The following is a 230,686-nucleotide window of genomic DNA, read 5'->3' as shown; positions in this document are numbered from 1 at the left end:
TAATACGAAGCCTTTAGCCACTTCCATGGCAGCACCCAATTGTTCTGGGATCAGCACTCCTATAAGAACAAATACCACTGCTATTCCCACCGAAATTTTAAAAACTGACCTATCCATACGCATCAACATCCTTCTACAATTTAATAAATTTACTTATACCCGAGTCTATCTAACTATTAAACCATATATGGGGAAAATAGAACAAAGCCCCCTGCAAGGAAATACACGGAAATTTAATCATATTATCCATTCAGCCACAATTAGCCTGTTATGTGTCAATGTTACTGTCGTATGGTTCCATATACTCTGGAAAGCTTTTAAGAAGATAAAAAAACTCAGAAGTCACACCACTCCTGAGTTTGCTTATCTTTATTCAATCCCGTATCTCCAGATCCTTCGCCGTTTTACTAGTCTTCACCTCTTTCTCATCCTTCAGAGTCCCAAACAGCACATCGACAAAGGGAGTGGAAACGCCATACCAGAAGTTTTCATTCTTATAGTGATGAAGAATGTGCATCTTTTTGACCCATTTACCGAACCTTGATTTCGGCTTGATCGGTCGGTGTGCAACAAAGTGCTTCCATTCATACAGGAAGAGCATCGTCTTCAGTCCGGCAGCAAACGCCAGGGTCAGCCCGATATCACCTGCAATCAGATAAAAGATGACGGCCAATCCCGACAAGTTCGGCAGACTGTACCAAAGTGGTAAAAATAAGAGATGCAGGTCATTTGGATCTGAATGATGGTCATAATGCAGGCGCTTCAGCATTTTCAAAAGGATTGGGCTTTTCGGCGGCTTCAAATGGAAGACAAATCGGTGGGTCATGTATTCACTGAACATGAAAACCAGGAGCCCAAGCGCAAGGCAGGAAACCGCGGCCCATGTGAGTCCATGCCAAACCTGGAAGGCAACACTCAGGGCAAGCAATCCTATTAATATCGTAATATCAGGAAACAAGAAGAACTCTCTGTAATACCCTTTCACCGTACCCCACTCCCCATTCTCTTATTTAACCTTGGTTTGCTTTTTCCACATATGAATACTCTTTTCCATCATCTCTATGACCAAGTACTCCGCCTGTGTGGCGTCCCCTGACAGGGTTGCGGCCATCAGCTCACGATAATAGGCTCTCGAGGCATCGCGGTAAGTCTCTTCATAGAAGTAATGCGTTGCCATCTTCACATACAGATGACCGAAACTGTTCAAGATAAGTAGATAGATAGGATTTGGCGATGCGGCAGCAAGCCCCCTTTGCAGTCTCCAGTCATATTCGGCAAAGGCGACTGCCTCATCAGGCACAGTTTCGCTTTCTTTTAGGAGCGCGGCGACGGATAAGGGCTTATGTGTCACGGCGTCTTTCACATACGCCGGCGACAGACTTTTTCTGAGCTCCAAAAGATGCACAATAAATTCGTTTGGAATGCACTCATCATCTGCAAGCAGGTGCACAATGGTCATCAGGTTGCCTTCCTTCCAATAATCATTTACCACTGCCCTCTGCCCACTGCGGATCGTCAGCCACCCATCCCGCTCGAGACGCTGCAGGACCTCTCGGATTACCGGTCTTCCAACTTCATACTCTGCTGCCAGTTCTCTTTCGGATGGAATCTGGGTTCCTGGTGAATACTCCTGCTGGAGCACTTTACGAATGAAAAATTTTTCTATTTTATCGGTTGCTCTCATCCCTACACTCCAAACTGGTAATACCAATATTTTATCTGGTATTACCAGTCTACGCCGAACAAACTTTTAAATGCAACAATTTTCAGAAAATAATCCAAGGCGCAACTTTAAAAGACAAACGTTTCCCCATGACCTCGGAAGGGAAACTTAATAAACAAACATAGGGAAACCTGAAAGGATGATTACCATGAAAGAAACTGAAAGATATTTCAAAAACAGTTATGAGGAAGCCCGCAAAGCCTTCCGAGGGCACCTGGGTAAGATAAAGGAAAAATGGCCAGAAGCGGAGTTGAGCAGCATATCGATTGGCAACGAAAAAGATAACACGATTGACATGATCTATTCCGAAGCACTAACCGACAACAGGCAAGTCCTATTTTTCACATCCGGGGAACATGGCATTGAAGGGTATGCAGGAGCAGGTGTCATCCATCTTTTTGTCGACGAGTATCTTGACTCCATCGATCCCAATACGACGGGAATATGTCTGATTCACGCATTGAATCCTTGGGGAATGAGGCATTTCAGGAGGGTGACGGAGAATAACGTCGACCTGAACCGAAATTATTTTTATGACCCAAATACTGTTCCAAGAGACGTCAATCAAACCTATGCGCAGGAAAAGGAGTTATTTCTCCCTAATGGAAGAATAATGGACGTAAAGGAAGAGAAGGCAACCTTATATAACCTGCTGGCTGAGGGGGCGGCGCAGGCAAGCTATAGTGCGATGAAGGAAGCAAAAGGCATGGGACAGTTCGAGTTTGAAAGAGGGGTCTATTACGGTGGAATCAAAGAGGAAGAATCGACAGACTTTCTTAAAACGATACAAAAGAAATTATTATCCACCTATCCACGGATCATACATATGGATTGGCACACGGCGCTCGGCCCAACCAACGAAGTAACGATGTTGGTATCAGAGCTTGATCCCCGTGGCGAAGAGGAATTAAAGGCCCTTTACCCCTTAAAGAATATTCAAACGTTCACACCGAAAAAAGTTAAGGGAGACTCTACCAACCATTTTCATAAACTCAAATGTGAAGAGTACCCCGGGGCCCACCTCTTCTCTGCGCTTTTCGAATTCGGTACCTTCGGAGAGGGAATCAAAGCAGAATTGCGCGAATTCACCACCATCATTTTGGAAAACCAGCTATATTGGGTGGGTGCTGAAAAAGAAGAAGATATTCAGTGGGTCAACAGTGAGTTCCTTAAAATGTTCTATCCCGAAGATGAACAATGGCGCCAATCCGTATTGAATGAAGCGCGTATTGCGATGAAAGCAGTTTTAAAAGTGGAAAAGATGATGAAGTAACGAGAAAGCACCTGCCTCCCCTTAAGGGAAAAAGCAGGTGCATATCTATGAAAATATTAGGCGAACCACTTATGCCAAAGCCTGTTGTTGCCGCCTCGGACAAATGTGTCGATGCGGTTCCGGTCCCAGGAGACTGCTGCCGGTGAGGATTGGACGCCACCGCGCGGAGATCCAAGGTTTGCCCACTCACTCCAGCGTCTGCCGTTCCAGAAGATCTGCCACATGCGGTCGTCTCTGCCTTTTAAGAAGACGTCGATACGGTTTGGCGCCCAGCTTGCTGCAGCCGGTGAGCCATCCAAGCCTCCACGCGGGGTGCCGAGATTCTCCCATTGGCGCCAGCTTCTTCCGTCCCACCATTTATGCCACAGACGGTTGTTGTTGCAAATGGCAAAGACATCAAGGCGATTTGGTCCCCATGATACAGCACCTGGAGATCCGCCTAGGCCGCTGCGCGGTGAACCAAGGTTTTCCCACTGACTCCATGTTCTGCCGTCCCACCATTTATGCCAGAGGTTATTGTCCATCCCCTGGACAAAGCAATCCAGGCGATTTTCCTGCCAGGAAGCAGCGGCCGGTGATCCCTTGAAGCCGCCTCGAGGGGAACCCAAGTCCTCCCATTGACTCCAGCTTCTTCCGTCCCACCACTTATGCCACATGCCATCATTCTGGCCCCGTACAAAGGTATCGATCCGGTTCGGCCCCCATGAAACTGCACCAGGTGAACTCCTTAAGCCGCCTCGAGGGGAACCTAGGTCCTCCCATCTACTCCACCGCCTGCCGTCCCACCGTTTATGGAACATCCGATTACTCTCGCCGCGCACAAATGTGTCAAGGCGATTTGGTGCCCAGGATGCTACGGCCGGTGCCCCTCGGAATCCTCTAAGCGGTGCCCCAAGATCCTCCCACTCCCGCCAGCTTGCACGCATATCAGACTGTGATACTTCCCCCACCAAGCCCTCCTGGTTGCGGTAATACGGTCTCGGATAAGGATATGGGTAATAATAAGGAGCCGGATAGTAAGGGTAAGGATAATAAGGGTAGTAAAAAGGACGTCTCGGACGCGGATAATAAAAGATGAGCCGTTCATTCGAAAGGTTGTTGCGGTAATCTACAGAACCCTGTTGAAAATTTAGATTTTGATTTTGTGGAAAGTACAAAGAGATAACCTCCCCATAGTTGTTTGCCTAATAGCGTATGCGAGGGTTGTGGTTAGAGGTGCGTGTCTATTATTATATATTCTCATCAAGTAAGGTGTTGGATGCTAAGATGGAAAAGGCAGCGGATCCTGTTGTATTTGAAGTGAGATTTTAATTTAAATGGATTCAATCATGCTTTCGTACCGTCTCTTCTACTGTTTTGCCCGGATGACGGCACGATTTCTTAACGAAAGAAAAGGTGCCTGACCCTCAACGCTTTAAAGCGCTGAGGGTCAGGCACCTACCATTTAATTCATCACCCATTTATCCTTCAAAAACATGATTCTTGCCACCACAAATGCAACCAGGACGCATAGGAGGTTGCTGCCGATCATGACCGCGAGATGCTCGTAATTAATGATGCCGAAGCTCAGTTCCTTCAGGATGGTGAATACATTCATGATCGGAATGGCGAAGTGGTGGAATGCCAGCTCGTTGATGCCGATTCCGGAGATGATCATCAATGGGAACATGGCGACCATCATGATTGGCGTGCTGTAGCTTTGTGATTCTTTTACCGTTTTGCCGATGATGCTTGTGACCATGAGAAGCGTTGCAACAAACATGGCATAAATAATGGATACTAGTATTGCAAATCCCACTACATGGTACACATTATCCCCTAGAGAAACAGCGCTTTTCAGGTTCTCAGTCAGGAAGTTGATTTCGAGCGCGACCACTATCAGGGTGATGATTCCTGTAAGTGACCCGATGGAGACAATCGTCAACCACTTTGCAACAAGCAGGGTCATACGGTTTACCGGTGTCATCAGTAGGGCTTCCATTGTTTTCTTTTCCTTTTCCCCTGCGAACAGGTCGGATGCTGATGGCCCTGCGCCAATCCCGATCGCTAATGCCAGGATTAATGGAATTAACATCGCGACAAGATTGATTCCCGGGTTATCTTCCGAGATTTCTTTTTGCTCTAACGTAAACGGTTGAACAATCTCCTGTGAAGTTCCTTGTGCCTCGAGACGTTCTGTGATAACAGTTTTTTCATAGACTGCCAATGCGCTTGTTACCATGTTTAAAAGATTGGACGAGTTCTGGCTGAAGGAATCGCCAATCACTGTAACGGATGCAGCCTCCCCAACTGCCACACTTTCCATAAATCCATCATTCAAGATAAGGGCCGCCTGCGCATCTCCCTCTTGAACCACTGCTTCCGGGTCATCAGACTGCACAAATTCAATATTTTCATAGGCAGCAAAAATGCTCTCTTCTTCTGTGGAGAAACTATTATCGACAGCAAGCCTATAGGTTTCGCCTTCCCCATCCGATACCATGCTTTCATAAAAAAGTACCAGTCCTGTCATCATCACAATCGGCAATAACACGGTCAAGAGCAGGGTCCGTCTGTCGCGGAAGGAGTCTTTCATTTCTTTCAGATAGATTTTACGAAGCATAATAATCGTTCCCCCTTACCAGTTTGCTCATAAAGATATAGTTAAGATCGCGACTGCCCTCTGATTTATAGAGTTGCTCGAGATTTCCGTGATGGACGAGCTCGCCCTTGTGCATCATCGCAACTGTGTCACACAGCATAGACACTTCCTCCATGATATGGCTGGAGAAAATGATTGTCTTTCCTTCGCGCTTCAACTGATGGACAAGCTGGCGGAATACGTTTGAAGATGTAATATCAAGACCTGTTGTCGGCTCATCGAACAGAATGATCTCCGGGTTATGGATGAGCGTTCTTGCGATGGCGACTTTTTGGCGCATCCCTTTGGAGAAGCCGCCCACTTTGCGGTTCAGGTAATCCTTCATGCCGAACATTTTTGCCAGATCATCGATGCGCACCTTCGTTTCGTGTTTGCTCAGTCCGTATAACGTTGCAAAATATTCGAGGTTTTCACGAGCGGTCAAGCGGTCATATAGCCCTGTTTCCCCGCCGAAAAGTACACCAATTTTCCTTTTGATCGCATCCGGATTTTTCACGGTGTCATATCCACCGACGCTTACGCTTCCTTCAGTCGGAGTCAACAATGTGGCAATCGTTCTTAGTAGAGTCGTTTTTCCAGCTCCGTTTTCACCAAGCAGCCCGACAATCTGCCCTTTTTCCACCGAAAAGGAAACATGCTTCAATGCCGTTACAAACACTTTTTTATCCTGAAATTTTTTCGTCACTTCATTTATTTCAATCATGCTCTCAGCCCCTCATTTATTTCTTGTCTTCATCTTAAAATAAATGAATCTCGGAATCTCCAGTTATGTCGTGAATATTCCGTTTAATGTCGTGAAAATGTCCATTACTCCCTTTTACATGGTAATATAAAGATAAAAATGGAAAACAACAGGAGAGGGAAATTGCAATGAGGGTCGGGCTTGTCGATGACAGATACATAGATTTGGATAAACTGAATGGCATTGTGGCGGGGATCCCACATATTGAGATCGTCTTTTCCACACAGTCCGCAGAAGAGGCCTATGAGCACATTAAAAAGGAATCCGTCGACCTGTTGATCGCGGACATTGAGATGCCGAACCTTTCGGGGTATGAGCTGGCGGACATCATCCACTCCCATGCCCTGAACATTTCCGTCATTTTCGTGACTGGAAGCAGTGGCTATGCTGTCCATGCCTTTGAACTAAACGTGCATGACTACATCATGAAGCCCTATCCGAAGGACCGCCTGATCAAGTCCATCGAACGGCTTCTCGAAAAGTCCAAATCCGCGGAAATTGCCGGAAGACTCTATATTAAGCAAAAGAACGACATACATATTATCCAAAAGAAGGACATCGTGTTTATCGAGCGTTCAGGACGCTCCACGACCATCTACACGAAAACAGGTCCGGTCAAAACCTACCAGACCTTGAACGAACTCGAAGGAGAACTGAGAGAGCGCGATTTCCTCCGCTCCCACCGTTCCTTCATCATCAACATCCACCATGTCAAAAACTTTTCCCTCTATGCGAAGAATTCCTATATCGTGAGTTTTGAAGGGATGGAAGAGCAGGCGATGATCACGAAGGATAAAGTAGAGTTTCTGCAGCAGCATTATTTTTGATTGGGAGGGATCACCGTGAAAGCTTCACTTCTATATTGGGTCCTCCTGGCAGCGTTTGGAAGCATTCACCTGGAATTTCTTTTGCACAATCCTACTTGGAATATGCCTATCTATCTTGTGAGTTTACCTGTCATCGGGGTGGTGTATTATATATATAAAAGAAGACTCCTGGAAATCTCGAGTATCGGAACTCGTTGGAACTTGATACTGCTTGCCATGCAGCTCTTGCTGGTGAGCCTTTATTTTACGGTCGAGCTATCCTGGGCCACTTTTGCCCCCTTCCTCATTTTTGTTGGTCTGGAGGCAATCCGCATGAATGGGGCCCGGAAGATTTCTGACTTGACCCGCAGCTTGCTTGAATATGAAGAGCAGCGCAAGCATCTCAACGAAACCTTCCGCGTTGTCCGCGGGGAGCGTCACGAATTTTTAAAGCACGTATCGGCGGTTCATTTTATGCTCGAAAACGGCAAGGATAAAGAGGCCAAGCACTATTTGGACAATCTCGTGGATGGCTATGAAGAGACAAACCTTTCGATAAAAGGGGAACGTGGCGTGGTGGCAGGTGTCCTGCATCAGATGTATCGTCGGGCACAACATAGCGGCATTTCCATCGTCTACGACCTGGATCTTCCGCTCTCGACTCTGCCCGTTTCCGATTCCAACATGGTAACCCTTATCGGCAATCTGCTCTCCAACAGCATCGATGCCTGTGAGGAGTGGCAGAAGCATCACAAGAAGCAAGCCGTATTGACCCTGCAATTTTACAAAAGAAGCGGGCTCTATCTGCTTGTTTGTAAAAACAACAGCCTTCCAATACCTACACCCGTCCTGGACGAGCTCTACCACTCCTACGGCCATACGACAAAAGGCGAAGGACACGAAGGGCTTGGCACCAAAATGGTCAAGGATATAGTCGAAGTACAACAAGGCTTTCTTGACTTCGTTTACCGGGACGAGGAGTTCACTGTAAAAATAAAGATACCTGCTATACGTTAAATCTTTTAAGGAGGGACTGAACATGAACCTACAACAGAAAATAAAGTTCCTTCCCTCCTCCCCAGGCGTCTATCTGATGAAGGATCCGTACGGTACCATTCTCTATGTCGGAAAATCGAAAGAGCTGAAAAAGCGGGTACAATCCTATTTCCGCGCTTCGACCGTCCATACTCCCAAAATCAAGCGGCTCGTGACCCACGTTAGCGACCTCGACCATATCGAGACGGACACGGAGTTCGAGGCTTTTTTGCTCGAGTGGAAGCTGATTCAGGAATACAAGCCGCACTATAATCGGAAAATGAAAAGCCCACAAAGCTTCATCTACCTTGCGATCCCGAAAAACAGGGAGTTCCGTAGCCTGAAAATAACGACCCAACCTATGAGCAACGAACGTTTCCACTGTTTCGGCCCATATACTAGCAGAAAGACCGTGGTCCGTGCCATTGAAGGATTCAATGACACCTTCCAATTCCAGTGCAGCCACCCCAACAATAAAAAGTCCCGCTGCTTGAACTATTCGCTTGGATTTTGCAACGGGCTCTGTCTCGGTGGGGCTGCTTTAGAAGATTACGATCGGATGTTGGATTTGCTTATTTCCCACCTGGAACATCAGGACACCAGGTTAATGGAGCTTGTGAAAAACAGGATGGAATCAGCCGCTGAAAAGCTGGAGTTCGAAGAGGCTTCAAGATACCGCAATTACCTGAACATCCTGAACACCCTCTCCTATAAGGAGGAAGTGATCCATTTTACCGAAGCGAACCATAAAGTTGCGATTGTGGAAAAGATCGATGAGGAAACGGGAAAAATATTAATCATACAGAGGACAGAAGTGATTTATTCGAAAAAATTCGCTTTCGAGGATGGTCTGGAAAGTTTAAAGGAAAAAATAAAAGTTCATCTCTCGTCCACTTCCAAAGATGAACCATTTCAAGAAGTTACTAAGTTCGAGATCGACAAGGCGCAGATTATATACAGCTATCTTAATAGCGGGAATTGCCGGTTTGTCATACTCGAGGGTGATTGGCTGAGCGCTGAAAATGAAAGGATACTGATACAAAAACTACAAGAACTATTACCTCAAAAGAATGCCTGAATGGGCATTCTTTTTTACAATATAAACCACTCTATTTCCCTTTAATTAAAGAAGGCTATCTGTTAGAATGAGGTTGTATTATCCTTCTCCCTCCCCTATAGAACATCTCTTCAGTTTTACCACACCAAATATCCCCTAGGAGGAAAACCATGACTGATCATGAACTCTTACACGCCATTTTTCGAGAGGTGAAAGAACAAAGGCAGGAAATGAAAGAAATTCGTACTATTGTCGACGAACACACCAACATTCTATATGAGCACTCCAAAACCTTAAACAAACACTCGCAAATATTAGATAGCCATTCTCTAATATTAAGTGAGCACTCCAACAAATTAGATGATCATACTCATTCCCTTACACGCCTCGAAAAAAAGTTGGATGCCCAAACTGATATAGTAAACTCATTCAAGATTCATATTGATTATCTAGTGCAAAAACAAGCAAAACAGGACATGGAACTGAACAGAATTAACAAACTAATCAAGCTATAGTCAGAAAAATAAAAAGGTTGAGAAACTGAATCCAATCAGTTTCTCAACCTTTTTTAAAATGCCAACCCATAAATCAAAAACCGTTCATTCACATTCTGTTCATACCCCTTCAACCGGATTTCCTGCTTCCATTCGAACAATGGATGATTCTCCAGATAATACACGTAATCCTCCGATGGGTAATAGAAAATAAGTTCAATGTTTCGGTAGTGCCGCTCGACCGATGACAGGATATGATCCACAACCTTCCTGAAGATCTGCACGGTAAAAGGGTTGAAGAAATAAAAGCGGTTATCTGTAGGATGCACCTCGTATTCCTCGGCCAGACAGCAAAGGAACCTGATTTCGCTATCCCCGATTCTGTGCTTCCTCAAGTATCGCTTGCGATTCTCAATAGCTTCTCGATAAAAGTCTTCGTTCATTTCAACCCCTGTGACACTTGCGCCAAAACGGTAATGTAGGTAGAAATTCAACCGCCCTTTGCCACACCCATAGTCTACAACACGGTCCCCGTTATCCAGTTGACATTGTTCAAACAGCTCGTCAAGGGCCTCATATGGAGTAGGCTCATAGCGGTGGTAATGGTAGGATTTAAGAAAGCCCTTTTGTTCTTCAGAAGTATGTATGTGAAGTAGTTTATCGTAGTCTTTTTTGATCATGATGTCCTCCTGGAGGGAGTTTTCGTTCCATTATAACCCATAGGAAAATTCAATGAAAAAGAGAACCATCATTCCTACTTCAGCCTTTTAGCTATCCCATGCCATACATATTGCACCTCTTCTGCCAGTTTTACTGCATCCTGTAAGATCCAGCCCGCCAGGTCCCTGAATCTTCTTTCCTCTTTATCAATGGGGACAATTCCTCTCCCGACCTCCAGCATAATCAATACAATTCCATCATTCCTTACGCGTTCTTCTTCCAGGAAACTCTGAAAAAATTTGCTGAACTCTGCTCGTATGACAGCGTCCCCCGCTTCTTTTTTCATCTGATCTTCTATCCATCTCTCCCAGCCCTCCAAAACCAGCGTGGTTCCACCTCGCCATTTTTTATCCCAGTCTGATAAGAGGTCATTGTAGTAGGAAGAAACCCAACTGAATTCTTTATCCTTTTCCCTCACTATATTCCTTTTCCCGGCAAAGGCACCTCCGATAACGAGTTGCATGTCCAATCCCCCTCCTTTCTTGTCAAAGAGATTCGAACACTCTGTCCATGCTGGATGGACCCCTCCCAAAAGTTGTCAGTCGCTTTAAATCTAGCAAGAAGATAACGAATTACTCCACCATGTGTGAGCAAGAGGATCCGTACTGATGGTTTTTCTGAAATATGTAGAAATTGTTCATCGATAAAGTCGTCCACTCTCGCTGCAAAACCACTTCCAGATTCACCATTCGGAGGACATTCACTTTCCCAATCTGTTAGCCATTTTCTGTAATGATCGTTATCCTTTAGCTCATCATAAGTTTTTCCTTCCCACTCACCGAAATTCAGCTCTCTCAATCTCCTATCTGTGCATGCCATCGCACCATAACCCAAATAGGATACAGTTTCCCGGCAACGCAGCAGGTCACTTGTAAATACATAGTCGAATGAGTGGTCCATCAGTTCCTTCCTCAACGTGTACAACCTATAGAGCTCATCTGTCAAAACTCCCCTATCCGTATGCCCTAGGTACCTTTTCTCCCTGTTCCAATCCGTTATCCCATGGCGAACGAGAAATAGATCCATGTGATCGCAAGTCCCCATAATTCTCCTCCTTCAATGGCGGTTCCAAGTAAATCACCATTGATCCCTTTAAATGCTTTTTTTACCCACCACCCAAACACCACTATAAATAAAAGATAACTCGGCAGTAAAAAGAGAAACTCATGCAGAAAAAGAAAAGCTGCCGCAACAGGAATCGCTGACCAAACCACATCCCACCCATTTATATTCCGTCTCCATTCCCATGCAAGGCCGCTTTTCTTGGCAGGAGGCAGCGTGTACATGAGAACTACTGCACCAAACCTGGATAAGGCCAATATCAACAGAAATGAAAAGATTAATTGACGGGGATCCTCCAGAATCATGTAAATAAACATGATCTTCCACACCATTAAAAAGAGGAGCGCTATGATTCCGAAGCTGCCTACATGAGGATCCTTCATGATTTCCCATTTCTTTTCGATGGGGGCGTTCGATCCAACCGCATCTGCCACGTCCATCCACCCGTCCAAGTGCAGTCCTCCTGTTAGCCAAACCCAAAGTGTGAGGACCAGTAGGGATAAAAAGAATAGGGGCATATGACCTTCCACCATTTTGAAAACAAGGACGATTACGGTCCCTAAAACCATTCCGACTAGCGGGTATGCCCTGATTGCCCATCTGCTCGTTTGTTTGGTCCATGGACAAGAAACAGGAACAGGTAGTCGCGTTAAAAATTGAAGTGCCAATAATAAACCATATAGGCTATTCTTCATCCTTCTCCCCCTTCCAGTAGGACGGAATTCCAGCAATTATCTGGATCGCATATTGTGCTTCTTGAACAACCATTTGATGGAGACGTTCCAAGCTATACATATATTCGTTTACTAATTCATAAGGAGAAGGGCAGCCCTCATTCAAATCATTGGACACTATGATAAGCTGAAGCTGTTTTTCTTTAGCGAAGCTGCACCATTTTGAAACCTCTTCCGCTAGATCGGAATAGGAATATGTTCTATCAAACATCATGTTGCTTAACCAAATTGTCAGGCAATCGATTAAAATTACATCACCAGACTGGAAGTTTTCAAGAGTTCGCGATAGTTCATAAGGTTCTTCCTCTACCTGCCAGTCATTCGCTCTTTCCTGCCGATGAATCTTAATACGCTGCTCCATTTCTTTATCACTTCGTTTAGCTGTGGCAATATAGACTAACCGTGCATTTTTTGTATTGGAATAAATAGAGCTGGCCATCCTTTCTGCATACGTGCTTTTTCCTGAACGTGCCCCTCCGGAAATAAATATAATCATCTATCCATCCTCCACTTTTGAAGAGCAGAAATTAACTTGGCGTTTTCCTCTTCAGACCGTATTGCAAGCCGGAGATAACCCCCGTCCAGCCCTTTAAAGTTATGGGTATGTCTTGCCAGTACACCATGGTGAAATAAAAATCGGAATAAATCGTCTGTCTGTTGGGGATGCTGGCTATCTTGCAGGAGGTAAAAGTTTGCTTGAGATGGGGAAACATAGAATCCCAATGAAGCTAATGAGGATCGTACAGTCCGGGATTGCTCCATTAGCCATATTTTCGTCCAGTCTACAAATCCTTTATCCTCCAGCAGCTTTGGCACAATAGCGTCCGCCCATGCATTGATACTCCATGGTATCTGTTCCGCTTTCAATCTTTTTATCAATCTACTGTTTCCCAACATGTATCCCAGGCGTACCCCGGGGATGGTATACATTTTTGTTAAAGAGCGCAATAGTAGTAAATTCGGATACAAAGCTACCAAGGAAGACAGCGAAAGGTCCGGAACAAAGTCCACGAAAGCCTCATCCACCACTATATATGTATTCGTTTTTAATCCTTTGTCCAATAACGCTCGTATCTCCTTTTCCGGAACCACCGTTCCTGTCGGGTTATTGGGGCGGCAAAGGAACAGGACGTCTTTTTCGGTGAGCTTTTCCAAAACAAAATCTAAAGGCACAGCAAAACCATCCTGAGGCATTAACCCAATATCCTCTGTTTCGATATGATAATGTTTACACGCACGCTCATATTCCACAAACGTGGGCTGCAAAATCAAAGCCTTCTTTCCTTCAAAATATTTCGCCGCCAAAAATATGGCTTCTGCTCCACCATTGGTCAGTAATACCTCACCCTCATCCACCCCTTCATGCTCTGCGAGGCTGGCAGTGCTATGAGAATAGCTTGGATCTGGGTAATGAGTAAGACTCTCATACTGGTTATACAGCTCCTCTTTAAGCCACGCTGGAGGCCCTAAGGGATTTAAGTTCGCGCTGAAATCAAGGATGGTTTTCTCCTTATCTAGTTGAAAAAGCTGTTTCATTGTTGCTGGTTGTCCGCCGTGCTCTGGCCATTTCATCGATGTTCCCCCTCCATTACATGAACTGTCCAATATAAAGTGCTATTAGTAGAAGCCCTAAAAACCCAAGCCAGCCTCCATGCATATAGCGGATGGCTTTATCAATATCTGAGACCAATAATTTTCTGGTGGAATTACCCATTGTCGCCCGTTTTGAAATCCTGCCATTATAGTAATTGACTCCGCCCAATTGAACGCCCATCAATCCAGCTACCATTGCCTCAGACCAACCGCTGTTCGGACTTGGGTGCTTTTTGGCATCTCTCCATGTAGTTTTCAGTGCTTCCATATGCCTTGAGCCCCGCAAAAAAAATGAAGAAAACCACATAGTCAAAGCAGTCAATCTGGCCGGAAGCCAATTGAAGATATCATCCAATCTCGCAGATGCCCAGCCAAACTGGATGTACTGTTCATTTTTATAGCCAACCATGGAATCGAGCGTATTTATCGCCCGGTACGCCATCGCTAATGGAGCACCGCCAATCAATGCCCAGAACAATGGCGCTGTTATCCCATCGACAGTATTCTCGGAAACAGTTTCCACCGCTCCCCTCACAATCTCGCTTTCTTCCAGATGCTCGGTATCCCTCCCGACAATCATGCTGAGGCTTTTCCTCGCCCTCACTAAATCTCCTTCAGCCAAGGGCTCTTTTACACTTTTCCCGGCAGAAGATAGTCCTTTTATCGCGATCGTTGTCGATATCAAGCAGATCTCCATCACTACACCCGCCGCATAATAAATGTGATAAGAGATACTAACGAAAAAAAAGGTCACAACATAAACGGTAACAACGACAGTCCATGTAAGAAGCACTCCTTTTAGCCTTCTGTTTGTACCAAGGTTCCATTTTCTCTCCAATAGTGTAATTAGCTTTCCCATCTGAATGACAGGGTGCGGCAGCCACCTTGGGTCACCAATCCATAAGTCCAGTAAAATCGCTCCTATCAGTATCAAACACGCTATGTAGAACGGTTCTTCCATCATCCCTGGACCCTTTTCAAATATTTCCGTATCGCTTGCGTTGTAGCCTGATAGACAACATGGCCAATTCCCTTTCCGAAAACCGTTCCCGAGCCTGCATAAGGAGTCTGTACCCCTTGCTGCGTGACAGCTAGAACCATCGCATCGGTAGAAGTCCCGGTTGCAAGCGTTTTTGTTTCCGGGTCCATAATTTCCAGATCCTGCAGCGCCTTCACTTTCGCTTCCGTGGCAGACATAAGTCCATTAACGAGTGCTCCGTCCGTAAAATGGGCATCGATAAATATCATCATATTGATGGTCCCGATCTGAAGCGGTAAATTGGCTGGATGCCCTTTCGAGATATCTACCGCATTTCCTACCCCGGCAGTAACGACTGCCATAAATTCGATACCGGCTATTTTCTCCATCACAATCGTGACATCCTCCAGCTGTACAGCCGTCATCAATCCTACCGCCTGTTCAGGGGGGATATGATATTTTTCCATCCAGTCTTGTAAATCTTTTTTCGGGTTGGAGCAATTATAGTTTTTTGAAACATGAAAGTTGCAGAAATGCTTCAGCCATTGAATACCATCCCCCACCACACCATTGGAGATACAACGCAAAGGATGATTGAATTGAACATGAATATAATCGGACGTCTGTTCCATTTGGTAGGCTTCGCGAAGGCTATAGGAATGATCTGGCTGCTCAAATCTTGGTGTCATAAGGAGCTGTGGCTTCGGTACGATTGGGTGTGATTGCGTTTGAATCTCTACTTCATACACTTTTTTCAGTTGATCTTCCTTGCGCAATGTGTCGGTGTCCCCCACTTCAAGAAACGAACCCTCATAAAGCAAGGCAAGGCGATCGGCATAAAGGGAAGCAATATTCAGATCATGCAGAATAGAAAACACGGTCAGTCCTTTTTCTTGCTGCCATTCCTTAATAAGATCCAGCATTTGAAAGGTGTGCTTGATGTCCAGATGGTTCGTAGGTTCATCCAACAAGAGAATTTCCGGCTCCTGAACCAATGCTTTTGCCAATAGTACCCGCTGCTTTTCCCCTCCGCTAAGCTTGCGGAATTGTGTGTTGCGAAACTTGGTTATCCTGGTTTTTCTCATCACATATTCCATGGCATTCTTATCTTCTTTGGATAGGCTTTTAAAAATCCCTGTTTGATGTGGATAGCGGCCAAGACTAACGATTTCCTCCACCGTATAATCAAAAGACACCTGAACCTCCTGAGTCAGTACGGCCACTTTTTTCGCTTTTTCCAGTTTGGAAAAGGCAGTAATGGGTTTTTCGTCGATAAGAATTTCCCCTTGCTGAATGGGAAGCTGGCCTGTAATGAGTTTAAACAGGGTCGTCTTCCCACTTCCGTTCGGCCCTAACAGCGCGAAAAACTCTCCCTTTTGAATGTTGAGATCAAGCCCTTTAATGATGGGGATAGCTGAATAGCCACCTGTTAGATTTCTGACCTTAATCAATTGACTTCCCCCTTCCTACTCTTTCGCGGACTAGTAATGCAGCAAAAACCGGCGCGCCAATCAATGCCGTAATGACCCCTATCGGCAATTCCTTCGGTGCTATAATGGTTCTTGCTCCCAGATCCGCCAAAACGAGGAAGCCTCCACCAACAAGCATGGATAAAGGAAGGACATGCCGGTGATTGGGACCTGTTATAAGTCTAATAAGATGAGGGATGACCAAACCAACAAATCCGATGGATCCCGAAACGGCGACTGCCGCCCCTGTTAAAAGGGAAGCACCCACTAAAATGAAAATTTTCCCCCGTCTCACATCGACACCGATATGATCGGCTGCCTCCTCCCCCAAAGCCATGGCATTCAATTCACGATAATGAATGAAGAGGATTAAGGTACCAAGGACCATAAAAGGTACGATTAACTGTACATGACTCCAGCCTCTCATTCCGACACTTCCATAAAGCCAATAGATGATCTGTGTCATGGAATCCCGATCCCCCAAGGAGATGATCAAGGAGATGATGGAGCCGATAAAGGCACTGATGATGATTCCTGCTAAAATGATCGTTTCTATTGCCAATCCTCTATTACTTAAGCGAACCAATCCAAAGACAAGCAAGAGGGAAAGCAGTCCACTGATTATAGCGACAATCGGTAGGGTAAAGCTCCCTAAACCAATAATCGTAACCTGAAAGAATAGAACAGCAACCGCTCCCAATGCTGCGCCAGAAGAAACACCAATCGTATAGGGGTCTGCCAATGGATTGCGTAACAGCCCTTGAAACGCTGCTCCTGCCAACGCCAATGAAGCTCCCACAAAAAGGGCAAGAAGGACCCTGGGAAAGCGGATATTCCAAATGATCATTTCTTCATTTTTCGGTACTTCCTCTAGCCACCCCAGCCCAAAAGCATTTTCCAGGACAATATGGAGGACGGTTGTGATAGGAATGGTTACACTGCTGCTTAATAGACCAAGGAGGGCTGTACCAAGTACAAACCCTCCACATCCTATATAGAGCCAAACGAGCTTATTAGTTAAATATTTCCGGATAAACGATTTTTGCAAGTGTTTCCACCCCTTCAATTAAACGAGGACCAGGTCTCGTTACCGTATCGCTATCCACATCATGTACTTCTCCCGATTTTATTGCAGGCACCTCGGCCCAGCCATCACGTGCCATCACCGCTTCCCTTGGACTCTCCACATAGTATCCGTACGTGGTGACAATCACATCAGGATTTAATTGAACGATTTCTTCTTCGGTCATCTTGACCCAGCCTTCTTGATCTCCAGCTGCATTTTCAGCTTGGATGGATTCCAGCATTTCGTGCATAAAGGTTCCTTGTCCCGTGGTAAAAATATCCGGAGCCGGTGATACCTCGACCCACACTTTCTTTTTATCCGTTACAGCTTTCGCCTTTTCCTTCACTGCTTCAAGACGTTCTTTCATATCGGAAACCAGCTCTTCCGCCTCCGCCTTCTTACCTGTTGCACTACCGATTAGATCGATTGTTTCGTACACATCGTCAAAAGAGGTTTCACTGCCAATTACAATGACCGTTATTCCCGCTTCTTCAAACTGGGACAAAATATCAGCATGTGTTTCCAGATGATAGTCCGTCACAAGGGCAATATCCGGTAGAAGGGTAAGGATAAGCTCAACATTCATATCCTGCGCCCCCACCTTTTCTACCTCAAGCGCTTCCGGAGGATAGTTGCAATAGTCGGAAACCCCCACCATTTTATCGCCTAATCCTAATGCATAAGAGATTTCAGTACTGCTGGCCTGTAGGGAAATAATAGATTCCGGTTCTTCTTCGATGACAATTTCCTCTCCGGTTTCATCTTTGATAGTGACAGGAAATTGCTTCCCTTCTGTTCCCTGCTCTTCATTCACAGCAGTTTCATTTACTTCGCCACTTGACTGCTTGTTTGTTTCAGACCCATTCATACCACATCCCGCTAAAATCGCCATCGTTACTAGCAGCGTGATCATGCTCCACTTTTTCCATAATTGCTTCATGTTTTCTCTTCCCCTTTTTCCGCTATTTTGCAAATAAAAAAACGCTATCCGAAAGGAAAGCGTTGAACGTAAAAATGCACCTATTATTACTTAGTCTATCAGACTGGCAAAATAGGAATGGTCTCTGGATAACCACGCACTTTAAACATCCCTTTCCTCGAAGGTGTTTAATAACAACATAGGCAGGTCTCCTGACTTGCACTTCATCAGTCGGCTACTCCTTCCCATGCATCATCATGCAAAGTGGAGATACGTTAGCCTTCCTCAGCGCTTACAGTGGCGGGACCGTGTTGGACTTGCACCAACTTCCCTTTTCACCTTAAACTTCATTGTCATGAACATTTAAGGAACCTATTTGTCTTAATATTCGTTTTTTTATTCTAAAAGTCATTATAAGTTAACTTCATACTCTTGTAAATTTAAATTTTCCCTATTTTGAGTTGGTCGATTCCGATACTCCCGCAGAGGCAAAAGTCGCCATATCCTTCAGGATCCTGGCAGAAGCCTTCACAATAGGATATGCAAGGGCAGCACCCGATCCCTCCCCGAGCCTCAATTCCAAATCAAGCAGCGGCTTCTTTTCCAGGAGCTCCAAGGCAAGCCTATGCCCAATTTCCTTTGATTGATGACCGATTATCAAATATCCCTTGATAGGCTGGCACATTTCCACCGCTAATATTGCAGCTACTGTACTAATGAATCCATCTATTAAAATCGGAATTCTCTTTTCAGCCGCACCAAAAATAGCGCCTATCATGCCCGCTATTTCGAGTCCACCAAGCTTCGCTAATATATCCAATGGATCCCCAGGGTCTGGTTGTCGATTTTCAACGGCCTGTTTGATCACCTGCTGCTTATGTTTGATCTTAATTTCTGATATGCCTGTACCTGTACCTACTATTCTCTCTAAATTATTTTCCATTAGAAGCACAGATAGGATTGCACTGCTGCTCGTTGTATTGCCTATTCCCATTTCCCCGAGTAATAGACATTTCGCTCCCCGTTGAATCATATCATTCGCTGCGTCCATTCCCACTCGGATGGCTTCCAGCGCTTCATCCCGACTCATGGCATCTTCCTTTAAAAAGTTCCCTGTACCATAACGGACTTTTCTTGAGATGAGCCCATCCCTTTCTATCTCACTTGCTACACCAATATCGACAATATCCAGCTTGGCATCGATCTGTTTTGCCAACACATTAATCGCAGCTCCACCGTTCAGGAAATTATGTACCATCTGGACGGTAACTTCTTGGGGGTACGCAGAAACTCCCTCACCTGCCACCCCGTGATCGGCAGCAAACACAATCAACCCAGGGGGAGATACAGACGGAAAATGGTTGGATGTGATTTCCCCAAGCTGAATCGCTAATTCCTCCACTCTTCCTAAGCTTCCAATCGGCTTTGTTAAGGTGTCCAAATAAGCACGCACCTCATTCCCGATACTTTTATCAACTGGTTGTATTTTCTCACATATCTTTAACATGGCAGACACCTCTCTGAAATTCCTTCATTTTTTGATAGATTACATCCAATTGAATATGTTCCCTCACTACATCCGCCAATCGGTCAAAGGATTCTTCTCTTTTTTTGGCAAAGGAGACCCTGACATGGATAGGATCCAATCCTTTGTTATCTCTCAGTTCATTAAGCAGGAACTCCCTGAACTCGTCGTTATGGAAAATCCCGTGAAAATAAGTCCCCATGATCAGCCGATCCTCACTCCATACTCCCTCTGCCCTGTCGCTCAGTTCAATCAAATGATCGCACCCTGATTCAAAATGGGAATCCCCCATATGTATTTCATAGCCGGAAACAGGAATCGTTCTCCCTTGAATCGTAATGACCCCTTCGGAGCGGATGGTTGTTTTGTTCGGTGTGATGGAGGTATTCATGGGAATCAGCTCTAATCCCGGAGCCTGCTTAATAGGAGATTCAACTCCCAGCACATCCTCGATTTCTTTCCCCAGCATTTGAAAACCGCCACAAATCCCGACTATCATCGTCTTTTTTTCCGATAATGCCAGAATCCGATTAGCCAAACCGCTGTCATGTAAAAATAATGCGTCCTCCACAGTATTTTTACTTCCGGGTAAAATGATTAAATCCGGTGTCCCTAATTCTTCTGCCCGGCTAACAAATCGCACGTGGCAATCAGGCTCCTCAAAGAAAGGATCGACATCTGTAAAATTTGAAATCAGAGGGTAGCGAATAACGGCAATATCCAAATCCTTGGACGTATCTATTTTGGTTGAATAATTGTCTAAAACTACCGAATCCTCTGCCTCTATTGTCAAATGATTAATAAAAGGGATGACCCCAAGGACGGGTACATCTGTATACTCCTCAAACCATTTCAAACCTGGTTCCAACAGGGATACATCTCCGCGGAATTTATTGATGACCACCCCGATTACTCTCTTTCTGTCTTCCGGTTCCAAGAGCTGCAGCGTTCCTACCAAACTGGCAAATACCCCACCCTTTTCAATATCACCAACCAAAATGACTGGTGCATTTGCCAGACGCGCCACACGCATGTTGACAAGTTCCCTGTCATTCAAATTGATTTCAGCCGGACTTCCCGCTCCTTCTATCACTACACATTCATAGCCTTGCGCCAATTTTTCATAGGAATCCTGAATCAGCTTTAATCCCTGCTGGAAAAAGTCCTGTCGATACTCTCCTGCCTTCATATTTTGATAAGGGACACCATGCACCACGATTTGGGACTCATAGTTTCCTGTAGGCTTGATTAGTATCGGGTTCATATCGGTGGTTGCGATAATGCCTGCCGCTTCCGCCTGAACACCTTGCGCTCGTCCAATCTCCTTACCATCGATGGTGATATACGAATTAAGGGCCATATTCTGTGATTTGAACGGGGCTGTTTTAAAGCCATCCTGTGCAAATATCCGGCATAAGGCTGTGACAATCGCACTTTTCCCTGCATCAGAATGAGTGCCTTGAATCATGATGGGCCTCGCTTTATCCATTTGCTTTCCACTCCAGACATCGGTTGATCCAATTCTCTACAAGCTTTGGGTTGGAGGCAAAATGGATGTGGGTATAACCTGCTACTAAATTACCACTCACGTATCCATCCTTCTGCTTTCCTCTTGTCCCTTTTGTTTCATAGGCAAATTGGTGGTCTTCTCCTGGCAGAAAGGTGGAATAATGAAACTCATGCCCCTTAGCCTTATCCCCTTTGGTCATCAGGCTGTTTTCATGCTCTGCACAAACCTCCCGATAGCCGATCGCTGCCAACTTCTTCTGCATGGTCACCTCTCCGGCAATGATTCCTGCCATCGGTTGCTTCCTTCCATCCACCGTTATTAATGCATCACAGAGGTACATGAAACCTCCACATTCCGCAAAGGTTGGGATGCCTTCAAGAACGGCATTCCGAATCGATTCCTTTACCCTGATCTGGCTCGCTAATATATCGACATACTCCTCTGGAAAACCGCCACCCAAGTAGAGGCCCTGTACTCCTACAGGCAGAGCTTCTCCTTTTAAAGGGGAAAAATAGACTAGCTCTGCTCCATAAGCCTGCAGGAGCTCCAAGTTTTCCTGATAGTAAAAATTGAAAGCCCGGTCGTATGCAACTGCGATTTTCACGCCCTTTGGTGGTCTTTGGGTAAAAATCCCTGATTCCTCTACCTTCAAGGTTGTGGTCTTTGCCAACTGGTAAAGCAGATCGATATCTATTGTTTCTTCAACGAGCTCACCCAGCCTTTCAAACAACGCGTCCAAATCGCCGCGTTCTATGGTCGGGATCAATCCTAAATGACGCTCTGGCATGGATATGTCCATTTCTCTATTCAAATAGCCGATCACGGGAATATGGCATTCCTGTTCCACCGCCTCTTTTATCAGCTGAAAATGCCCTTTCCCGCCAACTTTGTTCGCGACCACGCCGACAATATTCACCTCTGGAGATAAAGATTGAAAACCCTTTACGATTGCTGCGGCACTTCTGGCCATGCTCGAGCAGTCCACAACCAACAGTACTCGGCTATCTGTGATGATACTGATTTCTGCTGTACTGCCTTCATTGGTCTTTGGATTTTTGCCATCATAAAAGCCCATGACTCCTTCCATTACCGAGATGTCAGCACCTTCACTCCCTATTTGGACAATCTCCTTAACGATTGCTTCATCAAGCATCCAGCTATCGAGATTCCGAGAGCGCCGTCCCGTCACTGCTGTATGATAGGAGGTGTCAATATAATCCGGTCCACATTTAAATCCCTGAACCGTCATACCCCTTTTTTGGAGAGCCGCCATCAGTCCTATCGTGACCGTCGTTTTTCCTACACCACTACTTGTTCCTGCAATGACAATCCTTCTATCCATCAATCCTACCCCCACCCTGACAGAATTAAAACTCGATTCCTTTTACAGCTGCCACGCCATCGTTGTAATAATGCTTTTCCGGTTCAATGATGGATACTAGATCTGCCATTTCTTTTATTTCATCCTTTGCGTCTCTGCCAGTGATGACCAGGTGCACGTGTCCTGGTTTATTTTTTATCACATCCATGACATCTGCTAATGGAAGAACATCCTCTATCGGAAATCGGTCGATTGCCAATGCATTGTTCAGTTCATCTAAAACCACTACATCGAATTCCCCACTCAGCACAGCTTCCTTTGCCAATGGCCAACCCTTTCTTAATGCCTCGCGATGGTCCTCCGGTGTTTTCGTCCAAGTAAAACCTGCCCCAAGCTGAACCATCTCAACTCCAAGTTTTTCTAACGCTATTTGTTCTCCATATGAACGCTCCGGTGACTTGATAAACTGAAAAATTTTAACTTTCATCCCTCTCCCCACTGCACGAAGAGTCAGTCCCAACGCAGAGGTTGTTTTTCCTTTCCCATCACCTGTAAAAATAAGTGTCAACCCTCTTTGCTTTTCTTTGCCCATAATGAACCTCCTGTAAAAAAGTGATGTAACAGATTAAGAGAATAAAAAAACGCCTCTCCTATATAAGGAAAGACGCTAAAGCGCATTATGAATCGCATGTCCACTTTTCACAATACGTATCTATGAAAGCAGAGAGATATTAATGTCACTTTAAGCATTCTTTCCTCGTAGAATTCTTAAAAACAAATAGGCAGGTTTCCTGACTTACGTCTCATCACAGCGTTAATCCTTCCCATGCATGAAAAGCACAGTGGATAAAAGCTAACACGGTTCAACGTTTACAGTGGCGGGGTCCGTGCTGGTTTTGCACCAGCTTCCCTTTTAACCTCCGAAAAGGCACCTAAATGTTAATATGTAATTGGGTGAATTATATACTTTATTGTTTATATTGTAGCGTATTGCATGTTTAATGTCTTGCGGATTTTAATATTGCACGGTGTTTCGCTATAGCCAGACGATGCTTCCACGCATGGTGCTCAATTTTAGCCAGTTCCTCCAATAAATCATTGATTGCTATCAATTCATAAAAAATAACGGTGTCCGTTGATAATATATGATAATCGGTTTCGGTCGAAGAAGGTATTCTTTCAGCGAGCTGGTCAAATAGCCTGTCCATCCATTGATGGTGCTCTTCCGTCATTTCATATCGATCATTCTGTAGTACACCACTTATGGTCCTTGTGGTTGAGAGTATGAGAACCGATTTGTCCTGATCAGCTATCCGTTTGTGACTTGGAATGAAAATCAAATTCCCGACGTGATAAGTCAGCTGTGTCAAGATTTTCAGTTTTCTATTTTCATAATAGAAATGCCGCATGTCTTTTCTTTTGTAACGATGGTATTTCCATTCCTCTTTCTGATAGCGGCAAAGATCCTCGACACGCTCCACCTCTCTCACTACCTTATGAAAGGCCAATCTGGTCTGCCTGGGATTGGCGAGCATTTTCCCCTTTATCAGCGCCCCACCGCTTCTTTCTATCAGTTGCCCTGTTTCCTTTAACAGCCCCCTGACTTTTTCGGAGATGGCTGGAGTATAATTCGGCTTTAACACCAGCAGATTTACAAGCGTGGATACGGATAGACCAGTGATAGTCGTACCCAACCTGACAAGGAAGGAAGAAAGATAATGATCATGAACGGTCGTGATCATCGCTACACCAGTCAAGGTGGCAACAAGGATTCCATCGTCCAGGTGCAGCTTATGACAGGTGATGATGGTCGCAAGTGCCACCAGCGTGTACGTCACAGGATTATCACCAAAACCCATGTAAAACAAAATGGCATATCCAGCGCCGATGCCCGAGGCCGGAAACCGGACAAACGCTTTTTTTATCGAATTGGCAGCGGTCGGCTCAATGGTAACAATCGCCGCAATGACAGCAAACATGGCAGGCCATGCCAAAGCCTCGCAGATCAACGCGGTAATGAACACCGCAATACCTGTTTTGAGTATCCTTCCACCAATAAAGTGTTTTAGTTTATGAATGTAGGTCATGTTTGTTCAGTCCCTTAAGTAAGCGTATTCTTTCATTATAACGTAAAGGATGGAGGAGAAAGAGGGGAAATTGTCAAGCAACATCTCAGGACGATAATTCTCTATGTATGACAGGTTCACCTTTCAAAAATTAACAATCCAACAACCATTTTTGCTATAATTTTGGTATACATTGGAATTAACGGGGAGATGGTAGATTTGTTGTTTAAGAAGAAAGCATCCAAGGGTGAGATTAATGGTGTATCCTATCTAAATGGAGAAATTTCCTTGAAAGGTGTTTCGTTAAATGTTTACAGCTATTTGATTGATGGCATGTTAATCGATACCGGAGCACAATCGCTACATAAATTTTTTGAACCCTTCCTTGATGAAGCGGATTTTGATCAGGTCATGCTCAGTCATTATCATGAAGACCATACTGGCTGTGCCGCATATGTCCAAAAAACGAAGAATGTGCCGATTTATCTTAATGAAACATCCATCGCTTCCTGCACTCGGCGGGCAGATTATCCGCTCTATCGAAAGCTGTTCTGGGGAAGACGCCGGCCGTTTCAAGCCAAACCGCTCTCAAACACCTTCCAATCCAGAAATGCCACTTGGGATGCCATCGAAACCCCCGGTCATGCCTTTGATCACAAAGCCTTTCTTAACAGGGAAACAGGACAGTTGTTCACCGGCGATTTGTTTGTAAGTGCGCGCACCAAGCTGGCATTGGCAGATGAAAGCACCCCTGAAATCATCCGCTCCTTGGAAGGTGTATTATCCTATGATTTTCTTGAAGTTTTTTGTAGTCATGCAGGGTATTTGGAAGATGGCCGCAAAGCGCTTGAAAGAAAACGCGACTATTTGCTTTCGGTTCAATCGGAAGTATTGTCCATGCACAAAGAAGGATATTCAACGGAAGAAATTCGGCGCAAGCTATTTCCGAAGACATTTCCAATCGTCAAATTTTCTCGCGGGGAATGGGATTCGATTCATATTGTCACGTCTATTCTGAGAGAACATAGTTTACAACCGCATAAATAAGAGAAATGAATTCGCAATGGAATTCTTTTTTTTCAAACTACAGGGGCCTGACCCTCACTTTGTTAAAGTGTTAAAGCGTAAAACCCCTGATAAACGGACCAATGTCACGGAAGATATCGGAGCTGCTCCAATAAATACTGTTCAATTAATTGTGTATCCTCCGGATGGAAGATATGAGCCGATTTTTCTACCCAGACTAACTTTTTCCCGTGGGTTGCGTCTACTCTGTTATAAAACTCTTCTACTAGACTGCCATGCACGTGAAAATCCTTGGAACCGTGGATAAAGGTAATGGGAATCTGGAGTTCCTGGACAGATTCCATAAAATTAAAATCAGCAAGCTCTTCTATGAAAGTTTGGGAGTAGACCAGCTTAAATCCATGATAAAAGCTATGAACTATATCTTTTATGCTGTAGTCTTCCGAAAATACCATGTCTTTTGAGACACCGATCAGTCCTGGGTGCTTGGTGGAAGGGTCCGTGTATACGAGCGTATTGAAAATTCGCTGCCATTTTCTTAGGACGCCCCATTGTTTAAAGCTTTCTACAAATGGAGGCTCTCCGACGGATTCGAGTTCCTTCAGAGCTTTATGCTTTTTACGCCTTTTTGCTTCCTCTTTCATCCACTTTAAGGACAGGCGATCATTTTCCGTCCAGCTTATGATTTGAGAGAGTCCTATATAGGAATAGAATTTTCCCGGATATCTTGCCACGAGATTCATTCCAATAACAGAACCCCAGGAATGGGCTGCCAGGAAAATTTTTTCCTGCTGAAAGCGCTCGGTTAGATAATCTGTCAGCTCCTTTGCGTCTGAGACAAATTGCTCCACCGTCATGGTCTCCTGTGGAATGGTGGGATGATAGGATTTACCAGTTCCTCTCTGATCCCAGAAAACAAGGACAAAGTGTTTGACCAATTCTTTGGTGTTGGTCACGATTGTATAGTCTTTTCCTCGAGAGGAAACTCCCGGCAGCGGCATGGAAGGTCCTCCGTGGATAATTAATAGAATAGGATTATTCGAGTTTTCAGCTTGGATAAGGATCGATTGATTCACTCCGCCGATATGTACCTGTTCAACAGAACTGATTCCGTTTTCTCCAATAATGAAATCCATTTTACTTTTAAGTATTTTCACAATCCTGCTCCCTTTCCTCACAGCTTTTCTTCCAAAACTAGTATCGTTTTCGGGAAAATATCACCTATTCAGCGGGGTGAGGCCCCTACAAACAAGTTCATAAACTCCCTCCACCGCTTCCTCTACATTATTTGCTTCCAGCACTATTCTTTTGCAGTCTTTGGCACTATGCAGGTATCTTGGATCGTAGTAATGCTCCAATAGCAGGTGGATGGCCGGTTCATATTGTCGCTGCTTCAGATGGGTTTCAATAGCGGCTGCGATTGGGGTGTGGATGTATTTTTTTATTCTGCGAAATGCCAGTACACATTCATCGTGATAGTCCCATGGTTTATATTCAGTCATAATATTTTGCACGCGGACCTCCATGGGCATTCTGATAAAGATGTGAGTGGATTCCTGTTTTTTCTTAGTAATGAATTCGGGCAGCAGGATTTTTCCCATTCGTTTGCTTTCGGCTTCTACCACCAGATAGGGTGCTTGCTGATTCTTAAGGACAACTTGAAGGAGATTGGCCTCGAACATTTTCTGGCTGATTGACGCCAAGCCAATCTGTCCGAAAACGGAGCCGCGGTGCATTGCCAACCCCTCCAGATCCAGAATCGGAACACCTTTTTCCTGTAGCTTGTGGAGAATGGCGGTTTTTCCTGTACCAGTTCCTCCATTTAGAATATAACCTTCAGGAAGAATGTCGATATTCTCCAGTTGCTCCATCACCCAGCGGCGGTACGCTTTTACCCCGCCCTGTAACCGTTTTGCTTTCACGCCCATCAAATCAAGGACCGTGGCAGTGGTCTTGCTCCGCATCCCTCCACGCCAGCAGAAGACAACGAGATCCCCTTCAAGCTTTTGGAACGCTCGAATAAAGTCAGGAAGTTTTGCAGAAACGATCTCCAGTCCTCTGTCCTTGGCCGCGTCCGCACTGACCTGCTTATAGATCGTACCCACTTCGGCCCTCTCTTCATCATTGAAAAGCGGGATATTGATGCTCCCAGGAATGGTCATCTCTGCAAACTCCGCAGGAGAACGCACATCGATTACCGTACAGCCTGATTCAGCCGTGCGTTCAACCAGTTCCTTCACAAATATCTCTCGAACCATCATTATCAACCTCTCCATCATTTACCGTATAAAGAAAATTCAGATACTATCATTTTAGCCGAACGAGGGAAAGGTTAACAGATTGAACAGAAAATTTAGTCCAGATTAAATATAAAAGACTAATTTTCCCGTACAAATTGAGCATATTAAGAAAGGTAAACTATTGGAAAGAGAGTTGATGAGGTATGTCCAATCAAGGTAAGCAGAATAAGGAACAGACAAGAGAACAAATTGAAAAGCACGATCATAAAAACAATGTGGAATTCGGCAATGACTTTCAGATTGGAAACACTGCTTCACAAAGCCAGAAGAAAAGCGGTACCCAAGTCAATAAAAAATAACCTTATAAAAAAAACAGCCTCCACACTCGGGGCTGTTTTCTTATTAGTTTTCCGCTAATTTAGCTTTTACATCGGGATTTACTGCTTCTGCTTCCGCTTCATTCCCTATTGGATCCTCCGCTTGCTTCGCCCTCTTAATGAAGAAGGAAAGCACAAGCGCTATAGCTGCTATAAAGACGGACACGAGGAATGCGAAGTTGATCCCCTCCAATGTGGATTGCAGCATGATCTGCTGTTGCATGGCACCGAGCGCTTCTGCAGTAGGATCGGCACCAAGCTTAGGCAGTTCTGTCGCAGCCAGGTCACGCCCATAGCTTTCGGCACGGGTAGACATGAGCGTTACGAGGAATGCCGTACCGATTGCACCAGATACCTGCTGCAGCGTGCTGTTCATCGCTGTTCCATGTGGATAGAATCTTTTTGGAAGCTGGTTCAGCCCGTTTGTGGAAACCGGCATGAATACCATGGACATCCCGAACATCCTTACCGTATAAAGGATGACCAGCTGTGTATAGGATGTTTCCAGCGTCAACTGACTGAAGAAATAGCTCGTTACGACCGTAATTGTCAATCCTGTTATCGCGAGTACTTTGCCGCCGTATTTATCAAACAGTTTCCCTGTGACCGGCGACATGAGCGCCATCGCAATCGCTCCCGGAAGCATCATAAGACCTGCATCCAACGGGGAGATGCCACGTAAAGTCTGCACATAAATCGGCAAAAGGATCATCCCGGAAAACATCGCCATCGTGATGACCATCGAGATGGCGGAGGATAAGGCGAACATCGGATACTGATAGATCCGGAAGTTCAGCATCGGTTTTTCCTGGCGAAGCATACGGAGGATAAACCATGTCAGGGCTACCACTCCAATAAGGATTGTTCCATAGACAAGCGGACTGTCCCAGCCTTTGGAACCGGCAGAACTGAAGCCATAAAGAAGGCCGCCAAATCCTAAGCTTGATAACAGAACCGAGAACATATCGAGACGGATATTCGGTTTCACCTTTTTATCCTTTAATAGGAAAATCCCTAATAAAAGAATGACCGCAGCAATCGGCGTAACAAAATGGAACAGCATTCTCCAATCATAGTGTTCAATGAGCCATCCGGATAATGTAGGACCGATTGCCGGCGCTCCCATCATGATAAGCCCGAATACCCCCATAGCTGCTCCCCTTTTTTCAACTGGAAAGCTGACGAGCATCACATTCATCAATAGCGGCATCAAAATGGCCGAACCGGATGCCTGCAGCATGCGTCCCGTTAGAAGTACCGGAAAGACATGGGCAAATCCGGCCAGGACGGTTCCGATTGTGAACAGACCCATTGCCGCGATGAACAAATGGCGAACAGAATATTTTTGGATGAGAAATGCCGTGGTCGGAATCAAGATCCCGTTCACCAGCATGAATCCTGTTGTGAGCCATTGAACGGTCGAAGGACCCACCTTAAGCTCCGTCATGATAGAGGGCAGAGCAATATTCAGTAATGTATTATTTAAAAAAGCAATAAAAGCGCCAATCATCAGGATAGCCAGTATCCCATATGGCGGTCGCTGTGTGGATTCTGTTTGTTGTTGCATGTTGTTTCGCTTCCTCTCCCTTTATACTACAAGTTCATAATTTTGTACTAACGTTTCATAATGTACATCTTATACCATCAGTACAATTATTTCAATAAAAAGTAGCTGTTATTTATTGGGGGTTTGTGTATGCTGCGAAAATAAGGTAGTATGAAAATTATACTAGCAGTCTAAAAGGTGATATGATGAATGAACGAAAATTACAGGTAATCAAGAAGGCCCATCAGCTGTTTATTGAAAAAGGGTTCCAAGCTACATCCATTCAGGATATCCTCGATTTCAGCGGCATTTCAAAGGGCACCTTCTACAATTATTTTTCCTCCAAAAACGAACTGCTTATCGAGCTGTTCAAGACCATCTATACGAAGCTTGAAAAAGATCGGGCAGATCTGCTGATCGGCAAGGATCCAGCTGATATCAACATTTTCATCCAGCAGATTGAAATGCAGATGCATACAAACCGTGCCAATAAGCTCATCTCGCTTTTTGAAGAAGTTTTTTTCTCCAAGGACGAAGAACTGAAGGAATTCATCAAGCGGGGGCAACTGCGAATGATTCGCTGGATCTACGAGCGTTTCATCGATCTTTTCGGCGAAGAGAAAAAGCCTTATCTCCTCGATTGCTCCATCATGTTCATGGGGATCTTAAACCACAATATCAAATTCAACCTGATGGGACAGGAAAGTGGCAGCGCAAGCATTCATCGCGTGGTAAAATATAGTGTGGAGCGTATTGTGCAGGTGGTTAATGAGGTTGTACAAACAAAGGATCAACTGATTGCACCGGAAAGGCTTGAACAGTGGTTTCCGGAAAACAGGGATGGAATCCTTGCACGCAAGCAGGCCCTTATCACGTTGCTGGAGTCCATGAAAAGCAAGCTCAGCGGAACACCTTATGTAGAGCTCTTGGATTTCATCCAGGAAGAGCTGCTCGAGGCCAAAAGCCCACGAAGATTTTTATTGGAAAGTATGATCGGCTCTTTAAGTGAGAGTCCTTCCGTAACGGAGTCCGATATTTCCGAACTGGAAAATATGATACATTCGTTTTATAGCAAACCAGTACCACCTGCCGTTTCTTAAGGCGAGGTGGTACTGGTTTATTTATGGTTTTGTTTGTTGACTTGGTAGCTATTTGTATTGCCTTTGTGTTGGTTGTTGCTATTTTGGTTCATGTTTCTTTGTTGCTTGCTGCTCCCCGGTTGGGATGGAGCTTTATGCAACGGAGTGAATTCTTCTGCAATTTCGGCGACAGCAGCCATGTCCGTCGGATTTGCAAGACCTTTCGACTGGAGTGTCTTCATGATATCGGTGGCGGAACGATGCTTCTGCATAGGTCTTGATTGTTCCTTACCAGTCATTGCGTTACCACCATTTCGACCATACATGATAGCCGCTGCACTTAAGCCGATTCCCAGCAAAGATGCGAACGCGCCTAAGTTTCTCTTTTTCCTCGGTTTATAGCCAAACCTCTTCAAGAGATTTTGAGTTGCGGCCAGCTTCAATATGGAACTTATCCATTTATCCATGGTTACACACCCCTTTTTGATGTCTTTCCTTTGTATTTTGCTCACCACATGCGGTAAAAATGCTGGTAAACAGTGGGGACAGGTCCCGAGTCCCATTTGAAGTTTGTACGTCTTTTGGGACACAGTACCTTTCCCCATGTGTCAAATTCCGCCAGAAAGGGAATAAACACTTATATTCTTTTTCATTGGGGGGATAATATTGTGGATTAGACATCCTTTTTTTAAGTATTTGACAGGAATTGTTTTGGTTCTGTTGGTGATTTTTCTATTGAGCGAGGTTCAGTTTCTGGTCAATCCGATCCTCAGTTTGGTTGCCACGCTCTTCTTTCCGTTGATTTTTGCAGGATTTCTGTTTTATATTCTGAAACCGGTTGTGGAGTTTCTTTCAAGATCCAAGTACATTCCCCGGACTTTAGCCATTTTTATCGTTTTTTTCGTGATCATTGGGGGCGCAGTCTTGGGTGGGTTTACTGTAGGCGGCAAAATCGAAGAACAGGTGATGCAGTTTGCGAAGGATGTTCCGTCCATTCTTGAAAAAAATGAAGAACAGACAAAGCAGGTTATTAATGAAAATAATTTCGGACTGATGTCCTATGAAGAAGCAAAGCAAAAGCTCTTGACCTTCATAAAGGACCATGGGGAACGGATTGGGAAAAATGTTGCGGTTATCATTTCTTCCATCACAAGCTTTGTTACAGTACTCGTAATTGTCCCGTTTATCGTATTTTACTTTTTGAAGGACGGGCACAAGCTTCTGCCGTTTATCCTGAAGTATTTACCTCAAAAGCATCATATTGAAGGACGGAGAATCCTGACTGATATTGATAAGGCTCTCTCCACCTATATCGGCGGACAGATGATAGTGGCTTTGGTGAACGGATTCCTGATGTATATCGGATACCTGATAATCGGAGTCGAATACGCGTTAGTGCTGGCATTATTCATTGTCATCACCGCGGTAGTCCCCATCATCGGACCTGCGCTCGGGGTGCTCCCTGCGCTGATCATCGGCCTAATGACCGATCCATTCATGGCAGTAAAAATCCTGATTCTCTTGACCATCGTCCAGCAAATAGAAGGAAATCTCGTATCCCCATTGATCATCGGGAACAAACTATCGATCCATCCGCTGACCGTCATCCTCCTGCTCCTCGTCGCAGGAAAACTCTACGGATTCATCGGCATCTTGCTCGCAGTGCCACTCTACTCCGTGCTAAAAGTCCTGACAAAGAACTTTTACCGTCTGTATCAACTGCGGCATGCGTGAGGAGTGAAATGGTTGGGGCCTGACCCGCTCCCTATTAAAGTGGTAAAGGATTATTATATAGGTATGTAAATATAAGTACTTCTTCACTTGGAATAACCGAATACGGTTATTCCTTTTGTTATGTTTAAATAATTTTTCTGTTACCCTTTTATTCTTTGGGGCCTGACCCTCCCTTTATCTTCATTTCAGCTTCAATTTTCAAAACCCCAATTATTTTTATCTCTTTTTGGTAGTTTTGGATTATTTCTTCGGCTTTTTACTCCTTTATAATCGGTTTTCGACACTCTATTCTGGTTCCTAAGCCCCTATAAAAACACCATTTGTCAGAATATTTAGTCTGACTTACAATTCTAGTTACGTAAGAATAACCTCAACAAGAGCCTATTTCACCTATGAGCAATACCACTTATTCAGGAGGTGATGGCAAGTCTGATTCTGGTAGTCTTTTTATTATCAAGAATAGGAGACTACATATCTTCTTAATTTTCACCTAAACACCTCAGCATGAGTTTCCTCCGTAAAGCAGGACCAATTTATCATGAAACAGAATAGGAGAATGTAAATGAAGAAGTTGACCATGAAGACGGTACTAATGAGTTCCATTGCTGCCTCAATTGTTTCGGGATCTTTTTTCCAGACAAATGCACTTGGAGCTTCCATAAACGTGACGAAAATTGATAATAGTTCCATTGTTTCGATGAGTAATAATGTAACTGGGGAACATGTCATTACCCTCATTACCGGTGATGTCGTCAAGGTGTCCACCTTGGGGAACGGAAAGCATATCATCAATGTCGAACCAGCACAAAAGAATGGCGATGGGGTCAGGGTCATAACAGCCGGTGAAGACACCTTCGTATACCCGAACTCTGTCATGCCCTATCTTGCAGCTGGAAAACTCGATCAGGACTTATTTAATATCACTAAATTAATCGAATACGGCTATGATGACAAAAACCTGGCAGCTCTGCCGGTCATTGTTGAATATGATGAAACGAAAGCTCGCTCCCTTTCATCAAAAGGCATACCAGCTCCTAAAGGCTCCAAAAAAGTAAGGGAATTGGAAAGCATTCATGCAGCGGCTCTATCAGCCGACAAAAAATCTGCCGAAGCATTCTGGGAGGACGTCACTGTCGCTCAGGAAGAATCCAATACAAAGGACCCGGAATCCGCCCTCTTCGAGTATGGTGTGGAAAAAATCTGGCTGGACGGCCGTGTTGAAGCAGCCCTTCATCAAAGCGTCCCTCAAATCGGATCACACACAGCTTGGGAAGCAGGCTTTACTGGGGAAGGCGTCAAGGTTGCCGTGCTTGACACTGGAATTGACGCGCAGCACCCGGACATTGCACCTCAACTGGATGAAGCCGTGAGCTTTGTACCCGGAGAGGAAGCAACGGACAAGAATGGTCACGGAACACACGTAGCCTCCACTGTGCTTGGTACTGGTGAGGCAGATGGGAAATCCAAAGGCGTTGCTCCTGATGCACGCTTATTGGTTGGAAAAGTACTGAGTGATGAAGGGTTTGGACTGGACTCCTGGATCATTGATGGTATGGAATGGGCATCCGAGAATGCCAAAATCGTCAACATGAGCCTTGGAAGCTCAGAGCCAAGTGACGGCACTGACCCGATGGCCCAGGCCGTAGATAGACTTAGTGATGAAAATGGCACTTTATTCGTCATCGCAGCTGGCAATAATGGCGGGGAAGGCACGATCGGTTCTCCAGGTGCTGCTGAATCCGCATTGACAGTCGGAGCTGTAGACAAAGCGGACGAGCTTGCCTGGTTCTCTTCCAAAGGACCTCGCCATGGAGACATGGGTCTGAAGCCTGACCTGTCCGCTCCTGGTGTAGGTATCGTGGCGGCCCGCTCCCAATATTCTCCCGGCAGTGGACAGTATAAAAGCTTGGATGGTACCTCCATGGCTACCCCGCATGTTGCTGGTGCCGCAGCCATCTTAGCGGAGAAGTATCCGGATTGGAACGGCCAGAAAATTAAAGAGGCGTTAATGAACACAACTAAGGAACTTGAAGGTTACCAGCCTTACCACGTAGGTACAGGACGTGTGGATATCCCTGCTGCCTTAGAAACCAAGGTGCGAGCAACTGGCTCGTTGTCATTCGGCTTCTTCCAATGGCCGCATGAGGAGGCTGCTCCTGTTGAAAAAACAGTGACATATTCAAATGACAGCGACGAAGCTATTACACTGGAATTGGAAACGACATTTACAAATGCTGAAGGTGAATCTGCTCCTGCAGGGATCCTGAATCTATCTGCAAATACTATCACAGTACCAGCTGGTGGGACTGCAGATGTAAACATAACTCTCGATCCCAAGCTTGGAGAAACTGGCTCCCGCTACCAAGGCTTTTTAACAGCAAAAGCAAACGGAGAAACAGTTGTCCACACTACCATGTCCATGATAAAGGAAGAAGAAAGATATCCTTTAACATTGCGTGCAACAGACCGTGACGGCTCGCCTGGACTTGCCTATGTAGTAGTATTCAGCGAGAAAATGGACCCATGGGTTTATACTGTCAATGGCACATTAGACTTACGCCTGCCACCGGGCACCTATTCCGCTATGTCCCTGATGGATGTGGATGTAAATACAGACCACGCCGGTGCAGCCCTTGTGGGTGATCCGGAAGTGAAGCTGAATGGTCCAAAAACAGTGGAACTTGATGCAAGTAAAGCAAAAGAAATTTCTGTAGAGGTACCAAAGAAGGCAGAGGCCAATTATCAGAGGTTGGAGTATCATCGCACACTTGGAGATATGCCAATGACAAGTCTCTATCTATTGCCGGTTTGGATTGATAAGATGTACGCTGTGCCTACAAAAGAGGTCAAAGAAGGATATTTTGAACAGCTTACCCGCTGGCGTCTTGCTAAACCACTCTTGACTATCAAATTTAAAGGAACTGAACTCGATGACATTCCATTTGCAGGAAGCACATTGCTGGATGGAAAATACAATCTTTCCACCGTGTATGCAGGGAAAGGCAGTTCAGCTGACTTTGACCGCCTAAAAGCAAAAGGGAAAGCCGTGGTGGTAGATAGAAACGATGAGGTAACAGCTTCCGAGCAGGCTACTGCTGCTGCAGCTGCCGGGGCAAAGCTATTGATCATCGCAAACAATGAAGACAAAGAATTCAGTGTATACGCCGGCACTTCCGAGTATACAGACAATCCAATTGCTGTTGCGGGGATCAGCAAAAAAGAAGGCGACAAGCTAATTAAAGCGGTTCGTTCCGGGAATGTGAAGCTTCAAGTGGAAGGAGCAACCGATTCTCCATTCGTCTATGACCTTATGGATGTGCATGTCGGTTCTATACCAAAGGATTTAACCTACGCACCTAAGGGTAAGGATTTAGCGGTCATCGATACTCGCTACAATTCCCATATTGGAACAGATGGCGGGGAATTCCGATACGACTTGCGTCCACATACCTTTGGAGCTGTTGGCTTCCTTCAAAGGCTCTCCTTACCAAGTGCCCGAACGGAGTATGTTTCTGCAATAGAGGACACAAGATGGTATCACCAGGCAAATGTGCTGGATGCAACATGGGAAATCCGTCAAGATGTGGCTACTTACACAAAAGGTCAAAAATTAACAGAGAACTGGTTCTCTCCTGTTGTACGTCCAAGCTTGGGTAATGGTTACTGGGCTCCGTACCGCCAAGGCAACTCCCTGAGCATCAACTTACCTGCCTGGGCTGATGCCGGAACAGGAAACACCGGTGGAACGGGTTGGGATGTATCGTATGAAAATCAGACTGTGAAATTGTACCGAGGAGATACATTATTAAAAGAATCCAAAGGTCAAGCGCTTAATGCTTGGGACGTGGCACCGGAGGAACGTACGCAATTCCGCGTAGTTACCGAGGCAAAACGTGATCCAGAACGATGGAATACTTCGGTCCGTACAAATACAGAGTGGACCTTCTGGACGCAAGCATCCGAAACTTGGGGCGAAGAACTTCCATTCCTTTCATTAGATTACAAGGTGGACACCGATGTGAATGGAGATGCATTGGCAAACCGCCCTACTGATCTTGAGTTATCCGTTACAAAAGTAGAAACGGGAGTAGGATACGGAAATGTGGAAGGTGCTACATTAGAAGTATCATTTAACGAAGGTAAAACATGGAAGAAAGTGAAACTTACCAAAAATGGTGACTCTTTTGCAGCAACTATCAAAAATGCAAAGAATGCGAAATCCGTATCACTAAGAGCAAGCGCTTGGGATGAGGAAGGAAACAAAATCACTCAAGAGATCATTAAGGCTTACGGGTTACGATAATCTAAATTGAACAAACTTGCTTACTAACTAGAGGAGAGGTACTTGTGACAACAGGGGAAATTATCAGGTTCTATCGAGAAAGGGCCGGGCTTACACAGTCGCAATTGGGAGATGGAATCTGTACAACGACACATGTTAGCAAGATCGAAAGAGGAAAAACTGCTTGTTCCGAAGACATGATTGCCATGTTTTCGGAGCGGCTGAATATTAACTTCCAAAAGGAAATGGCCTATCTGCGCGAGCTCAAGCATCGTCTCAGGAACTGGCATAATGCCATGATCATGCAGTGTGCACTTCAAGTGGAAGCATTTAAAAAGCAGCTTGAACAATCCACGATTGTTCAAGGTTCAAAATTTGGAGTGCGTTATCAATTACTGACTGCAAGATACCACCTTTTTCGCAAAGAAGTCGATAAGGCGAATCAACTTTTAATGAACCTGGATCTAGATGATGTGGATTTAATATCGTTTGACCGTAATTTGCATCTTCACGTTCTAGGGATGTATTACATAGAAACATCGAAAAATGGTTCCTTTCACAAAGCTATTCAAGTCCTAAATCAGATTAACATGATGGAATACGGGAACAAGGAGTATTACTATCATTTTTCACTCGCCTATTATTATAGTGGTTCAAAAGTGAAAGCATTCTATTATATCGATAAAGCCCTCCGCTATTTCAAAGAAACCAACAATCATGTACAGGCGATCAATGCGGAATCCATGGTACTGCAACAGCTGAGCAAGGATAGTCATATGGACTTTGATTATATCGTTCAGCAGTATCAGTGCTTGATAAATAAATGCGAACAGTATGGGAATATGGAGAGCAAGGGGTTCCTGTTAAATAGCCTTGGTTATGAGTACTTTGATAGGAAAAGATTCCGGGAAGCGTATCCCTATTTTGAAAAAGCTATCGAGCTTGCCGGTAAAGAAACCAACGAGTACTTGATCAGACTTTATAACTTTATTGACTGTAGCATTGAAGGGAATTTTTCCAAGAAAAGATTCTTGCAAAGAAAAGTGAAAGAAGGATATCTGCTAGCTAAGGAACATCACAACTCCTTGCATCAAACATTGTTCAAACTCCTGGAATATCGTCTAGGAAGAGATCTCGAGGCCTATTATCAGTTTCTCGAGGAAGTGGCCCTCCCTCATTTCTTTTCAGGGAAGCACCTTACTTTGGTAAGGCGTTATGGGAAGCTTTTGTTTATTTATTATGTTGAACGCAAACAGCACGAGAAGGCTGCGGCTGTGTCCGTGTATATTTGATTTAGCGAAATATATGGAAAATCTACACCTGTTCCACTCCAGTTCGTAGGGTCCAGAAAATAAGAGATGTCCAGCTTTTGCACGATAAAAGCTGGGCATCTTTTTATCATTTCCAAGAGAGCACTGCATGTAAAAGCCCTCTTCCACCACCTTCAATAACTTTCCATTCGTTGCACTCCTCCTCCTATTCTCCCTGCTGAAAGTCCTATCCAAGAACTTTTACCGGTTGTATCAATTGCGACACATATAAAAAAGGGGCCTGACCCTCACTTTATTAAAGCGATAAAGCCTTGTTATATCACAATGTTCATAAAATACGCTTTAGCAGTAATAATTGGATTAAGTTATTCCTTTTGTTATATCTATATAGTGTTGTTGATACCACATTTAAGGAGGGGGTCAGGCCCCCATCGTCTCCTCGGTTTCGGCTTTCGCTCAAAACCCCAACTCCCCGCATTCTTTTTTGGGATTATCGGCGTATTCCTTCATGTCTTTTAGGCGCTTTCAGAAGTTTTAGTATAACTGGACTAGTCCTAAAGACCTTAACAAAACACCAATTGTCATAATACTTTTCCAGCTTTACAATTCAACTAAATCCGCGGTACACCCACCCAAAGAGTTTTTATCACAGTTAGGAGAATCGACCATTCCAGGAGGTGAAGGCGAGTCTCACTCTAGCAATCTTTAATATCAAACATAAAATAATTATTTTTTCTTCAGCATGAGTCTGCCAAACATATTCTGATTATTTATCAAAAGACAGATAGGAGAATGATAATTTGAAGAAGTTGACCATGAAATCAGTATTGGCTGGTTCGATTGCAGCCTCATTACTCTCTGGAACCCTATTCCAGGTACAAGCATCCGGAGCTTCGACCGATAAAGCCGATAAATCCGCAAAAGCAAATCAATCCATCGTATCCTTTGACAGCAGTATAACAGGCGATCATACTATCACCCTTATCACCGGAGACGTCGTAAAGGTTTCCACTCTTTCGGACGGCAAGTATGTCATCAATGTCGAGCCTGCCCAAAAGAATGGGGACGGGGTCCGGATCATCACAACTGAAGAGGATACCTTCGTATTACCGAACATTGCCATGCCATATCTTGCAGCAGGTAAGCTGGATCATGACTTTTTTAATATTACTAAATTGATAGAGTATGGCTATGACGACAAAAACCTCGCGTCTCTGCCGATGATTGTCGAATACGAAGAGAGCAAGGCAAGAGCTTTTTCCGCAAAGGGTGCACCTGCTCCGAAAGGATCCAAAAAAACAAAAGAACTTGAAAGCATTAACGCAGCGGCACTGTCTGCAGAAAAAGAATCAGCAGAAGTATTCTGGGAGGATGTCACTGTCCCTGCAGAAGCCAATAAAGAAAATCCTGAGGACGTCCTCTTCCAGCTTGGTGTGGAAAAAATCTGGCTGGATGGGCGAGTAGAAACGTCCCTTCATCAATCTGTCCCGCAGATCGGGACAAACACAGCATGGGAAGCTGGCTTTACAGGTGAAGGCGTGAAAGTTGCCGTGCTTGACACTGGAATTGACGCGCAGCACCCGGATATCGCACCTCAACTGGATGAAGCGGTGAGCTTTGTTCCCGGCGAGGAAGTAACAGACAAGAATGGCCACGGGACACACGTAGCCTCCACTGTGCTTGGAACTGGTGCAGCTGATGGGAAAACGAAAGGTGTTGCACCTGATGCCCGCTTACTGGTCGGAAAAGTATTGAGTGATTCCGGCTCCGGTCTGGAATCATGGATCATTGATGGAATGGAATGGGCATCCGAGAATGCGAAAATCGTCAACATGAGTCTTGGAAGCTCTGAGGCAAGTGATGGAACAGATCCCATGGCACAGGCGGTTGATAGACTCTCTGAAGAAAACGGCACCTTGTTCGTCATCGCTGCAGGCAATAGAGGCGGAGAAGTCACAATCGGTTCCCCTGGAGCTGCTGAATCAGCATTGACAGTAGGCGCTGTGGATAAAGCGGATCAGCTTGCATATTTCTCTTCCAAGGGACCTCGTTACAAGGACATGGGATTGAAGCCTGACTTAACAGCTCCTGGTGTAGGGATCAACGCAGCGCGTTCCCAATTTTCCCCTGGCAGCGGAAGTTACAAAAGCTTGAATGGAACATCGATGGCTACCCCGCATGTTGCAGGTGCCGCTGCTATCCTGGCACAGAAGTATCCGGAGTGGACAGGACAGGAAATTAAAGAAACGCTCATGAACACCACGCAGAAGTTATATGGTTATCAGCCTTACCACGTCGGAACAGGTCGCGTGGATATCGCAGCTGCCCTGGAAACCCAGGTAAGAGCAACGGGCTCCGTCTCATTCGGCTTCTTCCAATGGCCGCATGACGAGGATGCTCCTGTCGAAAAAACCGTGACGTATACGAACGACAGTGAAGAAGCCATTACGCTCGAATTGGATACAACTTTTACAAATGCAGAAGGGAAAGCAGCTCCATCAGGCATGCTGACTCTTTCTGAAAACAGCATAACCATCCCGGCAGGCGGAACTGCAGAGGTAAACGTGACACTCGATCCCACGCTTGCCGAAACTGGTTCCCGCTACCAAGGCTATTTAACGGCAAAAGCAAATGGTGAAGCAGTTGTACACACCACGATGGGAATGGTGAAGGAAGAGGAAAGATACAACCTCACTCTAAACGCCAAAGACCGTAAAGGCGAACCGACCACTGCCTATGTCGTTCTATTCAGTGAAACCCTTCAACCTTGGGTTTATGCTGTCAATGGCACATTAGAGCTTCGCATGCCACCGGGAACCTATTCCGCTATGTCCTTGATGGATGTGGATATGGATACGGACCAGGCCGGTGTTGCACTCGTAGGAAATCCTGAAGTGAAACTCAATGGTCCGAAAACCGTTGAACTGGATGCAAGTAAGGCAAAAGAAATTACTGTGGAAGTACCGAAAAAAGCAGATCCGATGTACCAGCGTATGGAGTATCACCAAAAAATCGGGAACATGCCTGTGACAAGCCTTTATCTGATGCCTGTCTGGATTGATAAGCTGTATGCTGTTCCAACGAAAGAAACCAAAGCCGGATATTTTGAGATGCTTACTCGCTGGCGCTTGACCAAGCCTACTTTGACCATCAAATTCAAAGGCAAGGAACTGGATGATATCCCATTGGCCGGAAGCACCCTATTGGATGGAAAATACAATCTTTCTACTGTCTATGCAGGGAAAGGTGCTCCAGCAGACTTTGAGCGACTGAAAGCAAAAGGCAAAGCGGTTGTTGTAGACCGTAACAGCGAGGTAAGCGTATCCGCTCAGGCTACTGCTGCTGCAGCCGCCGGAGTAAAGCTTCTTATCATCGTCAACAATGAAAATAAAGAATTCAGTGTCTATGCCGGTACTCCGGAGTATACGGACAATCCGATTGCCGTTGCCGGTATCAGCAAACAGGAAGGCGACAAGCTTGTAAAAGCTGTACGCTCAGGTAATGTCAAGCTTCAAGTGGAAGGTGTAGTGGATACTCCTTATGTATACGACCTTGTCGATGCGCATGTAGGCTCCATACCAAAAGACTTGAGGTATGCACCAAAGAACAAGGATTTGGTGACAATCGATAGCCGCTACAATTCCCATGTGGAGGCTGCAGGTGGCGAGTTCCGATATGATCTCCGTCCTCATACAAGGGGCGCTGTCGGATTCCTATACAAAATAAATTACCCAACCGCCCGTACGGAATACCTATCCGCAACCGAGGATACTAGTTGGTATCACATGGCAAAGTTCCTGGATACCCCTTGGGAAATCCGCCAGCCGCTTGCCACATACACTGGTGGACAAAAAATCGTGGAGAACTGGTTCTCCCCTGTTGTCCGTCCAAGTCTTGGTACAGGCTATTGGGGGCCACACCGCCAAGGAAACTATCTTCAGTTCAATTTCCCGGCTTTTGCTGATAGCGGTGTTGGGAATACAGGAGGAGCAGACTATAATTACTCCGTCCAAAATCAGACAGTAAAACTCTACAATGGAGATACGTTAGTGAAGGAAGGCAAGGGGCAAGCGTTACAATCCAACATTGTCGTACCGGAAGAGCGCACCCAGCTCCGCGTCGTGACAGAAGCGAAGCGTGATGCTGAACGCTTTAGAACTTCCACCCTAACAAATACGGAATGGACCTTCTGGACCGAGAATAAAGAGGGAGAGAATCTGTGGAAACACGATCTTCCATTCCTATCGCTCAACTACAAGGTGGATACAGATGTTAATGGAGATGCATTGGCAAACCGTCCGACAGACCTTGAGATTTCCGTGACAAAATTGGAAACTGCACTGGACTTAGGAAATGTGGAAAATGCAACTTTGGAAGTTTCCTTCAACGAAGGAAAAAAATGGAAGACGATAAAACTCGCTCGCGAGGGAGATTCATTTACAACTTCCATCAAAAATCCAAAGGATGCAGAATTTGTTTCACTCAGAGCAAGCGCATGGGATGATGAAGGAAACAAAATCACTCAAGAAATCATCAAGGCTTACGGGTTAAGATAATAACAATAGAAGCTTGCTTTCATAGTGCGAAAGCAAGCTTCTCTATTTACCTATTGTATGAAAATCTCATTTATACAAACTGATTATCTCTCCTGAACTTATCCACCAAAGACCCTGCAAAGCGGTTCGCATTCACCATATCATTCTTAGCCATATAATAATCAAACAGCTTAACCGCATAAAATTCCTTCGTCATGACATAGCCCATTTTTTCAAAGTGAGGATAGGCCTCATTTTCCAAATAATGATAGTATTTGTCCTCTTCACCTGAAATGGAGTGATAATGCATCATAAAAAGATGCTGAAAGGTCGTGTCCGAAAAAGTCCGGCATAATGCAAGTCCTTCTTCTACCAGCTTCAAAAGCTTATCTTTCGGCGTCCTGCCCTCTTTTGTCAGAGAATTGATATAGCCTTCCAAGGACCCGACATACTTTTGGTCGGATGAATGACGCGAATCCATCGACATTTTATAGTAGCGGCTTGCCTCTGTGAAATAGCCATGCCGCAGATTAAGATAGCCGAGATTGTGATGCAGCATTGCTTTTTGATGATCAAGCCCATAATCCCCTGTCATATCTATCAGTCTATGATATTCGCTGCTTAAGAATTGGTAATCCTCCGATTGCTCAAGCTGGATGAGCATCAACATTTCCGTTTCGATGATACGGGAAAAGCTTCGGATCTTTGTGAAAAAGGTCAGTGCCTTGTTCGCATTAAAGAAGGCCAGCACCCTGGAGTTGAGCGAACTGTAAGCCAGCGCCAAATCAAAGTAATATTCCTGGTTGGGGTAATACTCCAGGTTGATCCGATCGAGGAAAGAAATCGCTGTGACATAGTCGTACTTTACCGTTAAGTAGCAAATCCCCTTAATGTGCAGCAGCATATTTTCCTCATAACTGGATAAGCCTGTCCACACCTCCATCTCCTCTATCAGGGACTTCGCCGATTCGAACTCCCCGACAGACAAATAATATCTCGATAGAACCAGTGTATATGAACGGTAGAAATCCTGGATATGCAAAAGGTTGATGCCATCCAACTGCTTTTTGATGGAGTCCGCCTTGGACTTCAGCTTTTTCACAATAGCATCATGCCAATCCTTTAACAGCGTTTCAACCCTCCGATAGTTGGTAAGCTCCTCCTCCATCCTGATCCCCAGTCGCTTCGATAATAATAGAATCGTTTCCTCCGAGACTTCCGTGAGACCACGTTCAATCTTGCTGATATGCGTACTGGAACAAATTCCTTCCCCTAGGTCCTTTTGCTTCATTTCCTGTTGTTCTCGATAGAATTTGATAATCTTCCCTTCCAGCATGATTCCCATCCCCTATTTTCAATCATCTAATTTTTTTCTATCCTATCATAATTTTGATAGGAAAATCTGCAGAAAAAATAATATTTAGGGAGTAGAATTATCGGGAAAAGTGTGATAGAAAAATTAAAAAATCCACCCTGTGGTTAGGCTGGATTTTTGTTCAAGGATTATTTCGGATGCACGGTCAGCACACCTTTAATATTCTCATTCACATAATCATGATGCGGCTTGCATTGGTACGTATAGGTTCCCGGTTCCGGGTCGATGACTAGCAATCCGGTCCTGCCTCGTTCCATATGCACACTTGCATCAAGTTCCGGAAAGCTGAGAATATGGCAGGCGTTGTCGGATTCGTTGATGATCCGAAGAACGAGTGGTTCTCCTTCCGTGATTTCCATTGTTTTCGGCTCCATGGAATCCGGCTTCATGATGAGGGTTGGAAGCTGTTCAACAGTAGAGGCATTTATCCCTGTTACCCAATGGAGCTGGAGATATATGCTGGCTAGGAGACCCATTGCTGTTGCGCCGTATAAAACACCTGTCACTTTTGGAAACCAAGCTGGAGTTTGCTGACTGTTGCGAAGATTTGCCCGTAGTCCAGCTATGGATGCAACGAGAATCGTCAACACGGAAAGGGCAGTCAGAAAACTGATTCCGATAAACGGGTTGCTAGCCTCCCTCATCGCATTGTACTCGGGATCAATGCTGCGAAACATCGTGATGATGAAGCTTGGCACAGTAAGAATAGAAAATAAAAGTCCATAGAGAATGCCAAAAATCGGGGTCCACTTCCATTTTGCTTTTAGTAAAACAGAAGCAATGATGATAGCAATGACTCCATTCATCACATGGATGGGCGGAAAATGTTTCAGCACGAACGCACCGGAGATTGCGATGGTCAGAACCTGGAGCCATAGTACTGTGGCGGCAAACCTTGTATAGCCATTGATCATTTGTTGATTCCTCCTCTTATTCGGAATGGGGAAAATAGTCCCGCTTTTAAGCTATATTAAACATATGGGAGGAAATTACCTTTTTTATTTGTTTGGTTCCAGTAAAGATGAAATTGTGGAAAAGTTTCCATGTCGGCATTTTCCGATTCCGCCGCTTTGTGGATAACCAGGTCATTTTTCTTCCTATCACGTTTTTTGTAAAAAAACATATAACCTTTATGCACAAATCCCCGGAAATTGTGCATAAATCTGAATCTTTGTGCATAACAGGGTTGTCCTGCTACATGATGAAAAGTTATTTGTCCACAATAAAAATCCCTATCAGATTGACAGGGATTTTATCTCTATTACTCGCGCACAGGACTCGAGGCCTGCTCCAGACGCTCCAGAATTTTTCTTTTCTGATACAGCATCGTTCCCGATTCGGCAAGATCCTTGACCATCGAGCGATTGGCATACGCACCGAAGAGGATTCCAGCAACTGGTACCATCTGAAAGAGCTTCTTCCATCCGAATGACTCCGTGAAAGTCAAGGTCACCTCGCGCCAGCCTTGGAGCTGGGAAATGACTTCACTGGATTTTTGCTCGTCATTTCCGAAGCCTGCCAGCTCATTAAGAATGGCACTCTTTCCGACATAATCGGCTGTGGAAAACTGGAGGCATTTTAAAATGAATACCCGTTCCTTTTTGTCCTTCGGGTCGTATCCGTGGATAACTGCGATCTCCTGAAGGGTCTTCAATGATATCGCAAGGATTGCCGGAATATCGATGGCAAGCGTGAACAGGCCACCGATTCCAGTGCTTGCACCCTGCAGCGTGGCAGCCGTCTTTCTTCTTCCGGAAAGGTCAAGCGCAAGCTGCTTCATTTCCTGCAACGGCACAGCTTGAATGTCCGCCAGCTCGTTGATTTTGCGCCCCATCTTCTTTTCGTAAAATTGAAATACGGACTTTTCACTCGTCAAATATTGCCCACCATTCTGGATATAGCTTCCCAGCTCATCCAACAGACTGCCGATTTTTTCCTGGATGAATTTCGGCGTTATTTTATCCAGCAGTTTGAAAGGCAAGCGGGTAAGGCGCTCCCAGAACCAGACACCCTTCTGGTCCTTCTCCCACTTTTCAATCGTTTTCAATTCGCTTATTAGATAGTCTTTTGATTCCATAGATTCATCACCTGTCGCAATTGATAGTTTATGTACGTTGTAATCATTATACACCAGGGATAGGTCCCAGTGTCCCACTATACGGGACACTGGACCTTTCCCCACGTCTTAAGCGACGCTTTCCCTGGTTTTGACATCCACTTCAGGGTGGGCTTTACGAATCACGGATGGTCTGGCCATGATGAGTACGACAGTTACGAGCAAGCTTGCCGACAGGAGCAGTACCCATTGTCCTGGGAAGATGTCGTAGAGTATGCCATAGATGACCATTCCTAGCGGGATGAGTGCCATTGCCATAGTTTCGATAATGGAAAATACCCGTCCTTTGAATTCGTCTTCGATTGTTTTTTGCAGCATGACCTGAAGCGGTGTGTTGACGACTATAATCATGGAGCCAAAGCAGAACATGATGACGACAAAGTAGGAAAATTGAACCCAATATGACATGGAAAGCAGGAGCGGCAAGGCGATTCCCCCCATGATGATTCCAAGTGCCAGAATTCCCCGTTTGGACACGAGAAGCGGGAATTGCACTTCTTTTCTAGTGGAAAAATAGATCGACATCAAAAGCATTCCTAAGGAGAACGCCCCCTGGGTCAAGCCAAAATGCTGGGACTCCACATTCAATTTTTCAATCAGGATATAGGAATACCCGACTTCAAAGGCTCCGAACAGGAAGTTGATGAGCAAGCTGATCCAAAGCATGATCATGATAATGGGTTGCAGGCGCAGATATCCTATTCCTGCTTTGATGCTTTGCCACATGGTTTCCTTTTCTGTTCCTTCCACTTCCGGCTTCTGCGCGGCTGCGAACAGTCGGAAATTCATCGTCGATTCTAGGATGACGGCAATAATGGAAGCCACGATGTACATAACAAGAAATACCGGAATGGATACTGTTCCATACAATAGTCCACCCACTGCAGGGCTTCCGATCGCGGCAAAAGAAATGGACATCTGATTCAGGGCCATCGCCTTTTGGATTCGATCTTTATCAATTAGACCTGTAATAGAAGAAGAGAATGCTATTCCGGAAAACATGGATGTAAGCGACAAAATACAAGTAGTGATATATATTGCTGTGATGGAGAGTCCGGATGTCAGGGTAAAAACAAGAAGTCCCGCTACCGCCAGTGTGGTAGCAATCTGTGAGGTAATAACGATCATTTTTCTTGAATAGCGGTCTGTGATGGCTCCAGCAAACGGAGCGGCAAGCGTCCGAGGAAGAATATTACATATCAGGTTCGTTGCAAAGCTCGTCGCGGACCCGGTTGCCTGTAGAATGTAAAAACTGATTGCGAAGGTGTAAACCTGAGCACCAAATGATGCTACCATTTTACTGATCATGAAGGTATACAGGTGATATGTCGCCTTTTTTAATTTAGAGCTTTCGTTCATAAACAACACCCCAACTTTAAAAAGTTTAATTTAATTAAACAAATCATACCACATACAACTCTTCCCTTTCAAGTAAAAGTTTAATATAATTAAACAAAATAGGCGGATGAAGGAGTGTTCTATACACATGCTTGGAGAACGTATACGGAAATTGAGAAAACAGAAGAAGCTGACGCTCGAAGCACTTGCCGGGACCGAGCTCACAAAGGGCATGCTCAGCCTGATCGAAAATAACAAGGCGAATCCTTCCATGGAGAGCCTGACCTATATTGCCCAACAGCTGGGAGTGGACATGGCAGATCTCTTGGAGGAAGTCAGTTCCGAGGAGCTGAGAAGTGTTTTGGAGCAGGCGGAAAAAATCCATAATACCATGCTTACGGATCTGCCAGATAAATCTAGGCAATTGATCGAACTGATAGCACCTTTCATTGACAAGTTGACACAAAGCTTTGAGAGTGCACGCCTGATGGAGATTTACAGCTATGCCCTACACCGCGAAGAGAAACCAGGCTGGCACCAGGGTTTAAAAACAGCATCTGACATTTTTGATCTGATGAATATCTCCTCCAACCGGACCACCATCGGAATATTTTTATCGAACATTCCGTTCTTTGAGCATGATTACAGAAAGGCGTTGGAAATTTTCACGACCGAACGAAAGGAAATTGAAACAAATCATCCTTATATCGAGCCGTTGGCTAGGCTTGACCTGGACTATCACGAGGCCATCCTGCTCTTCGCTGTCGGCGAATACGAAGCAGCGGTTGAAGCAATGGAAAAGGCGCTCGCCTTCTCCAAGGAAAAGCGGATTTTCTATCGGATTGATGACCTGTACCGCCTTGCTGCGGCACATGCCTTTATGGAAGGATATAAAAGAAAGAAGGATTACTATTTAAAGAAACTGAAGCAGTACGGGGAATTTGCCGATCATGAATCCTCCATCTACTTTTACAAGTTGTTTCAAATTATCGATCTGATATCGGAAAAAAAGGAATACAAGAAAGCGCTCGTTCAAATAGAGAGCTTCCTCACCGATCCGGAACGAATGAAAGACTATGATACGTGGTTCAACCTGGAAAAAGGAAAGGCTCTCTATTATCTGGGGCGTTATGACGAAGCGTTGCAAGCAATCGAAAAGGTGGGCTCCATCGACAACCATCACCCCATCGACCTGACCAACCACTATATCAAGGACACGTTCAAAGCACTGATCCTGAAGGAACTCGGCAGACACGAAGAAGCCATCACATCCGCCGAAACAGCCGTCCGAAACCTCGCCCCAATGCCAGACTCCCTGCTGAAGCAGTTCAGCCTGGAAGCTTTGGGGAAAGTCCGTGGGGATAGATCCATGTGACGACCTAAAAGGGGCCTGACCCCCGCTGCATTAAAGCATTAACGCAACGGGGGTCAGGCCCCTCCTTTATTTATTCAATCACATCTCCATCCCCCACCGCTCCTGCTCGGTTTCCTTGAGCTGCTTTTCGGTTTCTTCCGGGTGGACGGTGCGGAATTTGTGGTGATCGGCCGGGATGATTTCCACCATTACATCGATCATGTCTTGTGGATCGAATTCTTTTAGCTTTGCTTCCTGTTCTTTCATGTCTTCTTTTCTAGTAAAATGCTTCTCTTCATCGAACCATTTCCATTTTTCTTCTGCTGCCCGTTTATTAAAGCCGGTTGCGTATGGACCTGGGTTGATGGTTGCCACCTTTACCCCGAACTCCGCAAGCTCCGATTTCATCGTTTGGGCTATCCCTTCAAGCGCATGCTTGGTTGCCGTATAGGGACCAACATATGGGGTCGCTGAAATGCCTGCCATGGAGCTCATGAAGACGATCTTCCCGCTCCCTTTTTTCACCAGCTTACGCGCCGCATACTGAACCGACTCAAGCGTGGCAAATACATTCACCTCAAATAACGCGCGGAATCGCTCCATCGGCACTTCCCCGAGCGGTCCGCCTTCATTAATTGCAGCATTGGCCACAAATACATCAAAATCGTACTTATTGATCTGCTCCAGGTCGAGCTGGTTCGTGATATCGAGCTTGAATACCACCATATCCAAACCCTGTTCTTCCGCTTCCCTCAAAAGATCAGTCTTCTGTGATGTAAGTTCGGTCGTCGCAATCACACGATGACCATTCCTAGCCAGACCAAGTGCAGCTCCCCTGCCAAGTCCGGTACCCGCTCCTGTGATGAATATCGTTTTGCTCATTTTGAATTCCTCCTCACAAAATTCGCTATCGTACTTTGTTCCCATTAGGAGGCTGTATCAAACGTGAATATGGGGACAGGTCCCTCGTCCCACTTAGTGGGACACGGAACCAGTCCCCATCAGTTTCAAGAATTCTTCCTCTTTCAAAATCTTGATTTTGCTTTCTTTTTTCATCAGTTCGTGGGCTTTTCTTTCTTTCGTGCTGAGGCCGTCGGGGCCAACGATGGTCGGGTCCTGCTTGCCTACAATGAGGTAGTCCGTTTTGCCGCTGACTCCGCTTTTGATGACGGCGCCTTTATCCACCACCAATTGCATCGCCTCCGCACGGTCTATAGTGGTCAGCTCACCCGTGAAGACGAGGTTCTTTTCAAAAAGCGGATGCTTGTCATCGAACGCAGTGCCAGAAGGTGTGATATCACTGACCGAGACCGAGTTGAATGTCTTACGCATATTCGTCTTTCTCGTTCTTGTTTTCGTGTAAAAGCTGGTCTGCGGCTTCAACTCTACGAAACTCTTAACCGGAATCGATGAGTAAGTGCTGCAGTAGGTCCGGAGCGAGTTCCGCTTTTTCAGGTCGATGCATCGGAGGACTACTTCCGCACAGGCTCGTGAATCGGACAGGGCATTATGATGATGGTCAAGCGTCACACCAAAGTGCTCGGCTCTTGCCTTCAGCGAGCCCCCCACCTTGAAACCGTTCAAGCCGCGTGTACTGATTGGAATGCTGCAAGCATAGTCGAATTCAGGGATCTCCAAGGAGTAGTGGAGCAGGGAGCTTTTCAACACGCTCATGTCAAAATAAGCGTTATGTGCAACCACCAAAATGTCCGTATTAAAGAAGTCGCTGATTTCCGCCCAGACTTCATCAAACGCCGGCGCATCCTTCAAATCCTCTTCCGTCAATCCGTGGACCTTGGTGAAGGACTTGTCCACTTTCAGCCCAGGTGGCTGAATCAAAAAGTACTTCTCATCCACAACCCTGTTCTGATCGACAAACACTATGCCCAATGAACAGGCGCTGCTCAGATCATTGTTCGCTATCTCAAAATCCAATGCAATAAAGTCCATTGCCGTCGCCTCCTTTTTCCCACTATCATAACACGGGGACAGGTCCCTCGTCCCGCCTTAAGCGGGACATGGGACCTGTCCCCATGTCTCATCGATATACGTCTTCGCGCGAGTGAAACCCGTCGCGAATCACGGTTTCGTCCATGTTCTCTTTGTCCACCGCTATTGGTGCGAGTAGTACGGATGGGACTTCGGTTTTGCCGTTGTTGACTTTTCGGTCGGTGTCGATGTATTCTCCTTTGGCCATTCGCACAGCCAGCTCGGCCACCTCTTGTGCCAAGGTTTTAATTGGCTTGTAAACGGTCATCGTCTGTGTTCCTTGGACAATTCGTTGCGCCGCCATCAACTCTGCATCCTGTCCGGCGACCGGAATTTTGCCTGCGAGGCCCTGTTTTTCGAGTGCTTCAATTACCTTCCCGGCTGTTGCGTCATTCGCGGCAATGACCGCATCAATTTCATTATTATTGGCGGCAAGCGCCGCTTCCATGTTGGCAAAGGCATTGTCCGGCAGCCAGTTTTTCGTCCACTGGTCGTACACCACCGTGATGTCCCCCTTGTTGATCAAGGGCTGAAGCACATTAAATACGCCCTTTTTGAACAAATGGGCATTGTTGTCCGTGTCGGCCCCTCCGATATAGACGTATTTGCCATTCGGGACGAGCTTCGTGATTGCCTCTGCCTGTAGCTCGCCGACCTTTTCATTGTCAAAAGAAACATACAGGTCGATATCCGAGTTTTTCACCAAGCGATCATAGGAGATGACCCTGATACCGGCAAGGTGTGCCTTATTGACGATGGCTGCTGTCGCCTCCGCATTGTGCGGTACAACAACAAGCAGGTCGACGCCTTCACTGATCAGCTTTTCCGCCTGGAGGATCTGCTCCGAGTCGTCCCCGTTAGCCGCCTTAATCTCCACTTCGGCACCCAAGGCCTCAACCGCCGCCTTGAACATATCCCTATCCCGCAGCCAGCGCTCCTCCTCGAGTGTATCCATGGAGAATCCGATTTTGATTTTGTCATCATCGGGCGTTTCCTTTTCGGGAAGCTTAGTGGGCAGCACCGGCTCCATTGTTTCTGTAACATTTATACAACCAGAGGCAGCACAGACCAGCGCCAGTGCCATGATGAAAAATAATACACGCCTCCATCCCATCCGTCTCCCCCCTTTTACCTTAATCAAACTTTATGTCCAAGCAACGTTTTCCTATATTCCTTCGGGGACACATGGCACATCTTCTTGAACACCTTTGAAAAATAGTTCGGATCATGATAGCCGACCTCAAAGGTGATTTCCTTGATGCTTCTCTCGGGATCGCCCATCAACCTTTTCGCTTTTTCGATACGGCATTCCGTCAGAAAATCAATATAGTTGACTCCCTGTTTTCCCTTGAACATTTTACTGATATAGATCGGACTCAATCCCACTTTTTTCGCCAGGGCATCAAGGGTAATGTCCTCATGGGAGTGTTCCATAATAAACTGCTTAAGCTGGTGGATCGTGTCCGCTTCCATCCGGTCGTAATGCCCGATATAGGCCTGCTTCATACGATCAAGCAATTGCCCAGTTTCTGCCTTTAGCTGACGGTAATCCAATAGGTTAAAGGAATACATCGGCGTGGCGATCTCCACACCTATTTCACTCAGCACGCGTGAGGCCACCCATAGCACCTCCTGCACCCGCTGCTGCGTATGCAAAAGCTCGGCCCGCTCCTTCTCGAAGCATTGAATCGTGTTCATCACATACTGACGGATTTCGTCCCACTTGCCTTGCCTGACCTCATCGGCAAAATCTTTTTTCTGGTGCTTGTTCAGCTCTCCTTCACAGACTTCCCCCATGACCGGAACATCCGAAAAAAAGCGATACTTCACAGGCAGTCCTGTATTGACTGTTGCCATGAGCGCATCATGATAGGACTCACGAATCCGATTCAGGGAATCACACACGCTTCCGATCCCGACAAACAAGCCTTGAACGGGTTGGGTGCTTCCAAAAGCAAGGATCTCGCGTGCAAGAGCAGTTGCCTGGGAACGATAGGATTTCTCTGAATCACGGAATACGATAATCGGAAGCTGCGAACCATATAAGGCACCAATCCAGCCGCTCCTGGTTGCCCTCACCTTTTCCTTCACAGAGGGATACAGATGCTCCGAACCTGCTGGCAGTATCAACAGCATCACAAACATTTCGCCAGTTGAAGGCGTGTCGAGCATCTCCACCAGCATATCCAGATGCACTTCATGCACATGGTCGAACAGAAGCTGTGTCACAACATCCGTTTCCACAAGCGACAAGGTTTTCTGCAACGCTTCCTGTTGCACCCTGCTTTCGGCAAGCTTCTTCTGCTCCTCTTCGATCTGGCCGATCACTTTTCCGACCGTCACCACGATCTCGCTGGCTTTGCTCGGTTTGAGCACATAATCCTTTACACCGAGCTTGATTGCCTGCTTCATATAGTCAAAAGTATCGAACGCGGTAACCATGATGAATTTCACTGCTGGATAGTCGGCACTGATCTGCTCCACCGCTTCAAGTCCGTTCATTCCTGGCATTTTTATATCCATCAGTATCAAATCCGGCCCGAAATCGGCCGTCATCTCGACTGCCATCCTGCCGTTTTTTGCCTGCTTGATCACTATTCCGGGAAACCCTTTTTCCAGAATGGCCTGCATGCCTTCGCGTTCTATTTGTTCATCATCCACGATCAGGAGCTTAATCATCTGCCTCGACTCCTTATTGTTTTTTTATTTTCAAAATAACCTTCGTACCCCGGCCTTCTACGCTTTCGATATCGATGACATCCTCGTAGCCGTAGAAAAGGCGGAGGCGCTTGACGACGTTGCTGAAGCCGATTCCTGTTGAGTGGCCTTCTGATAGGACCGGGGTTTCGTTGATAATCTGGAGTCTCTTATCCTCCGACATTCCCATTCCGTCGTCCTCGATTTCAATGCGAACGTGATCCATTTCATCCATCACCCTAAACCAGATGACGCCACCATCCTCTTTCGGCTCGACTGCATGAATGACGGCATTTTCGATGATTGGCTGAAGCGTCAGAGCAGGAATTTTCATCCCAAGACACGATGGGTCCACTTCCATATGCAGATGGAGCCTGTCCGTGAATCTGGCTTTTTGGATATCCATGTACTGCTTTAAGACGACCACTTCCTCATGAAGCGTCACCGAGCGGTCCAGCCTCTTCAGGTTGTAGCGCAGGATGCCCGCCACACTCACCAAGAGATCGCTCGTTTCCTCCGAGCCCTCGAGGTACGCTTTTTTTGATAATGTATTTAGTGTGTTAAAAAGGAAGTGCGGGTTGATCTGGCTTTGAAGACTGCGAAATTGGCTTTCCTGGAGGAGCAGCTTGCTCTCCTGCAGTTCGCGCTCGAGCTGCGCCTTATGCTTGATCTCCGAAATCAGATTGTTGATGTTGATCCGCATCCGGTCGAAGGTTTTTGCCAAAAAGGCGATTTCATCATTCGTATCGACCTGGACCGGCTGGCCGAAATTCCCCTTGGACAGCTCATTGGCCGCTTTCGTCAGCTTGTATACCGGCCTCGTAATGCTCAACGAAAACCAGTACGTCACAAGCAGAAGTACACAGGCAATCAGAAGCAGCACCCAAATTCCAAGCTTCATGACTTCACCCGACTGGTCAATGATCCCCCGGTAAAAGCGGTTATATGTCTTCAGCTCCGTATCAAGGAGTGCGAGCGACATTTCCGACATATACGTGGAGATCCGCGTCGCTTCGGTGAATTCATTGGCTGAGGCTTCACTGTCATTTTCCGAGTGGAAAAGAAGCAGGCGGTCGGTCGTTTCTATAAAGCTATCAATCAGGTTGATATAATTGGTTAGAGTAAAATTGTTCTCGGTGTTCCGCAGCTTGGAAACTTCTTTTTTCGCCTGCTGGATCTTCTCCTTACTCTGATCGAGCCGTTCGCGGTTCCCTTTGGAGGGCTGTATCATATAGTTGTTGAGATCGGTGATGACCTGCTGGCTCGCGGTCGTCACCTCATTCATGCTTAAATACCGCTGCAAAATCTCATTGTACTGCTGCTGGGTTTTATGGTTGTAGTATGTAAGCGCTAACCAAATTACCGACATGATGACCAGTACAACCGAGGTGAGCGTCAATATTTTCTTTTGGATACTGGTCATTGCACATCCGCCGCTTTCAGGATTGTAATCTCCGTTAAATACCCGTTTTTATCTAGTGGCATGGTCACGTCATTCAGCCATTCCATCATCAGCTGCACACTGACCTGTCCCATCCTTTCCGGCGACTGCTCGATCAATCCGTCAAGCTTCCCCTGCCTCAGCAAGGTCAATGACTCCGGCCCATCATCAAAGGAGTAGATGTGGTACGGCTCAACCTGAGAGCGCTTACCAATTTCCTTGATCATGGCCCCCGCCACATTTGCATTGACCGCAATGAAGGCTTTTGCATCCGGTTCCTTGTTCAGCACGTCCCTGGTGGAAGCGGTGATGTGCTCCCTCGTATCTTCGGTTGCTGCATGAACCATCTCGATGCTCGGGTAAAACTGTAGCACTTCCTCGATTCCTTTCAAACGCTCCTGCTGGTAAAATTCGGGCTTGCTGTCGTACATGAGCACAACACTGCCTTCCTCTCCCATATCGGCTAAAAGCTCGCGGGCTATCATTTTCCCGGCCAGATATTGATCCGAACCGACATACGTTCTGCGAAGGCTCTCATTCATCGGCACATCATTCGCCACTGTAATGATGGGAATTCCATAAAAGGAGGCCTTGATTTTCGTGAGGTCCTTGAACTCCTCATTGTCGAGTCCTTGTATGATAATGCCATCCACTTTTGACTGAATGGCTATTTCGATGCTTTTCAAAAATTCTTCCTTGTTCTTGCCGTAGCTTCCCCAGACCTCCAGGCTCGCCCCTTCCATTTGGGCCTGCCTCATCGCACCGCTCGCAACCTCATCCCAGAATGGTGTCTCCCTATCCTGTGTGATCAGAACGAGACGAGACTGCTCCTCGCTCTCGGTTACCTTCGGAGGCATTTTCCAATCCGAGCGAAAAACTTTATTGGCGGAGACGAGGGTAAAATTACATAGGATTGCAATCAAAATGCATAGCACAATAATACTAGTTTTCCGCAAGAGATCTGTCTCCTTCCCTCCATGATGCTAATTTCATCATATCATCTATTCAAAATTGCACAATACTTGCTGATAGAACCAATGATTGGCAGATTAAAAGTTTTTGTAGGATATTTTGCAAGAGGAGAACGAAGGAGATAAAAAAGCAGAGGGACCAGTTACAAGCCCCTCAAACTATTAACGTTTTTTACGAGTCATCACATCAAAGATTACCGCTCCAGCAAGCACTCCACCACGGATCATATACTGATAGGAAATGCCGACTCCAAGCAGGTTCATCCCGCTCGATAAGGACGCCATTACGATCGCACCGATGATGGCGCCTGTCACTTTTCCGACTCCCCCTGCAGAGGATACGCCCCCAACATAGGCCGCCGCGATGGCATCAAGCTCGAATAGCGTTCCTGCAGTAGTTGTTGCCGATTGCAGACGAGCTGTGAAAAGAATACCTGATAGGGCAGCAAGCATCCCCATCGAACCAAACACGATATACGTGATCTTTTTCACGTTGATCCCGCTAAGGTGAGCCGCTTCCGGGTTGCTTCCAACCGCATAGATGTGGCGGCCAAGCACCGTTTTCGTAGTAAGGAAATGATAGATGATAACCACTAGTAGCATAATGATTACTGTCCACGAGAATCCGTTATAGCCTGCCAAGATCCACGTAATATAACCAATGATTCCGGAAACGAATACCAATTTTAATGCAAAAATCGGTTTGGACACGACTTCGAAGTTGTACTTGATTTTGTTTTTTCGATTGGAAAATTCACTATAGATGTATAGTAGAATTCCGACAACCCCAACGAGCAAGGATAGCAAATGCAGACCGCTCACCTGCACGAGGGAAGGAATGAAGCCGTTCCCGATCGCATTGAATTTGTCGTCCTGGATGATGATGGTTCCTGTCTTTTCCGTCACCTGCAGAAGCGCGCCACGGAAAATGAGCATCCCCGCAAGCGTGGCAACGAAGGAAGGAATTCCAATCTTCGCAACCAGCACCCCGTTGAACAGCCCGATTGCCACCCCTAACACTAGAATGATAGGAATCGTCACATATACAGGTACACCGGTCTGTGTCAAAAGGATAGCGGCAATCGCACCGAGGAACCCAGCTGCATAGCCGACAGACAAATCAATATGGCGGATGACGATGACGAGGGTCATCCCGACCGCCAGCACTGCAATATAGCCCGCAGAATCCAGCAGGTTACTGATATTCCGGGAACTCATGAAGAGTCCGTCCGTCATGATGGAAAAAGTAAGAATAATAACGAATAGCGCGATGTACATTCCATAGTCGCGAATATTTTCATGAATCAACGTTCTTGCTTCCTGTATCACATTCATTCTATTAACCTCCTAAAGCGTTGCGAGCTGCATGATTCTTTCTTGATCAGCATCCGCAATCGCAAGCTCCCCTTTTATTTCCCCCTGCGCCATGACATACACTCTGTCACTCATACCAAGCACTTCCCCAAGCTCTGACGAAATCATGATGATGCTAAGGCCTGCATCGATCAGCTTGTTCATTACGGTATAGATTTCGAACTTCGCCCCAACGTCGATACCCCGAGTCGGCTCATCGAGGATCAGCAGCTTCGGACCGACAAACAGCCATTTGCCGATGGATACCTTCTGCTGGTTCCCCCCGCTCAGATTTCCAACAAGCTGCTCAAGCGAGGACGCTTTTATATGAAGAGAATCCTTATAGCCATCGGCCACCTTGATCTCCTCGTTGTCATTGATGACACCACTTGAAGCGATGCCCTTGAGATTGGCAGCAGTAATGTTGCTCTTAATATCCTGTAAAAGAAACAGCCCATCGCCCTTCCGATCCTCTGTTACATAGGCGATTCCCGCTTTGATGGCGTCACTCGTATGCTTCAGCAATGTGGAGTTGCCATCCCAGACCAGATCTCCCTGCAATTTATAGCCTTTGGCATTGCCGAAAATACTCAAGGCAAGCTCTGTTCTTCCCGATCCCATCAAGCCTGCGATGCCGACAATCTCGCCTTTTTTCACATGCATATTCACGTCTTTCACCACTTGTCTCCCAAGCTGCGGATCATAGGCGGACCAGTTGTGCAGTTCGAGAATTTTCTCACCAATCACCTGGTCGGGTCGTTTCGGATAGATATCCGCAATCTCGCGTCCCACCATGTTTTTGATGATAACACTTTCTGTGATCTTCCCTTGTGCCCCGTCAAGCGTACAAATGGTCTTCCCATCACGGATGACCGTCGCCTTGTCCGCAATCGAGATGACCTCCTTCAGCTTGTGGGAGATCATGATGCAGGTGATTCCCTGCCTTTTCAAATCTCTTAAAAGGTCAAGCAGGTTTTCGCTGTCGTCCTCATTTAGCGCAGCTGTCGGCTCATCAAGTATCAATAGTTTGACGTCCTTGCTGAGTGCCTTTGCAATCTCGACCAGCTGACGCTTCCCGACACTCAAGTCTTTCACGAGCGTATCCGGCGTGATGTTCAGCTTCACTTTTCCGAGGAGCTTTTTCGCTTCGACAATCGTCTTGTTCCAGTCGATAAAGCCGCCATGCTTCACTTCATTTCCGGCAAAAATATTTTCATACACCGTCAGGTCCGGAAACAGTGCCAGCTCCTGATAGATGATGGCGATGCCTGTCTTCACACTGTCACTGATTTTGTTAAATTGCTGTACATCGCCTTCAAACACGATATCGCCCTCATAGGTTCCATACGGATATACGCCGCTCAGCACCTTCATCAGCGTGGACTTGCCCGCACCGTTCTCCCCTATCAAGCAATGAATTTCACCTTTTTTCACCTTGAAATTCACATCGCTAAGCGCCTTCACTCCCGTAAATTCCTTCGAGATCTGATTCATCTCCAAAATAAATTCACTCATGCTTATCCCCCCTTAACAAAAGCCCATTTTCTTGTGAAAAGAGCCTAACAAAAGCACTGACAATGACGGGATAGCGGTTCAGAACCACTATCCCGCAACCTATCTTATAGTCCAGTAAACTCACTAGCTTCGTAGTACTCGGAATCGATCAGTTCCATCTTCACATTCTCCTGATCCACCACGATAACATCCGTCTGCTTCGCTTTTACTTCTTTATTTCCGTTATCATAAGCACCAGTTGTTTCCGGAGTTTTTCCATCCAGGATCTCAACTGCGATACCCATTGCATCCTTCACCAACGTACGAACATCCTTGAATACTGTCATGGATTGCTTGCCATCGATTACGTATTGAATGGAAGCTTTTTCCGCATCCTGACCTGTTACAAGGAAGCTTGAGATGTCACCATCAGTTCCGAATACGTCCGCAATGGAACGAGCTGTTCCGTCGTTCGGAGCCAATACTGCCACATCACCTTTAAGATCTGCACCAGCAGCAGTCAAGTGAGTCTGCGCTTTGTTTTTCGCTTCGTTTGGATCCCAGTTCGTTGTAACCTGACCTAAGATTTTACCCATTTCATCGCGAGTAAGCTCCGCTTTATCCTTCAGCTTTTCCGCTTCACTGGAGTTGGCAATCTTAAATGTGCCATCTGCAATTTTCGGTTGAAGCACGCTCCACGCACCCTCAAAGAATAGGAATGCGTTGTTATCAGAAGATGCACCAGCATACAAGTACAATGGAACATTCTTGCCTTCTGAGTTATCAATCAAGTATTGCCCTTGTGCCGCACCAACTGCCACACTATCAAACGTTACATAATAATCCACTGCATCTGTGTTCGTGATCAGGCGATCGTAAGAGATGACCGTTACGCCTTCCTTTTTCGCCGCTTCCACAGCAGAAGCTGCCGCAGCACCATCATGAGGCGTGATGATCAAAACCTCAATACCTTTGTTCAGCAATGTTTCCACATTTTCTTTTTCCTTAGCGGAAGAACCTTGGCTGAAAAGAATTTCCGTTGTATATTTGGAATCGGACAAAGCATCCTTGAAACGCTGCTCATCCTGAACCCATCTAGGCTCGTCCTTCGTCGGCAAGACGATACCAACACTCACCTTACTGCTACCCCCACTGCTGTCGCTGCATGCTGCCATCAAAGCCGTGACCAGCATCACAACCAATAAAACCGAAATAGACTTCCACGTTCTCTTCATCGTTAAATCCCCCTTTAACTTGTCATCCATATGATTACAACTTAATTATATGGCTTGATTGACGGGGTTGTAAGCGCTATCACTAGCACTCTTTTGGTATGTTCTGTACTTTTTTAATGTGGGGGGGACAGGTCCCGTGTCCCCCCTTAGTGGGACGCGGAACCTGCCCCCTTAATGAAAAAAACAATGATTGGGTAGCATATTCATGGAAGAATACAAATTAAATGGGGGGTCAATATGAAGAGAAATTACTGCTTTATACTACTCTCATTCTTGGTGGTAAGCTTGTGTATCTTGGTGAAAGGTACTGCTGTATATTCCGCCAAACCTGAAGATAGACAAGTCGATTTAAACGGCGTCACCTTTATAGAGTCCGAAACAGAACGGGATATAGAATTAGAAAAAGCATTTAGTAAAGTTCTCGACATTAAACCTGGAGAAAATAAAGTCCGGTATTATTACAATCGAATTGACCTTAATAACGATAAGGTACCCGAAACATTTGTCTATTTGACAGGGCCATACGTATGTGGGACTGGAGGATGTAGTGCACTAATCTTTCAACACATCGATGGAAAATATAATCTTGTATCACAATTCACTTTAGTAAGAACACCAATCATTATTCGAGATAAGATGACAAGAGGATGGAATAATATCATTATGTATGTTTCAGGTGGAGGTATGGAGGGGCGTTACAAGGAGTTAATATTTAATGGAGAAACGTATCCATCAAATCCGTCTATTCAACCAGATGTGGAAGATGGAAAGATCAAAGGTATTGGGATCATTAGTAATGATTTGTCTAAAAATAGTGGGATTACGTTTTGAGGGGACAGGTCCGTCGTCCCACATGGCGGGACGCAGAACCTGTTCCCATGGCACCCACTCCATCACAAAGCATATAATATCTCATCCACTTACATCTAGGAGGATGAGCAACTATGTTTTCAAATCATTACCCCTACCAGCATCAGTACACTCACCAATACCGCCAGACTATAGATACTTACGGTGCCAAGGGGGCATTAAATGCTACCTCTTTAACGCTGCGTGAAATGCTTACCTATGCCCTTCAGGACGAATACCTGGCACAAACCCGATACAATAAGATACTTGGCACATTTGGCTATATCCGGACTTTCGCCAGAATCCAGGAAGCGGAACTCAGACACATTTCCGCTTTGCTTCAACTATTTAATCGATATCAAGTACCGGTACCACAAGACATATCACCACAATTTGTCACTCCCCCCACAACGATAAGGAATGCGTATGCAGCAGGTGTGGAAGGAGAAATAGAAAATATCGCGATGTATGAAAAATTCCTTGATTTTGATATACCTACTGACATCCGAAATGTATTTACCAGATTAAAAGATGCCTCCTTGAATCATCTTGCTGCTTTTGAGAGAGGGCTGGCGAGATAGGCGAGATAACATGGGGACAGGTGTCGCGTCCCACATTTTGGGACGCGACACCTGTCCCTATGTCTCTATCTGAATATTGTTGATGTAGAATGGGTGTAATTCCATTCGATATTAATCTTTCATGTAAAGATACCAAGATCGTGTTTGGGAGTTGAGTAATCAAAGTATCATTATTATTCTTTTAGGAGAATATAAAATAGTATTGAACTAAAAAGGGGGATACATTAAATGAGATTTAAATATACTTCTAATCAAATCAATGATGATTTAAAGCTTCTAGACGAAGCATCCCATTCCCTCCCTATTTTATTTTTAGAATTCTTTTTAGTATCTATATTTATTTCTGGACTATTTATTAGTAAATTTCAAAATACGTTTTCCACCATTCCATTATTCACTTGTATTTATTTATCCTTGATCGTTCTTCACCAACTAATATATTTGGTTTTTAGAACCAAGTAGACAGTTTAGGAAATACACAAAAGGACAGAAGCTACATAAGCATCTGTCCTTTTTGTATACTTATAAGCTTTATTTAGAACCTTGAACCCAGTTCATTCCCCATCCGTATGCTCGATCCATTTGTTGATGTCCATTGAAATATTCTACTAACTTCTTAACATTGAAAGTTTGATTATTGACGTTTTCAATCATAGCGATAGCACACATAGTAAATCCGTTTCGGTGCTCATCCATTTTAACAACAATATCTTCTCCATTACGGTATTTTAAAGTGATGACACCGTCAACTTCAGACCAATTTGCTGCTCCTTCATAAATGAATGTATAGACTAGTATTCTCTTAATATCAGTAATTTTATTTCCATTAATCCGTAAGTTTTCTCCGCCTATAGATGCTCCAGTTCGATCATCATGATCGAGTTGCATATATGGGAAATGATTTAATGACCCAAAAGCATTTCCTAAAGCTTGTACACAACCTCTGTCTCCGTTTTTAAATTCAAAAAGGCATCCTAAATCAAGATCCATATTCTGATTTCCCTTAAATAATGAAGAAAAAAAGCCACCGGATGCGGGTTTAGAATTTTGGTTCCAGTTTAGATTGACTAAAATTTCACCGATTGTTTGATTATTGGATTTAGTAAGATTTATAGATTCGCCCTTTTTCTTTAATTCAATCATTTTTACACCCTACCCCGTCAAATTTATTGGTATTTAATTTCACTAATTAAATTTCGATACCTATTACTATCATTTCTTTCACATTTTTACAAAGACCTTTTCTAGAAAACTTGTCTAATACTATCGTTGTTGCGCTAGTTTTTTCATATTATCTTGAAGCTGCAGGATGCGTTTCGTTCCATCTTCTCGTAGTCGCTTATTCTCATCTTCAATCGCTTTTGTTTCCTGCATTCCCTTAACAATGGTACTCCAGGATTCTTCTATTGTTTCAATTTTAATACTAGGTCTACCTGCTAATTTAGCAATCTCAGTACTCTGGCTAGCAATATTTTGAGCATTACGCAATAACATTTCATTTGTACGTCGGTCTAATTCACTCATGGAATCAGCTACTAACTTCTGACGTTTAGCCGTTACTGCTTGTATAATACCGTTCTTGAAAATAGGGATAGTGATTACAAAAGCAGAGTTGATTTTCCCAATCAGTTTGGTATTTCCACGCTGAAGTAAACGGATCTGCGGTGCAGTTTGTAATGAAACCATTCGTGCCATTTCCAAATCGTAAATGCGTTCTTCCAAAGTTTGAATTGCATTCTTTAATGTATCCACTTCAAGCTGAGCCATCTGGTCACCGTTAAGCGCCTTTTGCTCATATGATGGTAAGAGGTTTCTTAACTCATCTAACTTAATTTGACCTGCGACCACGTATTTTTCAAGAGCCATGTAGTAGTTAATATTGTTCTCATACATTTCTTCTAAAGTAACAGTGGACCTGGACATTTCATCTTTATACTTGGAGATTTCAATATGAACCTTCTCAATTTCACCGCCTAATGTTTGATATTTCCCAAAGATTTTTTCTATCATGTCATTACTTCGTTTGAAGAATTTACTGAATAAACCGCCTTTATTCTCTTCAAAGTCCTTTTTATCAAACCGATCCATAATCTTACCTAACTGTCTTAACATCTGACCGGAGTCTGTTACTCCAGAAGTTCGCATCATGGATAAGATACGATCAGAGAATTGGGAAATCTGAATTGCAGGTTCTTTTCCGAACTCAAGCAACTCCATTTGATTTTTGGCATCTACTTGCTGTGCTAATTGGATTACTTCAGGATCTTGTCTTAACTTAAGACGTATATCATTTGCTTTATCCTCTGTAATCACTGTATCTTTCTCCAGAGTTTGAACATTATTTGTCATAAGAATTTCACTCCTATTTCTAAAATTTTATTGTATTGAATAATTTTTTTATAAGTGATGTTTCTTTTTCTTTCAGCTCTTGATGATATGACATTTCCTCTAGCCAATGTGTATCAAAGGTATTTGTAACTATAAAATTCTCCATGCAGTTATGTCCTGGTGGGTTATATATTAAGATATCTAAACCGAATTCATTGAAAAATAATAATCTTGCTGCATCAGATCGGGAAATAGAACCGTTAAGCTCGTTATTGTATAACACAAGCTTTGGGACTTCCTGAGAATAATCGAACTTTTGAATAATTTTCACATGATTTTCTGGCAGTTCGGTAGCTTGTGTGAATAAATACAGTTGAACATCCTCCAACTTCTCATTATTCATAGGAAGAAGCCTAGGGCTCGCGCACATGTTTGAAACTACGTGTGCAATGGCCAATTGGATGCCTTCAGGAAGGTGATTATACTGCCACCAATTACTAGTAATCATTTTGGCAGGATCAAGTTTTCCGTCTCTACCTAGTGCATGCTGATAATGGAATTTATAATTTGCTTTTATTTCCTTTGTAAAAGGGAATTGATGAATTAAGTTCGTTTGCTTTATTTCCGTTAGGCCATGAAATCTCTCCCAATACTCTTTTTTGTTGGTAGAAATGCCTATGATCTTTGCAAATACACACGGAATTTGAACATCGTTCCTTGTCGCTTCGAAATCTGGACGTAGAAATGCTTTCTCTTTAGAAATTAAGAACAATTCATCATAAGTGGTTTTTAATGTAATAGAAGAAGGTAAGTGTTCCCTGAATTGCCAAGGCTTATACAGGTGCGAACCTTCATGGAATAATACTTCATTCAATTCTTGTGTTGCTCTATATGCAACAGTTGATTTCCGATCCGGTTTTTCAGTTGGAAACGGCTCCAATTTACCTGTTGCTGGCTGTTTTACAATTTTGGTGAACTCTTGATCTGGATCTAACTGAGCAAAATCGTCCTTTCCTTCCGGATGAAAGATAAGGACATCACAACCTACTAACAGTAAATAATGTAAAAAGTACAATTGGCTCTTTGAAGCTTCTCCATACCATATTACACGGGGCATTTCCAGTTCCGGGTTACATTCTTTTAACCAAACATGAAGATGATTCCAAGACCATTTGACAATATCCACTAGAACTCTTCGAAAATCAGGATGATTAAATCCTTCTTTGTGGAGCCTGCGAAACTTTTCCAATACTGAAATGAGAGATTGTCTGAGCTGTCTATGTAAAAGTGGGTTTTCGTGCCTAGGGATCAATCTTTCCCCTTCTAAAAAAGCAACAAACCTGTTTACTGATAATCCCTTTTCCTTTTGATTAATCATGTGAACCCTTTGAACACTTTGAAAGCGTTCTGGGGAAATGGACTTGTCTAATATCTCACTGAGCACATGTACTTTTTCAGAGATGAAAAGCTCATATAAAAATAAATAATACTCCGTTTCATCATAATAAGTACCTAATATCCTCCCAGCAACCTGAGAATATTGATACACAGTATTTTTTTCATATGGAGTTCTTTCTGGCAGAGTCTTAAATAAAGTAAGTTTCCATTTATCAGAATCTAAGTTTGTTTGCGTAATTTTTATACTTGAGATATTACTCATGATGTCACCCCCTCTAAAATAGATATTAATTTGGAAGAATGAGGTTTTACACCATCCTGTCTCATCCAATTATTAAGATTTTAAGAGAATGTTATTGTAAACAGCTTCGACAATTTCCTCTGATGCTTTGATTCCATAACTTTTTGTTTTTGTAAGGGAAGGGTAATACTTTAGAATCTCTCCATGTAAAGGAGCAGTTCCATAACTACTTTTTGTAATAAGCTCGTAATCCAGCAGTGAATCTCCAGCTGTATATATATGTTTCACATCAAGATGATTACATAAATACTCCGTTGCTTTCCATTTCTCTATTGGAGTAGGAACGATGTAAAGCTTTCTACCTTGTAGGGAGATATTCCACCCCAGACTCTTTAGCCATTGCTTTAATTCCGCTATCTTACTTTCTGAGAGTAATCTATTATTTACGATTAGGTAGATAAAAAGATTGTCTGCATGTTTGATTTGCTGAATCCATGAATTATTACCCATGCCTTCTATCATCATGATCATTTGTTTAAATGATAAGCAGGACTGTAATTCCTCCTTGATAAATTGCTTCCATTCCTTTATTTCATAACCATTCTTTAGAATAGTTGCTCCATTATTTGTTATTGCATATTCCGGTACTACTTCATCTTGGAACAAGCGGATTCTCTGATACTGTTCCTTCGTTCTAGTTGTTACAGGGATAAAGAGCATTTCATTATTTATTTCCGTTAGAATGGTTTTTGTTTTCAAAGAAATAAATGAGCTCGGCTCGCCTCTAATTATTTCACATGGTTCGTATTTACATTCTGTTTCAAAAGATTCCAACATTCTTCTTGAAAAGATTAAAGTGCGATCCAAATCACTAGCGAACGCTTTCATCTTTATTCTCCATTTGCTTTATTAAGCCACAACAGCTATAAGACATATTATTGTATTCCACTACGGGAACGCCTCGCTCTTTTGCAAGCATCAATATATGGCCTAGATTTGACTTTTCACTAGTATTGATCAGTATTTTCCAAGGTACTCTTCTAAGCAGGACGCGCGTTGTTTCTCCAACTCCCGGCTTAATATAATGGGTGTTGCTTATCTTGTAATCATCCTGAATACTTTGGATAGAGATTAATCCTCTCCAGTCAGGTGCAATGTGTTCATTCTTTATATTTTCTAATTCCTGCTGTACTAAGGAACTAATGGCAGAAAATTGAGATGATATCGTATCGACATAGAAATTGGATAAATCCTCAGAAAGTAATTCTTTATAAAACTTTGCCCCATGAAAATCGGAAGAACCAATCAAAGATCTGTTTAACACAGTTCTACTTACTAACCCTGAAACGGTCGAGTTTAAGCACGCACTGGGAATCAAGAAATCATCTCTAGTTCCATATAAAGAGGAACAATAGCCTGGATCTGCCAAAACAGCAAGCTCTGAGGATATTTCTTGATTATATTTCTCGTTAAAAACTTTTATAGAGAAATCCAGTTGCTTTTTGATTGCTCCCTTGCCTGTCCAGCCGTCTACAAAAACTATCTTTTTATCTTTATGATTAGCCAGAATAAAATGAAGAGCATTTTCATCAATACCTCTATCTCTTACTATAGAAATGCTGTAATGTGGAACAACCCGATGATATCTAAATTGGATATATCTTTTTATTAATACACCTATAGGCGTTCCTGCTCGGGCCAAGCTGGAAAGAACAATATTGAATCCTTTTTCGCTTATTATTTGTTCTGCTACTATTGCAACATATAATGCGATTTTCTCCTTCGTTTCCTCTAGGGATGTTGAGAAAAGGTTAATATATTGTTGAGAAGGTTTATATTCAATTGGGAGCATTTCAGAATAATGCACCCCTTTTTGAATCGCACTTTCTCGTTCAATGGTACTTCGTTCTATTTTAACGTTTGATAAATCCTTTAATAGAAAAGTAACATCCTCCTCAGGATAACTTCCCATTTTAAACAAAGTTGCATCCATATTATTCCCTCCCTCCACGAGTTGAAAATGTTACAATGTTTAATTTTCTGATGCCTCTATCTTTTACAATCTCAATTATTTCTGTTAATGATTTCTCTGAGATATCTTTTTCACAAAAGAGAAAAAGGTCATCATAGTAATTCTTGGGGATATTATAAACATAGTGAACAATTTCCGTATTTTCAGGATTTAAAAACGTATAACCATTTTGAATCGCATAACCCTTATTTTTCTGAGGAAAGATGGGACTCCTTGTTGTTGAATGATATTGAACTCCCTCACCCATATAAGAAGAAATTCTCATTGGGAGATACATAAATTCTCCTGTTCCGAGGGAAAGTGTGTTGGGTCCCACTCTAGATTTCTTCAAATGCTCTCCAGCAGCAGAACACTTATCCGTTCCAGCTTGCTTAGATTCAGATTTCATTCCAAACCTACCTGTTTCTTCTATAAAGGGGATGGATTCTCTCTTCCTTACAAAACGAGTTTGTGTAAATAAATGGGACAAATCGATAGATTGTACTTCTACATCTAGATCCCGGTGTGAAGGTTCATAATTATATTCAGCCTCCTCTATCGTCTCACCAAGAAAATGCATATTTCCTGCCAGCAAAGATACGACCGTAATCGTTATTCCCAATTCATTTTCTAATTGGAAAAACTGTTTCTTATTCCCATCAGAGCGCCAATCCAATATAGAAATAACCGAATATTGTTTCCGCGGATACATCCTATGTATATCTCTAATAATGTTAATAGCGGTTTTTCCGGTTGTAATTTCATCATCTATGAGAATAATAGGTTCACTGTTGTTTATAAATTTTTTTTCAATATAACACAGCTGATCAACTGCATGTGAGTGCTCTTCTTCAAAATTTAAACTAGCCTGTCTATCCTCCACTATCTCTCTAGTGGTATGAATATAGTAGGCATTGCTTATACAATCGAAAAATGCATGCCCTAATGCAGTGGCAGTTTCAGCAAACCCAATGATTACTGGGTTTCCCTTCAACTTAAGTTGTTGTGCATTCAAAAGGGAATATGATTTAGTAATTTCTGTCGGATTATCGGACAAAAGTCCCTTGATGATTATATCTTTATTGGTTACATCTTTGCCGGTACTCCGTTCATAGAATTCTAACGCTAGCACTCCTGAGGCCAATAAGGGTTTCAAAGGGTGTGTAGGTATATGTTTACCAAGGATTTTACTCACAAATAGAAATCCTCTTTTTTTATTCACTCTGGCAGCCATTGAAAATAAACTATCCAGAGTTAAGTTAAGTGGATTATCTTTTATTAGCAGTTCCACAGACATGTTAGGTGAAATTTGGAGTAGGCACTGATTCTGATAATAAGTCGATGTAGTTGTGGTTTTCATGATACACTCCGTAGATCTTTGATTTTTTCATTATGTTTAAAGCCCATAGATAGTGCGGTTTAATTTCATTCATTTTATTGGAATATTCACTCTTTATAACACCTATATTCCCATTAAAACTATCAATAATTGTTAAGGCATCCAGATATTCTTCTTTCGAGACTACATACAGACTTTGAACAATTTTAAGGTGATTAGGATGTATAACAGTTTTTCCATTTAATCCATTTGCGATATCCAAAAGGGTTTCTTTTATTAATCCATCACCATATTCATTTAATAATTGAGTCCGGACTTTTAACCCTACAGCACCATATGAATCTTTAAATGGTGATTGTCGTAGTTGTGGTTTTAGGATTCTTGTAGTTTTGCTGTCAAAATACTCCCAGACTGGTCCAGAGATTACAAAATCTCTACCGAAATAATTTATTAGATCCGTTAAAAAATCTCTGATGATAGAGATATCATAAATCGTAGTATGACAATTTCTTCTGATTCCATATAATCCGCATAAGTCCGTTGCACCAATGCGAATGTTTAATATATGTTCTTTGTAGGAATCTAGGATTTTCTTTAATTCATTGAAGGTTGTCCCTCTTGTATGCTTGTCAATAAGTTCCGGTGTTTCAAAGATAGGCATACCATATAATGTAATTCGATGTTCAGTTCCTACTTTAATCATCTGCTCAAAATATAAATTAGCATTTGAAGTTGTAAATTTCGGGAAAACAAAACCGGTCACACAATCAAGTGCATTTCCCAATGAATTACTGATTTTAGGTATTTGTTCTGGATTTCTTACTCGGAGAAAGATCAGCGGTAGTTTTTCAGGAGACACAGAACCATTTTTAATAGCTTGATAGATTGAATTTATATGGTTAACTACCATGCATTCTGCCAATTCAACTTCATTATCTCCTATTGCATCTTCTAGGCACAGAACCATTGAACATAGCTCGGTGAACTTTTGGGTTATCACTAGATCTGCAATGTCATTTCTAGTAGAGGGCATATACAAAGTCGCTCCCAAGCTATATTGCAGAATATCTCTTGGCGAAGATTTTGTTATGCAGGTTGGTTTCTTCAAAAAGATGCCTTCGATTTGTAAATCGGATAAATAATTAAAATGTAACAAAATAACACCTCTTAATTTATAAAAAAGAAGGAGATGCGTTTCCAACTCCTTCTTTTATCGGTTTATTCTTTTGAAGCTGCAGCTTCTTCTTTAGCAGTAATTCTAGATTTCTTAATATAATGCACTACAAATGTTGCTAGGAAAGATAAGATTAAAATTGCAAAGAATAATAGATGGTCTAAATGGAAACCAAATATACTTGCAAACATTTTTGCTGAAATTATTGCAATCAACACAAAAGCTGTTGTTTCAAACTCTGGAAATTTATCGATTAATTTCAGGAATACTCCTGCGATCGTTCGCATCATTAGGATTCCCAACATTCCACCTACAAGCAGAACCCACACTTGATCAGAAATTGCAAATGCAGCTAGAATTGAGTCCACACTAAAAGCAATATCTACCATCTCTACAGTGAATACTGTAGCCCAAAACACACCGATAGTTCGTGCAAGGAATCCACCCTTATTGAAAACCTGTGCTTCATCTTCTTCACCATTTTCGCTATGTTTGTCACGGAAGTATTTAATAACAATCCAAGCCAAATAAGCTGCACCAAGCACTTTAATGAATGTAAACTTAACTAAATAGACACCTATACCAATAAATAAGAACCGGAAGAAATATGCCCCGAAAAGTCCATACATAAGTGCTTTTTTTCTTTGCTTTTCTGGTAAATGTTTAACTAGAATCGCAAGAACTAAAGCGTTATCTGCTGATAACAAACCTTCAATTATTACCAGGGAACCAATTAATCCCCATGACACAGGATCAGATAAAACTTGCGCCCACATCTCAAAGTCGAAAAACATCGCATATGTTGATAATATTTCTTTCAAAATTTCCAATTTGTTGCTCCCCCTAATACTGCTTTTCTACAAAAAACATTTCTATACTTGTAAACCGTAATTTCTGCATAAATCTCCTAATCCACCAGAAAACCCACTACCAATTGCATTAAATTTCCAATCATTACCCATTCTGTATAATTCACATACCACAACTGCTGTTTCTATGGAGAAGTCTTCTCCTAAGTCAAATCGCAGTAATTCTTGGTTATTTGCTTCGTCCATTAATCGGACAAAGGCATTGGAAACTTGCCCGAAGTTCTGATGACGAACGTTCGCGTCATGTATAGTCACTGTAATTCCAATTTTATGGACATTAGCTGGAATCTTCGAGAAATCAACAATTAATTGTTCATCATCCCCGTCACCTTCCCCAGTTCTGTTATCTCCTGTATGAACAACTGAACCAGAAGGATGTTGTAGATTATTGTAGAATACGAAGTCTTGATCATTTAGACATCTGTCGTTCGCATCAACCAAAAAAGCAGATGCATCCAAGTCGAAATCTTGTCCACCTTGATATTTATTTGTATCCCACCCAAGTCCAATAATTGCTTTAACCAAACCTGGATTTGTTTTTGTTAAATCAATGCGTTGCCCTTTTGATAACTGTACTGCCATCTGTATTCCCTCCCATTTTCAGTAGAGAGGACAAGAAAGGCTTTCACTTCTTGTCCTCTTTTTCATAAATTTAATTAAAGTGTTAAACCGTAATCAGTTGCAATACGTGCTAATCCACCTTGGTATCCAGAACCAACGGCAGAAAATTTCCATTCTCCATTATGGCGGTACAACTCGCCTACAATAATCGCCGTTTCAATGGAAAAATCCTCGCCAAGATCGTAACGAATTAGTTCCTCATTACTGTCTTCATTAACAATGCGCGCGAATGCATTGGATACTTGACCAAAGTTTTGGTTTCTTTGCTCTCCATCATGAATCGTAATTACAAATGAAATTTTTTCAATAGTTGAAGGAACGGCGCTTAAATCGATTTTAACTTGCTCATCGTCCCCATCCCCTTCACCAGTACGATTGTCACCCGTATGTTCAACTGAACCATTTCCGCCAATTAGTTGATTATAAAAAATAAAGTCTTTTTCAGAAGTGCATTTTCCGTTTGCATCTAACAGGAAAACACTTGCATCTAAATCGAAATCTGTACCACCATCGTACTTATTTGTATCCCATCCAAGTCCTACTACAACCTTTGTTAACCCTGGATTCGTTTTTGTTAAATCTACTTTTTGCCCTTTTGATAGAGTGATTGCCATATTTTTCATCCCCTTATTATTAAATTATTGTAAACGAATTTTATATATAAAATTATAAGTATCTATTAACAATACCTTCTAATCCTGTATCATTTGTACCATTTCCTAATGCAGCGAATTTCCATTCACTACCATGACGGTAAATTTCAGCTACGATTAAGCTCGTTTTCCCAGAATAGTTTTCTGTTAAATTAAACTTTAATAACTCACGATTATTATCCACATTAACAACCCTTATAAAAGCATTTTCAATCATACCGAAATCTTGTTTTCTTCGTGCACAATCATATATATTTACTACAAAAACCAACTTATTGATTTGTTGTGGGACTTTACGGAGATTTACTATTAGTTGCTCGTCATCTCCATCTCCTTCACCTGTAAGATTATCTCCAGTATGCTGAATACTTCCACAGGAGCTTTTTAAATTCCCGAAGTAAATAAGATTTTTCTTATCACTAAATCTGTCATTCTCTAACATCAAAACAGAAGCATCACAATCTATATCTGGAGCTCCTCCTCCAAAACCAAAGAAACCGCCTCTTTTTGATTGAATTGGATCCCAGCCAAGACCAATCATTAATTGTGATAATCCAGCATTACCTTTTGTTAAATCAATTCTTTGCCCTTTAAGTAAAGAAATAGACATCCACTACACCCCTTTGTGAAAATAATAGATTAGTGAAGACATGTTATTAAAAATATGTCCAACTACAAAAAACGACTTCATTCGCTTCCAATTATGTTGAAAATTAGTTTTTTTACTAGAAAAATGTAAAAATGAGTATAATTTTATTCTACTAAACATTGTTCGTTTAATCTATCTTTTTTTGGAAATATAGCATAAAAATAGAAGAGTTAGGATATGTATCGAACTCTTCTATTTTTATGTTTTTTGCTTTAGTTTGATTATGATATAATCATCGGACTTTCTAAATGACTTGCTTTAATATCATAGAATGGCTCTGAAACAGATATTTCTTCATTTAGTAATAACTTGATTGCTAAATATGGAAAATTCACACCGGATAGACAGCTGAAATGAAGTCCACCGCTCATCCTCGGGTTAACCTCCAATAACTTAGGCACACCATTAGCATACTTCACTTGAATATTGAAAATAAAAGGTATTCGAAATTTCTTATGAATATCTTTCGCGATCTTAATCAACTCACGATTATTTTCAAGTTCTCGTATCCGTCCTCCAGCTTTTTTTCTAGGAATAATTGCATAAAGGTTGTCCTGGTCCGCCAAACAGTCAATGCTGTATTCTGTTCCATCCAAATATTCCAATACCATCAAAGGAGGTATTTTCTTCTCTTGACTAAATATTTCACAGGCATACGGGTAAGGAATTCTGTAACCAATTCCATTATCGAGTAGATCGTTGATACTATCTATATTATCCTTTACTACTCGAAATCCCTTTGCCCCCTCGCCGATAACAGGCTTAAAGCAGACCGTGTGCCCTTTTTCTTTTAAGGTTTTATAGGCTTCTTTGAATTCTTCTATATTATTTGCTATATAGTAATCTGGAATAGACACTAAAAAGCTATTATTCTCATTTATTTCCTGAATCGATCTATAGGTTAACTCCTTGTTATCAAGTATTGACATTAGTTCTGAGTCTGGACACACTAATACTTTCGTCCCGATTTCTTCGAATCTTTCGATGTGCTGAGATATCATGACGTTCTCTTTCCTCGGAATAAATATATCTATCTTATGTTTCAGACAAAAATTAAGGCAATAATGAAGATATTCCATTCCATCGATATCCGGCTCTACTTCTGCAAAATCACAAGCTTGCAGATAAACTGAATTTTTATTTGGGTGAGTACCATAAATAATGAATTCTTTACCATCTTCATTATTTTTTATCATATTGATATAGTGAGTAACTGTTGAGAACCATCTGTTAAACCATATCTTCATTCAAAATCACTACCTTTCATGAATTTTCCTTATGATTGCTTTGGCCAAATTGATGTATAAATCTAGACCTGCTTACTTCGAATTTTTTATCGATATGCTACTCCTCCGCCCCAGAGTTCCCTGCCTCCAGTATGACCGGTGTTATGATGTACTTCTTCTTTAATCAGCTGTAGCAAACCAGCTTCTTCGCTATGGTGCCAAGTGTATCCTTCAAGGGTATTGCCTTGTTCGAGCAATTGAAGATCATAATCTGTTAAATCAAGTTCTTGAATAATTTCTGGATTGGATTGTAGCGCCTCATACAGCTCCACATTAGCATAAGAAAAATGGACGTAATCACTTTGAAGATAAAAGTCCTCAGGCAATGTTACCTCATATGCAAAATCAAAAACCGGAAATGCTCCAGTGACTTCCCCGCTTGGTAACTCCACTATTTTTTCTACAAAAACTACGCCAGTCTCTGGATGTTCTGTTCCGGAAAGATGGTCATTCCTTGTTTCAAGCTCACTTGCTTCTGCAACATCTACTCCGTCCACTACATCCACTACACCAACAGCTAAAGTTGCAACCACAGCTACTTTCCCAATATTCTTTACTCCTTGCAATGTCTTCTCCTTGTTACCTGATCTTAATCCATCAAAAGTTGTGCCTGCATTTTTAGCTGTATAGATAACCGTTGTTCCTATCCCTTTGATTGTCCTACCAGTAGAATCTTTAAGATCACTAAATCCATCTTTCATTATTGAATCATCTTTAGTAGCTGCTCCATATGTACTTTTTATAGCACCGTCTATAAATTGCCCCGCACTATCAAGAGCAAACTTAGAGGATTGAGAAATCCCTTCTCCAACTTCCTCTACCCAATCAGACTTAATTCCCTTTCCGGCTAATTTCACTCCTCCCCCAATAACTCCACCTGCAATGGTACCTATACCATTCCCGACCTGACGAAAAAATGCCATTACGTGTATCCCCCTATAATCAGTATTGCTTCTATTTCTTTTCAATCTACCTGTAGTAATCAATAGTAGTAAAGGTTAATTATACCTTACTTGTTGGATAATATTAGATATTTCTTCTATAAAATACCTTTTACTTAATGAGAAAAGGTACCTCACCATCGCATGAGCTACCAATACTTATGTTATATCTTTTGTTTGTAAATGCAATTTTTTTAAGTGGATAAAGGAAAAAATCAAGATTTATTCATGCCCTATCCCCGCCGTATTCTGCAACACCACGCGCCATCCATCCGGATCCTCAAAAGTAATCCCACTTTTCGCCCAATAAGGATTCTCAGGCTCAACCGGCAAGTAACCCATCACCTCCAAGTTCCCTGCAATCCGGTCTCTTGCTTCTTTATCAGGAATATAAAACACCAGCAGATTATCCTCTGTCGGTGCTGGGCAGGGGCTTCCGTCCTTATGCTGTGTAAACTCCAGATGATAAGCAAAACCAGGCAACCCAAGCATCACTCCGTCATAGCCATCATGCTCATTAAAGGAGCCGATAACCTTCAACCCCACCCCTTTCGTATAATATTCAACAACTTTATCCAGCTGATCTGTCGGTCTTGCAATGCGGAACTGCACGACAGGCATTTCTTCAGACCACTTCTGTTTCATTCTAATCTCCTCCTTACATGTCTATTGACCAATTCGGCAAAGGTCGCAAAAAACCTTCCGGAGACAGGTCCCGTGTCCCACCCAAAAGGTGGGGTACACAAGGACCTGTCCCCGAAGCATCCTGTTCTTTTCACCGTCCCATGAACATACCAATATAGCGTTGATTTCTTTTATGGCACACCCAGGGAGCGTGCATCATGGAGAAACGGCAACAATCGGGTAATAAACATGCAAATTATGAGATGGATTGGTACTGGGTTGGATTTCTCGTATTAGTTGGTCTTTGGATTATCAGCTTTGGATTTGCCAGTTTGATTGAACCATTAGAACTTCTACAGCTTCGTTTGGCGCTTAATGGATTCGCCGTCGCCTATTTTCTGGTCGTCCACATCACCTACCAATATTTAACCTGGAAAAGGTCATCGACATACGTTATTATTCGGTTCAACGGAAAAGAGGTCGGGAGAATGTAATCTCCCAACCTCTTTTTTCTTTAAAAGTCCCAGTACCCATGTAATCTGGGCTGAGTTCCTGTCATGATGAAATAAATGAAATGATCTAAACCTGCGGTGTTAAGTGGAGTTAAAATGGGGTTTTAAGAAATGAGTATTCTATTAACCTGTGGATTAGACATCGGTGTTTTGCAGCTCAAATTGCTTTTTGAAAACCGCAAACTCCCTTTCATTTTTAACGGTTTTTTCCCATGTGTGTTCGTGGTCCGCCTCTAATGTGTGAAAGCGATTCATAACCTCTGAATGCCGTTTTTCATTTTCTACACGCATCAACTTCATGTCTTCTTTCATAATAAGAATTTCGGTCTTCATCTCCACTTGTTCCGCTTTCATTTCAGAGATGTCTTTCTTCATTTCTGACATATCTCTCTTCATTTCCACTTGCTCTGCCTTCATTTCAGAGATGTCTTTCTTCATTTCTGACATATCTCTCTTCATTTCCACTTGCTCTGCCTTCATTTCAGAAATGTCTTTCTTCATCTCCATTTGCTCAGCCTTCATCAGCTTTTGTTCACTGTTGATATTTCCAACTATGGTGATTAGACTAGTAAGCATTTCCTCCATACGGTCCAATTGTTGTTGCACCTTTTCCCCACCTCCTTCATCATAATCTTACATCTTTCTGCCCAAAAAGCCAATGTGTTTTATGTTTACAATAAGGGGCCAAGTTCAGCTTTCTTCCTGGAAAAAATTCTTATCGTGTAAGAAGAATCCTGGCACCTCAGCCCCTTAAGCCGGGACAACGGACCTGTCCCTACGTCCCACAATAAGTCCGATAATCCCCCGCCGAATCTCTTGGCACCGCACAATAATACTCCTGCTCTTCCGTGTGCGCAAATGGATCTTTCAGAACTTTTAGCAGGTTCTCCATCACTCCGTAGTTCCCGAACTCCACCGCTGCTTCAAGTGCCGCCTCGACCCGATGGTTGCGCGGAATCACTGCAGGGTTACTACGCTTCATCAGTTCCTGCACAGCAGTCTGTTTCTCCTCCTGCCTGCCCAGCCGCGCCTGCCATTTCCCACGCCACGCTTCAAACTCAGGCTTCCCGTTCAACGTATCCTCCGCCTTATTTAACGTCAACGCCCGGAACGTATTCGTAAAGTCCGCAGAATGCTCTTTCATCTGACCAAGAAGATCCTCGATCAACGCTTCGTCTTCTTTCTCTTCATTAAAGATTCCCAACTTTGCTCTCATACCCGAAAGCCAATGACTCTTATACAACCCGGAATATTCATAAAGTGCTTCTTGAGCAATCTCCACCGCTTTTTCTTGTTCCTCGTGAAGCAATGGCAAAAGTGCTTCCGCGAAGCGTGCAAGATTCCACCCGCCAATACGGGACTGGTTTTCATATGAATAACGCCCTTGAGCATCAATGGAACTGAACACCGTCTTTGGATCATAAGCATCCATAAAAGCGCAAGGTCCATAATCGATTGTCTCTCCGCTGATTGTCATGTTGTCCGTGTTCATGACTCCGTGGATAAATCCGACGAGCTGCCATTTTGCGATCAGTGCAGCCTGCCGTTTCATCACCGCTTTAAAAAAGTCCAGGTACCGTTCCTCACCTTTTTCAATCTCCGGATAATGCCGCTCTATTGCATAATCCGCCAATGCTCGAAGCTCCTCTTCTGAGCCCCAGTTCGCCGCATACTGGAATGTCCCGACTCGCAAATGACTGGATGCCACCCTTGTCATAATCGCACCAGGCAGCAAGCGTTCCCGCATGATTCTTTCTCCGGTGGTCACGACAGCCAAACTGCGTGTCGTCGGAATTCCAAGTCCATTCATCGCTTCACTGATGATGTACTCGCGCAGCATCGGTCCAAGTGCCGCTCGACCGTCTCCGCCACGGGAATATGGCGTCCGCCCCGAACCTTTCAATTGAATGTCAAACCGTTCGCCACCTGGGGTGATTTGCTCCCCTATCAACAAGGCGCGTCCGTCCCCCAGCATTGTAAATCCACCAAATTGATGACCGGCGTAGGCTTGTGCCAATGACGCACCTTCTGGAGGCACTTCATTCCCAGCTAACACCGACAGCCCCTCTTCACCCAAAAGCACTTCACCATTTAACCCGAGAGATTCTGCCAAGGAGTGATTGAAAATAATCATCCTAGGTGAAGATACAGGGTTTGGATCTATCGTAGAAAAGAACTTTTCCGGCAACCGGCTATACGTATTATCGAAATTCCAGCCTGATTTTGCAGTATCGATTGTCATTTTATCCCCTTCTTCCTCCGTAGTACTTTTATTATAACCCTATGTACACGGCATAATCTAATTACCGGCACCTCCTCTCATGGAAAAAAAAGAGAGCTAAGTTCAGCTCTCCTACCCTTACGAAAATAATTTCGGCACCTGATTTATTAACGTCACACCCGCAAGATATGCAGTTGCCAAAAAGACGATAGCTCCAAAAATGGTCAGCCACAGCGGATGCTTATAATCCCCCACAATGGATTTTTTATAGGCCGCAATCAGCAAGGTTCCTAGCGCAATTGGCAGAATCAATCCGTTAAAGGCACCTGCTAAAATCAGAAGTAACACCGGTTCTCCGATTAGTGCAAAAATAATCGTCGAAACAACGATGAAGCCGATAATCACCTTCGTATTATTCCGATCGACCTTACCTGATAAGGTCCGCAAAAAGGATACCGAGGTGTAAGCCGCCCCGACAACCGATGTGATACCTGCTGCCCAAAGGACCAGCCCGAACATTTTATACCCGACAATCCCTGCTGCCTGCTCGAAAACGGACGCTGCAGGATTTTTCGGATTCAGCTCAAATCCTGTTACCACTACCCCTAATACTGCAAGGAAAAGAAATATCCGCATGATGGATGCGATAATAATTCCGGAAACCGAGCTCTTGGTCACTTGATGAAGGTTTTCTTTTCCGCTGATCCCAGCATCAAGAAGGCGGTGTCCTCCGGCAAACGTGATATAACCACCCACCGTTCCTCCGACTAGTGTAATAATGGCGAACACATCGATGGTGTCTGGTACAAAAGTACGCATTACCGCATCTCCTACTGGGGGATTACTCTGGAATGCTACAAAGAGTGTCAGCAGGACCATCATCAGCCCCAATACCCTGGCAATCAGATCCATCGCCACCCCTGCTTCTTTTGATAGGAAGATCCCGATGGCAATGGCCGCTGTGATGATCGCGCCAATGCGCACATCCAGCCCAAACAGCACATTCATCCCAAGGCCCGCTCCACCTATGTTACCTATATTAAAAGCTAGGCCACCTAATGAGACGGCAAAAGCCAGAAAATAACCCAATCCCGGTAGCACCATATTCGCAATGTCCTGTCCCCGCTTTTTCGAGACGGCAATTATCCTCCAAACATTTACCTGAACCCCGATATCCAAAATGATGGACATCAAGATGACAAAACCGAAGCTTGCCAATAGTTGTTCCGTGAAAACGGCAGTCTGCGTCAGAAATCCTGGACCGATTGCCGAAGCTCCCATTAAGAAAGCGGCCCCAAGCAGGACACTCCAATTGCTTTTTGGCTTATCCAGCGTATCGTATGTATTCTTTTGTTTTGACATTTCCGTCACCACCCTTTGTATTATGATTCAATAATCAAAAAGCAATTATTCCACAATAGTATCAGAAAAGAGGATAAGGTGTTACCTACTTCAGACCTGTTCTCATTTTTGCTGTTGATGAATATGAATATAGTTGAAGAATTATGTAATCTTGGAGGAATGCATATGATAAGCTTTGCTTTTTTCCGTGGAATCGTCACTATGATCAGCGATTTTCCTATCAGTCCGAATGGCGAAGGAGAAGGCTGCTATAAATTATTTTCCGTTGAAGATGGTGCAGGCTCAATGGCCAATTTTGTCGTGGCTCCCACCACTTATTTCATTGACCACTCACGAGTATCAGTAGGAGATACCATTACAGGCTATCATGATGCAAATGCCCCGGTCCCTTTTATTTACCCGCCCCAATACAACGCACTTATAATCGTAAAAGATAACAACAGCCAGAATGTAAAAGTCGACTACTTCAACGACCAGTTGGTGAGCAGTGACGGACAGTTGAAGCTGAACCTCTCCCCGTACACGCAACTTCTGTTAGCCAACGGTCAGCCTTTTACAGGAAAACCTGCCAATCGAAACCTGATAGTGATCTATGGCCCTGCCACGAAAAGCATTCCGGCACAGACCATGCCTTATAAGGTGATTGTTTGGTGTTAAGCGAGAACTCGAAAAAGAGAAAGCAGGCTACCGGGTTAGCCTGCTTCTCGTTTTTTTCAGATAACCCTAACTTTCAATGGTATGGCAAAGGGGCTCTTTTTTCCTAGGAAAACCGATCAACAACGCAATCCCAAGCAGGAGCAGCAAAATCCCAATCCAAGAAGTGACATCCAGCTGTTCTTTCAGTATGAACACGCCGAATATCGCTGCAGTCAATGGCTCCCCCAATGAGAGTGTCACAGCAGTGGAGGAAGGGACGGTTGCGAGTCCTTTTGCAAAAAGCAGATAGGCGATGCCGGTCGTCACAATTCCCAGATGGAGTGTTACAGCAACACCACTAGTTTCCTTGATCCAAGACATGTCATAGATGAACAGAAATGGAGATAGGAAAATGGCACTGACCGTGAACACGACGGCAACGACGGATAGGGAAGAGTGGTTCTCGATCAGTTTCCTGCTGACCAATGCATAACATGCAAACGCCAGCCCTGCCCCGAGCGCCATCAGGATTCCATATGGGTCAGCATGAACATTCCCTTTGTTTAAGGAAAGCAAGAAACAGCCAATGATGGATAGGCCAGTCGAGTACCTCCAAACTTTAGAAGGACTTTTTTTCAAAAAAATCCATTCCAGGACGCCGGAAAGAATGGGGGCGCTTCCGATTGTAATCACCGTCCCGATCGCCACCCCGGTGATAGTAACGGCTGAAAAAAATAATGGCTGAAAGATCGCCATACTAATGGAAGCAACTAAGGTCTCCTTGACTGGCCAGTTTTTCATGTTCCATTTTCCAAGCAGCAGGACTATGATTAATAAAGAGAAACCTCCGACTGCCAAGCGGGCAGCACCGATCGCAATGGGATGGGCTGTTTCCGGTGCAAAGGTTTGTGCAGTCCCGGTCGTTCCCCAGAGGAATGCCGCGAGTAAAATCAATAATGGACCCCACGTTTGTTTCATAGGATTTCCCCCTATCAAAATAAAGAACCTGTAACATGAGTATAGAAAAATCCAGTCGACTTTTCTTTACCAGGTTTAAGGTTCTTTTTATCCATTATTCATGATTCTGTATTTTTGCGGAGGCATCCCCGCTGATTTCACAAACCACCTTGTAAAGGAGGAGGCGTTTTCAAACCCTATCTCTTCACTGATTCGTGAGATCGGCCAAGTGGTGGTGAGCAGCAATTGCTTCGCATGTCCCATACGCAATTCAGCGATATACATTTGCGGACTTTTTCCTGTTTTCATTTTGAACCAGGAGGAGTAATAGGTCGGATGGTAATGCTCCATTTCCGCCAATGCCTGCAAACTGATGGACTCCTTGAAATGGCGATGAATATAGTCGATGGATGCTGATACAGTTACTTTAAGCTTACGGGTCACATACCTGGTCAAATCCATTAAAGCAGAAGGGTCACTCTCTTTAAGACTCGCCTCTTCCAAAAGTAAAAAGCGTATCGCAGTCCAATGTTTATCCAACTTCGTATATAAACTCTCGGTTTCCTCCGGTAAAAAATGAGTCGGGATATCCAGAATCAGAAATTCATTTCGATCTGTTGAGCGGAATACATGATTATGTTTCGGAGGAAGGTAAAAGCAATGATCCGGTTCAAGCGTGATCTCTTGGCTATTTGTCTGCATATGCAAGGAGCCCTTCAACGGAAATAGAAACTGACCGAACTCATGCTCATGAGACAGGAACTCATTGGAATACGACCGTTTTTCACACACTATTTGACTTTTCACTTTAACCCCTCCTCCTCTCTAACTTCCATTATATAAGGAAATCAGATGTGGATAAAGAGCCAGAAGAAGGACTATCCGATAACGATCCTTCTTCCTTCCTCATGGGACTGCCTGATCGCATCAAGGATCACCTGGACGTGATGACCGTCCTCTAAAACAGGAAGGTCCGCATGCATGGCACCCTTCGCCAGTGCATGATATACCTGATCCAACGATCGGTAGAAAGCATTATAATAGCCGGCAGCAACCTGATTCATCCCCTCCGGAATGTCGAGCGCTCTCTCAATCTCCACTTCTTCCAGTGGGTCGTTCCCGACTCCAAGTAGTACTTTGTTGTCCTGAGACATCTTCAGCGTGCCTTCTGTCCCGTAAATCTCCAGCCCCCAGCCTTCTGCATGACGCACTGCGATATTCGAGCCAATCGAGAAAGTTCCCCCACCGACAAAATTCCCTATCGCCTGGAATGCATCATCTGCCGTGCGGATTTCCTTTTCCCCATTCTCATCGGTGAACTCAGGTACGTGCGTGGTCAACTGACCGGAAATGGACTCCACCCGGGCGTCTGTCCACCAAAGAAGCGAATCAATGAGATGCGAGCCGACCGCTCCAAGCATTCCACCTGCCTGATCCTTTTGGCTGAGCCACCCTCGCTTAGTGGTTGCATACCGCTCGTAGCCCGCGATATTTAAGGTGAAGTTTACATGCATGACCTTTCCGATTCTCCCGCTCGCTACGATTTCTTTCACCTTTTGTCTAGCAGGCAGGAAACGGTATTCAAAATTGATCCAACCCAATTTTCCCGCTGCATCTCTTGCCTTGATCATATTCTCTGCCTCTTGTGCATCAAAGGACATCGGCTTTTCACACAATACATGACAGCCTTTTTCAAATGCCTTCACTACCATGTCATGATGCAGCAATGGAGCAGAGGCGACCGCAACAAGGTCCAGCTCCTCCTGATCCAGCATGTCCTGCCAGTTGGCATACACATTTTCCACACCGGTCTCTTCCTTGATTTCATCTAGTCTGCCTCTTGCTACACTTGAAATCGAAACAACCTCGAAGCCAGTATGACTCTGCATAACCGGTGCATGCACTTTCGCTCCAAAACCCGTTCCGATGATACCTACTTTGATTTTACTCATGATAGATCCCCCTTTTTTGCGTTTCCAGTTATGTACTCTCCATCATTTCGACAGAAAACAGCACAATTCCTTCTTGGGGAACTGTAATGAAAGGGGTCAGGCACCGCGGCTTATTGCCTCGGTGCCTGACCCCTCTTCTATTCATTGACGTTATTTCTACGCCAATCCTTATTCACCCTTTTCCATCACTGCAAAATAGTTTTCTTCCCCATCGGCAAAGTTGAAAACCTTCATCGGCCCCATATTCACCATTTCGCCTACCATTACCCCTTTTTCAGTTAGGTCGCGATAAAACTGCTCCAGATTGGGGGTGGTGAACATAAGCGAAGGGGTGCCAAGGTTCATTTCCGGAGACATCTTCGCAATGACTTCTTTGTCATGCAAGATAATGCTCGTTTCCCTGTCCTTGGACGGTGCCACTTCAATCCACCTCATCAGCCCGTTGTTTTCCTCTGCAATGACCTCAAACCCAACCTTTTCCGTCCAGAATTTCACGGCCTCATCCTGATTGTTGACATAGAGCATGACTTGCGAAAGCTTATGGATCATAGTATTCCCTCCTGAATTGATGATGATGTTCCTCCATAACTTCTACACGCAGAGGAGATTTCCCTTTACTCTGGGATCATGCTTCATTCGATATATTAATCACTTCGTACATTTCCACCCGAAGTTTAGACTTTCTCCTACTGGATCGCTTTTTGCTGTGTTTTTTTCAACAAATAGCCTAATCATTCAACCCTTTTCCATCGAGAATTTGCACCATCCATTTCTCAACCCTTGAGGTTCTAGTTTTAGATTGTTTGGGTTTAGAGAAATGAAGGATGTAAGCTCTTTGACGTCCCGGAGTCAATGCTTCAAAAGCAGTTTTCAAGGCCGGCAGCTCATCGAATTTCATTTGAAGCTCTTCCGGGATGATGTATTCTTCCGTTTTCTTTAACTCCACTTCCAAGCCGGCTTTTTCCACTTCAATGGCTTCTTGGATATAGTCTTTCAAGATGTTTTCCATTGCAAGGATATCTTCCACATTAGTGAACCGAATCTGGCGCGCCGCCTGCACATTCTTTGTTTGCTGGATTAATATCCCATGGGTATCCTTTAACAAGGCACCCTTGTGGAACAACAGCGCACAATATTCTTTGAATCCATGAAACAGAACTACGTTTTTCCCCTCAAGTGTGTAACAAGGATGCATCCACTTAAACTCTTCAGTCAGCTCACTGTGAAGAACAATACTTCTCAACCACTCAAATTCTTCCTTCCAAGTTTTAGCCTTCCTTATAAACTCATCAACTTTGGGGTTCATTCTACTATTTGTCATCAAGAATCACCTTTTATGTTTTTCATTAATTATTTTTTTATTAAATATCCTTACTTCTCCAACCATCAGTAGCCTCATATCCTCTACAATATATTTAGCTAGCTCTTGGTCAGTAATATCATCTCCATCAATGTCGAGGCGGAATTCCTGCCCTTGAAGTCCACCGCCATTAGTAAACTCTATTTCAAAGTCAAACTGAACTCTTTTATCCATTAGAATCCCCCTCTAATTTTGTTATTACCACCCTATATTATGAGAATTCAATGCAAAGAGCGTTAATCCTTTTTAGATTAACGCTTGCATGAAAAGAATATCCGTAGCCATAGATATCTACTCGACTAATAATGTGAGTAATATGCCCTATAGTGCTAGATTTATGATGATTGTATTTGCATTAAGCTTCAAATGATCCTGGTTATGTAAATATATTCTTCGTAGCCAGGCATTACACATAGCTTTCTGTTTGCAAACGGTGGCCAAAATATGCTTTACGCTGAAAAACCCTTGGTTTATGCATAAAAATTTCCTTTTACGATGAAAAATTATAGACTTATGCACAAAAATTTCCCTTTACGGTGAAAATTTATAGGTTTATGCACAAACTCGTAGGATTATCCATATTTTTACACAAACAATCCCTGCTCAAATGCAAAAAAAAGCAAGACGGAAACAATTGTCGTTTTCCGTCCTGCTTTCGTTCAATAAATGGGGACAAGGGACCTGTCCCCATGTTTATATCACTCCAACCACATTCAAAAACACGACCACAATTACAACCGGCACCACATATCTCATCAACAGGTACCACACAGAAAATAAAACATTCAATTCTTTTGACCCTTGGATAACCTCACTTCTAAGTATGTCCTTCTTCATTTTAAAGGAAACGAAAATGGAAATGAGTAAGGCCCCTACAGGCATTAGGACATTGCTGACCAGGAAATCGGCGCTGTCGAATATCGTTTTGCCAAAGATGGTAACATCCCCTAATACACTATAGGAAAGAGCGGATGGAATTCCGACAAGGAAGATTCCAAGTCCCGTCAACCACGCTGCTTTGCTTCGGGAACCGCCACCCTTGTTCTTTGTCAGTGCTGCCACGACAATCTCAAGCATTGAAAAAGCCGAGGTTAGTGTCGCAAAAAGAAACAAGGCAAGAAATAAGAACAGGAATACTTTCCCGAACATGATCTGATCAAACACTGACGGCAACACGATGAACAACAAGCCAGGTCCTTCCGCAGGCTCAAAGCCAAGGGAGAAAACTGCCGGAAAAATGGCAAGACCTGCAAGGATGGAAATAAATAGATTCACGCCGACAACTGAAACAGCCGGCTGCACAAGGCTTTCCTTTTTCGATAAGTAGGAGCTATAGGTCACCATCACCGAAACCCCGACACTTAAAGAGAAAAATGACTGACCCATCGCAAACAGTACGCTTTCTGCAGTAATATTTGAAAAGTCAGGGTATAAAAAGAACGAGACACCCTCCATCGCATTATCGAGAGTCAACGAGCGGACAATCAACACGATGAATAAAATAAACAACGCAGGCATCATGATTTTGTTCATCTTCTCGATGCCGTTCTGTACACCTTTTGCCACAACAAGGATTGTCAAAAGCAAGAATGTACCCTGTGCTGCAACCGCCGCGATCGGATCGGACACCGCTTCCGTAAACAAACCTTCATAACCACCAGCAAAACTATCCATCATTCCGGTTACCCCGTAGAATAAGTATTGGACAATCCAGCCACCGATCACACTGTAGAACGACAACAGGATAAAGCAGGTAAACACGCCAAGATACCCGATCCAATGCCATTTAGAGCCTGGTGCAATCTCCTTGTAGGCAGACACTGCCTCTTTCCCTGTACTCCTTCCGATGATAAACTCACCAAGCAAAAGGGGAAACCCAATCAACACGGAAAATAGTAAAAATAACAGAATGAATGCTCCCCCGCCGCTCACACCTGTGACATACGGCAGCTTCCATATCGCCCCAAGGCCAATCGCTGACCCTGCAGACGCCAATACAAATCCCAACTTCGATGACCATTGTTCCTCTTGCTGCATCACTAATTCCCCCCAAAAATAAAAGACTATAACACAAAAAAGCCGCACGTTTTCCGAAGGGACGTGACTGATTCACGCGGTACCACCCTTCTTGAAAGCATGCGACTTTCCACTCTAAATGTAACGGCTAAACACCGCTTTGCCAATTTGCGTACGCAGGCAAAGTAAAGCTCCAAGATTGAAATTCCTCTTATCTTTGTGCCGATCTTTCACCAAACGCCGGCTCTCTACAACAGGGAGATAAGATTTAATAGATTCTCTTCATAGCTTCTTTCCTATATGCTTTTAAAAGTATTAAGTGTGATTATAGTATGGAAGGGTTTAAATAGTCAATGAGAATTTTTTTAACAGTGAAAAAGCTTCCAGCATCAACCAGAATGTTAAAACCTTTTTGTCCTTCATCCCAAATAATTGTTAAATTACTTTTAAATAATATATTGGATTATTATCAAATTTTATATAAACACACAAACAGAAGTGCTTCTACTTAAACCCGTCATCCAAGATACTAAAAAAGCTCATATGCTTGCATAATAAAGCAAACATATGAGTTCGTGGAACTATTCATCAAAATCAGAGAGGAATCAATACCAGTTTAATATTTAGCTTCCTCTGATTCTTCCTCTTCCTCTTCCTCTGATTCTTCCTCTTCCTCTTCCTCTGATTCTTGAGAAGCAGGAACAAATCCAATCAGCTGTGCGATGGAATAAATACCAAAACGATCAGGCCCACTTAGCAGCTCCAGGACAAACGTTCCATCCTCCACTTTTTTGACTCTTCCTCTAATATTGGGCGGCCTGCCTGCCGGAGGAGTTGCCGCTGTAATTATTTCAATGACAGTACGATAACGCTTGGCTCTTTCCAACGCTTTTCTTAGCTCTTTATAGCTTTTTTCTTGAATAGACATGTTTCATACACCTCCTTTATTCATTATTTATATGAAAAAAATTTGAAATGGTAAGGCAATGTGTATAAGGGTCATAAATTATAATTTTAACTGGGTACCCTTGTTTAGTTGGTCGCCCTGCAACTCATGATCATTTCATAGAAAATGCAAATATTATTGGATATTCCGTGAAGGCGCTGGTCGATATAATGGAACTACATATTTACAAAATATCTTGTCTATGGAGGTGATTACTATGGCGGAACATCTGTTTCTCGGCGGCGTATTTGCTGCGGGGCTGCTCTCCTTTTTCCATCCATGTATTTTTCCACTTCTGCCTGTGTACATCGCGTACTTGTCCGGAGCTAATGCTGCGGACCATGCAAATCCGACTGCAATCCGTTTGGGACCAATTCGGCTACAGCCGGTACTTTTGCTAAGGACACTATTGTTTGTGCTTGGCTTGTCGACCGTGTTCATGATGCTCGGATTCGGTTCAGGTGTATTTGGGAATCTGGCTACAAGTCCACAGTTCATTGCCGTCTGTGGCGCAATTGTGATTGTATTTGGCATCTATCAGACAGGTCTTGTCAGATTGCCATTGCTTGAAAGAGAAAAGAAGCTTTCACTGAAGCGCATCGACAAAGGGGGATACTTGGGAGCTTTCTTGCTTGGCCTGACGTTCAGCTTTGGCTGGACACCTTGTATCGGCCCTATTCTCGCTTCCATTTTGAGCATTGCGGCCGGTGAAGGGTCCCCTGCATATGGCAGCTTTCTAATGTTCATTTACACAATAGGGTTTGCAATTCCATTTCTTGTGCTGGCAGTTTTTTCGGATCAGCTGCTTCAGAAGCTGAAAAGACTAAACAAATATATGGGAATCATCAAGGTTTTGTCCGGCAGCATTCTCGTCATCATGGGTATTCTTCTGTTCACCGACCAGTTGAATGCGATTGTTACATGGTTTGAATAATCTAAATCTTTGGAGGGATAATCGATGAGAAAACATGTAATACTTTCTGCACTATTCCTTGCCACCCTTATTGTATTAGGTGCTTGTGCACCGAAGGAAGATATAACAGGCGGGGCAATGCAAGGGGAGGAAATGAAAAATGAAGAAATGGTCAAGGATGGCATGGAAAACGATCATAAGGCAATGAACCAGGGAGAACCCGCACCCATGTTTTCCTTGAAGGATTTGAATGGAAATGATGTGATGCTGTCCGATTTTAAAGGGGAAAAAGTTTATGTCAAATATTGGGCTTCCTGGTGCAGCATTTGTCTTAGCGGTCTTGAGGATTTAGATATGCTTGCAGGAAAGGAAAATGGTTTTCGTGTCATCAGTATTGTCACTCCTAATTACAAGGGGGAGCAATCAGCGGAGGATTTCACAAAATGGTTCAACAGCCAGCCTTATGATCATATGACGGTGCTGCTCGATCATGAGGGCGTTTGGGCGAGGGAGTTCGGGCTGAGAGGGTACCCGAGTTCCTACTATATCGGATCTGATGGTATTCTTGCAAAATCGTCCCCCGGCCACGTAGATAACGAAACCATTACGGCACGTTTTGAAGAAATCCATTAAAAGGAGGGAAACTTTCATGCGGGGCTTGTTCCTTTGTGGCATACTAGTTGTTATCTTAGCAATATCCCTATCGCTCTACTCAAGTATGCAGAGCGCGCAGTATGGCAGTCCGACTGCAGGAGATACACTATTGACAATGAACGATTCTAGCAAACTTCCTGCCAATCCTAACGACGATGTCGATTTTTCAAACAGTAAGCTTCATGATATCTATCTGGCTGGGGGCTGCTTCTGGGGATTGGAAGCATATATGGCGCGAATCTACGGAGTCTATGATGTTACTTCGGGTTATGCGAATGGGCAGGGGAAAGACCCTTCCTATGAAGATGTCACTAGAGGTGATCGCGGTTTTGCAGAAACGATTCATGTACAGTATGATCCGGAGCTGGTTTCGCTGGAGAAGCTGCTCAAGGATTATTTTCTTGTCATCGATCCTACAAGTGTGAATAAGCAAGGAAATGATACTGGCATACAATATCGGACAGGAATTTATTATACTAATGAAGAAGATTTAGAAATTATTCAAGCTGCGGCATCAGATATAAAACTTCAATATTCGAAAGATATCGTTACGGAAATATTGCCGCTCCATAACTATTATCTGGCCGAGGAATACCATCAGGACTATCTGGAGAAAAATCCAGATGGATACTGCCACATCGATTTGAATGTCTTGGACGATCAAGAAATTGTCATTGCGGCATCACAATATCCGAGGCAAAGTGACGAAGACTTGAAAAAGAAGCTGACAAAAAGCCAATATGCTGTGGCAGTGTTAAACGATACAGAGCGGGCTTTTTCCAACGAATACTGGGATAACTATGAACCCGGCATCTATGTGGATATTGCAACCGGGGAGCCTTTGTTCACGAGTAGCGACAAGTATGACTCTGGCTGCGGGTGGCCAAGTTTTACGAAACCAATTATCCCGGATGTCGTGACCTATCAAAAAGATATGAGCTTCGGTATGGTTCGCACGGAGGTCCGCAGCCGTGCAGGTGATATCCATCTCGGCCATGTATTTGACGATGGGCCTCCTGATCTCGGAGGCAAACGTTATTGCATCAACAGCGCATCGATTCTGTTTGTTCCATATAACAACATGGAGGAACTGGGCTACGGCTACTTGAAAAAGACAGTAGAATAAGAAGCATACGTTGAGATTGGTAGAAAGGAGCGAAGAGCCGATGTTTAAATTGTTGATTGTGGAGGATGAAGAATTGATTCGAAAAGGGATTGTCCAATTTGTCCCTTTCCAGCAGTTGCATATTTCCGAGATTTTCGAAGCCAGTGACGGAGTGGAAGGACTTCGGCTCTTCGAAACGGAAGCGATTGATCTTATTCTGCTCGATATTAATATGCCGAGGATGAACGGACTCGACTTTGCACGCAAGGCCAAGGAGCTTCGTCCACTGGTCAAGATCGCCATTATTACAGGGTACGATTATTTTGACTATGCTGTTGCCGCATTGAAGCTTGGTGTAGATGATTTTGTCATGAAGCCGGTCTCCCGTAAGGATGTCACCGAGGTGCTGTCCAAGCTGGTAATAAAGCGGAAGAACACCGAGCTTGAAGCCGAGGTTTATGAGACAATTTCTTCCTTTAAATCCAAGACGGACTCTAATGACAAGAACGGGTTGAAAGGAGAGATTTCCCAACTGATCGAACTGAACATCAGCAATCCGGACTTTTCCTTGTCGTATCTGGCTAAAGAGGCCGGCTTCAGCACCGGTCATATGAGTGGAGTGTTCAAGCGTCTATTTGCCGTTCCTTTTCAGGAATTTATTGTGTCGCAGCGGCTCGATCGTGCGAAGCTTCTACTGCTGACCTCAGACAAGAAAATGTACGAGATATCCGAGGAAGTCGGCTTTGACAATCCGAATTATTTCAGTACCTCTTTCAAGAAAAAATATGGCTGCTCTCCCCTCCAGTATCGTGAAAGGGTTACCGAATGATGGGCAGATGGCTGAAATCACTCAGTGTACAAATTTCCCTCTTCACGATGCTGATCAGCTTGGTGACGATCATTGTTCTCGGAATCATCGTATATATTGGGAGCTCCCAGGTAGTATTGCAGGAATCAATCCAAACATCCAAAATGTCAGTCGAGAAAGGCAGCGCCAGCGTCAGCATGTACATTGAACGGCTGGAAGTACTGTCGGAGCTGTTAGCCAACAACCCTTCGACAAGGTTGGCGCTGGCTTCTGCCGATCGTTCGGGTGAAAGCGATTTACTTACATTCATAAGCAGTATTCTTGATTCGGAACCAAATATTCAGTCGGTCATTGTAATCGGACATGACGGTTATGTCATCTCCAATGAGAAAAACCTCAACATGACCCTTTCCTCTGATATGATGCAGGAGCATTGGTATACGGCAGCATTGGAAAATCGCAGCATTCCGGTGCTTACCTCGGCACGCATGCAGAAATTTTCCATGGACAAGGATAATTGGGTGATCTCCATTAGCCGGGAGGTCCTGGACGATGCTGGCAAGCACCTCGGTGTTATACTCCTGGATATTCAATATAAGGGGATTGAAGCGGCGTTTTATGATCTTATGCTCGGTGAAGGCGGTTATTCCTACATTCTGAACAGTAGCGGAGAACTTGTCTATCATAAAGATCCGACCTACTTCATGGACGAAAAAAAGGAGAAGGAACTGTTGGAGATAGCTGAATCGAAAGAAGGTTACGACCAGAAGCGGAACACACTTGTCTATAAGACAAACATCCGCCATTCCGACTGGACGCTTGTAGGAGTCAGCTCACTGGACGGTCTGAACCAAATCCGAAGCCAACTGCTTGGCACCATTGCTGTAATCGGTATTGGTCTCTTCGTTCTGGTTCTTCTGGTGACGCCATGGATTGCAAAGCGCATCACAAACCCCATTCATCGATTGGAGAAAGCGATGCAAGAAGTGCAGCACGGTATCCTCGATGTGGAAGTCGATGAAAAAGGAATAGCCGAGGTACAACGCCTATCACAGCACTTTAATGTCATGACGAAGGAAATAAAACGATTGTTAAAGGACATTGAACAGAAGGAGAAAGATCTACGGTCGTACGAAATGAGCGTTCTGCACGGGCAGATTAACCCTCATTTTCTCTACAATACACTCGACACAATTGTCTGGATGGCCGAATTCAATGATAGTGAACGAGTCATTATGGTAACAAAAGCACTCGCCAAGTTTTTTCAGTTATCGTTAAGTGGAGGAAACGAATTTACAACTGTCGAGAATGAACTGAAGCATGTGGAACAATATTTGATTATTCAAAAGGAACGGTATGGAGAAAAGCTAACCTACACAGTCGAATCCGACTCATCTATCGCAGAGGTGATGATTCCAAAAATTATTCTCCAGCCGCTCGTAGAGAATGCGATCTATCATGGGATACGGGAAATGGCCGGAAACGGGTATATTCATATTTCAGCCCAGACTGAAAAGAGCAATATTGTCTTTCGGATTAAAGACAATGGCATCGGCTTCGATCCGGGTAAACTGGCTCATCCAAATACAGAACAGCGTATGCGGCTTGGGGGAGTTGGGATTCGCAATGTGGATGAACGGCTGCAACTCTATTACGGAAAAGAGTACGGTGTGTCGGTGGAGTCCGCACCAGGAAACGGGACAACCGTTGTAGTGACGATTCCACTTTAAAGGAAACGCGGTAGGATGGAGAGGCCTCTGGATGGAAGGTCTCTCTAATTTTGTGCTGTTTTATTCTTTTTTATCGAATTGTCTGAACCAGTTATTGACAGAACCCCTCCGATATATCACAATGATATATATCGGAAAGATATATGGGTGGTGTCATTATGACAAAAGAAAACACGCAGTTTGCCATTCTCGGACTTCTCACAACCGGCTGCAATACCGGCTACTCCATAAAACAGATGATGGATGGAAGTTTAACTCACTTTTGGAAAATCAGCTATGGACAGATCTATCCCATTTTAAAGAAGCTTGTAGATCAAGGATACGCTTCTGTACGTGATACTCCACAGGAAGGAAAGCCGGATAAGAAAGAATATCAGATTACCAATATGGGCAGGGATGCACTTAGAAAGTGGCTCGAACATCCCATCAACGAGCTCGAAACAACCAAGAACGAGATGCTGTTAAAGCTGTTCTTCAGCAGGCATCAGGAAGCTCAGGTGACAATCGGGCACATACGGCAATACCAGGAAAAGCTAGAGGAACGGTACAGCACCTACCATACCATCAAACGCAATATATCAGCGCGTCACATGAGCCAGACAGATGCCATGTATTGGATTATTACATTGGATTATGGATTAGCTACAACCAAAGCCGCCATCGATTGGTGTGGTAAAACGATATCAAAACTCAAGGGGGAGTAGCAATGGGGCGAAAAATCTATCCTGGTCGTTTTACAGTAGAAAATGGAACGGATATTGTCGTATTCACCATCGGGATGAGGATCAATAAATGGTGGGCCATCCATAAATGGTTTCCAGTCTTTCTGACGATGCCAGCCATGATAAAAGAGCTGTACACAAATAAAGAACTTGGCTTCCTGTCAATGGAGAGCTTTATCGGATTCCGCACCACCTTCATGATGCAATACTGGCAATCGGAACAACAACTCTTTGCCTATGCCCGTGGACAAAAACACCTGAAAGCCTGGAAAGATTTCAACAAAAAGGTCGGCAACAACGACGCAGTCGGAATCTATCATGAAACCTACCTTGTCCATAAAGGGCACTACGAATCCATCTACGGAAATATGCCCACATTCGGTCTGGGGAAAGTGTTCGGAACGGTACCGGTAACAGCAGCAAGAAAAACTGCGGCACAACGGCTTAAACATGAAGATCTCACTGGTAGGGCGGAAGTAGATTAGGATTGTTCAGGGGGTTTGGACTTTAGCGCGGCTTACAAAGTAACATTCCCCCCTTTTGGAGCAATCACTAAAATATTTCAATAGATTATGCCATTATAATCGCCATCAGCCGCTCCTCATCCTCCGTCGCCACATTCTCCGCCAACCTCGCCGCTGCCAAAATCGGTGCCTAAGCAAAAATCTCCCCTTTGCTGAGCCCGCTCTTCTCGCTATATATCTTTACATACAACTCTGCCAATTCCTCAGAAACCTGAGAATAAAGCAGATAACTCCGATACACATCCGCACTTATATCCCCGGAACTCGCATCGACCCAGTCAATGATCGTGATCCCGTCATCCGTCTGAATCAGGTTATAAAAGTGAAAATCCCCATGGCAGAGCTTGCTTTCAAAAGTCATCGATCCCAACTTCTCCAACAATGCAGCCTTCACTTCTCCACCCAGACAACCAACAGACTGAATTTGACGCGTAAGCTTCTCCTTCATAGGTTCCATTGAATCTATCTTTATACTATGTATCTCTCTTTGAATATCAACGGATAGTCCCATATAATACTCCGCTTGCTCTCTATCTTCCATCACCAGCTGCCCTAGGGTCTTTCCTTTCACATACTCCATCACAAGCGCATGCTTGCCTTCTATCTTGGCGACCTCCAACACTTTTGGCACTCGAAGCCCTGAATCATAGGCAAGCTGCTGCTTATTCGCCTCATACTTCGGTGCTGAGGCAGGTAAGTGTTCGCGGAAAATTTTAATCACTTTGTTTCCATGAAGATAGATGGCGGCGGTGTTGCCAGTTGCGATCGGCTTTTCATTGATCATGAAACATTGCTCCTTTTTTTAGTCGAATCCACTTCATTATCCTGCATGAACCTGCTATACCAAATGATGAAACCCTGCCTGATTGTCATACAGGCAGGGTTTTTGTGAAGAGCTTAAAAGATTTCTTTAAGCTTCCCTAAAATGCTATCGGAAACAATGTTCCATAAGGAGGGATCCTTTACATACGATTCTTTTAATTGTTTAAAAGCTGTAGCTTGCTTTTCTTTAAAGTCAGGTGCATCTGCAGGTGGAAGGGTAGCTTTGACTTGATCCACCATTTCCTGTAGGGCCGCTGCTCTTGGTCCCCAGACAGCAACCTCTTCACCCTCTTGATTGATAAAAATAAATATTGGAATCGAACGGGCTGTTCCATTCGTCAAATACTGATCCATCAGCTCCAAATTTTGATCTCGAAGGATAAAGCGGACATCCATATCGGCGGCATCAGCAATTCTCATCAAGATGGGATTATTTAAAAGCGCATCCCCGCACCAATCCTCCGTCAATACAATGACTCTAAGCTTTTGGCTTTTTAAATCCTCGGCATTTTCTTCATGAAGGGAAAACTTATTAAAAATAGATTCCATTTCTTCCTTGTTTACTGCCATACCTTCTACATATTGTCCATACGTAAGTCCACTATCAAACCAGTCATTCAAATTCATTTCCAGCACCTCACATCAATTAGTACTACTAACGTATCAGATATTGAAAAATTACACCTAGTAAAATGCTCTAACGAAGCACAAAAAAATGGGACAGTTACATAACCGCCCCAATTTTCCTTCATCCTCTATACCTTTAATTCCTCCGCTACAGGTTTTCCCGCTTCCATCAATACGCTGTTTCGCCCTAAAAGAACCGCAAGGATAATGATCAATACTCCCGTTCCAATTAATAGCCATTCAATTGCGATAAAATCAGCTATTGGACCGAATATCAGCATTCCAAGAGGCATCATGGAGGTGGAGATCATCCCAAACACGCCAAATACCCTGCCCAGATAATCCTCTTCCACTTTCTCCTGCAGCAAGACAGTGGCAGGGGTATTGAATATTGGCACGGCAAGACCAAACAACGTCATGAGTCCTAAGTAAAACCAGAACTGCGGCACAACGCCGAGGGCAAACGTACAAACACCCATCAGAACACTTGCTAGACCCATCGTTTTCACCTTGTTGGAAAATCCGCCCCAAGATGCAATTACCGCTCCCCCTACCATCATGCCAATGGAAAAGGCAATTTCAATTGCGGTAAGCCGCCACACATCCTCGCCAAAGCTGCGTGTTACTTGTAACGGTGTCAAAAAGGCTGCTGGCGCCATCAAAACAAAGAACACCGCAAAGAATAGGAAAAACTGCTTCAGAAAGGCATTTTGGTTCACATATCGTAATCCTTGCTTGAAGTCATTGAAGTAGCTGGTTGTTTGTTTTACAGATGCCTTTTCATGAACGGCGATATTCAAAAAGGTGAACAGTGTAAAGATTGCAATGACTGCAGTTACGACATCGATAAAGAAAATAACCTCAATCGAAGTCAACGCCAAGAGTGCTGCACTGACCATCGGAGAGACGAACATGATAATTGCGTGGATACTGCCATTTATTCCGTTTATCTTCGTCAGTTTATCCTTTGGCACAATTTGTGGCAAAATGGCCCCTACAGCCGGCGTCTGAATTCCTGTTCCAAAGGCCCGAACCGCCGCCATCACAAAAAGCAGCCAAATCGAATCAAAGCCCATTAAAAAGAGAACTGCAAGAATCAGTGTTGCAATGGCAATGAGACTGTCCGCAAGGATGATCAGCATTTTTCGGTTATAGCGATCTGCCCACACTCCCGCAACAGGCGATAAAATAAAGGACGGGATGAAGCCACAAATGATGAATAACGTCATCATCAAACCCGAACCAGTTGTGAGCGTTATGTACCACATGATGGCATACTGAACCAAGGACGAGCCAAATAAGGAAATCGTCTGGCTGCTAAGAAAGAGGATGATATTCCTCAGCCAATTGTCCTCAATAATGTTCTTTACTTGAGTCATAGCTTACCACTCATTTCTACAAATAATAGTTGCTCCACCTACATTATAAACATCGCATCGCCTGCTCACACTTGTTTTTATCACTGAATTAAAGAAAGAGTAAACTCCTCGATTAAATCCTTTAATGCCGGCCGCACATTACCATCCCGTCCCACCACAGACTCTGCGGTAACAAGTGAATTCAAAATGGCCTCTTCCGTCGCTTCCCCCACTGCCCGGAAAGCAAGATCGATACTATCCTCATGAATCATCTGCAATGATAGGCAGTGCTCCGGTTTTTCATGGGGGATCCTGGTGGCAGTGGAGAAGCCTATGACCACTTCGCCACTTCCGGTTGTAATGATGGAACCTGTCCTCGATAACCCGGTGACGGACCGCTTGATGATTCGATTCAGTTGCCTTTCCGATACCGGGAGGTCGGTTGCAACGATTATCATGATGGAGCCTTCATCCTTATCCTTGTAAGACTGTTCCATTGCATCTGCCAACTCTTGGCCAACTGCCTTGGCATTAATCCTGAGATCCTCCAATATCCCAAAATTCGTTAACACTAGAACACCCATTGTGTACTTTCCATGTTTCATTTCCATGATCCGAGATGCAGAACCGATGCCCCCTTTCATGGAGTAGCAGAGCATGCCTGTCCCAGCACCTACCGCTCCCTCCTTGAATTCCGTTGAGGCATTCTCAAGTGCTTGAAGAACATGCCCCGGCTTCACGAACTTTCCCCTTATATCATTCAAAAACATATCGTTGCATTCTCCGACGATGGGATTGACGGTTCCAGTTGTCCGGCCGATTTCCGGGTTTCGCTCCAGCGTATAGTCGATTAACGCATCTGCAGCGATCCCGACATTTAAGGTATTGGTCAGAATAATGGGCGTTTCCAATGTGCCCAGCTCCGCCATCTGAATCGTCCCCATCGTTTTTCCAAATCCATTGATGACATGGCTTGCGGCAATCAGTTTTTCTTTGAAGATGTTTCCTTGGAGTGGCAAAATGGCTGTTACTCCTGTTTGCATTTCCCCATCACTGAGCGTCACATGGCCGACAGTCACTCCTTCTACATCTGTAATGGCGTTATAACGCCCAGGCTTCATTCGGCCAATTCGGACGCCGTAATCCCGTATTCTCTTTTGATTGTGCATCGAATCACTCCTGTCAGCTAGATTATTCTACTTACTTTATTCGACAAGGATTTTTAAAATACTTCTATTTGCAGATTCTATTTTTATAAAATACTGAAATATCTAAAATTAATATTTTGTTTCGCCTCACGAAATGTTATGATAGACTCATAGATTGTCAAAAATGGAGGTATGTACAATGACGAAACGTCCAATTACAGCTGAAGACCTATGTAAATTCAAGTTTGTCGGAGATCCGAAAGTGTCTCCAAACCAGGACAAGGTTGCTTATGTCCTGACTCAGGTGGATAAGGAGAAGGATGGCTATTATTCTTCCATCTATATTTCTGATTTAAAAGGTGAAGGCAGACAGTTTACGTCCCATTATTCCAGAGATAGCCTCGTAAAAGATGTGGCTCCGAAGTGGTCACCGGATGGAAAGGCCATCGCCTTCCGCTCCAATCGTACAGGGAAGAATCAGGTTTGGCTTTTACATACGGACGGCGGCGAAGCTGTTCAGCTGACAGACGTCAAGCAGGGCATCGGGGATTTTGTCTGGTCTCCAGACGGAAAGCAGCTTGCACTCACCATCAGCGGCGAATTGAAGCTTTCCACTGATAAGGAAGAGAATAAAGAAGAAAAAAGCGATGTGAAGGTGATTACAAGACTTCGCTATAAAGGGGACGGCGTTGGGATCTATAATGAGGATCGCAAGCATGTGTACCTTTACGATATCGATTCAAAATCCTATACGAAAATCACCGAAGGCGAGTATGACTTTGGGCAACCCCGTTTCACTCCGGACGGAAAAAACCTGTTCTATATCGGAACAAAGGCAGAGGACAAAGAATGGGGCTACCTCCCTGCAATCTGGAAATATAATATCGAAGCAAAAGATGAGTCTCTTTTCTATCAGGCAAACGGCTATGTAATGGCACCTTCTTTTTCACCTGACGGCAGATGGCTGGCAGTGGCAGGTCATGACCGCGGCGAAAGAAGCCAGGGGAATGCGAATGTTCTTCTGATTAGTGTAGAATCCGGCACAGTCAAAAATCTGACGGAAAGCTTCGATTACACAGTTGGAAACCTCGTTGGTGTCGATGCAAAGTATGACACGGCAGAGCCAAGATTGGTCTGGGACGCAAACAGCGCGAATATCTTCTTCCATGCTACAGTCGGTGGCGATTGCCAGCTGTTCAAGGTCAGCCTTGAAGGAGAGGTTTCAGCCGCGCTATCTCCGACTGTCGGAGTGGTCACTTCCTACGATATCGTAAGTGACAATCAAGCAGTATTGGTTCTTGCTACACCTCACTCCACAGGGGACGTGGTAGTGCAGGACCTTAATGATGTGGCAAAAGTAGAGAAGTTAACAGATTGGAACGAAGCACTCTATGACGAGGTCCATTTAAGCACACCGGAAAACTTCAAGTACCCTAGCACAGATGGCAAGGAAATCGAGGGCTGGATCCTTAAGCCTTATGGATTTGAAGAGGGCAAAAAATATCCGATGATCCTCCAGATCCACGGCGGCCCGGCAACAGCCTATGGAAACGGCCTGCACCATGAAATGCAGCTGATGGCATCCAAGGGCTATGTGGTTCTATTTACAAATCCACGAGGCAGCCACGGCTATGGCCACGACTTCGTAAATGCGGTCATCGGGGATTACGGCGGCATGGATTATGAGGATATCATGGCAGGAGCAGACTACGCCCTGGCAACTTTCAACTACATCGATCACGACCAGCAATTCGTGACAGGAGGAAGCTATGGCGGCTATATGACCAACGTCATCGTGACCCGCACCGACCGTTTCAAGGCAGCCGTCACCCAGCGCAGCATCTGCAACTGGCACAGCTTCTATGGAACAAGCGACATCGGCTTCTTCTTCACCGAATGGCAGCACGGACATGCAGATCTATGGGAGGATGCAGTAAAACTGCTCGAAATTTCCCCACTCCACCATGCGCGTAACGTCAAAACACCGACACTGATCCTGCATAGTGAACAGGACTTGCGTTGTCCGATGGAGCAGGCAGAGCAATGGTATATCGCCTTGAAACGTTTAGGTGTTGATACCAAGCTGGTTCGCTTCCCGGATGAGAACCATGATCTTTCTCGTTCCGGTAAGCCGAAGCACCGCTTGGAGCGCTTGGAGCATTTGATTGGGTGGTTTGATGAACGATTGGTTCAACAAGAGGTTAAGGAGACAGTTGGTTCTGCGGAATAAGCGACGGACTGTCTACGATTCCATAAAAGCAGGACGGGAAAATTGATTGTTTTCCCGTCCTGCTTTTTAATATGAGTTTTTGGTGGCCTGTGGTGGGGGTGTCAGAGCTGTCGAAATTTGTCACATCCTGCGAATTGCGCATAAATAGGTATTTTTTCACCGTAAAATCGGATTTGTGTGCGCAAATTGAAATTTTTCACCGTATAACCATGGTTTTTCTGCACAAATCAAATTTTTTGTGCAGTATACATTTTTCTGCCCCCGCCGACTAACCGCAAACCTGACATTCTCCACGCCACTTGCACTTTTTTGGTTACAGGCAAGCTTTTCACTACATTTTTTTCAATTTTTCTACCAATAACCAGCAAAAATTCCTCCCGAAAGCTAAAAACTGACAGCCAACCATGATACCAATGATTTTGAAGAGTGCGACAACCAAAATAAGTCCCTGCACTCGACCAAGTGCAGGAACCTTTCTACCTTAATCCTTCTCCCTCTCCAATTGCGTGTCACGAATGTTCTTCTGTATCGTGATCGCTGCAAATGAACAAACGCCATTGCATAGGAAGCAAAGAGACGGTTCTCTGCTTCCAATGCAGAGAACCGTCCCCTTGTGTGTTAGTCTTTATGAAAAGTCCTTTCATGATTCAGGAGCCATTCTTTTCTCCATAAACCACCTGCGTAACCTGTTAATGTTCCATTTGAGCCGATAATTCGATGACAAGGAATCACGATAGTTAACCTGTTTCTACCGTTTGCACTTCCGACAGCTCTGATGGCTTTTTCATTGCCTATTGAAACAGCAATATCTTTATAGGATCCCGTTTTGGCGCAGGGTATTCCTTTTAATGCGTTCCACACTGATTTTTGAAAGACCGTTCCCTCAAATATGTATGGGAATGTAAATTCACTCCGTTCCCCTTTAAAATACTCATCAAGTTGATTCCAGCAAAGCTCTAAAACCTTTGGTGTGTCATCTTGAATAGGATTTACTTTTCTATCCCGCTCGTCAAACATGATCGAACAGATAGCTTCTTCTGTTCCCATTATTTCAAGAACCCCAATCGGTGATTCGTAATCAATTTTATGTAGCTTGTAACTCATATAAGGACCTCCATAGATAAAAGGTGGCATACGCTTGCCAACCTTCCCAAGTTGTTGACATTTTCACAATTTCCTCGATTGTCGGTTTACGTTCAAGCCCCAATTGTTGCTTTATTGCCTGATGAAGACCGACATCAGCTACCGGAAAAGCAGTGGTATGGTGTAAGCATTTCATCATCACATAATCAGCCGTCCAAGCTCCAACACCCCTGATTGCCATTAAAGATTTTTTCACTTGCTGATAATCTTGTTGTAGCAAAGCTTCTTTTGTTAAATGACCACTTGTCATAGCTTTAGCTACTCCAGTAATATATTCAGCCTTCCTGGATGTAAATTGGAGTTTTCTTAAATCAGCTATTTCTATATGTGCTATTGTTTCAAAATCAGGGAATAACCAGTAGGTGTTTCCTTCAAAAATGAGACATTCTCCGAAGTGTTCAACAAATCGTTTTTTTAACGTATAAGCAAATGTTAAATTGATCTGCTGCCCAATAATCGCCCACGTCAGCGCTTCAAATAAATCAGGAATGCAAATAATCCGTAAGCCACGATATTTATGTACGATTTCCTGTAAAACCTCATCTATATCAGCCATGTCATAAAAATTCCCCAGCTCTTGATTCATATCAAAGTATTCCCATACATAGGATGCCGCTTTTTCACGTACTCCTGGAGTTGGGCTACTGATTGGGAGATCGACTCGAATGAAATCTTTGGTGTCCCAAATTTTCAACAAAACCAATTCGCCATCTATTTTTATCAGTTTATAAAAATAACCATCTCTTATTTGATGTAATACTTCTTGCTCAGACCTTCCTAAAAACACAAGACACTCCTCAAAATTGAAATCCACCGGTGGATGAATGTCAATGTAGGAGCCATTATCGATCCAATTCAATGCTGTTTCTCCTCTCTTATCAGTGCTCGATATTCACTAGGTGAACAATTTCTCAACCGGCGAAACACTTTATAAAAATTGGAAGGAGTTTGAAATCCAACCTCATAGCAGATTTCAAGATTCGTTCGATCTGTGGTTTTTAGAAGATGCGCCGCCTTATCAATTCTGATTTTCTCCAGATAGGAGCGAGGAGTTTCGGAAGTTGCCTGTTTAAATTGCCGCTCAAGATAATAGGCACTTACACCTGCGTGATCCGCGATATCCTGTAATTCCAGCTTTTGTTTATATTGATTTACCAGGAAGGAAATGACCTTTCTGACAAGTTCAATATGTGGAGAATGATCTGATTTCGGCTGGCATCTTTTGCAGGCACGAAAGCCAGCCTTTTCCACTTCATTGATGTCGTAGTAGAATTCCACGTTTATTTTCTTCGGTTTCCTCGATCTACAGGAAGGACGGCAGTAGATTTTGGTGGTTTTCACTGCCGTAAAAAATAGCCCATCATAGTTACTGTCACACGCAATAATCTTCTCCCACATTTCTTCAAAAGAAAGATTTATACTAGCGGCCATATCTGTTCCCCGTCCTTCCTGGATTAATGGATGCTATTTCTTTTAGCTCTCCTTCTTATATTTTATTTTAACAAGTCATGAATAGCCACATCGACCTCATTCTTGCTCTTATGGTCTTTAGAATTAAAAAAGAGAAGCAATTTTCAGCTTCGCTTCTACTAGACAATTCTTTCTAAACTTGGACTATTATTAGAAAGCGAATCCTCTGAATTTGTCCGAATGACTTAGGAACTTTTCCGCTGGTCTCTACCCGTTCCCATACATTCTATCCCATTCTCTTAATTTTTCGCTTCTTCTAGATTCTATAACTATACATACCATTTCTACTTACATAAACTATAGAAATTGCAGAAAAGGAGGTGAAAAATATGCTGAAATTCTTTTTTGCTAGATTGAGAGGAGCAAACGAAGTCCCCCCAGTTCAAACATTAGCATTTGGCACTGCAAAATTTGTAGCAAATAAAAGTAGAGATAGATTAAAGTTTTTTCTGTCAGTAAATAATATTAGAAATTTTGTTCAGGCACACATTCATTTTGGTGAGCGTGGAGAAAATGGACCTGTAATAGCATTTCTTTTTGGCGCAGACTTGGAAACACTAGAGGAACAAAATGGTATTTCTACTTTTGGAGGTGTTGTTACAGGAACGATCACAGATGATGACATCGTACCAAATGATGTCGGTATCAAAACGGTAGAAGATTTAATAAAGTTTATGGAAAAAGGGAAAACGTATGTTAATGCTCATACCGAGCAAAATCCCGCTGGTGAGATTAGAGGTCAAATTAATCCAGTGAATCTCCCACTCGGTTAGTCTTAGAAGGATAGAAACAAAGGGTCGGTTCTCTGCTTCCCAAGCAAAGAACCGTCCCCTTATTTTTTTTACCTATTTCGCATTCTCATCCGGCTGATGAACGCCAAATACATTTCCTTCCGTGTCCACATAATACCCTTGCCAAGCCATTCCAGGAAGGGCATACTTCGGTACGGCCACCTTGCCGCCATACTCGAGAATCAGTTTCTCTGTTGCTTCGTAATCACTCACGCCCATCGTGCAGGAATATCCATTCATAGGCTGATTGGCTTCAGGAGCAGGACCTCTACGCTGCATCAGGGCACCGTTGACCCCCGGCTCATTCGCATCACCCGTTACTGCACCGAAATAAGGCAATCCTGCATAGTCCGTCCAATCCTCAAACTTCCAGCCGAACACCTCACCATAAAACTTCATTGCACGTTCCATGTTGTCTACATGGACTTCAAAATGTACCAGTCTTCCCATGTTAATCCCCCCCCACTAGTTCATATTTTCTTCACTAGAAGTATTCTTTTTATAGAGAGGGATATCCTTCTTTTACTGGAACATGTATTTCTCTATATTAATTTCCTTTGGTAATTGAGAGTCGGCACTCGGAACTACTCTTGGTTCATAATTGATAACATCAGAAGAGTAAAGCTTCACTATCATGGTCCCCCCATATCGTTTTGCTCGAATCAATATCGGTTGATTGTATTGGTTTTGAAAACGAAAGTCAGGTCCATACCAGCTTACCGTTGCATCACGTCCTGATGGAACATAAGGCACATTCCGGCTATGGGAGTAGCGCTCGACAATTTTTAGGCCGGCACTATCAGCAGCATTAAACAATGTGGATGAAACCTGACAAATCCCTCCGCCTATACCTTCAGACAATTCCCCTCTAACAATGATCGGAGCACGCAGGTATCCCTTCTCAAGCGTTCTTTTGCCTACCACCTTGTTAAAAGAAAACGTCTCATTTGGGAAAATAACATGATTGTCTATTGCTTCTGCTGCAAGAAATATATTATGAGACCGACTTTTATTGTACGAATTAAAATATGTAACATATTGACCGATCTGTTTGATTCGAATATTGGCAAGCAGCTCACTATCAACCTTTGGATAAATCTCCGATAGTGGCACTTCCATTTCTACAGGGCCATTGCTATAAAAGTATTCATAAAATCTTTCCTTGAATGCCCTTCGATTTAATTTGTAGCCTACCTTTTCTGGAGCGATTCCCCCTTGATCGTTTATCACCGCATTTTGTGGAGCACGAAATATTTTCTGATCCAGCGTTTCAATAAATCCTTCATATTTGCTATCGTTGATCATCGGTGTTCCTGGTAGCGGCATCCTGAAATCCTCACGATCTAAACTAGTAATTTCCTGCCCTTCTTGCGTGATAATCAAGCTATTATCTGCATGTTCGACAGGATGAGCCAATAACAAAAGACCTGCTAACCAAATTTGTATCATCAGTCGCTCTACCTCCCTGGATTAGTATGGGCAAGAGAAGATGCTTTCATGTAACTAAGGCGGGGGACAGTTCCCTATTTCCTTTATTTTCCCTTGTGAAAATTATTGCAAGAAAATGTATGAGACGTTACACTTGTTAAGGAATTTTTACAAAATATAGGGGGAAATGATATGAAGAAATTATGGTTCATGATGTTGTTGGCTGCAATGTTGGTGCTGACTGCATGTTCATCTGATAAAAATAAAGAGACAGCGGCATCCGAAAAGCCTAGTGCTAAAACGGAAGAAAAAGAGGCTGCAGAGAATAAAGAAGACGCAGCCAGTGTAGACAAGGGATTATTTAATGTTGAAGTAACCATTCCCGCATCCATGTTCGAAGGCGAGAATGTTGATGAGGTAGTTGCTGAAGCAGAAACTGAGGGAATTAAGGCTACAAAAAACGATGATGGTTCTGTTACCTACAAGATGAGCAAAGCACAACACAAAGAAATGCTGGCAGAAATGAAACAAAGTGTTACAGAATCCATTGAAGATATGAAGAACGGGGAAGATTATGTATCCATCGAAGATGTCACATTCAACGATAATCTCTCAGAATTTACTATGATCGTGGACAAAGCTGCTTTTGAAAACAGCATGGATGGGTTCGCTACCTTCGCATTAGGCGTCGGTGGCATGATGTATCAACTATATGATGGTGTAAATCCTGAGGATAATAAAGTAAAAATTGTGATTCAGGACAAGGAAACGGAAGAAGTATTCGACGAATTCGTATTCCCTGATGATATGAACGAATAATTCTTACTGGAGCATGCCAAAAGGCATGCTCTTTTTATATGTAAATTCTCTGGAAAGATTTACTGTAACACTTTTGAAATATTTTTGTAAAATAATTACCATATCCATGTTACAATGTATCTCGTGCAAAAATTATATACAGGGGGAAGACACCATGAAAAAATATATTCTATTAATCATGCTATTGGCAACTGCCGGTATTATTACAGCATGTGGAGATACAGAAGTGCAAGAGAAAGAAGTAGCAAATGTGACCTCTGCTAATGACAATGCAGAAGCAACAACGGAAGAAGAGGCTGCTAAAACTAAGGAAGAAGATGGCTTCAAAGAAGAATTCAACAAGGTAATCGTGGATAATGAAAGCATCAAAGCAACATTGATCAGCGTTGAAAAAATAGTAGATCCAGCATGGGACGAAGAAAAAATCGACGTCACATTCGAAGTGGAAAACAAACGTGAAGACACGATCGAAGTTCAAGCGAGAGAAGTCTCTGCTGACGGGAAAATGATCAATGACAATTTCCTGTTCATGAGCACAGAAGTCTCCGGAGGTAAATTGGCCGATGCTGTGCTAACGATTCAAAATTATGAAGGCGATCTACCAAAAATAGAAGAAAATATTGAAATGCTTCTAAATGTATTTTCTTGGGATGATATGGAGTTTGAGGAACAGCATCCAGTATTGATTGAGTTTAAATAATAGGAAAAGCCTTCTCCTGGATTTACCTGGGATGAAGGTTTTTCTTGTAAATGAAGTAACCGTAAATAAATTCTTTTATCCTTGAAGCACAGGGACGGTCCCCTTGCTTCCGAAGAAGTAGAACCGTCCCATTGCCTTCCTTGGTTATATATAAAGTGTAATTAGAATTTAATTTTATCTTGCTGGGGTGGCTGTTCTTTCCAGCTATTTTTAATCATTATGTTTTCAGCTTTTTTTGCTAATTTTACTGTATCATCTATCAAATCCATGTAATGTCTTTTTAAGTCATTCCTTTGACTAGTAGCCAATGAAGTAGCATAATCAGAAAGTCCAGCTGCCGATAAAGTAGTGATTTGATACATCATCAATCTATCTGAAAACGGGGGGTGAGATGAATTATATACTTGTGTGTCGGAAGGCATTGGTGCAGGCAATTGACTTCCTGATAAAAATTGAGTGAGTAAATTAATTATTTTTTCTGATAAGCCACCTGCATTTTGCATGAATTCACGAACTTCTTTTAAATCTGCAGTTTGACCAAAACCTTTTGTTAATGCATTACCTATCACATTTGCTTCAATGTTTCCAAAAACATGAGATATTTCAATAGCATTTAAAAATCTTTGGTCTCCTAATAAATTTATTCCATTTAGATAATCTTTATCTTCAACAAAGTCTGATTTTTTTGGAGGTTCAATAACTGGAGGCCTAGTATATAGACCTTTATTTAACAAGACGTCACTAACACTTTCAAAGACATTAGATGCCTTAGACAAGCATTCTTTAAAATGCTCCCTCATATCTTTGCGAGTGGACATTATGTACATCAAACTGCATGACGCTACCATTACCTTAGACAAATTTTTTATGTACAACAGAAAAAAGGAATCTGAAAATAGTCGTGGGGCATTAACATCCACATCTTGACTACTAAACCCCACAGGAATAGGTACATTTTCTGACTCTAATATTCGCTTAGTATTATCTTTTGAATCCTCTATAATTTGAAAGGTCTTATTCAGGACCTCTAATACTTCAGCATCTTCTGCTTTTGCAATAAAGTATTCTAACATACAACTACTGTGTGTGTGGTTGATATATTCTGACCACAAGGATGCCATTTCGGATGAAGTAAGTCTTACCCTATTAGAGGAACTCAAATAAATCACTCCAAATCTAATTCGTTTATTTATAAGATTTCCTTTGTATATGGTAATGTACCTAGAAATATGCTTTAACTGTTGGAGTGGAATAGTAGTTCAAAAGACGAAGATACCTATTCCAGCACCGTTGGTTTGAACCCTTTACCGATTAGCCATATAGCCAAAACCAATTGTTGAATGGCTATTGGAAGGTTCAACATCATATAGATTGTATCCAGACCGATGAAACGAAACATAAATAATAAGCTTGCCAATATGGACGATGTAGATCCAAAAATACCCAAAACAGACAACCAACGTGGAACTAGTTTTGTTTGGTAAAATATGCAGTTAAACAAGAGCATGGCTAAAACAAATGCCAGTGTAGTTGCCACATGGTTCACCAAATCTCGTCCTGCCTGTAACAATCCACCTAATGTCTGAAAATACGATAGATCCAGCGTTCCCATTTCTATAAATTCACGACTTAATGTCAACAACAACAGCAAAATAATGACCCCACTAATAATGAACACTCCCGCAATAATGCCAAAAGCAACAGATCCCAGAGCTATACCTTTATTATGCTTACTTAAAATCGGATACATCAAAATAGGAATACCAACATATGAAACAACCATTAGCATCTGGAAAAAAGCTCCTATGAATACCTGATTTTCATATGTAACAGCCTTGACAATGTAGTCTGCCCCATCTATAACAGGAACAACACTAAATATACCTGCAACCATACTGGCTATTAATAACACTCCAGTAATCACCGCAGACCTTCTACCTGAATTTGTACACTTCCGCAACATATTTAACCTCCCTATAATACTTACCTTTTAAATCAATATGACTGGACAAGGTAAGATACTACAGAAACTTTGTATGTTTAGACGCCTGATTCGATCTTGTCTAACAAAAAAGAAGCAGAAAACCATTATCTGGTTACCTGCTTCTTTTTACTCTATCTACAATGAATCATAGTTTTTTATCTTCAGGCATCCGAAGCAGTAGACCCGTCCCCCTGCTTTTTAAAAATCTTCATTAACTAAGTCACTGATTACTCCCATGGCAGCCTTACTGCCCTCACTTGCAGCAATTATCAATTGAGCAGGTAATGTTATAGAAATATCTCCACTAGCATAGATTCCTTGAATATTTGTCCGCCCAAAATTATCTGTTTCAATTCCACCCATTTTATTTATAGCACATCCTAATGTTTGAGCTAATGAAGATGCTTGTTCTAGCCCAGTAGTGACAATCCCTCCTTCCCTTTCAATTACTTTTCCATTCATAAATTTGATCGTTCGTAAGTGGCCATTTTCCCCTTGTAAAATTTCTATTTCATCTTCAAAGACCTTTATATTCTTCTTAGTTAATAATTCTTTCTGCTCCTCAGTGAAGATAATTCTCCCATTTGTACAAACAACAAGGTCTTTACTCCAATTTGCAATCATTTTTGTCATATGAAAAGCACGCTCATTTTCTGAAATAACAACTAATGGACGGTCTTTTAATTCCCACCCATCACAAAATGGACAGTTAAACAAGCTCGTTCCAAAGAAATTATTAATCCCTTCTATTCGAGGCATCACATCTCTAAGACCTGTAGATAAAATAACCTTTCTTGAGTGATAAGAATTCCCCTCATCTGTATGAATAATAAATGATTGCTTTTCCTTTATAATAGCTATCACCCGATGATTTTGTATTGAAATACTTGGGTAATTCCTTAACTCTTCTTTAGCAATTCGTTTGAATTCTGAAGGTTTGATACCATCTCTTGTTATAAAACCGTGAGACTCATATGTTACAGCATTTCTAGGTTTATCTTCATCAAACAGAATGATATTCTTTTTTGCTCTCCCCAGGACAAGAGAAGCATTTAAGCCTGATGGACCTCCGCCAATAACTACACAATCTAGTACCATGTTATCTTCCTCCTAGAATAAAGTACATTAAAGACTCTTAATATCTATAATTGCCAGAAAAAAATAAGGAGAATGGCCAAAGTTTATTTTATTTGATTGTTTTTCTTTTCAATTTCTCTTGCAATATCAATAATATATTTTTTGTCTAATTCATTTCTCATTTTTCTTTCTGCGTCTATCATCACATTTTCAATTAAGCATTCTCCATTTTTCAAATCTTCATGTTCTAGTGAACAACTAAATAGTGTTGTGTTCCCTTCAATAGCAAGTATTACATCTAAAAATGAAATTTCACGTGAATGCCTAGCAATACTATAGCCTCCATTAACACCTGGAGTTGATTCAATCAGTCCTGCTTTGACAAGTTTGGTTAAAATCTTCGATAGGTATGTTGGTGAAAGATCTTGGATTTTAGCTAATTGATCTACGCCAACAGCCTTTCCCTTTTGTGTTAAAGTTAAATATACCATTGTGTGTAAAGCGTAATTTGTGGCTCTAGAATATTTCATTATTATTCTCCTTACAGATATATTAAAGATCCTTAATGTCTACAATTAATCATAAACCAAATGGAATCCAATCACAAGTTATTTACTTATATACATATCATTAAAAGATAAAAAGCTTTCATTCCCATCTTGTTGAGAATGAAAGCTTTTTTCTCTTATGGAGAATCCTGAATGAAAATCAATTCATCCCGTTCCATTCGCCTTGGTTCTTGGATGCTTTTTCTTCTTTGGCTTTCTCTTTATGCGCTCGGTTGGCAGCTGCACTGCCTAATTCCTTGGAGAATTCCGAATCCGTTTTACTTGAGTCGAATCCTTTTTTATTCTTTTGCTCTGCATCTGTTTTGCCATTTCGTTTGGCCATAAGTATCCCTCCTTTTCAACTTTTAGTATGAAATTTGGAAGGAGAAATATACGTTATAGCTTTATTTTAAGTGTCAAAGACATTTTCTGTTACCCCAGCTTCATTGTTTAGCTATTACTGCCACCATCACTTCCTCCATTACTGTGGTAAAACTGATTTCTTGTTGTCTCCGTCTCGATGCTATGATTCCCTTTATTCACATCAGGAGCACTGCCTAACCCTTTATTCTTCTTATCCATATAAACCACGATACCCAAAAGGAGCACTACAGGAACTATGATAAATAACCAGATCATCGAATCCCTCCTTATATTTACTTTATTTTACGAATTAGTAATGTAAAATGTTTCATTTTTCTATCATCATACTGAGAAAAAGCTATCATTCCATGTGTACTTGGGGATGATAGCTTTTTTCTTTATGCCTTGATATTAACTATGAAAGTCATTCTAATTTATTCCCTATATGAATCGTGAGTTGGATGAAACAAATCTTCCTCTGCATTTCTGACAACTGAAAAATGCTCCACATTATAATGGCCATTAAGTGTTTTATTATGATGCTGTATTACTAGTTCTGCACTTAATATTTCATTGCCTATTGTCGAATGTCCATCACCAACTAATGTGATATCCATACCACTAATGGTGGCAGTTCTAACCGCACTATCTATACAGTGTTGCGTTTCACATCCCATAATAACTGCATGCTTGATGTTTTGTGACCGTAAATAATCTAATAATCCTGTTCCATGGAAAGCATTCGTTGCAGATTTATCAAAAATCTTAACACCCATTGGAACCTTGATTTCATTGTGGATTTGAAATCCTATTCCTTTCCCTTCAGCAACATCCAAATCCCTGACAAAGACAACTTCAACACTGGATTCTGCTGCTTTTTCAATCACTAGATTTATATTCCTGATTAGTTGCTCTTTTTTAAAAACCGCCGCTCTTTTATGATTCCCATCTATTAATTCTTGTTGGGCATCAATAATTAACAATATCTGCTTCAACATAGTTTTCCCCTTTCAAATGTGGGGAAACGCTCTACTATAAATTTAGTTAGACGTATTCCCCTTATTATTTTTTCCGCCGATTAATTTTTTGTATGTCATAATATCAACCCCCTGTATTGCGTTCGGTATAGATTTTTTAATTTTCTTACAATTAAACTTTAACACAATTCCTTTTTAAAGGATATAAAAAGCCTTAGCTGTTTAATCAGCCAAAGCTTTACGGAATAAATCTCAATTAAAGTTTCATCTTTAACCCTTCATGTGTAGCTTCAAAACCTAGTCGTTCATAAAATCGCAATGCATCTTCCCGTTGTTTATCCGTTGTGAGTTGAATCAAATGACAGCCACGTTCTTTTGCTCGTTGAATGGCGTAACGGATCAGTTCGGAGCCTATCCCTTTCCCGCGTTCTGAAGATAATGTTCTAACTCCTTCCACGGTCGCTCTCCAACCACCTTGATGTGTTAGATAGGGAGTGAAGGTAATTTGTTGGACACCTATAACTTCATTGCTGTGACAGGCAACTATTAGTTCATTATTGGGGTCAGAAGTAATCGCTTGAAAAGCTTTTATGTAGCTTGCAGGAAGTGGCTTTTCGTATCGCTCTCTTTGACTGCCCAAAGGATCATTGGCAAGCATTTTCACGATTGTATCCAAATCATGTTCAGTAGCTATCCTAAACGATATTCCCATGATACTCACTCCTGTTAATTTCCTGAATATTCTCCTTTATTCTAGGTTATGGAGGACCATAAGTTAATTACAAATTTTTTATCGAGAAGCATAATAATTTCTTATAAAAAAAGAATCATTTTACACTACTAGATATAAACATGGAGGCATCTTGTTTCATAAAAATACCATTACCATGATAGAATGTCTGCATTTCATTTGATTTAAATCCAACTTCGGATAATCTTTGTTTTAGTTCTTCATGTGAAAAACCGTTATGTACTTTCGGATGATGTATTTTATCGTTTTTGTCAAAATCAATAATAATGAGCTTGCCATCATCATTTAAAATGTTGAACAACTCTTGTAAAATTTTTTTAGTATCGGGAATATGAAGAAGGACTAGTGACAGTAAAACGATATCTGCCTTGAGTTCAGGAGTGTCTTGCGTAAAATCAGAACAAAGCACTTTTGAGTTGGTGATTCCTCTATAAGAAATTTTAGCTTTCGCAACCTCCAACATTTGTTCTGATGAATCCACCAACAAAATAGAATCTACTAGATCTGATAATTCCAAGCTGACCAGGCCGGTACCACTTCCATAGTCTATTAAAGATTTTGGGAGACTATTTTGTAATACCGGTCTTACTTCCTTCACTATAACTTTAGCCAATTCCATTCTTTCTTCTGTATCATATCTTTTTGCCATCTTTTCAAAAACGTTATTTTCCATCCATATTGCACTCCCCTATATAGCTACTTAGTGGTGATTATATAACAAGAACGCATGGAATCTAAAATCCAAGCGTTCTTGTATTGTGTTTATTAGTTATTTTTCATTTTTTATTTGAACAGTTCCTTCAACAGCGTCCAGAATCCTTTCTTCTTCTCCGGTTCCGCCTGTTTCGTCGGCTGCTCTTCTTTTTTGATGCTTTCCGTCTTTATCACGAACTGTACCGAAGAGACCTTTTCATTTTTTGGAGATACGAAGGATACCGGTTTGAAATCGGATTTATCGTATTCCTGGATCATGTTATCGATTTCTGCCTGCATCTGTGCGGGCAGGTCTTTTGTTTCCTCATATAGCTCAGCTGTTCCGTTCTGCAGCTCGCCGATACCGTTTTCTAGTTCGCCTGTACCTTCACTCAGACCCACAAGACCGCTGTGAAGTTTTCCGTAAGAGGAGGATAGCTCACTCACGCCACCTGTGTAGCTCACCAGTCCGGAATGGAAGGAGCTGTAATTGGAGGAAAGCGCCGCAATCCCTTTTTGCAGCTCGGCAAGCCCGCTGAGATCAGTGTCTTTTAATGATGCAGAAAGTTCGGCTGCGATGGAGCTCAGCGACCCACTCATACCTCTCACTGCATTTTCCATCTGGTTCAAGGATGTTTCTACCGCTGCAAAGGCCTGCCCTGTCTGGTCATAGGTACCTTTCACCTTTTGGGAAGCCGAATAGGCAGCAACCAGTTTATCAACTGTCTCTGAATCCGCACCGCTCGTATACAAGGCTGCAATCTCTTCCTCTGAAAGCTGTTGCGCCGGTATTTCCTTGATTGCGCCATCCAATGCACCATAGGCTTTCGCATAGTTTTCCATTAATAGGGCCATACCATCGGCTGTCTCCTTCAAGCCCTCCGCCAGTTGCGTCAGACCTTCTGGCAGTTCCGCCAACTCGGATAGATCAACCTGTGCCGCATCGCTGGAAAGACCGGCATTTATCTTCTTGAGCGCATCCTGGATCGAGCTCGATGCATTCACAAGCTCAGCCGAGGAGCCGTTCAATTGGGTCATTCCGTTTTTATACTGTCCAGAACCATCACGAAGCTGCCCTGTCCCGTCATGCAGTTGGGACACCCCATCTTCAAGTTCAGCAACGCCGTCGTTGAGTTGCTTGATGGCGTCACTTAGTTGGCCCATTTCCTCTGTCATGCCTTCCGTTCCGGTCGTATCAATCGGCAAGGTCGAGGGGACAGCGGCAATCTGCACGCCATCAAGTTCAAAGTCCTTTACCGCAGCTGCAACTGTCAACTTTTCCTCTTGGCCAGGCATGACGGTAAAGGTAATCTGTTTGTTCTTTCCAGCATTGGCGATCATGCCGTCCACCGCTTCGATATCCTGATAGGTGTTTGGCAGCATCAGGGAAACCTGCAGCAGGTAGTTCTCATAAAAAACAGATTCAACTTCCCCGTTTTCAGTTGTCTCGATCACAATCTCGAGCTTACCGGACTTTCCAGCCAATTCAGCTGGCTCCACCTTTTTCCCATCAAGCAAGTAAGTCACCGTGACATCCCACGGCAGTTCCTTTCCCTCCGCCAGATTACCCTGATAAAAGAACTTCCCTTCCTCGGAGGCATCCAGACGGACACCTTCATTCTCCTTTTCAAGCTCCGTCAAGTCGGTCAGATTTTTCACACTGCTGTAGGATCCATAGTCCAGAATCTCACCAGCCCGGGCAACTTCAAGCGTATTGACCACATAGATCGGTCCTAGTTCTCCGTTCGCCTTAAGCGTGGCATACACCACTTCATCCTTGGACGTGACACTACCCTCTGTTTCAGCACCAGCAGATGCGGGACCAATGATTGTTGGCAGGGCAAGCATTCCGGCGAGCATTGTATATTGTAGTTGTTTTCTCATCATCACTTCTCCTTATAGTAGTCCGCTTTATAGGTCGTTTTCCTGATCAGTCTATCGGACACCAGCAACAGGGCCGGCAGGAAGAATAGCACCATCACAAAAGAAAGCAAGGTTCCTCTTCCAAGCAATAGCCCGATGGCTCCAACAATTGGGTTGGAGGAGGTGATCCACAGGATGAACCCGACACTGGAAAGGATCCCAGCGGAAATCGAGATTGAAAACGTCTTTTCATCCAATGTTTTCACCATCGCTTTGACAGCAGACATTTCCTTGCGATGATGCTGATAGGCTTCCGTGAAAAGAATTCCGTAATCGACGGTTGCTGCGAGCTGTACCGTACTGATGATCAGATACCCGACAAACACAAGCGATGTCTCCGTGAAGTATGGGATCGACAGGTTGATCCATACGGCCGACTGGATTGTCACGAGCAGCACGACCGGAATGGAGATCGACCGGAAACCGATGAGGAGCACAATCGCAATGGTCACAACCGTCAATATGTTCACAAGCAGGTTATCTTTTGTGACGGTATTTTTTATATCATACAAGGTCACGCTCTCCCCTAGGCCGAGTGCCTCTTTTCCATAATAGTCGGCAGCGGCTTTCTCCACCTTTTCTACAATGGAAAATGGAATCTCGCCCTCTGTTCCCTGATTTGTGTTGATCACGATACGGGCATAGTTTTCCGAGTAGAACTCATTGGTAATCGATTCATCCAGGTACTCCGGCGGAATCACCGGATCGACTGTGTTCGCATAGGCAATGACACTTGTGACATAGTGAAGCTCCTCCAATTCGGAGACAAGCTTCTCTTCCTTCGCCACATCGCCCTTTGGCACTAGCAGCACAAGCGGCGTGTTTTCCCCGAATGTCTCGTTGATTTGCTTGAAATCCGAGCCAGTTCGTGTATCCTCCGGTATCTCCCCAAATCCATACGTAAAGGACGTGTTGCTTTGTGCCATGAACGCCGGGATGAGGATGGCAAATACAAGAATCAGACTTGGAACCTTGAACTTCAGCACAAAATTTCCGATTCCCTGAAAGCTTGGAACAAAGCTCTTATGCTTTGTTTTATCCATCCATTTATAAAAATAAAGCGTCAATGCAGGCAGGAACACCATCACACTGATGAAGCTCAGCACAATCCCCTTCACAAGGTTCACCCCAAGATCAGCGCCGATCTCAAAGTTCATGAAGGTCAGGGCAATAAAGCCAAAGAATGTTGTCGCGGCACTTGCCGTAATAGCCGGGAACGACTTCTTCATCGCAAGCTCCATCGCCTCTTCCGGGTTATCCGTCTTCTTCCGATATTCTGCAAAGCTATGCAGCAAAAATACCGCATAATCGAGCGATACCGCGAGCTGCAGAATCGGCGCAACCGATTGGGTGACAAAGGAAACTTCGCCGATAAAGATGTTCGTTCCGAGGTTAATCAGCACACTCACCCCGATCGCCGTCAGGAAAAAGACAGGCTCGACCCAGGAAGTCGTGGACAGGACCAGTATCAGAATAATGATCGGTACGAGCAAAAGAGCCGCATACATCGACTCATTGCCGGCCATCTTCTGGGAGGTTGCGGTGTTGATCGCCTCTCCGGCAATCGCGCCATCCTCCCCGATCAGCTCATAGATGCTATCGGTGATGCCCACCTCATCCCCACTGCGGACACTGATCGAATAAAGGGCATTGCCATCCTTATAGTAGGTCTCCACCATCTCGGCATCCGCCATCTCTAGCGGGGTCTTCAGATCGACCACATCATCGAGCCATAGCACATCTCCCACACCATTAATCGCTGACAGTTTCTCCTTATAGGTGAGCGCCTCCTGGAGCGACACATCAGGAACCATGACCCGTGTATTCGGAACCGCGCCGGTGAACTCCTCTTCCATGACATCCATCGCACGGGTCGACTGTGCATCATCCGGCAGATAGTCGACCATATTGTAATTGACCGAAACAAAAAACTGCGCAACCACGGAAATGATCGTAACCAATGTAAACGAAAGTAATACAGCCTTTTTATGTTTAATAATACGTGATGCAATTTTTATCGTCGTTCATCCTCTCTTGTGTCTTTCACCTTTTCATTTTATTATTATAAAAGACACGGTGTTGGACATTCAACAAGCAGTTGTTTTCGAAATGTTGGTTGTGCAACACTACTGAACGTTATGTTGGATAAAGAAGCAGGGGACGGTTCTCTGCATCCAAAATGATTCCCGTACTCCATGAAAGGAATGATAATTGATATGGATAGACGAAAGAAATACACACGCATGGTACTGAAAGATAGCTTGCTTGAGCTCCTTAAGGAAAAATCCATCGCCACCATCACCATCAAGGAGATCTGTGAGCATGCCGATATCAACCGCTCCACCTTCTACGCCCACTACGCAAGCCAATACGAACTGCTCGATAGCATCGATGAGGAGTTCACCGAGGATATGGTCCATACACTCAACCAGTACAACTTCTCCAAAGAAGATGAAGCATACCAGATGACCGAAAAGATCTTCGAGTACATCGCAGCCAAAAGCGACATCTGCAGAATACTGCTCAGTGAACACACCGAGGTCCAATTCCAGAAAAAAGGCATGAGCATCGCCAAGGAATTCATCTTCAAAAACTGGCTAACAGACCACAAACAACTCGACCGCGAAACTTACGATTATCTGAGTATCTTCTATGTAAGCGGCAGCATCTACATGATCAAGAGCTGGCTGGAAAACGGCATGACAAAAACCCCTAAGGAAATGGCTGAGCTGCTTCACCATTTTATTAATCGGGGGTTGTCGGATATGCGTTAGGGAAGCAGGGGGACGGTCCTGTTGCTTCCTTTATGTTTCCTATTTTATTTTTTTCTTCAATCGGATAACTGTCTCATCAGGTTCTTTTTTTACTTTATCACTTTCGACAGTTTCCTCTTGCCTTTTCAATATGTCACGAATCTCAGTCAACAATTCTATATTCGTTATCGCCTTTACCTTGAATACTTTCTGTTCGTCTTTTCTTCGACGGTATGTATTAAAAATCTTGATGACCGTAAATATGGCAATAGATACGAGAAGGAAATCCATCAATGATTGAATAAATTTCCCATAATAGACGAAAGCTCCTCCAACTCTAAAATAAAGGGCTTCTAAATTTATCCCCCCAACAATTATCCCGATAAACGGCATGATTATGTCTTCCACAAGAGAATTGACAATATTATTGAAAGCAGCACCAATGATAACGGCAACGGCCAATTCGAGAACGTTTCCCCTTGAGATGAATTCTTTAAATTCGGACCACATATTGCAACCCTCACAATAAGCTTTTACTTCTAATTTATGTAGGACCTGGTTAGATATGTCCCATTTAACAAAGTACGGGGCGGAACCTAATATTTCTATCCAATATAGACGTCAATCTTTTGCAAATGGACTAGGTGCTGCGATACTTTTAGACCCATTTGCAGTTCTTCTTCCTGATGATATTTTTATAAAAAAAGGTCAGCCTGCTTTACAAGAGCATTTAGACGTATACGAAAACTATCAATCTACAGTAATTGCTTTAGAAAAAACAGAAGAAAAACTGCTAAAGAACTATGGAGTAGTGAAAGGGACCGTTAAAGAAGATAATATTTTTGAGATTCATGATATTGTAGAAAAACCTCGTTCCGCTCCCCCATCTAATTTAGCGGTATGTGGGAGGTACATTTTTGAATCATCTATTTTTTCACATTTAGAAAAAGTGGGGCAAGGAATTGGAGGAGAAGTCCAACTGACCGATGCAATAAAAGAATTATCTAAGCTAAACAAGTGCTATGGAGTGGAAGTCGCAAGTGATCGATATGACATTGGCACGGATGAGGGGTATTTTAATCTTATACAAAAAGTAATGAGCAAATCGGAGACAGAGGATGAATAGACAAACATCAAGGAATGTTCTTCCTTTAACACAAGCACACGTTGGGTAAGTGATGGTATTTTTTATTTGTTCCTTTAAACCTTCTCAAGCAAAACGTTAAATGTGATTTCCATAGAGAATGAAGCATAAAATCCCTAGATTGCGTCTCTGGTTATTTTGTAAATGTCCTCTAACATACATATATACTTCTTCGTTCTATCCTCTCCAAACAAGAATTTTGACTTCACTTGGATGCACAGAGCCGTCCCCGCACTTCCGTTTCAACTGCTCTTGTTTCTATTATTCTATAAAAATCCAGTGATTCTGCTAGGTACCTAAATCGGTCGAAAGCAAAAAAAAGAAGCTACGAATCATCTCCGTGCTTCCTTTACTTATAATTTCAAGTTACTCAGCAGACCTATACCCCCACTACAACTGTAATCTCCCCTTCCCCCATCTTATAATTCTTGATCTTTCCAACCGAAATCTTACGGATGATATCCCAGCTATTAAAATCAATCCTAATATGACCACTCTTATAGGTAAGGTGTTTCGGCTTGTCGAAAATAAGTTTATTGAGGATAGTAAGGTTCAATGGTTTTAGTTTAGCAATCTTGAAGACCAGCTCCCTTCCTTCCATCTGAACCGACTGGAGGGTGATGGAGAATAAGAGGTCCTTCTTGGTCACTTTAAGATCCGCTTCCGCTTTTCCGGTGACAATGATTTCGCCGTCCGTGATTTCCACTCCAACATCCCGCAGTTTATCATTTCGCCGAAGCACCTCCTGCAGCATGTTGGCGGTGACCGGCACAGTGATACCCTTGCTCTCCTTGATATGGTTGACTCCGCTTTTTATTTTATCGAAAAAGTTCATGGTCGCTCGCCTGCTTTCCTGGAATTTGCCTCTATGGGTCTATACCCCAATCAATACGGAATTTCTCCTGGGAAGCAGGGGGACGGTTCATTGGATAACAAGCACATTCATAAGAAAGGAAAGTTCGGTATCCGAGGAGCAACTCGGATGCCGCGAACCTTTCCCGCGCTTCACACAACCTTTTCAATTAACCAATATGATGAAGCTTATCTGGATTTCTCATCATATAGATTTCTTTAATCAATTGATTCTCGATATTAAAGCTTATGACGGTTATTATATTGTTTGGTTCGGTGATCAATAATCCTGATTCACCATTCACATTTACTAGATTGATTGAGATTGTGTTATTAGAAAGTTGTTCAAGTAAAGATGCAATAAAACGAAATACAAGCTTTCTTGATTGAACCGGTTTGATAGCTGCAGTAACTTTACCGCCACCGTCGGTATATAGGATGACGTCATTTGCTAACCAGCTTTCTAATTTCTGAAGATTACCCTCATGAATGGCTGTAACCAAGGGTTGAACGATGTGAACATTACCCTTGTCTATATGAGCGGATTCGATATTCATAGCCGGGATTTTCCCTTTAACTCTACTAAATATTTTTCTGCAATTCGCTTCATTTCTTCCTACGATTTCGGCGATGACCGCATAATCATAATCCAGAACCTCACGTAAAATAAATACTGCTCTTTCAATTGGATTTAATTTTTCTAATAAAAACAAAACTGCGATTGAAATGACTTCCCCTTTCATCACCTCAGAATATGGATCGTTATCCTGAATAATGATGGGCTCTGGTAACCAAGGGCCAGTATACACTTCACGTTTTACACGTGCTGATTTCAAGTGGTCCATACACCGATTTGTAACCATTTTACAAAAATAGGCTTTCTTGTTTTCCACCTTCTCCATTTCCATCCCGCTCGCTTGAAGGAATACATCTTGTAGGATGTCCTCTGCATCCGTAACCGTCCCAAGCATTCGATAAGCAATCGAAAACAGTAGTGGTCGATTCTCTAAATAGAGGTGATGCCAATCCATTAAATCTCCTCCATCTCTATTAATTAACCAAGCTGGCAATATTCCAAGTGTATTCCCTTAGTTTCACACCTAATTTTCCTGATAGGACGAAATCGATTCCCCATTTTTGCGTCCAAAAGAATCCATCAGTTGGACCTAACCCAATGCAATAAAGGCTTGGGTAGGCTTGGTGGCCTTCAGCCTCATGTCCAGTTACATCCGCCTTCATGATTTTGGCTAGAGTAGTTGCTTCTGCAACAGCTTCTTTGCAGGTCATTCCAGCTACCTCCCCTGTTCTGGAATCGACGATATGAGCGCAATCTCCAATCGCATATATATTTTTACATTCTTTCAATCTGTACCAGGAATCAATCAGGAGCTTTCCGCTATTTGTGATGGGCAGCCCCAATTCCTGAAGACATGGGTGAGGTCGCATTCCCACAGTCCAAATACAATAATCAGATTCCATTTCTAAACCATCATTATATATGATTCTGTTATTTTCAAAATTATGCGCCTTTACCTTATGAATCGTTCTAACACCTAAGTGATTTAACCTTCTTTCTAACTTCGAGCTAACCTTTTCAGGGATCTCACAAAGCAACCTTCCAAGCTGATTCCATAGTAAAATTTCTACATTTGATGCTTTTATCCCTTTTAACCAAGTAGCGATTTCTGCTGAAGTCTCGATTCCAGTGATGCCTGCCCCAATGATGGAAATACGTAGCTTGGATTTATTTGATACTTCATTTAATAGATGCTCCCTAATTTCCCTTGCATCTTCCAGACTACTTAATGTGGTTCCTCCTTTACTTGGATCAACTCTGTTTATCACACTTCCCAAAGCCAAGACCATTAGATCATAATTCAATTGTATTGATTGTCCTCTTGCATGAAGCACTTCAATTTTTTGATCCTTATGGTGCACCGCTTTAAGTTCTCCTTGCAGGAACTCAACCCCATTAGAACAATAGTCAGAGAATGGAATAAATAGTTCTGAATAGTCCTCCTCCACAATAGCTTTAAACAATTTCACTTTCCGAAAATGATTAGGCTGTTTATCAATTAAAACGATTCTAAAATCATGATTTATTTTTTCCTTCTTCATTGCATCAATGGCGTTAATCCCTGCATACCCTCCACCAATAATTACAATCGTCTTTTGCTGTTTCATCTTCATCGCTCCCCTTTATTCTTAATCGAAAACAAGACGAATAAGGGGTCTGAGTTGTGACATCCACAATTGATCAATTTACTGGTTTAAGAATATATAAAAGTCGCCACATGATATTCTAGTGGCGACTCTTATTATGTCTATTAAACCTTTTTATCATTTAGATAATAATTTCTAACTTTCGCTTTAAATATCATTTATACTACGGTTCTGCGCCCTTCAAATTTTTGGTAAAGCATATTTTAATGATAAAGCACTATCTTCTAAAATCCAGAAGACAATGCTCTTAATTTCCTTCCTTTTTATTTTATTCCATTTCAATTTTCTTTATAAGTGATTTAATTGAGATTTTCTTATTTGCATTGCTTACTTTAATAAATAATTCGTTAAAATTTTCTACGGCCTCTTTTACAATTCTTTCGTCGATAGAGTAGGATGAAGTAATATGCTCGCACTTCTTTTCTAAGTCATTAATAATTTCTTGAAATCAATCTACTTCATCTTCAATTTTCCCAGATAACCTGCCGTATGCTTTAGCACTAATATCCTTATTGCGATAATCTTAGTCAATGGCATCCAATTCCTTCTGTAGTACACGGAACTCCTTTTTATTAGCCTTTATCTCCTCTTGAAGTTTGTCTTTATTTGTATGTTTGTCATTACTTATTTTATCTAAGATATCATTTACGATATCCGTTTTAGTTATTAGACCATTTATATAGTTCAAAACCATTTCTTTTTTTACTAGATTGGAAAGACCCAACAGTCATAATTTGCTGTTAGGTCTTTTTGTGGAAGTATTTGGAAAGTAGACACAAAAGATTGTCTAAGATTTTAAAGGTACATTCAGAAATCTAAAGGGAAGGATTTACTGATACATTTTATCCGTACTTTTAATGATATTTTATTCAATTATTTTTATCCTGAATGGTCTTTATTTTTGAAGCGATTAGTTTAACGATTATCCCAATAAATAAATAGACAGGAATAGAGTATACATATTTCCAGTTTATGGGTTCGTAAAGGTTTAATGCTTTAAATAATGGCTGACCTACAAAACTCCCTAGAAAGGCGAATATAGTAACTGTAATAATATAGAATTTCCACTTTGAAAAGAATTGATAAATTAACATGTAGCCTATTGGGATCAAAGTTAAATCAAGTATGTTCATTCCTCTGACAGCACCAAATAATTGATTGGGGTATTGCCACAAAGTAAGTTCTATTCCAGTTGTGTTCAACAAAGTGGAAACTAAACCTGCAGTAAATCCAACCAAACCAATTTCCATTAGCCTAGTTTTATCAACAATCTTCCACCAAATATACCAGCAAACCACAACCATTATAAGTAAAATCCACCACTTAAAAGTAAATAGCATATTCTCTGTCCATTTACTATATTCAAGTGAAAATAGCCTTTTCCTCAGTTCTATTATTTCTTCCACCTGTGTTTTCCTCCTTCCTATTTTCAAAATGTATATCCCGTACATTTACCATTTATCTATTCCAAAAGTTATAACCTTTTATGCTGATTTTTCAAATTAACCATATGATTTACTTGAATTTGTGTTAGTTTAATAATGAGAACCATGTTGGAGGTCTATTAAACATATCCATTTGTAAACATTATAGAAAAAGACCAAATAGCAAAAATGCTATCTGGCCCTACACAATTTTTCCCTAATGAAAACAAAAAATTACTTAAGCCCACATATCTTCAACTTCATTTTGCTTATATCCTCTGTAGTTGGTGCAGAATGGAAGCAGGGTGACGGCTCTCTGCTTCCTAAATCCCCACTACAACTGTAATCTCCCCTTCGCCCATCATATAACTTTTGATCTTCCCAACCGGAATCTTACGGATAATAATCAATCCTAATATGACCACTTTTATAGGTAAGGTGTGGCGGCTTATCGAAAATACGTTTATTGAAGATACTAAGGTTCAGTGGTTTTAGTTTAGCAATCTTGAAGACCAGCTCCCTTCCTTCTATCTGAACCGGTTGGAGGGTGATGGAGAATGAGAGGTCCTTCTTAGTCACTTTAAGGTCCGCCTCCGCTTTTCCGGTGACAATGATCTCGCCGTCCGTGATTTCCACCGCAACATCCTGCAGTTTATCATTTCGCCGAAGTACCTCCCGCAGCATGTTAGATGTGACCGGGATAGGTATACCCTTTCCCTCCTTGATATTGTTGACGCCGCTCATTATTTTATCGAAAAAATTCATGGTCTATCGCCAGCTTCCCTGGAATTTGCCCCCTATGGGTCCATACCCCAATCATTACTGAAATCTCCTTAGGGAGCATTAGGGGCGAATCTCTGCTTTCGAGAAAATTTTGTGAAGAGCATGTATTATGGTATGATGTTTAGGTTGTTTATCTACCATATGACACATTACAGCCAAGAAATGAGAGATAACTATGCATTCTGATAAATTAACGAGGCAGCATTGGCTGCTCATTTTAACACTAAGTTTATTAACCTTTGTTCTTGGGACAAGCGAGTTTGTGATTGTGGGGATCTTGACGGATATTTCCTCAAGCCTTTCTATGTCCAATGCAAAAGCGGGGACACTTGTTTCTGCGTTTGCGATTACCTTTGCCATTGCCACACCACTTGTGATGTCCGCAACGAGCCATTTTCCAAAGCGTAAATGGATGCTGATTTTGATTGCGGCTTTCATTTTATTCAATGCGTTGTGTGCCGTATCGACATCCTATGCGATGCTGCTTACATTTAGGATTTTGACGGCTATTGTGACTGGAGTGCTGATCTCCCTGGCCATGATTGTGGCAAGTGAAACCATGCCAGCGAAAAAACGGGGACTTGCCATCTCATTCGTGTTCGGCGGCTTTACCCTTGCGAATGTGGTCGGCGTGCCGATCGGGACGGTCGTGTCATCGTGGTTCGGCTGGAATGCCACCTTTATGCTGACCACTATCCTGGGTGGAGTGGCATTTCTGGCTTCCTATTTCGTCCTGCCAGGCGGACTCAGTCAGGTTCGCAGCTCGATTCGGGATCAATTCGCTCTATTGACCAATCCGCGTATCTTGATTGCCTTTTTCATTCCCGCCCTCGGATTCGGGGCAACCTATGCCGTATTCACATACCTGGTTCCTATTTTAAAAGGAATGGGAGCACCATACTATTCCATCAGTTTGATTCTTTTCGTCTACGGCTTCATCTCGATTTTCAGCAACATCCTTGCCGGTAAAATTGCAAGCCACAACGCAATCGGTCGCCTGCGGTTCGTCTTTCTTGTGCAGGCAGTAGTTCTAGCTGGCCTATTCTTTACGACCAGTCATTTTACACTGGGACTTGTAAACATCGGACTGATGTCGTTAACGGCGATTCTCTTGACAACTTCCACCCAGCTCTACCTGATAGACCTTGCCAAAATCTATCAGCCCAGTGCAACAGGACTCGCCGCCTCCCTCATGCCGGTCGCAAGCAACGTCGGCATCGCCTTTGGTTCTGCATTAGGCGGAGTTGTCTACCACCATGCCGGCCTTATCCATGTAACCTGGGTCGGTGGGATCGTGGCAGTCTGTGCTAGCTTGCTTACATTCCTGAGTTATAGGTTGGATAAGAAAGCAGGGGATCAGAGGGACGGTTCTCTGCTTACGGGGACTTCCAAAGCATAAAAAAAAGAAAAAGTCTTCTTAACCGTGAGAAGGCTTTTTCTTTTTACTCATCTAAATCCTACTAAGTCCATAACATCCCCTGCTCTTTCTCAAAGTTCTTTATAATGGACCCTTCCAATTTATAGATTGATATTTTTTTCATTGCTTAAAAGAATCTTCCTTTGATCAGCAACCGAATAGATCAAGCAAAGCTTGGGAGAGCTTATCAAATCAAGAGGAGTAACATCACCTGTTACACGGTTTTCTACAAGATCGATTCCTAAGTGCTGATAAGCCTTGTCAATGATTTCTGAACAAACATAACGTTCGGGTGAATGAATAATAATATTTAGTCGAAAGTATTTTTGTAGCAAGAGCGAAACAATTCTCCACTAGTCATACCCTCTAGAAGAATAACTTCTCTTTTCTAAAAAACTTACTAATTCCTCTTTTTGCTGATTCGATAAACCATTCTTAAATCTATACAAATCAAATTCAGTATACGGATTGCGTATTATTTCCATTTTCTTAAATAGATCCACTTCACAAATATGCTTTTCATCGAAAGCTATCGTTACATGGGTGAAATTTGACTTTAAGAAAAACCTAATAAAAGGACTTGCATAACAATCCCCTTTAACAAATAATAAATCTCCTGCTTCAATTTTCAACTTATTATCACACCTTTTAAAATACAATTCCTGAAAGCTTCGCTTGGCGGTTCAACTGCTTCGGAAACAATAGAACCATCCCTCCGCTCTCCTTTTCGACACAGGTTAAATAAATCCCTGTTTTTCCTTAAACAATACTTATGGATCATGTTGAGACTGTAGTAGGGATAATTGGAAAAACGGAAAAAGCCCGATACCTCAGAGGGTAAAGGGCTATCTTTCAGCTGATAGCGACAAACTTTCAACTACTTCCCATATATAAATTTTGATGATATAACATTTTAGAAAGTTAATTCTCTATTAGCCGGGTGTATACCATGAGCTGCCTGATTCACGGAATCGAATTAATCAAACGTTTGTTTAAAAATCACTTTACTAATAAACATTTAACTAATAAACATTTAACCATCTCTGTTCTTTCTATAAATCTAAAAACATTTCTGCAAACAGCAGCCTAGAGCAGATCGTAAGCAGAGAACCGTACCCTTGCTTCCCTTTATAATTCCCATTCACAAATCATAGTTAATTGATTACCCTGTAACTCAGCATAAATATTTCCGTTCATTTTTTCCATCAAGCTTTTAGCAATCGGTAAACCTAGTCCGGTACCTTTCCCAGTCCTTGTCAGGTCAGCCTTGTAAAAACGGTCAAACATTTGATTTACTTCTTCTTCACTTAGCGCATCAACAGAGTTTGAAACCTTAAGTTGAAGGGAAGTTTTACATTTTTTAAGGAGAATAATAACTTCTCCACTAGAGTATCTAATTGCATTAACCACTAAGTTTTCTATGACTCTTTTGGCAGCCGAGGAATCGAGCAACATAATAATATCATCTTCAGGAATATGGATTGCTGGCTCTATATGCCTCTTATTAAACTCCTCATAAAAGCCAAACAGTGCCTCTAAAACTAAATCATTAAACCTAACCTTCTCCATTTTTAATGGATAATCCGCTTGTTCTATAATCGATAGTTCGAAAAAATCCTCTAGTAAAACCTTTAACCGTCTTGCGCTATTTTTTATCGTAGCGATGTATTCCTTTTTCATCTCACTACTTATTTCTTCCGATTCCAGAAATTGAATATACCCCATTATCGAGGTCATAGGGGTACGAATATCATGAGAAATATGAGATATGGCCTGCTTTAACTCGTTTTCAGTCGAGCGTTTTTCTGCCTCTTTCTTTTTCGTTAAATCAATTTGGTTATTTATTCCCTTTGCTAATTCCTCAAAATCACTATCATGATAGCTAATATCTATCTTCTTAGCTGTTTTATTTTGGTTTAATTGATGGAGTTGCCGAGTTGTATTTTTTATTTCCTTTTTCAGCAGATACAAACGAGCGAGGACATATACGAAAGCTATCATAACAGTTAGGAATAAATAGAGCATATGACCTCACCCACTTCATCATTACTTAATTTCTTTTCTTTGAAAAATAAAGCTTCCTAAAGCCCCGAATGCAAAGAATGTTACAATCGGAACAACTACAAGGGTTAACACTTCTCCACTTTGTAAGGTGTTAACAATGATAATATCGTAAATTAACTTAAAAACAGAATGATATAAAATAGGTTCAAAAATTGGCACTTTTGCCGCTAAAACTTGCAGTGGCCAGTCAACAAATATAAAAAACAGAAGTAGAAATCCAATCGTTTTCCCACTGTCAGTGAACAGGATAGAAAAGACCGCCATAATGGACGCAAAGGCTGCCCCGTACAATATAATAAGACCTACCGTTTGGAAGTAGTATGTCCATTCAGGCATCTCTTGAAAACCAAAATAAATCGCGCTGGCACAAGTCATAAAAATAGGTAATATTAATGAGATAATAATGGTTCCAACCGAGAATATCATAAGTTTAGCAAAATATATTTTTACCCTACTATTCCCAGAAGAAACGATGCTTTTCATCGTGCCCATGGAGTATTCGCTAGAAATAAAAAATCCAGCTAAAATACTAGGAATAAGCTTGACGATATTCCCATGGGTACCAAGAACACTTTCCAAATAAAAATCCTTTACCGTAGGCAGGCCAACAGAACCATTATCAAATTCAAGTAGAGGAAACAAAACTGCAGCTGCGAGTAACATCCATGTTAGGAACCGAAATGATCGATCCTTCTTCAATTTTAACCATTCTGTTTTCAGTAAATTACCCATGCTGCACCCCTCCAACGCGATTACTAAAGTACGTTTCTAAATCTTCTCCCATTGGCATAAATTCTTCGATTACCAATCCTTCATTGGTTAAGATTTTGGAGACTTTACCAGGTACATCTACATAGGCAAACAGCTTCATGGTCCCATCTGGCATTACTTCAAACTCTTGCGTTGCCAAGTGACTTTCTATCACTGTTGCAGCTTTGTTTGGATTATCTACTTTTATATGCAAGTACTGCTGACACTTTTCCTTCAGTTCTTTTGCGGATAATTGCTCTAACAATTCTCCTTTATGAATAATTCCATACTGTGTAGCTAATAAATGTAGTTCACTTAAAATATGACTTGAGATTAAAATGGTAATACCATACTCTTGGTTAAGCTTTTTTAATAATTCTCGAATTTCAACTACTCCCATAGGGTCTAATCCATTAATAGGTTCATCAAGAATCAAAAATTCCGGATCTCCTAATAAAGCGATCGCAAGCCCTAGACGCTGTTTCATCCCTAAAGAAAAATTCTTTGCTTTCATTTTCCCTGTATCATGTAATCCTACTATCTTAAGAGTTTTGCCAATACATTCTTTCCCTGGTATTCCTTTTAAAAGCCGATGCGTTTCCAAATTTTCAGCCGCTGTCATTTGCGGGTATAAAGCAGGACCTTCAATTATTGTTCCAATTCGCTTTCTTGCTTCAATTAACTCTCGATCACTATTTTTCCCAAACAATTCAAATGTTCCTGTTGTTGGATAGGCTAGTCCTGTAATCAATCGAATTAACGTTGATTTTCCAGCACCATTTTGTCCAATAAAACCATAAATAGATCCTTTTTTTATCGTTACACTCACTTTATTAAGCGCCATTTTATTTTGATATTTCTTAGACAATTGGTTAGTTTTTAAAACATATTCATTCAACAAGTTTTCCCTCCTAGATCAATTAACTTGTTCAAAAACTTTGCTTTTGAACACACTTATACTTTAAGAAGGAAAACATAAGAAAGTCTTAAGTTAATTCTTAAGAAAACCTTAAGTTTTAAGCATGTACCCCATTCCCCAAATCGTTTCAATGTACACTTCATTGGGATTGGCCTTAGAGAGCTTATTCCTGATATTACTCAAATGGACATTAATCGTATTGTCGTCTCCATAAAACTTTTCATTCCAAACACTCTCGAACAGATTCGCTTTGGTAAAGACCTTATTCGGGGAAGACATCATTAATAGTAATATCTCATATTCTCGCGCGGTTAATTTGAGTACCTTCCCATTCACCTTCACTATTTTTGTATCCGTATCCAACACAATATCTTTATGGCAAACCTGATTGCCTGTTGGTACAGCCCTTAAATCACGATATCTTCTTAGGCAAGAATCAATTCTGGCAGAAACCTCTTCAATATCGAAAGGTTTTGTTATGTAGTCATCCGCACCAGCCCTTAAGGCATTTATTTTAGTTTGTGTTTCCAGCTTTGCCGATATAATAATGACAGGAACATTACTCTTTCTTGTTACCTTCTCCAGAATTTCTTCACCAGATAATCCAGGAAGCATAAGATCAATAAGGACCATATCCCATTTCTCGCTTTCAAGATAAATCATTGCTTCCGTACCTGAATATGCTGGCTTAGGTGAATACCCACTCTTGCTCACAATATTACAAAGCAAACGATTAATATCTTCATCATCTTCAATTATTAATATATTTATTGAACCCTGCATCTTATCATCCTCACATTTATTACCATACCATTATCATTCAGAGGGACGGTTCTTAGTAAACTACTCTATTTTCTTTCCCCTATAAATCTCGCGGAAAAGTACTTAATTCTTCATTTGTCATTTTCCTTTATTCCCGTTTCATAACCAGCAGAAGGAAGCAGAGAATCGTCCCCGCACTTCCCCGAACCTCTCACTCTACCCAATTCACCGCAATCCAATACAACACTGCATCTTTGAAGTTCCTCGGATCATAACCAGTGAATTCCTTCATCTTCCTCAAACGATATTGAAGGGTATTTTTATGGATAAACAAGGCTTCGCTTGCTTTTGCGATGCTTTGGTCATTTTCAAGAAATACTTTGAGGGTAGTTACTAATTGTTGGTGCTCAGGGTCATTAATAAATGGGAAGAATCGTTCTATAAAGTCTTGCATGGATTCTTCAGGGATTTCATGCAGGATAGATTCAACTCCCAAATCTTTGAAATGCAACAGTTGGTTTTGTTTTCGATCTACGAACCTTAAGGCCAATGCTGCTTCTTCAAAGGACTTGACTGTCTCCTCCAGCCCATCATAAATTCTACCTACTCCGCATACAAGTCTACCGAAAGAACCGGCTTGATTACTCAACGTCCTTTTCAAATGCTCATACCATTCTGGAGTAGCAGTGTCTTCTTTAACTTTTAACAAAAGGATTTGATTGGATTTCCATAGAGTAATCAGGTCATCTTTACTTGTGACAAGAACCTGCTGCATCTTTTTAAGCAGATCACTCATCTTTTCTTGCCTGGAAACTTCAGTTTCCCCTTTATTAGTGGAGTGAGGCAGCTCAGCTCTTATAAGGAAAGCCTGTCTTGGTTTTTTTGTCCTAATAGACAGAGTCTGTCCCCTTAGTTGAAAAGCTTCTTTATTTTCCCACTGCTTTTGCATCCATTCTTGTATGTACAATTCCTTTGCACGTTTTTCTAGATTCAGCTCCTTGCTCACATACGCTTCTTTTACCATTACTTCCGTCATCTTTTGAATGATCTTTGCAAAGTCCTCCACTTCATCCGGCTGTCCGGTGATCCCAATGACACCAACAAGCTCATCATGAAAAAATATCGGCATATTAACACCCGGTTTGGAGCCTAGCAGTGTATCGTCAGGGTATATCGAAACAGGTAAACCCTTTTCAATTACATTGCGTGCCCCTTCGTGAAAGGTTCCAATTCGATTTGTATCCTTACTCGCAATAATGATGCCGTCATTGTTCATGATGTTTATATTTTTCTCAATAATTTTTTCCATTTCATGGACGATTTGTTGAGCCTGTTTTTCCAAAAGTCCCGCCATATTATACTCCTTACTTGTTTCTTTCCTCCACTATAAACAAAAACTTCCCAAGTCACAATTACACAAAAAACCAGCGCTCTCCGTTAAGGTTCACGCTGGTTTATTATTTAGGTGTTTTTACAAGGCGCTTTTCGTAAAGTTTGAGAAGACAGCCATTATTTATGACGCTTTGCCCTGTATCAGAGCCATTATGATAGCATCTTTTATTCCTAAATCCACTTTTCCGCTAGTGGCATCCACTATAGTCGGTTCCACCTTTTCCCCTTGCACATACCCGATCCAATATGGAACGTATAGTAGGTTGGTATGGGTGATAGTGACTTGAATATCTTTTCGCTTCTTTTCTCTTGTAAATGCTTCCCAATAGATGGCTTCTTCGGCCACTTTTTGTTCAGGCTGGCCCATATAATCAAGCAATGGTAAGGTTTCATTCGCATCCAAAAGGTGCAAGTTTGCCGATGAAGGCAAAATTGCCGTAAGCTGCTTTCCTGTTTCCACTGCCACTTTCCCTTGGATAGGCTCTCTCATTTGAAGGCTCGTATACTCGTAATCGTAGCACCAGTATGGCAGATAGACCAATTCGATGGAAGTCAGTTCCTTCTTTTGGCCAAATAGAGATTGCCATTTGGTGATCCAGTTATTTTGATAGGTTTGGATAGCTTGCACTGCCTGTTTTTTAGAAACGGATGAAGCTAAGAAAAACGAATTCATATACACTCACACCTTAAATGGATTGGATTAGATACAAAATTACCAGTGTTACGAAGAAATAGGCAATCATGATATATGGCCATTTCTTCATTTGTTTCTCTCCTTCCGCTTCCTCAATGCTTTCAGCGGAACGTTGGCGATCTGCTAATACTTGTTGAACTTCTTCCTCTTTTGCTTGGAACACTAGTCCATCAAGCTTCTCTTTTTCTGGGGCTTTAAATAGTAAGCTTACAGCATAGCCTACTGCAATGGCAACCACTGCTCCTACTACATTGTTATAAAGCCAAGAGATGCTAGCGAACGTCGTTACCGCCCAGACCGAAGCCATACCAGCGATGACACCTGCGAAAGCTCCTGTTCCATTTGCTCGCTTAAAAAAGATTGCCAGAACAAATACTCCTAATAGGGCTCCGTAGAAATAGGATCCGATCTTGTTAACTGTTTCAATTACCGGTCCAAGATTTCCTGCAAAAAAGGCGAAGATGGTTGCGTAAATCCCCCAGAATACTGTTGCCCAACGAGAGGCTTTCAGATAGTGAGATTCAGAGGCATTTTTCTTGAAGAACTTTGCATAAAAGTCACGTACCGTCACAGCTGATAACGAGTTCAATGCCGAATCAAGACTAGACATCGCTGCTGCAAAAACTCCTGCAATAATTAATCCCGAAATACCAACCGGCAAATATTCTACAACAAATAATGGGAACAATTCATTTAAGTTCTCCACATTCGGATCCCCTACATTTGCATAGAAAGCAAATAACAGAATACCAATAAATAAGAATAATAACATTTGTGGAAACATGAATAATCCACTGATAATTAAGGACATTTTGCTTTCTTTGAGTGACTTGCTCGTTAATACACGTTGAATTTGACTCTGGTCTGTTCCAAAGTACGCTGCATGCAAGAAGAATCCTCCGATCACTCCTGCCCAGATACTATATTCAACCGATAAATCAAAGGAAAAATCTAATGATTGTAAGAGACCTGCATCTGAACCTAATGCTAACGCACCAGAGAATCCGCCTGGAACTTGTCCAACGATCGTAAAGATCGCAATGCCTGCCCCTAACCAAAGCACAAACATCTGCACAACGTCTGTCCAAATAACAGCAGAAATTCCTCCAAGTACGGTGTATGCAACCGCAATAATAGCCATTAGAATAATTGTGATGGTAACATCCCACCCTGTGACAACGGATAACACCAAGGCCGGAGCGTAAAGGACTACCCCTGTTGCAAGACCGCGTGCCACCAGGAACAAACCTGCTGTTAAAGAACGGGTCTTCGTATCAAAACGCTTTTCTAAATATTCGTAGGCGGTATATACTTCTGTTCGATAAAAGAACGGCACAAAGGTAACCATTAAAAATGCCATAACAAGTGGAACATTAATGAATGTGTTCATTCGCTCCAATCCACCGGAATAACCCCAGCCCGGAGCACCAATGAATGTAATGGCACTGGCTTGGGTCGCCATAACGGAAAGTCCGATTGCCCACCATGGAATATTACGGCCACCTAAAAAGTAATCTTTCGTAGTTTTTTGATTTTTCCCGAAAAAAGCACCAAATATCGCGATACCTACTACATATACAATAAGCACAATGAAATCAATCGTAGTAAAACTGTTCATTCTCCTTTAACTCCTCTCAGGTTCTTTCCTATTTCCATTAGATGTAACATTCTTTTCGTTGCTTTATATAATAATGCCTGACCGTTTAACATCGCTTCTTCCACCGGCATGGGACCATCTACAATCGACAGCACAGCTTCTATCCCTTCTTCCTGTAACTTATCGGTCTCCTCTCCGATGCCACCTGCAAGCGCGACAACCGGTATTCCTTTTTCTTTCGCAATACGGGCAAGTCCGACGGTAACTTTTCCTAGTATGGACTGTCCATCAATTTTCCCTTCTCCCGTAATGACGAGTTGTGCACCTTCCAATTGTTCACGGAACCTGCTCCATTCCACCACTAGATCCAGTCCACTTTGGAACTCCACGTCCATCAATGACTGAAGAGCAAAACCAATTCCGCCTGCTGCACCACTACCAGGAAGGAGGCGGCAATCATTCTGCACCACCCTATTCATCACTTCTGAAAAATGCTTCATATTTTCTTCAAAAGCTGGAAGCTGAGAAGGGATGATTCCTTTTTGTGGGCCAAATATATAAACTGCACCTGTCCGGCCTAAGAGTGGACTTGTGACATCAGATGCAACCAGAACTTTTACACCTTTTATTCTCTTGTCAAGATTACTAAGGTCAAGATCATGGATTTCCCCTAACCTACCACCAATCCTTCCAAGCTCGTTCCCCTTGCTATCAAGAGCTTTTAAACCAAGTGCCTGAAAAAGACCAACTCCTCCATCCACTGTGGCACTGCCACCAAGACCGATAACCATCTTCTTTACCCCCCGATCAAGAGCATCCTTGATAAGCTGGCCTGTACCGTAACTGGAAGTAAGCGATGGGTTCAGTTCTTCCGTAGTCAGTAGAGGTAATCCGGAGGCGGAAGCGGTTTCAATAATGGCTGTCATTTCTGAAGCAATCCATCCGTAGCTAGCTTTTATATTTCTCCCTAACGGATCTTCCACGTCACAAGTAATTTCTTCGCCGCCAAGTGTTTGCATTAACGCTTGAACAGTACCTTCTCCTCCGTCAGCCATCGGGATTTCGACCACCTTTATGGTATGGTCGAAATCATGAATAGCTTGAGAGATAATTTTTGCCGCTTCCTTACTCTCAATAGAACCTTTGAAGGAATCTGGCGCAACTATCATCTTCACCTTAACCCCTCCTATCCTTTAAGCCATAAAGCTTCATAGGCCTGTAATGTTAGAGAAAGCTTACCATTTGTTAAAGGGTATTCTCTACAGGACACTAGATCCTTGAATATATTTTTGGTTAACCCATAATTTTCAGCTGATAACTCGATTGTTTGCTCATCGTTTTTTACGTTAACAAGCGCAACCACTTTTTCTTCCACGTTGTCTTTGTTCGTTCTAACAAGTGCAAAAACTTGCTTGTTCTCTAAAACCACTTGTTGAGGACTATTAGGATGGAACGCTCTTTCATTTGTTCGTACTTCTAATAGTGCTTTGATCTTGGATAACACATCAAACCTTATAGTTGTTTCATCCTTCAGCTCTGTTTCCAACTGGAGTCGATCTAACTTCTCACGGTTGATAGAACGGAAACGGCCCGTCTCTTCTACTCCCTTGTAATAGTTGCGAGAACCTAATAAGCTATGCATATAGATTCCAGGAACACCTGCCATTGCAAGGAGAATCGACTGTGCTGCGATAAATCTTTTAACTTGTACACTTTGCGGCTCTTCTGGATGAGATAGCGCATCAAAGTAATTGATGTTCAATTCATAAGGACTCTTCGTTCCGTCTCCATTATCCTTATACGAAACATTTCCACCATGAGCCGTTACCTTTTCAATCATAAAATCAACTTCTTCTTTTGATAAAATCCCTTCTACAGGTCGAACCCCGATTCCATCATGGGAAGCCAAGAAGTTAAAGAAGGTCGTTTCTTCTGTAGTGTCCTCCAAGTTGCTTGCCCAATTCTGCAAGTGAGTAGCGTCACCTGTTAAGAAAGTATTTAATGTTAAAGGTGGTAATGGGAATTGATACACCATGCGTGCTTCGTTGTATCCATTTCCGAAGTAGCTGACATTGTCCTTATGCGGCACATTCGTTTCTGTAATTAATATAACTTCTGGCGCCAATGCATCCACTACATCTCGATAGATTTGAATGATTTTATGTGTCTCTTCCAGATGAATACAAGTGGAACCCATCTCTTTCCACATAAAACCTATCGCATCCAAACGAATCAACTTTGCCCCTTTGCTGATATAGAAAAGCAGCAGTTCTGCAATCTTAAGAAATAACTCTGGATTACGGTAATTCAAATCGATCTGGTCTTTACTGAATGTAGTCCAAATATACTTTGTTCCGGAAGCGGTTTCAAATTGGGTTAATAAAGGCAACGCTCTTGGACGTGTAACTTTACTGTAGTCACCGTTTGGGTCCGCCTCAACAAAATAATCTTTATAAAGTTCGTTTCCTTCCAAGTATTGCTGGAACCAGTCAGACTTTGCGGAAATGTGGTTGATTACTCCATCGAACATCAAATCGTAACTGTTCGATAAAGACTTAATATCCTCCCAATTTCCCAACTCTGGATTCACTTCGTAGTAATCAATAACCGAAAATCCATCATCCGAGCTATACGGATAAAAAGGAAGCAGATGTACCCCAGAAATGGCATCACCAATATTCTCTTTTAAAAACCCATGTAAACTGACAAGCGGCGCCTTGCCTTCTTCTCTAATAGAGTCTCCGTAGGTAATGAGGACGGAATCCTTTTCTGTTACAAACTCCACCGGCTTTTCTGCTTTAGGAAGCTTTTCTCTATATTCACTCATTAAATTAGATAATTTATCATGTAAATTTCCAGCTGTATCTGTCCCATATACAAACTCCAGCTTTTTTATCATTTCTTCTGTCACTGCCAGATCTGCCTTCAAAGGAATCCCTCCAATAAGTTCTTAATTCTATCGTATAGAATTGAAAAAACGCTTACAATGTTACACGGAACAAAAAAACGACTATTTTTCAAATGATTATTTAGTACATGCGACAATCGGAGGGCAGTGCAATTGGGGCATTTGGGGAGCAGAGATCCGTCCCCGCGCTTCCCAGAATGTAAAAAAAGAGTATTCCCGGTGCGGAATACTCTTTTTCTCATTTATTGGATTTATAATAGATCAAGCCGCTTCTAAAGCCATATAGCCCTTCCTCGTTTGCTTCATTGTTGATGTATTATTTGTTAATAATAATTGATAATTTGTAGCTTACCAAATTGCTCAAACTTGTCAAAAATTCATCTAATATTTCATTCGTTTGAAATTTACACTCGAGAAGATAACAACTTTCCCCACTTACTTTGTAGTTGTTTATGACGTATCGATTTTGTTCTTTTACGAACGATAGATAAGGTTGATGATTCGTACTTTTTGTATAAATATGTATGATTGCGTGAACATGATATCCCATTTTTACTTGATTAACTAAAATGGTGTACCCCTCAATAATCCCCATATCTTCTAATTTCGCCACTCTGGCTGACGTCGCCGGACCAGTTAAATGGACCTTCTCGCCCAATTCTTTCATTGTAACCCGACTGTTCTTGGAGAGTTCATCTAAGATACGCATATCCGTATTATCCAACATTTATTTATCTCCTTTCATTAATAAAGTCAAACGGGCAAAAGACTTTATTTAATCTATGTATCTGTCAATGGGTCTTAGTTTAGAATATACATTGCGCCAAGGAAATTCCAATAAAAAGGAGATAATATATATGAATATACAACTAATTCGAAACGCTACACTCATTGTTCATTATGCAGGTAAAAAGTTTTTAATCGATCCAATGTTAGCGGAAAAAGGGGCTTTCCCGCCTTTCCCAAATTCACCAAGACAAGATCAAAATAATCCTTTGGTAAGCTTGCCAACATCCAATGACGATGTTATTCAAAATATAGATGCCGTTATCTTGACTCATCTACATTATGATCATTGGGATGATGCTGCTAAACAAGCATTACCGAAAAATGTGAAGCTGTTTTGCCAAAACGAAGAAGATGCTACGGAAATAAGAAACGATGGTTTTCAACATGTAGAAGTATTAAAGGAAGATACAGTCTTTGAAGGTATTCAATTAATAAAAACAAAAGGTGAGCATGGAAGAGGCGAAATCTTAAAACTTGCTGGTCTAGTATGTGGCGTTGTTTTCAAACACCCAACAGAAAAAACATTATATATTGCCGGAGATACTGTGTGGTATGAAGCAGTTCAAGAAGTTATCGAAACACACAAGCCAGAGGTCATTGTTGTTAATGCTGGAGATAACCAATTCTTTGAAGGCGGCTCTCTAGTCATGGGTAAAGAAGATGTCTATGAGGTATATAAGGCTGCTCCTGAAGCAAAAATTATCGCTGTTCACATGGAAGCAGTAAACCATTGGACACTATCGAGAGTGGAATTAAATAGCTTTGCTAATGAAAAAGGAATTTCATCTAATGTTTTAGTACCAGATGACGGTGAAGCTTACTCAATATAAGAATCAGAGCAGACAAAAATAATATAATTTTTGTCTGCTTTCTTTCCATGATCAAAGGCATTCAACTGAATAACTTCTGTTAAAGTTTGGCTGTAAAAGGGTAGCAACGAGCCTCTACCCTTCTTTTACGATTTTCCCTACATAAAAGACATAGCATTGGCGGTCTTCATCGATCTCCGTGGAGTCTACGTGACATTCGCCAATACCAGGTAGATGAACAACATCCTTTATTAAATATTTGATGGCTGTCCAATGACTTTCCAATTCTTCTGTATGGAGAAGCGGCATATCCTGAAGGTATCGATATTCGCGGAATTCCATGTGGATGCCCTCGGGATACTTTTTTTGCTTATAAAAATCCCTTGCCAGATCATCTCTTTCCACAGTTAGCGTTTCGGTGCTGTTATTTAGAGTCCCTTCATTGCATATTAATTTATATTGCACACCATTTTTTATGAAGTAGGTACAAAGCTGTCTTGCGTAAATTTCATCCTCGCTGACGGTTCCTTTTTTATATTCATAAATGGGTTTGTAGCTTCCACGATCGTGTAAATAATAAATCAGTTCCAATCCGTGACACCTGCCTGTTATTGTTATTTACTGACATCATATCAAACTTAAAAATAATTATCTTTTATATTTTTAAAAACTCTCTCCTTTTTATTTCCTTTTTTTGTTACTATTAGACTAGTTGAATTTGCAGGAAAGGAGTAGGCTCCATGACAAAGACAAAAAAAGTATTAACAAGTGTTTCTGCCACGATTTTTGCTTTAGGTATGACTGGATGTGGGGCAGAAGAAGAAAGCACCCTGCCGCCAGCACCGACAGATGATCGTTGTAATGAGTATGAATGGGATAACGAAGAAGGCGTTTATCAATGTGATGATGATTCCTCCAGTTTTTATCGCAGTTACTATTACGGCGGAGGTTTCTTTGGAAGTAAATCCTCCTTGAAAAACGATTCATCCTATAAGAATTATCGAAACAGCCCGACCTTTGAATCAAATACGAAGCCAAGCAAGGGCTTTGGCAGCGGCTCCTCTTATACGGGGGGATGAGATAGATGGGTGAGCAATCCAATCAGACACCACGAGATACCTTTTATGCAAAGTACCCTACTTTCTGGAGTAATTTATATGGCCAGGAGTATGCACTTTTCACATGCTATGAGATTGAACAAGCGGAAGCAGCGCATATTCGGACGGTGACAAATCGAGTAGGCAGGATATTTTCAAAAACATCCAGGCTGCTGCGGGAGCTGGATGAGGATACGCTTCTTGATCTGGGGTATCCGAAAGAAACGATTCCCTTCCTAAAAATCAAAAACATCGAGGCAGAGTCCATTATCTCTCGTGTGGATCTGGTCAAAACGAACCATACATATAAAGTATTAGAGATTAATAGTGACACCCCCACTTTTATCAAAGAATTATTTCTTATGAATGGTGAAGTGTGCCAGGAGTTTCAGTGCCTTAATCCCAATGATAATGAAGAGGAACATCTAGGAAGAGCCGTAAAGAATGCAATTTTCGAGAGCTATCAGGTATTGGAGAAAAAAGAGTTCCCAAACATCGTGTTCACCTCGCATGATGAAAATTTCGAGGACAAACAAACGGTGTTGTATTTAATGAATCTTTGCAAACTTCCGGCCCAGTATGTGCCCTTGGATAAGCTCCAAATTATTGAAGGGGAAGCACTGCTGGACGAGGAGGGCAGAAGGATTGATGTCCTATACCGGCAAACATTCCCGATAGAATCCCTCATTCTTGATAAGGATGGGGCCACCGGGGAGAACGTGGGGCTGCAATTATTGGAGCTGGTCCACCAAAAGAAGCTTAGCATCATCAATCCATTAAGTGCCTTTTTGCTTCAATCAAAGGCAGTGCAGGCCATTATTTGGGGGCTCCATGAGCAGAACAGCGACTATTTTACCCCGGAGGAGCACCAGTGGATCTGCGAATACTTTCTCGCCACCTACTTAGAGCCCGCACCGTTTCTTGCTGCAGGGAAAAAGTATGTGGAGAAACCGACGTTCGGCAGAGAAGGCGATTCCGTCAAAATCTATGCTCCATCAGGGGAAAAGGTTGAGGAAGATCCCAACAACAGCTATGTCGATTATGTGCAGGTGTACCAGGAGTATATTGACTTACCGAAGATCGTGTTTCAGACAAACACCGGAGAAAAAGAAGGCCACATGATGATTGGCGCTTTTCTCGTTAATGAACAAGCCAGTGCATTTGGATATCGTCTAGGAAAGCAAATTATTGATAATTTATCTTATTTTATGCCTGTAGGATTTAAAGATACGAAGGAGTGAGTGGAAATGGGCAGCTATTTAGCGTCTTTTGGGATATACGCAGGAACAGCATTTGTTCTATTATTTGTTGGATTATTTTTGTTTGATTTAACTTCCCGTAATGAAAAAATCAAAAAGGTGTCACAAGGAAATACCACCGCAGCACTTGTAATGGGCGGAAAGCTTCTAGGTCTGGCATTCGTCATCGGGTCGGCCATTGCACATTCCGTATCATTCCTGGATATGGTCATCTGGGGAGTAATCGGGATCGTCGCACAAATCGTCTTCTACGTGCTGGCAGAAGTGGTTACCATCAATTACAGCATTAAGGATGCCATCAATGAGGACCGCATCTCTGTGGGAGTTTTACTTATGATGTTCTCCTTGTCCATTGGATGGATTATTGCCAGTTCGTTAACGTATTAAAAAAATGGAGCTCAAGCCTTTGCTTTGAGCTCTTTCCATTTATCTCACTTTAAATTTCGTTTCATAAGTATGTTTGTCACAGATGATGTACAGCTTCGAATCGCTTGGGATTTTTTCATCCAACCGTCTGTTAATGTCCAGATCTTTTCCATTCGACAGTAAGGTTGCCCCTTTTTCAAGGATTTCATGGAATGCTTGCTTATAGGTGCTCCAAGCAGGATCTGCAGCGATTTCATAAATATTATCGCCATGCATTCTGCTCGTTAATTGGCTAAACAGATGAGTGGATCCATTATACAGGGTTGCCTTTGCCATCAAGCGCGACGCTGTTTCTCCAGAAAGAACAAATTCGTCAACATTGGCATGAGAGAAGTTCGGTATGCTCTTCTCCTTGCGAATTTCCACAATCGTATAGATGTTGCGATTATGTATTTTCGAAAGCCTTTCTACGGAGGATGCGACTAACAAGGTTTTTCCATCCGAAAGCGAGGCATCCTCAATCGTGTCATCCGAAAAAATCGTCACAGACTTTGCCTCCAGGACATTCGCCTTCATCAAGACTGCATCCTCACTCGCATCCCCTTGCACAAAATCAATCTCTAAGTCACAAGGATTTGTTTTCTTGGAATCTATTAAAACGATCGCCGCTTCCGGATTATCCTCCAAAATCTCTTCCATCGTCTTTGCCGTCTTCTCTGTCCAGCCAACAAAAATAAAATGATCGGTCTTCTTACTATTCAACTTCCCTTCACCCCTTAACCGTTGATACAATGACAAAAGATTGACAACCTTCCCAATCAAAACCCCAACAAGTCCAATCCCAAAAATAAACAAGAACATCGCGAAGGTCTTCCCAGGAACCGTTGTCGGAGACACATCCCCATATCCAACCGTCGTGACCGTCGTCATCGTCCACCACAGCCCCTCAAAAACCGTCGGAAACGTATCCGGCTCGAGCAGATGGATGATAAAAGAACTGCCCCCAATTACAAGTATAGAAATGACTACAATCGCAAAATTATTCGTCTTAATCACGCTTTTCATGATCCGCTGCAAAATCCACACTCAGAATGTCCCTCCTCTACTTTTTAATTACTCTATTTTACCATTTATTATTAATACTTTAGTAGGGGGTGGGAAGTTTCATTGATTTTCTTCATATAGCCCCTTTGCCCCAGTAAAAAATTTGGATGAAATAGCGATTTAAAAAGTAAATTCCATATGGAACCGCTGTATCAATTGCGAAGCAGGGGGACGGTTCTCCTGCTTCCTTCGAAGTTCGAAGGAAGCGTAAGAACCGTCCCTGTTGTGCTTGACTCAGCTTAATTCAATTTCCGCAAAACCCCATCTTCCACCGTGTATACCCCATTCCCTTCCATGGTTTCAAGTTCTCCATCCAAAAGGTATACACCTGTGTTCTCATCGATCCCATAATTCTTGAATCCGTTGCACCTACTGACCGCATTCCTCAAATGATCCTCATCATCCCACTCGGAAAAGTGCACGGCGACCACAACATCCTTGGCCAATCCCAAGCCTCTTCTTGATTGGAATTCGTTCTGCTCATTGTCTTTAGGGGAAATCACACAAACCTCCGGACTGATTAAAGCCCCCGCAGAAAAGCCCGCAACCGGAATGCCTGCATCATATCTTCCCTTGATAGCTTGCGAAATAGGAGTGTCCACGATGTAATCCGCATACAAATTCGTATCCCCGCCACCGATGACAATCCCGGAACTGTTCCTCACACTATCGATCACCACTTCAATCGGAGTCGAAGGCAGAGGCAAATAATTGAATTCCCTGACCCCAAACCGCTCCAGCTCCTGCGTGTACCAGTGCATATACTCCTCCCAGCCTTCCCGCTCCACAAACAAGATCGAGACCGGAGAACCCGCAGCCAATGCTTTTGATGCAAACTGTTTTGCCATATTCGCTATAAAAGGAGGACCTCCTCCGAAAAGAAAAAGATGCCTGTTCATATAATCACCTTCACTATTGCTGATTTTTTTCACTATAAAAATTATGATAGTATAGCATTTTAAAAAGTTAGTTTGTATGTAGCCAGGCGTTTCCATTAAGCTGCCTGATTTTGAAAATTTTTTAATCAAACGTTTGTTTAAAAATTACTATCTTAGTAATTCATCCTCTGAGCTTAGAAAACCTAGTCACTCTTTCCCCACATATTGCTTGAAGAATTTATAGATTGATATTTTCCTCCTTGCTCAATTGGATATTCCTTTGACTCACAACGGAATCAATCAAGAGTAGCTTGGGAGAGCTGATTAAATCTAGCGGCGTAACGTCACCTGTTACGCGGTGCTCTACAAGATCGATTCCTAAATGCTGATATGCCTTATCAATAATTTCTGAACAAATATACCGTTCGGGTGAATGAATAATAATGTTTTGTCGAAAGTATTTCTGAAGCAAGAGCGAAAAAATTCTCCACCAGTCATAGCCTCTAGAGGAATCACATCTCTTTCTTATAAAACTAATTAATTCCTCTTTTTGCTGTTCCGACAAATCCCCCTTCATTCGATACAAATCAAATTCAGTATACGTATTCGGAATGACCGCCATTTTAGTAAATAGATCCACTTCACAAATATGCTTTTCATCAAGAGCTATCGTGACATGGGTGTAATTCGACTTTAAGAAAAATCGAATAAACGGGCTAGCATAGCAATCCCCTTTAACAAAAATTAAATCTCCAGCTTCTATTTTCAACTTATTATCACACCGTTTCATACACGAATTCAGAAAATACGCGGAGTGGTTCTATTGCTTCAGAAGCAACCGTCCCTCTGTTTTCCCTGTTTTCACTTTTCGACAGAGGTTAAATAAATCCCTTTTTTACCTTTGTTTATAGTGTGCCTAGAGATACTCACCGTCCATATTAAAAGTCCTTGATATCTTTTATGTTAAAATAAATCTGGTCGGATATTTTAACAACCAGAATAAATAACCTTTATAAATGCTAGTTATTCATGATAAGAATGAAAAATACTATTATCGGAGGTAAACCATGGAAAATGAAAAATGTGACCTAGTTCATCCAAATGGTGTGAAGGAAAAAGAGCTTGAAGTGATAGATGGATACACGATCAAGTACCACGCCAATGGGAAAACAATCTGGTCAAAGGGAAAAATGATAGACGATCAGCCCGAAGGCTATTGGGAATGGTATCGGACAGATGGAACAATTAAACGGTCAGGGTATTTTGAAAAGGGTGAGCCTGTCGGTGAATGGATCACTTACAATAGCAAAGGGGAGAAACATAAAACCACCAATCGGGATAAGAAATAATTGGGACTAAGAGACAGGTTCTCCCCACACATGCTATACTTCACGGAAAAGAGACATGCCCCCGCGACATGTCTCTTTTTTGTAGCTATTGCTGGGAAGCAGGGGGACGGTTCTCTGCTTCCATTTACTTATTTATATTTACTTAACAACTCTTCTGGAATATGGCAATAATCATTCGGACATCTAGCTAACCTATCTTGATGTTCTTCTGCACTTCTCACATAGTTTGTAAGAGGTAACACTTCAACGACTATGCGGTCATAATCACTTCTCTTACTAATAAACGCCCTCGCCTCTTCCAAATGTTTACCCTCTTCACTATACACTCCGGTTCTGTATTTCTCCCCAACATCAGGTCCTTGTTGATTCATACTATACGGATCGATTATTTCAAAGTAGTATTCCATTAAGCTCTCAACAGTTACAACACTAGGATCAAATTCTGTTTTCACACATTCCGCATAGCCATCATACTCACCCTCAAGTGTATTACTTGTTCCATTTGCTCTTCCCACTTCTGTAAACGTAACACCAGGTAAAGTTTTTATAAATGCTTGTACTCCCCAGAGACATCCACCTGCAAAATATAATATTTCCATTTTTGTATCTCCTTTATATTTTGGTAGCAGGGGACGGTTCTCTGCTTCCTTCGAACTTCGAAGAAAGCGTGAGAACCGGACCCTCCTGCTACAAGCATATTCTTAAATGTTTAATTCTAACGCTTTTATTACTTCCGATACCTTATCTTCTCACATGTCTATAACTGCTTCCAATCCCTCGGCATCACATGCTTCTCCATCCATTCTTTTGGTGGTGCCTGATGTGGGGCGTTGGCAACTAATCTTTCTCCATGCCAGCTTGCTGCTTTGGAGCGGACCATTTCGTGGAGGAGGTTGGGGACAAATTCTCCTGGTTGGAGCTTAAAGGCGTGTCGTGCATAATCCTGGAACCAGCCACAGCTTAAGAGATAGGGATTTATCTCTTCTTTCGCCAATCCATTTTTGATGATTAAGGCGAACGAAAAAATTCTCTTGCAGGCATGCCACGACACTTTTTCTGGTTCACCAAGCCATTTTTCAAGCCTAATCCTTGCTGCATCAATGGCCGTCAGCGTATTCTCTATTTGCGGTCCATGTCCTGAATAAACCTTCCTGATCCGGAGCCCCGATAGCCTGTCCAAGCTTTCCAACGACCGCTGGATAGAGGATACGCCCTCCCTAAAAATATTTAACCATCCAACATCATATTGATGAAAGAGGTCGCCACAAACCAGTATTTCTTCTTCCGGTTCGTATAAAGAAATATGCCCCAATGTATGACCTGGGGTGTGCAAGACTTTCAAGGTTCTGCTTCCTGTATGTATATCATCGTTATCTGACAGCAGCCTATCAACCCGATAAGGCTCTACAGGCTGATCTAGCCATTCTGCACTGCATGCTTCCGGTTCACGAGAGTTGATTACTCCCCCTTCCCACTTATGCGCAGCAATCGGGATCCCATAGTTATGTTGAAAATAAAAATTACCACCTACATGATCACTATGGTAGTGCGTGTTCACAATGAGCTGTATTTCTTCAGGCGCAACCCCTGCCTCTTTCACTAAATTCTCTGTTTCTATTACATCACTACCAAACCCCGTATCGATAAGGGTCGGGAGCTCATCCTTGATCACTAAGATATTCGCACTAGGAAACTTTCTTTCAAAGAAAATAAACTTCGAATCTTTCATAGCTACTCCTCCTTAACTTCCTCCATATATGGAAGTTTCCTAAGAACACTGCAATGTAAACGTCACTCTATCAGACCGTTTGTCCCAGTTTGTAAAGTCATGAAGCATCGGGGACGGTTCCCGATGCTTCTTTATTATAATCATTGAGCTATTTAACTTACAGACTCACGGCCTCCATTGCTTACTAGCCTTGATATAGATAATAGTCCTGCGAATGGTAATTCCTAAATCCGCAAGATTCATATAGTCTCAGTGCATTCTCGTTTTTAGCTTCTACTTCCAGGAAGATAGGCAAGCCTTTTTCACTCTTCATTTTGACGACTCTGGATAAAGCCTTTCTGCCGATTCCTTTTCCTTGGAGATCCGGAAAGACTGCGAACCCATATATCCATGCTTCCCCTTCCGTTTCGGATACACGGATTTTCCCCGCAATTTTTCCTTCTGCTTCAATAATGAACTTATCTTCCCCGTTTAGTTCTCTCATCCGCTGGTTAAATTCCCTTGCTTCTTGTTCACTAAATCCAAAGCAGGCCACTTCAAGCTGAATTTCCGCATCCCAATCATCCTGTGAAGCCGATGGTCTTATGGTCACAGCAGGATCCTCATATACGTCAGTTGGATGCCATTTCATTTGATATTCCGTCATCGAAAACGTGCAGGGAATGTTGGCTAAAAATTTCTTGGCAGTTTGGGATGAGTTTGGTGCATTCAACAAGATAATCTTGGCATTTTGTTGCTTCTCCTCTTCTACAGCCATAGCACACAATTTAGAAAAAATCCCTTTCCTACGGTAGCCCGGATGAACCATACCGGTCAGTTCTATTTTATTGCCGAATCCGTAGCTTCCAAGAAACCCGACAAGCTGCCCATCCTCATAATGAAAGAAGTCTTCCTTGCTGTCACCATCCCGATTTTCGAGCATATCAACATTTAGCTTCAGCTCGAATCCTTCTTCTTTTTCACAGATGTCTTGAAGTTGTTTGATTTGGAGTAATTGCTCTTTTGTTAGCATCGTTTGCACCTCTATAGTCAGTTTTTTATGTTAAAAAGCATTTTCAGGAAGCAGGGGACGGTTCTCTGCTTCCTTCGAACTTCGAGGAAAGCGCGAGAACCGCCTCCACTGCTCCACATCTTTTCCACCGTGTGACTACGTATCAATTCAATTTTCAACAAACGGTTAACAAAACCCTTTTTTCCTTTTAAATAAAATAGTGGATACTGTACTGAAGGATATAGACGAACGGTTATACAAGTCTACCCACGCAAAACCTATAATAAAATAGCTATTTAAAAAGTTATATCCTAACTGAACAGTTGCATCATCTGATATGTTTGAATTAAAAATACATTTAAACAAACGTTTGTTTGAAAATTACTTTACTACTAAACTTTTATACATACCTACATATGAATTTAAATCCCTTTTGTAACCGGCAGCCAAAGAGAAACTCGGATGCAAAGAACCGTCCCCTCGCTTATCGTAAAATCGAAAATACTTCTCTAATGTAAAAAACAGCCACAACCATTTGGTCGGCCGTCTCTTTATACTTATTTTTAGTGAAACCTAGAGGTGCTTTCTTCAACTCTGCTTCACACTTATAATGGTCACTGTAACCAAGATGATTGCCATACCTCCAAGCTGAATTACTGTAAGCAGTTCACTCAGAACAATTAATCCAAAAAGGGATGCAGTGACCGGTTCCACCATTGCAATGATTGAAGCTGAAGTCGGTGATGTCCGTTTCAACCCTGCTACATACACGAAGAATGACAAGCCTGCTCCGAAGATACCTAAAAGAATTATCCATAATAAGTCAGGTGAGTAAAAGACGGAAGCTGCTTCACTGCGGTCAATGAAAAGCAGCGTTATTATAGTAAAGACAAGGAATGCAATCGTTAAAATTCCTTGCGGCTGCCCGTGGCGGGATGCATATTTAAAACCAAAAATGAACAATGCATACGATAACCCTGCGCCTAAGCCTGTAACAAGTCCAAGCATCGTAATGCTATCAGATCCAATGCTGTAAACCTCAGTCAGCAATACAACTCCAGCCATCACAAAACCAATACCCAGCCATTTATATAATGATGCCTGTTCAAGATGGAATATAAAAGATATTAGGAGAACAAAAATGGGCGCAGTATACATCAATGTTGCCGCTACGGCAATACTGGCCTCTGAGATACTGACAAAGTAAAAAATAAAATTCCCTGCTACTCCAATACCCGCAACAATAGACCAACACATCAGCGGCTTATTCCACCGGGTCGGCTTGAACAAGAACCAAATAAGAATGCATATTAAACCCACTGTTCCCCTATAAAAGGAGATGACCAGGGGATCCCACCCTTTATCCATTAAGAAGCCGCCCAGTCCTCCGGAAATGCCCCATAAAATCGCTGCTAAAATTACTAATCCTACCCCACCAACACGCATATAGTTACCTCCACATTTCACATTACACATCTGTAAAGATATCTATACCTCTTAGGCTAGGTTTTATAACTTAATTTTGGGGCGTGTTTTCCGGAAGACATGGAAGCAGGCGACGGTTCTTCGCTTCCGCAGGCATAAATTTTCCCTTTCTACCAACCTTACGGGTTATGAACATCCCGCACAATTGCATACAAAAGCCATTCCCCTTCGTGTTCCTGATAAACGAACCGAAGCGCCTGCCAATCATACTCCCTCTCACTTGCTGAAGAATGTAGAGGAACTAGAGAAAACCGTGAAAGCTAGAAAACAGGCTAAGTAGATTAGAAAAAAGCAACGTTAGCTCCTGATGCTTCGGGTAGTTGGAAATAAAAAGAACGCAGGACAACTGTCTCTACGTTCAGCTTTTTTATCATTATTTCTACTTATAAGCAATTTGAAAGCAAAGAACCATCCCCCGCTCACCCAAACATCCCTTTGATAGACTTGATTATTTTTAGTGCTTCCTTGTTCTTTTTCTCCATTTGGGTTTCCCCTTTTAAACGGGTCAGTTTTTTCGGTGTCGCCTTCTTTTTATTAAACTTGTCCATAAAATATCCCTTCTTTCCTCTCCTTGGTATTAACCATCCTTACCAAGAAACCAGGGAATATACATAAGCATCAGGGACGGTTCTCGATGCTTCTTCATCATAGTGTAGAGTATTTCACAATAAATACTCCAGATATATGCCATCGAAGAGCTTAAACAATGAACTCTCCATCTTGGTTATAGGCACCATGTTAAAGATTCTACATTTAAATGCTCGTAATTACTCACTCATTTTTAAGTGACACTCGCGCCAATGTTGAGTACCATTTATACAGCCTTATAAGGCAATCGATATTTAGAGAGCCGAGGTAGCAGCCGGAACCGTCCCCATTGCTTTTAAGGGCTGTATGTGCCGAATAGGCTAGCATACCCGTTGAGTTTTGCAATACTCTGCACTTTAATTCGGGGCATCACTGTGACCTGATTTTTGTGCTTTAAATATTGAAATGGTCGAGGTGCCTGTCCCCTCGACCCTTCCTTTTTATTCAAATCGATTCCAATTTATTAACTCATCAAGCGGAAGGCGAGTTTTTTCAAAACCTGCTTTCGCGCCTTTGCCTAGGGAGATTAACATGATAGCTTCGTAGTTTTCCGGTACATTAAATTCTTTTATGAATTTTGTTTCATCGTATCCACCCATCGGAACGGTATCATAGCCTTTTGCTTTAGCTGCAAGCATTAATTGCATGGAGACAAGTCCCCCGTCAATGAGAGCAATTTTCGCTAAGCGTTCTTTAGAAAAAGATCCGTAACCATCCAAAATGCTGTTAACATACATGTCTTTTACGTCTTCTGGCATTCTTCCCTTTTCAGCAATTGCACTATAAATACGATCGGCATTCTTGTATGCATCTCTGTCACCCAGGACTGCGATGACCACGGAAGCATCTACAATTTGTTGCTGATTATTGGCGATTGGCAACAAACGCTCTTTTTCCTTTTGATCTTCAATAACTAGAAATCTCCATGGTTGAAGGTTGCTAGATGATGGTGCTAACGTAGCTGCTTCAAGAATCTCTAAGACTTCACTTTTATCCATTTTGAATTCAGGATCATATTGTCTTACTGAACGGCGTTCTTTCGCAACTGTCAGAAAATCTGTGTCCTCTAATTGTTTCGGCGCTTCTTTTGTTGTATCTATTTCTTTTACTTTATTTAAGTATTCTTCTTTGCTCATTGTTTTTTTAGACATATTCATTCCCCTTTAACTGTATTTTCTACAAGAACAGTATAGGTTGTTAACTGTTCCTTTGTCAACTACAGTTAAGGGAACAAAATAAAAAAGCGAAACAGCTATAGCTATGTTTCACTTTTTCATTAAATCAGCTACGGTCTTTTGTTCTAAACCGGCAACGACCCAGCCTTCCATTTCATCACGTAATGTACAGAGGGATTCACGAGTAGTCTCAGCAAAACATTCTTTACTTTCTACATTAAAGAACCCCTTAGGAAAGGTTTCCGCTTTCATTGCATCATATACTTCGGACAATTTGATTTCACTTGGATCTTTGACAAGAAAATACCCACCGTCTCGGCCTTCTTTCGCCTGGATTAATTCGGTTTTAACCAGATGCCTTAATATTTTTCTTAAAAAGACGGATTTAGAATTAAGTTTCTCTGCTAATTCTCCGCTCGGACATCGACCTTCATTATTAGCAAGCACCACGAGCGCCTGTATGGCCACACTGAACCACTTTGTACTCGTTACCTTTTCACTCATTGTCTCACCTCTTCATCTACACTTTATTCTGAAACATCTCCCATAAAAAGTCAAAGTGTTTACAGAGGGCTAAGGTGAATGTGTGATAGAGGGACCCTCTTTGATCCTATTTCCTTTCCCAAATCAACGTCATTTGTTCGAGAAGTTCTTCCCATGTTTGCTCTTTTCTTTCGTTACTTTATCAAGATCAAAATACCCATAGTAAATTTCATCAACAGTTCCACTATTTACCAACTAAAATGGATCAGGTCTAATTCTTTTGTCCTCTAGTAAAAAGTTGCTAGTTGGTGAATGGGCGATTGTTTCATCATAATATACAAGGCTAATATTTTTCAGTTCTCCATCTATTTCAATTTCTATAGAAGTGTTTACTGAGTTTCTTTTACACTATATTTACAAGAGTTTACCGTTACTTATGGTACGGTTCTCCTTATCATAACCTAAAATGCAGAGCCCCCCTCACTTTTACTCCCCTTTGCATCTTTCCAGCAACTTCTTAAGCCTTCAAAACCACCTTCACACACCCATCCTCCTTCTCATTAAAAATCCGATACCCATGCGCCGCCTCATCCAACGCCATCGTATGCGTAATAATCTTCCTTGGATCAATCCTGCCATCCTTTATCTGCTCATACAAATACGGCATATAATGACGTGCTGGAGCCTGACCCATTCTAATATTAATGTTCCTTGCAAAAAACGGCCCAAGTGGAAACATGTTATACAACCCACCGTATACACCTGTTATCTGCAGTGTCCCTGCTTTTCGCACCGCTTTTGTTGCAATCTGAATAGGCCCGAGTGTTCCTCCTTGTAGCTTTAGTTTTTGTTCTACCCATTCCACCGGTGATTTCTTTCCGTCCATACCCACACAGTCAATAACAACGTCGGCGCCGCCTTTTGTTAGTTCCTTTAGGGTTTCGCCCATGTCGTCGTATTCGGTGAAGTTGAATACTTCTGTTTGGTTTATTTTTCTTGAAAGCTCGAGTCTGTTGGCAATGTAGTCGACGGCGATGACGCGTTCGGCGCCTTTTTGCCAGGCGAATTGCTGGGTCATCAGGCCTACTGGGCCGCAGCCAAGGACGATGACGGTGTCACCTTTTTTCACACCGGCATTATCGACGCTCCAGTAGGCAGTGGGGAGTACGTCCGATAGGAGCAAAAGGGATTCGTCCTCCAACTCACAGTCCTGTGGGATGTGAAAAGGCGTATAGTTGCCAAATGGTACGCGTAAGTATTCCGCTTGTCCTCCCGGGTAGTTGCCGAATTTCTCGGAATAGCCGAAGTAGCCTCCGGAATCGTAGTGCGGGTTGGCATTATCACATTGACTTTCAAGGTCGTGCGCGCAGTAATGGCAGGTGCCGCATGCCACGGTAAATGGGATGACGACCCGGTCGCCTTTTTTCACCTTCGTTACATCAGGTCCCACCTCTTCCACGATGCCCATTGGCTCATGCCCGATGACATAGCCGATTGGCAGAGGAAAGTTTCCCTGGTACAAGTGAAGGTCTGACCCACATATAGAAGTGGTGGTGACTTTAATAATGACATCTTCACGGTCCTGGATTCTTGGTGCTTCTACCTTTTTTACTGCTACTGTATTCTTTCCTTGATAAGTGACTGCTTTCATAATGTCCTCCTCGATTTGAATGGAATGTTAAATATATCGTCCGTAATCTGGGATTGCGACGCTTTCGAAATCTTGCACGAGTTTTGTTAACCCTGCAGCCAATTCTTCGCCATCCATTGGGGTGCCATGTCCCGTTACCGCCACCCTAGGATTTAACGCTGCCAGTTTCTTTACCGATTCCCAAGCCGCCTGCCAATCAGTGGTGAAGTATCGTGGTGGCCCGCAGACTTCCATTTTTTGAACCAGCACCTTATACAGGGAGTCCTGTCTCACGGTGACAAAGGCATCGCCGGCGATCAGGGTCCGGTCCTCCTCCCGGAACAAGGAAATATGCCCAGGTGAGTGGCCGGGAGTATGAATCCATCGCCAGCCGTTCATGCCTGGAACACTTCCGTCAGCAGGAAGGGGTTGTATATGGTCACTGAGGTTCGTTGCTTCATTCGGAAAGTATGAAGACACTTTTGCGACCAGGCCTCCCTCCACTGATGGATCGGGTTCGGGATAACTGCTTTTCCCTGTTAAATAGGGGAGCTCGAGCTCATGGGCATACACCGGAACATTCCAATGCCTGACGAGATCCACAGATGCTCCCACATGATCAAAATGCCCGTGTGTCAAAATCATCGCTTTCGGACGGCTATCCGGACCAAACCTCTCTTCCACCACAGAAAGAATCTCATCGGCCGATTTCGGCATCCCCGTATCAATAAGCACCCAGCCATCCTGTTTCTCCGGGCTACCGTAAAGACAAATATTCACCACCTGATTGGTGTAATAAAACAAGTCCCTTGCCACCTCTTCTCCTGTATGAGCCGAGATGGAGGTGACAGGAATAAATTTATTGTCTTCGCTGTAGTTCATTTCTTTTTCCAATTGAAAACACTCCTGTTGATTCGGTCTGTTGAGTACCTTGGATAGTATTTGTTAAGGGGCAGGAAGATAAACATGCTTTTGGAAGATAAAAACCCCGACGAACCTTGTGGAAAAAGGTTCGTCGGGGTTTGAAGACATGAAATATTATTTATCACGGCTGTAAGTAGCGTTAAATATTATTCTTATTTTAAAATAACTCTCCCCTCTCACAAATGATGATTAACCCGGGGATGATTCGGCTCTCTTTCTCTAAAAATCTGGATAAATTCTACTAATCCCTCGACAGCTGCGTTCATTAATCTTTCTCCTTTTTCCCTCGTCGCTTGTGTCGGATCACCTAGCGTTCCCGTTTCAGAGATGGAGCTCCAGTAGGGAACCATGACGACTGGTCTGCCTTCTCCTTTTCCAACCAGGTCCAGCCAGAAGTATTTGGACATTTGGTATTTGTCGATGTCGCGCACTGCTTTGTCCATTTGTACCAGATTTTCTTTTATTGCGAGATACATCGATGTTTCCAGCTCGCAGGCGTGGTTGATTCCGCCGGGACTTTCGGAGTCACGGATCTGCTCGGTTAGCTGGACGACGGGCTCAAGGTCCCAATGTGAGATGGAGGTACATTGCACATCTGGATAGTGTAACATCGTCTGTCTTGCCGCTACTTTTAGGAGTGAAACATTACTGCCATGGCCATTCATCAATAAAATTTTCTTAAAGCCTTGGTGGGCCAGGCTATTGCAGACGTCGACGACATAGTTAATGAACGTTTCACTGCTGATGGAAATCACGCCTGGAAAGTCCATTTGGTGGGGGGCGTACCCATGGTTGATAGGAGGGATAATGACCATGCTTTCCGGTGATTTCGCTCCAGCGCGATAGCAGATTTCGGATGCAAGGACGAGATCGGTATCTATTGGTAGATGGTGGCCATGCTCTTCAATCATGGCAACGGGGACGACCGCTACTCGTTCTTCTTTAACCGCTTCCTTTACCTCGGGCCACGTCATTTCTCCAAAAAGATGTTTTTTTGTCATTTCGATAAAACCCTTCTTTCCTTATTGGTATAGCTCTTGCCCAGCTTGAATCTTCTTTGCTGGAAGCTTTTATCAGTCATTGTTACTTTCCTATTTTACTGTCTCGTGTCTCGACTTCTGTTAAGTTGGAATACGTGAACCTTCCAGGGCCATAAACTCTTCTTTTATTTTCTGCTGCAGTTCCTTGCTTTGGATCACCTTCCAGCATGTGTGGGCCATTGTTTTTCCTGCCAGCACCATCATGTCATAGGCTTGAGGGGTGTTGCACATATCCGCAAATTCCTTTGTGTGGCCCGGGACAAGCTTGTCCGTCAAGGATAAAACCGGATGGATCGATGGAACCTTCAGACTCACATTGCCCATGTCGATGGAGCCCATTCCTTCGTGATGCTTGGACCTGTCCACATACTCAAATTCATCTAGACTTTCCTGATACAAGTCTACCAACGTTTGATTACTTACCATTGCTGCATACGGGTGACCAATTTCGTTGATTTCGACCTCCGTTCCGCTCATGAGGGCGGCACCCTTTGCTATGTTAAAGACCTGCTCGCAGACCTCCTCTAAATAATCGTTATCAATTGAGCGAACACAAAACTCTGCAACCGCCCGATGAGGGATGATGTTCGTTGCTTTTCCGCCTTCCTTGATGATGCCGTGAATTCTAACATCCGGTTTCACATGCTGACGTAACGCATTCACACCACTGAACAGGTGAAGCACGCCATCCAGCGCATTTTTTCCTAACCACGGCTCAGACGCAGCATGGGCATTTTCCCCGTGAAAGATAAAGTCATAGCTATGAAACGCCAGCGATTTGACGTCGATAATCGTGGAATATCCCGGGTGGAACATCATCGCGATATCCACGCCTTCAAACGCACCTTCCTTGATTAAATCGATTTTCCCGCCGATCCCTTCTTCATCGTGCGTACCGATGACGGACACCTCATACGGCTCCTCCACCTCCAGCTTGGCCAGTGCCAATCCGGCTGCTGCACTTGCAACACCGATCAAGTGGTGACCACAGGCATGGCCCACATCTGGCAGGGCATCGTATTCCGCGCAGAACGCGATATGTGGACCGCCCTCTCCTTTTTTCATATTGGCGATAAACGCAGTATCGAAAGGTCCAACCCCTCGTTGAACGGTGAAACCTTTTGCCACTAGATAATCACATAAGGCTTTGGAGGATTTAAATTCTTCTCCTCCTAGCTCCGGATTTTGCTGGATATATTGACTTAATGCGACTAAGCCTTCTTTTTCCCGTTCCAGGATCGCATCTATTTGTTCTTTTGCCATAATCCTTCACTCCTTACATCAGCTTCTCTGCAAAATGGCAGGCTGCAAAATGGTTCTCGCTGTATTCGACTAATGTCGGTTCCTCCACCTTGCATTTTTCCTCCGCAAACGGGCATCTTGTATGGAACCGGCATCCCCTTGGGACATTGCTCGGGTTTGGTGTTTCGCCTTTTAGGATCATCCGCTTCCTTTTTTCACCGGACACTTTTGGTTTCGGCATGACATTGATCAATGCTTTGGTGTAAGGATGGAGACTGGATGAGATCACCTTATCGACTTCGCCAATCTCGACGATTTTTCCTAAATACATAATGGCGATCCGGTCGGAAATCAACCATGCCAGGGAGATATCATGGGTAATGAATAAGTAGGAAATACCTTTTTTATCACGTAAATCCACCATCAACCTTAAGATATCGGCCCGGACAGAAACGTCCAGCATCGATACCGGTTCATCTGCCACAATAAATTGTGGGTTCAAGATCAGTGCTGCTGCAATGACGACCCTTTGGCGCTGTCCTCCGCTTAATTCATGGGGATAGCGGTAAAGATACTGTTCCGCCGGCCTTAACCCGGCCCACTCTAACGCCTCAATCACTTTTTCCTTTTTATGTTGTTCATTTTTTATCCGTCCATTTATTTCTAATGGTTCTGCCACGATGTCGATAATCAAAAATTTCGAGTTAAGGGACTCATAGGGGTCCTGGAAAATCATCTGTGCTTTTTGGCGGAATGCTTGTAGCTGCTTTTTATCCTTTTGCAGGATCGGCGTACCATCATAGGTGATTTCCCCTTGGACATTGTCGAGCAGCTGAAGGATGGCTTTCCCGGTTGTGGTTTTCCCGCTGCCACTTTCCCCAACGAGCGATAGGATTTCCCCTTTGTTGATTTCTAAATCGATGCCATCAACGGCTTTCACACGTTTCTTTTCCTTCGAAAGGATTCCTTTTATAAAGCCGCTCTGTAAATCGAAGCTGACGCGCATATCCTTTGTTTTGATGAGACTGTCCATCCTACTCCCCCCTTAAGTGACAGGCAACATAATGGTCTTTTGCAATTTCTCTAAGCATTGGAGCTGTCTTCTTGCACTCCTCCGTTGCATGCTCACATCTTGGATGAAAATAGCACCCTTTTGGTGGGTTGATTAAATCTGGTGGAGATCCGGGAATCGATTCGGTCATTTCCCGTTTTCCATGAATGTCGGGGAACGCTTTGACAAGCTTTTGCGTATAAGGATGCGAGCTGTGATTGATCACGTTCTCTACCGTTCCCGTCTCCACGATTTTCCCGGCATACATCACCACCGCCTTGTCACAGGTTTCTGCCATAACGGACAGGTCATGTGTGATGAGAATCAGGGACATTCCGAGCTCTTGACGTAATTTTTCGAGTAACTCTAAGATCTGCGCTTGAACCATCACGTCCAACGCGGTAGTTGGCTCGTCGCCTATCAATATTTTCGGATCACATGCAAGAGCCATCGCAATCATGACACGTTGCTTCATTCCCCCACTAAATTCATGGGGGTATTGATCAATTCTCTCGGGATCGATTTCAACTAATTCCATCAGCCCCTTGGCTTTTTTCCTTGCTGCCTTGTAATCCAGTTTGTTGTGATACATCATGACATCGGTGAGTTGTTCCCCGATTTTTTTTACTGGATTCAAGGCATTCATGGCCCCTTGAAAGGCGATCGAAATTTCGTTCCAGCGATATCTCCTGATTTGATTTGAATTCAACTCTACTAAATTTTTTCCGTTAAAATGTATTTCCCCACCTGCAATTGTCCCTTCCTCCGGCAACAGGCTAGTGATCGATAAAGCGGTTGTTGTTTTCCCACAGCCGGATTCCCCAACAAGGCCGATCGCTTCGCCTTCTTCCAATGTGAAGCTGACATCATCCACCGCTTTGACGATTCCGTCTTTTGTATGAAAATAGGTTTTTAGGTTTTTTACTTCTAGAAGACTCATCATCTATCTCCTTTTTAGCTTTGGGTTCAAAATTTCATCAAAGGCATACCCGATAAAGGTAAAGCCAAGTACGACAAGCACCACGCATAATCCCGGCGCCATTAAGTACCAGTACGCGCCAAGGCTTGCTGCACCCGATTCAAAGGCATAGTGCAACATCATGCCCCAGCTTGGCTGTGTCGTATCCCCCATCCCTAAGAAGCTCAGGGTTGTCTCGGATAAAATCGCTACCGCAGAAACAAGGACGGTATTTGCGAAAATAAGGGGAAATACATTCGGTAAAATATGTTTTCTCATAATATAAAAGTTATTGGCACCAATGGAACGTGCCCGCTCGATGAACTGCCTTTCTTTGATGGAAAGGGTCTGGGAACGCACAATCCTGGCAGTTCCCGGCCAGCTCGTCAAGCCAATGACAAATATGATGTTCCATAAGCTTGCTCCGAGGATCGCGGTTAAGACAAGAGCCAGTGGCAACCATGGCAATACCAAAAATACATCTGTCAATCTCATTAACAAGGTATCTACTTTGCGCCCATAGTAGCCGGAAGCAATCCCCACCACCGTTCCAACAAACATCGAAATTAAGGTGGAAATGAATCCGACCATAATCGAGATTCTTGCACCTAATATGACGCCTCCTAACACATCTCTGCCAAGGTCATCGGTTCCTAGCAAGTTGTCCCAGGTAGGTGGGCTTAACACATCCGCTACCCCATATTCTTTTGGGTCATAGTCGGTTAAAAGCGGGCCAAATACCGCTATCAGCACAAAGAAACCTAGAATGATCGCCCCTGTGTACCCCATTTTGTTCCGTATAAATGTTCCAAGAAATTCTGTTGTTTTCTTTGCAGCAATTGAATGTTTTTGTTCCATCTTCCTTCACCCTAGGCTTTATTATTTATTCGTGGATCCAGGTAACCATATATGATATCCGCACAAAGATTTGCAAGCACCACACATACACTGACGATCAGGAAAATCCCCTGTAATAATGGATAATCTCTGTTGTTCAATGCCTCATACATCAAGCGCCCCAAGCCTGGCCATGAAAATACCGTTTCAATTTGAATGGCGCCTGCAATCATAAATCCGATGTTGATTGCGATGATGGTCACCATAGGGAGCATCGCGTTCGGCAGTGCATGTCTTCTAATAATTAATTTTTCGGAGAACCCTTTTGCTTTTGCAGTAGTAATATAGTCCTCGGTCAATACCTCGAGTAATGAATTACGCATGATTAAGACGAATTGACCTATTAAGACAAGGGCCAAAGTCAAGGTTGGTAAAAATAAGTGTTTGGATACATCCAGTGCCTTTTCAAAGGAATTGGCAAATATCGCACCTGGTGTACTCATCCCGCTCGTGGGAAAAAGATTCAACGTGACGCTGAAAAAGACAATCAGCATGATTCCAAGCCAAAATGTGGGCATCGAGTAAGTAACAAGAGAAAAGGTCAGGGAGATAATATCAATCTTTTTGCCACGTTTAGACGCAGCAATAATTCCAATGAACATGCCAACGATGATCGCGACGATGGTAGATAATCCAACTAATAAAAGGGTCGGAATCAGCTTTTCACCAATGACTTGAATGACCGGCTCCTTTGTCATAAAGGACATTCCCAGATCACCTTGGGCCAGCTGCTTAAAATAAAGCCATAGCTGGACATACATGGGCTGGTCGACCCCAAATAACACTTTAATTTTTTCAATCGCTTCCTCTGATGCATTTGGGTTTCGAACGATCATGGCTAGCGGGTCTCCCGGCATGACGCGAAATAGAAAGAAGTTAATGATTAACACGAGAAAAATCGTAACCATAGATTGAAAGAGTTTTTTGATCAGATAGTATTTATTCATTGTTTTCACCTTCGCCTTTGTAATAAAGGGCAAAGTAGGTTCGTACTTTGCCCTTTATTTTTCTTACATATCGTCGTCTATCGAAACATCTTTTTTCTTGCGTTTCGCGATGAATATTCCAGTCATGATCACGGCTGCAACAATTACAACGGCAATGACAGGTCCAGAGGAACCAGAAGCTTCTTCATCTCCTGTTGTGTCCGCTGCTGTTGCTTCGGTGCTATCCTCCGTGTCAGCAGCTGCTTCACCTGCTGATGCTAGTTTTACATTTAAATAGTTTTCGTGGTTGAACGAATAGAAGTACACACCTGCTACCTTAGTCCAACCTTCCCATTTGTCGGTATTCACCGCTTGAAGGGCATTGTCATACAAAAGGATGATATATGGTGCATCCTCATATAAAATCTCTTGCATCTGATGGACGACTTTTTGTCTTTCATCTTTATCAATGATGGTCATTTGTTCTGCCAGAAGCTTGTCGTACTCCTCGTTGGAATAGTAAGAATCGCTTAAGTTACCAATTTGTTCAGAGGACATGACATTTAAAATGGTTGTTGGGTCTGCATCTGTTCCCCAGCCCCAGATGAACATATCAAAATCGGCATTATCATAGATTCGATCCACTAGTAGCCCATCATCGACTGTCTCGAGCTTCACACCAATTCCCACTTCTTCCAGCATGCTGCTGATCATTTCACCAGCGCGGACCTCTTCGGATGTTTTCGAACGAACCATCAGCTCAAATTCCAATGGCTCCCCATCTGCTTCCCGGATTCCATCTCCATCTTTGTCGGTAAAACCGGCATTATCCAAGATTTCCTTTGCTTTTTCCGGGTCAAAGGAGCGTAGGTTTTCCGGTTTGTGATGCCAGAAGTCTAAGCTCGGAGGAATTAACGTCGACCCGGCTGCTGCTTGACCGGCATAGGCCACATCAATGATCTTTTGCTTATCCATCGCATAGCTCATCGCGTGTCGAATGTCTTTATTTCGCAGTAGTGGATTTCCTTTTGAATTTTCATCTGGCCAGGTATTGATGGAAAGCTCCGTAAACCCGTGTGTGGTGGCGGAAACAACCTCCATACCTTCCTCTGCATCCAGCACTTTCACTTGGTTTGCACCAATATTAATGGCTGCATCAATCTCGCCAATTTTTAACGATTGCGTCAAAGTGTCCGTGTTTGCATAGAGAACGAACACAAGGCTATCAACGTTCGCCAGCTTGTAGAAGTAGGCTGGGTTTTTTTCCAGCTTAATGAACTCATCTTTCTTGAATTCACTAAACTTGAAGGCACCAGTTCCAATCGGGTTTTCATTTGGCCATGTTTCAAGCTCTTCCATCGAGATATCTTCCCAGATGTGCTTTGGTAAAATCGGGGTCGTGCTTTGCAGCATGTTCGCTTTCGGGTCCTCTGTTTTGATGACGACCGTCAGCTCATCCGGCGTTTCAATGGAAGTGATGCCATCTAAGTACCCTGCGTATAAGCCTAAGCCACTTTCTTGTAAGGTTTCATAGGTGAACTTAACGTCTGCAGAAGTAAACGGCGTACCATCGTGCCATTTGACCCCTTCTTGCAGATTGAACGTCCAAGTTAAATTATCATCACTTACCTGCCAGTCCTTTGCCAATCTTCCTACCGGCTCTACATCATTATCAAAGGCAACTAATGGATCATAGATTAACTTAAAGATTTCGGTCGCGGAAATGGTCCACGCTACAAAGGGACTAAGACTATCAGCCTCTGCCGTCCATCCGATTTTCAATGTCGTGGGATCCTCCGCATTCGCCTGGTTCAATGGTAGTACCAAGTAACTGAACACTAACATGACCGTAAACAATATACTCCCTAGCTTTTTCATCCTTTTTCCCCCTATTTGTTTGTTGTAAGCTGCTTTCGCATAGTACGATAAGAGCCTTACTTCACACCAGATTCTGTTACGAATAACTTTTTATTGGTTGCATCCAGATAAGCATTTACGCCCATCGGCAGGGTTGCGAGGTCTTCCGTATGTCCGATTGGAAGTCCATGTATCGCCGGGATTCCTAATGGTTCAATGAAGTCATACAGGATATCCTCCAAACTAAACGTTACATGGAAACCCGGGTCCATTTTTTTCGGCTCACATAGTGTGCATTCTCCAATGACAATTCCCGCAGCCTCTTGCAGTTTTCCGGCATTAAGTAGGTGTGTGAACATATGGTCGATATTCCACGGCTCTGCCCAAACTTCTTCGAGAAAGAGAATTTTCCCTTTCGTATCGATCTCATACGGCGTGCCTAGTGACGCACAAACTAGAGTAAGGTTTCCTCCTACCAGTTCTCCTTCTGCCTCCCCCTTGTTAATCTGATTGATCCACTTTTTTTCATTCGCTTTGCGGATTTCCCCAATCGGATCTGTTTCCATTAACGCTTTAAATAAAAACTCTTTTCGATAATTGGTCAGGTCCTCTGTGTTAAAGCCCGCCATACCCGGACCATGGAACGAAACTAGGCCTGTATATTTTTGAATTGCAAGGTGAATGGATGTGATGTCACTATAACCAATGAAGATCTTTGGATTGTTTCTTACAAGATTAAAGTCTATGTATCTCAGCATTCTCGCTGAACCATATCCACCCTGTGTGACAAAGACGGCATCGACCTGATCATTCCTGAACATCTCATTGAAATCATGTGCCCGTTCTTGGTCCGTTCCCGCTAAATACTCATGCTTGTTATGAACATTGTCCCCGACCACAACACGGAAGCCCCACTCTTCGAGCGTCTCGATGCCGCGTATGATATCGCTCCGATTGTAGTGGGGACTCGCGGGAGCCACAATCCCAATCGTATCCCCTTTCTCAAGTCGTTTCGGTTTGATTTTTTCCATAACCGAATCTCCCTCCTATTTGGTGTTAATCTAGTAAACTTTTTTGTAGCCCAAATCCCGTGAGATTTCTTCTGCGGCTAGGAGTAGCGATTTAATGTATTGTGGCCGTTTGTCTTCGGTGAAAAAGTGTTCCGGCCCAGTAATCGCAATGCCTGCTTCGAGATTCCCTTCATAGTTAAAGATGGGGGCAGCATAGGCAACTGCACCTAATTGCAGTTCTCCTTCTGATTTTGCATATCCATGCTGGCGAATGGATTCAATGTCATGCTTCAGCTCTTGTCTTTGTGAGATGGTGATCGGGGTAAAGGTTTTAAACGTGTCCGATAAGCGATCAAACTCTCTTTCCGGTAAATAAGCCAAAATTAATTTAGACAAGGCACCTGCATAGATTGGCAGCTTTTGCCCTACCTTGATTTCAAAGCCAAAGTTATGGAATGACTCGATGTTGACCAAGCACAGTGCTTCCCCATCGTCATAAACGCTTAAATTCACATTCATCTCCGTCGTTTTTGCTAGTCTTTGCAAATAGGGAGAAGCCTTTTGCACAAGGTCAAGGCCTTGGATAAGGATGCCCGCAATCCGGACAAACTGCATCCCCGGACGAAATTTCCCTGATATTTCATCCTGCTCCAGGTATCCTCTCTGAAGAAGCGACTGCACGTTTCTATGTACTGTTGTTAGTGGTAGCCCTGTTTTTTTTGAAATGTCCACTAACGTAAGCTCGCGCTCTCTCAGGGAAAATGTCTCGATAATATCGAGCGCCCGATCCACAGCTCTCACGCCTGTTTTATTTTTATCAACTGATTGTGTCATTTAGATCCCTCCTTTCAAGGCTGTATTAGGATGCAAACGGCATATTTCCACAGAATGGAAACCTATTTCCGTTTATTTGTTATAAAAATCTTATTCTGTCCCCAGAATAAGCAGTACTATTTTTTAAATATTTTATATATTCAGAACATAATTGAGTGCAAAATACTCCCTTGTTTCAATACAACATCACGTATTCTTCCGTGAGAGTGAATCCCAATTCTTGATAAAAGGAATGCAGATGCGAGAGTGTAACATCGTAGAATAAAAACGGTGTTTTGTATTTCTTATATAAGTGATTCGCTAAGGCGCTGGTGCATGCAAAGGCATAACCTTTTCCACGAGAATCATCATCGGTGTAGATTCCACCAATTAAGGCATATTTAGATGTTTCGGAATGTGCCAGTGCAATGGAAACAACCTTATTTCCTTCTTTTACGATAAAAGCCGATCCATTCTTCATGATGTTAGGCAACCGTTCAGGAATTTCAATCATTATTTCCTTGTCGGCATAAAAATCAGTAATGGCATGAATATCTTCAAGTGTTGCCTGGTTGACAGGTGAGTTAGTTGGTAATGGAGAGTCATTGGTTCTATTTAGATATCCGTACCAATAGGGATACGTTTTTCGATTCGGCATGTCGCCCAGCTGCGAAAGTATATCCGCCCGGCCATATAAATAAGTTGATGAAATTTGTTCAATGTGTTTCTTGAGGAGTGAAATGTAGTGTTTATCTTTATGGATTAGGGAGATTCCAGTATTTAATGGGCTAAAATACTGTACGGCTACAAGTTGGTGGTTGTCATAATAACCAAAAAAACCAAATCTATCATCTTCGTTATGTAAATACTCCAGATACTCGTAAAACTGTAAATTGTTCCTTCGATCTTTCGCGAGCATTTCTAATAGTTCCTGTTGATTATGTGTATCCAATACCCTTTTTACAAAGATGGCCCATCACTCCTGATTCCCATTTCCTAGTTTCCGTTAGGTGGAAATATATTTCCGTTTTTCTGTTATCTGTAATTATACATACATTCGCATTATATTTCAAATTTTCTGTCAACTTAAGTCATTGATAAATCTGTTTTTCGGGAATTTTTATGAGGGGTTAACCCTTTGGGTTATAGGGTTTTGTAGGGGAAAAATTTTGGAGAAAAATTTTCTATTTTTTATTCGATTAAAGCCCGAATTAGATCCATCACGACAGAATCGGACGTATATATGAAGATGGCTTATAAAAAGCAAAAGGAACTACTCAGAAACAGTAGGCCCTTTTAGTAATATTGCTCCAAATTGATTGATTTCTTCAAGAATCGCAGATAGTTCCACTCCTCTTTCGGTTAAGGAATATTCTACTTGTACAGGAATGGAAGGAATGACTTTTCGTAAGATTAGTCCACTGTTCTCTAATTCTCTTAAATGCTGACTTAATACTTTTTTACTGATACCAATAAGTCCAAGTGGCCCTCTTCTTTAGATCCCCTGGACAATAACTCAGACTCCTTCTTCTTCGATCTAGCCTCTACAATAAGAAAATGCGGGCTCTTCATAAGATAGTGGTAAGCGTCCTCTTTGACCTCCCTCATCTTCTCGTGCGGTTTAGGTTCAATAAGTTTATCAAGCATGAAAAATCTAGTAGTTTCATTGACGATATCCTCCATCGGCCTTCTGTAAAAACTGACTTCAATGGTGATGGTCGGCTTATGCCACGTTTCTGTAAGTAGCTGAGTCTTAAAGTAATCTTCACAATGGAACCTCGTATAGTCCATAAATGGATGATGAATCGAAAATAAAATTGTTCCACCCGGTTTTAACACGCGGTTGAATTCCCTGAAAGCCTGGATCCAGTCCTTCAAATAGTGAAGCGTAAGCGAGCTTACAATCACATCAAAGGAATCATCTTCAAACGGCAGTGGCTCTTGGAGATCGCGACAGAGAAATGTCGCATTCTCCCCCACCCGCTTTTTTGCTGCTTTTATCATTTCCGGACTAAGGTCCATCCCCGTAACCTCGGCACCTCTTTGCACCAATTGAAAGGTGTAGCAACCAGCCGAACAACCGGCGTCCAGCACTTTTTTGCCTTTCATGTCATGTGGCAGCGCAGCCATCATTGCCGGACGTTCGTAGTAGGCGTTATAAGGGCTTCTTTCATCCGTATCATGTTGATAGGTTTGAGCTAGTTTGTTGTAGATTTCTTTTGTAGGGTTGGTCATTTTCCTCGCCTTCACTGGATACAACAATATTAAGCACAAAATATGAACGCTAGAAAGCAACGGGAACCGTACCTACAGCTTCGGGAATTTGCTCAGAAACAATTCACTAAAAAACTCCCCTCGCAAAATCCCATAAATCGCACAATCCTTATACTGCCCTTTGAAATTGCGGATCATATCTCTCACAATCCCTTCTTGCACCATCCCTGCCTTGCTCATGATCCGACCGGACGCTGGGTTGTCGGTGTTATGTGCAGCCGCTATCTTATGCAGATTCATGTGCCGAAAGCCAAATTCGACTACGGCCCGCAACGCCTCCGTGCCATACCCCTGATTCCACCACCGGTAACCTAGGGAAAAACTTACCTCGCAATTTCCGGTTGCCTGATCAAAATCATATAAATCAATCTCGCCAATCAGCTCTCCACTATCTTTAAGCTTCACTGCCCAATAACAAAAATCTTCCTTCTCATATTGCGAGATAATGTTGTCCACTCTCATCATTGTCTCAGCAACTGTTTTATGCGCAGCATTTACTCGATTGTCTGTCACTCGCTCATCGGAAATCCAATGATCAAACACCTTCTGGGCATCACCGTGCTTAAACTTCTCCAAGAATAATCGTTCTGTTTCTAGCCGTGGTGTTCCGACGTATGTAATCACTTTACACCTCTTTAATAGGCCGAAGATTACTGGCCCCTTCTTTTTCTCTATCTTCAAATTTCGATAAAACTTGCGAAAATCCTGTATTTCTATTTTTTAATAAAAGAGTCATTTAACCTGTCCCCTCTACTCTCCTTGACCCACAAATCCTTATACATCACCCTCCCATTATTCTTCAGGGAAACACCTTGAATAGATGAGTTGTAGATGTTCACTTGCTGGGCACGATGATAGAAAAGATGGATGAGCTTGCTTTCAATGACTATTTTCTCCATGTCCAGTAGAAGCTGAAGCTGCTCACTCCGCACAGGTGTCTTTTCCACCAATCTTATCGTCTCATTTATTACCTTTTGAAGCTCGTCATCTGCCAGGTTGTAAATAAAGGCCTGTGACATTTGAAAAAACCTGACATAGGACAGCACATCATCCTCACTCAAGGCAATTCCGCCAATAACCATATCGACACCTTCTAAATATTCATCTTTTGCAAGCTGCTCAATAGGGACAATTTCCGCCTTCACTTGGTAACCTGCATCCTCAAGCATATTCGTCACCCATATAAGCTCTCTCTCGACATTGGCCCCCTTTCTAATTTGCGTACCGCAAACAACCAAGGTTTTCTCCGAAGGCACATGAGTTTCTACACTAGACTCGCAAACATTCTCACCACTTTTTTCCGGGAGAAAGCTTGTAGCGACAACATGATGTTCCGCCCCAATATTTTCTATAAGTTTATTCGGATCTAAAACAGCGCTGATGGCACTTCTCCAGTTTTCGTCTTGAAGAGGGCCACTTTTTCTTAGATTAAAAGAAAGATAGGTTGCACCTTTTTCTAGTTTGCGAATGCTCGTTTCGGGCTTGAAATTTCTTTTGCTTAACCAGAATGAAAGCTGGGTTTGTTTTTGGGAAAGGTCGGGAACGTGAATAATTTCGACTCTATCTAAGAAAGGACGCCCCAGAAAATATCTTTCATTCACATCAAGTACCATCATGGACTCATCGTTTCGTACCAGCTTATACGGCCCAGTCCCGACCGGCATCTTACGTAAATCCACCTTTTCGTCCTTTGGAAGGATGGCTGCTCGAATGCCACTTAGATAGTTGAGGAACAAATAATTTTCGGATTTCAAATGAAACCGTACTGTATACGGGCTTATCTTTTCCACCATAATCACCAGTGCTTTTATCCATTCCGTCTCCTCTGTATCCATGTTAAGCAATCGTTCAAACGTGTAAACGACATCGTCCGCATCAAACTTTCTACCTTGATGAAAATACACTCCTTTTCTCAGATAAAAACTCCATATCAGCCCTGATTCATCTACCTCCCATGCATAAGCAAGCCTAGTTTCAAACACATTTTCCATAGGTTTATAAGCGACGAGTGTGTCATAAATCTGTTCTGCTATATGGACATCATGCCGTGATACTAAACCGTTGGGATCTAGGTTTTTCACAGCTTCATAGAAAGGATAGCGGAGAATATCTTTATCCTCTTTTAAATCATTTACATAGCCAAGCTGCCCCTCCATCCATTGAAGGAACTCCTCTCTTTTCTCGTTCGAAACATTTCTGAGAGGCTCCAGGGATTGCTTGTATTTTTCTTGTTGGAAAAGCTCTTGCGCTTTCACCAGCTCCATATCTTCCGCACTCAATAAGAGCTTTAGGGTGGAGCGGTTACCACGGCCCGGCTTGACCTCCCAGGCAATCCAGCCTTGTTCTTTTAATTCCTTCATGATTTGTTTGGTGTATCGTTTGGAACAAAAAAGTGTGTTCGATAGCTCTTCTATCGTAGTGGGGATCGGGGTGTCCAATACAATAAGATTTTCCAATAGCCTTAAATAATGCTCTAACATCTTCACGTTCAGCCACTCTCCTCATAAAAGGTGCTCTGTCTATTACCTAAATACTACACTTTTTCTTCCCCTTTTTTCCAGATAAACTTAAAGTTGTTGAAATACGGAAGGACGGGATAGACATGGGAGAAAGAAAGTTAGAGCCCATTTTACAAGAACCTGGCTTATGGAAAAATAAAAACTTCATGTTCTTGTGGGTTGGAAAAGTTATATCAAACTTCGGGTTTCAGATTTACGCGATCGCTTTGCCGCTTTTAATCTATGAATTATCGAAATCTGCGCTTGCCATGAGTATGATGCGTGCGGTAGATTTCTTCCCTAATATTTTCATAGGGATGTTAGCAGGAGTGATGGTAGATCGATTTAACCGCCAAAGTATCATGAAATACGCCGTCATTATACAAATTGCGGCATTGACGGGAATCGTTTTGCTTATTTTTTCTAATGAAATCGCAGTTTGGCATCTTTACATATTAGGGTTTATTTTATCCACTTCAGGCTACACCTTTGGGAACTCACAGCATTCGGCCATACCACAGCTGGTGTCTAAAAAACAATTGACGGCAGCGAATGCAAAATTGACCTTTGTAGACACCTTTGTTTCCATGGTTGGACCAGGAATAGCTGGTATCATCATTGCCCTTTATTCGTTTGGCTTCAGCTTTTCTTTATACCTGATCTGTCTTGTAGTAATGCTAGTCTTCTTACTTTTCGTTCAAGTACCCCCTGTTGAAAGGACGAAAAAGCAACAAGCATCCGTTTGGGCAGATATGAAAGAGGGGATTCACGAGCTCTTTGGCAACAAAACGCTTCTCACGCCAACCATTGTGACAGTGTTCTCCAACCTTTCAGCCAGTCTAGTTATTGGAGTTCTTATCTTTTATGCTGCAGATGTCCTGGAAACATCGGAAAAAGAGATTGGATTCATGTTCAGCTTTGGGGCAGCGGGAGGATTGATTGGGTCCCTTGTCATTACAAGACTGAGAAAAACAATGGGACGTGGGAAAATATATGCTTGGTGCTTGTTTATTGAAATCATAGGGCTTGCTGTTCTTATTTTCGCTGCCACTTGGTGGCTTATGGGACTGTCTTTATTAATCCGAAGCTTTGCAGTCATCATGTCGAATGTGGTGTATTTTACAATCCGACAAGAGTTCACACCAAATCATCTGCTAGGTCGGGTTGCTGGCACATCATCCATGTTAATGAAACTGGCCTTGCCGCTGGGCCTCTTTATAGCAGGATTGTGGGCGGAATTCTTGCCTATTCCATTGCTTTTTGTAATATCCACTTTGATTACGAGTGCATTATATGTCGTGGTTAGGCGCAGTGAATTTTCAATGGTGGAGTAAGCGTGCCGAGGGGACAGGCATGCCGGTGAAGTCGCTATCACTAGCTTTTTTACTTTAAAGTGGAGCAGAGTCATTTATCCTGTCCCAATTCTGGAAGCGGGAGGACGGTTCCGCTTCCTATTCTAATATATCCGCGGGAATTGTTGAAAAACCTCGACTCTACACAAACCCATTCCCTACAATATTCAATTTGAATTTAAACAAACATTTGTTTAAAAATAACTATCTTAGAATAATCTGAGTCGCTATCAATCTGTATATGCCGGGACAAGGCACTGACCCACTCTCCTCCCTAGCGTTTAAAATACAGAGCAACCATAGTCAATATGATCAACCCTGTAAGGAAAAACGGCCCGACACCCGAGCTATACACAACATATATTCTCACGTGAAGAATGACATTAACGATTAAAATGACCGATAATAATATGGACAAAAATACAATTAAATGCATATGTTTATGCGTCTTCAAACCCAATCAGCCCCTTTATAGAAGCTTCTAACGACATTTGCAGAGAACTCAATCTCCTTCCTACACATTATGTTGATTAAACCTTGTATTATTCGGGGACAGGTGCGTTGACCCACTAGCAGGAGAGTGAAAGAAGGACAGGCACCTTGGCCCATCCGAACTTAAAGCGAAAACGGGCCGAGGGACCTGTCCCCAAGTTGAAAACCCCGACAAACCTTTTGGGTAGGGGTTGTCGGGGTTGGAAGGAATATTATTCAATACGGCATTTACTTCTCTAAGTAGTGTAGAAATATATTGACTGGTTTATTCAGAACAGTTACGACAAAGCAAAACCGGGCAGTCCGCAAAGAACGCTTTTAGAAATAAGAATCAGAGCAATGGAGCAGGCTGTATACGCGATGGGTTTGCTTGATGGTAAATAACTGACCCGTCCCATCAATCTTCTTTTCCAAAACTATCAAGCAATGCCCTCACTTCATCCGTCGATTTAGTATTCATCAATTGATTTCTCAGTTCCCCCGCTCCGCGGAATCCTTTGACATAGATTTTGAAAAAGCGGTGAAGGCCTGAGATGGAACGTGGCACTTCTTCCGCATATTGATCTTGAAGATCAAGCTGCAGTCTTAGGAGATCAAGGTATTCTTTGCTGCTATGCTCCCTTGGCTCTTTTTCAAAAGCAAAAGGATTTTTAAAGATGCCGCGGCCGATCATGACGCCGTCAATGCCATATTTCTCAGCAAGCTCTAGGCCAACTTGACGATCCGGGATGTCTCCATTGATGGTTATTAGTGTATCTGGTGCGATGCGGTCGCGTAGTTTTTTGATTTCTGGAATGAGCTCCCAATGTGCCGGTACTTCGCTCATTTCCTTTCTTGTACGTAAATGGATGGAGAGATTCGCAATATCCTGTTTTAAAATATACCCGAGCCACTCCTCCCACTCACTTACTTCAGTAAAGCCAAGTCGTGTTTTCACGCTGACAGGCAGTCCGCCCGCCTTTGCCGCTTGAATGAGTTCCCCCGCAACGTCCGGACGAAGTATAAGTCCACTGCCCTTCCCTCTTGTTGCCACGTTCGGTACAGGGCAACCCATGTTGATATCGATGCCTTTAAATCCAAGCTCCGCCATGCCAACGCTCATCTGACGGAAATATTCGGGATTATCGCCCCAAATATGTGCCACAATCGGCTGTTCATCTTCTGTAAAAGTCAAACGGCCCCGCACACTTTTCATGCCCTCTGGATGACAATAGCTATCCGAGTTTGTAAACTCCGTGAAAAAAACATCCGGCCGGCCGGCTTCACTCACAACGTGACGAAACACTACATCTGTCACATCTTCCATCGGTGCCAATACAAAAAATGGTCGCGGCAGATCACGCCAAAAATTATCTATCATGTCAAACTCAAATCCTCTCTATTGGTACAACTTCTAACTATCATTCAAAAAATATTCTTTTACACTTATATCATGCTTCATTACTTATTATCAAACAAAAGTACATTTATAATTTGCTCAAATCGACACTGTTTATTTTAACGAAAATTGGTGCTGAATGGTATTATTAAAAACAAAAAAGCAGATGGTATAGATTTTTTCTATATCAAATGCTTTTCTATTAGAGACATGGGGACGGTTCTTATGTATCATTCGAGAGTCGAAATATCCTCTCAACCTGTGTAAATTCATATTATTAAAAGAGCCTTATCCACCATAGGGTAAGGCTCTTTCGCTTAAATTAATTCAATTTTAGCTATACACTCGACATGTGCGGTTTGTAATTTACAACACAAAAGATGTTGGTAGTTTTTTTGAACTACTGTAATTTGTTCCTGAAAATTTTTATTTTAATCTAACTATATGTCTTTATATGGGTCTATAGTTAGTGTTATTTATGATTTATTTTAATTTATAACAGCCGGTTGTAGTCTAGGTATAAAGTATTCATAGCGCATATTTACCTTGCAATCAACTTTTATACTAATTGAACCTACTTGGTCTTCTTTAACTTCTGATACATCAACGTCATTTAGTCGCATAGAGAGTACCGTTCCATATCTTATTGGTTCTGCCTCATTATTTGTTTTGGCATACAAGGTATCACCTAGTTGTATATGTGTATTTGCTATTTCAAAGCATACAACATCTCTACCATAAACAGCTATTGGGGAATTCAGACGATACTGATGTGTATTTTTGCTAACGCGATAATCTAAAATATTCATAAATAGTACTGAATATAATGAGTCACAATATAGATCCAGAAAGTCAAGGTATTGAGATAAAATATCTTTGTCTAGTATACTATCAACTGAACCGTGAGCAACTTGATTACGTCTATCAGCTAGGTCGTTAATAATATTAAAAGCAATAGATTTATCTATCTCATTTTCATCTAAATAACTTTTAAATAAAGGATATTTTAATATTAGGGATGAAATGTTTTCAATGCCCACTTTCAAAAAAAATTCGTTTATTACACTTTCTCTAAAATTAGCTGTATGATGTGTATAAGCATCTACATTAACAGTATAACTTTCACCTTCTTGGCAAGACGCCATATTAGAAACTATTTTTTCCTGTGATACTACTCCTTGATATTTTGGCATATTGATATTTTGAATTAGTTGAGCTGATAATTGGGTGTGGTTTTCCACAATTTTTTGAGGCATTTCTTGAAACACACTTATAAAACTACTTAAAGTTCGTATGTATGCTTTAATAAGCTCCTCTATAAAATTTTCGAAATATCCATATAAAGAAATAATAATTGTATTATATTCAAATATTTTTTTATTATTAAACGATTCATAATGCAGTACAAAATTCTTGAACTCTGATTCGACTTCCCTTGGCTTTAATACAAGGTCTTTATTTTCACTCCTCTTGTAATTTACAAACAAATGATTTTGCATCTTACTATTATCGATGAATTTTCTGATTTCTTCAGAACCATTTTTAAATTCTATTAAGACTGAATTCATATTTTCTCCTTGATATAATTTTCAAAGAATTCTTTCATTTTTTCAGTTCTTGTAATGACGTGTGATTTCCCTGTATTTCTTCCTTCAAAATCATCGTAATTTTCTTTATAAAAGGTTGATAATTTCTCCTTAATATCTTCTTTATTTTCAATTAGCATCTCCGAGTAGTTTATATATTCAGAAAACACCCTCATTATTGGGTCATAAACTACCTTAGTGGGACTGTTATACCATTTCCACTCATTATTCCTGACCCTATATAAATTAAATGCCTCTTTTCCTAAGACATCATAAACTAACATTATTGTCTTATTAAACAACACTTCGTAGTTAAATATTACTTCTTCACTGAATTGATTACCTTTTTTAAGGAAATAATCAAGGAATTCTTCTAAATTGATTTTTTCCCACTTTTCAATGTGTCTAAATGCAAAGAAACGAAGTACTAATTCAACATCTGCCATTTTTTTAAATAACTTATTTTCTTTAAGTTCACTAGAAATATTTTCAATAGTTTCTTCCGATGTAGGTTCGGGTATCCCCCAGATCCTACAGAAATATTCATTCCTTGCCATTTTTATACACAACTGATTTAAGGGACCATTATAAAGAGCATTTCTCGTTTCCTGAGGTTCTAATTTCTCTCCACCACTATTAATCCTTTCAAAAACTAATTGTTTTAATCTTTGGGATTCTTCGGAAGTCTTAGCTGTTTCTTTTAAAAGAATTATAGAAGATAAATATCGTCTATCAATTCCTTTCCTTACTTGCGAAGGTAGCTGGGAGTACTTTAAACCATTTAATTCTTTCCATTCTTCTAAACCTTTTAGAGCAAACTTATCTGTATAAAATTCATAAATACTTGTTAATCTTTGCAATCCATCCATTACCTCATATAATGAATAATCAATTTCATATAAAAAAATTGGGGGAACAGGAACATTCATAATAAATGATTCTACTAACCTTGACTTTCTTTCTATATCCCATCTATGCCTTCTTTGGAATTCCGGATTAAGAATGTAATCTTCACCATTTACAATTGATTCAATTGTTGTAAGCTGAAATCGTCCTTGTTCGGTAACTATTCGTACATCACCCTTGGTGTATTTTTCATTAATTTGTTCTTCTGATTGATTTATACTATTAATTTCATCCGAATTGTAGTCTTCTAATACTTCACCTTCAAAAAATTTCATTTTTAAATCCTCCTTCTTTCTAATTTATTGCTTATTTATTTTTCCTTTTATCCAATTACAGAAACCAATCAATTCATTTGAATTTCATCAGGAAGATACGAAGTAGAAATAATCTATTTGGTGGAATGCTTTACTCTCATAATCGAGGGACAGATCCTTCGGCCATACTAGTCATATTGTACATAAGTTTACAATAATTCTGTTGAAACCTTATCAGTCCCTCCGTCCATACAAACTACTTATCAATTAAACATATTTTTAAATATCTCTTTACAGATTGGACATTCAGTATGCGAGTAGCGTTATTACTTCAGTTGGGTTCCAAAAACAATGATACCCCCTCACCAAAGTCTATAGAATTTCCCGTAATTTTAATGTTCCCTTTTCGAGCAATTCATTCATCCTAAGAGTCCCTGTAGTATCGTTAATATCTGTCCGGTTACTTTTATTCCAGTATGTTACATTTAGATTATACTATATATTAGTTGATTAATTATGGAAAAAAATATTAAATTTTTTTCTTACAGATGGTCTAATAAAGAGTAAATAGATTGGGTAAGAGGCGATCTAGCAACAAAACTATAAATGACAAGTAAATAAAAAAACAGAGAGCTGATTAACCCCCTGCTTCTTCATGCAATACTAATTTCACAACCGCCTCACAATGTCAAGAGTGTACGTGGTAACACATGGGATGCTGGTGCATTCACATTCGATTTATAAAAGGTTATTTTATATTGAAAAATCCGTTCCTCTTTCGTTTGGTTTACGTCCTGCCTCCTGACGCTTTTCCTTCATAAAAATCACGCCAATTATGCCAAAAATAGAGAAGATTACTGGAGTGAGGAAACCGTAGTAGTAACCATCTCCTATACTACCTGAGGTTGACTGAAAATGATCCAATATATATCCAATAATGCTTGGCAGCAATACTGCACTTAGAAATCCACCCGTATTCGCAAACCCGGTAACAATGCCCGTTTCTGTTATCGGAAAAGTTTGACGAACGGCTGCAAAGGTTAAGGAATTCGAACCAAATCCAAAACCGATGATAAAGAAAAGGATGATTAGTAAGAAAAATGGTGGATGCTCAATAAATAATAGAAAGCTGGACCAACACAATAAAACGATAATATGAAAAACAATATATGGCCGTTTAATATTTTCTAAATAACTTGAAATCCATCCAATCAGAGGTGCCCCAATAAGTGCTCCAATTAGACTAATCATAATAAGCTGACTTGCACCTAAGCGTGTCATTCCATACACATCCATCAAATATGGCACTGCCCAAGAACCGATAAATCCGATGTACCCCCCGACAATCCCAAAGTGACACAAGAATAATGCCCATGTCTGCCGATTCGTTAGTGTTCTTCGTAGTAAAACCGAGGTTCTTTCACGTTGTATTTTTGGGGCTAAGAATAGTGGTTGCTGTGATTTTTTAATGAGGACAAAATAAAGGAAAATACTTAGTAAACATAAGAGTATTCCGGCTGAAAGAAATGCTCCTCTCCAACCAAGCAAGACAATCAACGCGGAGAAAGGAACAGATGCCAAAAGGAAACCTAGGCTTCCTGTCATTCCTGCAAAACCAATTAACCGAGTAAACTCCTTTTTATTGAACCATAGGCTTAAAATCAACACCATATTTACCCAGATGGTCGCATCCCCTATTCCCGTAAGGATTCTTGCAAAAAACAGCACAAATTCATGTGTGCCAAAACTATAAATGATTGTACCTATACCTGTAAGAGTGGCACCTATAATAAGAAGAAAATTAGGCCCATAACGATCAGCCAAGATACCCATTGGAATTTGCAAACCAGTGTATACAAAGAATTGGATACTTGTCACTAATCCCACCGTTGCTGCCGTTACACTAAAATCGATCATCAATTGGTCTGTAATTAAACCAGGGGCGGTTCGCTGGCTCGACATGATTAAATATGTAAACAATACAGAAGAAAATATAACCCATCTGAATTTACTATTTTGTTTGTCCAATGATATCTACTCCTGTTAGCTTTTACCCTATATATATGGGTTTCCTGTAACAGTAGAAATAGTATTTAAAAAGACCGATTTTTTTCCTCCCGCAAATGGGAAAGTACAGAGCAGCTAGTCTTCCCTTATTCATTATGATTTAAATTCCTCTTTCAATATTGTTATATACTCTCTTATCATTCTTGAATACTGTTTTTTACTGGACATAATCCAAACAAATTGCAGTTTTACCGCATCGTAATCAACAATATCTAATAACGTAACATCATCACTAAAATTGTAGGTAAAACCATGACAATCTGGTACAAATGAAACTCCTAAATTTTCATCGACCGCTTTTTTTAAGGTATCAACATTTGTGGATGAAAATAGTTCAGTCATCTCACCAAATTTTTTATAAAAATTATTTTTAAACCATTGGATGTATTCCCCATTATAAACAATCAGTGTTTCTTTTACGATTTGTTGTGGTTTAACAAATGTGTTTTTAGCTAATGGAGACTTTTTACTAACCAATAATTTCATTTTACCTTCAAATAAATTTTGATAAATGAGCCGATTATTATTTTCAATTAAATGTTTAATAAGTGGTAATACGCCAATATCACTTCTGTCCTCTAATATATCATCAATAATTTCCTGACCAGTTTTTTGAAAAATTTGGATATTTATTTTAGGATAGTCTTTTTTTATTGCTGAAATCGGGCTTATAAGAGGTGTAATAAATCCTGGCACAGTAGAAATTTTTATGGTACCAGTCACATTACTCTTAATTATTTGAACTCTTTCGATTAGTGCTTGATATTTTAATAATACCTCATTCGCAATGGTAATTATTTGTTCTCCTTCAACCGTAGGAATGGCACTATTACCTCTTGATCGTTTAAATAATTTTACACCTAGTTCTTTTTCGATACTGACAATAGATTGACTAATAGCGGACTGACTCACAAACAGATTTTGTGAAGCAATCGAGAAGGAACCTGTTTTTGCAACTTCAACTAAATACCGTATTTTTTCAATATTCATATTCTTCTCCTTCTGACAACGTTATTAGTGTTCTATTTTTTTTGGAATTTAGTCTTTAGTATGATGATAATGTATATTCATTTATTATTATAGAAAAAAATCCTGTTCTCCAAAACGAGAACAGGATTCCTATTATTGTAATCCTAATTGTTTCTTAATTGCTTCTAAAGTTTTTCCTTTATACTGCTTTTTAGGCTTTGGTGGTGCTGAGATCCATGGATTTTGAGTTAGGAAGTTCTTCTCAACAAACGCAAAGTCTTTTTCATCGACAGTACCGTCGAAGTTAATATCTGCGCTCCGCTCATTAGTTCCCCAATATGTTTGGATTGCCAATGCGTCCATTACATCGATTATATCATCTTTGTTAACGTCTCCGGCAGTTGCAGTCGGTAAAGTATCTGAACCTACTGTATATAAAACTCCATATGGTCCCCCTTCAACCTCATTCATATATATATTAAAGTTTTTATAGGTAGTAAAGTGACCAGGAATGTCTTGAATAATTGTATAATCTTCTTTGGATGGTTCAATGCCTAAAATATCAAATTGGCCATTTTTATTTACTACATTCGTTTTTACTTCTTTTCCATTATGATCTACAACCGTGATTGTTGGAGAAATCAAAGAGTAATCTTTCGTAAAATCAAATTGACCATTTGCACTTAAAAATGCTTCTCCTAAAATAGATCCTCTAATTTCTGTTTGATTATTTAAAACACCGATAGGAGATACGTTTGAAAATGGGTTGGTTGTTACATTTTCGACATCCGTAAATGTTGATTTTACTCCAGCCCTATCCCATGTGAAACTCAGTTTTGGTTCAACTGATGTTGGAACTTGTATTGTTAAGTCAAGCATTGGTATATCGCCATTTACTCCTGAAGTTCCATTAAAGTTTACAGTCACATCTGATGAGATTGTAGTCCCTGAAGTAGTTTGTTTTACATCCAGCATACCGCCAAGCTTTTGTGCTTCAGGATTTAATGCAATATTTGTAATTTTTGTCGCAGGTGCATCTGAAAACTTATAGTTTGCTTTCATTAGTTTACTTACATTGTTTGCATTTAATGTCATAGTAAAAGTATCGCCTGGTTTTACTAAAGTAACATTATATTTTGCTGGATTCTTCGCTTCTACAGAAACATATGGAGTATGTTCATTTACAAAATAATATTGCTTTTGGCTGCCACCATTTGTAGCTTCGTCCATTCCTTCAAATTTAACACTTAAAATACCGTTAGGCAGCATCGCGATTTCATCAGAGGTATTTCCGTCTTTATCAAGTGTCATCATACCATTTGGTAACCATGAGTTGTAAGAATAGTAAATTTGATTTTGAGTTTGATCAGCAGTCATGCCAGCTGCTTGTTTTACTTCTACGTTGTCATCTGTAATATGACCTGTTACCCCGACAGTAGCTTGTCCATCTTTAAATTCGACAATTTGTTTTCCTGGTACTTCGCCATCCACATGCAGATCAAATTTAGGGTTGGTATTATCAACAAAGAAGTCTTGTGTAACTGTATAAATTTTTCCATCATCATCTTGCCCAATCAGTTTAAATTGGTATTGACCAGCTTTTGGTATTACGATTTGATCCGGTCTTAGTCCAATTGGGTTGTTCGGATCATTTGTAAACGGGAAGTAATATCCTTTGTAGAAGAAATACAATGCATGTTCTACACCTTCGTCCATTGTTATTCCATCAAATGTACCAATTACCCCAAGATCTTTACCTGTTTTTGGATCAGAAATGACAGCATCAATAATTTTCATATGAGATTTTAAGCTTACATAAGCGGCATTTCCTCGATGCCACTTTTGGCTGCTTTGTCTAATTGATTCAGGAACTGAGCGTTTATGCAATTTAAAGTAATCAAACCCTTGTTCCACATAGTGTACACCAAATGGTACTCTATATGATTCTTCTGGATTATCTTTGTTTGTATAAACGACATAACCTTCATAAATGCCTTTTTCAGCTTCTTTAGGAATAGATAGTGTCACCTTCGTTTTCTTTTTTGAATTTTCTTTTACTGTTATCGTGGAATCCGTCTTTAGTGTTACTCCATTTGCTGTCGCATCTTTTGATCCACGTATGTTTGTATTAAATTTTACACTCACATCAAAAGTTTTTTTGCTTTCACCTTTATTGAATAAATTGACAGTTCGAGTATCAGCTGTGTCTTTTCCGGTATAGGCTTTATTTCCAAAGCTGATTGCGCCAGAATTTTCTTTCACTAATTTTTCTTTATTATTTTTGATTGTTGGGAATTTTTCAGCTACTTTAATTTCAAAATTTGAGTGAATGGCGTTGTACGGATTAACACGGCCTGCGCCAATTTCATAAACACTGTAAGGTTTACTTAATGAATCAGCTGTGTTCATTAGAATGGCTTTTACATCTTCGGGTTGTAAATCAGGTTTAGCTTGCAATAATAAAGCTGAAATACCAGCAACCGCTGGCGTTGCCATTGATGTACCTGACTGTCTTTGGTATGCATATTCGTAATCTGATGGATTATCATGGTTGTGAGCAAATCCTGGTAAAGTTGATAAAACACTTACACCAGGAGCTGTAATCTCCGGCTTAATATCATAAGTTACACGTGATGGTCCACGAGAACTAAAGTCAGCTAAATTATCGCCTGGTAATCCTATTTTTCCAAGGTCACTAAATGAAATTGTTTTTGTTGAATTAACAGGGACATTTTGAACCAAAGCTAATCCATCAGCATTTGTCATAGAGAAAGTAGGAATAAAGTCTGAACCTTCCCCTAAATTAAAAGGTAAATGTCCTTCAGCAGCATTAGTATTATAGATAATGACTGCAACTGCACCACGATTTTTCGCCTGCAATATTTTGTCATTAAATGTATTTGAACCTCTTTGAATCAATGCAATTTTCCCATCAATTCGAGCATTCACCCCCCAATAAGCCCATGAGGTTCCTAGTCCAACATTAACAACTTGAAGTGGTTGGCTAGGAGACAGTAACATCTTTAAATCACTAGTAAACCCTGTTGCCATTAATTGTAAATAAGCAGTTTGATTATCTACTGTTGCTTTCATTGTAGCAATTTCACTTGGAACATCACTTGCACCGACTGTCAATGCTAAAGATGCATTTCCTGGATTTCCAAGTGTGTACATGCCATTCCCTGCATTACCGGCAGCCACAACGGCAGTTACCCCACTTAATACCGCATTATTGACCGCGATCGCTTGTGCAGTTAATGGATCATTGTAATTAGCACCTAAAGATAGGTTCATAATGTCGACGCCGTCCGTTACTGCTTTCTCGATTCCTGCAACGACATCGTCAGACAAACCTCCACCACCAGGCCCAAGGACGCGGTATACATAAAGCTCTGCATCAGGTGCAATACCTGTCGTTGAGTAATCACTTTCGTTTTCACCTTGTCCGACAATTGTTCCAGACACATGTGTACCGTGGGTTGTAAAATAGTCAGAGCCATTATTGCTTGGATTTGGTTTACCTGCCTTCACCCAATCCGCATACGATGTTTCCATTGGATCGGCATCATCGTCGACAAAGTCCCAACCTTTTACTGAATGAGGATCAATCGTTTTTGGGTCCACATTAGGCTGTGCGCGGTAGCCTTTATAGGCAGTTGAGAGATCAGGATGATTATAATCAATCCCAGTATCAAGGACAGCAATTTTGATTCCTTTTCCCGTAAACCCTTCTTCATGTAATTTATTAACATTTAAGAAGTTATTTTCAGCAGACATGCCATGAACGGCTGCTTCTGTGGAGGGAGCTTCTATACTAGCTGGTTTCTCTACTTGAACTTCTGCATTACTATAAACCGCTTTAACCGCTTTTGATTTAAGAAGGGATTCTACCTTATTTGCAGGTATTGTTAATGAGACCCCATTGAATGCATTTTTAAATTCACGATTAATTTTATATGAAGCTCCCTTTTCTTTTGGCAACGCTTTCAAGTCCTTATCAAAGGTAGCATGTTCAGCCTCTACTAAACTTTTAGCCTTGCTTTCTGATAAGCTATCTCCATTAAAAGCTGCCTCAACAAGAGCTACTTTATGTGGTTTATGATTGAACTGGACGATAACAGAAACATTGTCGGAACTGTCTAAATTGACCTCCGGACTCAAAAATAATCCTGATTGATCATAGGTAGAAAGCTGTGTCAAAGCCTGTCTTTGAGCTGGTGTAAGGTTAGCTAAAATCGTCTCTGCTTTTGTAGTAGCTGCAACCGCTGCTCTTGCTTTAGGCGTTTGATCAATATATGGAGCTTGGAAGCTACTTAATAGTAAACCTACACCCAATGTGATAGACGTTGCATTTTTTATTAATTTTTTTCTCGTGTATTTCTTCTTCATTTCTCCAAACCTCCTACAAATGTTGTTATTTTTTGAAAAAATTGTACAGAATCATTAGGAGATTTTCGCAACCTACTATCCTCCAAATATCTACAAAATTCTACCCCTTCCCCATATATTGATTTCATTATACGAAATCAAAATCTTCTAATAAAATTAGAAATGACAATATTAAAATAAGAGAATCTTATATATCTCTAGACACTCTTGGGGGACATAAATTCTCTTCTTTCTTGATACTTCCTTACATAACCTATACCGTGCGGAACTGTATAGCTACTAAAATCCTGTGGGACATTCCCATACAACGGGGAGTAAGGAAGCGGGATGATGGCACAATCAAATGCCCAAAGTTTTTCTTCTCCATTTCCTAGAAGACCTATGAATGCTTCTCCGTCTTGCATTTTGTTCGTTACATACACTCCTGTTTCTTGAAACGTTTCACAGATTAAAGACATGATTTTGAATAGCACCTTTTCCAATTGATAAGCATCTTTTGTATATGATTGGTCTTCGGGTTTCACCATTATTAACAGCTCTATCCAAGGTTCGTTTAAATAATATGAACCTATTTTATCCATCCATATTATGATGGAAGCACAGACATTCAGTTTAGAGTGACCCAGATCTAACAACATGTTATGGATTAGTGGAATCGATTCTGCAGAATCCGATCGAAAATCATCGACCGACCAGGTTATACCTGAAAGCCGACTGTCTATCTCAACTTGTGACAAACCCGTTTGTAGCAACAAGTGCCTAAAGTTACGGAGTATCTGTTGGAAGTTTTCTGCATTGCCATACCTAGTATAAGTCTGAATATATTTGTATTCCCCCAACGGATTCCCTCCTTAATCGTCTATGGTTCTAAGATTTATAGTATAAAAGGTACCGGTATCCTAATCAAAATGGACTACCGGTACCTTTTCATTCACGATATTCTATTTTATGTCTAATTGAATTAATATACTGTCTAATGTTGCCCCTTTATACGACTTTTTCGCTTTTGGTGCATTTGAAACTGTTGGATTTTGTAATCCGAAGTTTTTAACAATGTAATCCATATCCTTTTTATCAACTACTTTATCAAAGTTAAAATCTGCTGTAGCCTTATTTGTTCCCCAGTATGTCTGCACAGCCAATGCATCTAACACATCAACGACATCATCTTTATTCACATCTCCAGCTGCTGCAACTGGTAAATTCCAAACTAATCTATTTCCTATTATTTCACCACGAACTTCATCTGCTAAAACAAGTTGTTTTTTCATAGTGAAATGACCAGGTACATCAACAGCAAGTGTATATGGATTTACTTCAGCTTTTAGTCCATCCGCAATATACTGACCACTTTGATTCAATATAGACGCATCTACAGTTGTTCTTCCATCATAAGAAGTAACGGATACTTTCGCACCAACTTTACTTAAATCAAGTGAATAAATAGGTTTTCCTGTAGAATCTTTTGCTCCTTCAACTTGTACTGAACCTTCTACTCTTGAATAAGTTGGCTTATATTTAATACTTTCCATATAAGCGTAGACATTATTAGTCTCTACATTTGATTGATCAATCGTAGATGCTTTTATCGCATACCAATTGAAAGGAGAGCCTCCATAAATTCCATCCGAAAACTTTTTAGAAGTTTTAAGGTCGAAATTAAATAACTGTAAGTCTTCTGGTAATACTTTTTCACCTAGGTAAGTGAATGTAATTGTATAGTTCAGATTACCACCAGATGGAGCAGTTGTTACAGACACTTGTGCATCACCAAATTGCTTTACCTCATCATTTACAACCACATTTTCAATGGAAGCAATGTTAGAATCAACTGGTATTGTAATTTTACTAGTTTTTAAATTTTTCACATTATTTGAACGAACACTGAAGTTTACTGTATCACCTGTTGCTATGCTTTGTTTATTTGCCTTTAAATAATAATATGGTAAATTGTGATCCACGAAAACGACTCTTAACATATTAAAAGCATTTCCATTAAAGTTGCGTGCATAATCCATTCCATAAAACTGAACTTGTAAAGGTGCTGCCTGTTTTTTAACTAAAATTTTATCTGTGTAGTTTCCATTTTCGTCAGTAAAAACTGGATTTTTTGGCCACGGACTATTATAAAACGCTACTACTGCATTGTTTGATTGATTAACTGGTAAACCTAAACGACCCGCTTCTTCTGTTTCTGGATCATGTAGGTTTATGTTAAAGTCATATAAAAATTCTCCTTTTGAATCAAATTGACTATCATTATATTCAATTACTTTTTGGTCTAATGAATCAAAACTAGAATTCATGGTTGGCTTTCCTAGATCATAAATAAAATCAGAAGTCTTTGTGAATGTTTTACCTTGTTCATTTGTTCCAACCATTTTCAGCTTATAATGACCCGTTTTTGCGATTTCTGGTATACTGCTGATCGGGTTCTTTGAGTCACCAGTAAATGGATAGTACCTTGAAGTAAATCCTCTAGAAATATAATAAGTTATACCTTCATTTATTGTAATTGGTGTAAACGAGCCAACCAATCCAAGGTCCTCGCCTGTTGTAGAATCTTGTAATATAACATCTAATGTCTTCATATGTGATTTTAAAGAGAATTGAAATGATAGGAATGGCCAAGCATTCGCAGGCCAGGCTGTATCAGTTGAATAAAGAGGTAAAGCTTCAAATGACTCAATTCCTTCATTTACTATTCTTCCACCAAATGGTATTTGATAGTTTTCAGTTGGATCCTCAGTATTCGTAAACGTAATATAACCTTCGTAAGTTCCTTTTTCAGCTGTTTTTGGAATATTCAAGTTAAACTTGATTGATTTTTGGCTAATTCCTTTCAATTTCACTGACGAAGGACCTGTCAATGTTACATTGTTTTGAGCCGCATCTAAAGATCCTCTTATTCCAGATTGGAATTTTACATCTACATTAAATGTTTTCGTTTTTTCACTACGATTCTTTAATGTAACTTTTCGAGAATCTGTAATATCCTTATTATCAAAGCCAAATGAACCGAAGCTCATTCCACCTGTCAATTCATTAATCGATTTTTTCTTTCCATTAATGAACGTAGGTGTTTTATCAACTACTTGTATTTCAACATTCGAGTGGATTGCTTCATAAGCATCAACTCTACCGCTTCCTACTTCAAAGACACTATAATCTTTTGAAAGCGGGTCAGCTGTGTTCATTAAGATTGATTTCACATCCGCTGGCTGAAGATCTTTATTTGATTGAAGTAATAATGCCGATACCCCTGCTACATATGGTGCAGACATTGATGTTCCAGATAAGCGGGAGTAAGCATACTGATAATCTTCCGGTTTCGAACCGTCTACATTTTTATCATTCATATAAAATGGAACGGTTGAAAGAATGGAAACCCCAGGTCCCGTTACTTCCGGTTTAATGTCATAATTGATACGGGAAGGACCTATTGAACTAAATGCTGCTAATTCGTCTTCTGCCGTTTTCAACTTTGTATAATCCCCAAAAGTGAAATCTGTTTGACCTGCTTTCATTGCTTCAATAATCGCTAATCCTTCCTCATTTGAAACTGAAAATGCAGGAATCGCATCTACCGATTCACCTAGAAATGCTTGAATGGCTCCTTCTGCTTTGTTAATCTCATCATTATACATAATGACTCCGACTGCACCATTCGCTTTAGCGTTTTTGATTTTATCCATTAAAGCAATCGAACCACGCTTGATGAAAGCAACTTTCCCATTTACATCCTTACCAGTAAAGTTAAAGGAATATCCAAGTCCTACATCGACAAGTTGATATGTTTTTCCTTTTAACTCAGTTAAATCATCTTCATAATTTCTTGCTAGCTGACGCAGTGAATAATTTGCCCCATTATGTACACCTGCATATTGATAAATATCAATCGCAATGGATGATGCACCAACCGTCAAGGCTAAAGCTGCCGTTCCAGGTGAACCAAGTGTATACATATTGTTACCGCTATTCCCTGCAGAAACAACTGTTGTAACGCCACTAAGTACAGCATTATTTACAGCAATCGAAGTTACGTAAAGTGGATCATTTATCATTGCACCTAAGGACATATTGATGACATCCATGCCATCCTTTACGGCACGATCTATAGCTGCGATGATATCATCTGATTGTCCACTTCCATATGGTCCAAGTACTCGATAAGCATAAACATCTGCTTCCGGTGCTGCACCAAGCATTTTAAACTCACTATCAGCTTTCCCACGTCCAGCTACAATACCAGCAACGTGTGTCCCGTGTTCTGTATAGTACGCAGATGGATTGAATTCTGGTTTACCTGATTGTTTCCAATCCTCATACGTTGTTTCCATCGGATCGGCATCGTCATCTACAAAATCATATCCACCTTTATACGCATCCTTTAAGTCTGGGTGGTTATAATCAATCCCTGTATCCAGAATACCGACTTTTATCCCTTTACCTGTAAATCCTTCAGTGTGTAAATGGTCTAATCCATCGTATGGTGTATAGTTAGCAATATTAAATTCATCAGCTTTTTTGGGCTCACTCTCATTCACTTGAGCAGGCGGCTCAATCGTAAATGTTTCGTTGCTCCAAACTGTTTTTACAGCTTTGGATTTTAATAGATTCTTGATTTGATTTGCTGGTAGAGTAATGGAAACGCCATTAAATGCATGTTTATATGAACGATTGATCTTATAATTCATTTTTTTACTATTTTTTTCATTTAATAGTACCCCAACATCCTTTGAAAATGTCGCATGGTCTTGATCCACTAATTTTACTGCTTCCGATTCTGTTAACTTTTTACCTTCAGCATCAGCTTCAATCCTAGCTACTTTGGATGGCTTATTTGCAAACTCAACAATGATATCTGTTTCGCTTGAAGATTCTAAATTAACATCAGAGGAAATTTGAAGGCCTGTCTCTTCATTTGTTGAAAGCTGATTTAGTGCTGCTCTTTGAGCTGATGTTAAATTTGATAGAATATCCTCTACCTTACTTGGACTGGCTGCTATTGTGTTATTGCTTACTTGTCCAACTGAGCCCAATAAAAAACCTGATGTTAATGCTAAAGCTGTAAAGCTTTTTAATAACTTTTTCTCTGTCTTTTTCCGCATACTCATCCTCCAGATTATCTAGTTAACAAAATGAAACCTTCAATGAATGATAAAGATATGATTCTAATACATTAGTAGTTTCATATTCTAAAATAACTATTCATTAAAAATTACTTTTTATCACTAATTATTCAAACTATTGAAAACTCGTACCAACCAATGTTCAGAATAAATGCCCTTTCAATACGGACTTAATTCTCGCTCCTTCCATAGATATTGGTTTTATTATATAAAATCGTAATTTTCTAATAAAATTAAAAATTATGATAACTTAATAAGGATGTCTAATATCTTTGGTAAAATTATCTAAAGCTTTAACGTGAAAAGTAAAAGTAATGGTTAAATGAAAAAGAATCAAGGGGACGGTTCTCTGCTTCCAAGAAGCATAGAACCGTCCCCTTATTTTCATTATTTTATCATCCAAGAAACAATTGCTATTGCTCTGCGTGCTGGAATCAATAATATGGATACGGTTGATATGGGTAAGGAGGATACGGTGGATAGTAGTATGGATACGGATATGGTCTAGGAGTCAATAATGCTCCTGCTGCCAATCCTGTTACAAACGGAAGACCAAAACCAAATCCAAAACCTGGACGGCCAAATCCTAGACCCGGACGGACACCAAAGCCTGAACCAAATCCCCCTAAACCAAACCCTGGGCGACCTATTCTTCGCTCCTGACGAAAATCATGATAATTTATATTCACTATTCGATGCTCCCCTTCAAGTTTCTCCATATCATCCTATTCAATGGACATACGTCTATAAACTTGTACCCAGTAAGATGTGCGTTTGCCTACTATATAAGTAATCGAGGACTCTTCCCGATGCTTTTCACAAGAAAAAAAGGCAGGTGATTATCCTTATCGGCCACCTACCTTTCTAATTATTCCTTTAAAGGAAAACAACAACTACTTCAAATGGGGTCATTTAAAACATCCATTACTTAAAAATTAAGATTCAACAACTCTTGCCACATCATGTCCGCATTTTTGGCACTTTCCTTTTAAAACGATTCCAAATCGATCGTCTTCAATCGTAAAACTCTCAATTGTAACGGCATCTGTACAATGCCTACAAAAAACATTTTTTGTTATCTGATCTCTTATATCTTTAGGAATGGAGAGCCATTTTTTATTTGCATCCATATAAAACACCCCTCTTCATCCGATTTTTCAATAAGTATACAGAACCGGCCAATTGTGTTCAAGCACAGTTACTGCTTCGACGTGTAAGATCAAGGCGTAAACAGTTTCCATTGCCCTTCAGATACAACTTCGACTGCTCCGTCGATCACTTTGATGGCGGTTTGATCATCAATCGCATACGCCGGCCCTTGCATCCCGGCCGCCCATCTCTCAGCAGCAGCCATCGTGTTATGTGGCAGCATCTCGTGATCCAGATGCGGAAACATGGCAAAATCGACCAGACTCAGTGCTTTATCATCACCGCCCGGTGGAGTCCAGCCAACGAAGAATTCCCCGATGTTAGGTGCCATCACCATGCTGCCAGCACTCATTCCCACATAGACTGAACGCAGCGACGGCAAGATGTCTGCCAATCCGGACTGCCGCATCCAGTGGGACAGGTAGAGTGCGTCGCCGCCAGCCACCAGCAGGACGTCCGTCTCCCGGACCAGCGGCACCCAGCGCTCTTCGTCGATGCTTGGCAGCGCTGTGAGCTCCAGCACGCCGACGGACTTCCAGCCCAGGTCGACCATGGGATTCTCGGAATTTCCGCTGATGAACTCCCAGGCATTGACACCGGGGCCGACCCAGGGGTGTCCGTACAACGCAGTGGGTATGCAAAGGGCGCTAGACTCGGCAATCGGTTTGTCCAGCATGTCAACCAACGCGTCATGTATGCTTTTGTTATTCACGCCTGCAGATGTAAGCAGAAGTTTCATAACCCTCAACTCCTCGATTAATTATTAATAGCTAACAGTGTTTCCACTCACTCAAATACTTGACGCAACTCGATCTGACCTTCCCCATAACCTTGCGGGTCAGGCATCCGCATAGCCCACTCGACCGCTTCTTCCTTCGATTTCACATCAATCAGTATGAAGCCGGCAATCAATTCGTTCGTGTTTGTAAATGGCCCTTCCGTAACCACTGGTTGTCCCCCTTGTTCCGGAAACGAAAGGCGAATCCCGTTTGAACTTGGATGAAGACCTTTCGCCATAACCCGTACGCCCGCCTTCACTAATTCCTGATTGTACTTCGTCATGGCTTCCATGAGCTCTGGATTCGGGAGGTTGTTGCCTTCCGAATTCTTTGAGGCTTTGACGATCAACATAAATAGCATGATTTGTTCCTCCTTCTTTTAGAAAAAACCCTTTCGGATCCACTTGAGCGAAATAGACTATTATTCTCGCACCTTTGGCCAAGAGCCTTGCTGTTTGCGAATCAATACAATTTGGCCTATATGATATGCGTTGTGCAACATTTGACGAGCCAGACGCCCGACAAGCTCCTCATCCAACTGGCTGTCTTTGACCTGTGCCAGTGATCTACGCAACTCCTCACAAATCTGGCGTGTGTCCGCCATGACCGCTTCCCACTTTTCAGAATCTGCCGGGTCACCGCCATCTCCAAATGTATTCTCTGCCAATATTTCCTTCCATTTAGAATCTACTGGTTCCCCGATATCTCCAAATGTAGCCTTGTTATTGGACGCATTTTTTCTAGAGGTTGTGTCATTGATTTGTCTAACAAGCAGGGCGTTATAATAGTTCAGATGTTTCACAGTTTGCCAAATTGTATTCCCTCCACCAGGGGGTTGCCTGCTAGCATCTATGGAATTCAACCCATTTAAGGCCGATTCTAAAGGGGCAAACCAGGTCTCTGTATCCCAACAAAAGTCATATTCCATGCGAAAAACATCCATCAGTTTCAGGTTCATGTGCTTTCACTCCTGACCTTCAGTTTCGGGACGATTCCCGATGCTCCCACTTTTTCATTAGTTATTGGCATTCGACAAAACGTACAATAATTCCTGTTAAGGTGAATCAAAAATTATGAGGACCTTTCCAAATAGTTCAGAAAGGTCCTGTTTATAATTGGAAAGTTCCATTTATAACATCGTGTGCATATTTGGAGATTGCACCTCCATCTACAACCCACAAAAAATACAGCAAGTCATTTTCCCTCACCAAACGATTTTCCACATAAAAAACCCCACAAACAAGTATTTCTAAATGTTTGTAGGGAATGTTTTTCAAAGCATTAGGAGGTTAAATTCGTTCAATCCTCGCCACTGCCTCACAATGTACGGTATGCGGAAACATATCCACCGGCTGCACTTCCACTGTCTTATATCCACCATCCTCAAGCACTCGCAAATCGCGCGCAAGTGTTGCCGGGTTACAGGATACATAGACAACTCGCTTCGGCTTCATTTCGATGATCGTCTGCAATAATGCTTCATCACAGCCTTTCCTTGGAGGATCGACCACTAGGACATCGGCTGTGTTTCCTTCCTTATACCATTTCGGGATGACGACTTCTGCTTCGCCGACTGCAAATTCTGCGTTATTGATTTCGTTGAGTTCTGCATTGCGCTTGGCGTCTTCGATGGCTTCGGGGACGATTTCTACTCCGAAGACTTTTCGGGCTTTTTTGGCAAGGAACAAGGAGATGGTTCCGATGCCACAGTAGGCGTCGATAACACTTTCTTCGCCCGTTAGGCCCGCATATTCGAGTGCCTTGTCATACAGGACCTTTGTTTGTTCCGGGTTGACCTGGTAGAAGGATCTTGCGGAAATGGCGAATTTAATGTCTCCGATATAGTCGTAGATGTACTCGTTGCCCCATAGGACTCGGGTTTCGTCGCCAAAGATGACGTTGGTTTTCTTCGGATTCACATTTTGCACAACGGATTTCACTTCCGGCAATGCCGCTGCGATTTCTTCTACGATGGCTTTTCGGTTTGGGATGTCCGGGGTGCGGGTGATCAGCACGACCATCACTTCCCCAGTGACAAGGCCATAGCGCGCCATCACATGTCTTAGTGTTCCTTTGTGTGTTTTTTCATTGTAAGCCCGGACGCCATGCTTTTCACAGATTTCACGGATGGTTTGCACGACCTTATCGTTGATTTCTTGCTGGATGAGGCATTCCTTCATGTCGATGATTTCATGGCTGCGCTGCTGATAGAAGCCGGCGATCAGGCCGCCTTCGCGTTCACCGATCGGGACTTGGGCTTTGTTACGGTAGCGCCAAGGGTTGTGGTCCATGCCTAGTACGGGGTGGACCGGAATATCCTTTAAGTGTCCGATGCGTTCGAGGACGTCCTGGACCTGCTTTCTTTTGGAGATAAGCTGACCCTCATAGCTAAGATGCTGAAGCTGACAGCCTCCGCATTGCTTGTAGATCGGGCAAGGGGCATCCACACGGTGCGGGCTTGGCTTTTTGATTTCCTCCAAGCGACCGAATGCATAGCCTTTCTTGACCTTGATGACTTTTATCTTTACTTCCTCATCCGGGAGGGCGTTCTGGATAAAAATCGGAAAGCCGTCTATTTTCGCTACTCCGGCACCGTCATGGGTCAGATCCTGGACGGTGACATCGTAGAATTCGTTTTTTTGTACAGGTATATCTGTCATAGTTTATTCTCTTCCTTCACGTTAACATGCTTTTCCGATTGTACCATATGAAGGGAGGCGGGGAAAGCAAGGGGAAGGTTCTCTGCTTCGGAAGCAGAGAACCTTCCCCTTGCACCTTAATGAACATTCAATAACTTGATTAACTCAATTATCTTTTCATCGTCACCAGGATCCACATACACGAGCTCTGTGGTTTCGATGATTTCCTCTGTTAATTCCCGCATATAGTTTTCAGGCAGATCATCAGGGACATTGGTTTCCCAGCGTAATGGTACTTTGTACACGTTAATTGTGCCATCTCCATTGCCGCTATAGGTGACCGATCCATCTACAAGACGGCCGCCTGCCAGCTGGATGACGTCCTCCGGATAGAGGGCACTGGTGTCGTCATTCGGATTGATGGGAGTGCCTGCCGGAATAAGATGCGCATTCAATTCGTCTAGCTCTTGATTGGGCCCAAGCAGCAGCCAGACGCGGGCATGTTCGATCTGCTTAGCGGTATATTCGGATAAATCTTCTTGATTTTCTGCTTTTAGGTCCCTATTTTCAAAATCCTGTATCAGCAATACAGAGAACTCCCCATCGTAGGAGACCCAACTAACCGAATCGATATGGATATCCTTCTCGACCTGCGGCAATTCCTCCATGATCTTTTTCGCCATCTCACTCAAGGCTTCTATTTCTTCATACACTTTTAAATGACCATTCTTGAACTTTTCATTCATCTCTCCGCTATATTCTTTAGTATCAGGAACGATCTTAACGGTATAGTCTGTCCGTCCGGTGTCTGCATTGTCCCATTTTTCGGCCTCATAATGAACGTTATCCATCTCGTATTTCTCATTCAGGTAATTTTCCATGTCAAAGTTAGGGGGACTGTCCTCAGTTTCATTTGATAAAGTTTCTGTTCCCTCTTCTAACTCACTTTCTTTTTTTGGTGATTCTTGTTCTTTACTAACGTCCTGTTTATCTACGGCTCCCTGCTCCCCACTTTCTGTAGACTTGGAACAAGCTCCAAATACGAGCAAGATTCCCCCTAGCAACATAATAAAAGCTAATTTTTTCAAACCTTCCACATCCTTTTATGTACTTCAGTTACTTTTCTAAAAATCCTTTTTTAAAAGTTAATTTCTTTATCTTTTTAGAATCCCTTGGGCCACAAGGACTCTTGAATTTTTTAATCAAACGTTCGTTTAAAAAATGCTATTTCAAAAGAACATACCACATCCTAGCTTCAAAAAAGTGAATACTTCCTTCTACTACTCATAAACATGGATTTATACTGTAATCTGTATTAAACTAGTTTAGTGAGAATGATTATCAAACTCATCATTTCAGTTTGATTTATAAATACAATTGAAAAGGAGATTCTACGATGAATCATGCAAAATCAAAATTAGCCGAGATCATTCGCGAGCGTCGTTCGGTCAAGTCTGGTTACTCCGATAAGGAAGTAACACAGGAGACCGTACTTGCGTTATTGAACGATGCCATCTGGGCGCCAAACCATGGGTTGCGGGAGCCTTGGCGCTTTATTTTTGTCTCATCAGCCGATAAGGAAGGCTTTGTGGAAGATCTCGTCAAAACGTTTCCTCCAGAGATGCAGGAGAACCGGCGGAACTATTTCAGCCAACCTGCCGCATTCCTCATCGTCGTGATGGCGGAAGACCCGAGACAAAAGCAATGGGAAGAGAATTTCGGTGCGATCAGCTCGCTTATCCAAAACTTCCAGCTGCTCGCTTGGGAACAAAAGCTTGGAGTGGTATGGAAAACAAACTCCCATATCTATGATCCAAAGGTACGTGATCTATTAGCCGTCAAGCCTGGAGAGAAGATTGCCGGGTTCCTGCACTTGGGTTATTTTGAAACACTTCCCCCACAGAGAACGCGAACACCCGCAGAAGCTAAACTGACGGTCTATAAGAAATAGCAGGGAAAGGACCTCGGCCCACTGTATTGCTGAGGTCTCCCTCATTTGTTGAATAGTCGAGCTAAAAGCACCTTTACTTTTCAATATTAATATAGGGTTTTTTAAATTTTCCAGCTTTTTTACATAACCTTCAATGATATAATACATTCCGTGCATATGATGTACTCGACTTCAGAGCCTAAACTCATTTTATTTATCGGGAACATCCCTCCACGGCCACGTTCCTTTCCCACACCCAATTCCTTCGCACCGTATTTCGAACATTCTGTTACTTTCAAATATGAACCCCCTTTTGACTTTCTACTTATTATAACGAGTTAGAATGTTGGTTCGTTTCATTTTTCCAACTATTTGTCAGCTAAACCTTTTCTGAAAAACCTTTTTTAAAAGTTAATTTCTATTATTTTTTTCAATCCCTTGAGCCGCAACAGCTCGCTTTTTTTTTAATCAAACGTTTGTTTAAAAATTGCTATGTCAGGAAAATCCACGTTGTTTTCACCTCTTTCAAAAAAACGACCCTCTTTAGAAGATGGTCGCTTCGTTTCTTTTTAAATTTTTCCTAATCGGCATTGCGGACAATCAAATAGATGATGAAGCCGATCGGACCGAGCAGGAAGACGACAAGCGCCCAGAGACAGCCGATGTTCGAGCCCCTTTTTTGTGAAGCGTCACTGTACACCCAGAACAGGGCGATGATTCCAATCGCAAACCAGAGTAAACCGAAGATTGCTTCCATGGTGCGTCACCCCTTATCTATTTGTTTCTAACAATCAAATAGGCAATCAAGCCGATCGGGCCGGCGGCGAATACGACAAGCGCCCAGAGGCAGCCGAGATTGGTGCCCTGTTTATCCTTGGCATCGGAATAGACCCAGAACACGGCGATGATGCTGAGAAGCCAGATTAACAGAATGAAACCGAAACCGGCGCCAAAAACTAATCCATCCATTTTGTTCCCTCCATTCCGTATCATTTCTACTATATTCTACGAGTATATGTGCCGATAAGTTTCATTTTTCCAATTTGTTTAAAATGAGGGATTTAGGGGAAATTAAGACCAATTTCATTATTACATATTAGGAGGGTCTTATAACTTGAAACGAATATTCGGTGTCCTTCAGAAAGTCGGGAAAGCGTTGATGCTTCCGGTGGCGCTATTGCCTGCTGCGGGTATCCTGCTTGCATTGGGTAATGCCTTGAAAGAAGAAAATCTAATTGAGCTGATGCCGTTCCTTGCAGCAGACTGGGTGCAGATGGTTGCGGCGGTCATGGATGCTGCCGGTGGAATTGTGTTCAGTAATCTGCCTGTGCTCTTTGCCGTCGGGGTCGCGGTTGGACTTGCTGGCGGAGAAGGGGTGGCCGCGCTTGCTGCGATCATCGGCTACCTCATCATGAACGCGACGATGGGTGTCGTGCTCGGCGTGGATGAAGGGATGCTTGAGAACCCCGCATACGCCAATGTGCTCGGGATCAATACGCTTCAGACCGGAGTGTTCGGCGGGGTTATCGTCGGGATACTCGGGGCCTTTATGTACAACAAGTACTACAATATCGAACTTCCGTCCTATCTCGGATTTTTTGCAGGGAAGCGTTTTGTTCCGATTGCTACCGCAGCCTCTGCCGTTGTGCTTGGTATTTTAATGACATTCATCTGGCCACCGATCCAGGGCGGCTTGAACACCCTGTCGGAAAGCATGATCAACACGAACCTGACCTTGTCCGCCTTTATTTTCGGGGTCATCGAGCGTGCCTTGATTCCGTTTGGGCTGCATCATATTTTCTACTCACCGTTCTGGTTTGAGTTCGGCTCCTATACGAATGAAGCCGGCCAGGTTGTCCGGGGAGACCAGGCGATTTTCTTTGCCCAGCTGCGGGACGGCATTAAGCCGACAGCCGGAACATTCATGACTGGTAAATTCCCGTTCATGATGTTCGGTTTGCCTGCAGCTGCACTGGCGATCTATCATACGGCACGCCCTGAGAAGAAGAAGGTCGTCGGAGGGATCATGGCCTCTGCTGCCCTTACTTCCTTTTTAACAGGGATCACCGAGCCGATCGAGTTCTCGTTCCTGTTTGTGGCACCTATCCTGTTTGGAATCCATACCGTATTTGCGGGATTATCCTTCATGGTGATGCATATCCTGGATGTCAAAATCGGGATGACGTTTTCCGGAGGGGTCATCGACTATCTCCTATTCGGGGTCGTGCCGAACCGGACAGCCTGGTGGCTCGTCATTCCGGTCGGTCTCTGCTTCTCGGTCATCTACTATTTCGGCTTCCGCTTTGCAATCACGAAGTTCAATCTGCAGACTCCGGGTCGTGAGGATGTCGACGAGGAGGAGGATGGGACAAGCACCTCCACTGCCGGTGATCTGCCATTTGATGTACTGGAGGCGATGGGTGGAAAAGAGAACATCTCCCATCTTGATGCTTGTATCACAAGGCTTCGCGTCCAGGTCAATGAAGTCAGCATGGTCGATAAAAACCGTTTGAAAAAGCTTGGCGCTTCCGGCGTGCTTGAAGTCGGAAACAACATCCAGGCTATTTTCGGACCGAAATCAGATACGCTGAAATCACAAATCAAGGATGTCATGGACGGCAAAACGCCTCGTCCAGCGAAGACAGAACCAACAAAAGAAGTCGAACAGCAAATCGAAGAGGTCAATCCGGATGCCCTGCAGACGCACTCCGAATCAGAAGGCTTCATCAGCCCGATCAAAGGGGAAATCAAGCCGCTCGATGACGTTCCAGATCAGGTATTCTCCGGAAAAATGATGGGCGACGGCTTTGCAATTTTGCCTACAGAAGGTGTCGTTGTATCTCCAGTCGACGGCGAAATCGTCAACCTGTTCCCGACCAAGCATGCGATCGGTATCCAATCGGATGGCGGCCGCGAAATTTTGATCCACGTGGGAATCGATACGGTCAACCTGAAGGGGCAGGGCTTTGAAGCGCCTGTAAAGCAGGGTGATAAGGTCATGAAAGGCCAGGAGCTGCTTCGATTTGACATTGATTTCTTAAAGCAGAATGCGCCATCCATCATCACGCCGATCATTTTCACGAACCTGCATGACAATGAAAAGGTGAAGCTGAACAAGCATGGGGAAGTGGCGTTGAAGGAAGAGGATATTGTGGAGATTTCGAAAGGTTAGTTAGATTTTCAATAGGAAAAACCGGCCTTCATAAGGAGGTCGGTTTTTTGGATTACTCTTATATTCCGTATTTCTATCCTAAGAAAACAGTATCTTCATCGACAAAACAAATGCGATTGCCAAAAGGGTCTTTAGCATAGAAGCAGCGTTCTCCCCAAGGTTGAGTCTCGATCCTCTCATCAACTGGACACTCCGTCCCTTTTACACGTTCATATATCACCTCAAGATCAGGAACTGAAAAATACACGTGGTCAGGGTTTGCACGTAACGAAAATACATCGCCATCTGCTTTGGGATCAAAACAGGCTAAGACAGTTCCTTCACAGTCAAAATAGTGTCTGCCTGGTGATACCCTTTTTCCTGGCATGTTAAAGATAAACGAATAGAACTCGGTTGCTTTTTCGATATTTGTAACAGGTAGAATCACTCGATATAACCGGACCATGATATCCCTCCAAATGTCATATATTCTTTCGCGCTATATATAAAAACACGCTGCCCATCCCTAAAAGTACAATACTGATGAACGCCGGGTCGCCTCCAAGAAACGTGCTGCCCTCTCTGTGCATACATTAGAGCAACACCAGAAAAGGGGAGTTGTATTTGTCATGCCCACGAACAATGATTCCTTTGAGTATCTGCTTCGAACACAATTTTCATTTACTGTCGACGACGCAACATTGGACAGCATTTTAAAGGCGATTGCGGAGCAGAAAATTAACATAAATGCCTATGCCCAAATCAAAAACAGCAGCCAGAATCTTATTCGGTTGGTGGTTGGCAGCAGTGAGGCGGAGAACCCATCCGACCTTCAGGGCATTCGCCGAATACTCATGCCGCTCCGGTTAAAAATCCAAGAAAAACAAGTCATCCAAATCATTCGCCTCCGGGCTGGAAAAGCCGGACAGATCCAAGACATCTTTTCCTCACTTTGGTGCAAGGTCGAAGTGAAAGCCATCTATATAGGGGAAAAAACGAATGTCTATGTAGAAACCACCGATCTCGACCAGCTGATCAATATTCTGTCCGAAGAAGAAATAGAACCGTGTACGTAGACTTACTCTTTTTGAATTCCTCCTCGTAACAAACACTACCCGAAAAAAATGCACACACCCTTTCAGATGTGTGCATTCCCCCTTTTACTTCCCGTATATCTCTTCCCATTCCTCTCGAAGCACGCCAAGCTTCACCGAATCATAATATTCACCATTATAGAAGCGCGCCTTCCGGATGCGTGCTTCTTCCTGCATGCCAAGTTTCAAACCAACTTGGATCATCCGCTTGTTCCCGGACCATGTTGTGTACCCTAGTCGTGGAATCTGCGGGAATTTCCTGAACAGATGCGACGTCCAGAGCTTGATCGCCTCCGTGCCATATCCGCCGTTCCAATGGTTCGGTGAGTAGATCGTAATTCCGATCTCCATCCAGTTCGTCGGCTCGTACTCCCAGTAGTAAGTAACACTACCGATAATCTCCTCTTCGGCCATGATGAGCCACTGTGTGTCTTGACCCTTCTCAATTCTTTCGAGCATGCCAGACTCAAACGGCTCAAAGTCCACCCGCTTCCAAGGAAAATACGGCGCATCCCACTTCTTGAACTCCGGCTTTTCCTCCCCGTAGATGAGGTTCCAAAGCACCGGGATGTCCCCAGCTTCTACCGGTTTAAGATCTATTTTGTTTCCTTTTACTATAATTGCGCTTACCGCCATTCTCTTCCACTCCATCTATGTTTATTATGATATGGTCGTTTCGTACTTTCCAATTTTTCATCATAATCGCCTCCTAATAAATGTCTACTTTCTAATTTCGACTTTTATTACCATTCTCCTTCTAAAGTCTTAAAGGATTTCGAGCAGGCGCTATTGAGTGATAGGGATGGTTGGAATGACGGGGCGTCACACCTTGATGATGAATTTTTGGACGAGGTGTTGAAATGGTGTTGCACGTCATTACCTCAATGATGAGCTATTGACTTCGCGGGGGATGATTTTGCTCATCGTCGAGGATGAGCTTTCCAACCTGTCAGAGAGCTGATTTTACTCATTATAGCCCTTCACAACGCAAAGCCTGACTACTCCCCTCCCAAAACATAATCCTGCAATTCCTCCGTCACCTTGGCAGACGTCTCATACACCCCGTCTCCCTCTATGTACATGAAATAACTCTTCTCCCCCTCTTCACCAAGCCACAAATGGAGGCCATTAGCCGGAAAACCGCCATCACTATCTGACTTGTATTCCACCATTACATCATAGTCCGGGTTGGACAGTTTGCCATCCCCGCTCTGCAACCGTGCTGTTGTTATCGCTCTTTCCCAGAATTCAAGCGTATCCTTGTCGCTGAAGGAATGGAGGAGGTCCAGGTTCATATCTCCTCGGCCTTTTGATTCTGAAATATTTACTGCCTCCAGTGGCTCATCCATGAGGACCATTGTTTCTCCGAAGGGGGATTGGCAGCCTACCAGCAAAGTAAGCACCAAAGCAACATATACTTTTTTCATCTTTTTTCTCCATTCACACTCATTCAACTGATATATGTTTTGACTCCTACCTAATAAAATCCTCAAACACCAAATATAGCATCATGGCGTCTTCCTTTTTCAATTCATAAAACTCCTCTGACGTGTACTTGCTGATATAGCCACTGCCATCCTCATACAGCCAGAGCTTTAATTTAAGTGGATTCTGTCCTTCTACTTCCAAGACCAAATCGAGATGGGGAATTTCCTTGATTGGTTCCTCCAAAATTACGGCCCTGGAAAAATAGAAATGCAGCTCTTTGTTCCATGCAGGGTTATTCCCGTAATCTCTCGCACCCTTTATCGGTACCCCGTTTAACATACCGTCTTTAAAAGAATCTAGGCTGACGGCGGGTGCTACGTATATCCTTGTAATTTCTTCGTATTTGAAATCCATCACATCTTGAAATAGCATTACACTGCTTCCGCTTTCTTTTTCCAACATCATAATATCACTGCCAAAAAGGAAGATTAATAATATTGCCACTGCAACAACAGGTGCTACTATGAGGCCCATCCATTTCTTTTCCGCTGGTCGTTTTGCGACGATATTCATATATGTTTGCCTCTTCGATTCATCTGATCTAGGAATCATATCCAATGATTTAAACTCCTTCTCGTATTCATTTAGCTCCGAATGATTCATCATAGGTCTCCTCCTTTATCAGCTTTTTCAGCGCCGCATAGGCCCGGCTTGTCGTGAGCTTCACCTTTTCCTCTTTCCAGCCAAGGACTACTGCCGTTTCCTTGATCGATAACTCTTTAATTTTTCTTAGGATGATTACTTCCTTATATTCCAGCTTCAGCTGATTGATTGCAGCATAAAGGCGCTCGACCTCTTCCCCTTTTACGATTATCTCCCCTGGTGTCGGGGTGGGGTCGGTGAATGTTTTCTTTCCGATTGAAAAGAAAGCGAGTCGCTGTTTCCTCCGGATATAATCAATTGTCTTGTTGCGGGCAATCGAAAAAACCCAAGTCGAGACCGAGGAATCCCCATTAAATGTGTGAAGCTTGTTATACACTTTTACAAACGTGTCCTGTGTCAGATCCTCTGCAACGGTGGAATTGCCCACCAGTAAGTAAATATAGCTATATACCTTATCGCTCAGCTGCTCATAAATCAATTCAAAATGGTTCACAATTTCTCCCATGGCTGCCCCCTTTCTACAATATAGACGCTTGAGGAAGAGAAAGGTATCAGAAAAAAAGGCAAGCGATTATACGCTCACCTCAAATCACGGCCGCCGCTCCCAAGGATCCAATACACCAACCAAACTTACCTCGCGCCTACCAGCTACCGCCTCAATTACACCTATTGCAATCTCATCATTCCTCAGCCAACGTGAGCCTCCACCCTGCAGCACAAACCCGAGCTGAATCTGATGATAGCTGCAACCAGCAGGAATACTTACACTTCCTTTCACTTCTCGCAAGTTCGCCCTGCTTCCAAGCACATGGAACAGCGACCATTCCCCACTTTGATTTCCAACAGTTGAAATCACCTGTCCCAGAGCCTGCGGAGCATCCGAATGAATCCAGGCCACCACCAACTCAACTGGCCCGCTTTCCTCAACTGCCCGTTCAAGTCCAGCAGCAAACTGAATCTCAATCTTGTAATCTACCAAGACTGGACTGATGTGCTCGCTCCTGGCAGTTAGCCTCTGCATACGTCCTGCATCTCGACCAACGACCGAGACATGATATCCCTCTATTGCAAGCCAAAGTGACACCTCTGAAAGCATTCCCGTCCCGCCAATCACCAGCGCATGCTTCCTCACTTTTTCACCTTTGCAAAGATGCAGGTATCCCGTAGGCTGCCATCTACACCACGGTCATCATTTTGCAGGATGCCTTCCAATGTATAGTTCAATCGCTCTGCTACCGCACGACTCTTCACATTGTTCGGATCGCAACGGATTTCCACCCTGTTTGCCGCCAGCTCCTCGAAGGCGAAGCGTGTAATTCCTTCGACCGCTTCGGTGATATAGCCTTTTCCACTCTGTCTCGTATCAATCCAATAGCCGATCTCGAATTTAGGGACGTCCCAATTGATCCGATGCAGGCCGGACGATGCAATGAATTCCCCTGTCTCTTTCAAGAATACTAGTAATCTAAGATCCTCTCTTTTCAGGAATTTCGCATGGCTCTCTCGGAGATTGGCCTCGACTCCCTCAAGCGTCTGCTCGTAGTTTGCAAACGGCAGCCAGGGCTTCAGTTCCTCCAATGATGCCGCAACCCCGTCATACACAGCCGGCCCGTCCCCAGGCATTGGCATTCTGATCATTAATCTATCTGTGGTAAATTCAGAAGGAAAATCTTTTAAAATAGGATTTATCATTCTCCATTGCTCCTTGTATTTGAAATAAAAAATAAGCTTTGCCCTATCGAAATAGAGCGAAGCCCGAATATGTAATCCGAATACCTACATATATTCGATGATTTTTGCCACAATCCCTCTAAAAAAGAAGAAACTCCGTTATGCCAGGAAGCTCACCAAGGAACATCAGATTTTCTCCATATACGTCCCATCTTCATAGACCATATAGACGCCAACCGTTCCTGAACCGCCATTCTTCTGCATTTCTTTTGAGACAAGTTTAATCGTGTAGAAGGATCCGGAATCGTCCGTTTCCAGCGTGCCTCCCATATCGTCGAATAGGATGTCCTCATTTTCTTCAAGCTCCAATACATGCTTAAGATATTCGATGGCATCGGCGCTGGAAGCGATGTTTACGCTGCCTTCTGTTGTTTCGGATTCTGAATCGCCTGCTGGTTCCTCTTGTGATTCGGTAGGTTCTTCTTCGTCCTCTTCTGAGCCGGCAGCTTCCGTAACGCTCTCTTCATCCTCTTTTTCTGTAGACGGAAAAGCCTCTTCCCCTCCTTTATCCTCTACGACAGCAGCTCCTGTTTCCTTATCCTTCGTCTCACTGGTTTTTGTTTCCCCACAAGCCGCCAATCCGCTCACAAGCAACAACAAACATACCCCTACAAAAAATTTCTTCATGCTTCGTATATTCACTGCTCCTCATTAAACTCAATCAGATTCCGGTCCGGGTCCATGCAAAAGATCTGTTTGAAGCCGCTTTTGCTCTCCGGCTTCGCCTTGACCTCCAGCCCCTTCTCCTGCAGATACTTCAACGTATCATCATAACTTTTCACCCGAATGGCAAAATGTCCATCCCGGCTGTCGAGCTTATCGCTTGTCCTCAATGTTTCCGCCTCGCTATTCTGAATCAGATGTAGCTGCGTAGTGCCCACCTGATACCACGCTCCCGGAAAGTCGAAATCAGGACGCTCTATCTCTGGAAAGCCGAGGACAGTTCCGTAAAAGTGCTTGGATCTCTCAATATCCGTAACGCTTAGACTGACGTGATGAAAATTTTCCAGTTGTATCACAAGACCACTCCTTTATTTTTATGTTGTGGACTATTATAGCATTTTTCCAGAATTCACTTAACCACTTGATATAAAGTCCGGTATCTCTTGGGGGTATGGCCGGTGAACTTCTTGAATATCTTCGTAAAATGACTTTGATCATGAAAATTGAGCCAGGTGTAGATCTCCGTCAGGGAATAGCTCGATAAGGTGAGTAGCTTGATTGCTTCCTCCACTTTTTCTTTTTGCATGTATTCACTCAATGACATTCCGACTTCTTTACGGAAAAGGGAGGAAAGATAGTTTGGATGCATGCCCGCAACTTCTGCCAGCATGGAAAGGGTAATCTCCTCATAAAGGTGCTTATAGATGTAGGTCTGGCATGCCATGATCGGCTTGGAGTATTTGTTGAGATTGCTCTCATGAACCCGGTCGGCAAAGGTGCATAGTGCACTGTTCAAGAGCGCTTGGACTTCACTTACATTCTTCAGGTCCTCAGCGGATTGGATATACATATCACTCATCGTATAGGCCAGCTCCGGCTGCAGCCCTCCTTCCATAGCAGAACGGGTCGCAAGTGTAATTGCGGAAATGAATAAGTTCTTCTCGCTGCGTAATTGACTTGATTTTGATAAAAGACCAAGCTTTCCCATGACTGGGCTGTTTAGCTGTCTTAAAATGTCTTCTTTCCTGCCGTCCTGAACTGCCTGAAACAGTTTTTTCTCAAACATCACACTTGCATGGAAGGCGATCTCCTGTCTGCTTTTGGAAACATGCAGTTCCACAGGCTCCTGCATCAAATTTTCCATTTTCACCACTTCTAGTTGCTGAAGCACTTCCGTTATATCTATCTTTTTATGATAGACAAGAAAATAGGCAAGAATCGCTACATGCAGCAGCTGCACCTTACTGATTCGGGGGACTGTCTGGTAATAGGCTCTCAGCTCTTTATGCGGAATATCAAATGCCAAATCATTATAAAGCCCAGTAAATACCTCTTCAGAGAGATCAGAATAAATGGATGGTCCGATAACAAGATGCCCGGAATATTGACTTACGCTCCCCACCTTGATCGTGATGACCTGTTCGAGAAAGCGGGTTGATTTTAATACAGGTACATCCGGAGCGTCTTCAAGTAAATGCAACAGCTGATAGATTTCCTTATTTTCCGCATAGATGGGGTTAAGGGCAAAATCCACCGGAAATTTTTTCAGCACCTCTCCCTCTTTGCTTATATAAAAGACTGGTATTTGAACAGTTTCGTAGAGTATCTTGCAGATAAACTCGACATCGTCCGTATCCCTGATCATCAATACTTCCATCAAAATCCTCTCCACTCTTTGAAAACGCTTTAAAAAAAGAATCATCTGCATTATTTTCATACCATTTTTATTAAGATTATACCAAAAATAAATAATGAAAACGGTTAAAATTCGAAATAATCAATAAATATAACTTCTAGGAGGAAAGACAATGACGAGAGATATTTCCTATTTACTGCAAGAGTTAACGTTGGAAGAAAAGGCGGGACTATGCTCGGGCTTGAACTTCTGGCACACCCAGCCTGTAGAAAGACTAGGCATCCCATCCATCATGGTGACGGATGGCCCTCATGGATTGAGAAAGCAGCGCGAGGGATCAGACAATCTTGGAATCTTTGACAGTGTCCCAGCCACTTGCTTTCCGTCTGCGGCAGGCTTGGCAACATCGTGGAACCGAGAGCTTGTAAAACAGGTCGGCGTCGCGCTTGGAGAAGAATGCCAGGCCGAGGATGTGGCGGTTCTGCTCGGACCGGGAGCAAACATTAAACGTTCCCCACTCTGCGGCCGTAACTTCGAGTACTTTTCCGAGGATCCTTATCTATCCTCTGAGCTTGCTGCAAACCATATTGAAGGGGTGCAAAGCCAAGGGGTCGGCACTTCCCTAAAGCACTTCGCAGCAAACAACCAGGAGCACCGCCGCATGTCCACTAATGTGGTCGTTGATGAAAGGACGTTACGCGAAATCTATCTGGCAAGCTTCGAGGGGGCGGTCAAAAAATCCCAGCCTTGGACAGTGATGTGCTCCTACAATCAGGTGAACGGAGACTTTGCTGCGGAAAATAAATACCTGCTGACAGACATTCTAAAAGAGGAATGGGGCCATACCGGATTTGTTGTATCCGACTGGGGCGCTGTCAACGAGCGTGCCGACGGATTGGCTGCAGGACTTGAGCTGGAGATGCCTTCAAGCAACGGGGAAGGCGACAGAAAGATTATCGCTGCGGTCGAGAATGGAACTCTCCCATTGGAAGCGTTGGACCGAGCAGTGGAACGACTGTTGAAAATCATTTTCATGGCAGTGGACCACAAGAAAGAGAATGCAACGTATGACCAGGAAGCCCACCATCAGCTAGCTAGAAAAGTTGCGGCTGAAAGCATGGTCCTGTTGAAAAACGACGAACAAATTTTGCCTCTGAAAAAAGAAGGGAAAATCGCGATAATCGGGGAGTTTGCGAAAAACTCACGTTACCAGGGCGGCGGAAGCTCCCACGTGAACCCGACAAAGCTGGATAGTGTTTATGAAGAATTGGAGAAGCTTGTCGGCAGTAAAGCAAGTCTGAGCTATTCGCAAGGATATCAACTGGATTCTGATGATATCGACCAGGTATTGATCGGCGAATCCAAAGTGGCTGCACAGAAAGCCGATGTCGCCATATTATTTGTTGGTTTGCCGGAACGCTATGAATCGGAGGGCTATGACCGCACCCATTTGAACATCCCTGCCAACCATCAGACATTGATAGAGGCGATCGCATCTGTTCAGGAAAACGTGATTGTCGTCCTCAGCAACGGATCACCGATTGAAATGCCATGGATCAGCAAGGTAAAAGCGGTGTTGGAAGGATATTTGGGTGGCCAAGCATTCGGTGGTGCAGTAGCGGACTTGCTTTTCGGAGAAGTGAACCCGAGCGGAAAGCTTGCTGAAACATTCCCGGAACAATTAGGTCACAACCCTTCCTACCTGAACTTCCCTGGTGAGGGAGATCAAGTCGAGTACAAGGAAGGCATTTTCGTCGGGTACCGCTATTACGACACGAAGAACATCCAGCCACTCTTCCCATTCGGCTACGGGTTGAGCTATACCACCTTTGACTATACGGATATTATTGTCGATAAGAAAGATTTTGCAGACACAGAGACCGTGAATGTCCATATCACCGTGAAAAACACCGGAAGTCGTGCAGGAAAAGAAATCGTTCAGGTCTATGTAAAGGACCTGGAAAGCACTGCTGTCAGAGCTGAAAAGGAATTGAAAGGCTTTGAAAAGGTTGAACTGCAGCCAGGAGAAGAAAAAACGGTTGTGGTCACACTAGACAAGCGCTCCTTCGCCTACTATGATGTGGCTCGAAAGGACTGGCATGTTGAAAGTGGGGAATTTGAGATCCTCGCCGGCAAATCATCTGAGGAGATCGTACTTTCCGAAAAAGTGATGGTTCACTCCACATCTCCTAAATTAACAAAAATGGTAACGAGAAACACAATCGTTGGGGACATCATAGGCGACCCTGTTCACGGACCGGTTATCCAGGCAGCCCTACAAGAAATGAATAAGAACAGCGGGTTAATGGAGGCGATGCAGGATGGCCAATCGGAAATGATGATTGCGATGATGAAATACATGCCACTCCGCGCGCTCGTGAATTTCAATGAGCATTTTACAGAAGAAATGCTTCAGGAGATTCTTCAAAAGTTGAACAATACAGAACTCGTAAACAATTAAAATGGATGAATGGGTTACGGCGGGAAGACGTTGCCCATTCCTTCCATCTTTCTTGGATAAAATGAGAACGCTTTAACCATTATGGATCAGGGGAGGAATATTTCAAAATGAGTGCAATTCGAAAAACCGATGTACCTTATACTTCCGCTACAGGGGATACTGCCGCAACGAAAATTAGTTTCACTGAGAAATTCGGCTACGGATTAGGGGACTTTTCCAGCAATCTTATTTTCACCGCCATTTCTTCATTTCTACTATTTTTTTATACGGACATTGCCGGAGCCTCCGCAGCCGCAATCGGTACCATTATTCTCTTATCCAGACTATTGGATGGTGTCACCGATATCGGGATGGGTGCCATTGTCGACAAAACGAAATCCAAGCACGGTAAGGCACGACCTTGGCTCTTATGGATGGCCATTCCCTATACCATTTCTGGAATCCTTTTGTTTACAGTACCAGACCTTGGTCCTTTCGGAATGCTCGTGTATATCGCCATCACCTACAACCTGATTCATATCATTTATACGGCCATCAATATTCCTTATGGAGTCCTCAATTCCCTTATTACACAGGATCAGCATCAGCGCTCCTCCTTGAATATCTACCGTATGTTTATGGCGCTTTCAGCAGCAATCACCATCATCTTTTTCACGCTTCCACTCGTCAATGCTTTTGGTGGCGGAAAACAGGGCTGGATTATCACATTCTCCATCTTCAGTGCTCTATCAGCTATTTTATTTCTTATTACCTTCTTAACAACGAAAGAAAGAGTGAAACCAGCCCAGCAGGATAAAACACAAACTGTTCCTTTAAAAGTCGGATTGAAAGCCCTTTTCCGAAACAAATATTGGGCTTTGATGGTAGCATTCATGCTTATCACCTTTACTGGGGCCGGAATCGCAGGCGGATTGGGCATCTATTATGCTCAGTATATCCTGAATAATCCAAACCTTGTCGGCCCACTCGGGTTTGCAGGATTGTTCCCAATGCTGTTCGGATTATTGTTCATCTCACCGTTGATTAAGAAATTCGGCAAAAGAAACTCTATTATCGCCGGACTTGTTCTCGGACTAGTTGGGACAGTCATCATATTAATCGATCCAAGCAGCTTCACCCTCGTTCTGATCGGATCGATTATCAGGGGTATCGGTGGTGTTCCACTTATCGGTTCCATCTGGGCCATGCTTGCTGACACGATTGAATACGGTGAATACAAATCCGGCGTCCGTACAGAAGGCCTTGTCTACAGTGCTGGAAGCTTCGGGACCAAAGTAGGCATGGGCCTCGGCGCTGCCATTATGGGTTGGGCACTCTCTTTTGGAGGTTATGTCGGCGGGGTCACTGAGCAATCCGACTCTGCAACGGCCACCATCCTATTCCTATTTGTCTATGTACCAGTCATCATTACCGCCATCCAGCTGATCATCCTCTACTTCTACAAGCTGGATAAGGAGTATCCGGAGATTTTAAAGAAGCTGCAGAACTAAGCTTAATAGTCGTTAACAGTCCAACTAGGTTATGTTGGGCTGTTTCTATTTATTGTGGAATTATGACTTTTGATTCCTTTACTCGGGCGGGTTTTCTGGGGTGAGGGAATCATTATGGGCTTTTGATTCCTTTACTTGGGCGGGGGTCCTGGGATGAGGGAATCATTATGGGCTTTTGATTTCTTCACTTGGGCGGGGTTCCTGGGATGAGGGAATCATTCTGGGCTTTTGATTCCTTCACTTGGGCGGGTTTTCTGGGGTGAGGGAATCATTCTCGGCTTTTGACTCCTTCACTTGGGCGGGGGTCCTGGGGGGATGGAATCATTCTCGGCTTTTGATTCCCTCACTTGGGCGGGGGTCCTGGGGTGAGGGAATCATTCTCGGCTTTTGATTCCTTCACTTGGGCGGGTCTCCTGGGGGGATGGAATCATACCAGGGCTTTTGATTCCTTCATTTGGCCAATTTTCCCAAAGTGACGCTATGAAACCTCTTCTTTCGTACCGCTTCTCCTACCCTCACCCGACCGTGACGGTACCATCCCCATTCATCACCCTATAATTTATAAGAAAACCATGAAGGATTTATAGATTCTCTGAATAATAAGTAATAGATGCGAATTATAAGGAGGAAAACTGAATGATAGAATATGAGATTCTACAAAATATATCTCCAACACTGGATGAATACATCTACTTATGTTCAAGTGTCGGATGGAAAGAATATATGAATTTTGATGTTGCGGAGATCTCACTTCGAAATTCACTCTTTTCGGTTGTTGTAAAGAATAAGAACGAAATAATCGGTATGGGTAGGATTGTAGGGGATGGTGCCATCTATTTTTACGTTCAGGATATAGTGGTTCATCCTGATTACCAGGGATATGGAATAGGTAAAGCGATTATGGACGGCTTGACAACATACATAGATGAACATGCTCCAGCTAAGGCATTTATCGGATTGTTCGCCGCTGACGGGAAAGAGGATTTTTATGAAAAGTATGATTTTAAAAATTATGCTCCAAATATGACTGGAATGTTCAAAGTAAAGTCATAGAACGCAAAAACGCTTGGGTCCCATCTTCCAAGCGTTTGTTCCATTACTTCGGCAACACCCTTCTCCCCGTCACCAACTCGATACTCCTCATAAAAAACCAAGTAAATCCCGCATAAAACCCTAGCCATGGCCGTTTAAACGACGCAGGCTTATTACCTTCAAAGTAGAAATGACCAATCCACGATAAAAGGTAATGCAGCACCCCCAAACAGATCGTCACATAAACATTGATAAACAAGAAAATCCACGCCAAAAAGGCAAACAGGAATGCGAAGTAGTGCAGAACCTGATTCCATTTATTGCTATGTGCATGTTGATAATGCACTAAATCACTCCGGATTTTTTCTCTCATCAACTACGCCTCCAATTTCCCCTCGTTAAAATGGACTTGTTTGGACGGCAGCAGCACCGTGATAAAAAGTCCCACAGCCAGCACCACCCCAGCAAAACTGAAGACAATGCACGCAGTTTGGATCGTAAACAAGTCAGCCGCTACACCAAGTATCAAGGTCAACACAATCTGTACAATCGCCTGCAGCATTTCAGCCAAGCTGCCGAACCGCCCCATAATCTCCACAGGGACACTCTGCTGAAAAAACGTCGCATAGCCAGCGTTCGCGAAGGCCATGAAAAATCCGAGAAACACAAATGCCAAAGTGGCAGTCCAGAAGCTGAAGGATGCATAGAATAAGAGATAACCGACGCTCGTAAAAAGCATCCCCCCTCCGATGTAAAACCGAAGCGGTACCCTGTTCGCCACCATCGCAGCAGCCGCCGCACCTGCCAATGCCCCGAGACCAGTCAGACTCACAATCAATCCGTAATCCTGATCAGTCAGCAACAGATGCTGCTTGATGAACGTAACCTCCTGGGAATCGAGCGCAAAACCGGTCAGCATCGCGCCTTGGAATAAAAGATACACGACCATGAAGTAGGTGGCGCCCTGCGCAAACCTTTTTACAATCCGCCAGTCTCCCACAAGCATGCTCCAGGTGACACGTTCGCGCTTTTCTTTTACCAACTCATCGACATTCGGCAATAGGTAGATGAAGAACGCACAAACCAGGAATGTTGCCGAGTTGATGAAAATGCAGAGCTCCGTCCCTACCAGCATGATAAGCACCCCTGCAATTGCCGGTCCCAACAAGAAGGCGCCTGAACTCGTCATGCTCATCAGTGAGTTGAACCGTTTTCTGTCTGCCGCAGGAATTAATTTTGTTATGTACACGGAAGAGCTCGGGCCGAAAAAAGCACCCGCTATATTAATCAGCAATAGCAGAAAATATATGACCCATAAGGACTCGATGAATGGAATCAGGAAGACGAGCAGTCCCCGTACCACATCCACCCCGATCATCAGCTTCCTTTTATTGACCCGGTCGATAACACTCCCCGCCCAGGTATTCGTAATCAAAATTGCAATCGGGCGGATCACGTAAAGTCCGGCAACCGCAGCTGCCGAACCGGTCAGATTTAGTATCGATAGATTGATAGCGATGAGGTAAATCCAGTTTCCCAGATAAGAGACGCCGATTCCTGCAAGCAGCAGAAAAGGAAACTTCCAGCTTTTCATCTACTCACCCGCTTTGGCTTTTTCGTAATCTTCCCGTAAAAGTCCATAATAAGTCAGGTCAATGTAGCGCCCAAACCTCTTGGCATGCTGCTTCCAGGTTCCTTCATGCGTCATGCCGAGCTTCTCCATGATGCGCCAAGAGCCAGGATTATCGCTGTATGCCCCTGCAAAAATCTTGTTCAGCTTGAGCTCCTCAAAGCCATATTCCGTCACCGTCTGAGCAGCCTCTGTTCCAAAGCCCTTGCCCCAGTAAGGCCGACCTACCCAGTACCCAAGCTCCGCTCTTTCATAGGCTGGAGTCAGATTGAGATTGATCAGTCCTATCAAGCTATCACTCTCTTTTTCCACCATTGCAAATAGTACAAGATTTTCCTTCTTGCTGAACACTTCAACGAAATCCTTTCCTCCGCCTTCCGGGTAAGGATAAGGGACATTCAGCGTTGTCTTTGCAAGCTCATAATCACCTGCCAGTTCCTCGATCCGTTCTGCATCGTCGATATGTACCTGCCTAAGATTAAGCCGTTTTGTTTCAAGTGTTGTCATGATTCATTCTCTCCTTTTTTTACATTCCATTTCGGCTCCAACTCTATTAAGCTTGCATCTTTTATTTGAGAAATAGAAACTCGGAGATACTCCCCTTTTGCATTAAAAAATGTAGTAGCATCCCCCTGCCCCGTTTCACTCACATATAACCGGCCAGCCGACCCAGCCCTGTCTAACCATCCTCGCTTCTCAAGTTTCCCTTCAAACAGTTTGACCGTTATGGAGCGATAGGTATTCCCTTGATTATTTTCGAGAAAAATAGTGTCATGAATATGCTCCATAAAATGCTGATAGGCCTGCCTGCTCTCCCAAAAACCGAAAATCACCGCTTGACCGTTTTCACACCAGCCACCAAACTGACCAAGAAACCCCTCCACTTCAGCAAGATCGCTCCATTTTTTCTGGGCTTTTGAAAACCCCGCACGACTCTCTTCCTCTACCTGACACTTGATGTATTTGATCAGCATGGCTACTCCACCTTGATAATGATTGGTTCATCCTTTTTCACAAACGGATCGATTCCGTAAAAAATTCCCAAACCCAATGCAATAACAATTATAATGGAAATAACAATTATTTCTAATTGACCCTTACTATCCTGGGCCTTCACCTTTTCACGATACTTCACTTGAACACGTTTCTTCTTGTCATCTAGTTTCATCGTGACCCCTTCCAGTAGCAAATAATTGAATTTTTAAAAATATAACACAATAGATTGGTAATTTCACTAGGAATTGTAAATTTTTTCACAAGGGAGTTATAAAATGAAAAATTTTAATTGGTCGCTGTTCGGTACGATTATTCTTGTTATCACAGTAACCTGGTTTGCCTCTCACCTCCTCACACCCTCGGGCGATAAATATGCCGGGATGTCCATCGTCCCAGAGCATCACAAAGATATTCCCTTTTACAATGGCTTGAAATTTAAGGATCAACGGTATGTCACTAAAGGTGATCAGTGGCAGGATATTTATCAATATTATTTAAATGAGCTACCAGAATTAGGGTGGAAAGCGGAATCTATCTACTCTGCCCTTGATGACGATACTTCGGAAAATGATTGGAGCGGCTTTTATTCCCGTTGGACGAAGGAAGGGTTCGATGGTGTGCTCAGGATCTCTGCCAGCTACAATCAAGTGGCCGAACAAACAGAGGTTACGTTTGATAAAACACCGATTCTCACTGCGACAAAATGGATAGAGGATACACCGGATCAGCGGATCTGCATCTATCAGGATCCCGAAGATCAAGGGTGTACAGAAATTACCGACGAGCCGACGATTATGTCTATCGTGCAATTTATCAATGAGTCATTCGATTGGGACGGAAAAGCTATGCCACGTATTAAAACAAGTTTGATAGAAATCGGAAATACAACCATCACCGTATTTTATGAAAAGGATCAAGAAATATATTTTCAGTCAGATAAAGGGATAAAAAGGATGAAACCAGACGCCGAGTTTTTTGAACTTACTGACTTGGAGATAGGAGAATGAACCCATGAAACCCATCCTTACATTTATCATCATCTATATATTGCTCAGCCTCCCTACCATGTTCGGCTTCGGCTGGTCCGTTGAATGGGTGCAGGGCGCCACGTTCTTTCAGAAAATGAAGGTACATCTGTCGGAGGGGCTCTTTGGGTATTGGTTCCCGAAGGTCCTGATAGCCGGAATAGCGGGAATTCTAGTTTCTATCAAAGCGGGGGTAAAACAATGAAAAAGACAATTACAGTCCTATTTTTACTATTCATCATCGTCGGTTGCAGCAAATCCAATTTCCCATCCGACCTTAAGCAGGTGGAAGTATATGAAATGGCCTCGTTTTCGGAAACTGTGGATGAATCATTGAATACTTTTACTAATAAAAATGAAATCGGAGTATTCACCAATGCTTTTGAAACAGCAAAAAGGGAGTCTGGCACAGCTGACATGGCTGATCCGCAATATAAAGTAATACTCGGTGACAATACGTATTATATGTGGCTTCCGGAAGAGGCTGGCAACATGTATGGCTCTTTCATGGATGTTACAGATACTCATACACTCTATGTTCTCTCCAGACAATACACCGATGAGCTTGTAGGGGTATTAAAGTAGATTGATGTTTTGAACTAATCAATTTGAGTTATTATGTAAGAAAACAATTGGAGGTGAAAAAATGTCTATATCTGAAAAGATTATGAAGGAACTTGATATGTTAGATGAGCAAGAAAGACAAGAGGTTTTAGACAAAATAAAAGAAAAATACATGGCTAAAGATGTAGTTCTACTTAGTAAAAGTTATGACTGGCGGGATAACGAGGAGGACTAAACAACGCCGAATTAACTGTTGATGTTGATGTCATTGTTTCACCAGTAACGAGTAAATTGCCAAGAAATGAGTTTGATGTCATTATCGAATATTGGGAATAAGCAGGCCTTCTCAAACCTTCTGTAGTACGCACCTCAAAGATAATCTCCATACATGGATCAGAATTAAAGCTAAAGTTAGGCACCCTTCATGAACATGGTTTAGATAAGGTTATATATACATGTAGAAAACTATTATAATGTAGCGAATGATTACTCCCCAACACTCTTCCGATACATCTCCAAAAACCGCTCCGCCACATTGGACAAGTAATACTTCTTCATCCAGGCAATTCCATATTGAGATACAAGGTCGGCGTCCTCCATAGGATAGGAGTGGACATCGGCCTTTTCGAAAATGTGCATGGCATTTTCCGGTACCATGGTTGCACCGAATCCTTGCTGGACCAGCCTGGAAAGTAGGCTCAAATCTGAGCACCCACAGACAATATTGGGGGTCAGTCCGTGCTTGGCAAAGGCTTGAACGGAGAAGTCATAGAGTCCCTGTCCTTTGGTGCTTGGCAAAATAAGCGGCACCTTAGAAATGGTCGAGAGCGTTACTTCAGCTGTCCAAGGCGCCCTGTTTACAAAATAGAATGGTTCGGTTTTCAGCATGATGCTTGAGAACTCCTCGGAATGTACCGGAAAACGGATGATGGCGAGATCGATCACCCTTTCCCTCAATAACTGAAATAATTGCACGGATTCATTTTGATGGATTTCATAAGTGACTGCTGGATATTGCTCCCTGAATTCGAAAAGAAGCTGTGGCAGTGATGTTTCAGAAAGTGTGTTCACACCGAACTTCAACGCTCCCTTCAGACCTTGTCCCACCTCTTTCACTTCCTCCATGCTTTCCTCCATCATCTTGGTGATTTGGACCGCATGATGGTACAGCCTTTCACCGGCTTCCGTAAGATGAAGCTTTTTGCCCTCTCTGTAGACAAGCGCAACACCAAGATTCTCCTCCATCTGCTTCAGCTGCTGACTCAGCGGTGGCTGGGACATATGCAGTTTTCTGGCCGCCTGTGATATGTTTTTCTCTTCCGCGATAACAGTGAAATAGCGCAACTGCCGGATATCCATGGTTCTCCCCCCAATCATATGTTTTACCTATGATTTCTCAACAAAACAAATATCATACATATAGTTGTACATATGGTACCATATATTAGGGGAAAGGCAGGATGAATATATGAAAACGATTCTATTTCTATTGATATTGATACTTATCCTAATGCTTGTGAATATATGGGGTTCAAACGATTCGAAAAAACGCGTGGCCCCGCTTCAGGAAATCGAGGTTTTTGAGGAAACAGATAAAAGAGGAGTCTTACTATGAAAAATCTGCTATCATCCTTTACAGTCTTTTCATCGATACAATGGCTGTTTTTTATTTTTGCCAACACCGTAGTCGTTCCTCTATCGATAGGAGCGGCTTTTGACGTTTCACCGGAAGTGAGCCGGGTGATGCTGAGTGCATCGCTTCTGTTCACAGGGCTGGCGTGCATTTTCCAGGGCTGGATGGGCCACCGCTATCCACTGTTGGAAGGGCACTCCGGTCTATTATGGGGCGTGATGCTGAACCTGGGATTGACCGCTTCTTCACTTGGCATGAGCTTCACGGAAATAGGAGGCGGACTTGCAACAGGTCTTCTGCTGGCTGGCGGTGTCACGATGCTGATGGCCCTTTTCGGCTGGACCACTGTTCTTCCTAAAATCTTTACGCCGATGGTGATGACGGTCTACTTATTCCTGCTGACCTTCCAGCTTATGATGGTATTCTTTCAGGGGATGCTTGGGATTACGGATGACGGCACCATGAACGTACCGATCAGTCTACTATCCCTATTCCTTGTTATCTTTGTCAGTGTACTGAAAATTAAGGCACCAAAAGTGATCGGGAACTTTGCGATATTGATTGGAATTGTTGTGGGATGGATGCTTTATGTGGTTCTATTTCCGGAGAGCGGACAGGAATCTCCAGCTGCAGCCTTTTCATTCAGGTTATTTCCACTTGGTGCACCTAATCTGGAATATGGCATTATCACCGTCGCGTTCTTTGCTGGCATGCTGAATTTGAGCAACACGATCGCTTCCGTTCAGGCAGCAGCAGAGCTCTATCGTGAAAAACCAAAGCCCGCCCAGTTCCGGAACTCGTTCTTCTTTACAGGATTGTTTTCGATGGTGGCGTCCTTGTTCGGGCTCGTGCCGTATACGCCGTTCACTTCCACCATTGGATTTTTACAAAGTACACGCATTTTGGATAAACGGCCGTTCTTCCTTGGTGGGATGTTGCTTGCTGTGATCGGGCTGCTGCCACCATTGACCTCGTTCCTTGTGACGATGCCGATGACGGTCGGGAATGCGGTATTGTTTGTGGCCTATCTACAGCTGTTCGGTACAGCCTATGGAAGCTTGCGTGGAGCAGTGTTCAATTCGGATACGATCTTCCGTCTTGCAGCGCCGGTACTGTTGGGAGTTTGTCTGATGAATACGTCACCGGCTGTATTTGGACCGTTGCCCGTATTACTGCAGCCGTTTTTGACAAACGGATTGATCATGGGGGTATTGCTTTCCATCGTGTTGGAAAAAATCACGAACTGGGAACAGTTTGAGGATAAAGAAATTAGGAAAGCTTGAGAAATGAATGTTTCTCAGGCTTTTTTATGTCCTGGTTCTATGTAAAAAAAGCACAACCTGCCAATCAGGTTGTGCCCGTTTTCAGCCTCTATATTTCCAGCTGTTTCATCATCTTCCTCTTCGCATAAAAATAGTACCCTGTCTGTATCACCAGGTAGATGCTCGCAATCGTGAGGAAGTGAATGAAAAAGCTTGGGTTCTGCATGATTCCGCCTGCATCCTTGGCGAAGACGACAATGTAATGGAAGGCTACGGCCGTTCCGAGCAGTGGTGCGAAGAAAAAAAGCACCTTCAGTTCGCCAGCGTTGAGGCGCTGGATTTCCTTTTTCGTAATTCCGATTTTATACAGCTTGCGATATTTCTCTTTATCCTGCTCGATGTTGGAAAAGACGTTCAGATAAAGCAAAATGAACGATCCAAAGAAGAATAGCACGCTGATAAAGGTGGAAACGAAGAACATGATCCCGCTGGAGTTTCGTTGGTAGTTGTAATCGGCTATTCTGGATGAGGGCTTGAACAATTCCTCTTCTGTGAGATAGGAATAGTGCAAATTGTTGAATAGCGGCGTTGACTGGTTGTGTTCCAACATTTGTTGCTCCAACTCCGCCACAGCAGCCTCTGACTCCTTCCAGTCTTCCACGTTCAGTAGATGGATGCTGGCCTCCCCCTCAGCAAGGCGGTTCTTCAGCTTCCCGTATTCCGCATCGTTTACTACCAGAAAGTCTGTGTATGGATAGCTCAAGTTGTTGACTTGTTTTTCCACAATCGAGTCCTTTAAGGTTAACTTAATGTTTCCTTTTTCAAGGGTCAAACCATTTTCGTAAATGCTATCCCCACCGGCATATTCGGGCATTTGATTGTGAAAATAGATGTACTCCCCCTCCCCGACTACCTTGGACGACCCAGTCAGGCGATGAAAGTCGGACAGTGGCATGAAGGTATAGCGGTTGATCAGATCCTCCCAGTACGGATCCTCTTCATGGTAATCGAAAAGCTGGATGGTCAGATTTTCTTTTATTGGATTCCCTTCAAAAATGGACACTAGTTCCATCTCCGAAATGTTGTTTTTCGTTTCCGTCTCCACAAACGCAATATCATAAGGATGATTGTCCACCACCTGCTTTTCTGTAGCCGAATAGATGAACAGCAATAACGTCGTGTAGAAAATCGTCACCATTCCCATGACCGTCACCAGCATCAGGATCGCCGTAAGCTGTTTGAATTTATATTCCAGACTCGTCAAAAATAATAGCTTCCGATAATAGAATGGTTTATGTTTCTTCGCCATTTCGATAAAGAAGCTCATCGATTGCGAAAGGGCAATATACTGCCCGAACAAGAGCGCAATGGTCCAAACCAGGAGGGTCAATCCGTCGCCACCTGGATTCGACTCGTTCAAATAGTTGAAATAAAGCATCAATCCCGAACCGATGACGAGCGCGACACCGAAACCACCAAGCAGCGGGCTTCGCAGCTTGATCGCATCAGCAACGCGGTCGCTCTTCAGGCTATCAGAAAGCGTTCGGAACAGCGTAAGGTAAAGTGTGATGCCAACTGATACAAGAAAAACAATCAGAAATGCCACGATGGAATAGCTAAACATCTCGAATGAAAGATGAAACGGAACCTGCCTCGTTCCGGCACTGTTCATCAAAACTAGAAAGAATAGTCTTGAAAAGACCGTCCCAGTCAATAGCCCGCTGGCAATGGACGATGCCGCGATCACGCCATTTTCAACCAGCAGGAGCCTCACGATATCCCGATTGGACATGCCCAGGGTCATCAACAATCCGAACTCTTTCCGCCGCCTTCTCGTAAAAATCCTGTGGGCGTAGTTGATGAAAAACACCGTAAAGACGACCAGTGCCACTCCCGGGATGGCCAGTGCGTCCTGGATGGATTCCAGCTCCTTTACCTCCACTATCCTTTTGTTAAAATAAACCGTTGCATACATGAAAAAGAACAAGACAGCAAAGCTATTGCACAAATAATAGAAAATATATTTCCCCTTATTTCGCTTTGCCATCTTCCAGACAAGCTGATTAAAGGTCATGGCTTCTGCCCCCAAGAACGGCAAGGTTATCCATGATCTGGTCCAAAAACTCTTTTCTATCGCCTTTTCTCACGATATAGGAATCAATCCGTCCATCTTTTATAAAGACCACCTTGCGACAGTAGCTCGCCGCAAACACGTCATGTGTGACCACCAATACCGTTGTTTGCAGCTCCTCCACAATTTTTTCAAAGCATTCCATGATGACCGAGGATGATTTGGAATCTAGATTGCCGGTCGGTTCATCGGCGAAAATGATGCTCGGGTCGTTCACAAGCGCACGGCTGACCGCAGTCCGCTGCTGCTGACCTCCGGATATTTTGAAGGGATATTTACTTAGGATGGTATTGATACCGAACAGGTGAGTGAGCTCATTCACTTTTTCCTCCATATCGGCAGCCGTTCTTTTCTCCAACACCATCGGAACCATGATGTTCTCTCTCACCGTCAAGCTGTCCAGGAGATTGAATTCCTGAAAAACAAATCCAAGCCTCTTGCGGCGGAACACGGCCAATTCCTCGCCGTTCATGGAGTTGACCGGGCGGCCGCTGATTTCCACCTCGCCTGATGTTGGCTTATCGATACCGCTCAGCATGTGGAGCAGTGTCGTCTTGCCGCTTCCGGATGGACCCATGATGGCGATGAACTCGCCTTTGTTTATCGAGAGGTCCACCCCGTCAATTGCTTTTGTGGACCCTTCGCCGCTGGATTCCCCATATATTTTGACTAGCTTGCTAGCTTTTAAAATTGGTTCTGTCATTTCTATGTCCCCCCTCTGCTTTCTATTTTTATCTTACATGGTTGCTATTTTCGGAGCCATTTCTCCCACTAAAAATACCTTACAGTTTTGTAAGGTATCGGATGGTGACCTTGGTTCCTTTTGTTACTTCTGATTTGATGCTGATTGTATGGTTCAGCTTGTCGGCAATTTTCCTACAGAGGTAGAGGCCGATCCCTGAAGAATTCCGGAACGTTCTCCCATTTTCACCGGTGAAAAATGGCTCAAAGATCCGCTCCACGTCATACGAAGGAATTCCCGCCCCTTCATCGATAATGGAAAGAAGTGTGTCGGTACCTTCCTTTTCTACAACGAGCCGCAGTTTTTTGCTGCCTTTTTTCAAGCTCGAATATTTAATCGCATTGGAAATGATCTGATCGAGCATCACTTCATTCCACTTCGGATCCGTGATAATAGAGGAAGCCTCCTCACACTCAATTGCTGGAAAGATAGAATGATAGATAAGCTCACTTTTTCTACTATTTATGATTTTTCGCAAGGACTGAAGTAGGTCCACCCCTTGGACTTCCAGGTCGTTTTCAAAGCTATCCATCCTGATCATCGTCAATCCTTGTTCAATCGATGTATGTAATCGTCTGTTCTCTAGCTTGATTTTCTCCAGCACCGCCGTGTTATCTTCTGTTTCCTTCTCGTTCTGGAGCATCAATTCCATCACGGACACCGGCGTCTTGAGATGGTGCATCCAATGGGAAAGAAAGTAGAGTCTTTCCTTGTTCTGCTCTTTGAGATCGTTCAACTCTCTTGAATGTTCATGGTTCGTCTTGCTCATCCATTGTTGAAAAGTTTTCTGTTCTTCCGTGTGTGGATGAAATTCAACAGGTTGATTTTGAAGCATCTGCTCTAGCGCCTGATTCTGTTGAAAATAGCGGAACCAATCCCAGATCAAGTACACCACCAACAGGAATCCCCCTATCGATAACGGGTACCATACCTCCGTGTTGGCGGGCTCGCTCAGATGGAAAAAGGTAACGACAGCTGCCATGTTGAGGAGATAAAAAAGGATGAGGAGCATTCGGTCCTTTAGGTATTTCATGAAAACCTGCTTAATCATTGGATTCACCTGGAACGCTCAGCATATAGCCTACTCCTCTTTTGCTGGTGATGACGTTTGGCATCCCGAGGCTTGCGAGCTTCTGTTTGATCCTCGTCATATTAACCGTCAGTGTATTATCATCGACAAACGTCACCGTGTCCCACACCTCTTCCATCAAGGACTCCCTTGAAATGTATGTATGATGCTGTTCCATCAGCTTTTTCAGCAGCTTGAACTCGTTTTTACTTAACTCCAGCTTTTTGTCGTTAAAGGTTAGGCTCAGCGTATGGCTATCGACGCTCAGTGACCCCACCGACACACTGCTGCTATCCTGTCCCGCGTATTCCCCATATGCCCGCCGTATCGCCGCTTTCACTTTCGAATGCAATATCTCAAACGTGAAAGGCTTCGTCATATAATCATCCGCCCCGAGCTCGATCGCCATAATCTGATCCATTTCCGAGCTTCTCGCAGAAATGATGATGATCGGCACATTCGACTGCTGGCGAATGCTCCTGCATAAAAAATATCCATCATAATATGGTAGATTAATATCCAATAAAACTAGGTCCGGCTGTATCTTTGTAAATTCATCAACGATATTCCGGAAATCCGTTGGGGCGTGCACCTCATATTCGTACCGTCCCAGATGGGCGCAGATCAGTTCACTTAGCTGCCCATCATCTTCAATAAGCATCAATCTGTGCATGGTAAGACTCCTTTTTTTAAAAAGCATGTTTCCGGTAGATTGGTAGACTTGTGCTACAGGTATATTTTAGCAGAAACACGACCTATTTAATGAAACCGAGATGATTTTTATTGGATTGGATACATGATCAATTCGGTTTATTATCTTTTATAAACTCGATCAACTCATCTTGATCATGCGTCCTATAAACGATTTTCTTATGATCGAACACTATGAAGGTCGGGGTTCTATCAATCTCCAAAAAGGCATATTCATCCCTGAAAAATTGGAGCGACTCCTCATGCCACACGGACTGGACATGATGGATGGAATGCTCTTCAAGCAACTCAAATGTGATGGTATCGACTTTTCCAGCCACAAAAATGGCATATTTATTTTCGTCCTCTGCAACGAGATTCTGCATTTTCTCATTGCGCTCCATGAAAGAACAGCCTGACAGAAAAAGTATGCCGAACACGATAAGTAATAGATAGTTTGTTTTAATGGTACATCCTCCTCCATGAAAAAAAGACCACCTTTCCCAGGCAGCCTCCGTCATTATATATATCATTCTACAAGGAGCGGCATTTCCCTTCCTCAAAATCATTTGAACCATCCCTTCATCTTGAACCATATAAACAAGCTCACTCCCATGACCGCCATGACACCTAGCGCAACAAAGTATCCGTAATGATATCTCAGCTCGGGCATGTTCTCGAAGTTCATTCCATAGATTCCCGCAATAAACGTCAGCGGGGCGAAAATGGACGTGATGATAGTCAGGACCTTCATGACATTGTTTGATTGATGGGAGTTCAAGGAAAGATAATTATCCCTGATATCTGCCGTCAACTCCCTGTTGTTCGTCACCATTTCGGAGAGCTTCAGGAGGTGGTCATAGATATCCGAGAAATATTCCTTTCTTTTCAACACGCCACTTAAGCGGTGCGAATTCAACATCCTATAAAGCAGATCCCGCATCGGATTGATGGTATGCCTGAGGTTCAACAAGGCATATCTTGTATCAAACAGCTCCTCCATCAATTGGTTCATCGACTTGTTTTGGGTATTGTCCTCGATTTTATCGAGCTGATCTTCCATGCTATAAAGGAAAGGAAAATAATTATCCACCACATTGTCCAGAACTTCATAGAAAACGTAATGTTCATCCCACTTATTCACGTTCTTTGGTAAGGCCAGCAAATTGTTCCATACATCATTCACTTCTTTGGAAGGGGCATGATGGAATGTGACAACATACTTTTCCCCCAAAAAGAAATTCAGTTCCTCTTTTGAGATTTCCTCTTCCTTCTCCTCAATGCAATGTGTCACATAAAACGTATGGTCCTCATAATAATCCAGCTTCGGCCGCTGCAGTCTATGTATACAATCCTCAATCGCCAGCGGATGAAAATGGAATGTTGTCTCCAGGTGCCCGAGTTCTGCTTCTGTAGGCTGGTCAAAGTCCACCCAGACCCATTTATAGGCGTTCACATCCAAGTTGTCGATCGAAATATCTTTATCTAAATGATGATCCTTTGTCATTCCCACAATTCGTATCACAGTATCTTCCTCTCGCTATTTCCTCAGTTACCTTATACCCCTTTTCCGGGAATTTTAAATCTGGCGTTGACTCTCGGGTTACCCAAGACCCTATACTTAAGGTAGACGGCAGAGGTGCACATCTGTAAAGTCTGTTGGAGGAGTGATGAGCATGTTTAAAATCGGGGAATTTGCAAAAGTGAGTGGCATGTCCATTCATACGTTATACCATTATGAGAGCATAGGCCTGATCCAGCCAAGCTTTGTCGATCCGCATACAAATTATCGCTACTATGATGCGGGTCAGCTCGTGTTGATCAATAAAATCGCTGCGCTGAAGGATGCAGGATTCTCACTTGGGGAAATCGTGAAGGTTCTTTTGGACACGCCTGTCAACAAGGAACTCATCCCTATGCTTGAATCAAAAGCCGAGTCCCTGGAAAAATTGCTCGAGCAGGAAACCAACAGACTCGAACGTCTCCGTACCAACATTTTTCTCATAAAAAACGGAGGGGTACCGATGATGAATGACATCTCAATCAAGAAAGTGGAGCCGATATTAGTGGCGTCCATCAGAGAAGAATTTAAAGAAGAGAGCTTTGATACATTTTGCGAAAGGCTGTGGGGACAGGTAAACGATCACATTGACTGTTCAGAAGCCAAGCGGACCATACCTTGTATGACGATATACCATTCAGGCTTGTATGTTCACACTGATTCTGCCATCGATCTGGAGATTGCCGAGCCGATTACGAAAGTGATTCCCGGGAATGCGACGGTGAAGGTGCACGAGCTGCCAGCCGTGGAAAAGATGGCTTGCGTGGTGCATAAAGGGCCCTTTTCCACTATAGGAGAAACATCGCGTGCCTTGTTTGAGTGGATTATGGAGAACAGGTATAACGTGATAGGGCCAGTACGTGAAATCTACCACAAGGGCGACTGGGTGACGGTGGATACCAATGAGTATGTGACGGAGCTGCAGGTGCCGATCGGTTAGCTTTTTTAAGGCGCGTGGATTCATTTTTCGGCTGCCAGTAATTCATTTTCTTTTCCATGAAACCTCTCTCCACTATGTACGTAATACATAGTAATAAAATATATCAGGAGGGATTTAACATGAAAGAAAAAGGCTGTATCAAATGCGGATCCACCAACGCAGGAACAAAAGAAATTGCCACAACCGGAACAGGGCTTTCCAAAATGTTCGATATTCAGCATAACCGCTTCATCGTCGTATTTTGCAAGAACTGCGGCTACTCGGAATTCTATAACAAGGACACCTCCACCGCTTCGAATGTGATAGATTTCTTTTTTGGAGGGTGATGATTTCTCCGCTACTGCTGGTTGTGGTAGCGGGTTTTATTGGATAAATACCGTTTAAGAGAAGGCTGTCCGAAAAGACTTCGAAACGTCTGTCGGATGGCTTTTTTGGAGCAATCATTGTCGCTAATGGACTTCTAACGGGGATTGATGCTTAATAAGGCCATTGGCAAATATTCTGACTGCTTTCTGCCACTTATAACTCCAAGCACTCCAAGCCAATATATATTTCCAACCACCTGTTTTATATTCCCTTCCATCCGACCATATTGATACTAAGACTCTGTGAAAATATCAGTTCTAAGGTCCATTTTTTTCACATATACAGGTATTAACTCTTACTATGGGACAAGCACTCGAATTGGAGGGGAAATCTTATGAGAGATTTAAAAGCCTTGGAAAGCTTGCGTGGCACAAGCATCCTTGTAATGGTAAGCGGTATTTATGAAGATATCCTGGAACCGCTCGCGAGGCATCTTGAGGCTATGGAGGAATCGGAAGGGCTATCACTCTTTTTACGGACCGGTGGCGGGGATACGACCACGGCATTTAATATAGTGAATCTGATCAGGCAGTATTTCAAAGAGTTTGAGATTATCATCCCGAACGTGGCCCATAGTGCAGGAACTCTCTTGTCACTTGGGGCAAGCAGGCTAGTCATGACCAAACAGGCATCCTTAAGCCCATTTGATCCATCTGTCCGGAATGACCGCATCAATGATGGCATGAATATAAGCTGGCGCGATGTTAGTTATTTTTTGTCCAGCGTACGTGAAAGCTTCAACCTCTCGACTTCTGGGAATCCAACGCAACCACTGCAAACACTTATTCAAAACCAGGTCCACCCTTTACTGTTGGGACACGCAGAAAGAACCGTCTCGCAGATCAGGACGTTTGCCCCGCCTCTGCTTGGGAACCGCCACAACCGGCCAGCAGAAGAAATCATCCATCATTTTCTCGAGTCCAATACACATCATAACTTCCGATTCTATCGGGATGAGGTCAGTCGCATGGGGCTAAACGTTGTCCATCCCACTAAAGTGGAAGAAAAGCTGATCCTATCCATTTTTGAGGACATCTCCAAGGAGCTTGACCTGAGTAACCATGAAAATAAACGGGGGCATGTGAAGGCGCTGATTCAGTCTAGTAAATACGGCAAGTCGGTCTGCATCAACACCAAGGAATTTGAAGGTTGGATGGATGAAGGTGAAAGGTTTACTAAGGCGAAATTATTGTCTTGATGGAAAGGAAGAGGCTGGGACAAAAGTGTTTTAGTCTAAATAAAACCCGAACTAATTTGAATTTTAAAATCAAATTAGTTCGGGTCTTTTTTTGAAGTATTCGATTAGTTTTAGGTTACACCAGCGGTTGATTGGAGTGCAAGACGAAGACTCCTGCGGGAGAAGTGGCCAAAGTGAGACCCCGCAGGCGAAGCCGAGGAGGCTCACGGGTCACCCGCGGAAAGCGAAGTCTTGCACGGAAATCAATAGCGGTATTTAGAGCCGGCACCTATATTGTTCGTCTTTTATTAGCAATTTTTAGTTTTGTCCCAGCCTCTTCTTTTTATTTTGAGGACATACAGCCATCTAATCAAGTTGTGCAAACCCGATTATTTTAAAATCCAATCCCTCTTTTGCGAACGTATACTGAAACGTTCTTTTCCCATCAGGTTGTTCAGCTTCGATTAACAACTCATACTGGGAATAGTTCCTTTTGAAATCTATCACTTCTATGTTCTCCAAACTACCAATATTGGGGTAGGATTCCGTTATGATAAAGTGAGCAACCATTTCCTTGACAAGTGCTTCTTCCGCCAGTCTTTCCCGTTCCTTGGCGTTAAGATTCGGACTGGCTAGCTGGTGATACATCTCTATTTTTTCAATCCCGACCTTTTTCAAATAATTTTCAGGATAAAAATACGGCGTAAAGAATTCATGTGTAAAGAAAAGGATAAGAAGAAAGCTGGTGATGACTTTAATTGGAAAACTATAGCGGAGCGTTTTCAGCCAGTTATTCAACCTAACAACCGTCTGAACTATTGTAATGATTGCCAGTAGATAAATCACAAGCTCAACGAAACGATTTATAATAAGAAAACTGAAGTATTGATCCACACTATAGAAAAGGAAGAACAAAAATACGGTCACTAAAAATAGAAAAACTTTATTGAGCATTATTTTCCCCTTTCAAAATATTCTTCAGCTACAGCCATGAGCTTATGTGGCCCTGCACCTCTATTCGAAGGGATAACCAATATGCTGCCAGAATCCGGATAGTAACCGGAGGCAAAGCTTACACCGGGATCATATCCCATCACATGATACTTATATATCGCATCGTTTCGTTTGTCGATCCAAACACCGTATCCGTAATATTCATCTTTCCCAACCTCTACATGAGGAGTGAGGAGCCGGCTTGTGATTTCTTCATTCAATAATTCCCGTTCCATCAAGGCTGTCCAAAGCTTCGCCATATCAGGTGCGGTAACATAAGCCCCGCCATCTGCTCCACCTTTAACCGGTAACGAATAAATATTGCTTCTCCAGGTTCCGTCTTCGTTATCTATATAGCCTGTCGCTGTATCGGCAGGTAATTGATCAAAGGAGAAATATCCGGATTCCTTCATCTCGCACGGGAGAAATATTTTCTTCTCGACATAATGAGTAAAGCTTTCCCCGGTGACGTGTTCCACCACCATGCCCAATAAAACAAACCCGGCATTATTATAATGGAATCTCTCACCAGGCGTGAACATCATTTCACCGTGCTGGAACATCGGTAGGAAGTCTTCCAATTGCGTTATCTGATACATGGGCCTGCTTTTCCACAGGGCCTCATAATCCTCCATCACCTCTTCGTCAAAATAATCCGGTATTCCTGAGGTATGGGTTAACAGGTGATGAACGGTCACACTCTTATCAAAATTTGGAAATCCGCAAGTAAGTACCTCACTAATTTTCGTCTCGAAATTCAGCTTCTCTTCCTGGACCAGGCGGCCTATTGCAATGGCGGTAAAGAGCTTGCAGCCGGAAGCAATCCCAAATCTGGTTTCTACCTTATTTGGCAATCTATCAGACCTATTGGAATATCCATGAAAAGATTTATATACAACTCCATTTTTGTCCTCCATCCATACAACACCAGAAAAATCTATCTCTCTGGCTTTTTCCTCTATTAAACTATGTATCTTCATTCATTCACACATCCTATTGTTTTGTTCCAATGGCAAGTGGTTAGGTGCTCACTAACAATATTACCATATTATTCATAAGGGATTTCATTCATCTCTACCAACATCCCAAATATTCCGAACCTTATTTGCAACAATTCCTCCCATTCCCTGATACAATAGTAAATATAGAATGTCGAAGGGGGAACTCTCTATGAAAATACTTGTTGTTGGTGCAGGGGCAGTCGGCGGCTACTTTGGCGGCAGGCTGTTGGAAAAAGGCGAAGACGTGACGTTTTTGGTAAGGGAGAAGCGGAAAAAGCAGCTGGAGGCGACCGGCCTGGTCATCAAAAGTGTGCATGGGGATGCAGCATTGCAGCCTTCGCTCATAACAAGCGGTCAACAAGTGGAAGCCTATGACGTCATTTTGTTATCCATGAAGGCTTATCACTTGGAAGGTGCAATTGCGGACTTCGTGCCGTATGTCGGACCGAAGACGATGATCGTTCCGTTGTTGAACGGGATATCGCATGTGGATAAGCTCGTTACTGCATTTGATGAAAAGAATGTCCTCGGCGGCTTGTGCTTTGTGGAATCGACGCTGAATTCAGAGGGCAGCATCGTGCAGACTAGCGGCATCCATGATCTCGTTTTCGGGGAACGCAGCGGCAGGCGGTCCGAAAGGGTGTTGAAGCTTGCTGAAGTGTTTGACGGAACGAAGAGTAATTTTGTCCTATCCGAAAATATCAACCGTGATATGTGGCATAAGTATCTGTTTATCTCCACTCTGGCAGGTGTCACGACTCTCTTCCGCTCCCCGATAGGGCCAATCAGGGAAGATTCACTTGGGGCTGCTACTATAAAAGATACCTTGCATGAAGTGGCGGCCGTGATGCGCAGTGTCGATGCACCGATTGCGGAAAATATCGTGGAACTGAACTGGGACAAGCTGCACAGCATCGAAGCCGGCATGAAATCTTCCATGCAGCGTGACATGGAAAAAGGATTATCCGTTGAGGCGGACCACTTTTTCGGATATTTGCTTGGGATAGCGGCAGACAAAGGGATTTCTGTCCCGACTTTGGAGAAAATCTACGCCAATTTGCGGATTTATGAAGGGCAATAACGATTTGAAGGGTGCATCCTGTTGAACAGGGGCACCCTTCTTTTATGAAAAATAGGTAATTGCCGGTCTTAGTTAGAGGCTGATATTAGTTAATCGATCCAAAAGTGTGGGTAATCGAGCGGAAAATGGACCAAATCGATCCGGTGAAGAGAATAATTGATCCGAAACCTGCCATTATCGGTCCAATTCGTGCAATAACCGGTCCGAAATACAAAAACTGGAAAGAACTTAGCCAGAACCATAATTTCCTAAAACCGTATTCCAATCAAAAAAGCGAACCTCCACACAAGATTGTGCTGGAGTTCGCTTCCCTCTTTCCCATGCATGAAGTTAAACCTAGTAAGCCTTCGCCCAATACACCATATGCTTCGCTTTCTCACCGCAGCACACACACTCATCCGCCAAGTTCTCCTGCTCAAACGGCATGCAGCGCGATGTCGCACTCGTCTCTTCCTTGATCTTGTCCTCGCAGCTCTGCTCGCCGCACCACATCGCCTTGATGAAGCCAGCCTTTTCCTCAAGCTGCGTTTTGAACTCGTCGAATGTCAACGCGACACTCGTCTTCTCCTCGCGATGCTGCCTTGCTTTTTCCAGCAGGCTCGCTTGGATATCCTCAAGCACCGAAGCAATGGTCGTTTCCAATCCATCCACCGATACCGTCAGCTTTTCACCCGTATCACGGCGCACGAGCACGACCTGGTTCTGCTCGATATCGCGAGGACCAGCCTCCAGGCGAAGTGGTATTCCCTTCATTTCGTACTCGTTGAATTTCCAGCCAGGCTTCTTGTCGCTCGCATCGATACCGACGCGGAACCTTGCAGCCAGACGCTCCTTCAAGTCGTAAGTAAAATCAAGGACTCCCTCTTTATGCTGCGCGATCGGAACAATCATCAGCTGGGTTGGAGCTATCCGAGGTGGAACGACCAAGCCCCGGTCGTCGCCGTGGACCATGATCATCGCGCCGATGATGCGTGTCGTAAAGCCCCATGAGGTCTGCTGTACATACTGCTGCTTGCCTTCGCGGTCAAGGAATTGGATGCCGAACGCCTTCGCAAAACCGTCACCAAGATGGTGGGACGTCGCGGACTGCAGCGCCTTCCCGTCATGCATCAAGCTTTCGATTGTGTAAGTATGCTTCGCTCCAGCAAACTTTTCCTTCTCCGTTTTCTGGCCCTTCACGACCGGAATCGCGAGGAACTTTTCGCAGATCTCCGCATACACCTCGAGCATTTTCACTGTTTCCTCCTGGGCAAGCTCATCTGTCTCATGGCACGTATGCCCCTCCTGCCACAGGAACTCAAGCGTGCGAAGGAATGGTCGGGTCGTCTTCTCCCAACGCACCACATTTGCCCACTGATTGTACAGCTTCGGCAGGTCGCGATAGGAGTGGATGATGTTTTTATAATGCTCACCAAACAGAACCTCGGATGTCGGGCGCACAACCAGGCGCTCCGCGAGCTTTTCGTCACCGCCGTGCGTCACCCAAGCCACTTCCGGTGCAAAGCCTTCGATATGATCCTTTTCTTTTTGCAGTAGGCTCTCTGGAATGAAAAGCGGCATGTACACATTCTCGTGGCCGGTTTCCTTGATGCGACGGTCCAACTCATTCCTGATATTTTCCCATAGTGCATAGCCATAAGGACGGATAATCATCGAGCCGCGCACGCTTGAATAATCCACAAGCTCCGCCTTTGTCACGACATCGGTATACCACTGCGCGAAATCCTCATCCATCCCGGTAATTCTCTCCACAAACTTCTTGCTCATCGCAAACACCTCTTTTATCAAAATAAAATGCTGTTTTCGCATACATTGTTGCTTTTGACGTATGCAACATACACACGCAATATCCTTTACTTTCGTGCTCTTTTCCGGTTTGCTCGCTTTTTTTCTTTTTTGAATTTTTTGTTCTTATAACTGTAAAAAATCCAAAAGCCGATTTTTTACGGACAAAAGCAACAAACTTTACGAAAAGAGCCAAATAAAAAAAGCCACGCTCGTATAAGGGACCATTTCTGGCGGTACCACCCTCATTCAAAGCATCGCTTTACACTCTTCCATGGTAACGGTTTTGAACCGCTGCATCTTCACACTTATCCGATACAGAACTCCGAGGCAGGTTCGGATGAACATCCATAGGCGCCTTTCACCAATCGGCACCCTCTCTAAATAGACGCGACCATCCTACTGGTCCTCTTCCACGTTTTTATATTTGAAAAGATTATATCTAGTTTGGTATGTATTGTCAATATTCCTAAAAGGGAAGCTCGTTCGTCATGTAGTCGATCCCAAGCTCCTCAAACCATGCATTAAGCCCTGACCATAAATTTTCGCAGAGCAGGTAGAGAGTTTCTTTATCTCGCAAATCCCCTGCCATCAAAAACTTCACAAGCTCCCGGTAGCCGTCCGGCTTTGACTCCACATCCAGCGACTCCTCATAGGTGCGAGCCCTTGTCGTGTAATATGTCTGGTTGGCCAGCCCGATCAATTTAGCTGTCTGCCAGGCCAAGTCCTTTGCACCAAGCGGAATATAGCTAGTATGGCCGTTCTCATAGTTGTTCCTTATCTTCCCCATCGTTTCATAAGGCTCCCAGATCATGAATGTTCGCATCATGTCCCGCAGCGATTCCTTCGAAGCCTGAAACGGTACGTCCTTCAATTCAGCAAAAATCCCTTCAGGATCATGGATGGCCAGAACGTTGACAAATGATCCTGCCCAGATGGACCAGCCGTCATCCATCCTTCTTGCCCGTTCAAACAGCTTGCTCTTTTCGCGGCAGCTGAGCTCCAGCTTGAATTTGCCATAAATGAATTCATGGCCCGGAATCGATACGCCGTCCTTTGTCACCACATGCATCTCGATATCCGAATAACGGCCCTCTTTTTGATAGGCAGTGGAACCGTAGACACCTACCGCTATGATACCCTCTCCGTATCTTTCCATTAATCTATCCGTAACGGTTCGGATCATCTTCATTTTCTCTTCCCTTGATGAGGGTGAAGGGTATGCGAGCATAAATCTAATCCCCAATCTCAATCAATTCTGTCTTCGTCCCTATTTTCACGGCCTGGTAGCTTGCTCCCGCAACCGTTTGAAACAGGATCCCTTGCACTGATTCATCCTGATCTGCCAATTCCAACATTTCTTCTTTTGATAGTTCATTAGAATCAAATATAACCTTGCCCTTTATTCTTAAATCGGTTCCTTCCAATTTCTCCAGCTCCACTATCTCGTGGTCTAGCATTCTTTCTTCAATCCACCCGGCAATCAACGGTTCGATGCTGTCTACATTTATCGCAAGCCCCTTACTATGGGTCAAAGTGATATCATATGTCATAAGCTGATGGCCCAGTTCCTCGTCCCCTTCCATCGAAAAGGACATTTCATGAAGGCTTACCTCCATGGGCTCGCTCGTTTGTGTATCTGCACTGCAACCACCAAGCAGGAATGCTAATAGGACAGAAAAAATTAAGCCCTTACATTTTCCGGCACTCATTAGATTGCCTCCTTTTTAGAAAAGATGCGCT

Annotated in this window: 227 protein-coding genes, 1 pseudogene, 2 riboswitches and 2 other annotated features (1 of these 232 only partly in view); of the genes and pseudogenes, 54 read left to right on the top strand and 174 right to left on the bottom strand. The window is 42.8% G+C overall.

Annotated elements, in window-relative coordinates:
- From ACQCT5_RS01435 to ACQCT5_RS01425, 3 genes are all read right to left on the bottom strand, one after another.
- Positions 1 to 123, bottom strand: partial view of a glycine betaine uptake BCCT transporter gene (locus tag ACQCT5_RS01435; RefSeq protein ID WP_499638238.1) — the start only. The gene continues 1,410 nt to the left of window position 1, outside the view; the window shows 123 of its 1,533 coding nt (coding positions 1–123); its start codon is at positions 121 to 123; its stop codon lies off the left edge, out of view.
- A 250-nt stretch (positions 124 to 373) separates the two neighbouring features.
- Positions 374 to 985 carry a sterol desaturase family protein gene (locus ACQCT5_RS01430; RefSeq protein WP_499638235.1) on the bottom strand — a complete coding sequence of 204 codons (612 nt, stop codon included), beginning with the start codon at positions 983 to 985 and terminating at the stop codon, positions 374 to 376.
- 21 nt (positions 986 to 1,006) lie between these two features.
- Positions 1,007 to 1,684: a GntR family transcriptional regulator gene (locus ACQCT5_RS01425; protein WP_499638232.1), complete on the bottom strand. Its 678-nt coding sequence runs from the start codon at positions 1,682 to 1,684 to the stop codon at positions 1,007 to 1,009.
- Positions 1,685 to 1,871: 187 nt separating this feature from the next.
- Between ACQCT5_RS01425 and ACQCT5_RS01420 the strand changes: the two genes are divergently transcribed.
- Positions 1,872 to 2,996: a M14 family metallopeptidase gene (locus ACQCT5_RS01420; RefSeq protein WP_499638229.1), complete on the top strand. Its 1,125-nt coding sequence runs from the start codon at positions 1,872 to 1,874 to the stop codon at positions 2,994 to 2,996.
- A 56-nt stretch (positions 2,997 to 3,052) separates the two neighbouring features.
- On the opposite strand, the gene ACQCT5_RS01415 is transcribed toward ACQCT5_RS01420, so the two are convergent.
- From ACQCT5_RS01415 to ACQCT5_RS01405, 3 genes are all read right to left on the bottom strand, one after another.
- Positions 3,053 to 4,153: a PLL family lectin gene (locus ACQCT5_RS01415; protein WP_499638226.1), complete on the bottom strand. Its 1,101-nt coding sequence runs from the start codon at positions 4,151 to 4,153 to the stop codon at positions 3,053 to 3,055.
- A gap of 287 nt (positions 4,154 to 4,440) precedes the next feature.
- Complete coding sequence (locus tag ACQCT5_RS01410; protein ID WP_499638223.1) at positions 4,441 to 5,598, bottom strand: ABC transporter permease; 1,158 nt, start codon at positions 5,596 to 5,598, stop codon at positions 4,441 to 4,443.
- Positions 5,588 to 6,340 carry an ABC transporter ATP-binding protein gene (locus ACQCT5_RS01405; protein ID WP_499638219.1) on the bottom strand — a complete coding sequence of 251 codons (753 nt, stop codon included), beginning with the start codon at positions 6,338 to 6,340 and terminating at the stop codon, positions 5,588 to 5,590. Before ACQCT5_RS01405 ends, ACQCT5_RS01410 begins: the two co-directional genes overlap by 11 nt.
- Before the next feature lie 167 nt (positions 6,341 to 6,507).
- On the opposite strand from ACQCT5_RS01405, the gene ACQCT5_RS01400 reads away from it, so the two are divergent.
- From ACQCT5_RS01400 to ACQCT5_RS01385, 4 genes are all read left to right on the top strand, one after another.
- The gene (locus ACQCT5_RS01400) at positions 6,508 to 7,206 is read left to right on the top strand and encodes a LytR/AlgR family response regulator transcription factor (RefSeq protein WP_499638216.1); all 699 of its coding nucleotides are present in this window, start codon (positions 6,508 to 6,510) and stop codon (positions 7,204 to 7,206) included.
- Between the two features lie 15 nt (positions 7,207 to 7,221).
- Positions 7,222 to 8,202, top strand: coding sequence for a sensor histidine kinase (locus tag ACQCT5_RS01395; protein ID WP_499638213.1), 981 nt, complete (start codon positions 7,222 to 7,224; stop codon positions 8,200 to 8,202).
- 22 nt (positions 8,203 to 8,224) lie between these two features.
- Entirely contained in the window at positions 8,225 to 9,298 is a 1,074-nt protein-coding gene (locus tag ACQCT5_RS01390; protein WP_499638210.1) for a GIY-YIG nuclease family protein, read from the top strand.
- 149 nt (positions 9,299 to 9,447) lie between these two features.
- Positions 9,448 to 9,792, top strand: a complete 345-nt coding sequence (locus ACQCT5_RS01385; protein ID WP_499638207.1) for a hypothetical protein — start codon at positions 9,448 to 9,450, stop codon at positions 9,790 to 9,792.
- 53 nt (positions 9,793 to 9,845) lie between these two features.
- Here ACQCT5_RS01385 and ACQCT5_RS01380 read toward each other — a convergent pair whose 3' ends face one another.
- The 15 genes from ACQCT5_RS01380 to ACQCT5_RS01310 form a co-directional block, all read right to left on the bottom strand.
- On the bottom strand, positions 9,846 to 10,451 hold the full coding sequence (locus ACQCT5_RS01380; RefSeq protein WP_499638204.1) for an SAM-dependent methyltransferase: 606 nt from the start codon (positions 10,449 to 10,451) through the stop codon (positions 9,846 to 9,848).
- 74 nt (positions 10,452 to 10,525) lie between these two features.
- Positions 10,526 to 10,954, bottom strand: coding sequence for a bifunctional adenosylcobinamide kinase/adenosylcobinamide-phosphate guanylyltransferase (locus ACQCT5_RS01375; protein WP_499638201.1), 429 nt, complete (start codon positions 10,952 to 10,954; stop codon positions 10,526 to 10,528).
- Positions 10,909 to 11,535 (bottom strand): histidine phosphatase family protein, encoded by a 627-nt coding sequence (locus ACQCT5_RS01370; protein ID WP_499638198.1) that lies wholly within the window; start codon positions 11,533 to 11,535, stop codon positions 10,909 to 10,911. Before ACQCT5_RS01370 ends, ACQCT5_RS01375 begins: the two co-directional genes overlap by 46 nt.
- Positions 11,487 to 12,248 (bottom strand): adenosylcobinamide-GDP ribazoletransferase, encoded by a 762-nt coding sequence (cobS, locus tag ACQCT5_RS01365; RefSeq protein WP_499638195.1) that lies wholly within the window; start codon positions 12,246 to 12,248, stop codon positions 11,487 to 11,489. Before cobS ends, ACQCT5_RS01370 begins: the two co-directional genes overlap by 49 nt.
- The gene (locus ACQCT5_RS01360; protein ID WP_499638192.1) at positions 12,238 to 12,783 is read right to left on the bottom strand and encodes a bifunctional adenosylcobinamide kinase/adenosylcobinamide-phosphate guanylyltransferase; all 546 of its coding nucleotides are present in this window, start codon (positions 12,781 to 12,783) and stop codon (positions 12,238 to 12,240) included. Before ACQCT5_RS01360 ends, cobS begins: the two co-directional genes overlap by 11 nt.
- Positions 12,780 to 13,859: a threonine-phosphate decarboxylase CobD gene (gene cobD, locus ACQCT5_RS01355; RefSeq protein ID WP_499638189.1), complete on the bottom strand. Its 1,080-nt coding sequence runs from the start codon at positions 13,857 to 13,859 to the stop codon at positions 12,780 to 12,782. The genes ACQCT5_RS01360 and cobD overlap by 4 nt, the downstream gene beginning before the upstream one ends.
- 16 nt (positions 13,860 to 13,875) lie before the next feature.
- Positions 13,876 to 14,844 (bottom strand): adenosylcobinamide-phosphate synthase CbiB, encoded by a 969-nt coding sequence (cbiB, locus tag ACQCT5_RS01350; protein ID WP_499638186.1) that lies wholly within the window; start codon positions 14,842 to 14,844, stop codon positions 13,876 to 13,878.
- Positions 14,841 to 16,310, bottom strand: a complete 1,470-nt coding sequence (locus tag ACQCT5_RS01345) for an adenosylcobinamide amidohydrolase (RefSeq protein WP_499638183.1) — start codon at positions 16,308 to 16,310, stop codon at positions 14,841 to 14,843. The genes cbiB and ACQCT5_RS01345 overlap by 4 nt, the downstream gene beginning before the upstream one ends.
- Positions 16,303 to 17,376, bottom strand: coding sequence for a FecCD family ABC transporter permease (locus ACQCT5_RS01340; protein ID WP_499638180.1), 1,074 nt, complete (start codon positions 17,374 to 17,376; stop codon positions 16,303 to 16,305). The genes ACQCT5_RS01345 and ACQCT5_RS01340 overlap by 8 nt, the downstream gene beginning before the upstream one ends.
- Positions 17,342 to 18,334, bottom strand: a complete 993-nt coding sequence (locus ACQCT5_RS01335) for an ABC transporter substrate-binding protein (protein WP_499638177.1) — start codon at positions 18,332 to 18,334, stop codon at positions 17,342 to 17,344. The genes ACQCT5_RS01340 and ACQCT5_RS01335 overlap by 35 nt, the downstream gene beginning before the upstream one ends.
- A gap of 164 nt (positions 18,335 to 18,498) precedes the next feature.
- A riboswitch (cobalamin riboswitch) is annotated at positions 18,499 to 18,704 on the bottom strand.
- Between the two features lie 60 nt (positions 18,705 to 18,764).
- Positions 18,765 to 19,820, bottom strand: a complete 1,056-nt coding sequence (cobT, locus tag ACQCT5_RS01330) for a nicotinate-nucleotide--dimethylbenzimidazole phosphoribosyltransferase (RefSeq protein ID WP_499638174.1) — start codon at positions 19,818 to 19,820, stop codon at positions 18,765 to 18,767.
- On the bottom strand, positions 19,804 to 21,327 hold the full coding sequence (locus ACQCT5_RS01325) for a cobyric acid synthase (protein ID WP_499638171.1): 1,524 nt from the start codon (positions 21,325 to 21,327) through the stop codon (positions 19,804 to 19,806). The genes cobT and ACQCT5_RS01325 overlap by 17 nt, the downstream gene beginning before the upstream one ends.
- Positions 21,320 to 22,693 (bottom strand): cobyrinic acid a,c-diamide synthase CobB, encoded by a 1,374-nt coding sequence (locus ACQCT5_RS01320; protein WP_499638168.1) that lies wholly within the window; start codon positions 22,691 to 22,693, stop codon positions 21,320 to 21,322. The genes ACQCT5_RS01325 and ACQCT5_RS01320 overlap by 8 nt, the downstream gene beginning before the upstream one ends.
- A 22-nt stretch (positions 22,694 to 22,715) precedes the next feature.
- Entirely contained in the window at positions 22,716 to 23,261 is a 546-nt protein-coding gene (locus ACQCT5_RS01315) for a cob(I)yrinic acid a,c-diamide adenosyltransferase (RefSeq protein WP_499638165.1), read from the bottom strand.
- A gap of 172 nt (positions 23,262 to 23,433) precedes the next feature.
- Positions 23,434 to 23,620, bottom strand: a riboswitch (cobalamin riboswitch).
- 47 nt (positions 23,621 to 23,667) lie between these two features.
- A complete protein-coding gene (locus ACQCT5_RS01310; RefSeq protein ID WP_499638162.1) occupies positions 23,668 to 24,756 on the bottom strand; it encodes an aromatic acid exporter family protein in 1,089 nt (362 codons plus the stop codon).
- Positions 24,757 to 24,954: 198 nt separating this feature from the next.
- On the opposite strand from ACQCT5_RS01310, the gene ACQCT5_RS01305 reads away from it, so the two are divergent.
- Entirely contained in the window at positions 24,955 to 25,782 is an 828-nt protein-coding gene (locus ACQCT5_RS01305) for an MBL fold metallo-hydrolase (protein ID WP_499638159.1), read from the top strand.
- A 104-nt stretch (positions 25,783 to 25,886) separates the two neighbouring features.
- On the opposite strand, the gene ACQCT5_RS01300 is transcribed toward ACQCT5_RS01305, so the two are convergent.
- Positions 25,887 to 26,918 carry an alpha/beta fold hydrolase gene (locus ACQCT5_RS01300; protein WP_499638156.1) on the bottom strand — a complete coding sequence of 344 codons (1,032 nt, stop codon included), beginning with the start codon at positions 26,916 to 26,918 and terminating at the stop codon, positions 25,887 to 25,889.
- Positions 26,919 to 26,978: 60 nt separating this feature from the next.
- Positions 26,979 to 28,022, bottom strand: a complete 1,044-nt coding sequence (gene mnmH / locus ACQCT5_RS01295) for a tRNA 2-selenouridine(34) synthase MnmH (RefSeq protein WP_499638153.1) — start codon at positions 28,020 to 28,022, stop codon at positions 26,979 to 26,981.
- A gap of 182 nt (positions 28,023 to 28,204) precedes the next feature.
- On the opposite strand from mnmH, the gene ACQCT5_RS01290 reads away from it, so the two are divergent.
- Positions 28,205 to 28,360, top strand: a complete 156-nt coding sequence (locus tag ACQCT5_RS01290; RefSeq protein WP_499638150.1) for a hypothetical protein — start codon at positions 28,205 to 28,207, stop codon at positions 28,358 to 28,360.
- Between the two features lie 43 nt (positions 28,361 to 28,403).
- Here ACQCT5_RS01290 and ACQCT5_RS01285 read toward each other — a convergent pair whose 3' ends face one another.
- Positions 28,404 to 29,945: a DHA2 family efflux MFS transporter permease subunit gene (locus tag ACQCT5_RS01285; RefSeq protein WP_499638147.1), complete on the bottom strand. Its 1,542-nt coding sequence runs from the start codon at positions 29,943 to 29,945 to the stop codon at positions 28,404 to 28,406.
- Positions 29,946 to 30,130: 185 nt separating this feature from the next.
- Between ACQCT5_RS01285 and ACQCT5_RS01280 the strand changes: the two genes are divergently transcribed.
- Positions 30,131 to 31,024, top strand: a complete 894-nt coding sequence (locus ACQCT5_RS01280; protein WP_499639077.1) for a TetR/AcrR family transcriptional regulator — start codon at positions 30,131 to 30,133, stop codon at positions 31,022 to 31,024.
- Positions 31,025 to 31,041: 17 nt separating this feature from the next.
- Here ACQCT5_RS01280 and ACQCT5_RS01275 read toward each other — a convergent pair whose 3' ends face one another.
- On the bottom strand, positions 31,042 to 31,470 hold the full coding sequence (locus ACQCT5_RS01275) for a hypothetical protein (RefSeq protein ID WP_499638145.1): 429 nt from the start codon (positions 31,468 to 31,470) through the stop codon (positions 31,042 to 31,044).
- Positions 31,471 to 31,669: 199 nt separating this feature from the next.
- On the opposite strand from ACQCT5_RS01275, the gene ACQCT5_RS01270 reads away from it, so the two are divergent.
- The 4 genes from ACQCT5_RS01270 (at position 31,670) to ACQCT5_RS01255 (ending at position 42,846) form a co-directional block, all read left to right on the top strand.
- Complete coding sequence (locus ACQCT5_RS01270; protein ID WP_499638143.1) at positions 31,670 to 32,737, top strand: AI-2E family transporter; 1,068 nt, start codon at positions 31,670 to 31,672, stop codon at positions 32,735 to 32,737.
- Between the two features lie 562 nt (positions 32,738 to 33,299).
- Positions 33,300 to 37,040, top strand: a complete 3,741-nt coding sequence (locus ACQCT5_RS01265) for a S8 family serine peptidase (RefSeq protein WP_499638140.1) — start codon at positions 33,300 to 33,302, stop codon at positions 37,038 to 37,040.
- 44 nt (positions 37,041 to 37,084) lie between these two features.
- Positions 37,085 to 38,311: a helix-turn-helix domain-containing protein gene (locus ACQCT5_RS01260; protein ID WP_499638137.1), complete on the top strand. Its 1,227-nt coding sequence runs from the start codon at positions 37,085 to 37,087 to the stop codon at positions 38,309 to 38,311.
- Between the two features lie 779 nt (positions 38,312 to 39,090).
- Positions 39,091 to 42,846 (top strand): S8 family peptidase, encoded by a 3,756-nt coding sequence (locus tag ACQCT5_RS01255; protein ID WP_499638134.1) that lies wholly within the window; start codon positions 39,091 to 39,093, stop codon positions 42,844 to 42,846.
- A 70-nt stretch (positions 42,847 to 42,916) separates the two neighbouring features.
- On the opposite strand, the gene ACQCT5_RS01250 is transcribed toward ACQCT5_RS01255, so the two are convergent.
- From ACQCT5_RS01250 to ACQCT5_RS01235, 4 genes are all read right to left on the bottom strand, one after another.
- Positions 42,917 to 44,161, bottom strand: coding sequence for a helix-turn-helix domain-containing protein (locus ACQCT5_RS01250; protein ID WP_499638132.1), 1,245 nt, complete (start codon positions 44,159 to 44,161; stop codon positions 42,917 to 42,919).
- 167 nt (positions 44,162 to 44,328) lie between these two features.
- A complete protein-coding gene (locus ACQCT5_RS01245) occupies positions 44,329 to 45,114 on the bottom strand; it encodes a cupredoxin domain-containing protein (protein ID WP_499638130.1) in 786 nt (261 codons plus the stop codon).
- A gap of 347 nt (positions 45,115 to 45,461) precedes the next feature.
- Positions 45,462 to 46,277 carry an EcsC family protein gene (locus tag ACQCT5_RS01240; RefSeq protein ID WP_499639075.1) on the bottom strand — a complete coding sequence of 272 codons (816 nt, stop codon included), beginning with the start codon at positions 46,275 to 46,277 and terminating at the stop codon, positions 45,462 to 45,464.
- Between the two features lie 108 nt (positions 46,278 to 46,385).
- The gene (locus ACQCT5_RS01235) at positions 46,386 to 47,675 is read right to left on the bottom strand and encodes an MFS transporter (RefSeq protein WP_499638127.1); all 1,290 of its coding nucleotides are present in this window, start codon (positions 47,673 to 47,675) and stop codon (positions 46,386 to 46,388) included.
- Positions 47,676 to 47,802: 127 nt separating this feature from the next.
- Here ACQCT5_RS01235 and ACQCT5_RS01230 point away from each other — a divergent pair, with 127 nt between their 5' ends.
- Entirely contained in the window at positions 47,803 to 49,029 is a 1,227-nt protein-coding gene (locus tag ACQCT5_RS01230) for a helix-turn-helix domain-containing protein (RefSeq protein WP_499638124.1), read from the top strand.
- Between the two features lie 78 nt (positions 49,030 to 49,107).
- On the opposite strand, the gene ACQCT5_RS01225 is transcribed toward ACQCT5_RS01230, so the two are convergent.
- From ACQCT5_RS01225 to ACQCT5_RS01185, 9 genes are all read right to left on the bottom strand, one after another.
- The gene (locus ACQCT5_RS01225; RefSeq protein ID WP_499638121.1) at positions 49,108 to 49,890 is read right to left on the bottom strand and encodes an SDR family oxidoreductase; all 783 of its coding nucleotides are present in this window, start codon (positions 49,888 to 49,890) and stop codon (positions 49,108 to 49,110) included.
- 93 nt (positions 49,891 to 49,983) lie between these two features.
- Positions 49,984 to 50,958 (bottom strand): exonuclease domain-containing protein, encoded by a 975-nt coding sequence (locus tag ACQCT5_RS01220; RefSeq protein WP_499638118.1) that lies wholly within the window; start codon positions 50,956 to 50,958, stop codon positions 49,984 to 49,986.
- A gap of 88 nt (positions 50,959 to 51,046) precedes the next feature.
- A complete protein-coding gene (gene xylF / locus ACQCT5_RS01215) occupies positions 51,047 to 52,111 on the bottom strand; it encodes a D-xylose ABC transporter substrate-binding protein (protein WP_499638115.1) in 1,065 nt (354 codons plus the stop codon).
- Positions 52,112 to 52,134: 23 nt separating this feature from the next.
- Positions 52,135 to 53,676 (bottom strand): response regulator, encoded by a 1,542-nt coding sequence (locus ACQCT5_RS01210; RefSeq protein ID WP_499638112.1) that lies wholly within the window; start codon positions 53,674 to 53,676, stop codon positions 52,135 to 52,137.
- Positions 53,677 to 53,689: 13 nt separating this feature from the next.
- On the bottom strand, positions 53,690 to 55,117 hold the full coding sequence (locus ACQCT5_RS01205; RefSeq protein WP_499638108.1) for a sensor histidine kinase: 1,428 nt from the start codon (positions 55,115 to 55,117) through the stop codon (positions 53,690 to 53,692).
- Entirely contained in the window at positions 55,114 to 56,091 is a 978-nt protein-coding gene (locus tag ACQCT5_RS01200; RefSeq protein ID WP_499638105.1) for a substrate-binding domain-containing protein, read from the bottom strand. Before ACQCT5_RS01200 ends, ACQCT5_RS01205 begins: the two co-directional genes overlap by 4 nt.
- 177 nt (positions 56,092 to 56,268) lie before the next feature.
- Positions 56,269 to 57,441, bottom strand: coding sequence for a sugar ABC transporter permease (locus ACQCT5_RS01195; protein ID WP_499638102.1), 1,173 nt, complete (start codon positions 57,439 to 57,441; stop codon positions 56,269 to 56,271).
- 12 nt (positions 57,442 to 57,453) lie between these two features.
- Positions 57,454 to 58,974 carry an ATP-binding cassette domain-containing protein gene (locus ACQCT5_RS01190; protein ID WP_499638099.1) on the bottom strand — a complete coding sequence of 507 codons (1,521 nt, stop codon included), beginning with the start codon at positions 58,972 to 58,974 and terminating at the stop codon, positions 57,454 to 57,456.
- 104 nt (positions 58,975 to 59,078) lie between these two features.
- A complete protein-coding gene (locus tag ACQCT5_RS01185) occupies positions 59,079 to 60,188 on the bottom strand; it encodes a sugar ABC transporter substrate-binding protein (RefSeq protein WP_499638096.1) in 1,110 nt (369 codons plus the stop codon).
- 237 nt (positions 60,189 to 60,425) lie between these two features.
- Here ACQCT5_RS01185 and ACQCT5_RS01180 point away from each other — a divergent pair, with 237 nt between their 5' ends.
- Together ACQCT5_RS01180 and ACQCT5_RS01175 are read left to right on the top strand one after the other, a co-directional pair.
- Positions 60,426 to 61,019, top strand: coding sequence for a COG3650 family protein (locus ACQCT5_RS01180; protein ID WP_499638092.1), 594 nt, complete (start codon positions 60,426 to 60,428; stop codon positions 61,017 to 61,019).
- 113 nt (positions 61,020 to 61,132) lie between these two features.
- Positions 61,133 to 61,618, top strand: a complete 486-nt coding sequence (locus ACQCT5_RS01175) for a ferritin family protein (RefSeq protein WP_499638089.1) — start codon at positions 61,133 to 61,135, stop codon at positions 61,616 to 61,618.
- A gap of 531 nt (positions 61,619 to 62,149) precedes the next feature.
- Here ACQCT5_RS01175 and ACQCT5_RS01170 read toward each other — a convergent pair.
- The 14 genes from ACQCT5_RS01170 to ACQCT5_RS01105 form a co-directional block, all read right to left on the bottom strand.
- On the bottom strand, positions 62,150 to 62,761 hold the full coding sequence (locus tag ACQCT5_RS01170) for a TerD family protein (RefSeq protein WP_499638086.1): 612 nt from the start codon (positions 62,759 to 62,761) through the stop codon (positions 62,150 to 62,152).
- A gap of 120 nt (positions 62,762 to 62,881) precedes the next feature.
- Positions 62,882 to 63,967 carry a toxic anion resistance protein gene (locus ACQCT5_RS01165; protein WP_499638083.1) on the bottom strand — a complete coding sequence of 362 codons (1,086 nt, stop codon included), beginning with the start codon at positions 63,965 to 63,967 and terminating at the stop codon, positions 62,882 to 62,884.
- 19 nt (positions 63,968 to 63,986) lie between these two features.
- Positions 63,987 to 65,606, bottom strand: coding sequence for a YceG family protein (locus tag ACQCT5_RS01160; RefSeq protein WP_499638079.1), 1,620 nt, complete (start codon positions 65,604 to 65,606; stop codon positions 63,987 to 63,989).
- Between the two features lie 72 nt (positions 65,607 to 65,678).
- Positions 65,679 to 66,473: an HAD family hydrolase gene (locus tag ACQCT5_RS01155; RefSeq protein ID WP_499638076.1), complete on the bottom strand. Its 795-nt coding sequence runs from the start codon at positions 66,471 to 66,473 to the stop codon at positions 65,679 to 65,681.
- Positions 66,457 to 67,578, bottom strand: coding sequence for a cysteine protease StiP family protein (locus ACQCT5_RS01150; protein WP_499638073.1), 1,122 nt, complete (start codon positions 67,576 to 67,578; stop codon positions 66,457 to 66,459). The genes ACQCT5_RS01155 and ACQCT5_RS01150 overlap by 17 nt, the downstream gene beginning before the upstream one ends.
- 1 nt (position 67,579) lies before the next feature.
- On the bottom strand, positions 67,580 to 68,956 hold the full coding sequence (locus tag ACQCT5_RS01145) for a phosphoribosyltransferase family protein (RefSeq protein WP_499638071.1): 1,377 nt from the start codon (positions 68,954 to 68,956) through the stop codon (positions 67,580 to 67,582).
- Positions 68,895 to 70,091, bottom strand: coding sequence for an HpcH/HpaI aldolase/citrate lyase family protein (locus ACQCT5_RS01140; RefSeq protein WP_499638068.1), 1,197 nt, complete (start codon positions 70,089 to 70,091; stop codon positions 68,895 to 68,897). The genes ACQCT5_RS01145 and ACQCT5_RS01140 overlap by 62 nt, the downstream gene beginning before the upstream one ends.
- Positions 70,092 to 70,153: 62 nt before the next feature.
- A complete protein-coding gene (locus ACQCT5_RS01135; protein ID WP_499638065.1) occupies positions 70,154 to 70,939 on the bottom strand; it encodes a TerC family protein in 786 nt (261 codons plus the stop codon).
- Between the two features lie 42 nt (positions 70,940 to 70,981).
- The gene (locus ACQCT5_RS01130; RefSeq protein ID WP_499638062.1) at positions 70,982 to 71,560 is read right to left on the bottom strand and encodes a TerD family protein; all 579 of its coding nucleotides are present in this window, start codon (positions 71,558 to 71,560) and stop codon (positions 70,982 to 70,984) included.
- A gap of 74 nt (positions 71,561 to 71,634) precedes the next feature.
- Positions 71,635 to 72,213 (bottom strand): TerD family protein, encoded by a 579-nt coding sequence (locus tag ACQCT5_RS01125; RefSeq protein ID WP_499638059.1) that lies wholly within the window; start codon positions 72,211 to 72,213, stop codon positions 71,635 to 71,637.
- A gap of 52 nt (positions 72,214 to 72,265) precedes the next feature.
- Positions 72,266 to 72,862: a TerD family protein gene (locus tag ACQCT5_RS01120; RefSeq protein ID WP_499638056.1), complete on the bottom strand. Its 597-nt coding sequence runs from the start codon at positions 72,860 to 72,862 to the stop codon at positions 72,266 to 72,268.
- 260 nt (positions 72,863 to 73,122) lie between these two features.
- A complete protein-coding gene (locus ACQCT5_RS01115) occupies positions 73,123 to 74,148 on the bottom strand; it encodes an ATP-grasp domain-containing protein (RefSeq protein WP_499638053.1) in 1,026 nt (341 codons plus the stop codon).
- Positions 74,149 to 74,234: 86 nt separating this feature from the next.
- A complete protein-coding gene (locus tag ACQCT5_RS01110) occupies positions 74,235 to 75,110 on the bottom strand; it encodes an HNH endonuclease (protein ID WP_499638051.1) in 876 nt (291 codons plus the stop codon).
- A gap of 240 nt (positions 75,111 to 75,350) precedes the next feature.
- On the bottom strand, positions 75,351 to 75,773 hold the full coding sequence (locus ACQCT5_RS01105; RefSeq protein WP_499638048.1) for a VOC family protein: 423 nt from the start codon (positions 75,771 to 75,773) through the stop codon (positions 75,351 to 75,353).
- Positions 75,774 to 75,970: 197 nt separating this feature from the next.
- Between ACQCT5_RS01105 and ACQCT5_RS01100 the strand changes: the two genes are divergently transcribed.
- The gene (locus ACQCT5_RS01100) at positions 75,971 to 76,246 is read left to right on the top strand and encodes a hypothetical protein (RefSeq protein WP_499638045.1); all 276 of its coding nucleotides are present in this window, start codon (positions 75,971 to 75,973) and stop codon (positions 76,244 to 76,246) included.
- 153 nt (positions 76,247 to 76,399) lie between these two features.
- On the opposite strand, the gene ACQCT5_RS01095 is transcribed toward ACQCT5_RS01100, so the two are convergent.
- The 3 genes from ACQCT5_RS01095 to ACQCT5_RS01085 form a co-directional block, all read right to left on the bottom strand.
- Complete coding sequence (locus tag ACQCT5_RS01095) at positions 76,400 to 76,870, bottom strand: hypothetical protein (RefSeq protein WP_499638042.1); 471 nt, start codon at positions 76,868 to 76,870, stop codon at positions 76,400 to 76,402.
- A 169-nt stretch (positions 76,871 to 77,039) separates the two neighbouring features.
- Positions 77,040 to 78,506: a protein adenylyltransferase SelO gene (locus ACQCT5_RS01090; RefSeq protein WP_499638039.1), complete on the bottom strand. Its 1,467-nt coding sequence runs from the start codon at positions 78,504 to 78,506 to the stop codon at positions 77,040 to 77,042.
- 117 nt (positions 78,507 to 78,623) lie between these two features.
- Positions 78,624 to 79,847 (bottom strand): NRAMP family divalent metal transporter, encoded by a 1,224-nt coding sequence (locus ACQCT5_RS01085; protein WP_499638036.1) that lies wholly within the window; start codon positions 79,845 to 79,847, stop codon positions 78,624 to 78,626.
- A gap of 165 nt (positions 79,848 to 80,012) precedes the next feature.
- Here ACQCT5_RS01085 and ACQCT5_RS01080 point away from each other — a divergent pair, with 165 nt between their 5' ends.
- Complete coding sequence (locus tag ACQCT5_RS01080; protein ID WP_499638033.1) at positions 80,013 to 80,504, top strand: hypothetical protein; 492 nt, start codon at positions 80,013 to 80,015, stop codon at positions 80,502 to 80,504.
- Positions 80,505 to 80,570: 66 nt separating this feature from the next.
- Here the strand turns inward: ACQCT5_RS01080 and ACQCT5_RS01075 are convergent, their stop codons facing one another.
- From ACQCT5_RS01075 to ACQCT5_RS01040, 8 genes are all read right to left on the bottom strand, one after another.
- Complete coding sequence (locus tag ACQCT5_RS01075) at positions 80,571 to 81,461, bottom strand: EamA family transporter (RefSeq protein WP_499638030.1); 891 nt, start codon at positions 81,459 to 81,461, stop codon at positions 80,571 to 80,573.
- 87 nt (positions 81,462 to 81,548) lie between these two features.
- Entirely contained in the window at positions 81,549 to 82,247 is a 699-nt protein-coding gene (locus ACQCT5_RS01070) for a helix-turn-helix domain-containing protein (RefSeq protein ID WP_499638027.1), read from the bottom strand.
- Between the two features lie 71 nt (positions 82,248 to 82,318).
- Positions 82,319 to 83,392, bottom strand: coding sequence for a Gfo/Idh/MocA family protein (locus ACQCT5_RS01065; protein ID WP_499638024.1), 1,074 nt, complete (start codon positions 83,390 to 83,392; stop codon positions 82,319 to 82,321).
- Positions 83,393 to 83,560: 168 nt separating this feature from the next.
- Entirely contained in the window at positions 83,561 to 83,941 is a 381-nt protein-coding gene (locus tag ACQCT5_RS01060) for a VOC family protein (protein ID WP_499638022.1), read from the bottom strand.
- A gap of 178 nt (positions 83,942 to 84,119) precedes the next feature.
- On the bottom strand, positions 84,120 to 84,713 hold the full coding sequence (locus tag ACQCT5_RS01055; protein WP_499638020.1) for a YdeI/OmpD-associated family protein: 594 nt from the start codon (positions 84,711 to 84,713) through the stop codon (positions 84,120 to 84,122).
- 6 nt (positions 84,714 to 84,719) lie between these two features.
- Complete coding sequence (locus ACQCT5_RS01050; protein ID WP_499638017.1) at positions 84,720 to 84,926, bottom strand: cyclase; 207 nt, start codon at positions 84,924 to 84,926, stop codon at positions 84,720 to 84,722.
- Positions 84,927 to 85,445: 519 nt separating this feature from the next.
- Positions 85,446 to 86,789, bottom strand: a complete 1,344-nt coding sequence (locus ACQCT5_RS01045) for a sodium-dependent transporter (RefSeq protein WP_499638014.1) — start codon at positions 86,787 to 86,789, stop codon at positions 85,446 to 85,448.
- A 54-nt stretch (positions 86,790 to 86,843) separates the two neighbouring features.
- Positions 86,844 to 87,063: a binding site (T-box leader), on the bottom strand.
- Positions 87,064 to 87,384: 321 nt separating this feature from the next.
- Positions 87,385 to 87,696 carry a hypothetical protein gene (locus ACQCT5_RS01040; RefSeq protein WP_499638011.1) on the bottom strand — a complete coding sequence of 104 codons (312 nt, stop codon included), beginning with the start codon at positions 87,694 to 87,696 and terminating at the stop codon, positions 87,385 to 87,387.
- Between the two features lie 235 nt (positions 87,697 to 87,931).
- Here ACQCT5_RS01040 and ACQCT5_RS01035 point away from each other — a divergent pair, with 235 nt between their 5' ends.
- From ACQCT5_RS01035 to ACQCT5_RS01005, 7 genes are all read left to right on the top strand, one after another.
- A complete protein-coding gene (locus ACQCT5_RS01035) occupies positions 87,932 to 88,648 on the top strand; it encodes a cytochrome c biogenesis CcdA family protein (RefSeq protein ID WP_499638008.1) in 717 nt (238 codons plus the stop codon).
- A gap of 24 nt (positions 88,649 to 88,672) precedes the next feature.
- Positions 88,673 to 89,260 (top strand): redoxin family protein, encoded by a 588-nt coding sequence (locus tag ACQCT5_RS01030; protein WP_499638005.1) that lies wholly within the window; start codon positions 88,673 to 88,675, stop codon positions 89,258 to 89,260.
- Between the two features lie 16 nt (positions 89,261 to 89,276).
- Complete coding sequence (gene msrB / locus ACQCT5_RS01025) at positions 89,277 to 90,407, top strand: peptide-methionine (R)-S-oxide reductase MsrB (protein ID WP_499638002.1); 1,131 nt, start codon at positions 89,277 to 89,279, stop codon at positions 90,405 to 90,407.
- Positions 90,408 to 90,447: 40 nt separating this feature from the next.
- Positions 90,448 to 91,215 carry a response regulator transcription factor gene (locus tag ACQCT5_RS01020; protein ID WP_499637999.1) on the top strand — a complete coding sequence of 256 codons (768 nt, stop codon included), beginning with the start codon at positions 90,448 to 90,450 and terminating at the stop codon, positions 91,213 to 91,215.
- A complete protein-coding gene (locus ACQCT5_RS01015; RefSeq protein ID WP_499637996.1) occupies positions 91,212 to 92,924 on the top strand; it encodes a sensor histidine kinase in 1,713 nt (570 codons plus the stop codon). The genes ACQCT5_RS01020 and ACQCT5_RS01015 overlap by 4 nt, the downstream gene beginning before the upstream one ends.
- A gap of 158 nt (positions 92,925 to 93,082) precedes the next feature.
- Positions 93,083 to 93,628, top strand: coding sequence for a PadR family transcriptional regulator (locus ACQCT5_RS01010; RefSeq protein ID WP_499637991.1), 546 nt, complete (start codon positions 93,083 to 93,085; stop codon positions 93,626 to 93,628).
- A 2-nt stretch (positions 93,629 to 93,630) separates the two neighbouring features.
- A complete protein-coding gene (locus tag ACQCT5_RS01005; protein WP_499637988.1) occupies positions 93,631 to 94,131 on the top strand; it encodes a DUF4188 domain-containing protein in 501 nt (166 codons plus the stop codon).
- Between the two features lie 169 nt (positions 94,132 to 94,300).
- Here ACQCT5_RS01005 and ACQCT5_RS01000 read toward each other — a convergent pair whose 3' ends face one another.
- From ACQCT5_RS01000 to ACQCT5_RS00985, 4 genes are all read right to left on the bottom strand, one after another.
- Entirely contained in the window at positions 94,301 to 94,954 is a 654-nt protein-coding gene (locus ACQCT5_RS01000; protein ID WP_499637985.1) for a phosphotransferase family protein, read from the bottom strand.
- A gap of 113 nt (positions 94,955 to 95,067) precedes the next feature.
- Positions 95,068 to 95,619: a thioredoxin family protein gene (locus tag ACQCT5_RS00995; RefSeq protein ID WP_499637982.1), complete on the bottom strand. Its 552-nt coding sequence runs from the start codon at positions 95,617 to 95,619 to the stop codon at positions 95,068 to 95,070.
- A 128-nt stretch (positions 95,620 to 95,747) separates the two neighbouring features.
- Positions 95,748 to 96,998 (bottom strand): MFS transporter, encoded by a 1,251-nt coding sequence (locus ACQCT5_RS00990; protein WP_499637979.1) that lies wholly within the window; start codon positions 96,996 to 96,998, stop codon positions 95,748 to 95,750.
- An 80-nt stretch (positions 96,999 to 97,078) separates the two neighbouring features.
- Positions 97,079 to 98,146 carry a DmpA family aminopeptidase gene (locus tag ACQCT5_RS00985; RefSeq protein ID WP_499637977.1) on the bottom strand — a complete coding sequence of 356 codons (1,068 nt, stop codon included), beginning with the start codon at positions 98,144 to 98,146 and terminating at the stop codon, positions 97,079 to 97,081.
- Positions 98,147 to 98,324: 178 nt separating this feature from the next.
- Here ACQCT5_RS00985 and ACQCT5_RS00980 point away from each other — a divergent pair, with 178 nt between their 5' ends.
- On the top strand, positions 98,325 to 100,355 hold the full coding sequence (locus ACQCT5_RS00980; protein WP_499637975.1) for a S9 family peptidase: 2,031 nt from the start codon (positions 98,325 to 98,327) through the stop codon (positions 100,353 to 100,355).
- Positions 100,356 to 100,582: 227 nt separating this feature from the next.
- Here ACQCT5_RS00980 and ACQCT5_RS00975 read toward each other — a convergent pair whose 3' ends face one another.
- The 4 genes from ACQCT5_RS00975 to ACQCT5_RS00960 form a co-directional block, all read right to left on the bottom strand.
- Positions 100,583 to 100,723, bottom strand: a complete 141-nt coding sequence (locus ACQCT5_RS00975) for a hypothetical protein (protein WP_499637973.1) — start codon at positions 100,721 to 100,723, stop codon at positions 100,583 to 100,585.
- A gap of 250 nt (positions 100,724 to 100,973) precedes the next feature.
- Entirely contained in the window at positions 100,974 to 101,459 is a 486-nt protein-coding gene (locus tag ACQCT5_RS00970; protein ID WP_499637971.1) for a methylated-DNA--[protein]-cysteine S-methyltransferase, read from the bottom strand.
- Positions 101,440 to 102,357, bottom strand: coding sequence for a DNA-3-methyladenine glycosylase family protein (locus ACQCT5_RS00965; protein ID WP_499637969.1), 918 nt, complete (start codon positions 102,355 to 102,357; stop codon positions 101,440 to 101,442). The genes ACQCT5_RS00970 and ACQCT5_RS00965 overlap by 20 nt, the downstream gene beginning before the upstream one ends.
- Complete coding sequence (locus ACQCT5_RS00960) at positions 102,354 to 102,929, bottom strand: bifunctional transcriptional activator/DNA repair enzyme AdaA (protein WP_499637966.1); 576 nt, start codon at positions 102,927 to 102,929, stop codon at positions 102,354 to 102,356. The genes ACQCT5_RS00965 and ACQCT5_RS00960 overlap by 4 nt, the downstream gene beginning before the upstream one ends.
- A gap of 368 nt (positions 102,930 to 103,297) precedes the next feature.
- On the opposite strand from ACQCT5_RS00960, the gene ACQCT5_RS00955 reads away from it, so the two are divergent.
- Positions 103,298 to 103,741 carry a CHRD domain-containing protein gene (locus tag ACQCT5_RS00955; RefSeq protein WP_499637963.1) on the top strand — a complete coding sequence of 148 codons (444 nt, stop codon included), beginning with the start codon at positions 103,298 to 103,300 and terminating at the stop codon, positions 103,739 to 103,741.
- 72 nt (positions 103,742 to 103,813) lie between these two features.
- Here ACQCT5_RS00955 and ACQCT5_RS00950 read toward each other — a convergent pair whose 3' ends face one another.
- Together ACQCT5_RS00950 and ACQCT5_RS00945 are read right to left on the bottom strand one after the other, a co-directional pair.
- Entirely contained in the window at positions 103,814 to 104,209 is a 396-nt protein-coding gene (locus ACQCT5_RS00950; RefSeq protein WP_499637961.1) for a VOC family protein, read from the bottom strand.
- Positions 104,210 to 104,281: 72 nt separating this feature from the next.
- Positions 104,282 to 105,208: a VanW family protein gene (locus ACQCT5_RS00945; RefSeq protein WP_499637958.1), complete on the bottom strand. Its 927-nt coding sequence runs from the start codon at positions 105,206 to 105,208 to the stop codon at positions 104,282 to 104,284.
- A gap of 171 nt (positions 105,209 to 105,379) precedes the next feature.
- Between ACQCT5_RS00945 and ACQCT5_RS00940 the strand changes: the two genes are divergently transcribed.
- Together ACQCT5_RS00940 and ACQCT5_RS00935 are read left to right on the top strand one after the other, a co-directional pair.
- Positions 105,380 to 106,006 carry a hypothetical protein gene (locus tag ACQCT5_RS00940; protein WP_499637954.1) on the top strand — a complete coding sequence of 209 codons (627 nt, stop codon included), beginning with the start codon at positions 105,380 to 105,382 and terminating at the stop codon, positions 106,004 to 106,006.
- Positions 106,007 to 106,160: 154 nt separating this feature from the next.
- Positions 106,161 to 106,706, top strand: coding sequence for a hypothetical protein (locus ACQCT5_RS00935; RefSeq protein ID WP_499637951.1), 546 nt, complete (start codon positions 106,161 to 106,163; stop codon positions 106,704 to 106,706).
- Between the two features lie 161 nt (positions 106,707 to 106,867).
- Here the strand turns inward: ACQCT5_RS00935 and ACQCT5_RS00930 are convergent, their stop codons facing one another.
- The 11 genes from ACQCT5_RS00930 to ACQCT5_RS00880 form a co-directional block, all read right to left on the bottom strand.
- The gene (locus tag ACQCT5_RS00930) at positions 106,868 to 107,866 is read right to left on the bottom strand and encodes a DUF3231 family protein (protein WP_499637949.1); all 999 of its coding nucleotides are present in this window, start codon (positions 107,864 to 107,866) and stop codon (positions 106,868 to 106,870) included.
- A 116-nt stretch (positions 107,867 to 107,982) separates the two neighbouring features.
- Positions 107,983 to 108,630, bottom strand: a complete 648-nt coding sequence (locus ACQCT5_RS00925) for a DUF4386 domain-containing protein (RefSeq protein WP_499637946.1) — start codon at positions 108,628 to 108,630, stop codon at positions 107,983 to 107,985.
- Positions 108,631 to 108,888: 258 nt separating this feature from the next.
- Positions 108,889 to 109,788 carry an NAD(P)/FAD-dependent oxidoreductase gene (locus ACQCT5_RS00920; RefSeq protein WP_499637943.1) on the bottom strand — a complete coding sequence of 300 codons (900 nt, stop codon included), beginning with the start codon at positions 109,786 to 109,788 and terminating at the stop codon, positions 108,889 to 108,891.
- Positions 109,789 to 109,871: 83 nt separating this feature from the next.
- Positions 109,872 to 110,297, bottom strand: coding sequence for an Rrf2 family transcriptional regulator (locus ACQCT5_RS00915; protein ID WP_499637940.1), 426 nt, complete (start codon positions 110,295 to 110,297; stop codon positions 109,872 to 109,874).
- Positions 110,298 to 110,475: 178 nt separating this feature from the next.
- A complete protein-coding gene (locus tag ACQCT5_RS00910) occupies positions 110,476 to 110,658 on the bottom strand; it encodes a hypothetical protein (protein WP_224838101.1) in 183 nt (60 codons plus the stop codon).
- A gap of 107 nt (positions 110,659 to 110,765) precedes the next feature.
- Positions 110,766 to 110,954, bottom strand: coding sequence for a hypothetical protein (locus ACQCT5_RS00905; RefSeq protein WP_499637938.1), 189 nt, complete (start codon positions 110,952 to 110,954; stop codon positions 110,766 to 110,768).
- Between the two features lie 158 nt (positions 110,955 to 111,112).
- Positions 111,113 to 111,673: an isochorismatase family protein gene (locus ACQCT5_RS00900; RefSeq protein WP_499639073.1), complete on the bottom strand. Its 561-nt coding sequence runs from the start codon at positions 111,671 to 111,673 to the stop codon at positions 111,113 to 111,115.
- 238 nt (positions 111,674 to 111,911) lie between these two features.
- Positions 111,912 to 112,367 carry a GNAT family N-acetyltransferase gene (locus ACQCT5_RS00895; RefSeq protein WP_499637934.1) on the bottom strand — a complete coding sequence of 152 codons (456 nt, stop codon included), beginning with the start codon at positions 112,365 to 112,367 and terminating at the stop codon, positions 111,912 to 111,914.
- Between the two features lie 115 nt (positions 112,368 to 112,482).
- Positions 112,483 to 113,079, bottom strand: a complete 597-nt coding sequence (locus ACQCT5_RS00890; RefSeq protein ID WP_499637931.1) for a class I SAM-dependent methyltransferase — start codon at positions 113,077 to 113,079, stop codon at positions 112,483 to 112,485.
- Positions 113,080 to 113,189: 110 nt separating this feature from the next.
- The gene (locus ACQCT5_RS00885; RefSeq protein WP_499637928.1) at positions 113,190 to 114,983 is read right to left on the bottom strand and encodes a YhgE/Pip domain-containing protein; all 1,794 of its coding nucleotides are present in this window, start codon (positions 114,981 to 114,983) and stop codon (positions 113,190 to 113,192) included.
- Between the two features lie 2 nt (positions 114,984 to 114,985).
- Entirely contained in the window at positions 114,986 to 116,929 is a 1,944-nt protein-coding gene (locus tag ACQCT5_RS00880; RefSeq protein WP_499639071.1) for an efflux RND transporter permease subunit, read from the bottom strand.
- A gap of 309 nt (positions 116,930 to 117,238) precedes the next feature.
- Between ACQCT5_RS00880 and ACQCT5_RS00875 the strand changes: the two genes are divergently transcribed.
- Positions 117,239 to 117,796 carry a TetR/AcrR family transcriptional regulator gene (locus ACQCT5_RS00875; RefSeq protein ID WP_499637925.1) on the top strand — a complete coding sequence of 186 codons (558 nt, stop codon included), beginning with the start codon at positions 117,239 to 117,241 and terminating at the stop codon, positions 117,794 to 117,796.
- Positions 117,797 to 117,835: 39 nt separating this feature from the next.
- On the opposite strand, the gene mscL is transcribed toward ACQCT5_RS00875, so the two are convergent.
- Positions 117,836 to 118,285 carry a large conductance mechanosensitive channel protein MscL gene (mscL, locus tag ACQCT5_RS00870; protein ID WP_499637922.1) on the bottom strand — a complete coding sequence of 150 codons (450 nt, stop codon included), beginning with the start codon at positions 118,283 to 118,285 and terminating at the stop codon, positions 117,836 to 117,838.
- Positions 118,286 to 118,340: 55 nt separating this feature from the next.
- Here mscL and ACQCT5_RS00865 point away from each other — a divergent pair, with 55 nt between their 5' ends.
- Positions 118,341 to 118,901 carry a sugar phosphate nucleotidyltransferase gene (locus ACQCT5_RS00865; protein ID WP_499637919.1) on the top strand — a complete coding sequence of 187 codons (561 nt, stop codon included), beginning with the start codon at positions 118,341 to 118,343 and terminating at the stop codon, positions 118,899 to 118,901.
- A gap of 397 nt (positions 118,902 to 119,298) precedes the next feature.
- Here ACQCT5_RS00865 and ACQCT5_RS00860 read toward each other — a convergent pair whose 3' ends face one another.
- From ACQCT5_RS00860 to ACQCT5_RS00840, 5 genes are all read right to left on the bottom strand, one after another.
- Positions 119,299 to 119,754, bottom strand: a complete 456-nt coding sequence (locus tag ACQCT5_RS00860; protein WP_499637916.1) for a hypothetical protein — start codon at positions 119,752 to 119,754, stop codon at positions 119,299 to 119,301.
- 187 nt (positions 119,755 to 119,941) lie between these two features.
- Positions 119,942 to 120,802 (bottom strand): RNA polymerase sigma-70 factor, encoded by an 861-nt coding sequence (locus ACQCT5_RS00855; protein WP_499637913.1) that lies wholly within the window; start codon positions 120,800 to 120,802, stop codon positions 119,942 to 119,944.
- Positions 120,803 to 120,821: 19 nt separating this feature from the next.
- Entirely contained in the window at positions 120,822 to 121,955 is a 1,134-nt protein-coding gene (locus ACQCT5_RS00850; RefSeq protein WP_499637911.1) for an NAD(P)/FAD-dependent oxidoreductase, read from the bottom strand.
- A 908-nt stretch (positions 121,956 to 122,863) separates the two neighbouring features.
- Positions 122,864 to 123,400, bottom strand: a complete 537-nt coding sequence (locus ACQCT5_RS00845; protein WP_499637908.1) for a CBO0543 family protein — start codon at positions 123,398 to 123,400, stop codon at positions 122,864 to 122,866.
- A 411-nt stretch (positions 123,401 to 123,811) separates the two neighbouring features.
- Entirely contained in the window at positions 123,812 to 124,183 is a 372-nt protein-coding gene (locus ACQCT5_RS00840; protein WP_499637905.1) for a hypothetical protein, read from the bottom strand.
- A 193-nt stretch (positions 124,184 to 124,376) separates the two neighbouring features.
- Between ACQCT5_RS00840 and ACQCT5_RS00835 the strand changes: the two genes are divergently transcribed.
- Positions 124,377 to 125,600, top strand: a complete 1,224-nt coding sequence (locus tag ACQCT5_RS00835; RefSeq protein ID WP_499637902.1) for an MFS transporter — start codon at positions 124,377 to 124,379, stop codon at positions 125,598 to 125,600.
- Positions 125,601 to 125,971: 371 nt separating this feature from the next.
- On the opposite strand, the gene ACQCT5_RS00830 is transcribed toward ACQCT5_RS00835, so the two are convergent.
- The 11 genes from ACQCT5_RS00830 to ACQCT5_RS00780 all read right to left on the bottom strand — a co-directional run bounded on the left by ACQCT5_RS00830 (position 125,972) and on the right by ACQCT5_RS00780 (position 137,431).
- Complete coding sequence (locus ACQCT5_RS00830; protein ID WP_499637899.1) at positions 125,972 to 126,250, bottom strand: hypothetical protein; 279 nt, start codon at positions 126,248 to 126,250, stop codon at positions 125,972 to 125,974.
- Between the two features lie 496 nt (positions 126,251 to 126,746).
- Positions 126,747 to 127,643 carry a sensor histidine kinase gene (locus ACQCT5_RS00825; RefSeq protein WP_499637896.1) on the bottom strand — a complete coding sequence of 299 codons (897 nt, stop codon included), beginning with the start codon at positions 127,641 to 127,643 and terminating at the stop codon, positions 126,747 to 126,749.
- A 21-nt stretch (positions 127,644 to 127,664) separates the two neighbouring features.
- Positions 127,665 to 128,414 carry an ABC transporter permease gene (locus ACQCT5_RS00820; RefSeq protein ID WP_499637892.1) on the bottom strand — a complete coding sequence of 250 codons (750 nt, stop codon included), beginning with the start codon at positions 128,412 to 128,414 and terminating at the stop codon, positions 127,665 to 127,667.
- The gene (locus ACQCT5_RS00815) at positions 128,407 to 129,330 is read right to left on the bottom strand and encodes an ABC transporter ATP-binding protein (RefSeq protein WP_499637889.1); all 924 of its coding nucleotides are present in this window, start codon (positions 129,328 to 129,330) and stop codon (positions 128,407 to 128,409) included. The genes ACQCT5_RS00820 and ACQCT5_RS00815 overlap by 8 nt, the downstream gene beginning before the upstream one ends.
- Positions 129,331 to 129,441: 111 nt before the next feature.
- Complete coding sequence (locus ACQCT5_RS00810) at positions 129,442 to 130,134, bottom strand: response regulator transcription factor (RefSeq protein WP_499637886.1); 693 nt, start codon at positions 130,132 to 130,134, stop codon at positions 129,442 to 129,444.
- A 190-nt stretch (positions 130,135 to 130,324) separates the two neighbouring features.
- Positions 130,325 to 131,467 (bottom strand): CdaR family transcriptional regulator, encoded by a 1,143-nt coding sequence (locus tag ACQCT5_RS00805; RefSeq protein WP_499637883.1) that lies wholly within the window; start codon positions 131,465 to 131,467, stop codon positions 130,325 to 130,327.
- A 159-nt stretch (positions 131,468 to 131,626) separates the two neighbouring features.
- Complete coding sequence (locus tag ACQCT5_RS00800) at positions 131,627 to 132,178, bottom strand: hypothetical protein (RefSeq protein WP_499637881.1); 552 nt, start codon at positions 132,176 to 132,178, stop codon at positions 131,627 to 131,629.
- A 13-nt stretch (positions 132,179 to 132,191) separates the two neighbouring features.
- Positions 132,192 to 133,817 carry a sodium:solute symporter family protein gene (locus ACQCT5_RS00795; RefSeq protein WP_499637878.1) on the bottom strand — a complete coding sequence of 542 codons (1,626 nt, stop codon included), beginning with the start codon at positions 133,815 to 133,817 and terminating at the stop codon, positions 132,192 to 132,194.
- Positions 133,814 to 134,965 (bottom strand): glycerate kinase, encoded by a 1,152-nt coding sequence (locus tag ACQCT5_RS00790; protein WP_499639069.1) that lies wholly within the window; start codon positions 134,963 to 134,965, stop codon positions 133,814 to 133,816. The genes ACQCT5_RS00795 and ACQCT5_RS00790 overlap by 4 nt, the downstream gene beginning before the upstream one ends.
- A gap of 17 nt (positions 134,966 to 134,982) precedes the next feature.
- The gene (locus ACQCT5_RS00785) at positions 134,983 to 136,725 is read right to left on the bottom strand and encodes a sugar phosphorylase (RefSeq protein WP_499637875.1); all 1,743 of its coding nucleotides are present in this window, start codon (positions 136,723 to 136,725) and stop codon (positions 134,983 to 134,985) included.
- 295 nt (positions 136,726 to 137,020) lie between these two features.
- Entirely contained in the window at positions 137,021 to 137,431 is a 411-nt protein-coding gene (locus ACQCT5_RS00780) for an Lrp/AsnC family transcriptional regulator (RefSeq protein WP_499637872.1), read from the bottom strand.
- A gap of 130 nt (positions 137,432 to 137,561) precedes the next feature.
- On the opposite strand from ACQCT5_RS00780, the gene ACQCT5_RS00775 reads away from it, so the two are divergent.
- Positions 137,562 to 138,323 (top strand): MBL fold metallo-hydrolase, encoded by a 762-nt coding sequence (locus tag ACQCT5_RS00775; protein WP_499637869.1) that lies wholly within the window; start codon positions 137,562 to 137,564, stop codon positions 138,321 to 138,323.
- A 114-nt stretch (positions 138,324 to 138,437) separates the two neighbouring features.
- On the opposite strand, the gene ACQCT5_RS00770 is transcribed toward ACQCT5_RS00775, so the two are convergent.
- Positions 138,438 to 138,893 (bottom strand): RNA helicase, encoded by a 456-nt coding sequence (locus ACQCT5_RS00770; protein ID WP_499637866.1) that lies wholly within the window; start codon positions 138,891 to 138,893, stop codon positions 138,438 to 138,440.
- Positions 138,894 to 139,042: 149 nt separating this feature from the next.
- Between ACQCT5_RS00770 and ACQCT5_RS00765 the strand changes: the two genes are divergently transcribed.
- Genes ACQCT5_RS00765 through ACQCT5_RS00755 form a run of 3 tightly spaced genes read left to right on the top strand, consistent with a single transcriptional unit; the run spans position 139,043 to position 141,045 of the window.
- Positions 139,043 to 139,381: an aminotransferase yhxA gene (locus ACQCT5_RS00765; RefSeq protein ID WP_499637864.1), complete on the top strand. Its 339-nt coding sequence runs from the start codon at positions 139,043 to 139,045 to the stop codon at positions 139,379 to 139,381.
- 5 nt (positions 139,382 to 139,386) lie between these two features.
- A complete protein-coding gene (locus ACQCT5_RS00760) occupies positions 139,387 to 140,640 on the top strand; it encodes a glutathionylspermidine synthase family protein (protein WP_499637861.1) in 1,254 nt (417 codons plus the stop codon).
- Between the two features lie 6 nt (positions 140,641 to 140,646).
- Positions 140,647 to 141,045, top strand: coding sequence for a DUF350 domain-containing protein (locus ACQCT5_RS00755; protein ID WP_499637858.1), 399 nt, complete (start codon positions 140,647 to 140,649; stop codon positions 141,043 to 141,045).
- A gap of 39 nt (positions 141,046 to 141,084) precedes the next feature.
- Here the strand turns inward: ACQCT5_RS00755 and ACQCT5_RS00750 are convergent, their stop codons facing one another.
- The 3 genes from ACQCT5_RS00750 to ACQCT5_RS00740 all read right to left on the bottom strand — a co-directional run bounded on the left by ACQCT5_RS00750 (position 141,085) and on the right by ACQCT5_RS00740 (position 143,775).
- Entirely contained in the window at positions 141,085 to 142,110 is a 1,026-nt protein-coding gene (locus ACQCT5_RS00750; protein WP_499637855.1) for an ion channel, read from the bottom strand.
- A 257-nt stretch (positions 142,111 to 142,367) separates the two neighbouring features.
- The gene (locus ACQCT5_RS00745) at positions 142,368 to 143,027 is read right to left on the bottom strand and encodes a Type 1 glutamine amidotransferase-like domain-containing protein (RefSeq protein WP_499637852.1); all 660 of its coding nucleotides are present in this window, start codon (positions 143,025 to 143,027) and stop codon (positions 142,368 to 142,370) included.
- A 217-nt stretch (positions 143,028 to 143,244) separates the two neighbouring features.
- Positions 143,245 to 143,775, bottom strand: a complete 531-nt coding sequence (locus ACQCT5_RS00740) for a hypothetical protein (RefSeq protein ID WP_499637849.1) — start codon at positions 143,773 to 143,775, stop codon at positions 143,245 to 143,247.
- Between the two features lie 298 nt (positions 143,776 to 144,073).
- Between ACQCT5_RS00740 and ACQCT5_RS00735 the strand changes: the two genes are divergently transcribed.
- Positions 144,074 to 144,355 carry a toxin-antitoxin system YwqK family antitoxin gene (locus ACQCT5_RS00735; protein ID WP_499637846.1) on the top strand — a complete coding sequence of 94 codons (282 nt, stop codon included), beginning with the start codon at positions 144,074 to 144,076 and terminating at the stop codon, positions 144,353 to 144,355.
- 128 nt (positions 144,356 to 144,483) lie between these two features.
- On the opposite strand, the gene ACQCT5_RS00730 is transcribed toward ACQCT5_RS00735, so the two are convergent.
- The 23 genes from ACQCT5_RS00730 to ACQCT5_RS00620 form a co-directional block, all read right to left on the bottom strand.
- Positions 144,484 to 144,954, bottom strand: coding sequence for a peptide-methionine (S)-S-oxide reductase (locus ACQCT5_RS00730; protein ID WP_499637843.1), 471 nt, complete (start codon positions 144,952 to 144,954; stop codon positions 144,484 to 144,486).
- 158 nt (positions 144,955 to 145,112) lie between these two features.
- Entirely contained in the window at positions 145,113 to 146,084 is a 972-nt protein-coding gene (locus ACQCT5_RS00725) for an MBL fold metallo-hydrolase (protein WP_499637840.1), read from the bottom strand.
- 184 nt (positions 146,085 to 146,268) lie between these two features.
- Positions 146,269 to 147,096 (bottom strand): GNAT family N-acetyltransferase, encoded by an 828-nt coding sequence (locus ACQCT5_RS00720; RefSeq protein ID WP_499637837.1) that lies wholly within the window; start codon positions 147,094 to 147,096, stop codon positions 146,269 to 146,271.
- Between the two features lie 567 nt (positions 147,097 to 147,663).
- The gene (locus ACQCT5_RS00715) at positions 147,664 to 148,521 is read right to left on the bottom strand and encodes a DMT family transporter (RefSeq protein ID WP_499637834.1); all 858 of its coding nucleotides are present in this window, start codon (positions 148,519 to 148,521) and stop codon (positions 147,664 to 147,666) included.
- Positions 148,522 to 148,979: 458 nt separating this feature from the next.
- The gene (locus ACQCT5_RS00710; protein WP_499637831.1) at positions 148,980 to 149,108 is read right to left on the bottom strand and encodes a hypothetical protein; all 129 of its coding nucleotides are present in this window, start codon (positions 149,106 to 149,108) and stop codon (positions 148,980 to 148,982) included.
- A gap of 480 nt (positions 149,109 to 149,588) precedes the next feature.
- Complete coding sequence (locus tag ACQCT5_RS00705; RefSeq protein ID WP_499637828.1) at positions 149,589 to 150,299, bottom strand: nitroreductase family protein; 711 nt, start codon at positions 150,297 to 150,299, stop codon at positions 149,589 to 149,591.
- A gap of 114 nt (positions 150,300 to 150,413) precedes the next feature.
- Positions 150,414 to 150,827 carry an RrF2 family transcriptional regulator gene (locus ACQCT5_RS00700; RefSeq protein WP_499637824.1) on the bottom strand — a complete coding sequence of 138 codons (414 nt, stop codon included), beginning with the start codon at positions 150,825 to 150,827 and terminating at the stop codon, positions 150,414 to 150,416.
- A 496-nt stretch (positions 150,828 to 151,323) separates the two neighbouring features.
- A complete protein-coding gene (locus ACQCT5_RS00695; protein WP_499637821.1) occupies positions 151,324 to 152,457 on the bottom strand; it encodes a zinc-dependent alcohol dehydrogenase in 1,134 nt (377 codons plus the stop codon).
- Between the two features lie 27 nt (positions 152,458 to 152,484).
- On the bottom strand, positions 152,485 to 153,330 hold the full coding sequence (locus tag ACQCT5_RS00690; protein ID WP_499637818.1) for an MBL fold metallo-hydrolase: 846 nt from the start codon (positions 153,328 to 153,330) through the stop codon (positions 152,485 to 152,487).
- Positions 153,331 to 153,536: 206 nt separating this feature from the next.
- On the bottom strand, positions 153,537 to 154,361 hold the full coding sequence (locus ACQCT5_RS00685; RefSeq protein ID WP_499637815.1) for a creatininase family protein: 825 nt from the start codon (positions 154,359 to 154,361) through the stop codon (positions 153,537 to 153,539).
- A gap of 120 nt (positions 154,362 to 154,481) precedes the next feature.
- Positions 154,482 to 155,663, bottom strand: coding sequence for a M20 family metallopeptidase (locus ACQCT5_RS00680; protein ID WP_499637813.1), 1,182 nt, complete (start codon positions 155,661 to 155,663; stop codon positions 154,482 to 154,484).
- A 13-nt stretch (positions 155,664 to 155,676) separates the two neighbouring features.
- Positions 155,677 to 156,675 carry an ABC transporter ATP-binding protein gene (locus tag ACQCT5_RS00675; protein WP_499637810.1) on the bottom strand — a complete coding sequence of 333 codons (999 nt, stop codon included), beginning with the start codon at positions 156,673 to 156,675 and terminating at the stop codon, positions 155,677 to 155,679.
- 1 nt (position 156,676) lies between these two features.
- Positions 156,677 to 157,633 carry an ABC transporter ATP-binding protein gene (locus ACQCT5_RS00670; RefSeq protein ID WP_499637807.1) on the bottom strand — a complete coding sequence of 319 codons (957 nt, stop codon included), beginning with the start codon at positions 157,631 to 157,633 and terminating at the stop codon, positions 156,677 to 156,679.
- A gap of 3 nt (positions 157,634 to 157,636) precedes the next feature.
- A complete protein-coding gene (locus ACQCT5_RS00665) occupies positions 157,637 to 158,509 on the bottom strand; it encodes an ABC transporter permease (RefSeq protein ID WP_499637804.1) in 873 nt (290 codons plus the stop codon).
- An 11-nt stretch (positions 158,510 to 158,520) separates the two neighbouring features.
- Positions 158,521 to 159,495 carry an ABC transporter permease gene (locus ACQCT5_RS00660; RefSeq protein WP_499637801.1) on the bottom strand — a complete coding sequence of 325 codons (975 nt, stop codon included), beginning with the start codon at positions 159,493 to 159,495 and terminating at the stop codon, positions 158,521 to 158,523.
- A 63-nt stretch (positions 159,496 to 159,558) separates the two neighbouring features.
- Positions 159,559 to 161,352, bottom strand: a complete 1,794-nt coding sequence (locus ACQCT5_RS00655; RefSeq protein WP_499637798.1) for an ABC transporter substrate-binding protein — start codon at positions 161,350 to 161,352, stop codon at positions 159,559 to 159,561.
- Positions 161,353 to 161,408: 56 nt separating this feature from the next.
- A complete protein-coding gene (locus tag ACQCT5_RS00650) occupies positions 161,409 to 162,362 on the bottom strand; it encodes a S66 peptidase family protein (protein WP_499637794.1) in 954 nt (317 codons plus the stop codon).
- A gap of 30 nt (positions 162,363 to 162,392) precedes the next feature.
- Positions 162,393 to 163,175, bottom strand: a complete 783-nt coding sequence (locus ACQCT5_RS00645; RefSeq protein ID WP_499637792.1) for an IclR family transcriptional regulator — start codon at positions 163,173 to 163,175, stop codon at positions 162,393 to 162,395.
- Positions 163,176 to 163,350: 175 nt separating this feature from the next.
- Entirely contained in the window at positions 163,351 to 164,073 is a 723-nt protein-coding gene (locus ACQCT5_RS00640) for a GNAT family N-acetyltransferase (RefSeq protein ID WP_499637789.1), read from the bottom strand.
- A 354-nt stretch (positions 164,074 to 164,427) separates the two neighbouring features.
- Positions 164,428 to 164,568, bottom strand: coding sequence for a winged helix-turn-helix transcriptional regulator (locus tag ACQCT5_RS00635; protein WP_499639067.1), 141 nt, complete (start codon positions 164,566 to 164,568; stop codon positions 164,428 to 164,430).
- A 35-nt stretch (positions 164,569 to 164,603) separates the two neighbouring features.
- The gene (locus ACQCT5_RS00630) at positions 164,604 to 165,389 is read right to left on the bottom strand and encodes a class I SAM-dependent methyltransferase (RefSeq protein ID WP_499637786.1); all 786 of its coding nucleotides are present in this window, start codon (positions 165,387 to 165,389) and stop codon (positions 164,604 to 164,606) included.
- A 72-nt stretch (positions 165,390 to 165,461) separates the two neighbouring features.
- Entirely contained in the window at positions 165,462 to 166,052 is a 591-nt protein-coding gene (locus ACQCT5_RS00625; protein ID WP_499637783.1) for a GNAT family N-acetyltransferase, read from the bottom strand.
- A gap of 89 nt (positions 166,053 to 166,141) precedes the next feature.
- Positions 166,142 to 167,908: an ABC transporter substrate-binding protein gene (locus ACQCT5_RS00620; protein WP_499639065.1), complete on the bottom strand. Its 1,767-nt coding sequence runs from the start codon at positions 167,906 to 167,908 to the stop codon at positions 166,142 to 166,144.
- Positions 167,909 to 168,030: 122 nt separating this feature from the next.
- Here ACQCT5_RS00620 and ACQCT5_RS00615 point away from each other — a divergent pair, with 122 nt between their 5' ends.
- Entirely contained in the window at positions 168,031 to 169,260 is a 1,230-nt protein-coding gene (locus ACQCT5_RS00615; protein ID WP_499637779.1) for an MFS transporter, read from the top strand.
- 907 nt (positions 169,261 to 170,167) lie between these two features.
- Here ACQCT5_RS00615 and ACQCT5_RS00610 read toward each other — a convergent pair.
- The 8 genes from ACQCT5_RS00610 to ACQCT5_RS00575 all read right to left on the bottom strand — a co-directional run bounded on the left by ACQCT5_RS00610 (position 170,168) and on the right by ACQCT5_RS00575 (position 186,430).
- Positions 170,168 to 171,130 carry a tRNA dihydrouridine synthase gene (locus ACQCT5_RS00610; RefSeq protein ID WP_499637776.1) on the bottom strand — a complete coding sequence of 321 codons (963 nt, stop codon included), beginning with the start codon at positions 171,128 to 171,130 and terminating at the stop codon, positions 170,168 to 170,170.
- Between the two features lie 506 nt (positions 171,131 to 171,636).
- Positions 171,637 to 172,716, bottom strand: a complete 1,080-nt coding sequence (locus ACQCT5_RS00605; protein ID WP_499637773.1) for an MAE_28990/MAE_18760 family HEPN-like nuclease — start codon at positions 172,714 to 172,716, stop codon at positions 171,637 to 171,639.
- A complete protein-coding gene (locus ACQCT5_RS00600; RefSeq protein ID WP_499637770.1) occupies positions 172,713 to 173,915 on the bottom strand; it encodes a GmrSD restriction endonuclease domain-containing protein in 1,203 nt (400 codons plus the stop codon). Before ACQCT5_RS00600 ends, ACQCT5_RS00605 begins: the two co-directional genes overlap by 4 nt.
- Before the next feature lie 732 nt (positions 173,916 to 174,647).
- Positions 174,648 to 175,922: an MFS transporter gene (locus tag ACQCT5_RS00595; RefSeq protein WP_499637767.1), complete on the bottom strand. Its 1,275-nt coding sequence runs from the start codon at positions 175,920 to 175,922 to the stop codon at positions 174,648 to 174,650.
- A gap of 132 nt (positions 175,923 to 176,054) precedes the next feature.
- Positions 176,055 to 176,951, bottom strand: coding sequence for a LysR family transcriptional regulator (locus ACQCT5_RS00590; protein ID WP_499637765.1), 897 nt, complete (start codon positions 176,949 to 176,951; stop codon positions 176,055 to 176,057).
- A 132-nt stretch (positions 176,952 to 177,083) separates the two neighbouring features.
- On the bottom strand, positions 177,084 to 181,319 hold the full coding sequence (locus ACQCT5_RS00585; RefSeq protein ID WP_499637762.1) for a S8 family serine peptidase: 4,236 nt from the start codon (positions 181,317 to 181,319) through the stop codon (positions 177,084 to 177,086).
- A 197-nt stretch (positions 181,320 to 181,516) separates the two neighbouring features.
- Positions 181,517 to 182,158 carry a hypothetical protein gene (locus ACQCT5_RS00580; protein ID WP_499637759.1) on the bottom strand — a complete coding sequence of 214 codons (642 nt, stop codon included), beginning with the start codon at positions 182,156 to 182,158 and terminating at the stop codon, positions 181,517 to 181,519.
- 102 nt (positions 182,159 to 182,260) lie between these two features.
- Entirely contained in the window at positions 182,261 to 186,430 is a 4,170-nt protein-coding gene (locus ACQCT5_RS00575; RefSeq protein ID WP_499637756.1) for a S8 family serine peptidase, read from the bottom strand.
- Positions 186,431 to 186,773: 343 nt separating this feature from the next.
- On the opposite strand from ACQCT5_RS00575, the gene ACQCT5_RS00570 reads away from it, so the two are divergent.
- Positions 186,774 to 186,959 (top strand): hypothetical protein, encoded by a 186-nt coding sequence (locus ACQCT5_RS00570; RefSeq protein WP_499639100.1) that lies wholly within the window; start codon positions 186,774 to 186,776, stop codon positions 186,957 to 186,959.
- Here the strand turns inward: ACQCT5_RS00570 and ymaG are convergent.
- From ymaG to ACQCT5_RS00535, 7 genes are all read right to left on the bottom strand, one after another.
- Positions 186,886 to 187,170 (bottom strand): inner spore coat protein YmaG, encoded by a 285-nt coding sequence (gene ymaG, locus ACQCT5_RS00565; protein ID WP_499637753.1) that lies wholly within the window; start codon positions 187,168 to 187,170, stop codon positions 186,886 to 186,888. The genes ACQCT5_RS00570 and ymaG overlap by 74 nt on opposite strands.
- A gap of 216 nt (positions 187,171 to 187,386) precedes the next feature.
- Positions 187,387 to 187,581, bottom strand: coding sequence for a hypothetical protein (locus ACQCT5_RS00560; RefSeq protein WP_499637751.1), 195 nt, complete (start codon positions 187,579 to 187,581; stop codon positions 187,387 to 187,389).
- An 89-nt stretch (positions 187,582 to 187,670) separates the two neighbouring features.
- Positions 187,671 to 188,339, bottom strand: a complete 669-nt coding sequence (locus ACQCT5_RS00555) for a Type 1 glutamine amidotransferase-like domain-containing protein (RefSeq protein ID WP_499637748.1) — start codon at positions 188,337 to 188,339, stop codon at positions 187,671 to 187,673.
- Positions 188,340 to 188,386: 47 nt separating this feature from the next.
- Positions 188,387 to 188,740 (bottom strand): YciI family protein, encoded by a 354-nt coding sequence (locus ACQCT5_RS00550; protein ID WP_499637745.1) that lies wholly within the window; start codon positions 188,738 to 188,740, stop codon positions 188,387 to 188,389.
- A 60-nt stretch (positions 188,741 to 188,800) separates the two neighbouring features.
- Positions 188,801 to 189,337: a DinB family protein gene (locus ACQCT5_RS00545; protein WP_499637742.1), complete on the bottom strand. Its 537-nt coding sequence runs from the start codon at positions 189,335 to 189,337 to the stop codon at positions 188,801 to 188,803.
- Between the two features lie 331 nt (positions 189,338 to 189,668).
- On the bottom strand, positions 189,669 to 191,039 hold the full coding sequence (rlmD, locus tag ACQCT5_RS00540; protein WP_499637739.1) for a 23S rRNA (uracil(1939)-C(5))-methyltransferase RlmD: 1,371 nt from the start codon (positions 191,037 to 191,039) through the stop codon (positions 189,669 to 189,671).
- A 116-nt stretch (positions 191,040 to 191,155) separates the two neighbouring features.
- The gene (locus ACQCT5_RS00535; RefSeq protein WP_499637736.1) at positions 191,156 to 192,106 is read right to left on the bottom strand and encodes a YdeJ family lipoprotein; all 951 of its coding nucleotides are present in this window, start codon (positions 192,104 to 192,106) and stop codon (positions 191,156 to 191,158) included.
- A 308-nt stretch (positions 192,107 to 192,414) separates the two neighbouring features.
- Between ACQCT5_RS00535 and ACQCT5_RS00530 the strand changes: the two genes are divergently transcribed.
- Positions 192,415 to 192,969 carry a nitroreductase family protein gene (locus ACQCT5_RS00530; protein ID WP_499637733.1) on the top strand — a complete coding sequence of 185 codons (555 nt, stop codon included), beginning with the start codon at positions 192,415 to 192,417 and terminating at the stop codon, positions 192,967 to 192,969.
- A gap of 119 nt (positions 192,970 to 193,088) precedes the next feature.
- Here the strand turns inward: ACQCT5_RS00530 and ACQCT5_RS00525 are convergent, their stop codons facing one another.
- From ACQCT5_RS00525 to ACQCT5_RS00515, 3 genes are all read right to left on the bottom strand, one after another.
- Positions 193,089 to 193,247 (bottom strand): hypothetical protein, encoded by a 159-nt coding sequence (locus ACQCT5_RS00525; protein WP_499637730.1) that lies wholly within the window; start codon positions 193,245 to 193,247, stop codon positions 193,089 to 193,091.
- 281 nt (positions 193,248 to 193,528) lie between these two features.
- The gene (locus ACQCT5_RS00520; RefSeq protein ID WP_499637727.1) at positions 193,529 to 193,705 is read right to left on the bottom strand and encodes a hypothetical protein; all 177 of its coding nucleotides are present in this window, start codon (positions 193,703 to 193,705) and stop codon (positions 193,529 to 193,531) included.
- Between the two features lie 17 nt (positions 193,706 to 193,722).
- Positions 193,723 to 193,917 (bottom strand): hypothetical protein, encoded by a 195-nt coding sequence (locus ACQCT5_RS00515; protein WP_499637725.1) that lies wholly within the window; start codon positions 193,915 to 193,917, stop codon positions 193,723 to 193,725.
- A 145-nt stretch (positions 193,918 to 194,062) separates the two neighbouring features.
- Here ACQCT5_RS00515 and ptsG point away from each other — a divergent pair, with 145 nt between their 5' ends.
- Positions 194,063 to 196,120: a glucose-specific PTS transporter subunit IIBC gene (ptsG, locus tag ACQCT5_RS00510; protein ID WP_499637722.1), complete on the top strand. Its 2,058-nt coding sequence runs from the start codon at positions 194,063 to 194,065 to the stop codon at positions 196,118 to 196,120.
- 73 nt (positions 196,121 to 196,193) lie between these two features.
- Here ptsG and ACQCT5_RS00505 read toward each other — a convergent pair whose 3' ends face one another.
- Entirely contained in the window at positions 196,194 to 196,565 is a 372-nt protein-coding gene (locus ACQCT5_RS00505; protein ID WP_499637719.1) for a VOC family protein, read from the bottom strand.
- Positions 196,566 to 196,728: 163 nt separating this feature from the next.
- Here ACQCT5_RS00505 and ACQCT5_RS00500 point away from each other — a divergent pair, with 163 nt between their 5' ends.
- Positions 196,729 to 197,175, top strand: a complete 447-nt coding sequence (locus ACQCT5_RS00500) for a hypothetical protein (protein WP_499637717.1) — start codon at positions 196,729 to 196,731, stop codon at positions 197,173 to 197,175.
- An 84-nt stretch (positions 197,176 to 197,259) separates the two neighbouring features.
- On the opposite strand, the gene ACQCT5_RS00495 is transcribed toward ACQCT5_RS00500, so the two are convergent.
- The 9 genes from ACQCT5_RS00495 to ACQCT5_RS00455 form a co-directional block, all read right to left on the bottom strand.
- Complete coding sequence (locus ACQCT5_RS00495; protein ID WP_499637714.1) at positions 197,260 to 197,829, bottom strand: GNAT family N-acetyltransferase; 570 nt, start codon at positions 197,827 to 197,829, stop codon at positions 197,260 to 197,262.
- A 362-nt stretch (positions 197,830 to 198,191) separates the two neighbouring features.
- On the bottom strand, positions 198,192 to 198,620 hold the full coding sequence (locus tag ACQCT5_RS00490) for a YhfM domain-containing protein (protein WP_499637711.1): 429 nt from the start codon (positions 198,618 to 198,620) through the stop codon (positions 198,192 to 198,194).
- Positions 198,621 to 198,666: 46 nt separating this feature from the next.
- The gene (locus tag ACQCT5_RS00485) at positions 198,667 to 199,287 is read right to left on the bottom strand and encodes a hypothetical protein (protein ID WP_499637708.1); all 621 of its coding nucleotides are present in this window, start codon (positions 199,285 to 199,287) and stop codon (positions 198,667 to 198,669) included.
- The gene (locus ACQCT5_RS00480; RefSeq protein ID WP_499637706.1) at positions 199,262 to 199,789 is read right to left on the bottom strand and encodes an RNA polymerase sigma factor; all 528 of its coding nucleotides are present in this window, start codon (positions 199,787 to 199,789) and stop codon (positions 199,262 to 199,264) included. The genes ACQCT5_RS00485 and ACQCT5_RS00480 overlap by 26 nt, the downstream gene beginning before the upstream one ends.
- 84 nt (positions 199,790 to 199,873) lie before the next feature.
- Entirely contained in the window at positions 199,874 to 200,416 is a 543-nt protein-coding gene (locus ACQCT5_RS00475) for a short-chain dehydrogenase (RefSeq protein ID WP_499637705.1), read from the bottom strand.
- Positions 200,413 to 200,973 carry a GNAT family N-acetyltransferase gene (locus ACQCT5_RS00470; RefSeq protein WP_499639063.1) on the bottom strand — a complete coding sequence of 187 codons (561 nt, stop codon included), beginning with the start codon at positions 200,971 to 200,973 and terminating at the stop codon, positions 200,413 to 200,415. Before ACQCT5_RS00470 ends, ACQCT5_RS00475 begins: the two co-directional genes overlap by 4 nt.
- A 168-nt stretch (positions 200,974 to 201,141) precedes the next feature.
- A complete protein-coding gene (locus tag ACQCT5_RS00465; protein WP_499637702.1) occupies positions 201,142 to 201,612 on the bottom strand; it encodes a hypothetical protein in 471 nt (156 codons plus the stop codon).
- A 41-nt stretch (positions 201,613 to 201,653) separates the two neighbouring features.
- Positions 201,654 to 202,034 (bottom strand): VOC family protein, encoded by a 381-nt coding sequence (locus ACQCT5_RS00460; protein WP_499637699.1) that lies wholly within the window; start codon positions 202,032 to 202,034, stop codon positions 201,654 to 201,656.
- 53 nt (positions 202,035 to 202,087) lie between these two features.
- Positions 202,088 to 203,335: a helix-turn-helix domain-containing protein gene (locus tag ACQCT5_RS00455; protein WP_499637696.1), complete on the bottom strand. Its 1,248-nt coding sequence runs from the start codon at positions 203,333 to 203,335 to the stop codon at positions 202,088 to 202,090.
- A 151-nt stretch (positions 203,336 to 203,486) separates the two neighbouring features.
- Between ACQCT5_RS00455 and ACQCT5_RS00450 the strand changes: the two genes are divergently transcribed.
- From ACQCT5_RS00450 to ACQCT5_RS00440, 3 genes are all read left to right on the top strand, one after another.
- The gene (locus tag ACQCT5_RS00450) at positions 203,487 to 205,775 is read left to right on the top strand and encodes a beta-glucosidase (protein ID WP_499637693.1); all 2,289 of its coding nucleotides are present in this window, start codon (positions 203,487 to 203,489) and stop codon (positions 205,773 to 205,775) included.
- Between the two features lie 107 nt (positions 205,776 to 205,882).
- Positions 205,883 to 207,265, top strand: a complete 1,383-nt coding sequence (locus ACQCT5_RS00445) for an MFS transporter (protein ID WP_499637690.1) — start codon at positions 205,883 to 205,885, stop codon at positions 207,263 to 207,265.
- 636 nt (positions 207,266 to 207,901) lie between these two features.
- On the top strand, positions 207,902 to 208,318 hold the full coding sequence (locus ACQCT5_RS00440; protein WP_499637688.1) for a GNAT family N-acetyltransferase: 417 nt from the start codon (positions 207,902 to 207,904) through the stop codon (positions 208,316 to 208,318).
- A gap of 43 nt (positions 208,319 to 208,361) precedes the next feature.
- Here ACQCT5_RS00440 and ACQCT5_RS00435 read toward each other — a convergent pair whose 3' ends face one another.
- The 5 genes from ACQCT5_RS00435 to ACQCT5_RS00415 are packed head-to-tail and all read right to left on the bottom strand — an operon-like array spanning position 208,362 to position 211,095.
- Entirely contained in the window at positions 208,362 to 208,670 is a 309-nt protein-coding gene (locus ACQCT5_RS00435) for an Mpo1-like protein (protein ID WP_499637685.1), read from the bottom strand.
- Between the two features lie 3 nt (positions 208,671 to 208,673).
- Positions 208,674 to 209,891: an MFS transporter gene (locus tag ACQCT5_RS00430; protein ID WP_499637682.1), complete on the bottom strand. Its 1,218-nt coding sequence runs from the start codon at positions 209,889 to 209,891 to the stop codon at positions 208,674 to 208,676.
- On the bottom strand, positions 209,892 to 210,434 hold the full coding sequence (locus ACQCT5_RS00425; RefSeq protein WP_499637679.1) for a GNAT family N-acetyltransferase: 543 nt from the start codon (positions 210,432 to 210,434) through the stop codon (positions 209,892 to 209,894).
- Positions 210,431 to 210,901, bottom strand: coding sequence for a YdbC family protein (locus ACQCT5_RS00420; protein ID WP_499637676.1), 471 nt, complete (start codon positions 210,899 to 210,901; stop codon positions 210,431 to 210,433). The genes ACQCT5_RS00425 and ACQCT5_RS00420 overlap by 4 nt, the downstream gene beginning before the upstream one ends.
- Positions 210,902 to 210,903: 2 nt before the next feature.
- On the bottom strand, positions 210,904 to 211,095 hold the full coding sequence (locus tag ACQCT5_RS00415) for a hypothetical protein (protein WP_499637673.1): 192 nt from the start codon (positions 211,093 to 211,095) through the stop codon (positions 210,904 to 210,906).
- A gap of 103 nt (positions 211,096 to 211,198) precedes the next feature.
- On the opposite strand from ACQCT5_RS00415, the gene ACQCT5_RS00410 reads away from it, so the two are divergent.
- The 4 genes from ACQCT5_RS00410 (at position 211,199) to ACQCT5_RS00395 (ending at position 212,747) form a co-directional block, all read left to right on the top strand.
- Positions 211,199 to 211,930 (top strand): hypothetical protein, encoded by a 732-nt coding sequence (locus ACQCT5_RS00410; RefSeq protein WP_499637670.1) that lies wholly within the window; start codon positions 211,199 to 211,201, stop codon positions 211,928 to 211,930.
- Positions 211,931 to 211,934: 4 nt separating this feature from the next.
- Complete coding sequence (locus tag ACQCT5_RS00405; protein WP_499637668.1) at positions 211,935 to 212,153, top strand: hypothetical protein; 219 nt, start codon at positions 211,935 to 211,937, stop codon at positions 212,151 to 212,153.
- The gene (locus ACQCT5_RS00400; protein WP_499637665.1) at positions 212,150 to 212,533 is read left to right on the top strand and encodes a YhfM domain-containing protein; all 384 of its coding nucleotides are present in this window, start codon (positions 212,150 to 212,152) and stop codon (positions 212,531 to 212,533) included. The genes ACQCT5_RS00405 and ACQCT5_RS00400 overlap by 4 nt, the downstream gene beginning before the upstream one ends.
- Positions 212,534 to 212,594: 61 nt before the next feature.
- Positions 212,595 to 212,747, top strand: coding sequence for a hypothetical protein (locus tag ACQCT5_RS00395; RefSeq protein WP_499637662.1), 153 nt, complete (start codon positions 212,595 to 212,597; stop codon positions 212,745 to 212,747).
- 251 nt (positions 212,748 to 212,998) lie between these two features.
- On the opposite strand, the gene ACQCT5_RS00390 is transcribed toward ACQCT5_RS00395, so the two are convergent.
- The gene (locus ACQCT5_RS00390; protein ID WP_499637659.1) at positions 212,999 to 213,871 is read right to left on the bottom strand and encodes a LysR family transcriptional regulator; all 873 of its coding nucleotides are present in this window, start codon (positions 213,869 to 213,871) and stop codon (positions 212,999 to 213,001) included.
- Positions 213,872 to 214,123: 252 nt separating this feature from the next.
- On the opposite strand from ACQCT5_RS00390, the gene ACQCT5_RS00385 reads away from it, so the two are divergent.
- Positions 214,124 to 215,428 carry a uracil/xanthine transporter gene (locus ACQCT5_RS00385; RefSeq protein WP_499637657.1) on the top strand — a complete coding sequence of 435 codons (1,305 nt, stop codon included), beginning with the start codon at positions 214,124 to 214,126 and terminating at the stop codon, positions 215,426 to 215,428.
- Positions 215,429 to 215,516: 88 nt separating this feature from the next.
- Here ACQCT5_RS00385 and ACQCT5_RS00380 read toward each other — a convergent pair whose 3' ends face one another.
- From ACQCT5_RS00380 to corA, 6 genes are all read right to left on the bottom strand, one after another.
- Complete coding sequence (locus tag ACQCT5_RS00380) at positions 215,517 to 217,481, bottom strand: FtsX-like permease family protein (RefSeq protein ID WP_499637654.1); 1,965 nt, start codon at positions 217,479 to 217,481, stop codon at positions 215,517 to 215,519.
- Positions 217,471 to 218,241 carry an ABC transporter ATP-binding protein gene (locus tag ACQCT5_RS00375; RefSeq protein WP_499637651.1) on the bottom strand — a complete coding sequence of 257 codons (771 nt, stop codon included), beginning with the start codon at positions 218,239 to 218,241 and terminating at the stop codon, positions 217,471 to 217,473. Before ACQCT5_RS00375 ends, ACQCT5_RS00380 begins: the two co-directional genes overlap by 11 nt.
- A gap of 79 nt (positions 218,242 to 218,320) precedes the next feature.
- The gene (locus ACQCT5_RS00370) at positions 218,321 to 219,331 is read right to left on the bottom strand and encodes a sensor histidine kinase (RefSeq protein WP_499637648.1); all 1,011 of its coding nucleotides are present in this window, start codon (positions 219,329 to 219,331) and stop codon (positions 218,321 to 218,323) included.
- Entirely contained in the window at positions 219,324 to 220,022 is a 699-nt protein-coding gene (locus ACQCT5_RS00365; RefSeq protein ID WP_499637645.1) for a response regulator transcription factor, read from the bottom strand. Before ACQCT5_RS00365 ends, ACQCT5_RS00370 begins: the two co-directional genes overlap by 8 nt.
- A gap of 127 nt (positions 220,023 to 220,149) precedes the next feature.
- Positions 220,150 to 220,608, bottom strand: a complete 459-nt coding sequence (locus ACQCT5_RS00360; protein ID WP_499637642.1) for a hypothetical protein — start codon at positions 220,606 to 220,608, stop codon at positions 220,150 to 220,152.
- Entirely contained in the window at positions 220,605 to 221,564 is a 960-nt protein-coding gene (gene corA / locus ACQCT5_RS00355) for a magnesium/cobalt transporter CorA (RefSeq protein WP_499637639.1), read from the bottom strand. The genes ACQCT5_RS00360 and corA overlap by 4 nt, the downstream gene beginning before the upstream one ends.
- Positions 221,565 to 221,715: 151 nt before the next feature.
- On the opposite strand from corA, the gene ACQCT5_RS00350 reads away from it, so the two are divergent.
- The 4 genes and pseudogenes from ACQCT5_RS00350 (at position 221,716) to ACQCT5_RS00335 (ending at position 224,481) form a co-directional block, all read left to right on the top strand.
- Entirely contained in the window at positions 221,716 to 222,540 is an 825-nt protein-coding gene (locus ACQCT5_RS00350; RefSeq protein WP_499637637.1) for a MerR family transcriptional regulator, read from the top strand.
- A gap of 119 nt (positions 222,541 to 222,659) precedes the next feature.
- Positions 222,660 to 222,866 (top strand): zinc ribbon domain-containing protein, encoded by a 207-nt coding sequence (locus ACQCT5_RS00345; RefSeq protein WP_499637634.1) that lies wholly within the window; start codon positions 222,660 to 222,662, stop codon positions 222,864 to 222,866.
- 374 nt (positions 222,867 to 223,240) lie between these two features.
- Positions 223,241 to 224,104, top strand: coding sequence for an SDH family Clp fold serine proteinase (locus tag ACQCT5_RS00340; RefSeq protein ID WP_499637631.1), 864 nt, complete (start codon positions 223,241 to 223,243; stop codon positions 224,102 to 224,104).
- A gap of 127 nt (positions 224,105 to 224,231) precedes the next feature.
- A pseudogene (locus ACQCT5_RS00335) lies at positions 224,232 to 224,481 on the top strand (hypothetical protein).
- Here the strand turns inward: ACQCT5_RS00335 and ACQCT5_RS00330 are convergent.
- Positions 224,450 to 225,037, bottom strand: coding sequence for a hypothetical protein (locus ACQCT5_RS00330; RefSeq protein WP_499637629.1), 588 nt, complete (start codon positions 225,035 to 225,037; stop codon positions 224,450 to 224,452). The pseudogene ACQCT5_RS00335 and the gene ACQCT5_RS00330 overlap by 32 nt on opposite strands.
- Complete coding sequence (locus ACQCT5_RS00325) at positions 225,037 to 226,056, bottom strand: serine hydrolase domain-containing protein (protein ID WP_499637626.1); 1,020 nt, start codon at positions 226,054 to 226,056, stop codon at positions 225,037 to 225,039. Before ACQCT5_RS00325 ends, ACQCT5_RS00330 begins: the two co-directional genes overlap by 1 nt.
- Before the next feature lie 190 nt (positions 226,057 to 226,246).
- Between ACQCT5_RS00325 and ACQCT5_RS00320 the strand changes: the two genes are divergently transcribed.
- A complete protein-coding gene (locus ACQCT5_RS00320) occupies positions 226,247 to 227,158 on the top strand; it encodes a ketopantoate reductase family protein (protein WP_499637623.1) in 912 nt (303 codons plus the stop codon).
- 336 nt (positions 227,159 to 227,494) lie between these two features.
- On the opposite strand, the gene proS is transcribed toward ACQCT5_RS00320, so the two are convergent.
- From proS to ACQCT5_RS00300, 4 genes are all read right to left on the bottom strand, one after another.
- A complete protein-coding gene (gene proS, locus ACQCT5_RS00315; RefSeq protein WP_499637620.1) occupies positions 227,495 to 228,925 on the bottom strand; it encodes a proline--tRNA ligase in 1,431 nt (476 codons plus the stop codon).
- Positions 228,885 to 229,196, bottom strand: coding sequence for a hypothetical protein (locus ACQCT5_RS00310; RefSeq protein WP_499637617.1), 312 nt, complete (start codon positions 229,194 to 229,196; stop codon positions 228,885 to 228,887). Before ACQCT5_RS00310 ends, proS begins: the two co-directional genes overlap by 41 nt.
- Positions 229,160 to 229,368 (bottom strand) — a binding site (T-box leader). Its footprint overlaps the gene before it by 37 nt.
- 44 nt (positions 229,369 to 229,412) lie before the next feature.
- On the bottom strand, positions 229,413 to 230,135 hold the full coding sequence (locus tag ACQCT5_RS00305; RefSeq protein ID WP_499637614.1) for a kanamycin nucleotidyltransferase C-terminal domain-containing protein: 723 nt from the start codon (positions 230,133 to 230,135) through the stop codon (positions 229,413 to 229,415).
- A gap of 43 nt (positions 230,136 to 230,178) precedes the next feature.
- A complete protein-coding gene (locus ACQCT5_RS00300; protein ID WP_499637611.1) occupies positions 230,179 to 230,655 on the bottom strand; it encodes a hypothetical protein in 477 nt (158 codons plus the stop codon).
- Positions 230,656 to 230,686: the final 31 nt, after the last annotated feature.

The organism is Sutcliffiella halmapala, assembly GCF_050107295.1.
GTDB classification, from domain to species: Bacteria; Bacillota; Bacilli; order Bacillales; family Bacillaceae_I; genus Sutcliffiella_A; species Sutcliffiella_A halmapala_A.
The sequence above is the reverse complement of the archived record's forward strand: the minus strand, read 5'-3'. Positions and strand labels throughout refer to the sequence as shown.

Bases quoted from the DNA above. Each gene is read 5' to 3' on its own strand.
- ACQCT5_RS00430 (WP_499637682.1), bottom strand. From the start codon at position 209,891: ATGAAAAGCTGGAAGTTTCCTTTTCTGCTGCTTGCAGGAATCGGCGTC.
- ACQCT5_RS00610 (WP_499637776.1), bottom strand. From the start codon at position 171,130: ATGATAGATAATTTTTGGCGTGATCTGCCGCGACCATTTTTTGTATTG.
- ACQCT5_RS01245 (WP_499638130.1), bottom strand. From the start codon at position 45,114: ATGATCAATGGCTATACAAGGTTTGCCGCCACAGTACTATGGCTCCAG.
- ACQCT5_RS00955 (WP_499637963.1), top strand. From the start codon at position 103,298: ATGCTGAAATTCTTTTTTGCTAGATTGAGAGGAGCAAACGAAGTCCCC.
- ACQCT5_RS00715 (WP_499637834.1), bottom strand. From the start codon at position 148,521: ATGCGTGTTGGTGGGGTAGGATTAGTAATTTTAGCAGCGATTTTATGG.
- ACQCT5_RS01225 (WP_499638121.1), bottom strand. From the start codon at position 49,890: ATGAGCAAAACGATATTCATCACAGGAGCGGGTACCGGACTTGGCAGG.
- ACQCT5_RS01015 (WP_499637996.1), top strand. From the start codon at position 91,212: ATGATGGGCAGATGGCTGAAATCACTCAGTGTACAAATTTCCCTCTTC.
- ACQCT5_RS01405 (WP_499638219.1), bottom strand. From the start codon at position 6,340: ATGATTGAAATAAATGAAGTGACGAAAAAATTTCAGGATAAAAAAGTG.
- ACQCT5_RS00345 (WP_499637634.1), top strand. From the start codon at position 222,660: ATGAAAGAAAAAGGCTGTATCAAATGCGGATCCACCAACGCAGGAACA.
- ACQCT5_RS00325 (WP_499637626.1), bottom strand. From the start codon at position 226,056: ATGAAGATACATAGTTTAATAGAGGAAAAAGCCAGAGAGATAGATTTT.
- ACQCT5_RS00735 (WP_499637846.1), top strand. From the start codon at position 144,074: ATGGAAAATGAAAAATGTGACCTAGTTCATCCAAATGGTGTGAAGGAA.
- ACQCT5_RS00670 (WP_499637807.1), bottom strand. From the start codon at position 157,633: ATGAGTCTTCTAGAAGTAAAAAACCTAAAAACCTATTTTCATACAAAA.
- ACQCT5_RS00790 (WP_499639069.1), bottom strand. From the start codon at position 134,965: ATGATAGTTGCGCCAGATTCCTTCAAAGGTTCTATTGAGAGTAAGGAA.
- ACQCT5_RS01075 (WP_499638030.1), bottom strand. From the start codon at position 81,461: ATGAAACAAACGTGGGGTCCATTATTGATTTTACTCGCGGCATTCCTC.
- ACQCT5_RS01030 (WP_499638005.1), top strand. From the start codon at position 88,673: ATGAGAAAACATGTAATACTTTCTGCACTATTCCTTGCCACCCTTATT.
- ACQCT5_RS01370 (WP_499638198.1), bottom strand. From the start codon at position 11,535: ATGGGGACTTGCGATCACATGGATCTATTTCTCGTTCGCCATGGGATA.
- ACQCT5_RS00575 (WP_499637756.1), bottom strand. From the start codon at position 186,430: ATGCGGAAAAAGACAGAGAAAAAGTTATTAAAAAGCTTTACAGCTTTA.
- cobD (WP_499638189.1), bottom strand. From the start codon at position 13,859: ATGAAATGGCCAGAGCACGGCGGACAACCAGCAACAATGAAACAGCTT.
- ACQCT5_RS01250 (WP_499638132.1), bottom strand. From the start codon at position 44,161: ATGCTGGAAGGGAAGATTATCAAATTCTATCGAGAACAACAGGAAATG.
- ACQCT5_RS00990 (WP_499637979.1), bottom strand. From the start codon at position 96,998: ATGACTCAAGTAAAGAACATTATTGAGGACAATTGGCTGAGGAATATC.
- ACQCT5_RS00820 (WP_499637892.1), bottom strand. From the start codon at position 128,414: ATGGGTAATTTACTGAAAACAGAATGGTTAAAATTGAAGAAGGATCGA.
- ACQCT5_RS01085 (WP_499638036.1), bottom strand. From the start codon at position 79,847: ATGTCAAAACAAAAGAATACATACGATACGCTGGATAAGCCAAAAAGC.
- ACQCT5_RS01055 (WP_499638020.1), bottom strand. From the start codon at position 84,713: ATGACAAATAGTAGAATGAACCCCAAAGTTGATGAGTTTATAAGGAAG.
- ACQCT5_RS01220 (WP_499638118.1), bottom strand. From the start codon at position 50,958: ATGGACTTTATTGCATTGGATTTTGAGATAGCGAACAATGATCTGAGC.
- ACQCT5_RS01165 (WP_499638083.1), bottom strand. From the start codon at position 63,967: ATGACAAATAATGTTCAAACTCTGGAGAAAGATACAGTGATTACAGAG.
- ACQCT5_RS01185 (WP_499638096.1), bottom strand. From the start codon at position 60,188: ATGAAGAGAACGTGGAAGTCTATTTCGGTTTTATTGGTTGTGATGCTG.
- msrB (WP_499638002.1), top strand. From the start codon at position 89,277: ATGCGGGGCTTGTTCCTTTGTGGCATACTAGTTGTTATCTTAGCAATA.
- ACQCT5_RS00620 (WP_499639065.1), bottom strand. From the start codon at position 167,908: ATGTTAGAGCATTATTTAAGGCTATTGGAAAATCTTATTGTATTGGAC.
- ACQCT5_RS00835 (WP_499637902.1), top strand. From the start codon at position 124,377: ATGCATTCTGATAAATTAACGAGGCAGCATTGGCTGCTCATTTTAACA.
- ACQCT5_RS01275 (WP_499638145.1), bottom strand. From the start codon at position 31,470: ATGGATAAATGGATAAGTTCCATATTGAAGCTGGCCGCAACTCAAAAT.
- ACQCT5_RS00705 (WP_499637828.1), bottom strand. From the start codon at position 150,299: ATGTCTAAAAAAACAATGAGCAAAGAAGAATACTTAAATAAAGTAAAA.
- ACQCT5_RS00720 (WP_499637837.1), bottom strand. From the start codon at position 147,096: ATGCTAACAAAAGAGCAATTACTCCAAATCAAACAACTTCAAGACATC.
- ACQCT5_RS01065 (WP_499638024.1), bottom strand. From the start codon at position 83,392: ATGAGTAAAATCAAAGTAGGTATCATCGGAACGGGTTTTGGAGCGAAA.
- ACQCT5_RS00600 (WP_499637770.1), bottom strand. From the start codon at position 173,915: ATGAAATTTTTTGAAGGTGAAGTATTAGAAGACTACAATTCGGATGAA.
- ACQCT5_RS00760 (WP_499637861.1), top strand. From the start codon at position 139,387: ATGGGTGAGCAATCCAATCAGACACCACGAGATACCTTTTATGCAAAG.
- ACQCT5_RS01235 (WP_499638127.1), bottom strand. From the start codon at position 47,675: ATGAACGAAAGCTCTAAATTAAAAAAGGCGACATATCACCTGTATACC.
- ACQCT5_RS00865 (WP_499637919.1), top strand. From the start codon at position 118,341: ATGTCCCATTTAACAAAGTACGGGGCGGAACCTAATATTTCTATCCAA.
- ACQCT5_RS00765 (WP_499637864.1), top strand. From the start codon at position 139,043: ATGACAAAGACAAAAAAAGTATTAACAAGTGTTTCTGCCACGATTTTT.
- ACQCT5_RS01230 (WP_499638124.1), top strand. From the start codon at position 47,803: ATGCTTGGAGAACGTATACGGAAATTGAGAAAACAGAAGAAGCTGACG.
- ACQCT5_RS00895 (WP_499637934.1), bottom strand. From the start codon at position 112,367: ATGGGAATATCGTTTAGGATAGCTACTGAACATGATTTGGATACAATC.
- ACQCT5_RS00940 (WP_499637954.1), top strand. From the start codon at position 105,380: ATGAAGAAATTATGGTTCATGATGTTGTTGGCTGCAATGTTGGTGCTG.
- ACQCT5_RS00730 (WP_499637843.1), bottom strand. From the start codon at position 144,954: ATGGAAATATTATATTTTGCAGGTGGATGTCTCTGGGGAGTACAAGCA.
- ACQCT5_RS00695 (WP_499637821.1), bottom strand. From the start codon at position 152,457: ATGAAAGCAGTCACTTATCAAGGAAAGAATACAGTAGCAGTAAAAAAG.
- ACQCT5_RS00935 (WP_499637951.1), top strand. From the start codon at position 106,161: ATGAAAAAATATATTCTATTAATCATGCTATTGGCAACTGCCGGTATT.
- ACQCT5_RS01105 (WP_499638048.1), bottom strand. From the start codon at position 75,773: ATGAAACAGAAGTGGTCTGAAGAAATGCCTGTCGTGCAGTTCCGCATT.
- ACQCT5_RS01170 (WP_499638086.1), bottom strand. From the start codon at position 62,761: ATGATTGAATTAAAGAAAAAGGGCGAATCTATAAATCTTACTAAATCC.
- ACQCT5_RS00560 (WP_499637751.1), bottom strand. From the start codon at position 187,581: ATGGATGCAAATAAAAAATGGCTCTCCATTCCTAAAGATATAAGAGAT.
- ACQCT5_RS01315 (WP_499638165.1), bottom strand. From the start codon at position 23,261: ATGGGCAAAGAAAAGCAAAGAGGGTTGACACTTATTTTTACAGGTGAT.
- ACQCT5_RS00440 (WP_499637688.1), top strand. From the start codon at position 207,902: ATGATAGAATATGAGATTCTACAAAATATATCTCCAACACTGGATGAA.
- ymaG (WP_499637753.1), bottom strand. From the start codon at position 187,170: ATGGAGAAACTTGAAGGGGAGCATCGAATAGTGAATATAAATTATCAT.
- ACQCT5_RS00880 (WP_499639071.1), bottom strand. From the start codon at position 116,929: ATGGTCGACTATCTGCCGGATGATGCACAGTCGACCCGTGCGATGGAT.
- xylF (WP_499638115.1), bottom strand. From the start codon at position 52,111: ATGGGATGGAGGCGTGTATTATTTTTCATCATGGCACTGGCGCTGGTC.
- ACQCT5_RS00960 (WP_499637966.1), bottom strand. From the start codon at position 102,929: ATGGCCGCTAGTATAAATCTTTCTTTTGAAGAAATGTGGGAGAAGATT.
- ACQCT5_RS00665 (WP_499637804.1), bottom strand. From the start codon at position 158,509: ATGGAACAAAAACATTCAATTGCTGCAAAGAAAACAACAGAATTTCTT.
- ACQCT5_RS00450 (WP_499637693.1), top strand. From the start codon at position 203,487: ATGACGAGAGATATTTCCTATTTACTGCAAGAGTTAACGTTGGAAGAA.
- ACQCT5_RS01130 (WP_499638062.1), bottom strand. From the start codon at position 71,560: ATGGCAGTACAGTTATCAAAAGGGCAACGCATTGATTTAACAAAAACA.
- ACQCT5_RS00350 (WP_499637637.1), top strand. From the start codon at position 221,716: ATGTTTAAAATCGGGGAATTTGCAAAAGTGAGTGGCATGTCCATTCAT.
- ACQCT5_RS01420 (WP_499638229.1), top strand. From the start codon at position 1,872: ATGAAAGAAACTGAAAGATATTTCAAAAACAGTTATGAGGAAGCCCGC.
- ACQCT5_RS00360 (WP_499637642.1), bottom strand. From the start codon at position 220,608: ATGATTTTGAGGAAGGGAAATGCCGCTCCTTGTAGAATGATATATATA.
- ACQCT5_RS01375 (WP_499638201.1), bottom strand. From the start codon at position 10,954: ATGCAACTCGTTATCGGAGGTGCCTTTGCCGGGAAAAGGAATATAGTG.
- ACQCT5_RS00985 (WP_499637977.1), bottom strand. From the start codon at position 98,146: ATGCACAATCAAAAGAGAATACGGGATTACGGCGTCCGAATTGGCCGA.
- ACQCT5_RS01335 (WP_499638177.1), bottom strand. From the start codon at position 18,334: ATGAAGCAATTATGGAAAAAGTGGAGCATGATCACGCTGCTAGTAACG.
- ACQCT5_RS00980 (WP_499637975.1), top strand. From the start codon at position 98,325: ATGACGAAACGTCCAATTACAGCTGAAGACCTATGTAAATTCAAGTTT.
- ACQCT5_RS00435 (WP_499637685.1), bottom strand. From the start codon at position 208,670: ATGAGAGAAAAAATCCGGAGTGATTTAGTGCATTATCAACATGCACAT.
- ACQCT5_RS01040 (WP_499638011.1), bottom strand. From the start codon at position 87,696: ATGTCTATTCAAGAAAAAAGCTATAAAGAGCTAAGAAAAGCGTTGGAA.
- ACQCT5_RS00920 (WP_499637943.1), bottom strand. From the start codon at position 109,788: ATGGTACTAGATTGTGTAGTTATTGGCGGAGGTCCATCAGGCTTAAAT.
- ACQCT5_RS01120 (WP_499638056.1), bottom strand. From the start codon at position 72,862: ATGTCTATTTCTTTACTTAAAGGGCAAAGAATTGATTTAACAAAAGGT.
- ACQCT5_RS01285 (WP_499638147.1), bottom strand. From the start codon at position 29,945: ATGCAACAACAAACAGAATCCACACAGCGACCGCCATATGGGATACTG.
- ACQCT5_RS00860 (WP_499637916.1), bottom strand. From the start codon at position 119,754: ATGAACTTTTTCGATAAAATAAAAAGCGGAGTCAACCATATCAAGGAG.
- ACQCT5_RS00675 (WP_499637810.1), bottom strand. From the start codon at position 156,675: ATGGACAGTCTCATCAAAACAAAGGATATGCGCGTCAGCTTCGATTTA.
- ACQCT5_RS00660 (WP_499637801.1), bottom strand. From the start codon at position 159,495: ATGAATAAATACTATCTGATCAAAAAACTCTTTCAATCTATGGTTACG.
- ACQCT5_RS00570 (WP_499639100.1), top strand. From the start codon at position 186,774: ATGAAAAAGAATCAAGGGGACGGTTCTCTGCTTCCAAGAAGCATAGAA.
- ACQCT5_RS01020 (WP_499637999.1), top strand. From the start codon at position 90,448: ATGTTTAAATTGTTGATTGTGGAGGATGAAGAATTGATTCGAAAAGGG.
- ACQCT5_RS01385 (WP_499638207.1), top strand. From the start codon at position 9,448: ATGACTGATCATGAACTCTTACACGCCATTTTTCGAGAGGTGAAAGAA.
- ACQCT5_RS00805 (WP_499637883.1), bottom strand. From the start codon at position 131,467: ATGGCGGGACTTTTGGAAAAACAGGCTCAACAAATCGTCCATGAAATG.
- ACQCT5_RS00365 (WP_499637645.1), bottom strand. From the start codon at position 220,022: ATGCACAGATTGATGCTTATTGAAGATGATGGGCAGCTAAGTGAACTG.
- ACQCT5_RS01005 (WP_499637988.1), top strand. From the start codon at position 93,631: ATGGGGCGAAAAATCTATCCTGGTCGTTTTACAGTAGAAAATGGAACG.
- ACQCT5_RS01325 (WP_499638171.1), bottom strand. From the start codon at position 21,327: ATGGATAAAGCGAGGCCCATCATGATTCAAGGCACTCATTCTGATGCA.
- ACQCT5_RS00415 (WP_499637673.1), bottom strand. From the start codon at position 211,095: ATGAAACTAGATGACAAGAAGAAACGTGTTCAAGTGAAGTATCGTGAA.
- ACQCT5_RS00905 (WP_499637938.1), bottom strand. From the start codon at position 110,954: ATGATCTGGTTATTTATCATAGTTCCTGTAGTGCTCCTTTTGGGTATC.
- cbiB (WP_499638186.1), bottom strand. From the start codon at position 14,844: ATGATGGAAGAACCGTTCTACATAGCGTGTTTGATACTGATAGGAGCG.
- ACQCT5_RS00445 (WP_499637690.1), top strand. From the start codon at position 205,883: ATGAGTGCAATTCGAAAAACCGATGTACCTTATACTTCCGCTACAGGG.
- ACQCT5_RS00885 (WP_499637928.1), bottom strand. From the start codon at position 114,983: ATGAGAAAACAACTACAATATACAATGCTCGCCGGAATGCTTGCCCTG.
- ACQCT5_RS01425 (WP_499638232.1), bottom strand. From the start codon at position 1,684: ATGAGAGCAACCGATAAAATAGAAAAATTTTTCATTCGTAAAGTGCTC.
- ACQCT5_RS01115 (WP_499638053.1), bottom strand. From the start codon at position 74,148: ATGAAGATATGGTTTAACAGATGGTTCTCAACAGTTACTCACTATATC.
- ACQCT5_RS00650 (WP_499637794.1), bottom strand. From the start codon at position 162,362: ATGGAAAAAATCAAACCGAAACGACTTGAGAAAGGGGATACGATTGGG.
- ACQCT5_RS00585 (WP_499637762.1), bottom strand. From the start codon at position 181,319: ATGAAGAAGAAATACACGAGAAAAAAATTAATAAAAAATGCAACGTCT.
- ACQCT5_RS00780 (WP_499637872.1), bottom strand. From the start codon at position 137,431: ATGTTGGATAATACGGATATGCGTATCTTAGATGAACTCTCCAAGAAC.
- ACQCT5_RS01080 (WP_499638033.1), top strand. From the start codon at position 80,013: ATGATAAGCTTTGCTTTTTTCCGTGGAATCGTCACTATGATCAGCGAT.
- ACQCT5_RS01060 (WP_499638022.1), bottom strand. From the start codon at position 83,941: ATGATCCATAAGCTTTCGCAAGTCATGCTCTATGTCAACAATCAGGAT.
- ACQCT5_RS00950 (WP_499637961.1), bottom strand. From the start codon at position 104,209: ATGGGAAGACTGGTACATTTTGAAGTCCATGTAGACAACATGGAACGT.
- ACQCT5_RS00615 (WP_499637779.1), top strand. From the start codon at position 168,031: ATGGGAGAAAGAAAGTTAGAGCCCATTTTACAAGAACCTGGCTTATGG.
- ACQCT5_RS00970 (WP_499637971.1), bottom strand. From the start codon at position 101,459: ATGAGTTACAAGCTACATAAAATTGATTACGAATCACCGATTGGGGTT.
- ACQCT5_RS00745 (WP_499637852.1), bottom strand. From the start codon at position 143,027: ATGAACAGGCATCTTTTTCTTTTCGGAGGAGGTCCTCCTTTTATAGCG.
- ACQCT5_RS01155 (WP_499638076.1), bottom strand. From the start codon at position 66,473: ATGAAAGCGTTCGCTAGTGATTTGGATCGCACTTTAATCTTTTCAAGA.
- ACQCT5_RS00340 (WP_499637631.1), top strand. From the start codon at position 223,241: ATGAGAGATTTAAAAGCCTTGGAAAGCTTGCGTGGCACAAGCATCCTT.
- ACQCT5_RS01265 (WP_499638140.1), top strand. From the start codon at position 33,300: ATGAAGAAGTTGACCATGAAGACGGTACTAATGAGTTCCATTGCTGCC.
- ACQCT5_RS00655 (WP_499637798.1), bottom strand. From the start codon at position 161,352: ATGAAAAAGCTAGGGAGTATATTGTTTACGGTCATGTTAGTGTTCAGT.
- rlmD (WP_499637739.1), bottom strand. From the start codon at position 191,039: ATGACAGATATACCTGTACAAAAAAACGAATTCTACGATGTCACCGTC.
- ACQCT5_RS00605 (WP_499637773.1), bottom strand. From the start codon at position 172,716: ATGAATTCAGTCTTAATAGAATTTAAAAATGGTTCTGAAGAAATCAGA.
- ACQCT5_RS01035 (WP_499638008.1), top strand. From the start codon at position 87,932: ATGGCGGAACATCTGTTTCTCGGCGGCGTATTTGCTGCGGGGCTGCTC.
- ACQCT5_RS00915 (WP_499637940.1), bottom strand. From the start codon at position 110,297: ATGAAATATTCTAGAGCCACAAATTACGCTTTACACACAATGGTATAT.
- ACQCT5_RS01150 (WP_499638073.1), bottom strand. From the start codon at position 67,578: ATGGATGCAACTTTGTTTAAAATGGGAAGTTATCCTGAGGAGGATGTT.
- ACQCT5_RS00300 (WP_499637611.1), bottom strand. From the start codon at position 230,655: ATGAGTGCCGGAAAATGTAAGGGCTTAATTTTTTCTGTCCTATTAGCA.
- ACQCT5_RS00810 (WP_499637886.1), bottom strand. From the start codon at position 130,134: ATGCAGGGTTCAATAAATATATTAATAATTGAAGATGATGAAGATATT.
- ACQCT5_RS01205 (WP_499638108.1), bottom strand. From the start codon at position 55,117: ATGACCAGTATCCAAAAGAAAATATTGACGCTCACCTCGGTTGTACTG.
- ACQCT5_RS00710 (WP_499637831.1), bottom strand. From the start codon at position 149,108: ATGGACAAGTTTAATAAAAAGAAGGCGACACCGAAAAAACTGACCCGT.
- ACQCT5_RS00890 (WP_499637931.1), bottom strand. From the start codon at position 113,079: ATGGAAAATAACGTTTTTGAAAAGATGGCAAAAAGATATGATACAGAA.
- mnmH (WP_499638153.1), bottom strand. From the start codon at position 28,022: ATGATGGTTCGAGAGATATTTGTGAAGGAACTGGTTGAACGCACGGCT.
- ACQCT5_RS00645 (WP_499637792.1), bottom strand. From the start codon at position 163,175: ATGACACAATCAGTTGATAAAAATAAAACAGGCGTGAGAGCTGTGGAT.
- ACQCT5_RS00380 (WP_499637654.1), bottom strand. From the start codon at position 217,481: ATGACCTTTAATCAGCTTGTCTGGAAGATGGCAAAGCGAAATAAGGGG.
- ACQCT5_RS01240 (WP_499639075.1), bottom strand. From the start codon at position 46,277: ATGGAATCAAAAGACTATCTAATAAGCGAATTGAAAACGATTGAAAAG.
- ACQCT5_RS00515 (WP_499637725.1), bottom strand. From the start codon at position 193,917: ATGGATGGATTAGTTTTTGGCGCCGGTTTCGGTTTCATTCTGTTAATC.
- ACQCT5_RS00775 (WP_499637869.1), top strand. From the start codon at position 137,562: ATGAATATACAACTAATTCGAAACGCTACACTCATTGTTCATTATGCA.
- ACQCT5_RS00630 (WP_499637786.1), bottom strand. From the start codon at position 165,389: ATGACCAACCCTACAAAAGAAATCTACAACAAACTAGCTCAAACCTAT.
- ACQCT5_RS00995 (WP_499637982.1), bottom strand. From the start codon at position 95,619: ATGAATTTGAATGACTGGTTTGATAGTGGACTTACGTATGGACAATAT.
- ACQCT5_RS00545 (WP_499637742.1), bottom strand. From the start codon at position 189,337: ATGAACCTGAAACTGATGGATGTTTTTCGCATGGAATATGACTTTTGT.
- ACQCT5_RS00405 (WP_499637668.1), top strand. From the start codon at position 211,935: ATGAAACCCATCCTTACATTTATCATCATCTATATATTGCTCAGCCTC.
- ACQCT5_RS00590 (WP_499637765.1), bottom strand. From the start codon at position 176,951: ATGAATATTGAAAAAATACGGTATTTAGTTGAAGTTGCAAAAACAGGT.
- ACQCT5_RS00530 (WP_499637733.1), top strand. From the start codon at position 192,415: ATGAATCATGCAAAATCAAAATTAGCCGAGATCATTCGCGAGCGTCGT.
- ACQCT5_RS00495 (WP_499637714.1), bottom strand. From the start codon at position 197,829: ATGGCGGTAAGCGCAATTATAGTAAAAGGAAACAAAATAGATCTTAAA.
- ACQCT5_RS00555 (WP_499637748.1), bottom strand. From the start codon at position 188,339: ATGAAACTTCTGCTTACATCTGCAGGCGTGAATAACAAAAGCATACAT.
- ACQCT5_RS01190 (WP_499638099.1), bottom strand. From the start codon at position 58,974: ATGAGTGAATTTATTTTGGAGATGAATCAGATCTCGAAGGAATTTACG.
- cobS (WP_499638195.1), bottom strand. From the start codon at position 12,248: ATGAAGAATAGCCTATATGGTTTATTATTGGCACTTCAATTTTTAACG.
- ACQCT5_RS01125 (WP_499638059.1), bottom strand. From the start codon at position 72,213: ATGGCAATCACTCTATCAAAAGGGCAAAAAGTAGATTTAACAAAAACG.
- ACQCT5_RS00500 (WP_499637717.1), top strand. From the start codon at position 196,729: ATGCCCACGAACAATGATTCCTTTGAGTATCTGCTTCGAACACAATTT.
- ACQCT5_RS00410 (WP_499637670.1), top strand. From the start codon at position 211,199: ATGAAAAATTTTAATTGGTCGCTGTTCGGTACGATTATTCTTGTTATC.
- ACQCT5_RS01380 (WP_499638204.1), bottom strand. From the start codon at position 10,451: ATGATCAAAAAAGACTACGATAAACTACTTCACATACATACTTCTGAA.
- ACQCT5_RS01100 (WP_499638045.1), top strand. From the start codon at position 75,971: ATGGAGAAACGGCAACAATCGGGTAATAAACATGCAAATTATGAGATG.
- ACQCT5_RS00520 (WP_499637727.1), bottom strand. From the start codon at position 193,705: ATGGAAGCAATCTTCGGTTTACTCTGGTTTGCGATTGGAATCATCGCC.
- ACQCT5_RS00700 (WP_499637824.1), bottom strand. From the start codon at position 150,827: ATGAGTGAAAAGGTAACGAGTACAAAGTGGTTCAGTGTGGCCATACAG.
- ACQCT5_RS01310 (WP_499638162.1), bottom strand. From the start codon at position 24,756: ATGACCTACATTCATAAACTAAAACACTTTATTGGTGGAAGGATACTC.
- ACQCT5_RS00370 (WP_499637648.1), bottom strand. From the start codon at position 219,331: ATGATTAAGCAGGTTTTCATGAAATACCTAAAGGACCGAATGCTCCTC.
- cobT (WP_499638174.1), bottom strand. From the start codon at position 19,820: ATGTTAAAGATATGTGAGAAAATACAACCAGTTGATAAAAGTATCGGG.
- ACQCT5_RS01410 (WP_499638223.1), bottom strand. From the start codon at position 5,598: ATGCTTCGTAAAATCTATCTGAAAGAAATGAAAGACTCCTTCCGCGAC.
- ACQCT5_RS01180 (WP_499638092.1), top strand. From the start codon at position 60,426: ATGAAGAGAAATTACTGCTTTATACTACTCTCATTCTTGGTGGTAAGC.
- ACQCT5_RS00305 (WP_499637614.1), bottom strand. From the start codon at position 230,135: ATGAAGATGATCCGAACCGTTACGGATAGATTAATGGAAAGATACGGA.
- ACQCT5_RS01000 (WP_499637985.1), bottom strand. From the start codon at position 94,954: ATGATCAATGAAAAGCCGATCGCAACTGGCAACACCGCCGCCATCTAT.
- ACQCT5_RS00825 (WP_499637896.1), bottom strand. From the start codon at position 127,643: ATGCTCTATTTATTCCTAACTGTTATGATAGCTTTCGTATATGTCCTC.
- ACQCT5_RS01145 (WP_499638071.1), bottom strand. From the start codon at position 68,956: ATGAAAACCACAACTACATCGACTTATTATCAGAATCAGTGCCTACTC.
- ACQCT5_RS01360 (WP_499638192.1), bottom strand. From the start codon at position 12,783: ATGATTATATTTATTTCCGGAGGGGCACGTTCAGGAAAAAGCACGTAT.
- ACQCT5_RS01280 (WP_499639077.1), top strand. From the start codon at position 30,131: ATGAATGAACGAAAATTACAGGTAATCAAGAAGGCCCATCAGCTGTTT.
- ACQCT5_RS00685 (WP_499637815.1), bottom strand. From the start codon at position 154,361: ATGACAAAAAAACATCTTTTTGGAGAAATGACGTGGCCCGAGGTAAAG.
- proS (WP_499637620.1), bottom strand. From the start codon at position 228,925: ATGAGCAAGAAGTTTGTGGAGAGAATTACCGGGATGGATGAGGATTTC.
- ACQCT5_RS00680 (WP_499637813.1), bottom strand. From the start codon at position 155,663: ATGGCAAAAGAACAAATAGATGCGATCCTGGAACGGGAAAAAGAAGGC.
- ACQCT5_RS01210 (WP_499638112.1), bottom strand. From the start codon at position 53,676: ATGATTAAGCTCCTGATCGTGGATGATGAACAAATAGAACGCGAAGGC.
- ACQCT5_RS00425 (WP_499637679.1), bottom strand. From the start codon at position 210,434: ATGACAACACTTGAAACAAAACGGCTTAATCTTAGGCAGGTACATATC.
- ACQCT5_RS00455 (WP_499637696.1), bottom strand. From the start codon at position 203,335: ATGGAAGTATTGATGATCAGGGATACGGACGATGTCGAGTTTATCTGC.
- ACQCT5_RS00640 (WP_499637789.1), bottom strand. From the start codon at position 164,073: ATGCTCGCGAAAGATCGAAGGAACAATTTACAGTTTTACGAGTATCTG.
- ACQCT5_RS00400 (WP_499637665.1), top strand. From the start codon at position 212,150: ATGAAAAAGACAATTACAGTCCTATTTTTACTATTCATCATCGTCGGT.
- ACQCT5_RS00395 (WP_499637662.1), top strand. From the start codon at position 212,595: ATGTCTATATCTGAAAAGATTATGAAGGAACTTGATATGTTAGATGAG.
- ACQCT5_RS00795 (WP_499637878.1), bottom strand. From the start codon at position 133,817: ATGAACAGTTTTACTACGATTGATTTCATTGTGCTTATTGTATATGTA.
- ACQCT5_RS00490 (WP_499637711.1), bottom strand. From the start codon at position 198,620: ATGAAAAAAGTATATGTTGCTTTGGTGCTTACTTTGCTGGTAGGCTGC.
- ACQCT5_RS00800 (WP_499637881.1), bottom strand. From the start codon at position 132,178: ATGAATTCGTTTTTCTTAGCTTCATCCGTTTCTAAAAAACAGGCAGTG.
- ACQCT5_RS00330 (WP_499637629.1), bottom strand. From the start codon at position 225,037: ATGCTCAATAAAGTTTTTCTATTTTTAGTGACCGTATTTTTGTTCTTC.
- ACQCT5_RS01195 (WP_499638102.1), bottom strand. From the start codon at position 57,441: ATGAATGTGATACAGGAAGCAAGAACGTTGATTCATGAAAATATTCGC.
- ACQCT5_RS00485 (WP_499637708.1), bottom strand. From the start codon at position 199,287: ATGATGAATCATTCGGAGCTAAATGAATACGAGAAGGAGTTTAAATCA.
- ACQCT5_RS00755 (WP_499637858.1), top strand. From the start codon at position 140,647: ATGGGCAGCTATTTAGCGTCTTTTGGGATATACGCAGGAACAGCATTT.
- ACQCT5_RS01050 (WP_499638017.1), bottom strand. From the start codon at position 84,926: ATGGATAAAAGAGTTCAGTTTGACTTTGAAATAGAGTTTACTAATGGC.
- ACQCT5_RS00385 (WP_499637657.1), top strand. From the start codon at position 214,124: ATGAAAAATCTGCTATCATCCTTTACAGTCTTTTCATCGATACAATGG.
- ACQCT5_RS00875 (WP_499637925.1), top strand. From the start codon at position 117,239: ATGGATAGACGAAAGAAATACACACGCATGGTACTGAAAGATAGCTTG.
- ACQCT5_RS01390 (WP_499638210.1), top strand. From the start codon at position 8,225: ATGAACCTACAACAGAAAATAAAGTTCCTTCCCTCCTCCCCAGGCGTC.
- ACQCT5_RS00390 (WP_499637659.1), bottom strand. From the start codon at position 213,871: ATGGATATCCGGCAGTTGCGCTATTTCACTGTTATCGCGGAAGAGAAA.
- ACQCT5_RS01110 (WP_499638051.1), bottom strand. From the start codon at position 75,110: ATGGCATTTTTTCGTCAGGTCGGGAATGGTATAGGTACCATTGCAGGT.
- ACQCT5_RS01175 (WP_499638089.1), top strand. From the start codon at position 61,133: ATGTTTTCAAATCATTACCCCTACCAGCATCAGTACACTCACCAATAC.
- ACQCT5_RS00375 (WP_499637651.1), bottom strand. From the start codon at position 218,241: ATGACAGAACCAATTTTAAAAGCTAGCAAGCTAGTCAAAATATATGGG.
- ACQCT5_RS00855 (WP_499637913.1), bottom strand. From the start codon at position 120,802: ATGGATTGGCATCACCTCTATTTAGAGAATCGACCACTACTGTTTTCG.
- ACQCT5_RS01400 (WP_499638216.1), top strand. From the start codon at position 6,508: ATGAGGGTCGGGCTTGTCGATGACAGATACATAGATTTGGATAAACTG.
- ACQCT5_RS00945 (WP_499637958.1), bottom strand. From the start codon at position 105,208: ATGATACAAATTTGGTTAGCAGGTCTTTTGTTATTGGCTCATCCTGTC.
- ACQCT5_RS00840 (WP_499637905.1), bottom strand. From the start codon at position 124,183: ATGAATTTTTTCGATAAAATAATGAGCGGCGTCAACAATATCAAGGAG.
- ACQCT5_RS00850 (WP_499637911.1), bottom strand. From the start codon at position 121,955: ATGAAACAGCAAAAGACGATTGTAATTATTGGTGGAGGGTATGCAGGG.
- mscL (WP_499637922.1), bottom strand. From the start codon at position 118,285: ATGTGGTCCGAATTTAAAGAATTCATCTCAAGGGGAAACGTTCTCGAA.
- ACQCT5_RS01045 (WP_499638014.1), bottom strand. From the start codon at position 86,789: ATGCAGCAAGAGGAACAATGGTCATCGAAGTTGGGATTTGTATTGGCG.
- ACQCT5_RS00725 (WP_499637840.1), bottom strand. From the start codon at position 146,084: ATGAAAGATTCGAAGTTTATTTTCTTTGAAAGAAAGTTTCCTAGTGCG.
- ACQCT5_RS01010 (WP_499637991.1), top strand. From the start codon at position 93,083: ATGACAAAAGAAAACACGCAGTTTGCCATTCTCGGACTTCTCACAACC.
- ACQCT5_RS01160 (WP_499638079.1), bottom strand. From the start codon at position 65,606: ATGAGTAATATCTCAAGTATAAAAATTACGCAAACAAACTTAGATTCT.
- ACQCT5_RS01290 (WP_499638150.1), top strand. From the start codon at position 28,205: ATGTCCAATCAAGGTAAGCAGAATAAGGAACAGACAAGAGAACAAATT.
- ACQCT5_RS00910 (WP_224838101.1), bottom strand. From the start codon at position 110,658: ATGGCCAAACGAAATGGCAAAACAGATGCAGAGCAAAAGAATAAAAAA.
- ACQCT5_RS00505 (WP_499637719.1), bottom strand. From the start codon at position 196,565: ATGGTCCGGTTATATCGAGTGATTCTACCTGTTACAAATATCGAAAAA.
- ACQCT5_RS00550 (WP_499637745.1), bottom strand. From the start codon at position 188,740: ATGCTATTTATGTTGATCGTCAAAGCCTCAAAGAATTCGGAAGGCAAC.
- ACQCT5_RS01090 (WP_499638039.1), bottom strand. From the start codon at position 78,506: ATGACAATCGATACTGCAAAATCAGGCTGGAATTTCGATAATACGTAT.
- ACQCT5_RS00420 (WP_499637676.1), bottom strand. From the start codon at position 210,901: ATGCTGATCAAATACATCAAGTGTCAGGTAGAGGAAGAGAGTCGTGCG.
- ACQCT5_RS00480 (WP_499637706.1), bottom strand. From the start codon at position 199,789: ATGGGAGAAATTGTGAACCATTTTGAATTGATTTATGAGCAGCTGAGC.
- ACQCT5_RS00320 (WP_499637623.1), top strand. From the start codon at position 226,247: ATGAAAATACTTGTTGTTGGTGCAGGGGCAGTCGGCGGCTACTTTGGC.